The organism is Arthrobacter sp. LT660, from assembly GCF_056172845.1.
Genome location: NZ_CM149651.1, coordinates 1,769,318 through 1,997,844, shown reverse-complemented (window position 1 = coordinate 1,997,844; position 228,527 = coordinate 1,769,318). Strand labels below are relative to the sequence as shown.

Below are 228,527 nucleotides of genomic sequence, written 5' to 3'. Positions count from 1 at the left end.
AGACGCGCGGGCGCACCGCGATCTACAACGAGTGGGTCCGCGAGATCGCCGAGAGGCACGACGCCTCGATCGCCGACTACTGGCGCTGGCGCGAGTTCCAGGACTGGCGCTACTGGGCGCAGGACCGCCTGCACATGGGCGTCCCCGGCCACACCCTGATGGCGAAGAAGGTACTCGAGGTGCTGCGGGCCTCGGATGAGATCGCGACGCCGGAGCTCGAGACGGCCCCCGCGCTCGGGCGCCTGCGGCAAATCCAGGCGGACGCGCAATGGGCGCGCGAACACGTGGTCCCCTGGGTGAGGCGGCGGCTGACCGGCACGTCTTCCGGAGACGCCCTCACCGCCCGCCATCCCGACTACGTGCGGCTGGGGCAGCCGTGACCGGCCCGGAGCCCGCGCACGGCGAAGAGCCCCACGATTCCTCGGGCGTCGCGCAACGGCTCAATTGGCTGCGCGCCGGGGTGCTCGGCGCAAACGACGGGATCGTCTCCGTGGCGGCCGTCGTCGTGGGCGTGGCCGGAGCCACGTCGGCGACGGGACCGATCCTCGCGGCCGGCGCCGCGGCCCTCATCGGCGGGGCCATCTCCATGGCCCTGGGGGAATACGTCTCCGTCTCCAGCGCCGCCGATTCCCAGCGCGCGCTCATCGAGAAGGAAAAGCGGGAGCTCGAGGAAACCCCGGACGCGGAACTCGCTGAGCTGGCGGGCATCTACGCGGCCAAGGGACTCTCCACGGAGACGGCGCGGCGGGTCGCCGAGGAACTGACGCGACACGACGCGCTCGGGGCGCATCTGGAGGCCGAGCTCCACATCAACGAGACGGAGGTCGCCAGCCCGTGGCACGCCGCGTTCGCCTCGGCCATCGCCTTCACGGTGGGCGCTCTCCTCCCGTTCCTGACCGCCGTGCTGTTGCCGCCGGACATCCGCGTGCCGGTCACCTTCGCCGCGGTCCTCGTGGCGCTCGCCGGCACCGGGGCGCTCGGCGCGCGCCTCGGCGGCGCCCGTCCGCTGGTGCCGACCGTCCGCGTCCTGGTGGGCGGCGCCGCCGCGCTTGGGGTGACCTTCGCGATCGGGACCTGGCTCGGCGCAACCGGGGTCGTCGGTTAGCGACTTCCAGTTGTTTGTGGCGCGCGTCTCGAACTAGACTGTTGGCTGTGCCCCCGTGGCACGGCCAATGACATGCGGCGGGAGAGATCCGCCAGATCCACTGGCGGGCGCCGTAGGAGCAATTTCCTCCCCGGGAATCTCTCAGGCCCCCGTACCGTCGCGCATAGGCAACTCTGGAAAGCAGTTCCGTTCCACCGGGTCAAACCGGCGGGGTTCTCGGGACTCACCGACGGTGCAAGAGGCGCCGGGCGCACCGCCCGGGGCCCCGGAAACTCTCAGGTCCAATACAGAGTCGGGGAGGAACCAAAGCTCATTCGGCGTGCACGCACCTCGACCAACCTTGGAGTTCCCCCTTATGACCGCGACAACGGCCCGCCCCACCACAGCCCGCGACAGCGGCGACCTCGTGTTCGCCGACCGCCACATCGGCCCGCGCGGAGACGCCACCGAAACGATGCTCCGCCACCTGGGCTACGCAACCCTCGACGAACTCGTCGACACGGCCGTCCCCGCGGACATCCGCCAGTCGGCCCCGCTGGATCTCCCGGCGCCGCGAACCGAGGCGGAAGTGCTCGCGGACCTGCGGAACATCGCGTCGAAGAACACCATGAAGACCCAGATGATCGGACAGGGCTTCTACGACACGTTCACGCCTCCGGTCATCCTGCGCAACGTCCTCGAGGACCCGGCCTGGTACACGGCCTACACGCCGTACCAGCCGGAGATCTCCCAGGGCCGCCTCGAGGCACTCCTGAACTTCCAGACGATGGTGGGGGACCTGACCGGCCTTCCCATCGCCAACGCGTCGCTGCTCGACGAGGCGTCCGCCGTCGCCGAGGCCGTCCTGCTGATGCGCCGCTCGAACAAGGCCAAGGGCGACGCCAAGACCGTCCTGGACGCCGACCTGTTCCCGCAGACCATCTCCGTGGTCCGCGGCCGCGCCGAGGCCCTCGGCTTCGAGCTCGAGATCGCCGACCTCTCCCAGGGCCTGCCCGACGGCGACATCTCCGGAATCGTGCTCCAGCAGCCCGGCAACTCCGGCCGCGTGGCCGACCACGCCGCCGTCATCGCCGCCGCCAAGGAGCGCGGGGCAATGGTCACGGTCGCCGCCGACATCCTCTCCCTGACTCTGATCGTCCCGCCGGGCGAGCAGGGTGCCGACATCGCGGTCGGCAACACCCAGCGCCTCGGCGTGCCGCTGTTCTTCGGCGGACCGCACGCCGCCTACATGGCCGTGCGCCAGGGCCTCGAACGCTCGCTCCCGGGCCGCCTCGTGGGCGTCTCCAAGGACGACGCCGGCGTGCCCGCCTACCGCCTCGCGCTCCAGACCCGCGAGCAGCACATCCGCCGCGAGAAGGCCACGTCCAACATCTGCACCGCGCAGGCGCTGTTGGCCATCACGGCCTCCATGTACGCCGTCTACCACGGCCCCGAGGGCCTGAAGGCGATCGCCCGCCGCGCCAACCTGCGCGCCCGCACGCTCGCCACGGTGCTCTCCGGCGCCGGGATCGAGCTGGTCGCCGACACGTTCTTCGACACCGTCCAGGCCCGGGTTCCCGGGCGCGCCGCCCACGTGATCGCCTCGGCCGAGACCCACGGCGTGAACCTGCGCCTCGTGGACCCGGAGACGGTCGGGGCGTCCGCGGACGAGACCACGACGCCGGAGCACATCATCGCCATCGCGTCCGCGTTCGGCATCGAGGACGCGGCGGCGAAGGTCGCGGCGGCCGAGCGGTCCGCCGGGAACGAGCTGCCGGACGCGATCGTGCGCACCAGCGACTTCATGTCCCACCCGATCTTCCACTCCATCCGTTCGGAGACCCAGATGCTGCGCTACCTGCGCAAGCTCTCCGACCGCGACCTCGCGCTCGACCGCACCATGATCCCGCTGGGCTCGTGCACCATGAAGCTGAACGCCACCGCCGAGATGGAGTCCATGTCCTGGCCGGAGTTCGCCTCCATCCACCCCTACGCCCCGGCGCACCAGACCGCCGGCTGGCGCGAACTGATCGCCGACCTCGAGGCGCGGCTGAGCACCATCACCGGCTACGCCGGCGTGTCCATCCAGCCCAACGCCGGATCCCAGGGCGAATACGCGGGCCTGCTCGCCATCCGCCAGTACCACTTGGCCCACGGCGACGACGCGCGCACGGTCTGCCTGATCCCCGCCTCCGCCCACGGCACCAACGCCGCCTCCGCGGTCCTCGCCGGCCTGAAGGTGGTGGTCGTCAAGACCGCCGAGAACGGCACCATCGACGCCGCGGACCTCGACGCCAAGATAGAGGCCAACAAGGACACCCTCGCGGCCATCATGATCACCTACCCGTCCACCCACGGCGTGTACGACGCCGATGTGCGCGAGGTCTGCGACAAGGTCCACGCGGCAGGGGGCCAGGTGTACATCGACGGCGCCAACATGAACGCGCTCGTCGGCCTCGGGCAGCCGGGCAAGTTCGGCGGCGACGTCTCCCACCTGAACCTGCACAAGACCTTCTGCATCCCGCACGGCGGCGGCGGACCCGGCGTCGGCCCGGTGGCCGTGGCCGAGCACCTGATTCCGTTCCTCCCGGGGGCGCCCGCCGGCGCATCCAACGGCAACGCGGGCACCCCGGTGACCTCCACGCCGTACGGCTCCGCCGGAGTCCTTCCCATCTCCTGGGCCTACGTGGCCATGATGGGCGGGAAGGGGCTGACCGACGCGACGAAGAACGCGCTGCTCGCCGCCAACTACGTCGCCTCGCGCCTGAACGAGCACTTCCCGGTGCTCTACACGGGCAACAAGGGCCTGGTCGCCCACGAGTGCATCCTGGACCTGCGCGACGCCACGGCGAAGTCCGGCGTCACCGCGGAGGACGTGGCCAAGCGACTCATCGACTACGGGTTCCACGCACCGACCCTCGCGTTCCCGGTCGCGGGCACGCTGATGGTGGAGCCGACCGAGTCCGAGGACCTCCCGGAGATCGAGCGCTTCATCGAGGCCATGATCTCCATCCGCAAGGAGATGGACCAGGTCGCCGCCGGGGACTTCGCACTGGAGGAGTCGCCCCTGCGCCTCGCGCCGCACACCGCGGCCGCCGTCGTGAATTCCGAGTGGGACCGCAAGTACACCCGCGAACAGGCGGCGTTCCCGGTCCCGGGACTGCTGCAGGACAAGTACTTCACGCCCGTCGGGCGCATCGACGGCGCGGGCGGGGACCGGAACCTCATCTGCTCCTGCCCGCCGCCCGAGGCGTTCGAGAACTAGTCCGGCCCCGGCCCCAGATTCGAAAGGCACAACCATGACTGAACAGACCACGACGCCGCGGCGCACGGCGCTGCACGACGAGCACGCCCGCCTGGGCGCGTCCTTCACCGACTTCGGCGGCTGGGACATGCCCCTGAAGTACGGCTCCGAGCTCGGCGAGCACAAGGCCGTCCGCGAGACCGCGGGCCTCTTCGACCTCTCCCACATGGGCGAGGTCTGGGTCCAGGGCCCGCAGGCCGCTGCGTTCCTGAACACCGCGCTCGTCGGCAACCTCACCGTCATCGCCGTCGGCAAGGCGAAGTACTCGCTGATCTGCAACGCCGACGGCGGCATCATCGATGACCTGATCACCTACCGCCGCGCCGAGGACCGCTTCCTGGTGGTCCCCAACGCCGGCAACGCGCCCCGGGTCGCGGCCGCGCTGGGCGAACGCGCCAAGGGCTTCGACGTCACGGTCACGGACGCCTCCGCCGAGACCTCGCTGCTGGCGGTCCAGGGACCGAAGGCGCTGGAGATCCTGCTGCCGCTGGTTCCGGCCGCGCAGCACGCGACGGTCACCGACATGAAGTACTACGCGGCGGACGACGTCGAGTTCACGGTCGCGGGGGCGCCGGTCAAGGTGCTCCTCGCGCGCACCGGCTACACCGGCGAGGACGGCTTCGAGCTGTACGTCCCCAACGTCCAGGCCGCCTCCCTGTGGCAGGCGCTGATCGAAGCCGGCCACGACCATGGGCTGGTCCCGGCCGGTCTGGCCTGCCGCGACTCCCTGCGGCTCGAGGCGGGCATGCCGCTGTACGGCAACGAGCTCTCCGAGGACGTCACCCCGTTCGAGGCGGGCCTGGGCGGCGTCGTCTCCTTCAAGAAGGAGGAGGACTTCATCGGGCGGACCGCGTTGGAGGCCAGGAAGGCCGCCGGGGCGGACCGCGTGCTGGTCGGGCTCAAGGGCCTCGGGCGCCGTGCCGGCCGTTCGCACTACCCTGTCCTTAAGGACGGCTCGCCGGTCGGCGAGGTCACCTCGGGCCAGCCCAGCCCCACGCTGGGCTATCCCGTGGCCCTCGCCTACGTCGACGCCGGACTCGCCGAGCCGGGCACCCGGCTCGACGTCGACCTGCGCGGCAAGGCGGAGCCCTTCGAGGTCGTCGCCTTGCCGTTCTACAAGCGCCAAAAGTAACCAACCGCAGCCCACCGGCTTCCCGAAAGGAACACACCATGAGCAAGGTTCTCTCTTCCCTCCGCTACTCCGCCGAACACGAATGGGTCGACTCGGCCAGCCCGGCCAAGATCGGCATCTCGCAGATCGCCGCCGACGCACTCGGCGACGTCGTCTACGTCGACCTGCCCGAGGTCGGCGCGACCGTCACCTCCGGCGAGTCCTGCGGCGAGGTCGAATCCACCAAATCGGTGTCCGACCTCTACGCGCCCGTCACCGGCACCGTCGTCGAGATCAACCAGGAGGCCGTGGACAACCCCGCCCTGCTGAACGAGGACCCCTACGGCGCCGGCTGGCTGTTCACGGTCGAGGTCTCCGAAGAGGGCCCGCTGCTCTCCGCGGAGGACTACGCCTCCGCCAATGGCGGGGACGTCGCGTGAGCGCAGTATACGAAGCCGTCGCTGCGGGTTCGTTGACGCAGGACATCTCGGTGTTGGATCCGGAGGTGGCTGCGGGGATTGATGCGGAGTTGCGTCGGCAGCAGGATGGTTTGGAGATGATCGCGTCGGAGAACCATGCGGCGTTGGCGGTGATGCAGGCGCAGGGTTCGGTGTTGACGAACAAGTACGCCGAGGGGTATCCGGGTCGGCGGTATTACGGCGGGTGCGAGCATGTGGATGTGATCGAGCGGTTGGCGATCGATCGGGTGAAGGCGTTGTTCGGTGCGGGGTTCGCGAATGTGCAGCCGCATTCGGGTGCGCAGGCGAACGCGTCGGTGATGCACGCGTTGATCCGTCCGGGGGATACGGTGATGGGCCTGAACCTGGCGCACGGCGGGCATTTGACGCACGGGATGAAGATCAATTTCTCGGGTCGTTTGTACGACATCGTGCCGTACGGGGTGGATGAGTCCACGTACGAGGTGGACATGGACGAGGTCGAGCGTCTGGCGGTGGAGCACGAGCCGAAGATGATCGTGGCGGGTTGGTCGGCGTATCCGCGGCGGTTGGATTTCGCGCGGTTCCGGGCGATCGCGGACAGGGTGGGGGCGTACCTGTTTGTGGACATGGCGCATTTCGCGGGTTTGGTGGCGGCGGGTTTGCATCCGTCTCCGGTGCCGCATGCGCATGTGGTGTCCTCCACGACTCACAAGACGTTGGGCGGTCCGCGGGGCGGGATCATCCTGACCAACGACGCGGAGATCGCGAAGAAGGTCAATTCGGCGGTGTTCCCGGGTCAGCAGGGCGGTCCGTTGGAGCATGTGATCGCGGGCAAGGCGGTGGCGTTCAAGGTCGCCGGGACCGCGGAGTTCCGGGACCGGCAGGAGCGCACCTTGGCGGGTGCGGCGATCCTGGCGGAGCGTTTGGGCCGTGCGGATGTGGCGGGCAAGGGCATTGGCGTGTTGACCGGGGGCACGGATGTGCACCTGGTGCTGGTGGATTTGCGGCATTCGGAGTTGGACGGGCAGCAGGCGGAGGATCTGTTGGCGTCGGTGGAGATCACGGTGAACCGCAACGCGGTGCCGTTTGATCCGCGTCCGCCGATGGTGACGTCGGGTTTGCGGATCGGGACGCCGGCGTTGGCGACGCGTGGTCTGGGCGAGGAGGCGTTCGCGGAGGTCGCGGACATCATCGCCGAGGTCCTGGTCGCGGGGCCGGACGCCGACACCGCGGGACTTCGTGCCCGTGTGAAGGCCGTCGCCGACGCGCACCCGCTCTACCCGGACCTCGCACCGCTCGCCTAAACGGCGGGCCCGTCGGGGCCGTTACAGGCGACGGGCCCGGGACGGCTTTCCCGGGCCCGTCGCCTTCCCCTCACCAACCACAGAGGAACCACCCCATGGCCATCAGCGTTTTCGATCTCTTCTCCGTCGGCATCGGCCCGTCGAGCTCCCACACCGTCGGGCCGATGCGCGCCGCCTACCGGTTCGCCGAGGGCCTGGCCCAACAGGGCCTCGCCGAACGCACCGAGGGCCTGCGCGTCGACCTCTACGGCTCCCTCGCGGCCACCGGCCGCGGCCACGGCACGTTCACGGCCGTCATGCTCGGCCTCGAGGGCTACCAGCCCGAGCTGATCCTTCCCTCCCAGGTAGACGAACGGATCGCCGATCAGGAAGCCTCGGGCAAACTGCGCCTCTGCGCCGAACTCGGTGCCCGCCGCGACCTGGACTACGGCGTGCCGGATATGGTCCAGCACCCGCTCACCGTCCTGCCCCGGCACACCAATGGCATGCGCATGCAGGCCCTCGACGCCGATGGCGGCGTCCTGTTGGACGAGACGTACTTCTCGGTCGGTGGCGGCTTCATCGTGCGCGAGGGCGAGGAGGACGCCGTCGTCGAGGAGATCGAGCAGGACCTGAGCGTGGTTCCCTACCCCTTCCGCACCGCCGTCGAACTGCTCGGCCACTGCCGGGACACCGGCCTGACGATCAGCGAGGTCATGCTGGCCAACGAGATGGCCACCCGCTCCAAGGAGGAGATCCGCGCCGGCCTGCTGCACATCTGGTCCGTGATGGAGGACTCCAAGGATTCCGCACTGGAGCGCGAGGGCCTGCTTCCCGGCGGACTGAAGGTCCGCCGTCGGGCGCCGGACTGGCACGAGCGCCTGGCAAAGGAGGACAAGGACCGCGACCCCAAGTACTGGCAGGAGTGGGTCAACCTCGTCGCGCTGGCCGTGAACGAGGAGAACGCCTCGGGCGGACGCGTGGTCACGGCGCCGACGAACGGCGCCGCCGGGATCATCCCCGCCGTCATGTTCTACGCAACGCACTATTCCCCCGGCATCGGCTGGGCCACGCAGGCGGACAAGGAGGACGTGATCGTCAAGTTCCTGCTCGCGTCCGCGGCCGTCGGCGTCCTCTACAAGGAACAGGCCTCGATCTCCGGCGCCGAGGTGGGCTGCCAGGGCGAGGTGGGGTCCGCGTCGTCGATGGCCGCCGCCGGACTCGCGGAGATCCTGGGCGGTTCGCCCGCGCAGGTGGAGAACGCCGCCGAGATCGCCATGGAGCACAACCTGGGTCTCACGTGCGATCCCATCGGCGGGCTGGTGCAGATCCCGTGCATCGAGCGCAACGCGATCGCCGCCTCGAAGGCCATCAACGCGGCCAAGATGGCGCTCATGGGCGACGGCGAGCACCGCGTGTCCCTCGACGAGGTCATCATCACCATGCGCGAGACCGGCAAGGACATGAGCTCGAAGTACAAGGAGACGGCCCTCGGCGGGTTGGCGGTCAACGTCGTCGAATGCTGATCCGGCCACTGCTCCCGGAAGACCGGGAGCAGGCGCTTGCGGCCCACGGGGAACTCGCCGCCGAGGGCTTCGACTTCCTGCTCGGATACGACGACGGCGACGACTGGGACGCGTATCTGACCCTGCTTGCGGACCAGGAACTGGGCGAACGCCTGGGCCCGAGGCAGGTACCGCACACCTTCCGGGTGGCCGTCGCCGACGGCGCGCTGGTGGGCCGCGTGTCCGTCCGCCACGCGCTCACGGGCCATCTGGCGGTCATCGGCGGGCACGTCGGATACGCCGTCCGGCCGGGTGCGCGCCGGCGCGGCCACGCCGGACGGCTCCTGCGCTCGGCGTTGGACGTGGCGGCCGGTTTGGGCCTGTCCGAGGTCCTGGTCACCTGCGACGACGACAACGCCGCGTCCATCCGGACCATCGAGGCCGCCGGCGGCCTCCTCGAGGACACGATTGACATCATGCCCGGTGCCGCCAAGCGCCGATACTGGATCAAAACCCGCAGCTGACTTGCGTTTACGCTTGCGCGCGAGCGTGGAGGGTCCCCCTTTCGGCCAGCGTGGCCCGGTGCTACGGTGAACGAACGGATCCAGTAGGCACACGGCTGTGCAGCCGTGTGGGAAGGAGTTTCCCCATGGCAAATAGGGCAGGTTCCAACGGAATCGATGCCACGTTGTACCGCAAGGACGGGCCCTGGTGCACCGCCTTCGTGGACGCGTCCCTCGGCACGGCGGGGGCCCAGGAGGCCGCCGACCGGCTGCCCGAATCCGTCGCGCAACTGTTGTCCAGCCAGCAGGCCAAGCCCGGCGACGTCGAGGCCATGCGGTCGGCCATGCGCCCCGCGGATGGCGTCCCGTCGCCCGTGGCCCGTTTCGTCGCGGTGAACAACGGCGAGGTGGTGCTCGACGAGTTGGTCCAGGGGCACGAGGCCGGGGACCCCCGCGTCGAGTGCGGTCCGTTCCCCAACCTGGTGCCGCTGGCACGCGCCCGCGGAGGCCAGTTCGCCTACGTCACGGCCGAGGTCGGGCGCGACGGCGGTGAGGTACGCCTGCTCCACTCCGCCGCTCCGGGCGTGCACGAACAGCGCAGCGTCTCCGGAGACCCGGAGGAGGCCCACCACGCACGGCGCGTCCCGGGCGCGTACAACGAACCGCAGAACCGGGCGCAGACGGAGGAGATCTGGCGCCGGAACGCGGACGAACTGGCCAAGCACATCGACGAGGTCGTGCGCGAGAACCGCGCGCGGCTCGTGGTGCTGTCCGGGGACGTGAAGGCACGGGAACTCGTGCACAGCCAGCTGGCGGAGGCGACGCGTGCGCTCACCACGGAACTGGACCAGCACACCCGCACCGGAGGGGCGGACCAGGACACCGTGGCGAAGGCGGTGGACGCCCGCGTCTCCGAGGTGCTGGCCGACGACATCAACCAGCTGACGGAGAAGATCGGAAACCGCGCCAACGGCGACCATCCCGGAGCCGTCCTCGGCTTCGAGGAGGTCGTGGCCGCGCTGCAGCGCGCCCAGGCGGAGACCGTCGTCGTGTCCGAGTTCCAGGACGACCATTCGCTGCTGGCGCTGGCGGCGGAGCCCTGGCTGGCGACGGAGGGATCCGACGGCCAAGGGGCGGAGACCATCGGTTCGTGGCCGGCGCCGGAGGTCCTCCTGCGGGCGGCCGCCCTGACGGACGCGTCCATCCGCTATGTCCCGCCGGGCGTCCTCCCCGCGGGGGCCACCATCGCGGCCCTGCTGCGCTGGCCGAACGGCCACGCCTCCGGCTAGGACCCGAAGGCCGTCGGCGCGGCGCGCCGACAACAACGGCCCGGCACCGCGGCCGCGCGGGCGTCTTTTGGCGCCGGCGCGGCCGTGCTGTTTGATGGGCATGACATCCGCCCCTCACGACAGGAGCAATCCTTGGCCACCGCCGGCACCGGGACCCATGCGGGGTCGAACGCACTGCTGATGCTCGGCGTCCTGCTGGTGGCCGCGAACCTCCGCCCGGTGATCACCGCGGTCGGTCCCGTCCTGGACCAGATCGGCGCGGAGACCGGGCTGGGCGCAGCGGCGCTGGGGCTGCTCGCCGCGGTTCCGCTCCTCGCGTTCGCCACCGTCTCCTCGCTGACGCACGGCCTCGCGGTCAGGTTCGGCGTCGAACGCACCGTTTTCGGCGCGTTGCTGCTGCTCGCGGCCGGAACGCTGCTGCGCCCCGTCCCGGGCACGCTGGCCAACCTCTGGATCGGGACGTTCCTGCTGGGCTCGGCGATCGCGGTGTGCAACGTGTTGCTGCCGGCGATCATCAAGCGCGACTTCCCGGACCGGATGGCGCAACTGACCGGGGCCTATTCCGCCGTGCTCGGCGGCGTCGCGTCGCTGGGCGCGGGGCTGTCCTTTCCGCTGTCCCGTCTCCCGATCGGGCCCGACGGCGCCCCGGCGGGATGGCGCTTCGCCCTCGTCGCGTTCGTAATCCTCGTGGTTCCCGTGCTGGCCGTGTGGCTGCCGCGGCTCAAGCACGGGGGCGGGCCCGCGATCCCCGTGGCGGTTCCTACCATCGCCCCGGCCGGCGGCCGCGGCCGGAGCGTGTGGGGATCCGCGCTCGCCTGGCAGGTCACCCTGTACATGGGGTTCCAGTCGATGGTCTTCTTCATCCTGATCAGCTGGCTCCCCACCCTGGAACGGTCCTACGGGCGCTCGGACGCCGGATCCGGCTGGGACCTCATGGGCTTCCAACTCATCGGTGTCGCCGCCAGCCTCCTGACGCCACGCCTCATGCGCGGCCGGTTGAGCCACGTGGCGCCGGCCTTGCCGACCCTGCTGACCGCCGTTGGACTCGCCGGATTGGTGCTGGCGCCCGGCGCCATGCTCCTGTGGGTGCTGGTGATCGGGTTCGGCTGCGGCAGTTCCCTGGTGCTGGCGCTGTCCCTGTTCGGGCTCCGGGCGCGCACCCACCAGCACGCCAGCGCGCTGTCCGGGATGGCGCAGTCGGTGGGCTACCTGTTGGCGGCCGCCGGACCACCGCTGTTCGGTGCACTCTACGGCTGGACGGGGGAGTGGCTGTGGCCGCTCGCCGTCGTAGCGGTCGCGACCGTCGGCCAGGCCTGGACGGGCCTGCTCGTCGGTCGCGACCGCTACGTCCTGGACTAGTAGGGGGAGCCTAGGCGGGCCTCCCCGTCGCGGCGTCCGCCTGGCCTTCGCGGACGAACCCGTCGGCGACGTCGAGGGCGCGGTCCAAGGCGGCAAGGCCCTCCCGCAGGAGGTCGTCGGGGATGTTCAGCGGCGGGACCACGTGGATCCGGTTGAAGTTGGCGAAGGGCAGCACGCCCTCGGCCTTCAGCGCAGCGATCACCTGGTTCATCTCGGGCGAGGAGCCGCCGTAGGCGGCCAGCGGCTCGCGGGTTTCCCGGTCCCGCACCAGTTCGACCGCCCAGAAGCACCCTGTTCCGCGGACCTCGCCGATCGAGGGGTGGCGCGCGGCCAGCTCGCGCAGGGTCGGGCCGATGACGTCGTCGCCGAGCCGGGCGGCGTTCTCCACCATGCCCTCCTCGCGCATCGCGTTGATGGTGGCGACGGCGGCGGCGCAGGCGAGCGGGTGGCCCGAGTAGGTGAGTCCACCGGGGTAGGGGCGCTCGCGGAAGGTGTCGAAGACGGCGTCGGACATCGCGACGCCGCCGAGCGGCACGTAGCCGGAATTGACGCCCTTGGCGAAGGTGAGCAGGTCCGGCTCGACGTCCCAGTGGTTGATCGCGAACCAGCGGCCGGTGCGCCCGAAGCCGGCCATGACCTCGTCCGCGATGAACATGATCCCGTACTTGCGGGTCAGTTCCCGGACGCCGGCCAGGTAGCCCGCGGGGGGAAGGTAGATCCCGGCGGTGCCGGGCACGGACTCGAGCATCACGGCGGCGATGTTGGCCGGACCCTCGAGCTCGATCATGTCCGTCAGGTGGCGCAGCGCGCGTTCGGACTCCTCCGCCTCGGTGGTGGAGCCGAAGTGGGAGCGGTACCGGTACGCGGGGAGGAAGTGCACGACGCCGGAGTCGCCGTCGTCGTTCGCGAAACGGCGAGGGTCGCCGGTGGCGTTGATGGCGAGCTGGGTGCCGCCGTGGTAGCTGCGGTAGGCGGAGAAGACCTTCTTGCGTCCGGTGTGCAGGCGCGCCATGCGGATGGCGTGTTCGACGGCCTCGGCCCCGCCGTTGGTGAAGAACACGTGGTTCAGGTCCCCGGGGGTCAGCTCGGCGATGAGCCGGGCCGCCTCCGAGCGGGCGTCGTTGACATGCTGCGGCGCGATCGTGCACAGCTTCCCGGCCTGCTTCTGGATGGCGGCGACCACCTTGGGGTGCTGGTGCCCGATGTTCGTGTTCACCAGCTGGCTCGAGAGGTCGATCAGGCGGGTGCCGTCCCCGTCCCAGACCAGGGATCCTTCGCCGCGGAGAATCGTCATGGGGTTGAACGGCCCCTGGGCCTGCCACGAGTGGAAGACGTGGTCGCGGTCCAGCGCGTGGGCGCGGCGTCCGGCCTCGATGTCGGCGTCCGTGACGGGGGTGGCGGTTTCCGAAAACATGGGCGGTTCCTTTCGCGGAGTGTCTCGGTGCCACCCTACCCAGCGGGATGTCCACAGGGTGCCCCACGATCCCCCGCGTGACGTCCGGCTCGGATACCCTACAGGCATGACTGCATCCCCTGAGGCCGTGACCAGACCTGTCATCGCGTTGTCTTTCCCGGCGTCCGCGGAGGCCTATTCCTACGCCTACCGCGCCGATCTCGTCCGTTTGACGGGACTCGCGGCCGCCGCCGTCGAGGCGGCCGGAGGCACCGCCGTCGTGCTGGACTCCGCGGCGGAGGACGCGGACGGGCGCCGCCGGAGCCTCGCCGACGCCGCCGGAATCGACGGCGCGCTGATCCTCGGCGGGGGCGACGTGGACCCGTTTCTCTACGGCAGCGACGGACACCCGAGCGTCGTCGACGCGGACCGGGGCGCCGACGACCTGGAGATCGCGCTGATCCTCGGGGCGCTGGCGCTGGAGCGTCCGGTCTTCGGCGTCTGCCGGGGTCTGCAGCTGATCAACGTGGCGTTCGGGGGCACGCTTACCGAGGACCTCGGACCGGACTCGGGGCACAAGGACCACTCGCCGGGCGAGGCGATGGTGGCCCACCCGGTGGAGATCGTGCCCGGATCGCGCCTGGCCGGGATGCTGGGCGCCGCCGCGGACGTGATGTCAGGACACCACCAGGGGATCGATACGTTGGGGGAGCGGCTGGTTGCGTCCGCCTTCGCGCCCGACGGCCTGGTGGAGGCCATCGAGCTGCCCGCCGGCGACGACTGGCTGGTGGCCGTGCAGTGGCACCCGGAACACGAGGGCACCCCCGAGGGTCAGTTCGCGGCCGTGCTCGAGCCGTTTGTCGCCGAATGCCGCCGCCGCTCCGAACGGCGAGCCGGCGTCGGCAGCGTTCCGGCCTGACGCGACCCCGCGGACGGGACCGTGCACCGGCAAGCGGACCGGGCCTCAGCCGGCGCCGTAGGGCCTGCGCCGGTCCGGCAGCTTGGCGCCGTCGGCCGACCATTCGGCGATCCACGGCCCGGTGCCCTCGGACCCGTCGAGGACGCCGGCCTCCAGCCAGGCGTACCTGTCCTCCAGCACGCGCTGGGACAGCCGGCGGTCCGCGGCGTCCGTGTTCCGCCACAGGGTCCTGAACAGCAGCTCGACCCGGCCGCGGGACTGGCGGCAGAACGCGTCCGCCAGTTCCGCTGCTTCCCGTCCCCGCGCGCCGTCGCGCTTGCGGAGCAGCTCGGCCCGGGAGACGCAGGCGGACATGGCGAACAGTTCGGCGCCGATGTCCACGACCCGGCCCAGGAAGACCTGCCGGTTCTCCATGCCGGCCTGCCAGCGCGCCATGCCCGCGAACGTGTTCCGGGCCAGGCGCCGGGAGGCGCGCTCGGCGTAGCGGACATGCCTCCCCAGCGCGCCGAGTTCCCGGTACGACGTCGGCAACAGGCCCGGTCCCGCCGCTAGCGTGGGCAACCATCTGGCGTAGAAGCCCGATGCCCCCGCCGCCGCCCGGCCCCTGTCCGCCAACCCGGCGTCCTTGTCGGCGAGGTCGCCGGAGGCCTTGAGGTGCGCGTCGACGGCCTCGCGGGCGATCAGCAGCCGCATGATTTCCGTGGACCCCTCGAAGATCCGGTTGATGCGCAGGTCCCGGAGGAGCTGCTCCGCGGGCACGGCGCGCTCTCCTCGGGCGCGCAGCGAGTCCGCGGTCTCGTAGCCCCTGCCGCCCCGGACCTGGACCAGCTCGTCGGCGACCCGCCACGCCATTTCGGAGCTGAACAACTTGGCGATCGCGGCCTCGAGCCGGACGTCCTTCATCCCCGAATCGGCGAGGGCCGCGGAGAGCTCGAACACGGACTCGAGCGCGAACGTCGTGGCCGCGATGAAGGCGATTTTCTGCCCGACGGCCTCGTGCCGGCCGATCGGCTTGCCCCACTGCACCCGCGCGGTGGACCACTCGCGGCTGATCTTCAGCGCCCACTTGCCGCCCCCCGCGCAGATGGCCGGAAGCGACAACCGGCCGGTGTTGAGCGTGCTCAGGGCGATCCGCATGCCCTGCCCCTCGCGTCCCAGCCGGTTGGCGGACGGGACCCGCACGTTCCGGAACCGGGTGACCCCGTTTTCGATTCCCCTCAGGCCCATGAACGCGTTGCGGTTCTCGACGACCAAACCGGGGGAGTCCGCCTCGACGACGAAGGCGGTGATTCCGCCCTTGGATGTGGTGCCGTCGGGCAGCGGTATCGGGTCGACGGCGGCCAGCACCACGACGAGTTCGGCCACGACGCCGTTCGTCGTCCACAGCTTGGCGCCATTGAGGACGTAGGACTCGCCGTCGTCGGACGCCGTGGCCGTGGTGCCCATGCGCGCGGGGTCGGAGCCGACGTCGTTCTCGGTCAGCAGGAAGGCGGTGATGGCGCCGGCCGCGCAGCGCGGGAGGAAGGCGCGCTTTTGCTCCTCGGTTCCGAACATGCGGACCGGCTCCGGCACGCCGATCGAGAGGTGGGCCGAGACGAGTGCGCCGATGCTTGGGCTGACGGAGCCCAGGAGCATCAGGGCCCGGCCGTAGTCCGCGAGCGTCAGGCCCAGGCCGCCGTAGTCGCGCGGGATCTTCATGCCGAACACGCCGAGTTCGGCGAGCGTGCGGATGTACTCGTCGGGGATGCGGGATTCGCGCTCGATCAGCCCGCCGTCGAACCCGCGCACGGCGTCGGCCAGCCGGGCGAGGAACTCGGCGCCGCGGGCCGAGTCCTCCTCCGGCGGCTCGGGATGCGGGTGGACCAGCGGCCAATCGAAGTGGCCCAGATACAGGCCCTTGGCGAAGCTCGGTCTGGTCCATTCGGACTCGCGGGCCTCCTCCGCGATGGCGCGGGCGACGTCGGCGTCGTTCCGGGCCGTGGTGCGGGGTCTTTCCATGGCGGACTCCCTCGGCGGGTGCGCCGCGCGGGCGGCGCGTGGGGTGGGGCCCGCCGGGCCGGGGGCCCTCACGTGATGCCAAGGCTACCCATTGGTAGCGCCCAAGGCCATGCCTCCGCCCCACCCCCGGAAGTGGACATTGCCGGGGGTTAACGAACCGTGGTGTCGTCCACTTCGGGTGGCTGGGGCGGAGGGGAGGCGGAGCGGCGCCGCGCGTGCCCTATGCCAAACTAGGACGCATGACCGAACCCCGCTGGCTTTCGCCGCAGGAGCGCGACTCCTGGCTGGCCCTCCTCGCCGTTTCCATGCACATGCCGAGCCGGCTGGACAGCGAACTGCACCGGCAAGCGCGCATCACGCTCTTCGACTACAACGTGCTGGCCATGCTCTCCGAGGCCGACGGGCGGATGCTCGCGATGAGCCAACTGGCGGGACTGACCAACGCCTCGCTGTCCCGGCTGAGCCACGTGGTCAAGAAGCTCGAGACCCGCGGCTGGGTGGAACGCACCCAGAGTCCCGCCGACGCGCGCGTGACCATGGCCCACCTGCGCGACGAGGGGATGGAGATGCTCGAGGACCTCGCACCCAAGCACGTCGAGTCGGTGCGGCGGATGATTTTCGACGGCCTCAGCGACCAGGATGTGACCGATCTCGCGCGCATCGGCCGCAAGGTCATTGCCGGCATCGACCCGGCCCACTGGATCTTTCGGGAGTAGGGCCCGCGTCGCGCGCTTCGGTTTTGCGATAGCGACGTGCCCGGCCTAAGATAGTAAGGCGTTAAGTCACGCGGGCTCTCTGCCGTGCTCCTTCGGGGGTGGCTGGGAAAACCGCGTGTTTACCCGTAATACCGAATATCTGGATCAACCGAGTAGGGAAAAATGCTCGACCGGTCCTGAGGTTCACCGTACTTTCACGCGGCGAGGCGCTTCGGTTGGTTCTCACCCAACCTGGTTACCTTCAAGGTTCGCAGTAATAAACGGTGTCACAACTGGTGGCGGGACTCTTTACGCAGGTCCAGAGGCAGCAACAACGCGCTGTATCTGTTACGAGTACCGTCAATTTTTACTACTACTGAGGAGTGATCATGGCAGCTGTATGCCAGGTGACAGGTGCGGTTCCGGGCTTCGGACACAGCATCTCCCACTCGCACCGCCGCAACAAGCGTCGGTTCGACCCGAACATCCAGAAGAAGCGCTACTGGGTTCCGTCCCTGCGCCGCAACGTCACGTTGACGCTGTCCGCCAAGGGCATCAAGACGATTGACGTGCGTGGCATCGAGCGCGTTGTTGGCGACCTGATTGCGAAGGGTGTGAAGCTCTAGTGGCTAAGGCACAGGACGTACGTCCCATCATCAAGCTCAAGTCCACCGCGGGCACCGGATTCACGTACGTGACGCGCAAGAACCGTCGTAACAACCCGGACCGCATGGTCCTGAAGAAGTACGACCCGGTTATCCGCAAGCACGTTGAATTCCGAGAGGAGCGCTAAACCCTATGGCTAAGAAGTCCAAGATTGCTCGCAACGAGCAGCGCAAGGTCGTCGTTGAGCGCTACGCCGCGAAACGTGCCGAGCTGAAGAAGACCCTGGTCGACGAAAACGCGACCGACGAGGCACGCGAAGAGGCCCGCTTGGGCCTGCAGAAGCTGCCCCGCAACGCCTCGCCGGTGCGCCTGCGCAACCGCGACGCCATCGACGGCCGCCCCCGCGGCACGTTCCAGAAGTTCGGGATCTCCCGCATCCGCTTCCGCGACATGGCCCACAAGGGCGAGCTTCCGGGCATCACCAAGTCTTCCTGGTAACCACCAGCGAGCGTGCGGCGAGGGTCCCTCCGGAGGGGCCCTCGCCTCTTTTTGTGCCCGGATTGCGGGATCGTGGGCCTGTGGCGGGGGCAACCGGGCCGTCGTGAGCGGTTTCGGACCTTCGTGAGCGGGTTTGCGTCGTGCGACGGCTTGCGACCTGCGCCGATGCGGACGTTTGAAGCCGAAAGTGTTCAGGACGGGCGACGGCGTGGGCCCGGTCCCGAGCGTACGACGGCGACGCGGCGCCTGGAGCGGGCGGTCTCGCCTCTTTTGTGCCCGGATTGCGGGATCGTGGGCCTGTGGCGGGGGCAACCGGGCCGTCGTGAGCGGTTTCGGACCTTCGTGAGCGGGTTTGCGTCGTGCGACGGCTTGCGACCTGTGCCGATGCGGACGTTTGAAGCCGAAAGTGTTCAGGACGGGCGACGGCGTGGGTCCGGTCCCGAGCGTCCGACGGCCACGCGGCGCCTGGAGCGGGTGGAGCGGCCGCGGTGCCCAAATTGGCGCCGGAAATCACGCGGACAGCTGAAAAACCCCTAAATTCCGCGGAAAATCCAAAATATTCGGGTCAAACCCCCCGAAACTGGGCGTGTCTGCCCTCCGCGGCTGGTAGTTTCCTTTCAGAAGTCCCCGTAACCGCGGGGCGTTCCGGCCGATCCGCGCCGGAAAGGAACAGTCCAGGAGGACATACATTGGCTATGAACCGTAGTGAACTCGTTGCAGCCGTCGCCGAGAAGACCGGCAACTCCCAGGTCGCCGTGAACGGCGTTCTGGACTCGGTGTTCGAGGTGTTCGTTGACCAGGTTTCCAAGGGCGAAAAGGTGTCGATCCCGGGCTGGCTCGCAGTCGAGCGCACCGACCGCGCCGCCCGCACCGGCCGCAACCCGCAGACCGGCGACACCATCCAGATCCCGGCCGGCCACTCGGTCAAGCTGACCGCCGGCTCCAAGCTGAAGGCAGCCGTCGCGAAGAAGTAGTTCGCGCCGCCTGTCGAGGGCCCGTCCGCCCCACTGGGGAGGACGGGCCCTCGCTGTGTGTCCCGGGCAATGTCCGCGAGCCGCCTCCGGACCGCTCGCCGGACCGCTCGCCGGACCGCCTTCCGGGCCGACGCCGATCCGGTGCCTGCCTTCGACGGCCCGGGGGCAGCCAGATTCTACGTGACGTAGAATTGGGGTTGTTTCGAATGGGCATGGCCGCATCTTCCGTGGGAACATGAGGGGGTCGATGGGACCCCGCGGGGCGACAAGCCCAGTCCGCGGACCGCCATTCAATCCGCCGAAACGAGCAGCCCGCACCCACCGCAGCGACAAGCCGCCGTAACCGGCAGCCCGAAACGACCGGAGGAGCCGTCCCGTGGACCACCGCCGCACGCGCCTGCTGCGCGGGTGGCTCGGTGCCCTGACGGCGACCGGGCTCGCCGCGGCCTCGCACGCGCTGGCCGGCGGAGGCCTCCCGGCCGTGGAAGTTCTGGTCCTGCTCCTCGTCGCCTCCGCCGCCATCTGCACGGCCTTCGCGGGCCGGGGGCTCGCGCTGGCCCGAACGACGCTCGCCGTCTTGTGCAGCCAGGCTATTTACCATCTGGCGTTCGGGCTGGGCCACCCGGCCGGCGGATCGGACCTCCACACGCCAGCCATGACGACGCCGGGGCGCGCCGGGCACGGAACGCACGGCGTCACGGGCGTCGACTCGCAGATGCTCATCTCCACGGCAACGACGACGGCGTCCGGCCCCGTGCCCACCGAGGCCGCCTGGATGCCGGTCGCACACGTGGTCGCGGCCCTCTGCACGGTCCTGGCCCTCCGGCGGGGGGAGCTCGCGGCCCGCGCCGTCGCCGACACCGCGTTCCTCGCCGCGCCGCTCAGGGTGCTGGGCCTGAAACCCGCTCCCGTCGAAGTCCGCGTCCTGCTGCCCGACGCCGTGCAGGTGCCGGGCCTGCCCGTTCTCGGTGTTCCGCTGCGCGCCCTACTCCGCCGCGGTCCGCCCGCTTGTCCTGCCCCGTAGCCCGACGCAGACAGCAGGCCCCGCCCCGCGGGGAGAGACAGGAAACACACCATGCAGAACGAACCTATCGCCAAGCAGCACCAGCACCACTCCCGGTGCGGAAGTCCCCGGAACCACGCTCGCACTCGCGCCACGGCGATCGTGGCGCCGCGTGCCGCGATCCGGACCATCCTGTCCGCCGCCGCGGCATTGCTCCTGGCCGGCGCGGCCGTCATGGCTGCCCCGGCCGCGTTCGCGCACGACGAGCTCATCGAATCCACGCCCGCCGCGGGCGCCACGGTGGACACCGCACCGGACGCCGCGACGCTGCGCTTCAGCAACCCCCTGAACACCATTCCGGGCAGCACGGTGGTCCAGTTGGCGGACGCCGCCGGAACGGAAATCGACGCCGAACCGAGCGTCGACGGCGACACGCTGACCGTCGACTTCGGACGGGGACTGCCAAGCGGGTCCTACGCGCTGCAGTGGCGCGTGGTCTCCAGCGACGGGCACCCGATCGAGGGCACGCCCGCCAACGGAGGCGCAATCGACTTCACCGTCGGCGCCGGCGGGTCCGGCGAATCGACGTCGCCCGCGGCGTCGTCACCAGCCCCGTCCGAGTCGGCGGCCGCCGCGCCCGAGGAAGGGGCCACCGACCCGGCGGACGCCGGGTCCCTGGGGCTCGGAGGCCTGCCCGCGCCCTTGGTCTGGGTCATCCTCGCCGCGGCGACAATCGCGGCCGCGGCCGTGGTGCTGGCCAAGGTGCGCCGCCGGTGAACCGGAACGCCGAGGCGACAGTCGTCGGCGCCGCGGACCCCACGGGCCGCGGCGACCGACGCTGGGCCGTGCTGGTCCTGCCCGCGCTCATCGCGGGGGTTTTCGCCTTGATCGCCGCGTTGCTGTACTCCGGATCCACGGTCGCCGGCCAACTGGCGGACCCGGGGGCCCTCACGCGCTGGGGACTGCCGTTCGCCGTCGCCATCCACCACGTATCGATGTCCCTGGCGGTCGGCGCGCTGGTGTTCGCCGCCGTCGTCCTGCCCCGCTCGACCAGACCGCAGCGCGCGCGCCGCGGCGGCGACGGCCGCGCCGGATCCACGGACGGCGGAACCGAGCACCCCGCATTCGCGCGCGCCATGAACGTGGCGGCCGGCGCCGGCATCGTCTGGACGCTGGCGGCGGCGGCCGTGCTGGTCCTGACCTTCTCGGACGTCGCCGGCCTTCCGCTGAGCTCCGATCCCGCGTACACCGCGGCGTTGGCGGACTACGTCGTCAACATCTCCCTGGGGAAGGCCTGGACGTGGATGGTCGCGATCGCGGCCGTCACGGCCTCGCTCGCCTTCGGCGTCCGGTCCCCGGCCGGGGTGGGCATCGCGGCGGTCTTCGCTTTCGCGGGCGTGCTGCCTGTCTCGCTGGTCGGCCACGCAGCGGGCGGTGACGACCACTGGGGGGCGACCAACGCCATCCTGCTCCACCTGGTGGGCGTGTCCCTCTGGGTCGGAGGCATGGGCGTCCTCGCGTGCCTCGCGGGCCTGCTCGAGGCCAAGGCGCCGGGCCGGTTCACGGGGGAGCGTCCGGTCCTGGCCGGCGTCGTCCTGCGGCGCTTCTCCGCCCTCGCCACGGTCTCCTTCTTCCTGGTCTTCGCCTCCGGCATCGTCAGTGCCTCGGTGCGGATGGAATCCCTCGCGCAGCTCGCCACTCCCTACGGCGGCCTGTTGGTCGCGAAGGCGTCGCTGACGCTGGTGCTGGGACTGCTCGGCCTGGCGCACCGGTTCCGCGTGATCGGGCTGCTCGAGGCCGGACGCACGACGGCGGTGCGCCTCGCGTGGCGGCTCGTCGCCGTGGAGGCGGCCATCATGGCGGCGGTGATGGGCATCGCGACGGCGCTGGCCCGCACGGCACCCCCGATTCCGGAGGACCTCCCGCCCGCCGCGACGCCCGCCCGAATCCTCACCGGGTACGATCTTCCCCCGGAACTGGTCTCCGGCAGCTGGCTCACCGTCTGGCGGGTCGACTGGTTCTGGCTGGCCATCATCGTCTTCCTCGCCGCGGCCTACCTCAAGGGCTTCGTGGCCGTGCGGCGCCGCGGCGACAAGTGGCCGGTGCCGCGTCTGGCCGTGTTCATGGTGGGCCTGGCGGCGCTCTTCTACATCACCTCGGGCGCCCCGGCCGTATACGGCATGGTGCTGTTTTCGATGCACATGGTCGGCCACATGGCACTGACCATGGTGGCCCCGTTCTTCCTGGTGCTCGGTTCGCCGGTGACGCTGGCCCTCAAGGCCGTGCCCGCCCGGACGGACGGAACCCGCGGACCGCGCGAGTGGATCCTGGTGCTGGTGCACTCGTGGTTCTCGAGGATCGTCACGCATCCGCTGTTCGCGGCGGCCAACTTCGCCGGTTCGATCATCATCTTCTACAACACGGACCTCTTCGGGTTCGCTCTGCGCGAGCACGTCGGCCACGAGCTGATGAACCTGCACTTCCTGCTTACTGGATACATCTTCGCGCTGAACATGATCGGCTCCGATCCGCTCCCGCGGCGCGCTCCGTATCCGCTGCGCCTGGTCATCCTGCTGGCGACCATGAGCTTCCACGCGTTCTACGGCGTGTCCATCATGAGCAGCGAATCCCTGCTGCAGGCCAACTGGTTCGGGAACATGGGCCGGACGTGGGGGCCGTCGGCGATGGAGGACCAGCAGATCGGCGCCGGTGCCATGTGGGGCATCGGGGAAGTGCCGACCCTGCTCCTGGCGCTCGGGGTCATGGTCTCCTGGAGCCGGGACGACGCGCGCGAAACAAAGCGCAAGGACCGCGCCGCGGACCGCGACGACGACGCTGAGCTGGCCGCCTACAACCGCATGTTCACCCAACTGAAGAACCACGACGAGGAGATCGACCACCGTGGCCGCTGAACCCCCACGCCCCCGCGGCGGAACGCCTCCGGGCGTCCGCTCCCATGTAGCGGCCATGCGCCTGGCCCGGATCCTGGCCCTGGTGACGATAGCGGTCGCCGCCGTGCTGGCGCTCGCCGGCTGCGCGGGCGGCGGCGCCCCGGGCGCCCCGGCCGAGCCGGGCGCCGGGGGATCCGGTCCTGCGGAATCCGGCGCCGCGGCGGATCCGCACGCGGGCGTCGAGACGCAGGAGCCCGCCGAAGCCGACGCCGACGAGGGGCCCGCGGACGCCGCCTCGGCCCGTGCGGTCGCCGCCGGGATCGAGCGGGCCGCCAGCTACGGCTTCGACCTCAGCCAGCCGGCGGGGGAGGAACAACTGGAGGCCCTGCGCTCGGCGCCCGCCGACGCGCTCGAGGGCGTCGTCGTCATCCCGTCGACCTGCGAGACCGTGCTGCGGGACCTCAACTGGTCCCCGGTCCTGCTCGGGGCGGACTCCGCCCGGACGGACTTCGCCACGGAGAAGGTGTCCGCCACCGGTTCCGTGGAGGTCGCCGCGATCGGCGACCGCGCGGAGCTGGACGCCCACTACGCCACCGTGGGGAAGATGCTCGGCGAGTGCAACGGGATGACGCTGAACATGCAGACCGACGGCGCGAACGGCGGCGTCGTGACCGAAACGGTTCCGCTGGCCAGCACGGTCCCCGACGTCGCGGACGGGTCCGCCGACTCGGCTCTGCTGTGGACGCGCGGCCGCGCCGACAGCGACCTGCGCCAGCAGGCCCTGGTGCTGATGAGGGAAAGCAAAGGGCACGTCGCGATGGTCTCGTTCATCGCCGTCGAGGGCCTGGAGGCCCAGGAGTTCGCGGACATGGCCTCCGCGGTGCTCGAGGCCGCCGTCGCGGAACTGCCGGAATAGGCACGACGCCGGGGACCGCCGCCGTCGTACGCCGTCACGTTCGGCGCGTGGGGGAATCTTCGGCGGGGATAATGTGTTGAGACCCTACGTCAGCCGACAAAGTCACAGGAGTGCAAGCATGAGTCCAGAAACCACCGAATCCGTCCGCGCCGCCTACCGCGTGCGGGCCTCCGAACTGGTGGGCCGCAACTGGCTCAACACCGGCGGCAAGCAGGTCACGCTCGAGGACCTCCGCGGCAAGATCGTGGTCCTGGACTTCTGGACCTTCTGCTGCATCAACTGCCTTCACGTGCTGGACGAGCTTCGCCCGCTGGAGGAGAAGTACCGCGACCTGCTGGTCATCGTCGGCGTGCACTCCCCGAAGTTCGAGCACGAGGCCGATCCGGTGGCCCTGGCCGCCGCGGTCGAGCGCTACGAGATCCACCACCCCGTCCTGGACGACCCGGAGCTGCAGACCTGGCAGGCGTACTCGGCCCGCGCCTGGCCGACGCTCGTCGTCGTCGACCCCGAGGGCTACATCGCCGCGCACCTGTCCGGCGAGGGCCACGCGAACGGGCTGGAGGTCCTCGTCGGGGAGCTCGTCGCCGAGCACGAGGCCAAGGGCACGCTTCACCGCGGCGACGGGCCGTACGTGGCGCCTCCCGCGCTGGAGGGCGACCTGCGCTTCCCCGGCAAGGTCCTGGCCCTGCCGAACGGCAACTTCTTGGTCGGCGACTCCGGGCACCACCGGCTCGTGGAGCTCGGCAACGACCTCACCACCGTGGTCCGGACCATCGGCGAGGGCGTCAAGGGCTTCGCGGACGGATCCGCGGACACGGCGCGCTTCAACGAACCGCAGGGCCTGGCCGCGCTGCCGGCCGACGTCGCGGCGAAGGTGGGATACGACGTCGTCGTCGCCGACACCGTCAACCACCGCCTGCGCGGGCTGTCCCTCGCCACGGGCGGGGTCACCACGGTCGCCGGCAACGGCGTCCAGCGCCTGCTCGACGCCGACCAGGCGCGCGCCGCGGGAGACGCCGCGAACGACGCCGATGCCTGGGTCCACGACCTCGGCGCGGTCCCCCTCGAGACGTCGCTGTCCTCGCCGTGGGACGTGTTGTGGTCCGCCAAGGCCGGCCGGTTGGTCGTCGCGATGGCCGGAACCCACCAGATCTTCTCGTTCGAGCCCGTGACCGGCGCGCTCGAGGTCTTCGCCGGCACCGGGCTCGAGGGCCTGCAGGACGGGGTTCCGGGACAGTCCTGGTTCGCCCAGTCGTCCGGCCTGGCCGACGACGCCCAGGGCGACATCTGGGTCGCCGACTCCGAAACGTCCTCCGTGCGTGTGCTGCGCCTGGGAGACGACGGCCGCGTGGCCACCGTCGAAACGGCGATCGGCGCCGGGCTGTTCGACTTCGGCTTCCGCGACGGCGCCGCCGCCGAGGCGCGCCTGCAGCACCCGCTCGGCGTGACGGTCCTGCCCGATGGTTCCGTGGCGATCGCCGACACGTACAACGGTGCGGTGCGCCGCTACGACCCGGCCACCGCCACCGTGTCCACGCTGGCGCGCGGGTTGTCCGAGCCCTCCGACGTCCTGCTGGACACGTCGGTCGACGGCGAGCCCGTGCTGCTGGTGGTCGAGACCAACCAGCACCGGCTGGTCCGGCTGCCGCTTCCCAAGGAGGCTCTCACGGTCGACGAGGGCGCCTCGCAGACGGCCCGCCCGAAGACTCCGGTGGCCCCGGGCGACCACGAGCTGGTGGTCCGCTTCTCGGCCCCGAAGGGCCAGAAGCTGGACGACCGCTGGGGCGACCCGACCCAGCTGAAGATTTCCGCGTCCCCGGAGGAGCTGCTGGTGGGCGGCGCCGGAACGTCGGTGGGCCTGACGCGGACCCTGCGCCTGAACCCGGACGTGTCCGAGGGCGTCCTGCACATCACGGCCCGCGCCGCGGCCTGCGACGGCGAGGCCGGCGGAGAGATCCCCGACCACGCAGCGTGCCACCTGTACCAGCAGGACTGGGGCATCCCGGTGCTGATCGACGCGGACGGCGAGACCGAACTGACGCTGGACCTGCGCGGCCTGGACTAGTCGGCCCGGTACTGCGCCACGAGTTCCCGCTTGAGGATCTTGCCGCTGGGACCGAGCGGGAATTCGCTGACCAGCCGGACGATCCGCGGGTACTTGTAGGCCGCGAGGCCGTCCGAGGCGTAGTTCCGGACGGCCTCGGCCGTGAGTCCGCTGCCGGGCACCGGGGAAACGGCCGCGACGATCTCCTGCCCGTGCGCGTCGTCGTCGACGCCGAACACGGCGACGTTGGCGATCTCGGGGTGGTTCATCAGGTACTCCTCCACCTCCCGCGGGTACACGTTGTAGCCGTTGCGCAGGATCATGTCCTTCTTGCGGTCCATGATCCGCAGGTACCCGTCCCCGTCCTTGGTGCCCAGGTCCCCGGTCCGGAACCAGCCGTCGACGACCGCCTCCGCTGTGGCCTCCGGGCGGTTCAGGTAACCGGAGAACAGGTTGTGCCCGCGGACCACCAGCTCGCCGAATTCGCCCCGGGGCAGCAGCTCGATCGCGTCGGGTACCTCGGCGCGGGCGATTTCGACGTCGACGCCCCAGATCGGCGTCCCGACCGTCCCCGGCACGGGGTCGCGGCCGACGTGGTTGAAGCTGGCGACCGGGGACGTCTCGGTCAGGCCGTAGCCCTCGTAGACCCTGGATCCGAAGTTCTCTTCGAAGGCGCCCAGGGCGGCGAGCGGGAGGGAGGCCCCGCCGGAGACCGCGTAGCGCAGCGCCGTCGGCTTCTCCGGGCGGTCGCGGTACGCCTGGAGCAGCCCGAGGTACATGGTGGGCACGCCGCAGAAGATGTTCACGCCGTCGTCGAGCAGCATGTCCAGCGCGCCGGCGGGCGTGAACTTGGGTAGGAGCATGATCTCGGCGCCGGCGCGCAGCCCGGCGTTGAGCACCACCGTCTGGCCGAAGGTGTGGAACAGCGGCAGGCCGCCGAAGATCCGGTCGCCCTCGCGGAAATCGAACGTGCTGGTGAGCAGGACGTTGACCTGTTCGAGCAGCGCCAGGTGGCAGCCCAGCGCCCCCTTGGGCTTGCCCGTGGTCCCCGAGGTGTAGAGGACGGTCGCGATGTCCTCGGGCCGCATGGGGAGGTACGTGTCGATCGGTTCCGCGGCGGCGGCGAGGTCCTCGAGCCGGTCGTGCACCCCGGGTTCCGGTGCCAGCACCGTGACGACGCGGGTGTCCGCGGCCTGCGCGGCGGGCGCCCCCTCCCCGAGCAGCGGAGCGGCGCAGACCATGAGGCCGGCCTCGGCGTCGCGCAGCACGTATTCGATCTCGTGCCGCTTGAGCAGGGCATGGATGGGCACAACGGTCGCGCCGAGGGCCAACACGGCATAGTAGGTGCGGGCGAAGTCGGTGACGTTGGGGATGAGCACGGCGACGCGGGATCCGGGCTGGACGCCGGCGTCGCGCAGGGCTCCGGCGTACGCCCGGGTCTGGTCCCACAGTTGGGCGTAGGTGACCGTTTCGCCCGCCAGGGTCACGGCGGGCCGGTCCGCGAACCGCTGGGCGGATTCGGCGATGATTGCGGCGACAGACATGGTGGCGAACAAGACCGCTCCTCTGGTGGGTGTGACACGTCACAATAGTCTCCTGTGAAACCGAGGCTCACGTCAAGATACTGAGTCTCACCAAAGGGTTTGGGGCGGCCGGACCCCGCGGGCGGGCCGGCTAGTCTCCCATCACGGGAGTGACGGACACGGACTCCGGGCCGACGCTGAGCCTGGCCGTGAAGCCAAACGACTCCGTCACCGTCTTCTCCTGGAACGCGCCGGTCATCAGGTCCTGTTCCACGAGGGTCAGCCGGGTGTCGACCTCGAGCGGCCGGAGCACCCACCCGCCCTGGTACGCCTCGACGTCGATCTTGGGGTAGCCGACCACGTCCCACTTGATGGTGTCGGCGGAAACGCGGGCGTTGGTGCTGTAGCTCAGGGGGCAGGCGGCCGGCTTCAGGACCTGCTGCGCCGTGCAGCCGTCGAGGTAGCCGCGGATCTGTTCGTCGATCTCGTCGACCAGTCGCTCGGTGGGACGGGTGACGAGGTCCAGCGGCTCGCGCTCGGCCGCCGGGCCGGCGTCGACGACGCGCGTCTTGGCCGGCGCCTCGAAGTACTTGGTCTCGTAGCTGGCCTCGACGACGGAAGGCAACATGGTGGGCACGCCCTGGACGCCCTTGGACAGGGGGGAGGCCAGACCGTTGACCCGGACTTCGTTCGTGGTGTCCGCCCTGACCTGGAGCACCGGTAGGTGTGGCGCCTCGAACCGCCACCGGTCGAAAAACATCCACTCGCTGCCGGACTTGCGCAGCCGGAACACGGTCTGGTGGTCGGATTCGTTCACGCTGTAGGTGGTGGTCACTTCGACGTGCCCGCCGGACAGCCGGCTGGTCCCGGCCACGCGGAAGTCGGTGATCGGCGCGACGGAGGCCTTCAGGCCCTCGCCGTCCAGCAGGAGCGCATTGCCCGGGGGCACCTCGGCGCCCACAAGCCCAAGGGCCTGCTCGCCTTCGCCGGCCTGGAGCAGCGCGAAGTAGTCGGTCACCAGGCGCTCCGGGCCGAACACGCGCTGGTTGACCATGGTCACGGTGACGACGGCGGCGACGGCCACAACCATCAGCGCGGCTAGCCACACGGCGACTACTTTCACGAGGGGGGAACCGTTCTGCACCCCTCCTACGTTACCGGCCCGCGTCCTCCCGGTAGGCACCGCGGAGGTCAGCGGCGGCGGCGCCGCTTGGTGCCGAACATGCCCCGGAGCAGTTCCTTGCCGATGGCCCCTGCGGCCTGGACGGCGAAATCCATCATCGGGTTCTGTTCCTGTTTCGGCACGCGCTCCGGCGCCTGCTTCCGCCCGCGGGGGGCCGGAACCGGATCGTCCCCGCGGGACGGGGGTGCGGAGTTCGGGAGGCTGCCGGGCCGCCCCAGGATGTCCTCCTCGATGCGGCGCGATTCCGCATCGATGTCCTCCTGCGACTGTCCGGCGCCCGGCACCCGGCCGGCCACCGAACCGCCCGTGGCGGAACCGGGCGCGGGCTCCGCCGTCGCCCTGCCCTTGAGGACCTCGTAGGCGGACTCGCGGTCCGTCACGGTTCCATAGACGGACAGCAGGGCCGATTCGGAGACCGTCCGGGCGACGACCTCCGCGGCCGAGGCGCCCATCGTCGACTCCGGTGTCCACATGCGCGTCCACGCGACCGGCGTCGGAGCGCCGTTTTCGTTCATCACGGTCACGATCGCCTCGCCCGTGCCGGCCTGGGTGAGGGCCTCCTCGAGGTCGTAGTCGCTGACGGGGAACGTGGAAACGGTGGCTCGCAGCGCCTTGGCGTCGTCGGGGGTGAACGCCCGCAGCGCGTGCTGCACGCGGTTCGCGAGCTGTCCCAGCACATCCGCCGGGACGTCTTTGGGCGTCTGCGTCACGAAGAACACGCCGACCCCCTTGGACCGGATCAGGCGCACGGTGGTCATGATCGAGTCGAGGAACGCCTTCGACGCGTCACGGAACAGCAGATGGGCCTCGTCCAGGAAGAACACGAGCTTGGGCTTGTCGGCGTCCCCCACCTCGGGGAGCTCCTCGAAGAGGTCCGCGAGCAGCCACACCAGGAACGTGGAGAACACCAGCGGCTTCTGCAGAATCGTCGGAAGCTCGAGGCAGGAGATGACGCCGCGGCCGTCCGGTGCCATGCGCAGCAGCTCGGCGGTGTCGAACTCCGGCTCGCCGAAGAACTTCTCCAGGCCCTGGGCCTCCAGCGCCACGAGTTCACGCAGGATCACGCCCGCGGTGGCCTTCGACAGCCCGCCGAGCTCCCGGAGTTCCGCCTTGCCCTCGTCGCCGGTCAGGTGCGAGATCACGGCCCGGAGGTCCTTGAGGTCGTAGAGCAGCAGGTCCTTTGTGTCCGCGTAGTGGAAGATCAACTGCAGGCTCGACTCCTGCGTTTCGTTCAGCTCCATGATCCGCGAGAGCAACAGGGGACCGAAGGAGGAGATCGTCGCCCGGACCGGAATGCCGGCGCCGTCGCCGCCGAGGGAAAAATACTCCACCGGGAAGGTTTTGGGCGTCCAGTCCATGCCCACGCTCCTGGTGCGGGCCAGCAGCTTGTCGCTGGGAGTCCCCGGCGTCGAGAGGCCGGTGAGATCCCCCTTGATGTCTGTCAGGAACACCGGGACGCCGTTGGCGGAGAGCTGTTCGGCCATGACCTGCAGCGTGATGGTCTTGCCGGTGCCGGTCGCGCCGGCCACCAGACCATGGCGGTTCATCATGCTCAGGGGGAGCCGCACCCGTGCGTCAGGATGGACCTCGCCCCCGACCAGCGCCGCCCCCAGGTCCACGCAGGGTCCCTCGAAGGTGTAGCCGGACTTGATCTTTTCGGCCTGCCCGGCCGCTGCGCTCGTCGACATGGCACCCAGCCTAAGCCTCGATCCACCGATGCGTGGTGAGTGATAGATCGTTTACGTGAACTTTTGAGTTACGTGGTTTTGGGTGTCGTTGATGTCCCGGCCTCGCTGCCGGTGGTGTTCCACGTTGTTTTTCCGGTAGTGCCGCGGTACGGCTGACTGGTCGGTTTTCAGGAAGGTTGTGGTGGTGCGTTCACTGCGGTGAAGAGTCGTTCCCACGCCGATTGCCAGGGCCATGCCTCGGGTAGGCGTAAGCGGATTCTTCGGCCACTGGAGGCGATTCGGGCCGGGACGTTGACGAGCTTGGCCCGGATTGTTGCGGTCCTGGCTTTGGTGAACTTCCCAGCGGCCAGGACGCCCGCGGTCCGGGCGAGGTTGTAGGCCATTACGGCCAGCGCCAGCCAGGCGGAGTTCGCCCCGAAGTGCCCGGATGGAAGGTGTGCCAGGGCACTGTTTTTCAGGTCGGCGTTGACTTGTTCGATGATGGCGTGTTTGCGGTGGGCCGCATCCGCGGCGACTGTGTCCAGAACGTCGTTGGTGACGGTGGTGAAGAACGCGTGGAACCGATGCGCCTGGAACAGGGTCGGCTGGCCGACTCCGGATTGCGGGTTCAGCTCGGGTATGCGGCGCACGACGAGGCGTCCGGTGACTTGTTCGCCCTTCTTGCGGGAGGTGAACGCGGTGAAGGATGTTTCGGCGACTTCCGCGCGGGAAATCCAGGCGCCGGCGTCCTCGTCGAAGACCGCGTCGGTGTATTCGATGGTTGTCCACGCGGAGTCCTCGATGCCGGCGATGGCGCGTTTCACTGCCTGGTCCATGCGCACGGTTACCGAGATATCGGCCCTGGCGGCCAGGGCGGCGGATACCGGCGCGTGGCCGTAGTAGGCCGAATCGAAGCGGCAGAGCACCGGGGCCCCCTCACGGATGCGCCCCAACGTGGACAGGGCATCGGCAACCAGCCGCCTGGCGCCGCGGGCCGAGTTCGCCGCGCCCTTGCGCAACCGTTGGGCCAAAACGATCGGGGCGGCGTCCTTCGTGGAGGCGGTGGCCAGGAGGGCGTTCAGTCCCCGCACCCCGGAGTAGCCGTAGCCCGATCCCTGTTTCTGGTAGCCGTGGACCTCGATGATCGTGTCGTCGACATCGACGAAGACGAAGCCGGGGTCCGAGGGGTTTCCCAGTGGTGCTGCCCTGTCGGCGAGGTTGACCAGGAAGCGGGAGGCAACCGCGTCGATCTGGCGGACGTGTCCGAAGGTAAAGGACCGCAGGAACGAGCCCAGAGTCGAGGGAGCATAGGCGGAGCTGAAGATCCGTTTGGTACCGCCGTGGCGCAGCACTGCCATGTCGTCGATGGAATCCGCCCCGGCGGTCATCCCGGCCACCAGCGAGGTGACCTTCAAGCCGGCGTTCGCGCCCTTGTCCGTGGGCACAGTGAGCCGCGCGTCGGCCAGTTCGCGCAAGCCCGCGTCCCTGGCCAATCCGAGGATCGGCACCAGCCCCGCGGCAGACACGAGGTTGGGCTCGTCGAAGGAAACTGACACGGCGGAGGGACTGTGGGAAACTTGCACCTGCGAGATGCCCTTCTGATTCAGGAAACTTGTTCTGTGGTAAGTCCAATTTTCCCTGAAAAGACGGGCATCTCCTCATTAATGACGTCCTACCCCACCTGAGCCCGTCGGTGGATCAAGGCTAAGGCGCGCTCCGCGGCGACGCACCCGTCCCCGGTCCCGCGCCCCGCCCGCCGGGCGCGTCACAATCGCTTCACATGACGCGGTGCGGCGGCTCGGTGACGCGTGTGGCGGCCCGGCGCCGGTCACATCCGGTCATATTCCGGATGATGAAGCGCCGCGCGACGGACGGCTTGCGGGGCCGTCCGGGCCCTGCGTTAGATAGTGGAACCCAACCATCAAGAGCGGCCGAGAGATCTGGATCGATGACGCCGCAGCAACCATCCGAGGGCCCCGTGGGGGCCGCGCGAACGGTGCTACCGCCAGAAGCGATGGAGACGCATCAGCGACGCCACCCGGACCCGCGGCATGCCACCGGACCGGACCGCCGCCGCACTCCTTCGCTGTGACAATGCGAGGAGAACCATGTCCGAACACAACGTCGGCGCAGCCCCACCGGCGCTGTCCTACGAGCTGTACCCGCCGGCCAACGAACGCGCCGCCGCCAGGGTCTTCGAGACCATCGAGGCGCTGGCCGGCACCAACCCCGACTACGTGTCCGTCACCTCCAGCGGGACGCCTGCCCGCCGCGAGGCCACCATCGAACTCGTGGGCCACCTGGTCCGCAACACCGCGCTGCGGCCCCTGGCGCACCTGATCTGCGTGGGGGAGAGCCGCGCCACCCTGGACGCCCTTGTCACCCGCCTGGTCGGGCTGGGCGTCCGCGGGGTGCTGGCACTGCGCGGGGACCTCCCCGCGGAGCCGGACGCGAACCGCGGGGAGCTCCGCTACGCCGGCGAGCTGGTGGAGCTGATCCGCGGCGTCGAGCGGCGCCACGCGGCGTCGTTGGCCGGCGGCAGGCTGGCCGTCGGGGTGGCGGCGTATCCGCGCCGGCACCCGGAGTCGCCGTCGTTCGAGCACGACGTCGAGGTGCTGCTGGCGAAGGAGCGTTCCGGCGCCAACTTCGCCATCACCCAGGTCTACTTCGAGCGCTCCGACTACACCGGCCTCGTGGAGGCCGCGCGCCGCGCCGGGGTCAGGATTCCGATCGTCCCCGGCATCATCCCGTTCGACAGCGTGCGGCGCCTGACCCGCCTCGCCGCGATGTCCGGCGTCGAACCGGGCAGGGACCTGCTGCACCGCCTCGAAACGGCGGACAGCGACGGCGAACGACGCCGGATCGGCGTCGCCAGCGCCGTCGAGCTGGCCAAGGGCGCGTTCGATGACGGCGCCCCCGGCCTGCACCTCTACACGTTCAACGATCCGCAGGGCTCGCTGGAAGTCGTCGAGGCGCTCGAGATCTCCAAGGCAGCACCGCAACGCGTGCCCGCCTAGGCGGCGCGCACGCACACCGACCCACCGACCGATTCACCGCAAAAGGAGCACCACCATGACCACCCACCAGAACAGCTTCCCCGCCGCCACCATCCTCGGATACCCCCGGATCGGACCGAACCGCGAACTCAAGCGCGCCATCGAGGCCCACTGGGCCGGCAAGCTCGACGCCGACGGCCTGGACCGGGCGTCCGAGGCCCTGCAGGACGCCACCATCGACCGGCTGACCGGCCTCGGACTCGGCGCGGCGGACTCCTCCATCCCCGCCGACTTCGCCCTCTACGACCAGGTGCTGGACACCACCGCCGCCCTCGGCGCCTTGCCGACGCGCTTCGCCGACCTCGCCGAATCGGACGGGTCGCTGGACACCGACGGGTACTTCACGCTGGCCCGCGGCGACGCCGAGCGCCCGCCGCTGGAAATGACCAAGTGGTTCGACACGAACTACCACTACCTGGTCCCGGAGATCGGCCCGGACACGACGTTCGCGCCGCTCGCCCACCGCCTCACCAGCCTCGTGGCCCGGCAGAGCCGCCGCGGAAACACCCTCCGTCCCGTCCTGGTCGGCCCGGTGACCTACCTGCTGCTGGCCAAGGCCGAGGACGGCGCACCCGAGGGCTTCGACCCGTTGTCGCGGCTGGACGACGCCGTTGCCGCCTACGAGGGCATCATCGGCGCGCTCGGAGACGCCGGCGCCGAATGGGTGCAGCTGGACGAGCCGGCCCTGGTCACCGACCGCGGCGGCGAACTGGCCGTCGCCGGCGGCGTCGTCGAGGGCGCCTACCGTGCGCTGGCCGCAGCAACGCGGGCAGGCTCGGGGCCGGCCCTGTTCGTCACCACCGGCTACGGCACCGCCGGAAACCGCCGCGCGCCAGGTGAGGCCCTCGCACTGCTCGCGTCCGCCGGCGTCCAGGCAGTGCACGCGGACCTCGTCGCCGGGGACCTCCTGGCCGACGCCGGGGTGCATGCCTTCCGCGCCGCCAACGGCGGCGCCGCGACGCTGGTCGCCGGCGTCGTGAACGGCCACAACATCTGGCGCAACGACCTCGCCGCGTCGCTGTCCACGCTGGACAAGTTGACCGCGGGCGGCGGCAAGGTGTCCGTCGCGACCTCGACGTCGCTGTTCCACGTCCCGCACCAGGTCGACATCGAGACCAACCTCCCGGGCCACCTGCGGGACTGGATGGCGTTCGCGGACGAGAAGACCACCGAGGTCCTTACCCTGGCCCGCGGACTCGCCACCGGGCCGGACGCCATCGCGGACGAGGTCGGGGCGGCCACCGCGGCCCTCGCGGCGCGGGCCACCGGCGAAGGCGTCCGCAAGGAGGCCATCCGCCGGCGGACCGGGAGCCTCACGGCCGCGGACTTCACCCGGCCCGACGGCGCCGTCCGCGCGGCGGCGCAGCAGGAGCGGCTCGGGCTGCCGGTGCTGCCGACCACCACGATCGGTTCCTTCCCGCAGACCGGCGACGTCCGCAAGGCCCGCTCCGGGCAGCGCAACGGCGCCATCACGGATGCGGCCTACGAGGGCTTCCTGCGCGAGGAGATCGCCCGCGTGGTGCGGCTCCAGGAGGACCTCGGCCTGGACGTGCTGGTCCACGGCGAGCCCGAGCGCAACGACATGGTCCAGTACTTCGCCGAGAACTTCGACGGGTTCGAGACCACCGAGCACGGATGGGTCCAGTCCTACGGTTCACGCTGCACCCGTCCGTCGATCCTCTGGGGAGACGTCAGCCGCCCGGCGGCGTTCACCGTCCCGTGGACCGCGTACGCGCAGTCCCTGACCCCGCGTCCGCTCAAGGGCATGCTGACCGGTCCGGTGACCATCCTCGCGTGGTCCTTCGTCCGCGAGGACCAGCCTCTGTCCGAGACGGCGAACCAGGTGGCGCTCGCGCTGCGCGACGAGATCGCCGACCTCGAGACCGCGGGCACCGCGATCATCCAGGTCGACGAGCCGGCCCTGCGCGAACTGCTGCCGCTGCGCGCCGAGGACCAGGAGGCCTACCTCGACTGGTCGGTGAATTCGTTCCGCCTGGCGACCTCGGGCGTGCGCACGGACACCCAGATCCACACGCACCTGTGCTACTCCGAGTTCGGCGAGGTCATCCGCGCCATCGACGGCCTGAACGCCGACGTGACCAGCATCGAGGCGGCCAGGTCCCGCCTCGAGGTCGTCGGGGACCTGGCCGGATACGGCTACGAACGCGGGATCGGCCCGGGCGTCTACGACATCCACTCCCCGCGGGTGCCCTCCACGGCGGAGGTCACGGACCTCATCCGAACCGCGCTGACGGCGGTGCCGGCGCGCCACCTGTGGATCAACCCGGACTGCGGGCTCAAGACCCGCGGATACCAGGAGACGACGGCGGCGCTGCGCAACCTGGTCGACGCCACCGCCGCGGTGCGCGCCGAACTGGACGCCACCGTGGGCACCGCCGCGGACCGGGCCGCCCAGGGCCACACCGCCTGAGCGGACCGGTGGCACCAGCGCACCAGCAGCACCGCAGCACAGCAAGACCGCGGTGCCCGGCCCCTGGCGGGCCGGGCACCGCCCCCACCCCTGACGAAGGAGCCCCTTCCCATGAGCACGAACGCGCACGGCTGTTCCGCCACAGACCAGATCCACGCCGGCTACGAGCCGGCCGGGCCGCACTTCCCCGTGGCCCCGCCGATCCACCAGACGGCGGCGTACGCGTTCCCTGACTACGAATCGGCCCGATCGATGTTCGCGCTCAGGAAACCGGGCTTCACCTACACCCGCACCGGCAACCCGACGGTGGCCGTGCTGGAACAGCGCCTCGCCGCGCTGGAGGGCGGGACCGGCGCCATCGCGACGGCGACCGGGCAATCCGCCGTCGCCATCGCCCTCCTGGCCCTCCTCGGGGGCGGGCGGGACGAGCACGGCGCCCGAACGCCCGGCGGACGGCACCTCGTGGCCTCCTCGCAGCTGTACGGGGGAACGGTGGACCTGCTGACGGACACGTTCGCAGACTTCGGCATCACCGTGGACTTCGTCGATCCCGCCGTGCCCGGCGCCTGGGCGGACGCGATCACGGCGGACACCCGCGCGGTCCTGCTCGAATCCATCACCAACCCGCTGGCCACCCTCCCGGACCTCCGGGCGATCGCCGCGGCCGCGCACCGGGCGGGTGTGCCGGTGGTCGTGGACAACACGCTGGCCACGCCGGCCCTGTACCGGCCCATCGAACACGGCGCGGACATCGTGGTGCACTCCGCCACCAAGTTCCTCGGCGGCCACGGGGCGGCGCTGGCTGGGGCCGTCGTCGACTCCGGAAACTTCGACTTCGCCGCGCACCCGGACAAGTGGCCCCAACTCGCGGCGCCCAAGGCGCGCTACGGCAACGAAAGCCTGGCCGACCGCCACGGCCGGGGCGCGTACCTGGCGCTCGCCCGCAGCAAGTACCTGCACGACCTCGGCCCCTCGCTGTCCCCGGCCAGCGCCGCGGAGATCCTGCGCGGCATCGAGACCCTGGGCCTGCGCGTCGCCCGGCACGCGTCCAACACGGAGCGGATCGCGCGGTTCCTGTCCGCGCACCCGGCTGTCGCCCGGGTGCACCACCCGTCCGTTCCCGGCAACGCCGGCGCCGCCATCGCCGCGCGCGACTTTCCCCGGGGCGCCGGATCCGTTTTCTCCTTCGACCTCGCGGCGCCCGCGGCGGCGGTGGGACCCTTCATCGACTCCCTGCGCGTGTTCGTCCTGGCGGCGAACCTCGGAGACACGCGGTCGCTCGTCGCGCACCCGGCGGCCATGACGCACTGCAGGCTGACGCCGGAGCAGCGGGCCGCCGCCGGGATCGCCGAGACCACCGTCCGGATCTCCGTGGGGCTCGAGGAACCGGCCGACCTGATCGCCGACCTCGACGCCGCCCTGTCGGCGCTCGCGCCCGGACACGTCCCGGACGCCGCCCCGGTCGGCGTGCCGGCGGTCGCGGGACGGGTGGCCTGAGATGACGACGACGCCCGATCCGCTCGCCCGCGGCTTCAACACCACCGCCATCCACGCCGGCCAGGAGCCTGACCCGCTCACCGGCGCCGTGATCCCGCCGATCTACCAGACCAGCACGTTCATCCAGGACGGCATCAACGTCCTGCGCGCCGGGCACGAGTACAGCCGCGGCTCCAACCCCACCCGGAACGGCTTCGAGACCCAGTTGGCGGCCCTCGAGCGCGGGGCGGCCGGCTTCGCGTTCGCCTCCGGGCTGGCCGCCGAGGACGCGCTCCTGCGCGCCCTGCTGCTGCCCGGCGACCACATCGTGCTCGGCGGCGACGGCTACGGCGGAACCAACCGTCTGATCAACCACCTCCTGGCGCCCTGGGGCGTGGCCAACACGGCGGTGGACACCACGGATCTCGCGGCGGTCGCGGGGGCCGTCCGGCCGGGCAGCACCGCCATCCTGTGGCTGGAGACGCCGTCGAACCCGCTGCTCGGCATCGCCGACATCGCCGGCTGGGCGCGGATCGCCCACGACGCCGGGGCGCTCCTGGTCGTGGACAACACCTTCGCGTCCCCCTACCTCCAGCGGCCGCTGGACCTGGGCGCCGACGTCGTGGTGCATTCGACCACGAAGTACATCGGCGGGCACTCCGACGTCCTGGGCGGCGCCGTCGTCGTGGCCGAGAGGTCCCACCGCGGGAAGGCGCTCGCCGAGAGCATCGGCTACCAGCAGTTCGCCGCCGGCGCCGTCGCCGGCCCGCAGGACTGCTATCTGGCCGCCCGGGGACTCAAGACCCTGGGGCTGCGCATGGAACGGCACTGCTCCAACGCGCAGGACCTCGCCGAGTGGCTGGGGGAGCGGCCGGGCATCGCCGAGGTGCTCTACCCGGGCCTGCCCGGGCATCCCGGCCACGAACTCGCCGCGCGGCAGATGTCGGGGTTCGGCGGGATCGTCTCGGTGCGGTTCGCCGGCGGGGAGCGCCAGGCGCGCGCCTTCGCGGAATCCACCCGGCTGTTCGGGCTGTCCGTGAGCCTGGGCGGGGTCGAATCGCTGGTCTGCTATTCCTCGGAGATGACGCACGCGTCCGTCCGGGGGACCGAACTGGCCGTGCCCACGGACCTGGTCCGGCTCTCCGTCGGGGTGGAGGACGTCGAGGACCTCCGGCGGGACCTGGCCGACGCGCTGGAGAAGGTGCGCGTTCTCGGTCCCGTGGTGGCCGGCATCGGGGTTTGACTGGCCGCACACAGGACTCAGAGGGAATCGATGAGCCCACGCATGAGTTGGGAAACCGTGATGTGCTGTTCCTCTGCCGCTTTAGTGAGCTTGGCTCGCCGTTGAGCATCCAAGCGCAAGGTAAAGGGACGAGCTTCGGCTCCCACGCTGACTGGCCGCCCGGGAGTCGGCGGACCGATATGACCGCCGGTGTAACCCTGCTCGGACTCCGCTTCAGCAGCCCAAGCCTCGATGTCCTCATCCGTGAAGTTCTTACCGCCGACCGCTGTGTGCTTGCTCATCTAGTTCACCTTCTCAAACCAACTTCGTTGAGGACCTTCTGTGTCGCGATCATCGCGTGGAAGACCAGCCACCCGTCCGGCTCGTCTTCCACCGCGATGAACTCCAACAGACGGCCCCGGCGGTCCACGCCCACGCCGACCCACTGGATCGGATTCGTATCTCGTCCACGGGAACGCAGTGCTCCCTCGAACGCGGCTCCCACGTCTTCGTCGGCGATCTCAGGACGTTTGGCAGAGATCCTAGGATGCACCCGAACCCGCACAAACCACTCCTCTGCGTATTTCGTACTTCACAGTGTAGTACGAAATTAGCCAATCGACGAGAGTCGAATCCGGATACCATTTCGATCCGGGCAGTTAGCGGCCCGTGTGGAAGGCGCGCGGTGGAGCGGGCTAGCCTCAGAAGGGGTTGAGCAGGCGGTGCACGAACTGCCGGGTCCGTTCCTGGGCGGGGTCGCGCAGGACCCGGTCCGGGTGCCCGCGCTCGACCACGACGCCGCCGTCCATGAATACCACCTCGTCCGCGACCTCGCGCGCGAACGCGAGCTCGTGGGTGACCATCACCATGGTCCAGCCCTCCTCGGCGAGTTCCTTGATCACCGTCAGCACGTCGCCGACGAGCTCGGGGTCCAGGGCCGACGTCGGCTCGTCGAAAAGCAGCAGCGACGGCTTCAGCGCCAGCGCGCGCACGATTCCCACGCGCTGCTGCTGTCCGCCCGAAAGCTGGTGCGGGTACTGGTCGCGCTTCTCGGCGAGCCCGACGCGCTCCAGGAGCGCCTCGGCGTCGGCCACGGCCTCCGCCTTGGGCCGGCGCTGGACCTGCACCGGCCCCTCGATCACGTTCTGGATCACGGTCATGTGGGGGAACAGGTTGTAGCCCTGGAAGACCATGGCGCTCCGGGTCCGCAACGCCTGCGCCTGGGCCCGGGTGGTCTTGGGACCGAACGCCACGGAGGGTCCGCCCGCGAAGGCAACCGTTCCGGCGTCGGGCGTTTCGAGGCCGTTGAGGCAGCGCAGGACCGTGGTCTTGCCGGAGCCGGAAGGACCGATGAGCGCGAGCACCTGGCCCTGGGCGACCGAGAGGTCTATGGACCTCAGCACCTCGTTGTCCCCGAACGACTTGCGGATTCCGCTCGCGGAGAGCAGCGGCTCAGTGGGCGACATAGCGGTCCAGCCTTTCCTCGATCTTGGCCTGGCCCGCGGAGAGCACCAGGCAGAACACCCAGTAGACCAGCGCGGCCTCGACGTAGAGCAGCATGAACTCCTGGCTGAACGCCGCCACCTCCTGGGCCCGGCGGAACAGCTCCGTGACCAGGATCAACGACGCCAGGGACGTGTCCTTGACCAGCGAGATGAACGTGTTGGACAGCGGGGGAACGGATACGCGCGCGGCCTGAGGCAGGATCAGCCGCCGCAGCGAAAGCGTCCGCGACATGCCGATCGTGTACCCGGCCTCCCACTGGCCGCGCGGCACTGAGAGGATCGCGGCGCGGATGATCTCCGCCGCGTAGCCGCCCACGTTCAGCGAGAACGCGATGACCGCGCTGGGCCAGGGATCCAGCGTCACGCCGATGGAGGGCAACCCGTAGAAGATCACGAACAGCTGCACCAGCAGCGGCGTGCCGCGGATGACGGAGACGTAGGCCCGCCCGATCCACGAGAGCACCGGGTTCCGGCCGATCCGCATCAGCGCGACGACCAGCGCGATGGACAGGCCGATCACGAAGCTCACCAGCGAGAGCGGAATGGTCCCGGTGAGTCCACCCAGCACGATCGGCCACAGCGAGTCCAGGAACAGCTGCCAGTCGATACTCATGGGCACAGGCTACCGGGGCGGCGGGAGGCGGCCATCCGCTACTTGGTCACGTCGGCGCCGAAGTACTTTTCGGAGATCTCCGCCAGCGCGCCGTCCGCGGCGAGCTCCTCCAGCGCCGAGTCGACGGCGGCGACCAGGTCCTCGCTACCCTTCGGGAAGGCCAGCGCTGACAGCGACTGGTCCTCCGTCTCGGCGGCGATCTTGATGTTCGCGTTGTTGCTGGTGTTCTGGTAATCGAGGTACGTGAGCTTGTCGTTGATCGTGGCGTCCACGCGGCCCTGCTCCAGCAGCGTCACCGACTGCGCCCAGCCCTCGACGGCCTCGACCTTGGCGCCGCTCTCCTCCGCCAGATCCTTCCAGTTGCTGGTGAGCGACTGCGCGGTGGTCTTGCCGTCGAGGTCCTCGAAGGAGGCGATCTCGCTGTTGTCCGCCGCCGTCACGACGACGCCGGTGCTCACCGTGTACGGCGTAGAGAAGTCGTACGCCTCCTTGCGCTCGTCGGTGATGGACACCTGGTTCGCGATCGTGTCGAAGCGGCCGGACTCCAGCCCGGCGAAGATCGCGTCCCACTGCGTTTCCTGGAAATCGACCTCTACGCCGAGCTTGTCCGCCACGGCGGTGACGACCTCGACGTCGTACCCGGTCAGCGCGCCGGTGCCGCCCTCGTGGAAGGAAAACGGCTTGTAGGTGCCCTCGGTGCCGACGGTCAGCACGCCCTCGTCCTGGATCTGCTGCAGCGTCAGGCCCGTGGCGGAACCGGACGGGGCATCCGATCCGGCGGAACCGGTGTCCGGCGCCGTGGAGCCGCATCCCGCGGCGGCGAGGACGACGGCGAGTGCGGCGGCGGCGAGGGGGAGCGAGAGTCGCTTCATGGGGGGTTCCTTCGGTTCGGTGCGGGACCGGGGCGAGCCCGGAAACAGTGTTCAAGCCAGCAGGATCAACGCCGTCCCGAGGCGCGTTATTCCGTCAGGCGAGCAGCAGGGGAACCAGCATCATGGCGGGCACGGCGACGATGGTGGTGACCAGGACCGTGTCCTTGGCGACCACCACGCCGCGTTCGTAGCGGGACGCGGTCACGAACACGTTTTGGGCGGTCGGCAGGGCGGCCATCACGACGACGGCGAACAGTTCCGCGTCCTGCAAGCCGAAGACCCATGTGCCGATGGCCCACGCCAGCGCCGGCTGGACGAAGAGCTTCAGGCCGGAGGCCACCAGGACGTCGGCGCGGCGGGCTGACACGCGCTCCAAGGGCCGGGACCCCACGAGGGAGATGCCGAACGCGATCAGCATGGCGGGAATGGACGCCCCGGCGATGAGCTCCACGGGTTCCGCCAGCTGCTGCGGGAGCGTCCAGCCGAAGACCGCGAACGCCAGCCCGAGGAGCGAGCCGATGATCATCGGGTTGCGCGCCGTCTGGACGGCCATCGAGGCCACCGTGGTGCGGTGCCGGGTGGTCGAGGCGTCGAGCAGTGCCAGGAGCACGGGGCTGAAGAGCGCGAGTTGGAACAGGATCACGGGCGCCGCGTAGGAGATGTCGCCGAGCACGTACGCGGCGATCGGCATGCCGAGGTTGGCCGAGTTCACGGTCGAGGCGCTCATCGCGCCGATCAGCGCCTCGGAGCGGACGCGCCTGAGCCACCAGCCCGTGGCGAGGAGGTAGAGCGCGGCGACGACGACGGCGCTGCAGAGGGCGACCCCGAGCATGGGTCCGAGGACGGCGGCGGGATCGGAGCCGGCGACGGTGGTGAAGAGGAGCGCGGGGCTGGCGACGAAGAAGGTCAGCCGGTTCAGGACGAAGCGCCCGTGCGGCCCGAGGATCCCGGACCGTCCCACGCCGTATCCGACGGCGATCACGGTCCAGACGACGGCGAAACCGGAAAGGACCCCGATCAAGGGCTAGGCGAAGCGGCCGTTGTCGACCAGCGACAAGGGCGGGCTGGAGAGGTCGTCGCCGACGGCCTCGGCCGGATCGTGGCCGAGCTCGATCATGCGGTTCTCGGCGTCGACGTGGACGATGCTCGGCAGGTATTCGCGGGCCTCCGCCGTGTCCATTTCCGCGTAGCTGATGAGGATGACGGTGTCTCCGGGCTTCACCAGGTGCGCCGCCGCGCCGTTGATGCCGATCACGCCGCTGCCGCGCTCGCCGGCGATCGTGTAGGTCTCCAGGCGGGCGCCGTTGGTGACGTCGACGATGCTGACGAGTTCGCCGGGGAGGATGTCCGCGGCCTCGAGCAGATCGAGGTCGACCGTGACGGAACCGACGTAGTGCAGATCGGCGTGCGTGACCGTGGCTCGGTGGATCTTGGACTTGAACATGGTTCGTCTCATGGCGACTCCAGTCTACGCCGGGGGCAGGTGGCCGCGGGGCGGTTTGGGCACAAAGAGAGCGGGCGACGGGAATCGAACCCGCGTGTCCAGCTTGGGAAGCTGGCGCTCTACCATTGAGCTACGCCCGCAAACGCCCGCAAGTCCGTTCGTACCGCGGGCGCATTCCATCATATCCCACGTCGGGGACGGGTTTGTGCCACCGGGACCCCGCGACCGGGGCCGTCGGCCACCGGGGGACTATCCGGCGGGCGAGGCCTCCGGGGTCGGCTCCTTGCCGCGGCGCCTGCCGGTGAGCGTCCGGACCAGCGGCTCGGCGTAGCGCGCGGCGATGGGCCCGAAGACGGCCAGCAGCATCACGTACGTGGTCGCGAGCGCGGCCAACTCCGTGCCGACGGCGCCCGAGGCGACGGCCAGCCCGGCGATGATGATCGAGAACTCGCCGCGGGCGATCAGCGCGGTGCCGGCCCGGATCCGGCCGGGAAGGGCGATGCCGGCTCGCTTCGCGGCCCAGGCACCCGTCACCACCTTCGTGGCGGCGGTTAACGCCGCCAGCGCCAGCGCGAGCAGCAGCACGGGCGGGATGGTCGAGAGGTCCGTGTTGATCCCGAACACCACGAAGAACATGGCCGCGAAGAGGTCGCGCAGTGGTTCGAGGACCTTGGCGGCCGAATGCGCGGTGGACCCGGAGATCGCGATGCCCAGCAGGAACGCCCCGACGGCGGCCGAGACCTGGAGCGCGGCCGCGATGCCGGCCACGAGCAGCGCCGCGCCGATGAGCTTGAGCAGGAAGTTCTCGCGGTCGTGGGAGTGGACCAGCCGGGAGATCACCCCGCCGAAGCGCAGCGCCATGAGCAGCACCACCGTCACGGCGAGCAGCGCGATGCCCACGGTGCGGAGGCCTCCCCAGAAACTCAAGCCCGCCAGCGTGGCCGTGAGGAAGGGGAGGTAGACGGCCATGGCGAGATCCTCGAGGACCAGGATGGACAGGACCACGGGCGTCTCGCGGTTGCCCAGGCGCCCCAGGTCGGTCAGCACCTTGGCGGCGATCCCGGAGGAGGAGATGTACGTGACACCGCCCAGGACCATGGCCCCGGTGAAGCCCCAGCCGAGCAGCAGGGCCAGTCCCGCCCCGGGCGTGAAATTAAGTGCCAGGTCCATGAAGCCCGCAAGCCAGGACCTTTTCAGACCCGTCACGAGCTCCTTGGCGGTGTATTCCAGCCCGAGCATCAGCAGGAGCAGCACGACGCCGAGTTCGCTGGCGATGTGGCCGAACTCCTGGATGCCGGAGAGCGGGATCAGGCCGCCGTGGCTCACCATGAGTCCGCCGAGGAGGTAGAGGGGGACGGGGGACATGCCGATGCGCGCGGCCAGCCGGCCGAGCAGCCCGAGTCCGAGGAACACTGCGCCCAGTTCTATCAAGACAAGGTGGGTGTCCTCCACGGTCGGCTCCTAGCCGTTGGCCAGTAGCTCGGCGGCGCGGTCCAGTCCGTCGGCCGTGCCGACGACCACCAGCACGTCGCCGGCGGAGAGCCGGAACTCCGGAGGCGGCGAGGGGACGACCTGGCCTGCCCTGGAGACGGCCACGATCGAGGCGCCGGTGCGGGTCCGCAACCGGGTGTCGCCCAGCGAACCCTCCACGTAGGGGCTTTCGTCGCTGAGCACGAACTGCTGGGTGTTCACGCCGGGCAGGCCGCTGTGCTGGCTGGACAGGTGCGCCACCAGTTGCGGGGAGCCGAGCATGCCGCCGAGGGCAGCGGCCTCCTCGTTGGTCAGCCTGACCGAGGCCTGGCACGCGTCGGGGTCCTCGCGCTGGGAAACGATGAGTTCCAACTCGCCGTCCCGGCGCATGACGACCCCCACGCGGCGGCCCGTCGAGAGGGTCACTTCACGCCGCACGCCGATTCCGGGAAGCGGCGTCTCTTCGAGATTCATGGCTCAACTGTAGACCCGGGACCCTACTTGGGATTCTGCCAATGCTCCATCATGAGCTTCTGGGCCTGCTCCTCCGTCAGGTGGCCGATCTCCTCGTGTGTTAGGTGAAGATCCTCCGTTAGCCCACGGGCTAGCCATTCCGGCAGAGCAACGGGTGGCGCTGGTTCGGGATGAGCTTTGATGCCCTCATACAAGCGTCCCATTTGCATGATGACGTCAAAGAGAGGCTTCGCTTGAGGCTGGTCGGACGCTTTGAGCTTTGCTAGGCGGCCTTTCAGCTCGTCATAAATCTCACTGTCGGCCCTGGCGCCGGCTGCCCAGACTTCAGCAATCTCTAGAACAGGCTCGTGAGTATCGTCGGACGTCACCCGCCAGACAATCCGCCAGTCCCTGTCGCCTACGACGATCTTCCGAAATCCGACGAGTGCTCCAAGGAGCGGCTCACCTGCGCCGGGGGATCGCTCGAGGAGGAGCATTTTGGCGAAGACCGCCCGCAGGATCTGCGGATCTTTTTTTTGCAGTCGATATAGATCCGCCATTGCGTCTTCGGTAAGTCGCACGCGGCACGTGGGCTCAGGCAAGGTCACAGTCAGAGGCTAGAGGCTGTAGCGCCCCGCCTCGATCTCCGCCTCGAGTGCGGCCCGGTCGATGCCGAATGCCGCCATCGCACCGTCCAGTTCCGTCCTGACACCCGAATCGGTCGCGAAGCGGGCCATGACCAAAGCAGCTTCCCTGAGTGTTTCCCGATCCTGCCGGAGGCTCTCGACTTCCCGCGCAGAGACAATCTCGGCCACGATTCGCCCGTGGCGAGAGAGCGCGATGTCGTTCCCGGATTCCGCAGAGCTGACCAGCCCCGAGACGCCGGTGCGTGATGCCTCAGTGATCGTCATGGTACTCATGAATCAAATCTACATAGATTTCTACACATATTCAATGGTTTCCGCGTGATTCGTGACTCCGCCGGAGATCTGCGGTCCCCACTAGACTGGCGCGAGAGCCACACCACAGATCGCCGCACCGGGGGAAATGCCTTGTCATCTGCAGGAACCAACAACTACGCCAACTTCATCTGGAACATCGCGGACCTCCTGCGCGGCTCCTACCGCCCCTACCAATACGGCTCGTTGGTCCTGCCGTTTACGGTCCTGCGCCGCATCGACGCCGTGCTGGCGGAAACGAAGGACGCGGTGCTCACGGAGTACAACGCCAAGAAGGACGGCAGCATCCCGCTGACCGTGCTGCTGCCGCGCAAGTCCGGCCACGCCTTCTACAACACCTCCCGTTACGACTTCGCCAAGCTCACCGGCGACGCCGACAACATCCGCGACAACCTCCTGGACTACGTCCGCGGCTTCTCGGACAACGTCCGGGACATCTTCGAGAAGTACAAGCTCGAGGAGCGCATCGAGGAGCTCCACGAGCACAACCTGCACTTCCTCATCGTCCAGCAGTTCGCCGGCGTCGATCTGCATCCGGACAACGTCTCCAACGCGGAGATGGGCCTGATCTTCGAGGAGCTGATCCGCAAGTTCGCCGAGACCTCCAACGAGACCGCCGGCGAGCACTTCACCCCGCGCGAGGTCATCCACCTCATGGTGGACCTGCTCTTCACCCCGGATGACGAGGACCTCCACCAGCCCAACATCGTCCGCTCCGTCTACGATCCCACCGCCGGCACCGGCGGAATGCTCTCGGTCGCCGAGGAACGCATCCGGGACGGCAACCCGGACTCCACGCTCATGCTCGCCGGCCAGGAGATCAACCCGGAGTCCTACGCCATCTGCAAGGCGGACATGGTGATCAAGGGCCAGGACATCGGCTCCATCGTCCTCGGAGACACGCTCCTGGAGGACGGCCACCTGGGGAAGACCTTCAACTACTGCCTGTCGAATCCGCCGTTCCCTCCAAAATGTCCGTGTTGGGTCGTAGGGTGCTGCCATGACGAGCAACGACGAGATTGCTGGATGGAGACTACGCAGCGCCAGGCCACTCCGAACAGAAACTCCTTCCAGCTGGCTGCCTGAAGATTTCCTGAATCTCGCCCAGCGAGAAGAGGAAGCTGGGCTTCGCAACGACGAGCTCTTCCTCCTCAAGCCCGATGGCTACCCGGACCTAGACGTTAGTGCCTATCTGCACGACCGGTCGTTCCGCCGCCTATCCCGCGCGACACAAGTTTCCTACGCCAAGGACCTGCGCACCCACTTCAACTTCCTGTACAGCCAGAACATTGACTGGCGAGAATGCACAGTCGAACTATTCGAAGACTACGAATACTGGCGTCGCCGCGACGAACGCAATCCCTCCAGAATCTCTGGAGCAAAATTCAGCCGAGAGCTTGCAGCCTGCCGCCGATTCTACGAGTGGCACGCTAGACGCGGCACCATCCACATCTCTCCCATCGAAACGTTCACTGATGACAGCTCCTCGAATCGGGCCGGTGTATCAGTACCGCTGATGCCCAAGAACGCCCGGAACAACCGGGTCAAGTGGCTCACCCCCGAGGCCTACCGCCAGTGGAAGCATGTTGGTTTGTCCGGCTACAACTTGGAAGGCCGGCAGAGACGCAACTGGCGCGGGAGGAACGAAGACCGCAACATCTGTTTCGCTGACCTTCTCTGGGATTCCGGGCTCCGGCTCCGTGAAGGCGCAACGCTACTGTGGTGCGAGGTCCCAGCACTCCAAGAACGCACGAACTTCCACCAGGCACGGCTGGCGACCGCAGTGGCGAAAGGCCGAGGACGTAACTTCTGGGTGTCGAGGGCAGCCTTGCAAGGCCTCGGGGCCTACAAGTTGACCACTCGCGCAGAAGCTGTTTCACGGGCCCAGAAAGAGGGGCGGTACGACAATCTTTCTGGCAAACTGGTGTTTCAGTCCGTGGACGCAAACCGCCGAGCCAAGCTCATCGATGACAACCGCCGCGTGACCACTTGCTCGCTGGACGACCTCTACGTCGAAGAACGCGAACGCCTGTTCATCCAAGGCGATGCCGGGCTTGAGCCAGCAATGGTCTGGCTGGCTGAATCGGGTCTGCCGATGAAATACATGACCTGGGAGATGGTGTTCAGTACAGCTTCACAACGCTGTCGGTCCCAGTCGGTTCCGATAACCTGCACTCCGCACATGCTGCGTCACTCATTCGCTTTGAGAATGCTGGTGTCGCTCATCCACGCCACCGATACCCGGCTTGGCATCACGCCGGAGGAACGGCGCGAGTACCGGATGCTCTTTGGAGACCCATGGGTTCTGGTACAGACCATGCTCGGTCATGTGAACGTCGAAATAACCAGGCAAGTGTACTTGGAACCGGTCCAGGGATTGCAGGTTGACTTGTTCCTCAACGCCGGCGAAAACGACGAACACGACTTCTCGGCTGTACTGTCCAGAGAAATCCTGTCCTCACCTCTAGTCAACAAGGGAGTTCGTTAGCATGCCACGACTCAGAGCTGAGTTTCCGTCCGAGGCGTATCGTCGCCCGAAGAGGACGGACAGCAAAGAAACTGTGGTTACTGTTGTTGGTGAGAACGGTGAGTCGCTGGGTTCTTTCGACTTCAGCCGGTACCCATTAGTCGGGACGCTTCGGCAGTCTCTGATCCTTGCGTTTATCAAAGCCACCAGCTCGGGTGGGCGCTGGAGGCGTGCTGGAAGCTGCGCGGCAGGGCAGAGCGTGATTGGTACATTCCTGAAGTTCGTAGAAGCAAATCACCCAGATGTAGAGAGCATTGAGGGCATTACACCGGAGGTCTGGAATTCCTGGCGTGCCGACCTTGAGAGCCGGGTGAAATGGCCAGGACAGATCAATCTGAGCAGATCCTTGCTTGCTGACGTTGAAGGTGTTCCCGAGGCTACCCAACTGGTGCTACGAACCAGGGCACCGAAGCCAAAGTCCCGTGATTACAACGCCTATTCCCGTGAAGAGTTTGCCCGGATCAAGCGTGTGTATACGGGCTACGTGATGGAGGCTGAGAAGCGCATTACGTCCAACGTGAAGACCCTGATCGACTACTGGAACGGAGTAGAAGATCCGGGCCTGTCAAGCTGTTTGTGTAAGTGAACTAGTCAGTTAGTGGTTTTAGTCGTTTCAGAGGTGGACGACTTAGCGTCTTCTGGTCCGTTTTGGTGTTATGCGAGGTGTTGTTCGAGGCGTTCGGGGTAGGTGAGCATCAGGTGCTGGAGGGCCTGGTTCCAGCCCATGGTTCCGGCTCCTTCGACGAGGCCTCCGCTGGTCGATTCCCGGGTGGTGGTGCGGGCCTTGGCCCTTTCGCGGGCGCGTTTGTCCTCGATGTTGCAGATCGCCAGCCAGAGCAGTTTGGTGGCGGCCTGGTCGTTGGGGAAGTGCCCGCGGGTCTTGGTGACCTTGCGCAGCTGGTAGTTCAGCGACTCGATCGCGTTGGTCGTGTAGATGACCTTCCGCAGCGCCGGCGGGAAGCCGAGGAACGGCGTGAAGCGCTCCCAGGCGTGCTCCCATGTCTTCACCGCCGCGGGGTACTTGACCCCCCATTTCCCGGCCGCGAACTCATCCAGGGCCTCCCGGGCGGCTTCCTGGGTCGGGGCCGTGTAGATGGTGCGCAGGGACGCGGCGACCTGCTTGCGGTCTCCGTAGGACACGAAGCGGGTGGAGGCTCGGATCAGGTGCACGACGCAGGTCTGCACGGTGGCGTGGGGCCATGTCGCGCCGATCGCCTCGGGGAACCCGGTCAGGCCGTCGCAGCACACGATCAGCACGTCCTTCACGCCCCTGTTGGCCAGCTCCGCGCAGACCCCGGCCCAGAACTTGGCGCCTTCCGTCTCGGCGATCCAGATGCCCAGCACGTGTTTGATGCCCTCCATGTCCACGCCCACGGCGATGTGGGCGGCCTTGTTCTTCACGTGGTGCCCGTCGCGGATCTTCACCACGATCGCGTCCAGGTACATGATCGGGTAGATCGCATCCAGCGGCCGGCTCTGCCAGGTGATCACCTCGTCCAGGACCTCGTCGGTGATCTTGGAGATCGTCTCGCGCGAGAGCTCGGTGCCGATCGTGGAGGCCAGGTGGTGTTCGATGTCGCGCACCGTCATGCCCCCGGCATAGAGGCTCACGATCATGTCGGCCAGCTCGCTGGTGCGCCGCGATCCCTTGGGAACCAGGCGGGGCACGAACGTGCCGGCCCGGTCCCTGGGCATGCCCAGTTCGACGTCCCCGGCACTGGTGGACACCGTCTTGGGGTAGGTGCCGTTGCGCGAGTTGGACACCGCGCGTCCGGCGTACTCGTTCTTCTCATACCCCAGATGCCCGGACAGTTCGGCCTTCAGGCCACGCTCCAAGCCGGCCTTGATGATCTGCCGGATGAACCCGTCCTTGCCGTCGAGCTCGATCTCCCCACGGTCGATCTGGCCCATCAACTCGTCAAAGGCCCCCGAAGACTTCAGCGCCTCCATGTCCCCCACCGCAGCCATCCGCTCGGCGGTTTTGGACGCGTCTACTTTCATCACCGGATTCTTGTGGTCAGTCACAGTCACAATCATGCTCCATTCCAAGGGTGACTAGGCTACTTACACACACCATCTGACACCCTCGAAGATCCAGAGGATAAACCGTATAGGGCGAGATGGAAAGACTGGAGCAAAGGCCAGATTCTTGACCATCTGCTGACCACCGGTGAGATACCGAAGGTCATGGAGAAGTTTCCGCACCATTCAGGTTTGAAAGAGCACTTCGGTCTTGAACCTCATCAACGGTCGAGGAATTTGCTGTTTCCAAGTCCTGCGGAAACCCTGGCCCTGGTAGTGCTGTTCATTTGCGAGCGGGGTTACAACTCGTCGGTAGTGTTCGGCATGGAAGTTCCCGAGTTGGTGTCTGGGATCCCCATCAAGTCCACCGGATCGGTGTATACGGCCCATTTGGACAAACCCCGGCGTGGTCCAGCCAAAAGGTATTTCACCAGCAACTTCGCGGGAAACGAATCCCGCCTCATGGAGTGGGCTATTCGGATGACTCAGCCAGCTCGCTACACGCTTGAGCAATTAGGATTCCCCACAAACCAGTTGCTTATTGCTTTGGGCACACAAACGACCAGGCATCCTTCCGGGATTTTCATTACGGACTGGTCAACGAGCGGTTACTTTGTGAAGTCCTTGGACAAGCTGGCTCCAGTGCTCGGTGACGACGGTACTCCACTTCACCTGAATCTTCGCCGTCTCCGGCTGACCGAGCAGGTACACAGCCAGAGGAGCCGGCAGAACTCCGAAACGGTAAGCGAGGAAATCTACCGGCGGTCCGAGCCAGCTACTGTCAAGCAAGCCGTACCGGTGCTCTTGCAAGGGCAGCAAGAAGCTCTCCAGCACGCACAGAGGTTTGTCGAAATCCGCACCGTCACCGCACAAGAGCTGCCGGCGGACGGAGCCCATGTGGAAGCGCTATCCGCACGGCTGGGTATCGGCCAGGAGGCAGCCCAGTCGCTGCTCAACGGGACATTGGATACGGCTACGGCCGCCTGCACTGACTTCTTCCACAGCCCCTTCGATACAGACCAGAACGGTGCCTGTGCGGCTTCCTTCATGATGTGCTTCGGCTGCGACAACGCTGTTGCCACTCCACGGCACTTGCCCCAGCTTGTGGTGCTATTTGACGCCTTGCAGTCCATCTCGTCCACGGTCAGCGAAGAGCGGTGGAACCGGGAGTTTGCAATGCACCAGGCAAGGCTGCGGAACCTCTTGTCTCGGCTTGCCACCAAGGCAGAGATTGTTAGCGGCCATGAAAAACTGCCCATAGGCGGCCACGGAACTGCCCACTGACGGCCATGGAAACTGCCCGTTGGTGGCCGTGAGATCTGCCCACTTCTTTGACGTAGCCCTGCTGCTTAAGCGGCGGGAGCCTCTTCCCCCTACGTGTCAGGCTGGAGCGGTACCAGGGTGACATAGCAAATCAGCTCGATCGCGTAGGGCGAGAATCAGGAAACCGATCAACGTGTCTAATCTAGTTCTGGCCGATGTGGGCCACGATGGATCCATGAGTAGTTCCGGACCGCGTGCCGGTGGACCGACCCCGCGACGGTCGTTCAGCCCCGCGCAGAAGCTCGAGTTTTTGACCCGGTACGAGGACGCCTGCACCCGTCAGGGAGGTGCTGCGTTCCTGCGTGAACAAGGTTTGTATTCCTCCCAGATCGCCGAGTGGCGCAGGCTGCGCGATGCTGGCGTGCTGGCCGGCAAGAAAGCTGGCGAAACCGTGGGGAAGCTCTCTGCGGAGCAGGTGGAGATCGCCAGATTGCGCCGCCAGTTGGGGGTGAGCGAGAGCCGGTTGAAGCAGACCGAGGCAGCCTTGGACGTGATGGGAAAACTCTCGGCGTTCTTCGAGAACGCCATCGCGGAATCGCCGGACGAACCGAAACCCAAGAAGAAATGACCGGGGCCTACCGACTGTTGGTGCAGACGGATATGCCGACGCGGCGGGCCGCGGCTCTGGTCGGGCTCTCGCGCACGACGATCTACCGCAAGCCCGCCGCACCGGTGGACCAGGCCCCGGTGGTGCCGCCGAACAGGCTCAGCGATGCGGAGCGCGCCGAGATTTTGGCGGCGTTGAATTCCCCACGGTTTGTGGACCTGGCACCCCTGCAGGTCTACGCGAAGCTGCTCGAGGAGGACATCTACCTCGGGTCGGTCTCCACGTTCTACCGGGTGCTCCGGGAGAACCGGCAGGTCGCCGAACGCCGCCGGCTGGCCAAGCACCCGGCCCGGGCCATCCCGGAACTGGTCGCCACCGCCCCTGGCCAGGTGCTCAGCTGGGACATCACGAAGCTAGCCGGACCGGTGAAGGGCAAGTACTTCGACTGCTACCTGATGGTGGACATCCATTCGAGGTTCATCGTCGGGGCGCATGTGCACGCCACCGAATCCGGGATCCTCGCGGTGGAGATGATGAAGGAGATCTTCGGTATCCACGGCGTCCCGGAGGTCGTGCATGCGGACCGCGGCACGTCCATGACCTCCAAAACGGTGGCCGCGCTGCTCTCGGACCTGGAGGTCACCCGATCCCACTCCAGGCCCCGGGTGAGCAACGACAACCCTTACTCGGAGTCGATTTTCAAGACCATGAAATACGGGCCGACGTTCCCCGAGCGCTTCGGCTCACTAGGCGATGCCCGGGCGTTCATCAGCGGCTTCGTGGATTGGTACAACCACCACCACCAGCACTCCGGGATCGGGCTCCACACCCCGGCGAACGTGCACTACGGCTTCGCCGACTCGGTCGCCGGGAAGCGTTCGCAGACACTGGCCGCGGCCCGGGCCAAACACCCACACCGATTCAACACCGCCACCGACCCCAAAATCCTAGCCCTGCCCGGGCCAGCATGGATCAACCAACCAACCGAAACCACCGAAAAGCCAGCAGCCTAACTCACCTTGGTACCGCTTGACTTGAAAAATTCCGTCCCGGGGTTTGATAACGGTGTCTAGTCGCACCAAAGTCGCCCGGGAAGAGGCCCTAATGAAGTTTGACGGAGAAATCATGGAAATACTTGCTGCGTATGATCTGACGGGTTCGTTGCGCGCCGCCGCGGAACTCACCGGCTGCTCGCACCACACGGTCGCCCGGCACGTCGCTGCCCGGGACGCCGGTCAGCCGATCGCCGAGCCGGCCTACCGGGGCCGGGTCACTGATGCGTTCCTGCCCAAGATCGAGGAATGGATCGAGGCTTCCAAGGGCAAGATCCGAGCCGATAAAGCCCACGAGAAACTCCGTGCCCTCGGTTACGAGGGTTCGGAACGCTCGACCCGCCGGGCAGTCGCGCAGGTCCGCGCCGCCTGGCGGCTCGGCCACGTCCGGGTGCACCGCCCCTGGGTGACCGAACCTGGTCAGTGGATCCAGTACGATTTCGGCGACGGCCCAGTGATCGAGGGCAAGAAGACCGTGTTGTTCGTGGCATGGCTGGCGTGGTCCCGGTTCCGGGTCGTGATCGTCCTGCGGGACCGGACGGCGCCGAGTGTGTTCGCGGCGCTGGACCGCACGTTCCGTGTCGTGGGCGGCGCCCCAACCTACGTCCTCACCGACAACGAGAAAACGGTCACCGTTTCCCACGTCGCCGGGGTCCCTGTCCGTAACCAGCAGACGGTCGAGTTCGCCCGCCATTACGGCGTGACGGTCCTGACCTGCCAGCCGGCTGATCCCGCGTCCAAGGGCGGCGTGGAGTCCTCGGTGAAACTCGCCAAGGCCGACATCGTGCCCAAGGACACCAACCTGCGCCCCGAATACGCTTCCTTCGCCGAGATCGAGGCGGCGTGCCAGGGCTTCATGGATGAGGTCAACCACCGTGAGCACCGCGCTACCCGCCGAAAACCCGCCGCGATGCTGACCGAGGAAGCGCCACGGTTGCACCGCATCCCGGACACCGCGCACACGGTCGCGTTCGGCCTCTCCCGGTCCGTCCCGGAGAACACGCCGATGGTCACCTTCGAGAACGGTCAGTACTCCGTCCCGGCGTATCTGCTCGGCGCGGGGGTGTTCGTCCGATCCCACGGCGCCGGACCCGATGAACAGGTCATCGTCGTCCACCACGGCAGCCAGGGCCCGGTGGAAGTCGCCCGGCACCGGCGCGCCCGGCCCGGCAGCCCGGCGATCAACGACGCCCACTTCCCGGACCACCGGCCCAGGATCCCTGGCGACTACACAGCGAAGGCCCGGACGGCCGCGGAGGCGGAGTTCCTCGCGATCGGGGACGGCGCCCGGACCTGGCTGCTCGAGGCCGCAGCCGCCGGGACGGCACGGATGAACGTGAAGATGGCCGAAGCCGTCGCCCTGGCCAAGATCGCCGGGCAGTCCGAAGTCGATCACGCGTTGGGAACCGCGGCCATCCATGGCCGCTTCGCGAACAAGGACCTCACCTCGATCCTGAACGCAGCGGGTTCACGCACCACCACCCATGCCGCCAGGGAAACCCAGTCACTCACCCAAGGCACCGCAGGGTGGGCAGCCATCGGCCAGCCACCCGCAACCGCCGAGGCCGCCGCCGTTCTGGAGGAAAGCGCATGAGTCCGGTCCCGGTCACCGCACCGGCCTTGCCGGCGGAGCTGGAGGCGCTGATGCGGCAGCTGAAGATGCCCCACGCGCGGGCTTTGGCGCCGGAGCTGATCGCGACTGCCCGCGCCCAGCGCTGGGAACCGGCCGAGGTCGTCAAGGCCCTGTTCGTCGAGGAAGTCGCCGGTCGATCCCGCTCCATGCTTGCCGCCAGGCGCAAGGCCGCGGGCTTCCCGACCGGGAAAACCTTCGACACCTGGGACCCCGCCGCATCCTCGATCCCCACGCCGACGCAGCAGGCGCTGCGGACGCTGGAATGGATCGGAAGGAAGGAGAACGTCGTGATCTGCGGCCCCTCCGGCACGGGCAAGACATTCTTCCTCGAAGCCCTCGGGCAGCAGGCCGTCGAAGCCGGACTGCGGGTCGCTTGGTTCCGCCTCGAGGACCTCGGCGCTCTCATGCGCGCCCACCGTTCCGATGACAGCGTCACCAAAGTCGTCGCCCGGATCCTGCGCGCAGATCTGGTGGTGGTCGATGACATAGGCCTCTTGCCGGTCGGCGTTGACGCGGCGGAGGGACTCTACCGTCTCGTCGACGCCGCTTATGAGAAACGGTCTATCGCGGTGTCCTCAAACTTGCATCCTGCCGGCTTTGACGAGCTCATGCCTAAAACCCTGGCAACGGCAACCGTGGACCGGCTGCTGCACCACGCCCACGTCTGCCAGACATCAGGAGATTCAATCCGACTCAGCCAGGCCTTGGCCGGAAAAGGAGTCACGCCAATGAACTAAACCCCGACCCCAACATGGCCAACGCCACCGAACATCAGGTGGGCAGATCTGGTGGCCATGAGTGGGCAGTTTTCATGGCCACCAGCGGGCATTTCTGCTGGCCGCCCATGGGCACAAACTATTGGCCATTGACAAGAGATCGCTGGAGCACGGTTGCAGAAGACAACGGAAACTGAGGATTTGATTTCTCGACTCATCGGAAGGGAGCTAGACGCATGACTACGCAAAGGCACGCTGAGGTCGCCCAAGGGTTGCCAATCCAGGGGCACACGAAAGTCCATCCGGAGCTGTCAGACTCGGTCTTTAGCGACGGCGTGTGGACGCTTGATGTCAGCCGGCAGAAGTCAACGGCCCCATTGATCAACTTTCATTTTGCGAACGTGCCATCTAGGGCGAGGGACTTTTGTAAGCATTTCCTCTGGTTGCTTCTGAATGAGGAAACGCCAATTAACCAGATGAACCGCAAGCATTCGATTCGCAGCCGGTTATCGGTGCAGAGCGTGCGGACAACCTACCACGACATACTCCCGTTCCTGAGATGGTTTGAGTTTAGTAAAGTGGCACCTAGCGCTTGGTGGTAGCGGTAGTCCGTCGAGTTGGTAGCACGTTTCCGGGTACACGGTAGCGCTGGCGGTTGATGTACTGCTCTGCTGTGAAGGGACAACGCATTCGGCGTTGTCGTTTCATTGTTAAGGGCGGGTTCATGGTGGACTATCGGAAAATATTGGGGCTGTTGCTGGAGGGGCGGAGTTACCGCGAAGTCGTCGAGATCGCGGGGTGCTCGCATCGCGACGTGGCCCGGGTTCGGCAGGAGATCCAGGGCCGGGGTGTCACTTCGGTGGGTGCGATCACCGACACTGAGCTCGCGAAGTGGTTCCCCGACGGGCGCCGGAAGGTATCAGAGGAGTACGTCCAGCCCGACCTGTCGCAGGTGCTGGCGTCGATGAAACAGAACCGGCACTTCACTCTGCTGTTGGCTTGGCGCCGTTACGTCGATACCAAGGACGCGGGCAAGAAGTACGGGTATTCGCAGTTCTGCGCCCTGTTCACCGATTATCTCCGCACCCACGATTTGGTGGCGGTGCTCCGGCACGAGCCGGGCCGGGCGATGCTGGTGGACTGGGCCGGCGACACGATGGACGTCGTTGACACGATCACCGGCGAGGTGGTCAGGGCGGTGTTGTTCGTTGCTGTGCTGCCTTTCTCGGGCGTGATCTTCTGCCGCGCCTACGCGGATATGAAGTCCCCGGCCTGGCTCGACGCTCACGTTCAGGCGTTCACGTTCTTCGGCGGCGTTCCGCAGATCGTCGTTCCGGACAACCCGACGACCTCGACCCACCAAGTCCACAAGGGTGACGCGGAGCGGGTTGTGAATACTCGGTATCAGCAGCTCGCCGACCATTACCAGTGCGCGATCGTTCCGGCACGCGTTAAGCGCCCGCGTGACAAGGCCGCAGCCGAGAACGCGGTGAACGTCGTGAACAAGCGCGTCATCGGTTACCTCGACGACGATGTCTTCACGACCGTGGCCGAGTTGAATGCTGCGATCGAGGAGCGGGTGCGGGAGATCAACCACGACATCCGCCGCGCTGACGATACGACCAGGTGGGAGAGGTTCGACACCGAGGAACGGGAGTTCCTCGAGCCGTTGCCGGACGCTGCGTTCGAAGACGTCTCCTGGAAGGAACTGAAGGCCGGCCGTAATTACCACGTCACCGCCGAAACGCAGCGGTATTCGGTGCCGTTCGCTTTGGCGGGGAAGCTGTTGCGGGTGAGGCTGACCTCGTCCCGGGTGACGGTCTTCGATGGGCACGAGATGCTCTGCGAACACCCGCGGTTGACCGGCCGAAAGGGCCAGTACTCGACCCTGCCCGGCCATGTCCCGCCGCAGCACCGCAATATCGATGGGCTGTGGTCCAGGCGGTGGTTCACCGATCGGGCGCGCAGCGTCGGGCCGGCAACCGTCACGGTGATCGAGCAGATTCTCGACGGCCAGGTGATTGAGGCGCAGGGCTACCTGTCCTGCCAGAACGTCCTGGACGGGCTCGGCAAAAACAACCGGGAACGGCTGGAGGCGGCCTGCCAGGAACTCGTGAACCGCAGCGCCCATCCGACCTACTCGACACTGAAACGTCTGATGGCGGCGATCGACAGCGACGCGAAGAAGCCTCGGCCGCAGGTCCCGGCGGCCTCGACACGCAAACGCGTCAGCACCGTCGTTTTCCGCGACACCATGCCAGACGTCTATGTTCGCGATGCCTCCCACTATGCACGCGACGAGGAGGGGAAGTGATGTTCACCAGCATCGATTATGACAAGTTCCGGGCCCTGCGCGTGACCCACGTCGCGACCCGGCTGGAAGAGCTCATCCAAGACGAAGGCAACGACACCCTCACCCCCGAGCAGCTGTTCCTAACCGCCGTCGACGACGCCCTTGAGTCCCGGCGCATCAACAAGGTCGACAAACTCATCCGCCAGGCCGCCTTCCCGATCCCGGGCGCGACCGTCGCCGAGGTCGACTACCGCGACGGGCGCGGCATCACCCCCATTCGGATGCGACGCTATGCCGCCCACGACTGGCGCTCCGACGCGACGAACCTGCTCATCATCTCGCCCACCGGCGGCGGGAAAACCTACCTCGCCTGCGCGCTGGCCATCGGCGCCTGCCAGAGCGAACACTCGGTTCTCTACTTCCGGATGGACGACCTCGCCCGTCGGCTCGTCATCGCACGCGGCGACGGCATCGCCCACCAGAAACTGCTGAACGAGCTCTCCAACATCGACCTGCTGATCATCGACGACTTCCTCACCGTCGGCATCGACAGCGACGCCGCCAGCGACCTGTTCGCGATCCTCGCGAACCGCGAACACCGGCTGCCGACGATGATCGCCTCGCAGACCGGGCCGGCGCATTGGATCGCCGAACTGCCCGATCGGGTCGCGGCGGACTCGATCGTGAACCGCCTCGCCAACAACGCCCGGATCATCAACCTCGGCCAGATCGATATGCGAAGGCACCAAAACGACCAGGCCCGCGCCCACCAGGACTACTGGGAATAACACCGGAGCGGCCCGGGTACACAGCGCCCGGGCCGCTACCACCTCGCCAGAACCGCGCTACCGACTAAATGGACTACCGCTACCAGCAAGCGCTACTCGCCAGTAAAGAACGGAACCTGTCGGATCTGACCCCGGAAGCGCTGGACCAGTACGCGGATCTCATTGCTGACAGCAAGGTCTCCTACAACCCCAAGCGGCGGCAGTTACTGGCGGTGAGCCGAGTCTGGTTGCTTAGTCCATTTCTGCCTGCCCACTATCGGATTGTGTCCCCGCCCTGGGAGCGGTTGGGGAACCTCGAAGACATCGTGGGGGCCTCTGACTGGACTGCGGAAAACAAGACTGAGCCAATTCATCCAGCCACCATGTCGCCACTGTTGATCTGGTGCCAACGACTGGTCAACGATCTGTCCAGCGATGTCATCGAAGCCTCCTCGGTGCGAGAAAAGATGAAGGCATCAATCCCCAAGGGGCAGCCATCGAACGGTTTGGAAATCATCAATTCATATATCCGCGAACTCCAGCAAACTGGGCAAAAGCTACCGGCAACGATCGTAAGGAATCGACGGCAAGGGCGAAGCACAGCTCTAGCAGCTGAGTACCTCTCCGCGACATTAGGCGTGCCCCAGTTCGCCCTGAAGGGGATTCACCACAAATACGAGGTATCCAACGAAGCCTCGGCTCCACTGCCCTGCAAGCCGATGGGAACTATCGACGGCAAACCATGGACTGATTCAGTCGACTACTACGAAGTTACCCGTCTGAAGCGGCTGGTGCTTACTGCCTGCCTAGTGATCGTTTGCTATCTCAGCGGGATGAGAGGTGAAGAAGTCAGAGCGCTCAACCGAGGATGCTGCACGGAAATCACTGGCGACGACGGATCGACGAGTTTCCGTATCGAGGGTCAGACTTTCAAATCCGCCACTGACGAGCATGGGAATCTCATTCCTGGAGGCAAGACCCGAGAGGTTCCGTGGACTGTGATCGGACCTGTTGCGGATGCTATTCGTGTTGCTGAAGGCCTTCATGATCACGAGCTACTCTTCCCGCAGAACGAGTTCCGTGTCATCTCCAGACGGTCTGCGTCGACAGTCACCAGTGTAAGCAATCAAAGTGCCAAATGGTCTATTCAGTGGCTCATCGACTGGTGCAACGAGCAAGCCGAACGGCTGGAACGGGAACACGAAATCATCCCAGAAGACCCGGCTGGCCTGGTTGTCCTCCGCCGGTTCCGGCGAACCCTGGCCTGGTTCATCTATCGACTGCCAGGTGGCCGGGTTGCGTTGGGTATCCAGTACGGGCATCTGCACAGCTACACCACTGATGGCTACGGTTCCAGGGTATCGGCAGGGCTGCGCGATCTGTTTCCCATGGAGGAAGCCCTGAGCGTGTCAGATGGGCTGGCCCGTGCGGTGGATGCTGCTGACAACGGGAGCCATGTCAGCGGACCGGCTGCCGAACGGTACAAGCGCGCGGTGGAAGAGTACCGGGATGTGTACGCTGGCAAGGTCATGAACGCCAAACAATCCGCATCCTTGATGCGGAATCCGGCATTGCGCATCTACGACAACGGGCCGCAGATTCTCGCCTGCTGCTACGACCCAGCCAAGGCCCTGTGCCACCCAGACCGGAAAGTGAACAAGTCTGTGGGACAGAGCCCGGACCCGACAGCCTGCGACGCGCGGTGTTCCAACATTGCGCGGACCGATGAACATATCGAACGCATCCAGCGGATGATTGACGAGTCCAAGCGGGAAGCAGAGTCCGAGGCGGTGCCACTGCCATTGCGTGAGCGTTCGAAGCAGCGCGTCAGCTTGCTGGAGGCACTGGTACAGGCCCACGATGAAACAGGGGTGGAGCTATGACTGACGAAACTCAGCGCCAAGCAATCCGTGATGCCATGACCAGGCTGGTCGAGGGGAAGCCACTGCGCTCAGACGGAAAGCTCACCATCAAGTCACTCGCGAACGAAGCCGGGGTCAAACGCTGGCTGCTGACCCACAAGTTCACCGACCTGCAAGACGAGTTCAAGGTCCGCGTGGAGGCCACAGGCGGCGAACCTGCCGTGGTGGTCAAGCTACGCGAACAGCTCAAAGAACGCGATGAGACGATCAAACGGCTCAGAGCAGAGATCCGCGAGCTGACCAACGACCGGCAGCAGCTGGAACGAGTCATCAACGTGCTGTCACTGGAGCAACAGCACGGCAGAACGGACAAGTCCACGGTGGTCGGCATCCGGCGGCCGAAAGGTGGCAGCTGACGGCCTACTGGTCGTCGTCCGGCTGCAGCTCAGCAAGGGTGAGCTTCAAACCAAGCACCTCGGAAATCTTGCTCAGCGTATCCGTGCTGACATCTTCACTTGCTTCCAGACGGGCTACAGACGGGCGGGATACGCCAGCCTTTGCAGCAAGCATGCCCTGAGTCAGCCCGCGGCCCGTGCGAGCTGCACGGACCTGCTGGGCGATCTCAGACATGGCATTTGAATCAGTTTCAGCCATGATGACAGTGCTCAAACCATAGCTTTGACATTGGATTCGATGAAGTCGATTTCCGAAGCGCTGAGTCCGTACTTCTTGTACAGCTGCTCGTCAATCTCCGGCACTGACTTCGACCAGTCGAGGTCTGAGTCGTCAGTGAAGTCTTGAGCTGGGACATGCGTCCACACCCTGGCCAAATTGTCTTGAGTAACTTTCCGGATGCCAAGCATCGCCCGGCTGAATTTGGACTTGAGATATTTCAAGCAGGCTTGTGCTTCAGACTCCGTGTCGAAAGCACCCACCGTAATGAATGTACCGGTAACTGCGGTTTTAGGTGCCATGACTACTGGTGGGGCAAGGGCTTCGCCGAAGTGCCCTGAGCCATTCGCTTTTGGAAGCGCAACCTTATACTTATGAAGCGCTTTTGGCCCATCAATGAAGTCACTTCGAATCCAACGCAACAAGCGCTTCTTCTGTTCGTCAAGGCCTAGAACTTGAACGTACTTCGCGTCGTCATTCGGCTTCTGCTCAAAGAATACCGACGAAAGGCGGGAGAACGCTTTAGAGTCAAGCTTATATTGATTACCAGAGGACATGAGAGCTTGAAGTTCAGGATGCTCATCGTGCATTTCCTGCGAGTAGCGGTAGACACGGTCGTTAGTGATGCCGAGATCCGTCAGCGGCACCGGGTCGAAAGTAGCCACCTGATGAAGGATGTCGTTGAGCTCGGGATGCTTAGTGAAAGTGCCGATAGGCCCAGCGACACGCTCGGGATCACGATACGTTACGACAACACCACCCTTAATATCTGTTCCAGGGAAAAGCTTGTCACTGATTGGTGCATATATCGGAGCAGCTAGATGCTTGTCTTCGAGCATCTTCTTGTTCCATGCTTTTGGCGTGTACCCAGCATCGAATAAGAACCTGGCAGGAGTGATCAGGACAGCTTTATTGCCGACTTCGTATGCTGCCTCAATGAAGTGGTGATAGATCGGCATCTGGTTTGTCGCATCGCCCTTGGATTCTTCCTGATAGGGCGGATTTCCGATTACTACATCGAACTTCTTGTCCATGTTCACTTACCTTCCTGGAGCATGTCGTTGACAAGGGCCTTGCGCTCGTCTGAGGTCATTGTTGCTAGGTTGCCGACTTGGTAGTGTCCAGAATCTTCCATCCACTGTTTGCGCTCATTAAGTCCGCCAGAGACGGCCTCGATGGTTATGTCGTGGAGGATCTGGTTATGGCTCATCTCGAACAGTTGCTTGGTGAGGATGTGCTTGAGCCGCTGTTGCTGGTCGGGGATCTCGGCCTCCAGCCCAGTGTCGAGACGCCGTACCAGTTCCATCAGGAATAGCCCTGCCGTGGAGAAGAGATCAGCGAAGGTCTTTGCTGGATCCCCGAAGATTCCTGGGTTTTCCTTCTCTAGCAGGTCAATCATCTGGCCAACTACAGGCTGCGGGGTGAATACCAGCGAGGACTTTTGCCGTGGAATATAAGCAAAGATGTTCTCGGTCAGTGAGCCGTCAAAGTAGTCTGCGAGCTCCGCCTTCTTTGCGAGGAACTCCTGGATTGCCTGATCGAATACAGCTTCGTCGAAGAGCCCAGGGATCTGGACCGTCTGTCCATCTTCCTCGACTACTTCCTGGCCGTCGCGGAGGATGCGGAACTCTGCCTCGCTGATCCCAGTAATCTCCTTGAAGACATCATCTGGTGTGTGGTCGTCAAAGTTTGACAGGCGCATGTCCTCATTGCCGTATGCCATGAGGAACAACGGAATGGTTCGTGCGAACCCGCGAAGGTGGGATCGCGCGTCATCCATAGTCGTGTTGGCTCGCTTCTGGTCCTTCTTGGTTTCTTCACGGGTGACAGTTTCCTCTGCTACTGCCTTGGCTGAGTTCTTCAGAATGTCCATGATTTCTGCTTCAAAGACAGAATCACTTTCGGCTTTCTTATTCTCAACAGCAGCCACTTCGTCGTCAGTGGTGGCCTTCTCCAGCTCGTCTTCGAGGTGTTTCTCAGCAATGGTCTTGTCGGCGATGGCACGCTCAACAGCAGCCTCCACCTTGGATTCGGTTTGTTTGATGTCCCGGTTCACCTGGGCGGCAGTCAGGTCGTATTCGTCTTTGAGTTTTTCACGAGTGACTTTAGTCTTCTCAGTGACGAAGCTGGCAAGTTCCTTGGCCAACTTGGCCGGTGGCTTCGCTGGATTGATGGCAGGCACTTCTTCCTTGCTCCACACGGGAATGCCGAGCTCAGCAACCTTCGGATTGATGACCGTCTCAGTATCAATCAGAACATTGCCATCACGGTCAGTGATCGGAGCCGGATCCTCAAGAGAGATCGTTGTGCCGCTTTTGAGCTTGCCTTCCTTGGCTTCCGGGAGCTTCTCAAGAATCTTCTTGACGTGCTCCGAGTAGCGGAAGATACCAGCCACATTGTCGAACAACAGGTTTGAGAGGAATCCGCGGCGCACGACTTCCTTTGCCTTGAAGACCTGTGGAATGGTGAGCACCTGGGCGGCATCAAGCTCCACCATTCGGCCTTCTGAGTCCTCACCGATGACCGGGAAGAAGTTCAGCAGGCGACGAATGTTTTCCTGACGCGCCTCGGAGCTGCCCGATGGGTTCGGTCGCAGATTGTTGGCGAACTCGTCAAAGATGGTGAGGGTTCGCTCGGGTGCGAAGTCGAAGATGTAGGCGTTCTTCTTCTGCAGCACATGTTCGCCCCGCATGCACGTGTGGGGGTTCTGGGCGCGGAAGGCTGCCTGCATGTACAAGGCCGGTGAGGACAAATTCGACAGCATTAGCACCGCAGTCCATTCCGGCACGGTGACTCCCGTGGTCAGCTGACCGACCGACAGAGTGATGGTCTTGCCACCGTTCTTCTCAGCTTCGGCAATAGCCATTCGCACCCGGTCCAGCGACTTCTCGGAGGCAGCTGTGTCCAGGTTGTCGTGGCTCTTGCCATCACCCGCGGCGAGGATGATGGTGTAGTCCTTGAACACCTCATGCTGCTTCAACAGCTTTTCGAGTGCTTTGGCAGAAGCTACGCGGTCCAGCAGCCAGAATGAGTGCCGGATTTCTTCGCGCAGTTCTGGCGTGGAGAATGGGTACTTCTCATTATGGGTGAGGCAGTCTAGGAACTTTGCGATGTCGTCGCGGTGCTCGAAAACGCCATTTTCCTTGGCCATAAAGAACTCGTTGAGGTCGAAGGCATAGTCAATGTTCGCTTCGTCCTCAGAAAGCGCCACACCCTGCGCAAGGCGATCAGTGATCATGCGCGAAACCTGGTAGGTGAACATGTTCAGAGTAGGCAGCGATGAGTACGGGTTGTCCTGGGACTCATCGGACCACTCTTCGCGGGCAGTCTGCTCGTCCTCGTAGGTCCAGTTGTAGATCTGTTTCTGGTCGAACTTGCCCGAGGCCAGGGCCTTGAACGGTGTACCGGACAGGTGCAGCGTCTGGGTGCGGGTGACGTTGTCGAACGCGATGTCAGTCTTCGTGGTGTCGATGCCCTCGTGGGCTTCGTCGATGACCAGCAGGTCCCACTCGAAGTCGGCAATGTGCTTCAGCTTCTTGTGGTGGCCGCCGAAGTACTGGGAACCCTTGAGATCCTGCAGCGACAAGAACTCAACTATGCGTGGGTCCTCATCCTGGCGCTGGTCAGAGTACTTGCGCCATTCCTCACGGGTCATCTTTTCACGGCCAGCCAGCGATGCTGACTCTGAGACGAAAACATACGAGGTCTGGTGCCCGATGAAGCGGGTGAAATCGTCGAACCACGAGTTGGCGATAGCGGGCCTGTTGGTCACGATCAGGACCTTGCGGGCCTCAAGCTTCCGCACCAGATCATAGGTCGTCAAGGTCTTGCCGAAACGTGGCTTGGCATTCCATAGCACTTCGTCATGTCCAGCAGCGAACGCTTCCAGCGCCTGTTTGACCGCAGCGTCCTGTTCGGGGCGCAGAGCGTAGTCGTCAGTACCAACGCGCTGCAGATCGACTTCATCTTGGCTGGCGAACTGAAGGAAGTATTCCTTAGAGGTGCGCGGAGCGTCAGCAAAGTGATGCCACTCAGTGCGCTTTGGAGTGGCATCAGGATTGTATTCTCGCAGAATCTTCTGCTGCTTCAGATAGACGTGGAAGTCCTTGTCGGTGAATCGTCCACCGCGTTCAGATTGGAAAAACGCACGCAGAGCCCACAACTTTTCCTTGCGCACGGACAGTTGGGATGCCTGCTGCGCGATGCGTACATCTGGGCCGCCAGCCTGCTCGGTGTAGCCAATTTTCTCCCAGCCTGCATACTTGGGAATGTCGGGGGTAGTCCACGAGTAGACGTACGGAGTGACTTCGTGGAAAGTGCTGATCTTCGGGTTAGACATTAGCCTTCACTTCTTTGTAGACGTGCTCGACGCGGCAGACCTCGTAGGAGTCGTAGATCGCAAAATCGAACATCCCTATGCCAGTAGATGAGTTTCGCAATGATGAAAGAGAGAATGGTTCTCGCTGGACCATGCCTGGTTCGTTGAGCACGCGATGCCACCACGAGAATTGAATCTCATCCCCAGCGGCATCAAGACCTGTAAGGGTGTTGCCCTGGAGAATGTTGCGCTCGATCAGCTTGGCTGCCGAACGGTAGAGGTTCGTGCGTGGTCCACAGGAGTTTCCGGCGCGTTGGTGGAACTCGACGAAAATTTCTAGAAGCGATTCTTGCGCTGCACGGTGATTGTCTTCGAGGAGCTCGATAGCGTAGATCGAAGCGAGGGCAAACAAGGATTCGGTCTGCCACACTGTCGGCTGGTAGCGCTTCTCGATGGCGTGCAGCTTCCGGCGAAGTATGGCGACCAGGAAGTTTCCGTCGCCGGCGGCAGGCTCGAAGAACGTCTTGTCTACGAAGTTAGGGCCGGTTTCCAACTCTGGCTTCACGAGGTCAAGCATCCGATTGACCATCGACCTTGGGGTGAATACCTCACCATGCGCTCTCACGCGATCACGCGACTTGATGAGCTGCTCATCTGGTGTCAGTGCTGTCATTGATCCTCGTGAATTAGGCGCAAGTTAAACTATTTCCAATGTATCAGAATGTTTACATGAGGGACGAAGATTGCCGACATCTTTGCGGGTCATTTGGCTGATGGCTTGAACACGGCGACTCCTCGCTGGAACCAATAGCGATCGCCAAACGGACAGGACGAGGGGGCGCGAAACGGGTCAATTTTCGGCCCGGCGCCCCGGGGTGGGTAGGGAGGGATAGTGGGGAATCTGAGTACTGAGAGAAGGATCGCTCACCGCTGCTGGTGGTTACGTGGTGAGGGAGGCGTGGGCTGTAGGAGAGTGCGATTGCAACACATACGAACCATGTAGGGAACCGCCCTTCGGCGTCGATTGGAAGAAGGCCCAGTCCGTCGTCGACAAGGAACACCGCGAACTCGGCTACGAGGGCCGTTTCGGCCCCGGCCTGCCCCGCGTCTCGGACGGTTCGCTGCTGTTCCTGCTGCACCTGATCAAGAAGATGCGCCCGGCGAAGGAGGGCGGCGGCCGCGCGGCGATTGTCTTCAATGGCTCGCCCCTATTCACAGGAGGCGCGGGTTCCGGCGAGTCGGAGATCCGCCGTTACGTCCTGGAGCACGATCTGTTGGAGGCCATCATCGCGCTGCCCACGGACATGTTCTACAACACCGGCATCTCCACCTACGTGTGGGTCCTCACCAACCGCAAGGCCGCCGAACGCAAGGGCACCGTCCAGCTCATCGACGGCACCGGCTTCTTCGAGAAAATGCGCAAGAGTCTCGGCTCCAAGCGCAAGCAGCTCGGTCAGGGCGATATCGACCGCATCGTGAAGCTATATGGAAATTACGACGACGACGGCAGCTACAGCAAGATCTTCCGGAACCAGGACTTCGGGTACAGGACCATCACAGTCGAGCGGCCCCTGCGTCTGAACTTCGCCGTCACCGAGGAACGGATCGGCGAAGCCCTCGCCGTGAAGGCAGTCGCCAAGTTAGGGGAGGGACAGGTCGCCGGGTTGCGGGAAGCCCTCGGCGCCATGGACCAGGACAGGGTCTGGATCAACCGTGAGGACTTCACTGCTGAGCTGCGGAAAGCCGTGCGCGACGCCGGACTGTCGCTCACTCCCACACAGTACAAGGCGCTGGCGATCGGCCTGTCCGCGCGCGACGACGCCGCCGACGTCTGCACTGACGCCAAGGGCCGGGTCGAAGCTGACTCGGACCTGCGCGACACCGAAAACGTGCCCCTCAACGAGGACATCCATGAGTACTTCGACCGCGAAGTGAAACCGTTCGCGCCCGACGCCTGGATCGACGAGCTCAAAACCAGGGTCGGCTACGAAATTCCCTTCACCCGGCATTTCTACAAGTATCAGGAGCCACGGTCCCTGGAGGAGATCGACGCCGATCTCGACGCCGTCCTCGGCCGCATCCGCGCCCGCCTCGAAAAGGTCCACGTATGACAGAGCTGAAGGTTTATACGGAGTATAAAGACAGCGGTATTGAGTGGCTGGGAGATATCCCAGCCGAGTGGAGGAGTGTCCCTCTCTGGAACCTGTTTCGCCGCAGCAAGATTTTAGGGTGCGGGACTGAGGAACTGCTGTCCGTATATCGAGATTTCGGAGTTATACCGAAGTCCAGCCGTGACGATAATTTCAACCGGGCTTCGGACGACCTCGCGAAGTACCAACTCGTGGATCGCGGGGATCTGGTCGTAAACAAGATGAAAGCGTGGCAGGGTTCAGTCGCCGTATCTACCTATACGGGCATAGTTAGCCCGGCGTATTTCGTCTTCAAACCACAAACGAGTTTGAGTGCACGTTTCATGCACTACCTGATGCGGTCACCGGCCTATTTCCAGTTCTACGCGGCCATCTCGAAAGGCGTTCGGCCAAATCAGTGGGATCTGGACCCGGATCAGCACCGATTGCTACCTGTGTTGTTTCCACCGCTCGAAGAGCAGCGGGCGATTGCTTCCTTCCTCGACCACGAAACGGCCGAGATCGATGCGTTCATTGCGGATCAGCAGGAGCTCATCGGATTGTTGAATGAGCGACGCGCGGCCACCATCACCCAGGCCGTTACCAAGGGCCTCGACCCGAACGTCCCAATGAAGGACAGCGGCGTCGAATGGCTCGGCGAGGTCCCGGAAGGCTGGGACGTTAGGCCGTTGAAGGCCGCTGCGTCTCTACAGACCGGTGTCACGTTGGGAAAGACTTACGATGACTCGCTTGAGCTTCCCTACCTGCGCGTTGCAAACGTCCAGGTCGGATATGTAGACCTGACGGAACTGAAAACAATTCGAGTATCTGACGAAGTTGCCCGCGCCTCAACACTGCAACTTGGTGATGTACTCATGACAGAAGGCGGCGACCGAGACAAACTAGGTCGCGGTTGCATCTGGGATGCCCCCGTGAGCCCTTGTTTGCATCAGAACCACGTTTTCGCGGTTCGAGTGCATCAGAACCTGCTCAACCGCTTTCTTGTTTACGTCTTGGACGCCGTTCCAGCACGGACTTACTTCCACATGACCGGTAAGCAGACAACGAACCTCGCAGCAACCAATTCGACCCTGGTCAAGAACTTTCGCTTCGCGCTACCGTCCGTGCAGGAGCAGCAGGAAGGTGCTGACTACCTCGACCACGAGACAGCGCAGATTGACGCCGCGATTGCCGACGCCAAGGAAGCGATCGAACTCTCGAAGGAACGCCGCGCCGCCCTGATCTCGGCAGCGGTGACGGGGAAGATAGATGTCCGGGATCACCCGGCTGCGAAGGGGGCCGCATAGCTATGGCCATCTACAACGAAAAAGAGTTCGAGCGCGAGCTTTGCGAATACCTCGCCGCTCACGGTTGGCTCTACACCACAGGCGAGAAGGGCTACGACAAGACCCTCGCCCTCTACCCGGATGACGTTCGGGCGTGGTTGGAGGAGACCCAGCCGGAGCAATTTCGGAAGATCATCAATGCCACTGACTCTTCGGAGGTCCAGGCGAAGTCCTTCAAACGCATCCTTGACCGTCTCACCAAAGTCCTTGACGCGCCGCTGGAGAACGGGGGCGGCACCCTGGCCGTGTTGCGCAATGGATTTAAGGTGACGCCGTCGTCGTTTTCCATGTGCCAGTTCAAGCCGGCCGACAATCTGAACCCCAAGACCGTGGCTGACTACTCGGCTGTCCGGCTCCGCGTGGTGCGGCAGGTGTTTTACTCGGGCGATAACAAAAACAGCCTGGATCTGGTGTTCTTCATCAACGGGCTGCCGGTGGCCACCATGGAGCTGAAGACGGACTTCACCCAGACGGTCCAGGACGCCATCGACCAGTACAAGACCGCCCGCCACCCCGTGGACCCGGTCTCCCGCCGCGCCGAGCCGCTGCTCTCCTTCGGGCACCGCGCTTTGGTGCACTTCGCCGTCTCCAACAGCGAGGCGTTCATGACCACCCACCTGCAGGGCGCCGCCACCCGCTTCCTGCCGTTCAACATGGGCAACGACGGGCACAAAGGCAACCCGGTCAACCCGCACGGTTCGGCCACCAGCTACCTATGGGAGCGGGTGCTCCAGCGCGATTCCTGGCTGACCATCCTGGGCAAGTTCATGCACCTGCACGTGGAGAAGAAGGCCGACCCGATCACGGGCAAGAAAACCGTCGACAAGTCCCTGCTCTTCCCGCGCTTCCAGCAGTGGGAAGTGGTCAACGCGCTCGCCGAGACCGCCGCCGTCGAGGGTCCGGGGCATCGGTACCTGATCCAGCACTCGGCCGGGTCCGGGAAGACCAACTCGATCGCCTGGACGGCGCACCGGCTCAACGCCCTGCACACGGAGGCGGGGGAGAAGGTCTTCGATACGGTGATCGTCATCAGCGACCGCAAGGTCCTGGACGGCCAGCTGCGCGCCGCGGTGCAACAGCTGGAGAAGACCCAGGGCGTGTTCGAGGCCATCACCTCCGGCGGCGGCTCCAAGTCCGCGGCCCTGTCCGAGGCGCTGCTTGCCGGTAAGCAGATCATCGGCGTCACGCTGCAGACCTTCCCGTTCGCGCTGAAGGAGATCGAGAAGAACGCCGGGCTCGCGGGGCGGAGCTACGCGATCATCGCGGACGAGGCCCACAGCTCACAGTCCGGCGACGCCGCTAAGACCCTCAAGAAAGCCCTCACGTCCACAGGCGAGGACAAGGCGGAAGCGGACGACGACGTCGTCGTCACCGCCGAGGACGTCCTCGCCACCGAGATGACCAACCGGGCCGAAAGCAAGAACATCTCCTTCTTCGCCTTCACGGCCACGCCCAAGGCGAAGACGCTGGAGCTCTTCGGGCGCCCGGGACCGGACGGGATCCCGCGGCCGTTCCACGTGTACTCCATGCAGCAGGCCATCGAGGAGGGGTTCATCCTCGACGTGCTGAAGAACTACACTCCGTACAAGCTCGCGTTCAAGCTGGCGCACAACGGGGTGGACTACGACCAGGACGGGGCCGTCGTCGAGAAGTCGAAGGCCGTCAAGGAGCTGATGCGGTGGGTGCGGCTGCACCCCTACAACATCACGCAGAAGGTCGCGATCGTCGTCGAGCACTTCCGCTCCAACGTCCGCCACCACCTAGCCGGAAGGGCGAAGGCCATGGTGGTCACGGGCTCGCGGAAGGAGGCCGTGCGGTACAAGCTCGCCATGGACAAGTACATCGCGGACAAGGGCTACCAGGGCCTCGCCGCGCTGGTCGCGTTCTCCGGGGAAGTAAGCGATCCGGAGTCCGGGCCGGGGCCGTTCACCGAGACCTCCCTGAACCCGGGTTTGAAGGGGCGCGAGTTGCCGCAGGCGTTCGCGACCGATGAATTCCAGGTCATGCTGGTGGCCAACAAGTTCCAGACCGGGTTCGATCAGCCGCTGCTCGTGGCCATGTATGTGGACAAGAGGCTCTCCGGGATCTCCGCCGTGCAGACGCTGTCCCGGCTGAACCGCGTGACCGAGGGCAAGGACCAGACGTACGTGCTGGACTTCGTCAACGACCCGGAGGAGATCCTGGCCGCGTTCCGGCAGTACCACACGGAGGCGGAGCTCTCCGGGGTCACAGATCCGGACATCGTGCACGACCTCCAGACCAAGCTCGACGGCGCGGGGATCTACGATTCCAGCGACGTCGAACGTGCGGTGAAGGTGTGGATGGGGTCGGCGAGCCATGGGGAACTCACCGCGTCGGTGGCGCCGGCGCGCTCGGTGTTCCGGACGCGCTACCGGCAGGCGGTGGATGCCGGTGACAAGGCGGCGCAGGATGGGCTGGACATGTTCCGGAAGGACCTGGGGAGCTTCATCCGCGCCTACGACTTCCTGTCACAGATCATCGACTATCAGGACACGGATCTGGAGAAGCGGTCTATCTTCTACAAGCTGCTGGCCCGGGTCATCGGTCCGGACGCCCAGGACCGGGAAGTCATCGACCTCTCCGACGTCGCGATGACCCACTACAAGCTGCAGAAGCAGCAGAAGGCCGAGTTGTCGCTGGGCGGGGGAGACCCCGAGCCGCTGGCTCCTCTGACCGAGGCCGGGACCGGGACGGCGCATGATCCCCAGAAGGCGCTGTGGGCGGAGATCATCGAGCAGGTCAACGGGTTCTTCGAGGGCTCCGGCTTGTCAGACGCGGACGGGGTTTCCGTCATGGAAACCGTGCTGAATAAGGCGCTGGAGAACCCGACGTTGCGCGGTCAGGCACAGGTCAACGGCAAGGTGGACTTCTACTCCTCGCCGCGGATCCTCAGCACGGTGGAGGACACCATCATCGAGGCCGGTGAGCAGCATTCCAAGGGGATCGAGTGGGTGCTGACCTCGGAGAAGGTCGCGGATCTCATCGAGGTGCTGCGGACGATGGGGCTGTACGAGAAGTTTCGTGGGGAGGACGTGGCCTGACCGGTGGTCGCACTAATTCTGTTGCCCCACGGCGGTCAGCCACGACCGAATGGAAGTTTCCATGGATCTTAGAGTCCCAACCGCTGACAGGAGTGCCTTGGAAGTCGGCGCAAGCTTGCTGGACATCTTAGGCATTTGCTGCGCGATGCCTTCAAGTTCTGCGGAGTCAAGGGACTCGAGCTGGTCGGACAGAGACTGAAGCGTTTCGACGAAGTCCTGAGGCATTTCATTTGCGTCCATCTCGGAGTAGAGACCAAAACCGCGATTCAGATTCGTCAACAGTTGATCCCATACACGTGTTGCCTCGTGAGCACTAGACGTCAATTTCTCATTGGGTCGTTCCAAGTCGCTGCCCACGCGAACCATCGAGGCCCTCAGTTGTGTGGGACTTTTGACTTGTAGGCCTTCAAATGACTCCTTAATCGCCTCGCCTAGAGTCGTGAAGTCATGAAGGAAGGTCTCCAGGGCTTCCTCAACTTGCGGTAACAGCGCTTCCGCGTCTGCCAAGTATTCATCGAACCCTGGTTCTGGGTCCCCACCTGACAGTTGGGTGCTGGCGGGAGCGGTTACGGAGCTGGCTAATGTTTCTCGGTCCGCGATGACCTGTTCGAGTCGGTCGGCTACCGTCTCCACTAGCTTCGCGTATTCCGCGGATCCACGGTCGGCACGCCGGGCTGCCGTCACGTCGAGGTGCAAAGTCGACTTCAACCTTTCGACCAGTGGATCCGTCGACGTTTCCGCGCGAAGTGCTGGCGGCGTGATCCAAATCAACGGCAACAGAAGTTGCTCCGAGCCGTTGCGTTGTGCCGCTTCTGAGAACGACGTGAACTCCCTCCTGCACCCTTCACTTTTGAGGTAACGCGGCGACAAGAAAGGCATCAAGAAGGTCGAGGCTTGTAGCTCGCGGTCGAGTCTTGACCAAAGGTTCTCGCCCCACCCGACGTCTTTGACATCGAGGAAAAGTTTAACGGTTCGACCGTGAAGACCATCGAGGGCGTCAACGACGTCGGTGGCGAACTGGCGGATGTCCCCGCCAGTGCTCGATTCCTGATCCTGGTGGCTGTAGCTGATAAATATCTGTGCTTCTTCGAGTGCCGGCAAGTCGTTTTCTTTCTGAAGCTCAATGGCTGATTTGGGGGCTTCTGTTGAGGTATGTTCCGGATCTTCAGGGGTGTTCCACAGATCGACATTGGACAGCGAGGTCAGGGGTAAGGCCCAGAGGTCCTTGTCGAAGGCAACGGCTTCCTCCCCCGAACCGATAACGAATCCTCGATGGAACCTCTCACCGTAGTAGTTCTTGAATGCACGGATACCCTTGAAGTGGCTTGAGGAAATCGCGCCGGAGGCCTTGATCTCAATAGCAACGAGACGTCCCTGATTGTCCTCAAGGACCAGGTCAACCTCATTTGTGCGGCCGTTCTTGCTTTCTCGCCAATGGGTAAGATTCGCATCGGTTTCGGACCAGCCGAGGTGAGCTTTGATTTGCTGCACAACGTGGGTTTCCATCATGCCGCCGCGCGTCGTTGCGTCAGTCATGGTCCGGCCAGTGCCTAGGAGCACTGAACCAGAAAGCGCGGAATCGGCCGGGTAACACTTGGCGGTGGTACGCGGGGACTTCTTGGAAGGGCGATGGAAGTTGGGGATTTCGTCGAGCAGAAATCGCCTTTCCAGAATGTCGATGTACCGATTGACCGTTCGGGTGTCGATTCCGATGGACTTCGAAATGGCTGTGGTATTCAACTCACCCCCCGGATGCATGAGGAGATGGGTTAGAACGTCGTGGGCGATGCGTGAATCGTTCCTCTCCCCGGGTAGCACATCCTCGGTGAGGACCGCGCGGATGTCTTGTTCTATCTGGCGATGCAGAGCGCGGAGTGGCCGGTGCGCATTCATGATTCGATAGCGAGGCAGTCCGCCGCGAACTACTTGCTCTTCCCAGTCGAGGGGCATGGGCACGGTTTGGCCGATGGTCGGGCTTCCGTCGAAGAGGAGGTCAATGACGGACCAAGGGCGCAGTCCCGTAGCCGCGAGTTCAGCTTCAGTCAGTGGTTCTAGGGTCAACCGTGCTGATCGACGGGCTAGCGGGTCTGTACCACCGAGGCCTGTCCGACCGATGGCCGCCGAACCCGTCAAGACACATTGCACAGCTTCATCTGTCTCATCGAGAAGTGCTTTGAGCGCCAGGGGGAGTTCCGGCAACAATTGGGCCTCGTCGATGGCGAAGGGTTTGGGCAGGCTCCGAAGCCAAGCCAGCGGGTTGTCGGTGGCGGCGGCTAATTGAGTAGGCTCCGTGAGGGTGAAGCTGGCAGCGATATGATGCGCGTTTCGGAGTTCCCTGAGTAGCCATGTCTTACCGACGGCGCGCGCACCCTCGACTATGACCACGGGGGTAGTCGCCATGTATTCGACGAGGGTGGGCTGGATGAAGCGTTGGACCTGCATGATGTAGATTCTACATTGCACGGGTAAAAGATTCTACATAGCATGATGAAAGGCATCGTCCACTATGACCGTTGCGTGCGGTTCACATGAGGAGTGCCCATGCCGCTTTGCCGGGCCGGTTCTACGTGGTCAAGCCCGCCATGGCGGCTGCCCCGGCAGGGGGCAGCCGCCCTCGGTCAACCGACGATGAGGTTCAGGATGAACAGCAACGGGATCGAGCCGACCCACACCGCCGTCGTAATCCCGGACCACCCGCGCAGCGCGGCCGTTCCCTCCAGCCCGGTGAACCGGGTGACGACCCAGAAGTAGGAGTCGTTGAAGTAGCTCAGGACCATGGAGCCGGCGGTGCAGGCCAGGACGGCGACCAGCGGGGAGATCCCCAGTGCGGGCACCAGCGGGGCGGTCACGGAGGCGGCGGTGATCATGGCGACCGTACCGGAACCCTGGGCCAGGCGAACCAGGGTGGCGACCAGGAACGGCACCAGGAACGCGGGCAGCGCCGTCGCCGCGACGGCCTCGGCGAGCGCGTCGCCGACCCCCGAGGTGCGCAGCACCTGGCCGAGCGCGCCGCCGGCACCGGTGATGAGCAGGATCAGTCCCGCGGAGGACGCGGCGTCGGCGAACCAGTTCTGCACCTTGGTCCTCGGCGTCCAGCGCGGCAGGAGCACGTAGACGGCCAGCAGGACGCCGATGGTCAACGCCACCACCGGGTTGCCGACGAACGCGAACGGAACCACCCAGTCCGACGGCGTGTACTCGCCACCGATCACGCCCTGGGCGTTCTGGTCGATGGCGCCGGTGACGGTGTTGACCACGATCAGCAGCAGCGGCACGACGAGCGGCAGCGAGGCGAGGAACGCGCCCACGCGGTGCGGCTTGGCGCCGGCCGGCGGCGTGCCCAGGTCCAGCTCCGGGGCCTCGGGCAGGTTCGACTGGGCGGAGGAATCCCCGGGGACGGTCTCGCGGGCCTTGTCGACGCCGTCCGACTCGACGACGGAGGTGGCGGAGGCGCCGCGCGCGCCGTCGGCCGTGCCGACCAAGGCGGCTTCGCCGTAGACGGCCTCACGGACGGGGGCAGTCACGGAGGACTCGAGCTTGGGGCCCATCCACTTGGCGTACATGACGACGACGGGCAGGAGGACCACGGTGAAGGCGAGGCCCGTGAGGATGACCGCGCCGAGGTCGGCGCCGAGCAGGCCGGTCACGGCCAGCGGGCCGGGAGTCGGGGGCACGAGGTGGTGCGTCAGCGTCATGCCGGCGCCCAGGGCCAGGGCCAGGGTGACGTATCCGGCGCGCTTGACGCGGGCGATCGAGCGCGCCAGCGGGTTCATGATGACGTAGCCCGAATCGCAGAAGACGGGGATGGAGACCAGTGAGCCGACGCTGGCCATGGCCCAGGGCTCGCGTCCCTTGCCGAAGAGGCGGAGGAAGGCCATGGCCAGGGCGTTGGCCGCTCCGGAAACCTCCAGGATCTTGCCGATGGCCACGCCCAGGCCGATGACGATGCCGATGGAACCGAGGGTGTTGCCGAACCCGGTGGTGATGGCGCCGACGATGTCCAGCGCGGACTGGCCGGCGACGAGGCCGGTGACGAGCGAGGCGATGAGCAGGGCAACGAAGGCGTCGAGGCGCGTGCGCAGCACGAGCACGACGATGGTCGCGATGCCCAGGACCAGGGCCAGAAGTAATTGTAGATCCACGGTGATGTGCTCCTTGTGACGGACAGGTGCCGGGCGGACGAGCCCGGCGCTACTCGGCGTGGTCGGTGTCCGCCCATCCGAACCGGACGGAGTTGACATCACCAAGTGACGCCGGTCACACTACCAGAGATAAGACGTCTGACAAGAGACCGGCAGCCTGGAGGCAGGGATGAATCGAAAGACGCTCGCCGCCCGCGTGGTCGAGGACCTCCTCGAACGGGTGCTCGCCGGCGAGTTCGCCCCCGGCGACGCGCTTCCCGCCGAGGCGGAGCTGGCGCGGGAGGCCGACGTCAGCCGGCTGACGGTGCGGGAGGCGCTGAAGAGCCTGCAGGCGCAGAACATCGTCACCGTCCGCCGGGGCATGGGGACGTACGTGAACCCTCCGGAACGTTGGACGGGCATGGAAGCGGTCCTCCGTGCGGCGTCCCGGGGCGTCGGAATCCAACAGGTCGCGCTGAGGCTTCTGGACGTGCGCGGCATGGTGGAGACTGGCGCGGCCGAGTTCGCGGCCCGGAATGCCACGGACGCCGACCTCTCGGCCATGGACGAGGCCATCGTCGCCCTCGAGCGCGCGCACGCGGTGGGGGACCTGGACGCGGTGACGCTGGCTGACCTGGCCTTTCACGACGCCGTCTTCCGGGCGTCGGCGAACCCGTTTGTCCCCGCGCTTCTGGGACAGCTGGGGCAACTGCTCTACGCCACGCGCCGGGAGACCTCCGCCTTTCCCGAGGTGCAGCGACACGCGATCGAACACCACAAAAAGGTGCGGGACGCCATCGCCACCGGCGATCCCGGGACGGCCCGGCTGGCCATGGAGGCCCATATCCGGCAGACCTACGACGACTACGAGAGATTCATCGCCCCCGAGGCGTCGGCGCCCCCGCCGCGCCGCCCCGAACGCAACCCAACACCAGGAGAGAACTGACATGACGCAGCACGCACCGTTCCCGACCGAACGCACCGCCATTCTGACGGGAGCCGCCTCCCGCCGCGGCATTGGGCGGGCCACCGCCGAGCTGCTCGCCAGCCAGGGCTGGGCGGTGGCCATCCTCGATATCGACGGCGACGCCGCCGCCCAAGCGGCCGAGGAGATCGCCAAGGACCACGGCGTTCCGGCGCTCGGACTGAGCGTGGACGTCTCCGACGAGGACTCGGTGGACACCGCGGTCGGACGCGTCGAGGCGGAGCTGCCGCCCGTCGTCGCGCTCGCGAACATCGCCGGCATCAGCTCGCCCACCGAGTTCATGAGCGAGACCAAGGAGCGCTGGGAGCGTGTCTTCGCGATCAACATGACCGGCACCTTCCTCGTGACCCAGCGCGTGCTTGGCGGCATGATCGAGCGCCGCCTGGGACGCGTGGTCAGCATCTCCTCGATCTCGGCCCAGCGCGGAGGCGGTACCTACTCCAAGGTGGCCTACAGCGCCTCCAAGGCCGGAATCATCGGCTTCACCCGGGCGCTCGCCCGTGAGATGGGCGAGCACAACATCACCGTGAACTGCATTGCGCCGGGTCCGGTGGACACGGACATCATGGGCGGCACGCTCAGCGAGGAGCGGAAGCGGGAGATGTCCAAGGACATCCTCGTGGGACGGGTGGGCACCGTGCAGGAGATGGCGGCGCTGCTCGCGTTCCTTGTGGGCGAGGACGCGGGATTCATTACGGCGGCGACCTACGACATCAACGGCGGCCTGCAGATTTCCTAGGGGCGGCGCCGGCCGGCTGTCCGGCACGAGACGCCGTCGCACGCCGAGCCGCGTGGGTGCGGTGTCACCTGCGTTCGGCTCCAGGCATTCCATTGGACCCCTTGCCGCCGTAGGGTTCCCACATGACTGGCAAACTAACTCGTCCCCGCAGCGGCAAGATGATCGCTGGAGTCTGCGCGGCTCTGGCCGGTGGATTCGGCTTGCCCAAGTGGCTGGTGCGCATCGGCTTCGTCATCTTCGGGCTGGTGGGCGTGGGGGAACTGGTCTACATCGTCCTGTGGATCATCCTGCCCAGGGACGGATGACCGCCCCGGGCCTTGATGGGGTGGCCAATGACGGTGGTTTCCGCGATCAGCCGGGCGCGTCCAACGTGGTCCAGCCGCCCTTCCGGAATGCGGACGTGGCCGTGAGGAGCACGAGGAGCGTGACGATCACGGCGCCCAGCATGACCGAGGCCATGGAGAGGGCCGTGCCGCCCAGGACGCCGACCAGCGGGCTGATCACGCCCGCGACGCCGAACTGGAGCGCGCCGATGACGGCGGCGGCCGTTCCGGCCATGTGCCCGTAGTTGTTCAACGCCACCACGGACGCGTTGGCGGGAATCATGCCCTGCATCCCGAGCATCAGCCAGAGCCCGACCAGGAGCCCGAACAGGCCCCCGAAGCCCGTGGCGACCACCCCCACCAGCAACACGGCGAACAGGACTTGGGCGAGGACCGCCGCACGGAGGATGCGGGCGGGAGCCACGCGGCGCACCAGGGACGCGTTGACCTGGGCCGAGGCGACGATCGCCACCCCGTTCAGGGCGAACACCAGGGCGAATTGACCCTGGGTGAGACCGTACTCGTCCTGCAGCACGAACGGCGATCCCACCACGTAGCTCATGATCACGCCCATGCCGAGGCCGGGGATGACCGCCAGCGCCATGAACCGGCGATCCCGCAGCAGCTGCCAGTAGGCGCCCGCGACATGGCCGGGACGGCCGGGGCGGCGGCGCTGAGCGGTCAGCGTCTCCGGCATGAACCGCCAGACGACCACCAGGAGGGCGAAGCCGATCAGGGCCAGCGCCACGAAGACGGCGCGCCAGTGCCACAGCCCGGCGATGGCATGCCCCACGGTCGGGGCGAACAGCGGTGCGACGCCGACCACCAGCATCAACCGGGAGAGCAGGCGTGCGGCATCCGATCCCACGAAGCGGTCGCGGATCACCGCGATGGCGACGACGGCCGCGGCGGCGTTGAAGAACCCCTGCGCGAGGCGCAGGCCGATGAGCGTGGCGATATCGGGCGCCAGCGAACACAGCACGGACAGCACCACGTGCATGGTGATCCCGATGAGCAGGGGAAGACGGCGGCCGAACCGGTCGGAGAACGGGCCGATCACCAGCTGCCCCACACCACCGCCGATCAGGAGGGCCGAGAGCGTGAACTGGACCGCCGCCTGGCTGGCCCGCAGGTCGTCGGCGACCGCTGGCAGCGAGGGCAGGTACATGTCCGTGGTCACGGCCGGCAAGGCCGCCAGCGCTCCGAGCATGAGGATGTACTTGATGCCGGGAACATAGCGGGGGCGGGCGGACGAAGACGGGGCGTCGGTCACACCGGCAACCCTACCGAACGCCCAACCGGCGCCACGGTTTTCCTCGCGAGGGGTAGACAGGCTAGCGTGCACGAACCGGACAATCCGCAACGAAGGAGAGAACGATGAAGAAGATTCTGATGGTCGTTTCGGCGGCCGGATCCTTGACCATGAAAGACGGCAGCGAGCACCCCACCGGGGTCTGGGCGGAGGAATTGGTGGTGTCCCACCGGAAGCTCCGCGAGGCCGGACACGCGGTGGAGCTGGCATCCCCCGGCGGGAAGCGTCCCACCTTCGACGAAGTCAGCCTCAGCCCGGAGATGGCGGGAGGCCAGGACAAGGCGGATGAGTTCCGCGCCTACATCGACTCCATCGACGCGGAGCTTTCGGCGCCGATGGCGTTGAACGAGGCGGAGGCGGCCGAATACGACGCCGTCGTGCTCCCCGGCGGCCACGGCCCCATGGCGGACCTTTTCCAGGACGCCGACCTAGGCCGCATCCTGCGCGAGGTCGATACGGCGGGCCGGGTCATCGCACCGTTCTGCCACGGTCCCGCCGGGCTGCTCAGCGCCAGGGACCAGGACGGCCGGTTCGTTTTCGCCGGACGGCGCCTGACCGTCTTCACCAACGCGGAGGAACTCTCCGGTGGCACCGGCGAGAACACGCCGTGGTTCGTGGAGACCGTGCTGCGCGAGCAGGGCGCCCAGCTGGAGCTGGGCGGGGACTGGGCCTCGCACGTCGTGCGCGACGGCAACCTGATCTCGGGCCAGAACCCGCAGTCCAGCGGCGACGTCGCCGACGAGGTGCTCAAGGCACTCGCCGAGTAGGGTCCGCCCGCCGCGAACCGGTGGGACACACGAACGGGCTGCCACCCGCGTGGTGACAGCCCGTTCGGCGTTTGGGAAGGGGAGCGGCGCTAGGGCTGGTCCGTGGGTGCCGGCGCGTCCGGGTGGGCGGGCTGGCCGTCGGGGCCGAAATCCCTGCGGATCGATTCGACGCCTTCCGGGCCGATCTCGAAACCGATCTCGTGGCCGGGGTTGATGACCATGCCGGCGCCCTGCAGGTTGTCGATGACGGCGGCACCGGCCACCCGGACGGCGAACGGCGCCTCTTCGATGTAGGGGGCGGGAATGCGGTCGGTGTGCGTGAACAGGGCGATCAGGGGATTGCCGTCCTGGTTCTGCACCACGAGGGGCTGCACGTTCTCCGTTGCCTCGCCGACCTCTTCGCGGCTCAGGAAGTAGACCTCCTCGCGCAGGAAGGTCCCGATGACGGTTCCGGCCATGGCGGGATCCGACTGCCCGGCCACGAGGACCGTCTCCAGGTGGGTTTGCGGCTCGTCGCCGTCGATTTCGGATTCGGACGCTGAGGTTGGCTGTTCGCTCATGCCCTCCACCCGACCATGTCCGCGGACGTTCCGCAACCCGGGCCGGGCCCGTCCCTGGCGTCATGGGCAGGAGCCGGTTCCGCCCAAACGCGCTCGGCGAACTAGAGTGGGAGCGCCCAAGATGGACACACTGCGAGGAAGCACCATGACGGAATTCCAGTACGAGGACCTGCTGCCGATCGGCCCGGACGAGACGTCCTACCGCCTACTGACCACCGAAGGCGTGCGGACCGTGGAGGGTCCGGGGGACCGGACGTACCTCGAGATCGATCCGGAAACCCTCGCGCTGCTGTCCCGCACGGCGCTGCACGACATCTCCCACTACCTCCGTCCCGCGCACCTCCAGCAACTGCGCAACATCCTCGACGACGACGAGGCCAGCCCGAACGACAAATTCGTCGCGCTGGACCTGCTCAAGAACGCCAACATCGCGGCCGGCGGCGTGCTGCCCATGTGCCAGGACACCGGCACGGCGATCGTGATGGGCAAGCGCGGCCAGCAGGTCATCACCCGCGGTCCCGACGAGAAGGCGTTGTCGCAGGGAATCTACGACGCGTACACCCAACTCAACCTCCGCTACTCGCAGCTTGCGCCGCTGACCACGTGGGAGGAGAAGAGCACCGGCAACAACCTCCCCGCGCAGATCGAGCTCTACGCGGACACCGAGGAGGGCCACGAGAACCAGTACAAGTTCCTGTTCATGGCCAAGGGCGGCGGCTCGGCGAACAAGTCCTTCCTGTACCAGGAGACCAAGGCCATCCTCAACGAGAACTCGATGCTGCGGTTCCTGGACGAGAAGCTGCGCTCCCTCGGCACGGCGGCCTGCCCGCCGTACCACCTGTCCATCGTCATCGGCGGCACGAGCGCGGAGTTCGCCCTGAAGACGGCCAAGTACGGTTCGGCGAAGTACCTGGACAACCTCCCCACCACCGGAGCCATGACGGGCCGCGGGTTCCGCGACATCGACCTGGAGGAGAAGGTGCTGGAACTGACCCGGCACTTCGGCATAGGTGCGCAGTTCGGCGGCAAGTACTTCTGCCACGACGTGCGCGTGGTGCGCCTGCCCCGGCATGGCGCCTCGCTCCCGGTCGCCATCGCCGTCTCCTGTTCGGCCGACCGCCAGATGCTCGCCAAGATCACCCCCGAGGGCGTGTTCGTCGAGCAGCTCGAGACCGACCCCGCGCGCTTCATGCCGGACGAGACCCATGCGGCGGTCGCCGAACACGGCGACGACGCCGCCGGGGTCTCCGGCACGGGCGGCAGCTCCGTCGTGAAGATCGACCTGAACCGCCCGATGGAGGACATCCTCGCCGAACTGTCGCGGCACCCGGTCAAGACGCGGCTTTCGCTCAGCGGACCGCTGGTGGTCGCCCGCGACATCGCCCACGCCAAGATCAAGGAACGCCTCGACGCCGGCGAGGAGATGCCGCAGTATCTCAAGGACCACCCGGTGTACTACGCGGGGCCCGCGAAGACCCCCGAAGGCATGGCATCCGGGTCCTTCGGCCCCACGACGGCCGGCCGCATGGACTCCTACGTCGACCAGTTCCAGGCCGCCGGAGGCTCCAAGGTCATGCTGGCCAAGGGCAACCGCTCGCCCCAGGTGACCCGGGCCTGCGACAGCCACGGCGGCTTCTACCTCGGCTCGATCGGCGGCCCCGCGGCGCGCCTGGCCCAGGACTGCATCAAGAAGGTCGAGGTTCTCGAATACGCGGAACTGGGAATGGAGGCCATCTGGCGCATCGAGGTCGAGAACTTCCCGGCGTTCATCGTCGTCGACGACAAGGGCAACGACTTCTTCGCCGAAACCCTCAAGCCGACGTTCACGGGTATACCCGTCCGGGCGAGCTAGGGGACGCGGTGTCCGTCGAAAAGAACACGCGCGCGCTCGAGGACGGCATCGAGACCGACTTCCGGGACAAGATGAGTTACGCGTCCTATCTGGGTCTGGACACGCTCCTGTCCTCGCAGCATCCGGTCAGCAAACCCGAGCACCACGACGAACTGCTGTTCATCATCCAGCACCAGACGTCCGAGCTGTGGCTGAAGCTGATGCTCCACGAGCTGCGCGCGATCGTGGCGCGGCTGGCGGCCGACGACCTGCGCTACGCCCTGAAGCACATCGCCCGCGTCAAGCACATCCAGCGGACCCTGACGGAACAGTGGAGCGTGCTGGCCACGCTGACACCGACCGAGTACGCGCAGTTCCGCGGCGACCTGGGCTCCTCCAGCGGCTTCCAGTCGTTCCAGTACCGCGCCGTCGAGTTCCTGCTCGGCAACAAGAACGCCGGGATGGTTTCCGTGTTCGACGCCGATCCCCGGGCCCACGCGCTGCTGACGGAGCTGTTGGGGGCCCCGTCGCTCTACGACGAGTTCATCCGCCTCCTGGCCCGCCGCGGGCTACCCGTTCCGACCGAGCTGTTGGAGCGTGACGTCACCGAGGCGCACGTGTTCAACGAGGGACTCGTCGCCGTCTACAAGACGGTCTACGAAAACGCCGACGGGCATTGGGACCTCTACGAGGCCTGCGAGGAACTGGTGGACCTCGAGGAGAACTTCCAGCTGTGGCGCTTCCGCCACCTCAAGACCGTGGAGCGCACCATCGGCTTCAAGCGCGGCACGGGCGGCTCCTCCGGCGTCGCCTTCCTGCAGAACGCGCTCGAGCTGACGTTCTTCCCCGAACTGCTCGCGGTGCGGACCGAAGTGGGCGCCTGAGCTCAGGAACCCGCCGCGCCCTCGCCCCACGTCGGATACCAGTCGAGCGGCGGTCGATCGACCCTGCGAATCATGGCGGGGGGGCCAACGGCGCTGCGCCGGGGAGCGGGGCCGGCGGCGGGCGCGGTTCGAGCGGGCTTTGCGGCTGGCCCGGCTCCGGCGAACTCCTCGAGCGTCTCCGCCCCGGCCGCTTCCATGGCGGACACCACGTCGACGCCGAGGTAGCGCAGATGCCACGGCTCGTAGCCGAAGCCGGTGACCTTTTCCTGCCCCTGCGCGTAGCGCACGACGAAACCGAATTCCGCGGCATTGCTGGCGACCCACTTTCCGGCGGGCGTGTCTCCGAAGCAGCGCTCCAGCGAGCACTCGCCCGTGGCGAGTCCGACGTCGGCGGCGAGCCCCAGCTGGTGCTCGCTCGTGCCCGGCTTCGCGGAGATGGTTGACGCGTAGGCCTCCCCGTAGCGGGCCACATAGCCCTGGTAGAGCTGCGCCTGGCGGGCGTGCGAGCGGTAGGCGCTTTCGACGATCAACGGGTGGCCCTCGTTGGCCGCGTGGTCCAGCAGCACCGCCAGCGCGACGGCGGCCTCCGGCACCATCAGGTTCTCCGAGCCCCCGGCGGGCGTCAGGCCGTCCGGGACGTAGTCCGCCGGCTTGAGCGGAGTCGTCTTGTTGACCAGGACCGTCGGCGACGCGGGATCCGTGAAGTCGTACGCAGCACGTTCGTTGGCCGCCGCGGGAGCGATCCCGGCCAACGCCAAGACCGCCGTGGCCAAAAGGGCCACCGCGGTGGGCAGAAGCCGAGGCTTCGGGAACTCGTGCATGGTGTGTCCATCGGTAGGGCTGCCGCACGGAGGCGTGGCGGCCGTGCGGATTTCAGGATATCGCTCCCTGGCCGGGGCGGACAGTCCCGCGTTGTTCGCCGCGGTAAGGGACCGTGAATCTACCCAAGTGGCTCCGACCCGGGCGAGCGGTGCGCTTCGACCGTGCCGATGGGATATTTTGGACGGGTGCTGATCTCAGACCGCGACATCCGGACCGAACTCGACTCCGGCCGCATTGTGCTGGACCCCTACGACCCGTCGATGGTGCAGCCCTCCAGCGTCGACGTGCGGATCGACCGGTTCTTCCGGCTTTTCGACAACCACAAGTACGCGCACATCGATCCGGAACTCGACCAACTGGAACTGACGCGCCTGGTGGAGGTCGATCCCGACGAGCCGTTCATCCTGCACCCCGGCGAGTTCGTGCTGGGCTCCACCTACGAGGCGGTGACCCTGCCGAACGACGTCGCCGCCCGGCTCGAGGGGAAGTCATCGCTCGGCCGGCTGGGCCTGCTGACCCACTCCACGGCGGGGTTCATCGACCCCGGGTTCTCCGGCCACGTCACGCTGGAGCTGTCCAACATGGCGACGCTCCCGATCAAACTCTGGCCGGGATCGAAGATCGGCCAGCTGTGCTTCTTCAAACTGACCTCGCCGGCCGAGCACCCCTATGGTTCGGGCGCGTACGGAAACCGGTACCAGGGCCAGCGGGGCCCGACGGCGTCGCGCAGCCACCTGAACTTCCACCGCACCCGCCTGGCGGAGTAGGCGCAGCCGGCCTCAGGCGTCCTTCGGGGCCGGTTTGCGCACCGGCAAGAGGAGAAGCAGGCCGACGAGCACGACGGTCAGGATCCCCAGGATGCCGAACCGCTGGGCCCCGCCCGGCGCGACGTGCGGCGTGGCGAGCACGATCGCCAGCGAGAAGAGTGCGGGGGCCAGGAAGCTGACCGCCCGTCCCGTGGTCGCGTATAGCCCGAAGAGCTGGCCCTCGTTCCCGGTGTCGGCGAGGCGTGCCACGTACGCCCGGGCCGAGGACTGCGCGGGCCCGACAAACAGGCACAGCAGCAGCCCGAACGCCCAGAAGCCGGTCGCTCCGGGGGAGAGGAACACTCCGGTCCCGGCGATCAGCAGCCCCACGAGGGAGCCGACGATCACGGCCTTGGGGCCGATCCTGTCATCCAGCAGGCCGCCGACCATGGCGCCGACGGCGGCCACGACGTTGCCGGCGATCGCGAACACGATGACCTGGGACGTCGAGAACCCGAAGGTGCCGGCGGCGATGATGCCGCCGAACGTGAAGATGGCCGCGAGCCCGTCGCGGAACACGGCCGCGGCGACCAGGTAGTAGAGCGTGTGCGGTGCTGTTTTGGCCAGCTTGGCGACGTGGCGGGCGAGAATCCGGTAGGACTCCAGGAACCCCACCTTGGAGGTGTCCACGCGCCGGGGAACCTCGGGGACGAAGAACAGGACGGGCAGCCCGAAGACCAGGAACCACGCCGCGGAGAAGACCGCGACCAGGCGCAGGTTCAGCGAGCCGTCGTCGGAGGCGCCGGGCCAGTCGACGAGCGGCTGGACGAAGCCGAAGAGCACGATCGCCAGGGCGATGATGCCGCCGAGGTAGCCCATGCCCCAACCGAAGCCCGAGACCTTGCCGATGGTGGCGGGCGTGGACACTTGCGGAAGCATCGCGTTGTAGTTCACCGTGGCGAACTCCGCGAACACGCTCGCCGCCGCAATCAGCGTCACTCCCAGGAGCAGGAACCGCGGTTCCGGGAGCACGAAGAAGCAGGCCGCCGTCGCGATGGTCACCAAGACGGTGTTGACGCCCAGCCAGAAGCGGCGGCGTCCGCCGGCGTCGGAGCGCTGTCCCGTGACCGGCGCGAGGAGTGCGATGGCGACGCCGGCGATCGCCAGCGCGTTGCCCAACACGGCCGAGTTCGCGTCCGTCTCCCCGAACAGGGAACTGGTCAGGTAAACCGTGAAGACGAACGTGGTCATCACCGCGTTGATGGCCGCGGACCCCCAGTCCCACGACGCCCACGCGAGCACCTGCCGATTGGTCGGTTTCCGGTGTGCGGGGGCCGGGACGGCCGCGGGCAGGTGGCTCATGGGTGAAGCGTAACGCCCTGCGCGTAATCGGGGCCCGAAACCGGGGCCGGGGCACGGCGGCGCGCCCGTGAACTGATAAAGTTGGACCAGCCCTTGACCACCTGCCACGATGCCCCGGACCCGAGCCGGGGAGTCCACGCAGTTTGCGCCCCCAGGAGATCATCGTGCTCGTCGTGCTCATCGCCCTCTTCGCGGTGGCCCTCGTAGCGCCCTTGATTTTCCGCCGCCTCGGCCGGGCGACCTTCTACGTTCTCGGCGGCGTGCCCGCGGCCGGCTTCGTGTGGCTGGTGGCGAACTTCGCCTCCTTCACCTCGGCCGATCAGACCGCCGCCACCGGCGAACCGAACGCGCCGCCGTCGGACGCGTTCGCGTGGATCGAACCGCTGCAGCTCGAGGCCGCGTTCCGGATGGACGCGCTGTCCGCCGTCATGAGCCTCCTGGTGCTTGGCGTCGGGGCGCTGGTGCTCTTCTACTGCGCGCGGTACTTCAAAAACGAGGACGCCAACATCGGCCCCTTCGGCGCGCAACTGTTGGCCTTCGCCGGCGCCATGTTCGGACTGGTCGTGGCGGACGACCTGATCCTGCTGTTCATCTTCTGGGAAATGACCACGGTCCTGTCCTACCTGCTGATCGGCTACTCGCGGACCCGTATCTTCGCCCGCCGCTCCGCCCTGCAGGCGCTCATCGTGACGACCTTCGGCGGCCTGGTCATGCTGCTCGGACTGATCATGCTGGGGGAGGCTGCCGGAACGTACCGGCTCTCGGGCATCATGGCGCGGGCGGGCGGCCTCGTGGCCCAGGGGACCGCGATCGACGTCGCGATCCTCCTGATCCTCGTGGGTGCGGTGTCCAAGTCCGCGCTGGTCCCTTTCCACTTCTGGTTGCCGGCGGCGATGGCCGCGCCCACCCCCGTGTCCGCGTATCTGCACGCCGCGGCCATGGTGAAGGCCGGCGTGTACCTGGTGGCGCGGCTGGCCCCGGGCTTCGCCGAGACGGCGTTCTGGCACCCGGTCGTGCTCGGGCTGGGTCTGGCCACCATGCTGGTCGGCGGTTGGCGCGCGCTGCGGCAGGACGACATCAAGCTGCTCATCGCCTACGGGACCGTATCGCAACTCGGGTTCCTGATCCTGCTGGTCGGCGTGGGTACGGCAAACGCCGCCATGGCCGGCATCGCCATGATGCTTGCGCACGGATTCTTCAAGGCCACGCTCTTCCTGGTCGTCGGGATCATCGACCACCAGGCGGGCACCCGCGACCTGCGCAAGCTCTCCGGACTGTGGCGGAGCGCCCCGAAGCTGTTCGTCGTCGCCGTGGTGGGCGCCGCGTCGATGGCCGGCCTGCCGCCGCTGTTCGGCTTCGTCGCCAAGGAGGCCGTCCTCGAGGCGCTGCTCGACGACGGCGCGGCCGGTCCGGGGGGCACGTGGCTGCTCGCCGGAGTCGTGCTGGGGTCCGTCCTGACCTTTGCCTACAGCGCCCGCTTCGTGTGGGGCGGCTTCGCGACGAAGCGCGGCGTCGCCGCGACGGACTTCAAACCCGTGCCGTGGCTGTTCCTGGCCGCGCCGTTGGTCCTGGCCGCCGCCACGGTGTTCTTCGCCTTCGCGCCGGGAATGCTCGAGGAGGCGATCAAGCCGTACGCCGCGCTGTTCCCGGAGGCGGAGCACCCCATCCACCTGGCGCTGTGGCACGGCCTCACGCCGGGGCTCGGACTGTCGGCGGTCATCGTCGCCGCCGGCTCCCTGATGTTTGTCCTGCGCGGGCCGGTGGCGCGCGCGCAGCAGCTCCTGTACCCGGTGTTCGACGCCGAGCGAACCTACAAAAACGTGCTGGGGGCCACCGACGAGGTCGCGGTGTGGGTGACCGGGCGGACACAGCGCGGCTCCCTGATGTTCTACCTGACCGTGATCCTCACCGTCGGGTTGCTGACCCCCGCGGTCGCTGTGTTCGTTTACGAGACGCCGCTTCCGCAGCAGATCACGTGGTTCGATACCCCGGCCCAACTCATGGTCGGCGCGTGCATGGTGGTGGGCGCACTGGCGGCCATCCGGGCCAACAAGCGCTTCCTGGCCGTGCTGATGGTCGGCGTCACCGGCTACGGGATGGCCATCCTGTTCGCGTTGCAGGGCGCCCCGGACGTGGCGCTGACCCAGCTCCTCGTCGAGACCATCGTCCTGGTCGCCATGGTCCTCGCGCTACGCACCCTTCCGGCCCCGCTGTGGACGTCCAACCCCGCGGGCCACCGCGCCTTGCGGGCGGCCATCGGGATCGGCTTCGGCCTGGTGATGATGTCTATCGCGGTGATCGCGATGGCCTCGCGCACGGCGGACCCCGTCTCGCTGGCGTTCCCGGAGCTCGCGTACTACGGCGGCGCCGGAAAGAACATCGTCAACGTCACCCTCGTGGACATCCGCGTCTGGGACACCTTCGGCGAACTCACGGTGCTGGCGGCCGCGGCCACCGGCGTCGCCAGCCTCATCTACGTCCGCGGACGCGGCGACGACAAGCGCCCCGTGGAGGACGTCGAGCCGGGATCCGTGGACCGCGGATCCGAGCACATCCACGCGCCGAACCGATCCGCCGCCGCGCTGGCGATCGCCCGCCACTTCGCCAAGTCGGCCAAGGACGCGTGGATCGTCGCGGGCCGCACGTTGGCCCCCGAACGCCGGTCGATCATCCTCGAGGTGGTGACCCGGCTCATCTTCCACTCCCTCATCCTCTTCTCGGTCTACCTGCTGCTCGCCGGGCACAACACCCCGGGTGGCGGCTTCGCCGGCGGCCTCCTCGCGGGGCTGGCCCTGACCATCCGCTATCTCGCGGGCGGGCGGTTCGAGCTCGCGGAGTCGACCCCGATCAGCCCCGGAACCCTCCTGGGAATGGGGCTGGCGACGGCGACGCTTTCCGGCGTCGTGCCCTTGTTCTTCGGCGGGCAGATGTTCCAGAGCGCCGCCCTGGAGTTCTCGCTGCCGGTGTTCGGGGACCACAAGTTCGTCACGTCGACGATCTTCGACGTCGGCGTGTACCTGGTGGTCGTCGGCCTGGTCGTCGACGTGTTGCGCAGCCTCGGCTCCGAGATCGACGAACGCTCCGAGGGCGCCACCCCGGAAGAGCCCCAAAACCCCGCGGCCCCGCAGACGGAGGGGGTGGCCCGATGACACCGAACGTCACCCTCCTGCTGGTCATGGGCGTCCTGTTCGCCGCCGGCATCTACCTGCTGCTCGAGCGCAGCCTGACGCGCGTCCTGCTGGGCCTGCTGCTGATCGGCAACGGTGCGAACCTGTTGATCCTGATCGCCGGCGGGTTGCCGGGGCTCGCCCCGCTTTACGACCCGGAGACTCCCGCGGACGCGTATTCCGACCCCCTGCCGCAGGCGCTGATCCTGACGGCGATCGTGATCACCTTCGCCGTGACCGCCCTGATGCTCGCCATCATCTACCGGTCCTGGGTCATCGCCCGGCGGGACGAAGTGGTGGACGACCTCGAGGACCGCCGCGTCGCCGAGCAGTCCCACTTCGACTTCGAGGACGACGCGGAGGTCCCCGCGGACACCACGGAGTTCAGCGAGGACACCGACGAGGCCGCCTCGCGGGCCACCGCGGACGCCAACCGGTCGGCAAACGAATCCGACCGGCGGCAGGCCTCCTCGGAGGAAAGCGCCGGAACAGACGACCACGGGAGAAACAGGGAGGCACGATGACCGAACCATTGGCCGCCGTGGCCTTCGCGCCATTGGCCGTAGCACTTCCGATTCTGGGCGCGGCACTGGCCTTCGTGTTGCGCCGCCATACGCGGATCCAGCGCATCACCACGATTTCCACGCTCGTCATCACCCTGGCGCTCGAGGTCTGGCTGCTGACCGCGGCCTGGGGCCACGGAGCGCAGGCCGTCCTGATCGGCGGATGGGCCCCGCCGTTCGGCATCTCACTGGTGGTCGACGAGTTCTCCTCCCTGATGCTCGTGGTCTCCACGGCGGTCAGCCTCGCCGTGCTGGTGTACGCGACCGGGCAGGGCATGGCCGACGGCGACGAGGACGGCCCCGTCTCCGTCTTCCACCCGACCTACATGATTCTGGTGGCCGGCGTCTCCAACGCGTTCCTGGCCGGCGACCTCTTCAACCTCTACGTCGGCTTCGAGATACTGCTGACGGCGTCCTACGTCCTGCTCACCCTCGGCGGAACGACGGCGCGGATCCGCGCGGGCGTGACGTACGTCGTCGTGTCCGTGGTGTCCTCCATGTTGTTCCTCATCGCGATCGGCATGATCTACGCCGCGACCGGAACGGTGAACATGGCGGACCTCGCGCTTAAGCTGAACGACCTCAATCCGGGCACCCAGATGATCCTGCACCTGATGCTCCTGGTGGCGTTCGGGATCAAGGCCGCGGTCTTCCCGCTCTCGTTCTGGCTCCCGGACTCCTACCCGACGGCCCCCGCGCCCGTGACCGCGGTGTTCGCGGGACTGCTGACCAAGGTCGGCATCTACGCCATGGTGCGCACCGAGACCCTGCTGTTCCCCGGGGACCGCATCAACTCGGTGCTGATGGTGGTCGCGCTGCTGACGATGATCGTGGGGATCCTCGGCGCCATCGCGCAGGCGGACATCAAACGCATGCTCTCCTTCACGCTCACCAGCCACATCGGTTTCATGGTGTTCGGGCTCGCCATCGGCAACGTGGCGGCGCTTGCCGCGACGGTCTACTACGTCGCCCACCACATCATCGTCCAGACGTCCCTGTTCCTCGTGACGGGCCTGATCGAACGCCGCGCCGGGACCTCGAACGCCGACCGGCTCGGATCGCTCTCCAAGCTTTCCCCGGTGCTGGCCGTCCTGTTCTTCCTCCCGGCCATGAACCTGGCCGGCATCCCGCCGTTCTCCGGCTTCCTGGGCAAGCTGGGGCTGCTGCAGGGCGGGATCGAACTCGGGACACCGCTGGCCTGGGTTCTCCTGGGCGGGGCCGTGACCACGTCGCTGCTGACCCTGCTGGCCGTCGCGCGGGTCTGGAACCGGGCGTTCTGGCGGAAGGCGGAGGACGCGGAGGACCCGGACCCGCTGCTCCTGGTCGGCGCGGCCGACGGCGGGCGCGTGACCACCTACCGCCACGTCGCCGACCATCCCGCCAGCCGGTTCAGCGACCGCGGCGACATCGATCTCCTCCCCCGCGCCATGGTCGGCTCGACGGCCGCCCTGGTGGTCCTGGGCCTGTCGCTGACGGTGTTCGCCGGCCCGCTGTTCGGACTCAGCGAGCAGGCGGCGCGCAACATGATGGACCGCAACGACTACATCTCGGCGGTGCTGGGGACCGCCTCGGAGCCCAACGCACCCGTGACGGGAGTGGCACCGTGACTCCCACGCGTCCGTCCGCACTGGGCATGCGCACCCCCGGCGCCGCATCCCGCCGCCGCAAGCGTGCGCGCTTCATGGTGGAGCTGCCGCTGCTGGTGTGGATGGTGCTCGTCTGGGGCGCGCTCTGGCGGGACTTCGCCATCGGCAACCTGGTGTTCGGGTTCCTGATCTCCCTCGGCGTCGTGTCCGCGTTCCGGCTGCCGCCGGTGGAGCTCAGCGGCCGGTTCAACGTCTGGCGCGCAGCGCTCTTCGCCGTGCGGTTCGTGTGGGACATCGCCGTCGCGAGTTTCCAGGTCCTCGGCACCGCGCTGGTCAAGGGCCCCAAGGTGCGCAGCGCCGTCGTCGGGGTGGGCCTGCGCAGCCGCGAGGACCTGATGATCACCACGGTCTCCCACGTCCTCACCCTGATACCGGGATCGTTCACCGTGGAGGTGGACCGTCCCAACGCGACCCTGTATCTCCACGTCTTGGACGTGAACACCCGGGAGGAGGCGGAGGACTTCCGCCGCAAGGCGCGCACCACCGAGGCGCGGCTGATTCGCGTGATGGGGACGCGCGAGGAACTTGCCTCGCTCGAGGCGGAGAACGGCGCCGAGGCCGGCGCGAAGCGCGGGAGGACAGCATGATCATGGACATCGCCGTATGGGCCTCGGGACTGTTGATCGCGGCCGCCGCGGCCCTGGCCCTCGTCCGCATAGCCCGCGGCCCCTCCATCCTGGAGAGGGTCATCGGCCTGGATGTGCTCCTGACCATCGTCGTCGCCGCCCTGTGCATCGACATGGCCGCGAACCACCACATCGACCACCTGCCGTTTGTCCTGGCGGCCAGCGTGATCGGCTTCATCGGCTCGGTGACGATCTCGCGCTACGTGACGGACCGGAGGAACTCCTAATGGACAATTCGCTGTGGGGAACCCCCGTGGACGTGGTGTCCGCCGTCTTCCTGGTCGTCGGCGCGCTGATGTCGTTCGCCGCCGGAATCGGCATGCTCCGCTTTCCCGACCTGCTGTCCAGGATGCACGCAGCCACGAAGCCGCAGGTGCTGGGGCTGTTGCTGATGCTCACGGCCGTGGGCCTGCAGATGGGCTCGTGGTCCGTGGCCCCCGCGCTGTTCCTGGCGTGGATGCTCCAGCTGCTGACGGCACCAGTCAGCGCACACATGGTCGGTCGATCCGGATACCGGACCAGGCACCTCAAGAAGGAAACGCTGGTGCTGGACGACCTCGACGAGGTGGTGGCCCGGGCCGCCGACGGCAACGCCGGCGGCCGCGAGACCCCGCCGGGCAGCCCCTAGACGTCTTCTAGACCTCGTCGAGGGTGCGGTTGAACCGCGCGATGGCGCGTTGCGTCCCGCGGTTGGTCGCCACCTGGATCACGGCCGCGACCACGGAGGACATCACGGCGAAGCCCAGTGCCTGGCGCAGCGTCGCCTCCGCCTGCGTCTTGGGGTTCGTCGCCTTCGGCGGCTCGTTGCCCGTGAGCTTCGTCCAGACCGCGTCCACGACCTTGGCGCCGGCCAGCCCCGCGACCAGCGAAATGATGGTGCCGCCCACCCTCAGCAGAATGTTCACGTGCAGTGCTCCCGTCGTTCGGCGTGATTACCTGCCCAGCATAACGCGGGGCTAGACTGGGGACACTGAACAACCACGACAGGGGAGCGTCACGATCGGTGCCCAACGGCCCGGTCAACTGATGCTGAGAGTGCGCTTCGACGCAGACCCTCGAACCTGCTCCGGCTAGTACCGGCGAAGGGAGTCGAGATCTCAGGGTGAGCGCGCCGTCGACTCTTCCTCCCCTCCTTGCCCTCAAGGAGGAAAAACCATGACCACCCTGCAGAACCCCCGCAACGCGCGCGCCTCGTGGCGCGTCGTTGACATCGTCGTCGCGGCCGTGATCGCCGTCGCCTCCGGCGTCATCTTCTTCGGCTGGAACACCATCCACCACGCGCTGGACTTCCTCTTCGTCGCCTTCCCGCCGTCCTCGGCGCTCGTGGCCGGATTCTGGCTCTTCCCGGCCGTGCTGGGCGCGCTGATCATCCGCAAGCCGGGCGCGGCCCTGTTCTGCGAGACCGTCGCCGCCGTCGTGTCCGCGTTTCTCGGCTCCGAATACGGCTGGACCGTGCTGGTGTCCGGGCTTGTCCAGGGCCTCGGCGCCGAACTCGTGTTCGCCGCGTTCCTCTACCGGCGCTGGGGCCTGGTGACCGCGCTCCTCGCCGGCGCCGCGGCGGGCCTCTTCGGCGGAATCAACGACGCGTTCGTCTTCAACTGGTTCCCCGAATACACCGCCGCCATGAAGCTCGTCTACGTGGGCTGCATGACCGTCTCCGGGATCGTCATCGCCGGGCTGTTGTCCTGGCTGGCCACCCGGGCACTCGCCCGCACCGGTGCGCTGTCCGCCCTCGCCTCCCGCAAGGCCGGACAGGAACCGGCCCGGGGCTAGCCGGTAGGTCCCCTCATGGCCACCCACATGCACGACGCCGGTGCCGCCGGCCACGAAGCGGAGCGGCGTGGCGAACACGGCCCGTCGCCGGGCACGCGGCCCGTCGCCGGGCACGCGCCCGCCTCGGTGAGCGCCCGGGGCTGGGGCTGGCGGCATGCCGACCGCACCCGAGACGCCCTGCGTGGGCTCGACCTGGACATCCGGCCGGGGGAGCGGATCCTGCTCGCCGGGCCATCGGGCGCGGGCAAATCCACCCTGCTCCACGCCCTCGCCGGCGTGCTCCACGCGGACGAGGACACGGCATCCGCCGGGGAACTGCTGGTCGACGGCCGCCCGGCCCACGCGTCGACGGGCCGCGCAGGGCTAATGCAGCAGGACCCGGAGACGCAGGTCGTCCAGGCGCGCGTCGGCGACGACGTGGCGTTCGGCGCCGAAAACCTCGCCGTGCCGCGCGATGAGATCTGGCCCCGGGTCGCCGAGGCGCTGGACGCCGTCGGGCTGCGGGTCGGGCTCGACCATCCGTCGTCCTCCCTCTCCGGCGGCCAGAAGCAGCGGCTGGCGCTCGCCGGGATCCTGGCCATGCGGCCCGGTCTGGTGCTGCTCGACGAGCCCACGGCCAACCTGGATCCCGCGGGCGTCCGCGAGGTCCGCGACGCCGTGGTGGCGGCACTGGAACTCACCGGGGCGACGGCCGTCATCGTCGAGCACCGCCTGGATGCCTGGGCACCGCACGTGGACCGCGTGGTGGTCCTCGAGCCCGGGGGAGGCGTGGCGCACCAGGGCACTCCCGCCGAACTGTTCGCCCCCGGCCCCGTGCGCGAGGATCTCATCCGCGCCGGCGTGTGGGTTCCCGGCCACGTGCCGATCCTCCCGGCGCTCCCGGTGCTCCCGGCGATGGCGGACGACGCCGGCGCGCGCCCGGCCGGGGAGATGCTGCTGCGCACCGAGCTGCTGTCCGTGGCCCGGACCGCGGGCGCCCCTGTGGCACTGGCCGGAGTGGACCTGCGACTGGGCGCCGCGGAGGCCCTTTGCATCACCGGAGCGAACGGCTCCGGCAAGTCCACACTCGCCCTGACGCTCGCGGGGCTCCTTCCCGAACGCTCGGGACGCGTCGTCGCGACGCCGGCGCTCACCTCGCCCGGCGACCCGCCGGAGGGTTCGGCGAGGGCCAACTCCACCGTCCTCGCCGAGCGTCCCCACCGGTGGAAGGCAGCCGACTTGGTCAGCCGCATCGGCACCGTCTTCCAGGAGCCGGAACACCAGTTCGTGGCGGCCACGGTGCGCGAGGAGCTCGCGTTCGGTCCGCGGCAGGCGCGGGTGTCGGGGAGCCGGATTCCGCTGTTCGGCGACGATCAGATCGCCGAACGGGTCGATGGCTTGTTGGACCGCCTCGGGCTGCGGCACCTGGCCGACGCGAACCCCTTCACCCTGTCCGGCGGCGAAAAACGCCGGCTCTCGGTCGCCACCGTGCTCGCCGCGGGGCCGTCGGTGTTGATCGTGGACGAACCCACGTTCGGCCAGGACATGAACACGTGGTCCGAACTCGCGCTGTTGCTGCGCGAGCAGCTGGAGGCGGGAGCCTCGGTCGTCGCCGTGACCCACGACGAACACTTCGCCGCGGCACTCGGCGCACGCACGCTGGCCGTGGAGACCCTCGGCGCCGGTCCGCCCGCGGTGGAGGGGGGCGCCGACGTCGGACGACCCGGCCTGCTGGAGCCCACTGCGTCCGGCCGGACCAGTCTCCTCGGCCGCTCCAATCCGCTGGCGAAGCTCGGCGCCGTCGCGCTGGCGACCATCCCGCTGGTGGCGACCCTGGATTTCGTGAGCGCCGGACTCGTGGTGTTGGTGACGCTGTGCCTGCTGCCGCTCGCCGGCATCACCATCGCGCGCTTCCTCGCTCGGGCCTGGCCGCTGCTGGTCGCCGGGATGTTCGGCGCATGGGGCACCGCGCTGGTGGGCAACGACTCGGGCGCCGTGCTGTTGGACCTCGCAGTGTTCACGGTCACGGAGGGGTCGCTCGTCGCGGGTCTCGCGACGGGGCTGCGCGCGTTCGCCGTCGCGGTGCCGGCGGTCCTCGTCTTCTCCACGACGGACCCGACCGATCTGGCGAACGCCCTGGCGCAGAAGGCCCGGCTGCCGCACCGTTTCGTCCTCGGGGCGCTGGCCGGCATGCGGCTGCTCGGACTCCTCGTCGAGGAGTGGACGACCCTGGGCATGGCACGCCGCGCGCGCGGCGTGGGATCGCGCGGGTCGCTTGGCCAGCGCATCCTGGCGAACCTGGGCCAGGCTTTCGGCCTCTTGGTTCAGGCCATCCGCCGCGCGTCGCGGCTGGCCGTCACGATGGAGGCCAAGGGCTTCGGCGGCGCCGAAAGGTCCTGGGCGCGCGAATCCGTGTTCGCACGGCGGGACCTCGGCGTCGTGGCCGGTGGCGCGCTCCTGGGCGCGGCGGCCGTCTGGGCGTCCGTGGCCTCCGGCCAATGGAACCTCGTCTGGACTTAGCCGCCCGGCGCGCGGGCGGCGCGGCTAGCGGATGGCGTTGACCATCGCCGTGAGTTCCGCGTGCAGTTCCGGGTCGCGGGAGAGCTCGACGCCGTCGAGCGAGTTCACCGGCGCGAGGAGCCGGACGCTGGAAACCAGCCAGACGGCGTCGGCCTGGATCAGGTGCTGCGGCTCCAGCGGACCGTAGCCGAGCTCCCAACCCGCCGACTCGGCCGCTGCGAAGATGGCCCCCTGCGTGGTGCCGGGCAGGATTCCCGTTTCCAGCATCGGGGTGATCAGGCGCTTGCGCCCGCCCTCGCGCACGGCCAGGAGCACCGTCGACGTCGGGCCCTCCAGCACGCGGCCGTCGCTCGAGACGAAGATGACGTCGTCTGCGCCCTGCTTGCGGGCATGGCGCAGGGCGGCCATGTTGACGGCGTAGGACAGCGTCTTGGCGCCCATCAGCAGCCAGGGGGCGCGGTCGGCGATCGTGGAGTCGTAGCCGCGGTCCAGGAGCACGACGGCGATGCCCTCCGAGCGCTGCCGGCGTCCCAGCGCAGGGGCCGGCGAAACGGCCACCCAGGCGGTTCCGTGGCCGGCGCCCTCGGGTCCGCGCGTCGCGACGAGCTTCACCACGGCCTCGTCGTCCGAGGTGTCCGGCCCGCCGGTGCCCGCTGCGCGTTCGGCCTCGTAGGCCTGAACCGCCGTCGCGATCGCGGCCCGCCAGACGTCCTCCGCGGGCAGCGGCAGATCGCAGCTCGCGGCCGAAACGACCATGCGGGACAGGTGCGCGTCCAGCTTGCGCACCGCGCCGTCCGTGTACAGCGCGGACTCGAACACGCCGTCGCCCCGGGTGGCGCCCTGATCAAGTGCGGACAGCTGCGGAACGGACGCGTCGGCCACCCGGCCGGCCGGGTGGGAGGGGTCCACAAACACCAAGACAGTCATGGATAAACCCTACGCCCGGCGCACGCCGGATGCGGCTAGGCTTGAGGGCATTGTTCGGCGTGACTGGGAGGTTCCGTGTTCGACGCGCTCGCATTGTGGGAATCGCTTCCCGCATGGCTTCTCGTGACCGCCTGGGTCATCGATGCGGGCATCCGGTTGGTCATGATCGGCATCGTCCCCGGAAACCGCCGGCCGACCACGGCGATGGCCTGGCTTTTGACCATCTTCTTCATGCCGGTCGTCGGGCTGGTCCTGTTCCTCCTGTTGGGCAACTTCCGCCTGTCGGAGCGACGCATCCAGCGGCAGAAGGACGTCAACGACCGCGTCCTGGCGGCCACGCAGCACCTGGACATCGACGACAGCGAGTTCGACGCCCCCGACTGGGTCAGGTCCGCCGTCGAGCTGAACCGCAACCTCGGCGCCTTCCCGATGCAGGAGGGCAACGCGCTGGAGTTCATCACCGGCTACCGGGCGTCGCTGGAGGCGATGACCGCCGCGGTCAACGACGCCGAGCGCTACGTGCATGTCCAGTTCTACATCGTCGGCGACGACCCGGAGTTCGCGGGTCCGCTGCTGGACGCGCTGGACGCGGCCTCGGCCCGCGGCGTGAAGGTGCGCTTCCTCTTCGACCACCTGGGCACCGCCCGGATCAAGGGATTCCCGAAGCTCAAGAAGCGCCTGAACGACGCCGGCATCGAGTGGCGCGCCATGTTGCCCGTCTCGCTCCAGCGCAGGCGATGGCGCCGCCCCGACCTCCGCAACCACCGGAAGATCCTGGTCATCGACGGGGAGGTCGCGTTCACCGGCAGCCAGAACCTGATCGAGCCCGGATACAAGCGCGCGTCCGCGCACGCGGCCGGCCGCGAGTGGGTGGATCTGATGGCGCGCGTCCGCGGCCCCCTGGTGACCGGCCTGGACGTGGTGTTCGCCACCGACTGGTCGCAGGAGACCGACGAGAACCTGATGGAGGACCTCACCCGGGTCGTTCCCGAAGTGCCGCGCGGATCGATCACGGGCCAGATTGTCCCCAGCGGGCCCGGGTTCAAGCTGGAGAACAACCTGCGGCTCTTCACCACGCTGATCTACTCGGCGACCGAGAAGCTGACCATCACCAGCCCGTACTTCGTCCCTGACGATTCGCTGCTCTACGCCGTGACGACGGCGGCGCAACGCGGGGTCGACGTCGAACTGTTCGTCTCCGAAACGGGGGACCAGATGCTGGTGCACCACGCCCAGCAGTCCTACTACAAGCAACTCCTGTCCGCCGGCGTGAAGATCTACCGCTACCCGGCGCCGATGGTCCTGCATTCGAAGTGCTTCACCGTCGACGACGAGGTCGCCGTCTTCGGTTCGTCGAACATGGACATGCGCTCGTTCTCCCTGAACCTGGAGGTCTCCGTGATGCTGATCGGCGCCGAGGCCGTCGCCGAAGTGACGCAGGTCCAGGACGTCTACCGCGCCGCGTCCAGGCTGCTCACGCTCGAGGAATGGGAAGCGCGTCCGCCGCTGGCCCGGTGGGCGGACAACGCGGCCCGGCTGACCGCCACGCTGCAGTAGCCGAAACCGCGGCCCCGAAGGGAATCCCCGCGGCACGCCCCTACGGATCCGGGAACGTCGATCCCAAGGCGCTGAGGACCCCGTGGGCCTTGGCGACGACCTCGTCCCACTCCTCCGCCGGAACGGAATCGGCCGTGACGGCGCCGCCCACGCCCAGGGCCAGGCGCCACCCGCCGGAGGGCCCCGGGCACCGCTCCATGGTCAGCGTCCGGATGACCACCGAGAGGTCCGCGGCGCCCGTGTGGGAGAAGTAGCCGACCGCGCCGGAGTACACCCCGCGCGCCCGCCCGTCCTCCAACCGGTCCAGGATGGCCATCGTGGAGATCTTCGGGGCGCCCGTCATCGAACCCGGGGGGAAGGCCGCGGCCACGGCCTCGGCGCGGGAGGCGTCCGGGCGCAGACGGGCGTCGATCGTGGACACGAGCTGGTGGACGGTGGCGTAGGATTCCACCTCGCACAAGCGCGGCACCGAGAGCGTCGACGGGTCCGCGGACCGCACCAGGTCGTTGCGCAGCAGGTCGACGATCATCACGTTCTCGGCGCGGTCCTTGGGCGAGGTCGCGAGGTCCTCTTGCAGGCGCCGGTCCTCGACGGGGTCCGCGGAGCGTCGCCGGGTCCCCTTGATCGGCTCGGCCCGCATGAACCCGTCGGCGCCCACGCGCAGGAAGCGCTCCGGGGACGTTCCGGCGACCGCGGTGCGGCCGAACCGGACGTAGTTGGCGAACGGCGCCGGGTTGCGCAGGCGCAGGCGCCGATACACGTACCAGGGGTCCCAACCGGCGCCCGGTGTCCGGGCGGACAACGACGTCGTCAGGCAGACCTCGTAGCTGTTTCCCTCGTGGATTTCGCGCTGGGCCGCCCGCACCTTGTCAAGGTAGGCGCCGCGGGTGTCGGCGACCACGAAATCGGGTGCCGCGGGGGCGGCCGGGGAAACAGCGCCAAAGGACGGGGCCCCCGGAGATCCCAGAGCGTCGATGGCGGATGCAGCGGACCCCAGCCAGTCCTCGGCGTCGGGCGCGGCCAAGGCCAGCAGCCAGGCGGTGCCCGCCTCGTGGTCCAGGACCACGGCGCGCCCGGCGTGGATCAGCGCCGCGTCGGCGGGGCCGGATGCTTCGTCGTGCCCTGCGGAGGCAGCGAGGTCCGAACCGCCGCACTCGCGCTTGAGCTCGTAGCCCAGCCATCCGAGCCAGCCGAGGCAGAACCCGGCCTCCAGCCCGTCCGGCGCGCGAAGGCGGGGGGCGCCCCACGCCATGTCCAGCCACGCGAAAAAGGACCCGTCGACCCGCGCGCTCGCGCAGCCGTAGTCCAGCCGCGTGCTGCCGGACCGGTGCTCGGCCAGGGCGCCGGCCTCGCCGTCGGGCGCCGCCATGATGCTGAAGCGGTTGCGGCCGCCGGGGTCCGGGTCTCCGGTGTTGGATGAATCCAGCAACACCGCGTGCGTCGCACCGCCGTAGAGCGCCGCGAAGACGTCCGGCGCGGTGGCGTTCTTCGAGAGGGGCAGGTCGCGGGAGAGCAGGGTGGGGGACGCGGCCTGCGCAATCTCGGGATGCAAGGCGGCCCGCAGCGCCGGGAGCGCCAACAGCGCGCGCAGCGTGTCGGTCGGCGCGCGGCCGTCGGCGGCGTTGCGCACCACGACGTCCGCCGCCTCCGGCACGGCGTCGCGGCCGAGCCACGCGTCCTCCTGCCGGGCCCAGCGTTCCCAGTGCGGCGCGTAGGTCTCGCCGTCCCGGCCCAGGGCGCGCCGCCGCCGCTCGGCGTCGGGCACCTCCACCCAGACGACGGCGTCCAGGCGTTCCCGGGCCGCGGCGGCCGCGGCTCCGACTCCCTCGACGACGACGACGGGGGCCGCCGCCGTCGTGCGGCGTTCGCCTCCGGCGTTGGCGGCCCAGTCCCACGCGGTCCAGCGGGCGTCCTCGCCCCAGTGCAGGGGCTCCAAGACGTCGCGCAGGTAGGCGTCGATGCCGGCGTCGAGTCCGTCCCACCCGGGGTAGATGTCCTCCAGGTGGAACAGCGACACGGGGCGGTGGCGGCGCAACGCGGTGGCCAGTTCCAGCCCCAGGGTGCTCTTGCCGGCGCCGGAGCGGCCGTCGACGGCGATGATGACCGGCGCGCTACGCCCCACGCGCCCCCGCCGTCTCCTTGCGGACGTGCTCCACGAGTCCGGGGAGGGCGGCGCGGATCATGTCGCGGCACACCTCGAAGTCGGCCGCGTCCCCGAACCAGGGGTCGTAGATGCCCTGTTCGGCCGGCCCAACTCCGGAAAGAGCGGGGTCGAAGGACCGCAGCATGTGGATCTTCGCCTGGTCCGCGGGGGACTGCGCCAGGCGCCGCAGTTCCGTGAAGTGGTCGAGATCCAGGGCGAGGACCAGGTCCGTGGCCGCGAAGGACTCGCGGTCGAACTTCCGGGCGACGTGCGCGGCCGCATCGAGTCCGTCCGAGGCCAGCACGGTGCCGGCGCGTGGGTCCACCGGGTTTCCGGTTTCCCAGTCGCTGATGCCGGAGGAATCCACCTGCACGTCGGTGACCCCGGCGCCCTCCAGGGCCTGGCGGATCATGAATTCGGCCATGGGGGAGCGGCAGATGTTGCCCGTGCAGACGGCGGTGATCCGGTACATGTGTTCAGTCTAGGTTGGCGCCTAGTGCATCAGCAGCAACAGCACGGCGACGAAAATGAACAGGACGCCGAACACCAGATTCAGGATCCGTGCCCCGCGCGCGCCACGGGTGAAACGCCGGAAGGATTTGGCGGCGGCGGCGAAGAAGAACCACATGACCATGATGTCGACGGCCACCACCGTGCCGATGAAGACCAGGTACTGCGGCAACAGCGTCTGGTCGGGGCGGATGAACTGCGGAGTGAAGGCCAGGAAGAAGACGATGGCCTTCGGGTTCAGGAGGTTCACCCACACCCCCCGGCGGAACATCGACCAGGCGGGTTCGCCGCCGCGGACGTCCACCGCGGCGGTGTCGGCGTCGGGCTTGGCCAGGATGAGCCGCACGCCGAGGTAGACGAGGTAGGCCGCGCCCGCGTATCGGATGGCGGCGAATGCCACCGGCGAGTTGGCCACCAGCAGTCCCACGCCCGCGGCGACGATGACCACGTGCACCAGCAGGGCCGCCTGCTGCCCGAGGACACCCCAGAAGGAGCGGCGGAAACCGGCGTTGAGCGAGTTGGTCATGGTGTTGATCGCCCCGGCGCCGGGCGTGAAGCTGATCAGCACGCACGCGCCCAGAAGGGACAGCCACAGGGAGAGGGTCACCAGAAGAGTGTAGGGCGGCTCACGAGCCCTCGAGGACCGCCCGTGCGGCGGCCCAGCCACCCAGGCCGCTGACCCCGCCGCCGCGCCGGGAACCGGCACCGCAAACCAGGATGTTCCCCCACGCGCTGGCCACGCCCCACCGGGCGGCGGGGGACGCGAGCGGTTCATCGTCCTCGGCGAACGGCCACGAGAGCGGCCCGTGGAAGATGTTGCCGCCGGGCATGTTGAGCGACTCCTCGAGATCGGCCGTGGTCCGCGTCTCGATGTGCGGGGCACCATCGGGGCCGAGCGCGATGCAGTCCTCGATGGGTTCGGCCAAGACGGAGTTGAGGGACGCCAAGACGGCGGCCTGCATCGCTGCCCGGGTGGCCGCCAGATCCGTTCCGGCCACGAGCGAATGGGGCGTGTGCAGGGAGAACACCGTCAGGGTGTGGTGGCCGGAATCCCGGAGGTCCCGCCGGAGGATGGAGGGGTCCGCCAGCGAGTGGCAGTACGTCTCGAGGGGGAGCGGCTCGGGAATGCGGCCCGCGGCGGCCGTCGCCCGCGCCGCCTCCAGCTGCCCGTAGCCCTCGTTGACGTGGAACGTTCCGCCGAAGGCCGCCTCCGGCGACACGGCGGGATCCGGCAGGCGCGGCAGCCGGGTGAGCAGGAGGTTGACCTTCACCTGCGCGCCTGCCGGTGGCGGAACCCGCACCTCTCCCGCGCCGGCTGCGCCTCCGGGGCGGTCCGCGCCGCCGCCGCTCCGCGCGGGAACAACCAGCGCGTCGAGCGCCGCCGGGGCCACGTTCGCCAGAACCGTCCGCGCCTCGATCTCGTGGGAGCCGTGGGCCGTGCGGTAGCGCACGGACCCGCGGGGGTCCACGGCCGTGGCCTCGGCACCGGTGAGGATCTCCGCGCCCGCCCACCGCGCGGCATCGGCGAGGGCCTCGGAGAGGGCGCCCATGCCGCCGCGGGGCACGTCCCAGGCCCCGGTTCCGCGGCCGATCACGTGGTAGAGGAAGCAGCGGTTCTGTTCCAGCGACGGATCCAGCGCGCCGGCGAACGTTCCGATCAGGCCGTCGGTGAGCACGACGCCCCGCACGAGGTCCGAGCTGAGGGTCCGCTCGATCGCGGCGCCGAGGGGACGCTCGATGAAGTCGTCCCACGCGGCGGCGCCATCGGGCTGGGCGGACACCAGCGCACGCGCCTCGGAGCGGCGGGGGAGCGGGCCCATCACCGTGGGCCACAGGCCCGCCGCCAACGCCGCGGTGCGGCGCTGGAAGCCCTCGAGCCCCTGGGCGTCCTCCGCCGCGCCGACGGAGGCGAACGACGACGCCGTCGCACCGGCGTCGTGGTTGTCCACCAGCAGGCCGGACGAGGTCCCGGGAAGCGGCGTGTAGGAGGAGTAACGGCGCGGCACCAACTCGAGTTCGATGCCGAGTTCGTCCAGGAGTTCCTGGGGAAAGAGGCTGACCAGGTAGGAGTAGCGCGAGATCCGCGCCCCCGGAAAGACCTCCTCGGAGACCGCGGCGCCGCCGACGTGGTCCGCGCGCTCCAGCACCCTGACCGATCGGCCCGCCCGCGCCAGCAGGGTCGCGGCGACCAGCCCGTTGTGTCCGCCGCCGACGACGACCACGTCGCGGGGGGCTTCCATCCGGACCATGCCCTAGTCCGTGAGATCTTTCGCCGCGGCCTCCATAGCCGTGGCGGCTTCGGCTAGGAAGCGTTCGATGGTCTGGACCTCCTCCGCGGTGTAGCCGACAAACGCCGCCCCGAGCCGATGCGCCATGGGCCCGAACATCAGGCGCCCATCCTCCGCAGCCTTCGGCGTGGACGTCACGCGGACGACGCGCCGGTCCGCGTCCGTTCGCTCGCGCGCCACGTGGCCGGACCGCTCGAGCCGGTCCAGCATGGCCGTGGTCGCCGGCGAACTCAGGCTCAGATCGCGGCCGACCTGCGAGGCGGTCGGGGCCTCGCCCGCGAGTTCGTGACGCATCACCGCGGACAGCGCGTTGAGGTCGGTGCGGTGCATCCCGTTGAGCCCGGCGAGTCTGTCGATGAACCGGTCCGATGCCAGCGCGAACCGCTGAAGTCCCTGGACGAGTCTGTCGGCGTCGGTTTGTTCCATGCCGACATCCTAGTTCAGTGCTTGTGTTTCTCTATTATGGAACTAGTCTGTAGTGGAATTAGTTCACCCACGACTTACGACGAAGGAGCGGCATGGGCCGGCAGGGCAGGGGCGCGTCGACAACGCGGTGGACATCGGTGGCCTTCGTGTTGGTTCTGGCTTGGTTGGGGATCGCCGGCGTGGGCGGACCCGTCTTCGGTAAACTTGGAGACGTTCAGACCAGCGGGCAGGCGTCGTTCCTGCCCGCATCCGCCGAGGCCACGCAGGCACTCGAATGGCAACTACGCTTCGTCGGCACGGACGCAATACCCGCGGTCGTGCTGTTCGAGGCTAGAGACGCCGAGGCGATCCAATCGATCGACGCGGCGGGGCTGGCGACCGACATCGGGAAGGACGTCCCGGTTGCCGGGGATATCGCCGGCCCGTTCGTTTCGGAGGACGGGTTGGCGCTGGAACTGCTGGTGCCCCTCGATGCGGCGGCGGACGTAGAGGAATCGGTGCAAGGGCTCCGGACGCTGGTATCGGGCGTCGTGCCCGAGGGCGTCCAGGTGTACGTGACCGGCCCGGCAGGATTCAGTGCGGACCTGGTGGAGGCATTCGGCGGCATCGACGGCATTCTTCTGGGTGTCGCGCTGATCGCGGTGTTGTTGATCCTGTTGCTGGTCTACAAGTCCGTCCTGCTGCCACTGACTGTGCTGTTCACATCCGTTGCCGCGCTGTGCGCCGCGGTGCTGGCCGTGTACGGCATGGCGAAATGGGGCTGGATCAAGCTGGACGGGCAAGGGCAGGGGATCCTGTCCATCCTGGTGATCGGCGCCGCGACCGACTACGCGTTGCTCTTGGTGGCTCGGCACCGGGAGGGGCTGGCCGAGGGGCAAGGTCGCGTCGGTGCCGTGACCACTGCGTGGCGGGCGTCGGCGGAGCCGATCCTGGCGTCCGCCGGAACGGTGACGGTTGGCTTGCTGTGTCTCATGTTCTCCGATCTGAACTCCAACAAGGCACTGGGGCCCATCGGTGCTGCCGGAATTGTTTTCTCCGTGATCGCTGCCCTGACGTTCCTCCCCGCCGCGTTGTTGTTGTTGGGCCGCACGGCGTATTGGCCGTTCGCGCCGCGAGCGCGGGGGAACATGGAAGGGCGCGCCGTCAGGAGGGCGGGACTGTGGGGCGGCATCGCCGCATTCGTCGGCAGGCACCCCCGACCCATATGGGCACTGACCGCGCTGGTGCTCGTCGTCGGCTGCCTCGGCATCACGCAGCTGAAGGCCAGTGGCGTGCCGCAGAGCGAACTGGTGCTGGGTGAGACCGAGTCGGCAGCCGGCCAGCAGGCGCTCGCTCGGCACTTCGACGCCGGCACAGGCAGCCCGGCCTTCGTGGTGACGGCCGCCGCTGGCATGGACGATGTACTGGCGGACATCGATACGGTCGACGGCGTCGCTTCCGCCTATGTGCAGGCCGAGGACGGCGGACCCGCGGGTGTCGGCGCCCCGGGTCCGGAGCGACCGCCAGTGGAGGTCAATGGCAGGGTCCTGATTTCCGTTACCCTCTCCGATGCGGCAGATTCTCCGGAGGCCGAGGCCACCGTGGTGCGGCTGCGCGAGGCGGCGCAAGCCGTCGACGCCCAGGCCCTTGTCGGCGGAACCACCGCCACGTCGCTCGACACCAGCGCCACCGCCCAGGCGGACCTGGTGAAGATCATCCCGCTGATCCTTGGGGCCATCCTGCTGATCCTGATGTTCGTGCTGCGATCCGTCGTGGCGCCACTGTTGCTGATCGCCACCACGGTGCTCTCCTACGGAACTGCGCTGGGCGTCTCGGCGTTGGTTTTCAACGGGATATTCGGCTTCCCCGGGGCTGATCCGTCCGTGCCGCTGTTCGGATTCGTCTTCCTGGTTGCGTTGGGTGTGGACTACAACATCTTTCTGATGACGCGGGTTCGTGAGGAATCGCGCCGCCATGGGACGAGGGAAGGGGTCCTGCGTGGGCTTTCCGTCACCGGTGAGGTCATCACGTCCGCCGGGGTCGTGCTGGCGGCCACCTTCGCCGCCTTGGGCGTCATCCCCATCATGTTCCTGGTGCAGCTCGGCTTCATCGTCGCGTTCGGCGTGTTGCTGGACACCTTGGTGGTGCGGTCGCTGTTGGTGCCGGCACTGGCCTTGGACATCGGTAGAAACATCTGGTGGCCGGGACGGCTGCGTTTGGGAGCGAAATGACGTCGACCGCGACCCGTACTGGTACAGTTGAACATTGTGGCACCGCCAAACCGGCCAAAGAGTCGGTCCAGCGGGACCATGCGTCGACAGATTTGATCCTTTTCCCGCCGCGGAGCGCACCCCATCGTGCGCCGCCGTCGCGGCGGAAGGCCGGACGCCTTCGGGGCGGTTCGGCGGAGCCTGTGAACACGGGCCCAGGCATTCCTCTTCTTCGGCGACAACGCGCGCCGAACCCGGTTGCGCGCAGCAACGACCGAAAGCAGCCATGAGCGCTTCCTTCACTTCCCTCGGCGTGCCCGCCGAATTGGCCAACGTCCTCGCAAGCCAGGGCATCGAGTCCGCCTTCCCGATCCAGGAGGCGACCCTCCCGTCGACGCTGGCCGGCAAGGACGTCCTCGGACGCGGCCAGACCGGATCCGGCAAGACCCTCGCGTTCTCGCTTCCGCTGGTCGCTCGGCTCGTTGCCAACCCGAAGCAGCGCCGTGCCCGCTTCCCCCGCGCCCTCATCATGGCGCCGACGCGAGAGCTCGCCACACAGATCAGCCGAGTGGTCATCCCGCTCGCCGAATCCGCGAAGCTCCGCACCGCAGTCGTGTTTGGCGGAGTCTCCCAGTCGCGCCAGGAAAAGGAACTCAACGCCGGCGTCGACATCCTCATCGCGTGCCCCGGCCGCCTCGAGGACCTGATGAACCAGCGCTGCGTCGACCTCTCGCAGGTCGAGGTCTCCGTCCTGGACGAGGCCGATCACATGGCCGACCTCGGCTTCCTGCCGGTGGTCAAGCGCATCCTGGACAAGACCCCGCGCGGGATCCAGCACATGCTCTTCTCCGCGACCCTGGACAACGGCGTCGACAAGCTGGTCCAGCGCTACCTCGACAAGCCCGTGACGCACTCGGTGGACGCCCCGCAGGCGGCCGTGAACACCATGGAGCACCACGTGTTCCTCGTCGACAACGACCTGAAGAAGGAGCTCGTCCGCGAGCTCGCCTCGGGCAGCGGACGCCGCATCATGTTCATGCGCACCAAGCACCACGCCAAGAAGATGGCCGTGTGGCTGTCCAAGTCGGGCGTGCCCGCGGTCGACCTCCACGGCAACCTGTCGCAGAACGCCCGCGACCGCAACCTCGCGGCCTTCTCCGGGGGAACGGCGCGCGTCCTCGTCGCCACGGACGTCGCCGCCCGCGGCGTGCACGTCGACGGCGTCGAGCTGGTCGTCCACGTCGACCCGCCGGCCGAGCACAAGGCGTACCTGCACCGTTCGGGCCGCACGGCCCGCGCGGGCAGCGACGGCACCGTCGTGACCATCGCGACGCCGGACCAGCAGGGTGACGTGCGTTCGCTCCTGAAGGCCGCCGGCCTCAAGGTTCCGTTCGAGTCGGTGACCCCGGATTCCGAGGCCGTCGCCGCCGTCGTCGGCAACCGTGCGGCCGAGGTCGCCTACGTGGCGCCGCAGGCACCCGTGCAGCAGCGCCGCACCCGTGGCGGGAACGACGCCGGCGCCGGCGCCTCGGGCGAGCGCTCGGGCCGCGGACGCGGCGGCCGTGCCCGCCAGGGTGCCGCCGAGGGCGCGGGTGGACGCTCCGACGTCCGTTCCGGCGGACGCTCCGAGGGGCGTGGGGACCGCGACGTCGCCCGCCGCCAGGGAGCGCCGAAGTCCGGCCCCGCGGGCAACCGCGGGGGACAGAAGTCGGCCGGGGCCACGGGCGGACGCCCGGCGGGCACCCGCCACACGACGGCCTCGCAGGGGGCCGCAACGCACCGTCCCGCCGGTGCGGGCCCGAGCCGCGGCCTGGGCAACACCATCGGGGACGCGCTGGGGCAGAACGGTGCGGCCGCCGCGACCGGCGCCGCACGTTCGGGCCGCTCGCGCGGCGGCCGCCGCGCCACCGCGCCGCAGTCCAACCAGAAGGACTAGCAGTCCCCGCGGAGGGGGCGACCCCTCCGTGGCTCCGGCAACGCAGGGTCCGATCCATCCGGCCGAAAGCCATCGCACGGCTCCCGAGGGAGTCCGCGACTAGCCGGAACGGACCCGCACGCGACGGCGGGCGACACCATGAAGATGGTGCCGCCCGCCGTTTCCGCGTGCGGAGGGTGCCTTGGGTTAGCTGGAGGACGCGGTCTGGTACGTCGACTGGATCACGGAGCCCCAGTAGGGCCCGTACATGACGTCGGAGATGCTGTAGCCGTAGCTGTTCACGGAGTTCTGGTAGCCGTCCGAACCGGTGCCGATGAACCACGGACCGCCGGAGGATCCGCCGGTCATGTCGCAGGGAATGCCCTGCGAGTTGAATTGCGGGTTGTATGGGTCGTCGCTGGCCGCGCCGGTGCAGGAGACCAGCGACTGGCCGTCGAACGGGTTGGCGGCCGGGTAGCCGAATGCCTTGTACGTGAGGCCGCGGTCGGCGTTGAACTGCACGCCGGAGGCGCCGACCGTGTCCGTCAGGCTGGCGCCGTTGACGGGGGAGACCACGGCGAAACCGGTGTCGTACGCCATGTCCCCGGAGCCGCTCCACTGGCTCGGGGCGTGCAGCGATTCCGCGGCCCACTGGCCGTAGGGTGCGCGGCCGTCCTCGTAGGCGGGAACGAATGTGAACTTGGTGGCGAACTCGCCCGGTCCGGAGTTCAGGCAGTGGCCCGCGGTGGAGACGGTGCCTTCGTTGGCGGAGGCCACGGAGTTGCCGGAGCAGACGTAGTTCTGTCCGTCGAGCGTGAAGAAGACCTTGCCGATGTGGCTAACGGGGGTTTCGTCGGCGTGCAGGCTTTGCTTGCCCTTCCCGTTTCCGTTGCCGGGGCCACCCTTGGCCTTGAGGCCGCCCACGCGCTCCTCCAGGCCCTTGGCGACGTGCTCGGCCGCGGTCGCGGCCTTGCCGAGGGACTTCTGTGCAAGGACGTCGGCCGGAATGGCGTTGCGCATGCGCTCAGCGGTCCAGTACCCGCCGGCCTTCTCGGAGGGGGCGACCGTGTGGCTGACGACGTCGGACCCGCCGGACGGTGCGGCTTGCGCCGGAATGCCGGCGGCCAGCGAGGTGACGAGCGCGGCCACGGCGGCGATGCCGAGGCCCAAGTGTTGCTTTCCCATGGGAAACCCTTCTCGTATGCAGGCGGCGACGGAGGTTCCATCGCCGTGTGTGGTGAAGAACCTACCCAGTGGGACATTTGTTGTAAAGGCCTTGCTTGACAGTCAACATTCCGCCGGTTCTTGTGAAATAGCCGCCCGGGAAAACCCGGCCCTCCAAGCCCGGTGGGCCGCGTGGGCGCCGGGGCAGAAACGTACTTGAGTCGGGTTCACTCAAGTGCGAATTGACATCGAATGCGGCATGCGTAGACTTGAGTGCAGAACGCTCAAGCCAGAGGTTGGCCGGGCGGATACCAGCAAGTTTTCCAAGGAAAGAAGGAAACACCATGTCACGTGCCGTAGGCATCGACCTCGGAACCACCAACTCCGTCGTGTCCGTTCTGGAAGGCGGCGAGCCCACCGTGATCGCCAACGCGGAGGGCGCGCGCACCACCCCCTCGGTGGTCGCGTTCTCCAAGTCCGGCGAGGTTCTGGTCGGCGAAATCGCCAAGCGCCAGGCCGTCAACAACATCGACCGCACCATCGCCTCGGTCAAGCGCCACATGGGCACCGACTGGTCCGTCGAGATCGACGAGAAGAAGTACACCGCGCAGGAAATCTCCGCGCGCACACTGATGAAGCTCAAGCACGACGCCGAGTCGTACCTCGGCGAGAAGGTCACCGACGCCGTCGTCACCGTCCCGGCCTACTTCAACGACGCCGAGCGCCAGGCCACCAAGGAGGCCGGCGAGATCGCGGGCCTGAACGTGCTGCGCATCGTCAACGAGCCGACCGCGGCCGCCTTGGCCTACGGCCTGGACAAGGGCAAGGAAGACGAGCTCATCCTCGTGTTCGACCTCGGCGGCGGCACGTTCGACGTTTCCCTCCTCGAGGTGGGCAAGGACGAGGACGAGTTCTCCACCATCCAGGTCCGCTCCACCTCCGGCGACAACCGCCTCGGCGGCGACGACTGGGACCAGCGCGTCGTCGACTGGCTGCTCGCGCAGGCCAAGTCCAAGGGCGCCGACCTGTCCAAGGACAAGATCGCCCTCCAACGCCTCAAGGAGGCCGCCGAGCAGGCGAAGAAGGAGCTGTCCTCCGCGACCAGCACCAACATCTCGCTGCAGTACCTCTCCGTCACCGCGGACGGTCCGGTCCACCTGGACGAGCACCTCTCCCGCGCCAAGTTCCAGGACCTGACCAAGGACCTGCTGGAGCGCACCCGCAAGCCGTTCAAGGACGTCATCGCCGAGGCCGGCATCAACGTCTCCGACATCCACCACGTGGTTCTCGTCGGCGGCTCGACCCGCATGCCCGCCGTCGTCGAACTGGTCAAGGAGCTCGCCGGCAAGGAGCCCAACAAGGGCGTCAACCCGGACGAGGTCGTCGCCGTCGGCGCGGCGCTCCAGGCCGGTGTCCTCAAGGGCGAGCGCAAGGACGTCCTGCTCATCGACGTCACCCCGCTGTCCCTCGGCATCGAGACCAAGGGCGGCGTGATGACCAAGCTCATCGAGCGCAACACGGCCATCCCGACCAAGCGCAGCGAGACGTTCACCACGGCCGACGACAACCAGCCGTCGGTGTCCATCCAGGTGTTTCAGGGCGAGCGCGAGTTCACCCGCGACAACAAGCCGCTGGGCACGTTCGAGCTCACCGGCATCGCGCCGGCCCCGCGCGGCATCCCGCAGGTCGAGGTCACGTTCGACATCGACGCCAACGGCATCGTCCACGTGTCCGCCAAGGACAAGGGCACCGGCACCGAGCAGTCCATGACGATCACCGGCGGCTCGAGCCTGTCCAAGGAGGACATCGACCGCATGGTGCGCGAGGCCGAAGAGCACGCGGCCGAGGACAAGCAGCGCCGCGAGGCGGCGGAGACCCGCAACCACGCGGAGCAGACCGCGTACTCCGTGGACAAGCTGATCAAGGACAACGAGGACAAGCTGCCCGAGGACGTCAAGACCGAGGTCCAGACCGACGTCGACGCGCTGAAGGTCGCCCTCGAAAGCCAGGACAACGACGACGAGGTCAAGGTGGCGTACGAGAAGCTGCAGGCCTCGCAGACCAAGCTGGGCGAAGCCATCTACGCCCAGGCCCAGTCCGAGTCGCCCGCCGGCGAGCCCGGAGCCGAGTCCGGGGCCGGGGCGTCCGACGCCGCGGACGAGGACATCGTCGACGCCGAAGTGGTCGACGAAGAAGAGAAGAAGTAAGGCGGTAGTGCCCATGCCGCACCACGGCAACGAGGAGGAGCACGGCACCGAAGAACCCGTGCGCTTCACCGACAAGCGAAAGATCGACCCCGAGACCGGCCAGGTCCGCGGCCAGGACGACGCCGGTTCGCCTCAGGAGGGTGCCGAGGCACCCGTCGGGGGCCACCACGAGGACCTCACGCCGACCGACGAGGCCCACGACTCCGAGGACGCGCTCGCGCAGGCCGAAAGGATCCTGAACGAGGTGTCCGCGGAGGACGCGGAGGCCCCCGCCGAGTCCGGCGGCCTCGAGGCCGAGTTGCGCAACGACCTGCTGCGGCTGCAGGCCGAGTACGTGAACTACCGCAAGCGCGTCGAGCGCGACCGGGAAGCGGTTCGCGAACTCGCGGTCCAGTCCGTCCTGTCCGGGCTGTTGCCCGTGCTGGACGACCTGGACGCGGCACGGCAGCACGGCGACCTCGCGGACGGCCCGTTTGCGTCGATCGCGAACAAGCTGGACGGCATCCTCGCCGCCCAGGGGCTGGAGCGCATCGCCGAGGCCGGCGTGGCGTTCGACCCGCAGATCCACGAGGCGCTGATGCAGCAGCCGAACGCGGAGATCCCTGCCGAGCACGTCGGCATGGTCCTGCGTCCCGGCTACCGCAAGGGCGACCGCGTGATCCGCGCAGCCCAGGTGGTCGTGTCCACCGGCGAGTAGCGACGGCGGACAACAGATAGGGCCCGGGTGGGCCGGGGCACATGCCCCGGCCCGCCCGAACCGGCAGAAATGCACCAAGGATTTTGAGAGGAGGCGCCCGATGGCAAGTCAGGATTGGGCCGACAAGGACTTCTACGCCATTCTCGGCGTCTCCAAGGACGCGAGCGACGCCGACATCAAGAAGGCGTACCGCAAGCTGGCGCGCCAGCACCACCCGGACACGAACTCGGGGGAGGCGGCGTCCGAACTGCGGTTCAAGGACATCACGGAGGCGCACTCGGTGCTCTCCGACCCCGAGGAGCGCCAGCAGTACGACGCGATCCGAGCCATGGGATCCGGAGCCCGCTTCACGGCGGGCGGTCCCGGCGGGCACGGGCAGGGTGCGGGATTCGACGACATGTTCGGCAACCTCTTCGGGGGACCGGGCGGACCCGCGGGGGCCCGCGGTCGCGGTGGATTCCCGCAGGGCGGTTTTCAGTCCGGACAGGTGCCGCCGGAGTTCGCGGACCTCTTCGGCGGCGGCGGTTTCGGCGGCGCCGGCGGGTACCAGCAGGCCCCCCGCAAGGGCGCGGACCGCACGGCGAGCACGACCATCTCCTTCGCCGGCTCCGTCAACGGGACCACGATCGGGCTGCGCGAACCGAGCGGCGAGGTGATCGACGTCCGGGTTCCCGCGGGGATCAAGGACGGACAGACGGTCCGGGTCAAGGGCAAGGGCCAGCGCGGACAGGCCGGCTACGGCGACCTCATGGTGAAGGTCTCCGTCAGGCCGCACCCGTTCTTCATCCGCGAGGACGCCAACATCCGCATCCACGTGCCGGTGACGTTCCCCGAGGCCGCACTGGGCGGCCAGATCGAGGTGCCGACACTGACCGGCGAGACGGTCAAGGTCAAGGTTCCCGCCGGGTCCGCCTCCGGGCGCACGCTGCGCCTCAAGGGACGCGGGATCAAGACGTCCAAGGCCACCGGCGACCTGCTGGTGACGATCGACGTCGTCGTACCGCAAAAGCTCGGCGGCGAAGCCGAGGCGGCCGTCAAGGCGTTCGCCGAGGCCACCGCGGACGCCGATCCACGGGCCGGTCTGGCCGCCAAGGCGGTGCTGTAGCGCCCATGATGCCGGACCGGTTTGTGCCCATTTTCGTCATCTCCGTTGCCGCGGAGCTCGCCGAGATGCACCCGCAGACCCTCCGCCAGTACGACAGGATGGGCCTGGTCTCCCCGTCGCGGCAGCGCGGCAAGCAGCGTCGTTACAGCCAGCACGACGTCGACCTCCTCCGCGAGGTGCAGCGCCTTTCCAAGGACGGCGTCTCGTTGGAGGGCATCCGCCGCGTCCTCGAGCTCGAGAACCAGGTCGCGGCCCTGCGGGCCCGCGTGACCGAGCTGACCCAGGAACTGGACGCCACGCGGTCCGGCCGGCGCAACGCCGAACTCTTCCGGGTGTTCGCGGCGGGCGCGGGCGGCGACGTCGTCCCCCTGGCGCGCGGCAAGCGCCCCCGCGGACGCAGCCAGGCCGTGGTGGTCTGGCGGCCCCAGCAGTAGGGGGTCCGGCCGTGCCGGTGCCCACGGGCTACGCGGAGCTGTGCGACGCGGCGGAGGCGCGCCTGGACGTCCTCAAGGGGCGGCGGGACAGCCTGCCGCAACGGCACAAGGCCGCCATCGACGGGGTGGTCCACGCGTTGCGGCCCTCGTCCATGGACGCCGCGATTCCGCGCCGCCGGCTGCTCTACCTGGACCTCGCGGGGCCAGAGCCGCTGGCCGCCGTCGCGGTCGGCAACTTGGACACGGCCACCCATGTGACCTGGCAACTCTCCGGCGCGGGGATCCGGGCGACGACGGCGATGTGGGGCACCACGCGCGAGGCCGGGCAGCTCCTGCTCGAACAGCGGTTGGTGGGGGAGCCGGACCCGGCGGTCGTCGCCTGGCTCGCCTATCCCGCCCCGGGCCTGCTGCGGGCGGTTTTCAACCGGACGGCCCGCGCCGCCGTCGAACGTTTGGCCCACGATCTGCGCCGCTACGCCCGGCTGCGGCCCGACGCGCCGCGCACCGCCATCGAGGCACACTCCTACGGGGCCACCCTTGCCGCCCACGCCCTGGAGCGTCTGGCCGCGCAGCCGGACGGCCCCGGCACGCCCCGGATCCGGGTGGACGTCCTGGCGACGACCGGCTCCGCCGGAGTGCCGCGGCAGCTGGCCTTGGAACCGTCCCTGATGGGGCTCGCCGGCGATGCCGTGTTCGAAGGCGTCGCGGCAGACGACTGGCTGGCGCGCGCCGGGCGCGCTTTGAGCGGACGGGCCCTCGTGCCGGGCCGCGGTTTCGGCGTCGACGGCGCGGCGGACCTTGGCCTGTTGCCGGTCACCGGCCACAACACGTCGCGGTTCGTGCCCGGGGCGCACCGGGCCAGCCATGGTTACCGCGACCCGGGAACGCAGTCGTTGCGGAACCTGGCCCTGGTCACCACGGGCCGCGAACCGGTGGGCGCGCGGCCGGCCAGCCGTAGACTGTGGCCATGACGGGGTACGCAATGGACTTGGCCACCTTCGCGCCGGCGGGACAGCGCTGGGTGTTGACCTACGGAATCGACCTGCCGGTCAACCGCTGGGACGCCTGGATCGCGGTGACCACCCGGGACGGGCTGCGAGACTGGTTTCCGGCCGCCATCGTGGGCGAGTGGACGCCGGGGCGCGACCTCGTTTTCACGTTCCCCGCCGAACCCGACGCGGAGCCGATGCGCGGCGAGGTCGTCGACGTCGAATCCGGCAGCAGCCTGGCCTTCCGGTGGGAGACCGATTCCCTGCGCATCGCGCTTCAGGAGTACGACGCCGGAACGCGCCTCGTGTTCGCCGCCTCGCTCGACGATCGGGGACGGGGCGCGCGCGACGGCGCGGGATGGCACGTCTGCCTGGCCAACCTGCGCGAATCGGTCGGCGGATACGTCGAGGACGCCGACAAGGACTGGAAGCCGTTGTTCGACGCGTACGCGGCCAAATTCGGCCCGGAGGCCGCCACGGCGTTGCCCCCGCAAGCGGCCGGCTAACCTCGCGCGAGGCCGACGAGCGGAGGACCTAGGCCGTGCGCCGGTAGGCCAGGTCGAAGACCAGCCGTCCGGCCTTCAGCGCCTTCCCCTCGAAGCTGGTGAGGACGCGTTCGTCGAAGCGCGGAGCCCAGCCGCCGCGTTCGTCCGTGAACTCCGATTCGCCCTCGTGCCCTTCGAGTCCGCCGCGGCGCACCCGCGTCAGGGTTCCTTCCGGGCCGGCGTCGCCGCCCGGGTGGAGGTTCTCGAAATCCGCGGAGGAATCCAGCGTTTCGCGCATCTGTTCGGCGTAGTTGGACCAGTCGGTGGCCAGGCGCCACGTGCCGCCGGGCGCCAAGACGCGCGCAGCCTTGTCCGCGAACGACGCCTTCACCAGACGACGCTTGTGGTGCCGCACCTTGTGCCACGGGTCGGGGAAGAACACCCACAGTTCGTCAACGGAGCCGGGGCGCAGCATCACGTCCAGGACCTCCGGGGCGTTGGCCTGAACGGCCCGGACGTTGGTCAGGCCCTTTTGCTCGATCCGCACCATCAGTTGCGCGAGGCCGGGGCGGTACACCTCGACGGCCAGGAAGTCGCGTTCGGGATGCCGTTCGGCGGCGTCGGCCACGGCCTCCCCGAGCCCGGAACCGATCTCCACGGTCAGCGGCGCAACCCGTCCGAACGCCGCGGCGGCGTCGAAGCCGAAGTCCGCGTGGACCGAGGTGTCGGCGTGGTGGCGCGGGACCTCCAGCAGGAATCGGCCGGACTGGCGCTCCCAGGCCTCCTGGCGCCTGCCGTGCAGGCGCGTTCCGCGGCGCACGAACGAGACCGGTTCGGTGCGGTAGTAGCTCAGGTCGTCGACGGCGCGCCCGCTTTGCGGCGGCTTGGGGTCGTGGGTGTCCATTGGATCAAGATTAGCCGTCCGCGGCGGCGAGGACGTGCGCCCGGGTGAGGAACTCCTTGATCAACGGGCCGCCGGTTTCGGCCCCGGAGGTTCCCGTCTCGACGAAGGCGGCGACGGCCAGATCGCCTTGGACGGCGATGACCCAGGTGTGCCGGAGGTCCTCGGTCCCGTCGCCGTATTCGGCCGTTCCGGTCTTGGCGGCGACCGCCGGCCCTGGCACGTCCTGGAGTTCGGTGACGGTGCCGTGGTCTACGGTGCCGCCCATCATGTCCAGCAGTTGGGCGGCCTCGTCCTCGGTCAGGGGGGCGGACGGTTGCCTGGCGGCCGCGGGGGCGGGGTCCTCCACGATCCGCGGGGAGACGGTTGCTCCGTTCGCGACCGAGGCCGCCACCGTGGCCATGCCCAGCACGGAGGTCTCCACCACGCCCTGCCCGATCATGTTGGCGGCGTGCGTGGTGCCTGTGGAGTCCGCCGGAACGGACCCGAGGAAGGCCGGCGCGCCCGCGCTGGGTTCCTCCGCGAGGCCCAGCGATCCGGCCGCCTCGGCGACGGTTGCCATGTCCACCTTGTCGCTGGCCTGGATGAACACGGTGTTGCAGGACTGCGCAATGGCCTCGGACAGGGTGATGGTGCCCAAGCCCGCCTCCGGGTATCCCGTGTAGTTCTTGAAGCTCCGGCCATCCAGGACGGTGGTCTGCGGGCATTCGACCTTGCTTTGGGACGTGTAGCCGGAACGCAGCATCGCCAGCGCGGAAACCACCTTGAACGTGGACCCGGGGGCATACCGGCCGATCATGGCCGTGTTGTAGGAGTTGCTCTGGGGTCCGCTGGCGGCGGCCAGCACGGAGCCGTCCGACGGTCGCAGTGCGACGATCCCGCTGGGCGAGTCCGGCGCGGAGACGATGTCCTCCGCCACGCTCTGGAGGGACGGGTCGAGCGTTGTCTTGATGGCCTCGCCGTCCACCGCCGGTCGGCTGAACAGCTGGCGCGGTTCCCCGGCCGCGTCGGCGCCCTCGGCCGCATTCGGCTCCGCGCTGGTGTCGCCCCCGGAGTCCCCCGAAGGCGCCGGGGCCGTCCACACTGACAGGCCCGGTGTCCCGGCCAGACGCTCGTCGTAGGTCGATTGGATTCCCGACAGCCCGGCCGCGTCCCCGGCGGACAGCCTGCCCTCGGACTTCTCGACGAGCTCGGCCGACGCCGGGCCGACCGTGCCCAGAATGGCGCGGGCGAACGTCCGGCTCGGTGCGAGTGGCAGTTCGTCCGGAATGGCCCGGCCCCCCGGGATCTCCGCGACGTCGGCTTCGGTGATCGCCAGGGAGTCGTCATCCCGGAGCACAATGCCTTCGACGAACGCCCTGTCGCCAGCGGCCTCCACGCGCTGGGCGAAGTCCTGCGCGTCGATGTCCACGAGCCCGGCCAGGGCCTGGGCGCTGGCGGCGGCCGAGCCGCCGTCGAGCCGGCTCTTGTCGATGCCCAGGCGCAACACCGGGCGGTTGGTGACCAGGACGTCGTCGTCGGCGCCGAGGATGTCGCCGCGTTCGGCGGTCGCCGTGCGCAGCCGGAGCGTCTCGCCGTCGCGGAGCCCCTTCACGGCCACGTCCGGGGCGAAGCGCGTCTCCCAGGCTTCCGCCTCCGTGTTGTATTCCAGCGTGGCCTCCGTGGTGTAGGACCAGTCCTCCTCCGAATCGTCGACATCCCACACGCTGCGCAAAGTCGCCGTCGCGGTGGCCGGCCCGTCGTCGTCGGGCCGCCCGTCGATCGCCACCGATTCCACCGTTACCGTCCGGGGCACGTCGGTCAGTGGGCCGTAGGCGAGCTCGAGCGCGTCGGTCGCACCCGCGCCGTCCCCGCCCACGACCGGAACAGCCGACAGTTCCGCTTCGACCAGACCCTGTGCCAGTGCCGCTGCGGCGGGCGCGGGATCCGGCGCCTGCTCGCTGCATGCGGCCAGCGACGAGGCGAGGAGCAGGAGGACGACGGCGGTGATGGACCGGGGGGTGGGGGTCATGCACCCATTATGTCCATTAATTGGGGGGGACTTCCCGATGGCGGGTCCGCGGCGCATGCGGGAGGATGGTTCCATGAACGGACCGCTTGCCATCATCCTCAATGTCATCTGGCTGCTGTTCGGCGGAATCTGGTTGGCCCTCGGGTACTTCCTCGCCGGCATCGTGTGTTGCCTCCTGATCGTGACGATTCCGTTCGGGATCGCCTCGTTCCGCATCGCGAGTTACGCCCTCTGGCCGTTTGGCAGGACCATCGTGGACCGGGGCGGCCGGACCGGGGCCTTCTCCACGATAGGCAACGTCATCTGGATCCTCGTGGCGGGCCTCTGGATTGCCATCGGCCATGTGGTGACCGCCATCCCGATGTTCGTGAGCATCATCGGCATTCCGCTGGGCATCGCCAACCTCAAACTGATCCCCGTGTCGTTGGTGCCTCTCGGCAAGGAGATCGTTCCCTCGGTGCAAGGTCCCTTCGGGGCGCCGGCGATGGCACGGCGCCGCTGAGCGACGCCGGCCGCCACGATGTCCCGGCGCGTTCCGGAATAGTTTCACCATGCAGGACCTCGTCAATTGACATCCGGTGGCAATGAGAGCCGGTGCGGCTGGCTCAAGGACCGTTTCGGTGTGTCCTGGCAGGTGGTGCCGCGCCGGCTGACCGAGCTGCTCGCCGGCGGGGATCCCGAGGTGTCCCGCCGGGTCGTCGAGGCGTTCATGCCGATGCGCAAGCTGGATCTGGCAGTCATCGAGACCGCAGCGGCGGGATAAGCCACCGTGCGGCCCTTCGCCGTCGGAATAATCCGCGCTGCACTAAAGTTGAGCGATGTAGACTCAAGTCCGACACCGACTGTTAGCGCAGAGAAAGGGAACCGTCGTGGACTCCAAATTCACCACCCAAAGCCAAGAGGCGCTTTCGGCCGCCGGAATGAACGCCTCCACGGCCGGAAATCCGCAGATCGAGCCGGCGCACCTGCTCAAGGCGCTGATGGACAAGCGCGAATCCATCGCCGTGGCGCTCCTGCGGGCAGCCGGAGTTGATCCCGACGTCGTCTCCGCGCAGGCCAGCGCTGCCATCAAATCGCTGCCGGCGTCGTCGGGCACGTCCGTGGCACAGGCGCAGTTTTCGCGTGGGATGCTGCAGGTCATCGCTTCTGCCCAGCAGGAGACGGAACGGCTGGGCGACACCTATGTCTCGACCGAGCACCTGCTCCTGGGACTGGCCTCGGACACCGGGGCGGCGGGCTCCGCGCTCCGCGGGTCCGCGGCCAGTCCCGAGGCGCTCCGTGCGGGCCTGCCCGGCATCCGTGGAGACCGCAAGGTGGACAACCCGGATCCCGAAAACACGTTCCAGGCGCTGGAGAAGTACGGCACGGATCTCACGGCGATCGCCCGTTCAGGAAAGTTGGACCCGGTGATCGGCCGCGACGCCGAAATCCGCCGCGTGGTGCAGGTGCTTTCCCGCCGCACGAAGAACAACCCGGTACTCATCGGCGAGCCCGGCGTCGGCAAGACGGCCGTGGTGGAGGGGCTCGCCCAAAGGATGGTCGCCGGCGACGTTCCGGAGTCGCTGCGGGGGAAAACCCTCATCGCCCTGGACCTCGGCTCGATGATCGCCGGGGCCAAATACCGTGGCGAGTTCGAGGAGCGGCTCAAGGCCGTGCTGGAGGAGATCAAGGGATCCAACGGCCAGATTGTCACCTTCATCGACGAGATCCACACCGTCGTCGGCGCAGGGGCCTCCGAGGGGGCCATGGACGCCGGGAACATGCTCAAGCCCATGTTGGCGCGTGGCGAGCTCCGGCTCATCGGCGCCACGACCTTGGACGAGTACCGGAAGAACATCGAAAAAGACGCCGCCCTCGAGCGCCGCTTCCAACAGGTGTACGTCGGCGAGCCGTCGGTCGACGACACCATCGGTATCCTGCGCGGGCTCAAGGAGCGGTACGAGGCACACCACAAGGTCTCCATCGGGGACTCGGCGCTGGTGGCCGCCGCGACCCTGTCCAACCGCTACATCGCCGGGCGCCAGCTGCCGGACAAGGCGATCGACCTCGTCGACGAGGCCGCCTCCCGGCTGCGCATGGAAATCGACTCGGCACCCGAGGAGATCGACCAGCTCCGCCGGTCGGTCGACCGGTTGAAGATGGAGGAGTTGGCGCTCGCGAAGGCCACCGACGAGGCATCGGTCGACCGGCTGGAGGCGTTGCGGGCGGATATGGCGGACAAGACGGAGGCCCTTGACGGCCTCAATGCCCGCTGGGAGTCGGAGAAGGCCGGACTCAACCGCGTTGGCGACCTCAAGTCGCGTATCAAGGAGCTTCGTTCCGATGCCGAGGTCCTCCAGCGCGACGGCCATCTGGAGCAGGCTTCGCGCTTGTTGTATGGAGAGATCCCCGAGCTGCAGCGCGAGCTGGAGACCGCGCAGGCCGCGGAACAGCAGGGTGGGGACACGGAGCTGATGGTTTCGGAGGAGGTCACGGCCGACGACATCGCGGAAGTGATCTCCGCGTGGACCGGCATTCCGGCCGGTCGCATGTTGCAGGGCGAAAGCCAGAAGCTGCTGCACATGGAGGAGTTCCTCGGCAAGCGGTTGATCGGCCAGGAAAAGGCCGTCGGCGCGGTGTCCGACGCCGTCCGCCGGGCCCGCGCCGGGATCTCGGATCCGGACCGGCCCACCGGTTCGTTCATGTTCCTGGGGCCCACCGGCGTGGGAAAGACGGAACTGGCGAAGGCGCTCGCTGATTTCCTGTTCGACGACGACCGGGCGATGGTCCGCATCGACATGTCCGAATACTCCGAGAAGCACTCGGTTTCGCGGTTGGTCGGGGCCCCTCCCGGGTACGTGGGCTACGAGGAGGGCGGCCAGCTCACCGAGGCCGTCCGCCGCCGACCCTACTCCGTGGTGTTGCTGGACGAGGTCGAGAAGGCGCACCCGGAGGTCTTCGACATCCTGCTTCAGGTGCTCGACGACGGCCGGCTCACCGACGGCCAGGGCCGCACCGTGGACTTCCGCAACGCCATCCTCGTGCTGACGTCCAACCTCGGTTCGCAGTTCCTGGTGGATCCGGCGCTGGAGTCCGAACACAAGAGGAGCGCCGTCATGAACCTGGTCAACGCCTCTTTCAAGCCGGAGTTCCTCAACAGGCTCGACGACGTGGTGATGTTCGATCCACTGTCCCTCGACCAGCTGGGGAACATCGTGGACCTCCAGGTCGATGCGCTGGGCCGGCGGCTGGCTGCCCGTCGCCTGACGCTCAGCGTCACAGAGGCGGCCAGGGAGTGGCTGGCGTTGGCCGGCTACGATCCCGCCTTCGGCGCCCGGCCGCTGCGTCGCCTGGTGCAGCGCGAGATCGGCGACCGTCTGGCCAGGGAACTGCTGGCGGGGACGATTGCCGACGGGGACGGGGTACTGGTGGAAGCCGTGGACGGTGGAGGGCTCTCCGTCAGCCGGCAGTAGGTTCGGCCCGATGCTGCGGACGGACGGCTAGGTGCTCCGGGCGCCGTTCGGGAGCAGGGACTGGCTGACGGTGCCCTCGGACAGCGCCAGGAAACAGGCGACGCTCCGGTCCCCCTCGGACCACGTGCCTTGGGACGGACTGCTGAATTCGTAGTTCCATGCCCCGGCGGAGAGCGCGGCCGGGTCGAGGGTGATGGCCTTGCAGGCGGCCTCGGCCTTGGTCGCGGTGCGCTCGTCGCCGGGGTAGGGGGCGTCGTCGAGCTCCGCGACGCCGATGAGCTGGGCGGTGTGGGGAGTGCGACACGTGACAATGGTCGCCTGTTCTAGTGGGCCGGTGAAGCCCGTCAGGCAATCGCCGATCTCGAACTGGGACGCCGGTGCGTTGCGGGCGATGATTCCGTCGATGCCCGGATCCGAGTCCCGCACGACTTCCGACGGCGGTGCGGGCGTCGGCGTGGCGGCGTCCATGAGTTTTCCGGTGCCATAGACCAGCATCAGGACAATGCCGACGGCCCCGATGACCATCCACACCGGGGACAGGCCGAAGCGGTGGCGGGTCTCGGTGTTCGCCGATCGTGCGGGCTGGTACGGGGAGGGCTCCGGCGTCACTGGGTCGACCACAACGGCTCCCTGTCCTTGATGTCTCGTAGGGGGCATTTGCCTCAACTCTAGTCGTCCGCGGAGCCCCGCCCGCGGAGTGCGCCGAGACGGCGATTGGGGCCGAATCATGTTAACCTAGAAGCACGAAAGAATCAGTCGCATATTCCGGGGCCTCTACCTTGTAAAGGTGGACCACCTCCGGATCTACCGAAAAAGGGGGTCACGCCATGGGGCGCGGCCGTCAGAAGGCAAAAGCAACTCGGCAGGCCAGGGATATCAAGTACTATTCCCCGGCCACTGACTTGTCTGCCCTCCAGCGCGAGCTTGGGAACACCCGCGGACACGCCGGTACCCAGGCGACGCATGTCGAAGAACCGTTCGAGCCGGATTATTCGGACTACGGCGACAAATACTCGGATGACGACGACGAGGACGATCAGCGCCGCATCGGCTGATCACACCCGGACACTCCGAGCGTGGATTTCGCGGATCTTCCCATAGCCAACGCGCACCGCGCGGCCATTCGCTCCATCGAGCGCGTGGTGGGAGAGACCGCGGCGCCACAGGACCCGCTCACCGCCTTGGCCGGCATCGCATCGATGCTGTCCAACGGGCCGGTGCTGCTCCTGACCGGCGCCGGCGTCTCCACCGATTCGGGCATTCCGGACTACCGGGGACCCAACGGGTCCCTGCGCCGACACCGGCCGATGACGTTCCAAGAGTTCCAACACGATCCCGCGGCACGGCACCGCTATTGGGCGCGCAGCTTCGTCGGCTGGCGGCACATGGCCAAGTCGGAGCCGAATACCGCGCACCATTCGGTGGCCGAGTTGGAGCGCTTGGGGCTGCTCAGCGGCGTCGTGACGCAGAATGTCGATGGATTGCACGTCCGCGGCGGTTCCCGGGTCGTCGTCCCGCTGCACGGGGACCTGGACACCGTGATGTGCCTGAGCTGCGGTTTCGTCGAGGACCGTGCGGAGCTCGACACCCGGCTGGCCGTGGCGAATCCCGGTTTCGTCGAGCGCATCCGCCTGGATCCCGCGCTGGTCAACCCCGACGGCGACGTCACGCTGGACCAGGCCCACGTGGACGAATTCACCATGGTAGGCTGCCTGTCCTGCGGTAGCGTCGAACTGAAACCCGATGTGGTGTATTTCGGTGAGAGCGTCCCGGTTCAGCGGAAGGCCGACGTTCGTGAACTAGAAGACAAGTCCACCGGTCTGCTGGTGGTCGGCTCGAGTCTCGCGGTGATGAGCGGCTACCGCCTGGTGTTGGACGCGGAGAAGTCCGGCAAGCAGATCGGCATCATCAACGGCGGCCCCACACGCGGGGACGCCAAGGCGACGTGGCTGTGGCGCACGCGAGTCGGCCCCGCACTGGACCAATTGCTCTCCGTCGTCGAAGCCGGTCCGGCGAATCCCGCCGGCTAGGCCGCGGAGAGCTCCCACACGAGAACCACGCGCCGTCCCCGAGGGTCCCGGGCATCGCCACGTGCAGGTCCGCCAACCCCGAATCGCCGTCCACCAGGAACACGGGCACCATGCCATCTCGTCCGAATGCGGCGTCTTCGCCGATGTCCGCCGTGAAAGCGTGGTTCCCGGAGAGCGAGGTGCAGGTCCGGCGGCACAGCGTCCCCGTGTCCTCTTCGGACTCGAAGCGCAAAATCGTCGCGTGCAACGGCCGGCGGGTGCGCACAAACGCCGTTCCCTCCGTGAGCCGGGAGATGAAGACCACCAGAACGTAGCTTCCCATGTGCCTAGTCTGCCGCGGCGGATTCCGGCAGGACAGGCCGCGGGCCCGGCACCATCCAGGATGCCGGGCCAGTGGGGGACTGCGCTTGATTATCTAGGAGGCGTAGGCGCCCCGAAGCAGCACGGCGCCACCGTCGACGCCCTTGGCGCCCTGGACGAAGTCCGGCCCGGCCGAGGCGCCGGAGGGATCGACAGCGCCGACCGTGCCCATGACCCAGGAGGCGACTCCGCGTTCGTTCAGGCGTGCCAGCGCGGCGTCCGCGGCGGACGCCTCGACGATGGCGACCATGCCCACGCCCAGGTTCAGCGTGCGCTCCAGATCGGGTTGCGGAACCCCTCCGAGCTCGGCGACGAGCTTGAAGATGGCGGGCAGCTCCCACGTGGAGCGGTCGATCGTGGCCATGAGACCCTGCGGGAGAACGCGCGCCAGGTTGGCGGCCAGGCCGCCTCCGGTGACGTGGCTGAAGCCGTGCAGGGGGGCCGCGCCCGGGACATTCAGGGCGCGGATCAGGTCGAGGCAGTCCGCGGCGTAGACCTTGGTCGGCACCAGCAGTTCCTCGCCGAGCGTGCGCCCGAACTCGGAGACCTCGCGGTCAAGTGCCCATCCGGCGTGGTTGATGACGCGGCGGACCAGCGAATAGCCGTTGGAGTGGATTCCCGAGGAAGCCATCGCGATGACCACGTCCCCCGAGCGGACGCGTTCGGGGCCGAGCAGCGCGTCGGCCTCGACGACGCCCGTGGCGGCGCCGGCGACGTCGTACTCGTGTTCGCCGAGCAGGCCCGGGTGTTCGGCCGTCTCGCCGCCGACGAGTGCGGTGCCCGCGATGGTGCACGCCTCGGCAATTCCGCGCACGATGTCCGCGATGCGCTCCGGAACCACCTTGCCGCACGCGATGTAGTCGGTCATGAACAACGGTTCGGCGCCGACGACCACGATGTCGTCCACGACCATGCCCACCAGGTCGTGGCCGATGGTGTGGTGGATGTCCATGGCCTGCGCGATCGCGACCTTGGTGCCGACGCCGTCCGTCGAGGTGGCCAGCAGGGGTCTGGTGTACGTGAGCAGGCGGGACGCGTCGAACAGGCCGGCGAAGCCGCCGACGCCGCCGAGCACCGAGTCGTTGTGGGTGGCCTTGATGGCACCCTTCATGAGTTCGACGGCGCGGTCCCCGGCTTCGACGTCGACGCCGGCGGACGCGTAGGTGATGCCGGTCGGTTGCTCGGGCGTGGAGGAAGTCATGAGGCAGGCGTCCTTTACTTGGTGCTGGGGGTCTTGTCGGCGGGGGTGAGCGATGCCTCGAATTCGGCGTCCGGTCCCGGGTCGCAGCCGTCGCTGCTGTCCATCGACCGCTCCAGCAGGTTCTTTCCCAACCGGTCGGACGTGGGCAGCTTGATCGGGTACTCGCCGGTGAAGCACGCCGTGCACAAGCGCTCGCGCGGCTGTTCGGTGGCCTCGATCATGCCGTTTTGGGAGATGTAGGCCAGGGAATCGGCGCCGATCGACGCGGTGATCTCGTGCACGGCGGCACCGTTGGCGATCAGCTCCGCGCGGGAGGCGAAGTCGATGCCATAGAAGCACGGCCACTTGATCGGCGGCGAGGAGATTTTGACGTGTACCTCGGCCGCGCCGGCCTCGCGCAGCATCCGCACCACGGCGCGCTGCGTGTTGCCGCGCACAATCGAGTCGTCGACGACCACCACGCGCCTGCCCTTGATCACGGGCTCCAACGCGTTGAGCTTCAGCCGGATGCCGAGCTGGCGGAGCGTCTGCGAGGGCTGGATGAACGTGCGGCCCACGTAGGCGTTCTTCACGAAGCCGTGGGCGAAGGGAATGCCAGACTCCTCCGCGTAGCCGATCGCGGCGGGGGTCCCGGACTCCGGGACGGGGATGACGATATCGGCCTCTGCGCTGTTCTCGCGGGCCAGCTGGCGGCCCATCTCCACGCGGGACTCGTAGACGGATCTGCCGTTGATGGAGGCGTCCGGGCGGGCCAGATAGACGTATTCGAAGACGCAGTGCGCGGGGGTCGCCGGAGCGAAGTGGCGCGAGCGGATGCCGTCTTCGTCGATGGCGATGAGCTCGCCCGGCTCGATCTCGCGGATGTAGCTGGCGCCGACCGTGGCGAGGCCGGACTGCTCGGAGGCGACCACCCAGCCGCGCGAGAGCCGCCCGAGCACCAGGGGGCGGACGCCGTGGGGGTCGCGGGCCGCGTAGAGCGTTCCCTCGTTCATGAACACGAAGCAGAAGGCGCCCTGGAGCTTGGGCAGCAGTTCCATGGCGGTCTCTTCGAGGGAGGTGCCCTCCTCTCCGCGCATGAGCGCGGTGACCAACGCGGTGTCCGTGGTGTTGCCCTGCGCGAGCTCGCCGCGGAACTTGGCGCCCTGCTCGGCGACGACCATGTCCATGAGCTCGGCGGAGTTGATCAGGTTGCCGTTGTGGGCCAGGGCCACCGTTCCCTCGGACGTCGCGCCAAGGGTCGGCTGGGCGTTGGCCCAGTGGCTCGCCCCGGTGGTCGAGTAGCGGCAGTGGCCAACCGCGATGTGGCCGGTCATCGAGTTCAGCGTGTTCTCGTCGAAGACCTGGGAGACCAGGCCCATGTCCTTGTAGACGTTGATGCGCTGGCCGTCGGAGGTCGCGATGCCCGCGGACTCCTGCCCGCGGTGCTGCAGCGCATAGAGGCCGTAGTACGCCAATTTGGCGACGTCCTCGCCGGGGGCCCACACGCCAAAGACACCGCATTCGTCCTGCGGGCCCTTTTCGTTGGGCAAGAGATCATGAGAAAGCATTCCGTCACCACGCGCCATGGGGTCCATTCTCTCACGGGGCGACGGGGTGCGGCGCATTCGGGTAGGTCCTAGCGTTCCTCTGGTTCGTCCACCGGCACCGCGGTGGTTCGGCGGTCCCGCTTGGATGTCACGCGGTCCACGATGAGGTAGGTGACGCATCCCACCAGGACGCCCGCGATCCCGTAGTAGACGGAGAGGAAGCCGGCGACCGTGTTGCGCGTGAACTCGGCGCTCTCGGGGCCCGTGAAGGCGGAGACGATGGCGACCAGGATCCCGAGTGCGGCGCCCATTCCGACGAACGGCCAGAACTTCGGCGCGCGCCGCAGTCGGACCTCGACGGAGCCGTTCGGCGGGACCGGCCGGGGGGTGTGCTGGGGGTCCTGCTGCGGTGAATCCATGCCTAAAGTTTACCGAACAGGGGCAGGTGCGCGGACAGGTCCGCCCGGAGGCCGGAGGCGCCCACCGCGCCGGATCCGCGTGCGTCGTCCCACGACGCGGATCCCGTCGCCAGCGCCAGCCAGGTCTGGGCCGGCATCTCGACGACGTTGGGCGGCGTTCCGCGGGTGTGCCGCGGACCCTCCACGCACTGGGCGACGCCGAACGGCGGCACGCGGACCTCCACCGAATTCCCCTCCGCCACGGCCGAGAGCTCCTCGAGCGCGTACCGGACCGCCGTCGCGGTGACGTTCCGCGGAAGCGCCGGACGGTCCGCGGGCGCGGCCGCGAGCCAAACGCGGAGCGCCCCACGGCCCGCCTCGGCGGCGATCCGGCGTCGTACACCCATCCTGCGTCTCCCCGCCGCTAGTCCAGCAGTTCCATCACGGGGGCGGCCAGGCGGATGCTGCCCACGCGCACCCCGCCGCCGAGGATCGGCTTCACGACGGATTCGAGCACCGGAGCGACGCGACCGACGTCGATGGCGCCGGCGTTCGCCAGCAGGGTCAGGCCGACGAGCGTGGCGCCGCGGCCGTTGCCGTCGAGCATCTTGAGGGTGCAGGCGTGGCCGGACTCCGTGCCCAGCATCAGCACGCCCTCGGCGCCGAGCTTGGCGATGACGCCGAGCTCCTCCATGACCACCGTGTTTTCCTCGCCGTGGCCATGGACGGCCCACGGGTAGTCGAGCATGGCCGTGGCGATCGTCGCCGCGCGCGCATCGGCGTGCTTGTTGCCCGGGGACTTCGCGAGCCGCCCGGCGGCGCGCGCCAGGCCGCGCAGGGAGATCGCCGGGACCGGGGCTCCACAGCCGTCGACGGCCAGGTGGGCGATCTTTTCGCCGGCGTAGTCCTCGACGACCTCGACGACGCGGCGTTGCAGGGGGTGCTTGGGATCCAGGTAGGTGGTGGTGTCCCAGCCGTTCTCGGTACACGCCCACAGGAAGGCCGCGTGCTTGCCCGAGCAGTTGAAGGCCAGACGGGATTTGCCGTGCCCGCCGCGCACCAGCTCGTTGCGGGTTTCCTCGCGTCCGGGCCACGCCTCGGGGCATTGAAGGTCCGCCTCGGACAGCCCGGCCTTGGCCAGCATGGTCGCGGCCAGGTCCATGTGCTCGCGGCTGCCGACGTGGCTCGCGCAGGCCAGCGCCACCTCGGCGCCACGCAGCGGGACACCGGACTGCATCGAGGCGAGCGCCTGGAACGGCTTCAGCGAGGAGCGCGGCAACACCGGCGCGTCGATGTCCCCGAGGGCCGCGACCACGTCGCCGTCGCCGTCCAGCACGACGGCGGAGCCGCGGTGCCGCGACTCGATGAACCCGTTGCGCTCGACGAAGGCAAGGTCGACGGCGTCCGCCGAGGAAAAGGTTTCTGGCATGCCGACCAGTCTAGTGACTTCCGGGCTCCACGGGCTCGGCGGAGGGACCCCGGGACAGTATCGCGACCAGGAAATCGGAATCGGCAGCCAGCGGACGCAAGTCCCACGTCGAATACGTGGCGTCCACCGCCAGCGACGCGCGGGCGGCGTCGTCCAGGAACGCGTCGAAGTCGTAGCCGCGTCCGGCGCCGAACGCCACCACTGCGCGCCCGTCGACCGCCAAACGGGAGGCGAAGCCGGCGAGGACTTCGGGGGCCGACCCGGGGGCGAGGAACGCCATGACGTTGCCGGCGCAGACGATCAGGTCGAAGGGGCCGTGGGGATCCGCAACGGGGGGTTCGCCGGCGCGGTCCGCGGGGGAGCCGGCGGCCAGCACGGCGTCCAGCTCGGTGAGGTCGCCGACCAGCCAGCGTCCGTCGGGGTGGTCGCGTTCGGCGGCGGCGACCAGAGTGGGGTCGACGTCGACGCCCACCACCCGGTGCCCGCGCCGTGCCAGCTCCCCGCCGACGCGGCCGGGACCGCAGCCGGCGTCCAGGATGCGGCTCCCGCGGGCTGCCATCGCATCGATCAGCCGGGCTTCGCCGTGCAGGTCGGCGCCCTCGTCGCGCAGGGCCGCAAACCGGTCGATGTACCACTGGGAGTGCCCGGGATTCTCACGGACCTTGGCTTCCCACAACGTTTCCTTGCGCACGGGACCAGCGTAACGCCCCGGCGCCGGGCCGTGCGCCCCGGTAGGCTGGGGGATCGTGAAGGTACTCGTTATCGGCCCCGGTGGCCGCGAACACGCAATTGTCCGTGCGTTGCTGGCAGACCCCTATGTCTCCGAGGTGCACTGCGCACCCGGGAACGCCGGGATCGCCGCCGACGTCCCCGTGCACGCCATCGACGCCCAGGACCCCGCGGCCGTCGTCGCGTTGGCTCGCGGGCTCGGTTCCTCCCTGGTGGTGGTGGGCCCGGAGGCCCCGCTGGCCGCGGGCGTCGCCGACGCGGTGCGGGCGGCGGATATCCCGGTGTTCGGTCCGTCCCGGGCGGCCGCGCAGCTGGAGGCCTCGAAGGCGTTCGCCAAGGAGGTCATGGCCGAGGCCGGCGTGCCCACCGCCATGGCCCGTGTCGCCGAGAACGCGGGGGAGGCCGCCGACGCGCTGGATGCCTTCGGGCCCCCCTACGTCGTGAAGGACGACGGCCTGGCCGCCGGAAAGGGCGTGGTGGTCACACAGGACCGCGCCGAGGCGCTCGCCCACGCCCAGGCCTGCTTCGCCGCCGGCGGCACCGTGGTGATTGAGGAGTTCCTCGACGGACCGGAGGTGTCGCTGTTCGTCATCTCGGACGGCAAGCATGCCGTCCCGCTAGCGCCCGCGCAGGACTTCAAGCGCATCCACGACGGCGACGCCGGCCCGAACACCGGCGGCATGGGCGCCTACACGCCGCTTCCGTGGCTGCCGGAGGGATTCGTCGACGAGGTCATGGAACGCGTCGCGTACCCGACCATCCGTGAAATGGAGTCCCGCGGGACTCCGTTCGTGGGCGTGCTCTACTGCGGCTTGGCGATCACCGGTCGCGGCATCCGCGTCATCGAATTCAACGCGCGCTTCGGGGACCCGGAGACGCAGGCCGTTCTGGCCCGGCTCAAGACCCCGCTCGGCGGTCTGCTCATGGCCGCGTCAACGGCGTCGCTCGACGACGCCGAGACGTTGCGCTGGCGGACCGAGTCCGCCGTCGGCGTCGTCCTCGCGTCCGCGAACTATCCGGACAAGCCCGTGGTCGGGGACCCGATCTCCGGGCTCGAGGACGCCGCCGCGTTGGAGGGCGTCAGCGTCCTGCACGCCGGAACGGCAAGGAACGACGCCGGAGAGGTCGTCTCGGCGGGCGGTCGTGTCCTCGCCGTCGTCGGCCTGGGCACGGACCTGAACGCCGCGCGGGACGCAGCCTACGCGGGGATGGACCTGATCACCCTCGAGGGTGGCCAGCACCGCGGTGACATCGCGCTCAAGGCAGCGCGGGGCGGGGCGCTCTGATGGCCGGTCTCGACACGCAGACGCGCGAGTTGCCGGGCTGGACCCACGTCTACTCCGGCAAGGTGCGCGACCTCTACGTCCCGGCCGGCTCCACGCAGGCGGACGCGGATCGCGTGCTGGTGGTCGCCAGCGACCGGATCAGCGCCTACGATTACGTGCTCTCCTCCGAGATCCCGGACAAGGGCAAGGTCCTGACGCAGCTGAGCCTGTGGTGGTTCCGCCAACTGGAGGGGATCGCCAACCACGTGATCTCCACGGATGTTCCCGAGGCCGTCGCCGGCCGGGCGATGGTGTGCCGCAAGCTGGACATGTTCCCGATCGAATGCATCGCCCGCGGCTACCTGACCGGCACGGGCTTGCTGGAGTACCGCGAGTCCCGGACCGTGTGTTCCCTGCCGCTGCCCGAGGGCCTCGTCGACGGATCGCGCCTGCGGCCGGCGATTTTCACCCCTTCGGCCAAGGCGGAGGTGGGGGAGCACGACGAGAACATCTCCTACGCCCAAGTTCAGGAGCGCATCGGCGCCGACGCCGCCGGGGAACTGCGGCGGCTCACGCTGGCGCTCTACACACGGGCCGAGGAGATCGCCCGCGAACGCGGAGTGATCCTCGCCGACACGAAGGTGGAATTCGGGATCGACCCGGACAGCGGGAAGATCACGCTCGGCGACGAGGTCCTGACGCCGGACTCCTCGCGGTTCTGGGACGCGGAGGCCTACGCGCCGGGCCGCGCGCAGCCGTCCTTCGACAAGCAGTACGTTCGCGACTGGTTGACGGGTCCCGAGTCCGGTTGGGACAAGGCCTCCGGCCAGGAGCCGCCGGCTCTGCCCCCCGACGTCGTCCGGCGCACCCGAGCGCGCTACGTGGAGGCGTACGAACGCATCACCGGGGAGCGCTTCACGGCCTAACGCCAGGAGAGGCGCAGCCGGCGGTTCCTAGCGGTTCGCCGAGCGGATCTCGGTCGCGAGCTCGATCGCCAGCGAGGCGCGGTCCGGGGACCCCGCGGAGGCGAAGGCCGTCTGGGCGGTGGCCAGGTGCGCCAGCGCGTCCTTGCCCTTGCCGGTGGCGACGAGGCAGCGGGCCGTGAGCAGGTCGACTTCGCCCTGCAGGTGCTGCGAGAGGGCCCCGCGTTCCTCGTCCACCGGGCCGAGCTGCTCCAGCGCCTCGGTGGGTTGCCCGTTCAGGTGCAGCCAGCGGGCGCGGATCAGGCGCAGCTCCAAAGCTTCCGCCGGGTTGCCGCCGATGACGCTGAGGGCGAGTTCGGCCTTCTCGATGCACTCCAGCGTTTCCGCCTCCACCACGCCCGCGGACAGCCGCATGGAGGCGGACGCCTTGTTGAACCGGGCCCACAGTTCGATGTCGCTGGCCGGCAGCAGCCGCTGCGCCGCGAGTTGGTGGTTCGCCAGTCCGGAGGCGATGTCCTGGCGCTTGAACGCCACGTTGCCGATGGCCCAGTACGCGTTGCCGGCCGTCTGGCTCGGCGAGCCGGACGCGACCGCCTCGGAGAGCGTTTCGCAGGTCTTCCAGGCCTCGTCCAGTTGGCCCGATTCCGCCAGCGAGGCGATGAGCGAGAAGAGCCCGCCGATGTAGATGAGCGAGTCGCCGGGGAGGTCCTTCCCCAGTGCGACGGCGGTGAGCGCGTGGTCGACGGCGATGTGTAGCTTGCCCAGTCCCAGGTAGGCGTTGGCGACCAGCGTCTCGGCCCGGACCTTCAGGGCCAGCGACTCGTCCGTCAGCGGGTGCGCCAGGACCTCCTCCGCGGCGGCGCGGTATTCGTCGTGGCGGCCCTGGTCGCGGAGCGACTCGGCGCGGAGGAACATCATGTTCCACCACGCGCTGGAGTTCTTCAGGCGCAGGGCGACGGCGGCCGCCTCCGTGGCCGTGGCCTCGGCGTCGGTGTATTCGCGGGCCGTCCAGGACTGCCGCGCGCGGTGCTCCAGTAGCACGAATTCGGCCTCGTCGGCGGAGACCGGCGTGTTCCAGGACTCCATGACCTCGCGGTCGATCTCCAGCCGGCCGGACAACTCCGTGATGATGTCCGCGGTCGGTTCGCGGCTACCGGTTTCCAGAAGGGAAATGTAACTCGTCGAGTACTTGCCCGCGCCCAGCTGCGCCTGCGTCAGCTTCTGTTTCAGACGCGCGTGGCGGAGTTTCTCTCCGAATTTGATGCCCAATGGTTCCCCCTTGATTCATGTGGATTTCCAGTCAAATCCATCTTCGCTGAAAGCCGACCCTACCAGCCCTTGACGAAACGTGTTCGGGTCAATTTACAATGAATGTGAAGTGCTTCGCCACTTGATCGACCGAAACTCTGAGCTCCAGAAGGAGAACCATGAAAAAGTTCATCGCAGCGCTTGCCGCCGCAACCGCCTTGGCCGGGGTGGGCATCATGGCCGTTGGGGACTGGCCACACGACGCGCAGGCCGTGGGGGACTGGCCGCATACGGTTCAGTCGGTGGGGGACTGGCCGCACAAGTAGGCAAACCGGATCGGTGCCAGCGGGCACCGGGCACCGGATCAACCGACGAGAACCTCCCCGGACCACGTGGTCAGGGGAGGTTCTCCGCGTCTTGCGTTACACCAGGCTCTCGCGCCACGCGGCGTGGAGGGCGGCGAACCGTCCACCTGCGGCAACGAGCGCGTCCGGGGTGCCGTCCTCGACGATGCGCCCGTCGTGCACCACCAGCACGCGGTCGGCGATCTCCACGGTAGACAGGCGGTGCGCGATGATCACGGCCGTCCTTTCCCCGAGCAGCCGGTGCAGCCCGTCCTGCACCATCCGCTCGCTGGGGATGTCCAGCGAGGACGTCGCCTCGTCGAGGATGAGCACCGCCGGATCGGCGAGGAAAGCGCGGGCGAAGGAGATGAGCTGGCGCTGTCCCGCGGACACGCGGCCGCCGCGCTTGTTGACGTCGGTGTCGTAGCCGTCGGGCAGGGCCAGGATGAATTCGTGGGCCCCGACCGCGCGGGCGGCCAGTATGATCTCCTCGCGCGACGCCTCCGGCTTCCCGAGCGCGATGTTGTCCGCGACCGATCCCGAAAACAGGAACGCCTCCTGCGTCACCATCACCACGGCGCGGCGGAGGTCGGCGTTGGAGACGTCGCGCAACTCGACGCCGTCAAGCGTCAGCGATCCGGAGCTGAGGTCGTAGAAGCGCGCGATCAGCTTGGCGAGGGTCGACTTGCCCGCGCCCGTCTGCCCGACGACGGCGACCGTCTGGCCGGCGGGGATGTCCAGGCTGAACCGATGCATGACGAGCGGTCCGTCGCCGTAGCCGAACTCGGCGTCGGAGAATTCGATGTGGCCGCTCGCCGTCGCGAGCGGCACCGGCCGCTGGGGCTCGACGACTGTCGGTTCCTCCTCGAGCAGGCCCGAAACCTTCTCCAGCGCCGCCGTCGCGGCCTGCAGCGAGCTGTAGAACATGGCGATGGACTCGACGGGCTGGAAGACCCGCTTGGACGCGAGTAGCAGCGCCACCAGAGTCCCGACCGCGAGTGTGCCGTCGATGACCCGGAACCCACCCAGGAGCAGCACCACAGCGACCGTGAGGTTGCCGATCAGCACCAGACACGGCTGCAGGATGCCGAAGAGGTTGATGGAGCGGATCGAGTTGTCCCGGTACTCCTGGGCCACCGTGGTGTAGGCGGCGTCGTTGGCCGGCTCGCGGCGGAAGGCCTTGACGGCGCGGATGCCCGTCATGGTCTCCACGAACGACGTGATGAGCCTTGCCGACACGACACGCGACTGCCGGTAGACGAGCTCCGAGCGCCGTTGGTACCAGTTGAAGACGACGGAGATCGGTACGGCGGCGCAGAGCACCACGATTCCGCTGCGCCAGTCCAACAGGAACACGCTCGCGGCGGTGAAGACGACGAAGACGATCCCGGACACGAGTTGGGACACCCCCTGGTCCAACAGCTCGCGCAGTGTTTCGAGGTCCGAGGTCTGGCGCGAGATGATCCTGCCGGACGTGTACTTTTCGTGGAACTCGAGGCTGAGCCGCTGCGTATGCCGGAATACGCGCAGGCGCAGGTCCAGCAGCATCGCCTGGCTGACCTTGGCCGTGCAGAGGTTGTACCAGCCCAGCAGGACGCCCGCAAGCACGGCCGAGACCAGGTACATCCCGCCCGTGACGCCCAGGGCCAGGGGACGGTCCGCGAGAAGTTCGGGCAGCGCCCAGTTGATGGCCCAGGCGATGATGATGGGGAACGAGGCACGGGCCGCGTTGGACACGACGACCAGGGCGACCGTCAGGACCAGCATCCGGCGCAGGGGCGAGGCAAGGAGCCTCAGCAGGGCCCACGAACGGGACCGCACGCGCAGGCGGTCAGTCTTGTCCAAGTCGATCCGGTCCTCGTTGGCGACGCCGACGGGCTTGCTCATCGGGAGGCCTCCTCTTCGTCGCTGTCGATGGATTCGTCGAGCACGTCCTCGACGGTGGGCGGTTCGTCGAGGCTCGCGATGACGTACCTGTAGTGGTCGCTGCGATCGAGGAGTTCCGAGTGGGTGCCGACGTCGAGGATCCGGCCGTTCTCCAGCAGGGCGACCCGGTCCGCCAGCATCACCGTGGAGGGTCGGTGGGCGACGATGAGCGTCGTGGTGCCGGCCAGGACCAACCGCAGGGCCTCGGTCACCTTCTCCTCCGTGCGTACGTCCAGGGCGGAGAGCGGATCGTCGAGCACGAGGACCAGCGGGCGGGAAGCAATCGCCCGCGCCAGGGCGATGCGTTGGCGTTGGCCGCCCGAGAGGGAGAGTCCCTCCTCGCCGATGACGGTTTCGACGCCCAGGGGCAGGTCGCGGGTGAATCCCGCCTGAGCGACGTCGATGGCCTCCGCCAGCGCCTCGTCCGCGGTCTGTCCCGGGACGGGGCGCGCGCCCAGGAGGACGTTGTCCCGGATCGATGCCGAAAAGAGCGTGGTGTCCTCGAAGGCGACGGAGACGGCGGTCCGCAGGACGTCGAGGTCGTAGTCCCGCACGTCGACGTCGTCGATCTCCACCGAGCCGGCGGTGGCATCGTAGAGCCGCGGAACGAGCTGCAGGAGCGTCGATTTGCCGCTTCCGGTGGCGCCCACCAGGGCCATGGTTTCGCCGGGGCGGATCTCGAGGTCGATGCCAGCCAGAACGGGAGCCGTGCCCGGTTTCGCGTCCGGGTACCTGAATTCGACCCCGCTAAGCCGAACATGCCCACGCGGGTTCCGCGGCGTGGTGGGCCGCGCGGGGGCAACGATGTCGCTCCGGGTGTCGATGACCTCGAAGTGCCGGTCCAACGCGGTCTTGGTGGTCAGGGTCATGCCCAGCAGCATGCCGATGCCTTCGACCGGCTGGGCGAGGACCGCGGCCGTGGCGAAGAACGCCACGAGTTCCCCGACCGACAGCTGATCCTGGGCCGCCAGCCAGATCCCGACGAACAACCCGGCCCCGAGCGTCAGCTCCGGAACGGACACCACGAACATGAGGAAGCCGGAGAGCGAGCGGGCCTTCCGGATTTCCGTGTCCCGAAGCCGTTGGGCCTGGGTGCTGAACCCCTCGAGGGACTGCCTGCCGCGGCCGAAGGCCTTGATCACGCGGATGCCGTGCACGGATTCCTCGACGGCGGTCGCCAGATCTCCCGCCTGGTCCTGGCTGAGGCGGCTGGCGTCCCGGAACACGTTGCGGAAGTGGAAGGCCCGGATGGTGATGGGGAGGGCCCCGGCAAGGTAGATCAACCCCAGAAGCCAGTGGCTGCTGAACATCAGCGCCACGCCCACGACCACCGTGACGGTCGCGACGACCAGCATGATGGAGCCGAACGCGAGCCAGCGCCGCAGGAGGCTGAGATCCGCCATCGAGCGGGACAGGAGCTGGCCGGAACCCCACTTGTCGTGGAAGGAGACAGGCAGCTGCTGCAGGTGCCGGAAGAACCCGATGCGCAGCGACGATTCGATCCGGGCCGCCGGCGTGATGACGAAGACCCGCCTAAGGAAAAGCAGGCCCGCCTCCAGCAGTCCCAGTCCCGTGACGACCAGCGCGCTGATCCATACGGCACGTCCGGAGCCGCCGCTGTGCAGCACCGAGTTCACGAGTTCACGGAGGACCTGTGGGATGGCTAGGGCGACCAGTCCCGCGGTGAGGGCGCAGAGGAATCCCAGGACCAGGCGCGGCAGTATCGGTTTCAGCTGCGGTCCCAACCGGCGAAAGGTACTCAAGAGCGAAGACTGGCTGGAGTGGGCGGCATGGCCCACCTGGTGTTGCACCACGAGCGGCATCCCCGATTCGTCTTATTTGCCTGCAGCAATCATTTCAAGATTACCCCGACTGGTTGACGTTCATCAATCGACGTGCGGGGCGCAGGAACGGGGCGGGGAACTAGGCCCGGGATTCGCGCGCAGTCAGCGTCACGATGACGGCCTCGGGCGGGCAGGCGACGCGCACCGGCGCGAACCGGGAGGTTCCGATCCCGGCGGAGACGTTCAGGGGGACCGAACGTCCGTCGAGCTCCCACTGCGTCAGGCCGCGCGCACGCCAGGTCGGCAGGTCGCAATTGCTGACCAGCGCGCCATAGCCGGGTATGCAGACCTGGCCCCCGTGCGTGTGTCCGGCGAAGATGATATCCGCGCCGTCCGCGGTGAACGTGTCGAGGACCCGTTGGTACGGGGCGTGCGCGAGCGCGATGCGCACGTGCGGCGCCAGCGCGGAGGTGGCCGACCCATGGGGCCACCCGGCATAGCTGTCGAGCTCGAGGTGCGGGTCGTCGACGCCGGAGAAGTCCAGCCGGAGGGGCCCCCATGGAAGGGACAGGTTGCGGTTGGCGAGGTTCAGCCACCCGGCGGCGCCGAACGCGGCATGCATGTCCCGCCACGGCAGTTCGATGTTCGGGTTGTCCGACGGCGGCTTGGACGGGCCACGCAGGTAGCGCAAGGGATTCTTCGGGCGGGGGGCGAAATAGCAGTTCGAACCCGGAACGTAGACGCCGGGGAACTTCATCAGGGGCTCCAGGGCCTCGAGCAGAGGTGCCACGGCGGTCCGGTGGCTGAGGTTGTCCCCGGTGTTGACCACCAGATCCGGCTCCATGTCGGCCAGGGAGCGGAGCCAGCGGCGTTTTGCCTCCTGGCCCGGCACCATGTGGATGTCGGAGAGGTGGAGCACGCGCAGGTCCGACATCCCCGGGGGGAGGACAGCGACGGATTCGTGGCGGACTCCGAAGCGGTTGCGCTCCAGCAAGCCGTAGCCGGCGACGAGACCGCCTGCGGCGGCCGCCGCTCCGGCTCCCCATGCGGCCCGTCGAGCCAGGGCGCGCGCGTACGAACCGATGTCCCGCGTGGCCGGCATGCTAGTCGTCCTCGCCGTCCTGGCGGGGCGGTTCGGGCGTCGATCCCTGTCCGCCATTGCCGTTGCCGCGGCCGTTGCCCGGTCCGGAATTGCCGTCCGCCGGTGCGGAGGTCTCGGCCGGTGCGGTGGCCGCGGCCGGCGCGGAGGTCTCGACCGGGGCGGCAGCCTCCCCGTTGTCCTCCTCGGCGTCGCCGGCGTCGTCGTTCTGAATGTCGTTTTGCTCGTTGTTCTGGTCGTTGTTTTCCGGCGCCGGCGCGGGTTCCGGGGCGGACGGGCGGGCATCCGGGGTCCCGAAATCCTCAGCCGGGTAGTACTGCGCAACGTCCTGCATGTAGGCGAGCCACATGGGGGAGGCGAACGTCGCGGAGTCCGCGTAGTCGTAGATCTCGCCGTTGATGCGTTCGCCGAAGATGGCCTTGTTGCCGGTGTTGCGGCCCACCCATGCGGCCGTGGAGACGCCGGTGCTGTAGCCGACGAACCAGGTGGATGATGCCCCGTTGTTGGTGCCGGTCTTGCCGGCGATCGGCATGTCCATGGTTCCCTTGGCGATGCGTTCACCGGCGATCTTGGACAGCGTTCCGTTGAGGTTGGCCACGACCTGCGGGTCGATCTCCTGCGAGCAGGCCTCGGCCGGAACCTTGTAGCTGTTGCCGGCGGCGTCGGACACCGAGGTCAGGGCGCGGGGGGCGCACCATTCGCCCTTGTTGGCGAGTGCCGCGAACGCGGCCGCCTGGGCCAGCGGCGTCACGCTGGTGGTGCCGAGAACGAAGGCGGGGGTCGGCGTCTGGGTCTCGCCGGTCCGGCCGTCGACCAGGCGCAGCCGCTCGGTCGCGTCGACGATTTTGCACAGGTCCAGCTGCGCGGCCTGGGCGACCGTGGCCGTGTTGATGGACCAGTACAGCCCGTAGTCGACCGACATGGTGCGCTTGAAGCCGTCGGAGGCGTTGTTGACCTCCCACTGGCCGTCTTCCGTCACCGCCTGCGTGTATCCCTTGGGCAGGCACGAGGCCTTCCAGCGGTAGTCGTCCGGGTAGGAATCGCGCCGTGCGTCGACGTTGTCCCACATGTTCTTGCCCGACTCGAGCCAGGCCAGGGTGGTGTACGGCTTCATGGTCGAGCCGCCCTGGAAGCCGCCGGAGCCACCCATGCCGGACTCGACGTTGAAGTTGTATTCGGTGTATTGCGTCCCGTCCTGCGGGCCGTAGGTCTTGTTCTGCGCCATGGCCAGGATCTGTCCCGTGCCGGGTTGCACGGAAACAATGGACGTTCCGAGGTTGGACTCGTCCTTGGCGGGAATGGCCGCGGACGTTTCCTTTTCGGCTTCCTTCTGGAGGCGCGGATCAAGGGTGGTCTTGATCGTGAGGCCGCCGCGGTACAGCAAGGCCGTGCGATCCTCAGGCGTCTTGCCGTAAGCCGGGTCGGAAAGCACCAGATGCGTTACGTAGTCGCAGAAGTACGCGGCGCTGTTGGCCGAGATGCAGCCGGACTTGAGCTGCTTTTCCTTGAGGTTCAGGCCTGATTTGACGGCTTCCTGGTACTCCGCGTCGGTAATGGCGCCGGTCTTCTTCATCGCACCAAGGACCACGTTGCGGCGTTTGGTGCTGGCCTCGGGGTTGGTGCTGGGGTTGAACACGTTCGGCAACTGGACCATGCCGGCCAGCATCGCCGACTGCTGGATATCGAGCTTGGACGCCGGCACCGAGTAGAAGCGCTGCGCCGCGGCTTCCACGCCGTAGGTGGTTCCGGAGAAAAGCACGATGTTGAGGTAGCCCTGGAGGATCTCCTCCTTGCTGAACTCCTTCTCGACGGCGATGGCGAGTTTGGCTTCCCGCAGCTTGTCGCCGATGGACTTGGAACCGGAGATGGTCAGGTCGCTCTTGTCCACCCCGCGGAGGCTGTCGGCGTTGATCAGGGTGTTGTTCACATACTGCTGGGTCAGCGTCGACGCGCCCTGCTGCGTGGAACTGGTCAGGTTGTGCATGGCGGCGCGGGTGATGCCCCGCATGTCGACACCGTTGTGTTGGAAGAAACGTTCGTCCTCAATCGAGACGATGGCGTTGCGCATGTTCTCCGAGACATCGTCCAGCGTCACGGGAACGCGGTTCTCGGCATAGAACGAGGCGATGGTCGAGCCGTCCTTCGCCTGGATTCGGGAGGGCACCGACAGCGGCTCCTCCCTCAGCTCCGCCGGCAGCGCCTCGAAGAACTCGATGCCTGCCGTGGCGCTCGAGCCGGCAAAAGCGGCCGCGGGGACCAAGAGCCCGGCGGCGAGGACGCCACAGACGGCACTCACCCCGAAGAACGCGACGATCTTGCCCAGGGTGGTTGCTGTATCAAAAAAGGGTGACTTTCGACCTGCCATACACACCAGTTTAGCCGGAGCGGATAGCCTATCCGTTATGACCAAATGGGAGTACGCCACCTTACCGCTCATCATCCACGCCACGAAGCAGATTCTCGACCAATGGGGCGACGACGGCTGGGAGCTTGTCACCGTCATTTCCGGCCCCGACGGCAACTCGCCCGTGGCCTACCTCAAGCGTCCCAAGTCCTAGCCGCACAGATCCGGAGATACGGTGGATAACCAGCCAACATCAGCAGTCGAGCGTCGCCTCGCGGAACTCGGGATCGACCTGCCGCCGGTGGCCGCACCGGTGGCCGCATACGTCCCGGCCGTCGTCTCGGGCAACCACGTCTACACCTCGGGACAGCTGCCGTTTATTAACGGCGAACTCCCAGCAACCGGAAAGGTCGGCGCGGGCGTCGCTGCCGAGGACGCCGCGGCGCTGGCGGCCACCTGCGCCGTCAATGCGCTGGCAGCCGTCAAGAGCGTCATCGGCGATCTCGATCGGGTCACCCGGATCGTCAAGGTCGTGGGTTTCGTCGCCTCGGATCCCGCCTTCACCGGTCAGCCGGGCGTCATCAATGGCGCCTCGGAGCTCCTGGGCAAGGTCTTCGGCGACGCCGGCGTCCACTCGCGCTCCGCCGTCGGCGTGGCCGTTCTCCCGTTGGATTCCCCTGTCGAGGTTGAACTGGTTGCCGAATTCAGCTGATGCCGGACGCGCCGGGGCGGGACAGCGCCGTCGGCTCTTCCCGGTGCCGCCGGGGCAGCTAGGCGCCGCCGAGAGCTGGGTCGCCTACGGCGAACGCGCCCCGCGCAGCGCCCGACGGGCCTCGTCGGTCGTCCTGGTGCGGGACAGCCCCCGAGGCACCGAGACGTACCTCGGGTACCGGCCGGGGGGTTCCCCGCTGGGAGCCGTCGCCTTTCCCGGCGGAAGCGTCGAGCCTGGCGACGAGGACGCGGTGCAGTGGTTCGGACCCGACGTGGGCTTCTGGGCCAGACGCCTGGGCATCCTCGACCACCGGCTGGTTCGCAGCCACCTGATGTGCGCGGTGCGGGAACTCTTCGAGGAAACCGGCCTGCTGCTGGCCGGGGCGGACGAGCTCTCCATCGTCGAGAACTGCTCCACCCAGGAGTGGATGGACGTGCGCGAGGCGGTGGCGGTGCAGGACAAGTCCTTCACCAGCGTGCTGGCCAAGCGCGGACTCGGCCTCCGCACCGACCTGTTGCGTCCGCTGTCCCACTGGGTGAGTCCCGACTTCGCGCACCGACGGTTCGACACGTGGTATTTCGCCGCGGCGGTCCCGGTGAACCAGCGGGTCAGCCTCCTGCGAGGGAAGGGCCGGTGGGCCGAGTGGATGCCTGCGGCGGAGGTGCTCGCGGGTCGCGACGCGACGACGCTCGGAGACAGGGTCGGCCAGCCGGACACCGTCGGACTCACCCTGAGCGAGCTGACGACTCCCGCCGTCGAATGCATCCTCGAGAAGATCGCCACCACCCGGGGCACTGTCGCCTACCTGTCCCACCGGCGCGAACTGAAATACCACCACCCGACGCTCCTCGAGGCCGACGACGGAAAGTTCCTGGACGTCACGGTCGACACCGCCGCCGAGGGCGGGGCGACCCCGCGCGGCCGGTAGGGCCGGCGGGGCCGTTTCCGGCCTAGCGGGAACGCTGGCGAAGGCGCTGGATGTCGAGGATCACCACGGCACGCGCCTCAAGGCGCAGCCACCCGCGCTGCACGAACTCGGCCAGCGCCTTGTTCACGGTTTCACGGGACGCGCCGACCAGTTGTGCCAGCTCCTCCTGCGTGAGCTCGTGTGCCACGAGGATGCCGTCCGTCGCCGGGCGTCCGAAACGGTCGGCGAGGTCCAGCAGTGCCTTGGCCACGCGTCCGGGAACGTCGGAGAACACCAGGTCGGCCAGGGATTCGTTGGTGCGGCGCAGGCGCCTCGCCAACGCCTGCAGCAGCTGCACGGACACCTCGGGGCTGGACTGAATGACCTTGCGCAGGTTCTCGTGGCGCAGTCCGGCGAGCCGCGTCTCTGAAACGGCGGTCGCCGTGGCGTTGCGCGGGCTCGGATCGAACAGCGCCATCTCGCCGAAAAGCTCGCCCGGGCCGAGCACGGCCAAGAGGTTCTCGCGGCCGTCCGGGGCGGTGCGCCCCAGCTTGATCTTGCCGGAGACGATGAAGTACAGCTGGTCCCCTTGATCGCCCTCGCGGAAGACGGACGCCCCGCGGGACAAGTCGACCTCGGTCAGTTCCTCGGTCAGTGCCGAGAACACCTCGTCGCCCAACGTCGTGAAAAGTGGGGCCCGGCGAAGTACCTCGATGTCCATGAAATCTCCTGTCAAGTGTCGTTGGCGCTTTTACTTATTGTGCCGTAGTCAGAGGTCATGTGACACCTTCCACACGGTGAACGGCGGGTTTTGTGCGATCGGGGCGGGGCGGGGAAGGCGTTTCCGCATAGACTGAAGCCGTGGCGACCGCGCCGGCACGTGACCGGCCGGAGGGAAATCGCGGCCGCGGCGGGTTTGGAGTCTGAGCGTGTTTTACGGGATCAGTGGGTTGGATATCCTCCTGGCGGTGTCCCTCGTGACCTTCTTCGTCTCCGGCCTCCGCAAGGGGTTCTTCGTCACGCTCGGCGGCATCGCGGGACTGCTTGCCGGGGGAGTGGCCACCTTCTTCGCCATTCCGCTGGTATCCGGTTGGGTCCCGGAGACGGGCTGGCGGCTGTTCTGGGTCGTCACCACCGCCGTCGTCCTCATGTTGATGGGCCAGGGAATAGGCGTCGCCATCGGCGCGCGCATCCGCCTCGGCCTCAACTTCCAGGTCCTCAGATCCTTCGACCGCCTTCTGGGCGGCATCGCCAACGCGGCCGTCGCGGCGCTCGTGGTCTCCGCCATCGCCTTTTCCGCGGCCACGATGGGCGTGCCGGTGCTGTCCCAGGCAATCGCCTCGTCCGGCGTGATCCGTACCATCCGCACGTGGACGCCGGATCCGGTCGCCGCACTCATGGCCCAGGCCCGTTCCACCGTCATGGGACAAACCATCCCCGAACTGCTCGAACCGTTCGCGCCGACGGACCGGGACGTCGCCCCGGAGGCGGCGCCCGATTCCGCGGCGCTGGAGACGGCCGGCGATTCCGTCGTGAAGATCACCGGCACGGCGTTCGCCTGCGGTGTCAACCAAACCGGCACGGGTTTCGCCGCGGCCGACAACCGGGTCGTGACCAACGCCCACGTCGTCTCGGGCATCAGCGAGCCCGTCGTCAACACGCGCGACGGCCGCGCGCTCCCGGCGCGGGTCGTCTACTTCGACTCCGTCGCGGACCTTGCGGTGCTCGCGGTGGACGACCTGGAACTGAACCCGATCCCGGTCGGCGAGGACCTCTCCATGGGCGACACCGGCGCGTTCCTCGGCTATCCGGCCGGTGGACCCTTCACCAGCCAGGGCGCCACCGTCCAGTCGCTGCGCGAGGTCATGGTCCACAACATCTACGGCGCCGATCCCTCGCCGTTGGAGATCTACCAGCTGGGCGCCGACGTCGAACAGGGCAACTCGGGCGGTCCGCTGCTGGATGCGGACGGCGGGCTGTCCGGCGTCGTCTTCGCCAAGGCGAAGGGCGACCTCGACGTGGGCTACGCGCTCTCGCTGACCGAGGTCGAACCCGTGGTCGACGGCGCGGCCGGCTACATCGACACGGTTTCCACCGGGGCGTGCTCTAACAGCTAGCTGCCAGGTGGGCGATGGCCAGCCGGTAGCCGTTGGTGCCCGCGCCCACGATGACGGCGGCGGCGACCGGCGAAATGTAGGAGTGGTGGCGGAAGGCCTCGCGCTTGTGCACGTTGGAGATGTGCACCTCCACGACCGGCAGCTCGACGCCGGAAACCGCGTCGGCGAGCGCGATCGAGGTGTGCGTGAACGCGCCCGGATTGAACACGACGCCGGCGACCTGCCCGCGCGCGGCGTGGAGCGCGTCGATGAGCACGCCCTCGTGGTTGGACTGCAGGAAGTCGATCGCGAACCCCGCGTCCGAGGCTGCCGCCCGGCACAGCTCCTCGACGTCGGCGAGCGTCTGGTGCCCGTAGACTTCCGGCTCGCGCGTGCCGAGCAGGTTGAGGTTGGGCCCGTTGAGGACCAGGAGTTTGCGGGGAGCGGCGTTGGCTTCAGTCATGCCCCCATTAAACCCCGGGAGGGCCCCGCACCATGGTGCCGGGGCCCTCCGCGGGTTATGCGCGCTACTTGCGCAGCGACTCGGCGATCTGGGCCATCACGGTGTTGTCGGCCAGCGTTGACGCGTCTCCGACGTCGCGTCCCTCGGCGACGTCCTTGAGCAGGCGGCGCATGATCTTGCCCGAGCGCGTCTTCGGCAGCTCGGGGACGACGAGCACCACCTTCGGCTTGGCGATGGGGCCGATCTCCTTGGCGACGTGGTCGCGCAGGATCTGCACGACGTCGGGACCATCGGCCGGTTCTCCGCGCAGGATCACGAACGCGACGATTGCCTCGCCGGTCGTCTCGTCCTTGGCGCCGACGACGGCGGACTCGGCCACGAGCGGGTGGGACACGAGCGCGGATTCGATCTCCGTGGTGGAGAGGCGGTGCCCGGAGACGTTCATGACATCGTCGACGCGGCCGAGGAGCCAGATGTCGCCGTCCTCGTCCTTCTTGGCGCCGTCGCCGGCGAAGTACATGTTCTCGAAGCGCGACCAGTACGTCTCGCGGTAGCGGTCCATGTCGCCCCAGATGCCGCGCAGCATCGACGGCCACGGGTCGCGGATGACCAGGTAGCCGCCCTCGCCGTTGCCGACCGACGCCCCGGCCTCGTCGACGACGTCCACCGTGATACCGGGGACGGCAACCTGCGCGGAGCCCGGCTTCGTCTCGGTGACGCCCGGCAACGGGGCGATCATGTGTGCGCCGGTTTCGGTTTGCCACCACGTGTCCACGATAGGGGTGGGGTGTTCCTTGCGCTCGCCGTTCTTCCCGCCGTTGGTGCCGATGACGTCGCGGTACCACATCCATGCCTCGGGGTTGATGGGTTCCCCGACGGAACCGAGCACCCGCAGCGAGGAGAGATCGTAGCCGTCCGGTATCTCGCGTCCCCACTTCATCATGGTGCGGATGGCGGTGGGCGCCGTGTAGAGGATGGTGACGCCGTACTTCTCCACGATCTCCCACCAGCGGCCGCGGTGCGGCGCGTCCGGGGTTCCCTCGAAGATGACCTGGGTGGAACCGTTGACCAGGGGGGCGTAGGCGACGTACGAATGGCCGGTGACCCAGCCGATGTCCGCCGTGCACCAGTAGACGTCCGTCTCGGGGTGCAGGTCGAAGGTGTCCTTGTGGGTGGCCGCCGTCTGCGTCAGGAACCCGCCCGTCGTGTGCACGATGCCCTTGGGCTTGCCCGTGGTGCCCGAGGTGTAGAGGACAAAGAGCGGGTGCTCGGAATCGTGGGCCACCGCTGTGTGCTCTCTCGAGGCGGACCCCACGACGTCGTCCCACCACTTGTCCAGCCCGTCGTTCCAGGCGACGTCCTCGCCGTTGCGCTTGACCACCAGGACGTTGTCCACGCTGTGGCCGTCCGCGGCGAGGGATTCGTCCACGGCCGGCTTCAGCGGGCTCGGCTTGCCGCGGCGCCAAGTGCCGTCGGCGGTGACGACCAGCTTCGCCTCGGCGTCGTCGATGCGGGAGCGCAGGGCGTCGGCGGAGAACCCGCCGAACACCACGGAGTGGACGGCGCCGATGCGGGCGCAGGCCAGCATCGTGATGACCGCCTCCGGAATCATCGGAAGGTAGACGGCCACACGGTCTCCCTTGGAGACGCCGAGTGATTCGAACGCGTTGGCTGCCTTTTTCACCTCGTCCGTCAGCTCCGCGTATGTGTAGCTGCGGGTGTCTCCCATGGCGCCTTCGAAATGGATGGCCACGCGGTCGCCGTTCCCGGCCTCGACGTGGCGGTCCAGGGCGTTGTACGCGGCGTTGACCGTCCCGCCGACGAACCACTTGGCCACGGGTGCGCCGGACCAGTCGAGGGTCTCCGTGAATTCGGTGTCCCAGGTGAGCATTTCGCGGGCGCGGTCCGCCCAATAGCCGAGCCGGTCGGCTGCAGCACGCTCATAGAGGGACGCGCTGGCGACCGCGTTGCCTGCGAAGTCGGCGCTGGGCGCGAACCGGCGTTCCTCGTGCAGCAGGTTGTCCAGGGCTGAGGCATGTGTTTCAGACACGGGGGGTCCTTTCGGAACGGAATCTTGTGCTGTGATTCAGGTTACAGGCGTCCCGTGGCGTGTGGTGTCGTCGCTCACAGGCACGGCAGTGAAGCGCACCGATTCTGCGGTAAGCGGTCGGACGGGGCCCCTCGGGCGGACGCCACGGGCGGCGGCGGTGGTGCCGGGGCGCGCCCGCGCCGTTAAGCTGGGGCGAGAAGCCCTTATGTGGACCGCCGCGAGGCGGGAGAAGGAGTCACCATCGTGTACCAAACCGACCAGGACCACGCGTCCGCCACTGCGCTCGCCGGGCCGTTCACGCTGCGCGAGGTGGTGGTAATGGCCGGCGGCGTCCTGCTGTTGCTCGGGTCCGTCCTGCCCTTCCAGGTGGCGGGCACTTTCGTGAACCTGTGGCTATTCAGCTCCATGGTCTTCAATCAATTCCTCTCCCTGGCCCTGCCGATGCTGATCGCCGGCGCGTTCGCTTGGAGGCGTCTGAGTGGACGCCGGCGCGTGGTGGTGGGATCGCTGACGCTGGACCAGCTCGGCTCAGTCGTGGCCGTATTGACGGTCGTCTACTTTTTTCTCGGCACCGTGATGTCGATGAACGCGGGATTCCTGCTCGGCCTGGTCGGGGCCTTGGCGCTTCTGGCCGGAACGACGACGGCGCCGGTGATTCCCGGGTTCGCAGCCGACTTCGAGCCGGGCGACGGACCACTGCTGACGCGCCCGGTCCGCGCGGCGAGCCCGGCGACACCCCGGGCGGGCCGCGCGGATGCGCCGGCGACAGGTGCATCCGATCCGAAGGCGGCAGCCGCCACCTGGCCGCCCGCGGTCGACTCCACCGTGGGCACCGCGACCGAGCCCGTCGGGCCGTCCGCGGCCACCGGCCAGCACGAGGCGGTTCCGGCGTCGGCCCAACCGCGCCGCGAGGAGGTGGCGGCGTCCCCCGACGACGCGGCGCTCGCGTCCGCACCCGACGCGGCCGCTTCCCCTGACGACGACGAGCCGTTCGAGGCCAGCCGTGGTGCGGACGAGGAACACTCCTACCAGGCGTTCTGGTTCGCCGTCCCGCGGCCGCGGGAGGTCGTCGACGAGGACACCGGCAGAACGGTCTTCACGGCCGAACCCGGGTCGTGGATCCTGGCCCTGGAAGACCGCGGCCACGAGTATCTGATCCAAGACACCGATGGCAGGATCGGCGTGCTGCGGGATCTCGCGAACGTCGAACGTGCCTAGCGCGGAATCCACCCTCGCGCTCAAACGGCGGGCACGGCGGATCAACCGTCTTCTGGCGGACGCCTATCCGTACGCCGTTCCCGAGCTGGACTTCGACAACGCCTTCGAACTTCTCGTGGCGACCGTCCTCTCGGCACAGACCACGGACGTCCGCGTCAACGCCACGACGCCGGAGCTCTTCGGCCGCTATCCGGATGCCCGCGCACTGGCGGAGGCTGATTCGGCGGAGCTCCAGGACCTCATCCGGCCGACGGGATTCTTCCGGGCCAAGTCCGAGAACCTCCTGGCGCTCGCCCGCCGGGTCGTGGACGAGTACGACGGCGTCGTCCCGGGACGCCTCGAGGACCTGGTCACGCTGGCGGGCGTGGGCCGGAAGACCGCGAACGTGGTGCTTGGCAACGCCTTCGGTGTTCCGGGGATCACCGTGGACACGCACTTCGGCCGATTGGCCAGGCGCTTCGAATGGACCCGGGAGACCGATCCCGTGAAGGTCGAGCACGCCGTCGGGGCCTTGTTCGAACCGAAGGACTGGACCATGCTGTCCCACCGGGTGGTCTTCCACGGACGCCGCGTGTGCCATGCGCGCAAACCCGCCTGTGGGGCCTGCCCCGTCGCCAACCTTTGCCCCTCCTACGGCGAGGGTGAAACGGATCCCGTCGCAGCCGCGAAATTGCTGAAATACGAGCTGTCGCCGGCCCGCACCGAGTTACTCGAGTTGATGAGTGCCGGCAAGACGCGCCGGGAGTTGCGCGCGCTGGGCCACGGGCTGGACGCGTGAGCGCCCGCGCGGAGCTCGAAGCGGTGGTCGCACGGCGCCGACAGGCCCTGGATACCGGTGCCAAAGGGACCACCGCGATGCCGGACTCCTGGATATTCCGCGAGATGGACGTCGCCGAGGCTCGGCGGGCCGCCGTGCTGATCCTGTTCGGGCGGCTCGATGACGTGCCGGCCCGGCACGGATCGACGGCCGTCCCCGCCGATCTCGACGTGTTGTTCGTCCAGCGGGCCGACACCCTGCGCCAGCACCCCGGCCAGATTGCCTTCCCCGGCGGCGCCGTGGACGATACCGACGCCTCGCGGATCGCGGCGGCGCTCCGTGAGGCCGAGGAGGAGACGGGCCTTGATCCGGGGGGCGTGGAGGTTCTGGGGGTCCTGCCCGATGCCGAGCTGCCCGTCACCAATTTCCTGGTGACGCCCGTTGTCGGCTGGTGGGCCAGGCCGTCCGAGGTATTCGTGGTCGATCCCGGCGAGTCGGCCAAGGTGTTCCGTGTGCCCGTCGCGGACCTCCTCGACCCGGGGAAGCGGGGGACCGTGGTGTTGAGGAGGGACGGCCGGCGCCATTCGTCGCCGGCGTTCGTCGTGGACGGCGAACTGATCTGGGGGTTCACCGGCGTCGTGCTGTCCCGGCTGTTCGACGAACTCGGCTGGACGCAACCGTGGGACGAGAACGTGGAACTAGCGCCTCCCCGCATCTGAAATCCTGCGTTTCCCGGCGGCAGGCGCGCCCCCCGGCCCACCGAGGCGGGGCGTGGCGCCCGTCGCCTCCGCTGCGCCCCGGGCGGCGTCCAGCTTCGTGGCCATCCGGTCGTTCACCGCGGCGCGGCGATCCTTGACCCCGTCGGCATAACGGCGGCCGGAGATCAGGGCGTCGACGGCCGCGGCGGCTCCGTCCGCGGCCCCCTTGACGCCGACGAGCGCTGTGGCCGCCCTGGCCGCTGCCGGCGCCATCAGGCTCCCGCGCCGGGCAGCGAACCTGACTTCCGGGGACGTCGCCAAGCGCGCCCACGCCGCCCGAGCGGACGCCGACTGCCTGCCCGTCGCCATGCCCCGTCCGGCCAGCGCCGCCGCGCCGACGCCGACACGCCCCGCCAGCTGCCCGGCAACCGTGGCCGGAAGTCCCCCGCTGGCGAGGTCCCGGGTGAAGGCGAGGGCCTTCGCCGTCCGTGTGTCCGACAGTCGACCCACCCCGCGCGCGGCGGCATCAAGTTGCCGTGCCGCCGGGGCATGGCGCACGCGCGTTGCCGTGCCGCCAACCACGGCACGGACCGACCGGGTGGCCGGACGGCCGAGAGACCGGCATTGCGCGGCCAACGGCCGCAGACGCCCGGACGCCGCTGCGCCGAGCCGCGCCAAACGCTGCACTATGGCTCCGAGCCGGGCGGCGACGAATGTGAGGCGCGCGGCCGACACCACGGCGCCCACGCCGACCGAAACGCCGACGGTCAGTGGTGCGGCGAGGGCGGATACGCCCGAGACGGCGGCGCTCTCGACGGCCACCTGCAGCACTTCGTTTCTGACCTCCTGATGCGCCGCGTCCACGTGCCCGGCGAATTCCGCGCACGACTCCCCGAGAGCCTGGCAGACGTCGGCGAGCGTATGGATGTCCTCGGCCCCGAGCCGCAGGGCATCGGCGATCAATCTCGTATCGGCGGATGCGCAACCGGACAGCTGCCGGATGGCGCCGGGCGGGTGTGAGGAGGCCAGCGACCGAAGCCGGCCGCCCGCCTGTTCCCAGACATCGGCCGCGGCCCGCAGCAAGACCGGTGAGGCGCCGGGCCACACGACGCCGCACATGTCCAGCACCCACTGGTGCAGTACGGCTTCGCCGATCACCGGCGCCCCGGCGGCACGAGGTGGCGGGGAGGGTCGGGGTCCGGGGCGCCCCACGGCGGGCACTGACCGGGGGACCGGTTCGACGCCGGCGTTGGCGGCCTCGACCGCGGAGTACACCGCCGCGCAGAGGAATTGGGCCTCGGCCAGTCCCGCGAGGGTTGCCGTCGCGCGGTCCAGACCGGCGAACACCGCGGCCGCGGCGTCGTCGTAGGAAGTCGCAAAGTCGCGGCCGGTCTCGTCGGCACCCGCCATGCCGAGGGTGCCCCCAAGCCCGCCGAGGGACGCCGACGCCGCGGCGTCGAGCTCGCCGACCAGCCGCGCCGTCGTATTGCCGGCGTCGTACAAGGCCGCCGGATGGATCGCCAGTTGTGCCAATGCTTCCTCCCCACCGCGCCCGCCGTGGGCCCGGAACCGAGCCTAGGCGCATCGGTGGGGAGCGGCCGCCCCGGTCGTCGGGATTGTGGATAACCCGGCGCGGGACACTACTTGGCGTTCGCGTAGGACTCGACGACGGCCACGCCCACCGGGAACTCCACGGGCGTTCGGCCGAACATCAACTCCGCGGCGGCCGTGGCGGCGTCCTGGGCGATTCCGGCCGCGGCCTCGGCGCGACCGGTCGGAACATGCAGAACCACTTCGTCGTGCAGGAAGAAGGCCAGCCCGCCGGTGTCCCTCCCCGACAGGCGCTCGGCATGGAGGCGGCGGCGCAGCTCGCCCAGCCAGCACAGGGCCCATTCCGCGGCGGTGCCCTGGACCACGAAGTTGCGGGTGAAGCGTCCGCGGGTGCGTGCCATTTGGTCGGCACGCCGCTGCTCTTCGGCGTCGGACGTCCGTTGGGCGGCCAGCCACGCCTCGGACGCCGGCGGGGAACATCGGCCCAGAAACGTACAGACCGTCCCTCCAGCCTCGCCCACCCGGGCGGCGTGTTCGACCACCCCCACCGCCTTGGGGAACGTGCGCGTGAGCTGCGGCATCAGACGTCCGGCCTCTCCGGTCGTGGCACCGTACATCGCACCCAGCATGGCGACTTTTGCGCTGGCCCGGTCCCCGCCGAACCCGAGGTCGGCAATCCCCTGGTAGAGGTCCCGGCCGCGGGCCGCGTCCGCGAGCGCGTCGTCGTTGGCGAGGACCGCCAGGATACGCGGTTCCAGCTGCGCGGCGTCGGCCACCACCAACCGGTGGCCGGGGTCCGCGCGGGCCGCGTCGCGGACGGTGTGCGGTATCTGCATCGCACCGCCGCCACGCGATGACCAGCGGCCGGTCACGCCGCCGCCGACGACGTACTCGGGCCGGAACCGGCCGCCGGCGACCCACGCGTCCAGCCACGTCCATCCGTTCGCCGTGAGCAGCCGCGACAGCTTCTTGTACCGCGCCAGCGGACCGAGCGCGGGATGGCTGAACTCCTGAAGCTCCCACTGGCTGGTGCTCTTGGTATTGATTCCGGCCCGATGCAGTGCGCGGAGCAGCTCCTGGGACGAATCGGGATTCAGCGCCGGCGCGTTGAGCGAGGTCCTGAGTTCGCGGGCAGCATCCTCGAGCCGCGCGGGCCGGATGCCGGGCGCGGTCCGGGGTCCCAGCGCCTCCAGCAGGAGAGCCTCGTGGATGTCGCGCCTCCACGGGATGCCGTGGTGCTGCATCTCGGACGCGGCCAGCGCGCCTGCGGACTCCGCGGCAAGCAACAGTTGGAGCCGGCGTCCCCGGAGACTCCGCGGCACCGCGGCCAGCTGGTCCGCGAATTCTTGGGCGAGAGTCTCTGCGGACCCGCCGGCCGCTTTGGGCTCCTCGAACAGCGTGCCCTGGTTTTCCGGCGGACGGGGCGGCAGGAGGGCCTGCGGCGGCTCGGCGCCCGTGGCGGGGGCCGCTTCCCGGCGCAAGGCGCGAACATAGCCGGTGTCCAGTGTCGAGGTGGAGTGCCTGATGATGTTGCGGCAAAGCGTCAGGTCGTGGGCCCGTTCCACGCGGCTGCCCGCGGCGAGCAGCCGCGGGTACCAGTCCACGGTGCTTTCCCAGACCCAGCGCACGCCACGTGCCTCGATGTCGGCCACGACCGCCGGGAGCTGGCCGCGGAAAACCAATATGGCGGGCCCTTCCGGCTCCGCCTGAGCGTCGACGAATTGCACGACGGCGGTGGCCGCACCGGCCTCGGGGCCGGGCTGGCCGGTGGAATGGGTCGCCAGGAGGGCGTATCGGGGCACCGGCCCATTCTGTCAGCATCGCCACGGGACCCCGACCCGGCCTCCACAGGAACACGGAGGAACCCTGCCGGACGCGCGTTATCCACAACGCGCGAAGACGAACTTCCGGGCCAGGCAAACCGGGCGAGGCTGGATCCATGAGGGAACCGATGAGATTCGTGGCCAATCCGCACCCGCGCGGAGGCGGAGCGCAGGCCGGCGCATCGGCGTCGACGACGGGCCCGGGCCCTGGGGCCGGATCCAGACACGGAACCGGACACGGCGCAACCGTTGGTCCGTTTCCCGAACCCGATGCCGGCAGCGCGGATCAGCCCCCCTCGGACACCTCCGGTTCGGGCACGCGGACAGCCGGGGACTGCCTGCTCGTGACCCGTGACGAGGCACTGGCGGACCATGTGGCACTCGTCGCCGCGGCGGCCGGCGCAATCCTGCACGTCGCGCGCGCTCCTTCCTTGGGCCGGCCGGATCCCGGGGGCGTCATCCTTCTGGGTCCGGATGCCGCGGACGCTGAGACGGCTCAGCGAGGGGCCGGGACCGTCATCATGGTGGGTTATGCGGAATCTGAGGACGGTTTGTGGAAAGCGGCGGCGCGCCGGCCCGGGGCACGCGTGGCCGTCCTGCCGAGGGCAGCGGCGTGGCTGGGTGAGTTCCTGGGCGAACTTGGCCTACGTCGGGGTCCCGGTCGCGTGTTGCTGGTGGCCGGAACGGCCGGCGGGGCGGGCACGACCACAGTCGCGGCGCTGACCGCGGCCGCCGCCACGCTCGAGGGACAGCGCACGCTGCTCATCGACGCCGATCCACACAGCCCCGGTCTGTGGCCCATGCTCCGGCCCGCTGCGTCGGGCACGGTGGGGTGGGAGGACCTCGCGCTGTCGCGCGGCCAGGTGGCCCCTTCACAGTTGGCCGAGATCCTCCCCGTTGTCCAGGGCATGGCGGTGCTGACCTGGGCCGACCGCAGCCCCAGCGGTGAGCTTCCCGGCCGCGTGCTGGGGGAGGTGGTGGCCGCCTCGCGGCGAATCTTCGACGCGGTGGTGGTCGACGCCGGACGCGTGGCCGGCCTGGACGCCTCCCTCGTGGCCGTGGCCGACCTCGCGCTTGCCGTGGTGCCGAGCCGCTCGGTCGCGTCCCCGGGTTGGTTCCCCGACCCGGCCGTCGACGCGCTGCGGTGGCAGGCGGTCGTCACGGGTAGGCTCCCGGCGGGGGCCGACGCGGCGCGCATTGCCTCGGCGTCCGGACTCGAAGCGGCGGGTTTCCTTCCCGACCTGAGGGCGATCCGCAACGCAGCCGCGGACGGCCGGTTGTTGTCGTGCCTCGGACGACGGAATGTGCGCGCCATGCTCCGGCCGCTGGTGGCCGCATGCCGTGCATCGGCGGTCGCGCCGCGAAGGGGACTGGCGGCGTGATCCCCGACGGATCCGCCGACTCGCCGAAACCCGCCGGCGGGCCGCGCCGGCATGGCCGCCGGAGTTGGTCCGCGGGGCCGCACGCCGCCACGGAAGCCGTAGACGCACGCGTCTTGGAGGAAGTCAGGAACCGTGCACTGCGGGCACCGGGCGAGCTCTCCGGCGCCGACTTGGCCGGGGCGGTCCGGGCCTCCGGGCTGGTTGTCGGCAGCGGTAGCGCGGCGAGGGTCATCCAGCTCCTGCAGGAGGACCTCCGTGGACTCGGGCCGCTTCAGGAGGCCGCCGACGAGGATGGGACCACCGACGTCCTGGTCGATGCCCAAGGACTCGTCTGGTCCGACGGCACCAACGGCCTGGCTGCGACGGGCATGCGCTTCGCCGAGGCGGACGATGTCCGGCGGCTGGCGGTGCGTCTGGCCGCAGCCGGGGGCCGGCGACTGGACGATGCCCAGCCTTTTGCCGACGTCGTGGTGGGGCGGTACAGGATCCATGCGGTACTGCCCCCCGTGTCCACCGGAGGACCGCTGTTGTCCGTGCGCATCCGCAGTTCCGTTTCGCCGCGGCTGGACGCGCTGATGTCGGGGACGCGGGCGGACGCTTGGATCCCCGTGCTGCGCGCGATCGTCGCCGCGCGGCTCAACTTCCTGGTCAGCGGCGGCACCGGGTCCGGCAAGACCACACTGCTCGGTGCCATGCTCGCGGAGGCCGATCCGGCCGAGCGCCTGTTGATCGTTGAGGATTCGCAGGAGCTCGCACCGGCCCATCCGCATGTGGTGGGTCTGCAATGTCGGGCGGGGAACATCGAGGGAGCGGGCGAAGTCGGCATGGGGGACCTGGTGCGCCACGCCCTGCGCATGCGGCCGGACCGATTGGTCGTTGGCGAGTGCCGGGGCTCGGAGATCCGCGACTTTCTTGCCGCCATGAACACGGGTCACGACGGGGCGGGCGGAACCATCCATGCCAGCTCCACGGCAGCGGTTCCGGCGCGGCTCGCGGCCATGGGAGCGCTCGCCGGCATGAGCGCCGAGGCGGTGGCGGTGCAGGCATCAAGCGCGCTGGACCTGGTGGTGCACGTGGCCCGCACCGACGGGCAGCGGGGACCGGTCCGCCTGAGCCGCATCAAGCCGGCGCCGGGGCCGTCCCTGGACACCGAAGTGGTGGCGGAGGCGGACGACGCCTGCGGCATCCGCTACGGTCCGGCTGCGCCCTGGCTCCGCGACGAACTGATCGCGAGGTCCGTTCCGTGGAAGTGGTGATCGTGGCCGCGCTGCTGTCCGGCGTGGGCGTCTGGTGCGCGTTGCCAACCGCGACGCGGCGTTTCGAGGGAGGGCCGCGAGCGCGCGGAGTGGGCACCGGGCACACGCACGTTCACCGCACCGGGGGAGACGGGGAAACGGCGCGTTGGCGGAGGGTTGTCCGCGCGGTCGTCGACGGTCGCGGTCGTTGGCGAACGCCGGCGATGCCGGCCGACCAGCATGTTCGTGCTCTGCGCCAGTTGGCGTCCTTACTGCGTTCCGGCCGCACGCCCGCCGAAGCATGGGCGCTCCTCGGGGAGACGTGGGGTGGACTGTACCCGGATCCGCGACCAGCGGCGGAGGCCGGTCCGGCCGGGGACATACTCGCCGCCTGCCGCGCGGCACGCAGCGCCCATGAGATGGGTTTGGCCCCGTCCTCCGGAATAGAACGGCACGTCCGGGCGCAACCAGGGGGACACTCGCGCATCTGGGTTCGACTGCTTTGGTGCGTGCGCCTCTCGGAGACGACGGGGGCCGCGCTTTCGGACCTGCTCGAGCGTCTTGCGGGCCAACTCGAATCGAGCGAGGACCGGCGTTTGGCACTGGAATCGGCCCTGGCCGGACCGCGCGCGACGCAGCGCATGCTGGCCTGGCTGCCGGTGTTCGGATTGGGACTCGCACAGCTGGTCGGCGCGGAACCGTTGGCGGTTCTCACGCTGCATCCGGCCGGTCGTCTCTGTCTGGTCGCGGGCATGGCACTGTGGTGGGCAAACCGCGCCTGGGGCCGGCGCCTGGTCGCGGGCGCAGCGGTCTCCGGGGTCCGCAGGTGATGGTCTTGGTCGCGTCGCTCACCGCCGCGCTCGCGGTGTGGCTGGTGCTGGCCAACGGGATTGCTCGGCGTCGCCAAAGAAATGAGGCGCCGGCCCATCCTCTCGCCGGCGGAGTCGGCGGTCCATCGAGGACTGGCGTTCGCGGAGGCCGGCAGAGCGCCCCGGGCGAAGAGGTTTTGGCGGAGGACGACACAGCCCTCGTCCTGGATTTGAGCGCCATGCTGCTCCAGGCGGGGCTGCCCGTCACCGGCGTGCTGGCGGTGCTCGCCCGCGAGGTGCCGGGCTGTGGAGCCCTCCACATTGTCGTGCGCTCGCTGGACCTGTCCTTGCCGTGGGGAAGGGCATGGGCACAGGTACCGGAGCCGCTGGCGTCGTTGGGGGACGCGCTCGCGTTCTCGCACCTGACGGGCGCGGCCACCGCGGCGCTTTTGAGCGCCGCCGCCGATCAGCGACGCCGCTCCGACATCCGCGAAGCGGAACGTCGCGCTGCCGAGCTCGGCGTTCGACTCGTTCTGCCGCTGGGTGTGTGCGCGCTTCCGGCCTTTATCTGCCTGGGCATCGTTCCGGTGGTCATTTCCCTGCTCCCGGACCTCGGGTAGCGAACCGACTTTCCCCCAACATGCCCGCGACCTCCCTGCTCATCCAGAATTTGGCGGATGGACCGAAATGCCGGCGCACGCCCGCGGATGCTGGAGGAAGGTCCCGGTGCGGGACCGTGACGAACGACGAGGAGCACGCACATGGAGCACATCAGCCAGGAACACGACCAGCGGCCGCATGCCGCCGAGGCGAATGAGGAAGGTATTGCCACGGCCGAGTTCGCCATCGTCACATTGGCGGCGGTCGGGTTCGCCGGCCTGCTTGTCACCATTCTGAGCAGCGGCGACGTCCGCGAACTCCTGATGGGCCTGGTCCGCCAGGCACTGTCGTACTAGGTGCCGGCCCGGTGGACCACCGGAGGCAACGCGGGAGCAGCACGGCGGAGGTCGCCGTGCTGCTGCCCGCGGTCGCCGGCCTGTTGGTGCTTTCGCTGGGCGTCGGAGCCGCCGGCGCCACGCAGGTGCGCATCGAACAGGCGGCCCGCGCCGCTGCGCGTGAATTGGCACGAGGCGAAAGCGACGCGACCGCCGTCCGGACTGCCAGACGGCTGGCCGGAGACGGTGCGGCCGTCACCGTCGGCAGTGACACCGAGTTCCGCAGGGTTCGGGTGTCCGCGGATTCGTGGCTGCCCGTGCTCGGTGGAGGCGGAGTCTCGGGACTCCTCGTTCTGACCGCCGAGGCGGAAGCCCGAGCCGAAACGGGCGGGGACGTCGAGGGAGGACAGGGTGCGGGGCATGTGCTGCCGTAGCGCGCCCGAGGGACCCGTCCGCCCGGATGCCCGGACGGACGCGGCGGACAGCGCGGACGGCCCTGGCGAGAGGGGCGCGGGCACCGCCCTGGTGCTCGCTCTGGTGGCCGCGCTCTGCCTCGGACTCGTCGCGATCTTGGCTGTCACCCAGGCTGCCGCGGCGGCGGGTCGGGCCGCGACGGCGTCGGACCTGGCCGCGCTCGCTGCGGCCGACGCCGCCCGCGGACTCACCACGGGCGATCCTTGCGCCGTCGCCGCGCAGACGGCGGCGCGGAACGGGGCGCTTCTGATCCTGTGCCAGCGCACGGGGCCGACGGGCGACATCGTCGACATCCGCACGCGGGTCGAACCGGCAGCCGGCTGGGGATGGATGGAGCGGCTGGGTGTGCGCGCAGAGGGGAGGTCGCGGGCCGGCCCGCCACCGCAGCCCTGGCGTCCTCCCGCCAGCTAATGCGGGTTGCGGTCCCGCCGTGCCCCAAGGCTTCAGGCGCGTGGCGCGTTCTTGAGCAGGGATCCGATCAGCGACACGGCCCCGTTCTTGTCCAGCGGGTTGTTCTTGTTTCCGCATTTCGGCGACTGCACACAGGACGGACAGCCGGCGTCGCACTCGCATGCCGAGATCGCGTCGCGTGTCGCACCTAGCCACGTGGTGGCGCGCTCGTATCCGCGCTCGACGAATCCCGCACCGCCGGCGTGGCCGTCGTACACGAAGATGGTGGGCATCTCCGTGTCGGCGTGCAGGGCCGTGGACACGCCGCCGATGTCCCAGCGGTCGCTGGACGCGACCAGCGGCAACAGGCCGATCGCCGCGTGTTCGGCCGCATGAAGCGCGCCGGGGATCGAGCCGGGGACGATCCCGGCCGAAACCAGCCTCCTTTCGGGGACCGTGAACCACACCGCCTTAGTGAACAGGTCGCGGGCGCCGAGATCGAGCGGCTCCTCGCCCAGGATCTCGTTGCTGATCAGTGTCTTCCGCTGGAAGGAGACCACCTGCGTCGTCACCCGGACCTCGCCGAAGTGCGCGGTCACCTCTCCCCACTCCTGAGTCCGGAGCGTCTCCAGGACCTCGACGGTGGTGATGTCCCGGGCCTGCGTGTAGAAGTCCGGGGCCGCGCGGTGGACCAGGACGCAGTGGTCCTCCTCGTTCAGCTCGTCCACCAGGTAGCTGGCTCCCTGGTGCACGTAAATGGCCCCGGTGTGGGCCTGGTAGTGGGTTTGGGGGGAGTCCATGGTCCCCAGCAGCGATCCCGTTTCCGAATCGATGATGCTCATCGGCCCGCCGCCATCGGCGCGCAGGTTCACCATGGACGCGGCGCTCTCCGGATGGGTCCAGAACCAGCCGGAGGGCCTGCGCCGCAGGTAGCCCCGCTCGACCAGGGAATCCAGCAACCTCGCGGCGGTCGGGCCGAACAGCGCGGCCTCTTCGGGCCGCAGCGGTTGCTCCGCCGCCGCCGCGCACAGGTGCGGCCCCAGCACATACGGATTGGCGGGATCCAGCACCGTCGCCTCGACGCTGATGTCGAAGATCGCCTCGGGATGGTTGACGAGGTACGTGTCCAGCGGGTCGTCGCTGGCCACGAACGCCGCGAGAGCGTTCTGCCCGGCCCGACCGGCCCGTCCGATCTGCTGGAAGAAGGATGCGCGCGTGCCCGGCCAGCCGGCCACCAGAACCGCGTCGAGGCCCGCGATGTCGATGCCGAGCTCCAGTGCCGACGTCGAGGCGATGCCGAGAAGCTCGCCGTTGCGCAGCCGCCGCTCCAGTTCGCGGCGTTCCTCGGGCAGGTAACCGGAACGGTAGGCCGCGATGCGTCCCGGCAGGCTCGGGTGGACCTCGTCGACATGGCGCTGAGCCATGGTGGAGATCGTTTCGGCGCCCCGGCGCGACTTGATGAAGGCGATGGTGCGCACCTGCGAGCACACCAGGTTGGCCAGCAGGTTCGAGGTCTCGGCGATGGCCGTACGCCGGCGCGGCGCACCGTTTTCGCCGCGGGCCTCCGTCAGCGGCGGCTCCCACAGGGCGACGGCCGTCTCGCCGTGCGGCGAGAAGTCGGTGGTCACTGCCCGTACCGGCGCACCGATCAGACGGCCGAACGACTCCTCCGGATCGGCGCTCGTCGCCGAGGCTCCGATGAACACCGGATCCGCTCCGTAGTGCGTGCAGATACGGCGCAGCCTGCGGAGCAGGTTCGCCACATGGGCGCCGAAGACGCCGCGGTAGCTGTGCGCCTCGTCGATCACCACGTAGGAAAGCCGGCGGAAAAAGCGCGCCCACCACGGATGGTTGGGAAGGATGCCGAAGTGGAGCATGTCCGGGTTCGCGAGCACGAAGTTCGCGTTGTCCCGGATCCACCGGCGCTCGCCGGCTTCGGTGTCGCCGTCGTACGTCGAAGCCCTGACGCTTTTCAGCCCCAGCGCGTTGAGCGCGGTCAGTTGGTCCGCCGCGAGCGCCTTGGTCGGCGACAGATACAGGACGACGGCGCCGCTGGCCTCCAGCGTGACCGATCCCTCCAACACGGAGCGGTGGATGGCGTCGACCGCGGGGAGCTGGTAGGCCAGCGACTTCCCGGAGGCCGTGCCGGTCGAGACGATCGTGTGGTGCCCGTCGTGCGCCGACATCGCGGCCTGGACCTGGTGGAGCCACGGCTCCTGGACGCCCAGACGGCCGTAGGCCTCCACCACGTCCGGATGCACCCACTCGGGCCAGGGGCCGTGGACGGCGTCGCGGGCAGGCAGAATCCGCAGGTGGCGCAGGGCCTCGGGATCGGAACCCTGGCCGAGCAACGGGACCAGCGTGCGGAAATCTGTCACCGCATCATTCTGGCACCCGGTACGGACGCTCTAGGACCGCTTGCCCTCCAGCGTGACGACGGTGCCCAGCGGTGTCCATCCGAGGTACTGGTAGAGCGCCTGACCGTCGATGGAGGCGATCAGCAGCCCCTCGTCCACCTCGTGCTCGAGCGCGGCGGCCACCAGCGCCCGCATCACCAGGCTGCCGAGCCCGCGACGGCGGAACTCGGTGGCGGTGACGATCCGGTCGAACACGGCGTAGTCGCCGACGACGGAGACGTGTCCGCTGGCGGCGACCACGTCGGGATCGTCCTCCGTGTGGACCGAGACGAACGCGTGTTTCGCGTCCCGCTGAACGTCGATCGTGAAGCCTTCGGGCGCGCGCGGGTCCTCCACGTCCTGGCCGTCCATCTCGGCGACCATGAGGGCCTCCTCGGCGAACACGACGGACAGCCCGGCGGCGACGGCGGCGTCCGCGAGGGCCTGCGAATCTTCGGCGAAGGCCGTCAACCTCCGTGCCGGATGCTTGCCCAGGGTCTCGCCCACGGCCACGAGCTCCTCCGAGGTCGGCTCGTAGATGACGTATTCCCAATCGCCGGTGGTGTCATGGCGCAGGGCGGCGTGCACGCGACCCTCGTGGCGGCACTCGTAACCGCGGGCGCCGGCCCAGCCGGTGACCCAGTTGCCGATCAGTTCATCGCTCGCTGAGGATCCCATGGCACGACACTACCCCCAAGTCACGGAGGGTGTGGAGTGCCATGGGGCAACCGTTGCCGTTCCGAAAGAATCCGTTAACACGGCCGACACGCGGACCCGCGGCCGCGCTGCACGTACCCTTAAGCGGTGTCCCAAAACCGCATCGTACTCTTCTACGCCTTCACGCCACTGACCGATCCGGAGGCCGTGCGACTCTGGCAGCGCACCCTCTTGGAACGCTGGGACCTGCGCGGCCGGATCATCGTCTCCAAGGACGGAATCAACGGCACCGCGGGTGGCGACATCAAGAACGTCAAGGCCTACGTGAAGGCCACCCGCGAGTATCCCGCGTTCCACAAGATGGACATCAAATGGAGCGACGGCGGAGCCGAGGACTTCCCGAAGGTTTCCGTCCGCGTCAGGGACGAACTGGTCTCCTTCGGCGCGCCCGGCGAACTGCGCGTGGACTCCGACGGAGTGGTGGGCGGCGGAACGCATCTCAGGCCCGAGCAGGTGCACGAACTCGTGGACGCGAAGGCGCGCGACGGTCAGGACGTCGTGTTCTTCGACGGCCGCAACGCATTCGAGGCCCAGATCGGAAGGTTCCGCGACGCCATCGTGCCGGACGTAGCCACCACCCACGATTTCATCCGTGAACTCGATTCCGGAAAGTACGACGACCTCAAGGACAAGCCGATCGTGACGTACTGCACCGGCGGGATCCGCTGCGAGGTCCTCTCGTCGCTGATGGTGAACCGCGGGTTCAGCGAGGTCTACCAGTTGCAGGGCGGGATTGCGCGCTATGGGGAGAAATACGGCGACAAGGGCCTGTGGGACGGCTCGCTCTACGTCTTCGACCAGCGGATGCACGTCGAATTCAGCCCGGAGTCCAAAAGCCTCGGCCGCTGCGTGGCCTGCGACGCCGCCACCAACAAGTTCGAGAATTGCTCCAACCTCGCCTGCCGCAACCTGCGCCTGTTCTGCGCCGGTTGTGCGGCGGACGAGGCCCTGCGCGTCTGTCCGGACTGCGCATCGGCCGGCGCGACGGCGGTCTAGGGGTTCGGCAACGGCCACAGGCCGGCGGCCGCGTCCCCGGGCGTCAGGACCTCGGATTCCGTCCGCTGGATGCTGAAGCCGCGCGCCCGGTAGTTGGCCAGCGCGGCGGGCCCGTCCAGGGAACACGTGTGGACCCACACGCGCTCGACCGGCGCGAGCCCGGCCCAACGGGACGCCAGGTCCCAGGCGCGCCTCGTGGCCTCCTCCAGCAGCGGACCGCCCAGTCCCTGGCCGATGCGCTCCGGGAAGAGGCCGAAGTACACGATCTCCACCTCCGTGCCCGCTGTCGCATCCGGCGTCGACCCAGCCTGCCGCGCGCGTCCGGCCAACTCGACGTACCCCGCCGGGGCACCGCCGGCGTAGAGCACCCACGTCTCCGAGCCGCGCTCGTGCAACAGCGCGTCCCACTCGGCCCTGGCGAGCCCGAGGCGGTCCGTCCAGTTCCAGCCGCTGCCGACGCTCCGGTACAGGAACCTGCTGAAATCCGCGGTGATGCCCCCGGCCCGTTCGATCCGGCAACCCGGAGGCAGCGACCGCGACGCGGGGATCAGATCGCCCGGATCCAGCTGCTGCAGGTGGGTCGTGGTGACGCATACCGCCGGGGCCACGGGAGCCGGCCGGGAGTGCGTTCGCGTTTCGTCCGCGCGGGTCATGTGGTTTCGCTCTCCCTGATCACTTGACGGACAAATCCACGCGGCCCGCCAGCGCCAGGCCCGGGCTGGCGGAATCGAGCATGATGTTCACGCCCTCGGCGTCGAGGATGAAGTCCACGGCGTGTTCGCTGGATTCGGGGTGGACCGCGCATTCGCCCTCCTGCACCGCCACCACGTTCAGCTGCGGATCCTGCACCAGCGCCGTCACCACCGCGGTCTTGTCGGGCGAGGAGCAGGCGAAGGTCAGGGTGTATTGGCCGCCCTGGAGCGCCGGGCTGTCCATCGTCAGCGATGTCGACGTCGACGTCGGCCCCGTCAGGTCGTTGGCGCCGACCAGCAGCGGACCGCCGGCCGAGAAAGAGGATGCGATGGGTGGCGCGGGCTCCACGGGTTCGACGGAGGCCCTCGAAAAGCTCGGTGCCGGGGCCGCTTCGCCGTCAACTGTCGCCACACCCGGCTGCGGGGTCGGGGTGCAGGCGCTCGCCAGCACCACGCAGCATGCCAGGGCACTGGCTGTGGCGAATGCCCGGGGCGCGGCGGGGCGGAGATGGGCCGGACGGCGGGTGTGTGGCATGAGCCAATCCTATGACGGTGCCCCCGGACGGCGCTCCCCATGACGACGCCTCGGTAGAATCCTCGGGTGAACCCCACCGACGACTTCTCCCGCGTTCCGGATGCCCCGCAGAGCCACGACCAGACAGTGCTTGACGCGCTCGCCGGGGACCTCTTGGCCGCCGGATACCTCCACGACGCCGTGACGGAACTCGTCGGGGAGGAGGCCCATGCGGCGTTGAACCGCGACCAGGTGGTTCCGGCGCTCGTGGCGGTCCAGCGAAAACTCGCCCTGCCCGCGCCGCCGTCCCTGGCCGTGGTCGTGGGCCTGTGGATGCTGGGCCTGGAACAGCCGACCGCGGTCGTGGACCGGGCGTTCCCCCGGTGTGGCGCCGCCGGTCTCGTCGCGCTGGGCCTCGCCGCACCGGTGGAGGGCACCGACCTGATGCGGGCCACCGCGGACCTGCGCCCGCACGCGTCGGACGCCGATGCCGAGATCTGGGTCGCGAGCGACCTCGGCGCCCACCAGCGTCCCGGTCCGCTGCGACACGACCACGTGCTCGGCATCGGACGCGCTTCGCTGACGCTTGCCCAGACGACCATCCGGCGCGACGTCCGGCGGGCGCTGGACCTCGGCACCGGCTGCGGCATCCAAGCGTTCCACCTCCTCTCGCACGCGGACAGCGTCGTGGCCACGGACGTCTCCGAACGCGCGCTGGCGTTCACCCGCTTCAACCTGCTGCTGAACCACCGCGCGCTGGGCGTGGATCCCGCCGCCCCCGGGGACCGGGTGGACCTCCGGCTCGGCAGTCTGCTGGATCCGGTGGCCGGGGAACAGTTCGATCTCGTGGTGTCCAACCCGCCCTTCGTCATTACGCCGCATCCGGCCGGCGAATCCGACGCCGAGCGCTACACCTACCGCGACGGCGGCCTGCCGGGGGATAGGTTGGTGGCCGGGCTTGTCGCCGGGCTTCCCGCGGTGCTGGCGCCCGGTGGCACCGCGCAGTTGCTGGCCAACTGGGAGATTACGGCGGACGACGCCGGCGACCCGGATTGGGCGCGGCGGCCGCGCTCGTGGGTGCCCGAGGGGACGGAGGCGTGGTTCATCCAGCGGGAGACGGCCTCGCCCGAGGAATACGCCGAGACGTGGCTCCGCGATTCGTCTGAAGCGCGTGACCCGGATCGTTACCGGCGACGGTACGTCGAGTACCTGGAGGACTTCGCCTCGCGCTCGGTGCTCGCCGTCGGCTTCGGCATGGTCTGGCTGCGGCGGGCGCAGGATCCGGGCCGGATGCCCGTGGGACGGCGCTTCGAGGAGATCGGGTATCCGATCGAACAGCCGATCGGTCCGCACCTGGACGCAGCCGTCGAGGCGGCCGGGTTCGTGGCCGGCGCTCAGGTCGCGGATCTCCTGCTGGTCTGTGCCGAGGACGTGACGGAGGAGCGCCACCAGCGTCCCGGCGCGGAGCACCCCGGCGTCATCCTGCTGCGACAGGGGGCGGGTCTGCGGCGGACCACGCTTTTGAGTACGGAGGAGGCCGGGTTCGTCTCGGCCTGCGACGGCCAACTGACGGTCCGGCAGATCGCGCTGGCCATCGCGGCGCTGCTGGACCGCGACCCCGACGAGACGCTGCGGGACCTGAGTGCCAGTGTTGTCCGACTTGTTACCGGTGGCTTTCTGTGCGGGATGCGAAACAACGGCTAAAGTTTTTCGACATGACGCAGAACACAGTCCCACAAGAGTTGGCGGAACCGCGGGCAGTTCGGCGGCAGACGGCCAACCCCGTGGTCATCAGCGATCCACAGGCCATCCGGGCGCTGGCGCACGAGGCTCGGCTGGAGGTCCTGGAGGAGCTGTTCGCCTCCCAGTCCACCCGCACGGCCACCGAGTTGGCCTCGCGCTGCAACCTCACCCCCAGCGCCATGAGCTACCACCTGCGCGCCCTCGAGAAGTACGGCTACGTGGAGCGCGCCGCCAACGAGGGCGACGGCCGCGAACGCCGCTGGAAAGCCGCCGGCGACCAGCTCGTGGTCGGCTCCCTCAGCGGCTCGAGCGCGGCGAAAAACGCGTTCCTTAATGTCCAGCTCAACGCCTTCCGCGAGCGCCTCAGCGCCGAGATCGAACGCCGGGACATCGAGCGCAAGGCCGGCATCGAGCCGGCCCCGGGCCGCGCGCCCGTGCTCACCACGGGGATGGTGTTCCTGAAGGAGGACCAGCGCGAGGAGTTCGTCCAACGCGTCTACGCACTGGTCGACGAGTACGAGGCGTTGGCGGTGCCCGAGGACCGGGGCATCGACGGGGAACGCGTCTACTACATGCTGTCGTTCCTGCCCGAGATCCGGGCCCACTGATCCGTCCGCGCACCGCGACGCACCGCCGTCGTCGGCGCGGCATTCCCCACTCCTTTCGGCCCCGCTTGCTGGTGGGGTCCCGGATGCGGCTACCCTAGAGCAGGTATGAGCAGGCCGTCGTCGTGGCGCGCCACCGGTTGCAAATAGGAGTGTTGTGCCCCCGAAGGCCAAGGAAAAGACCGGCAAGAAACTCGTGATCGTGGAGTCTCCTGCTAAGAGCAAGTCGATCGCCAAGTACCTTGGCGACGGCTTTGTGGTGGACGCGTCGGTCGGTCACATCCGCGACCTGCCGCAGCCGAAGGAGCTCCCCGCGGAGCTCAAGAAGACCTCGGTCGGCAAGTTCGCCATCGATCTGGACAACGACTTCGAGCCCTATTACGTCGTCTACCCGGACAAAAAGAAACGGGTCGCCGACCTCAAGGCGCAGCTCAAGGACGCGGACGCCCTCTACCTCGCAACCGATGCGGACCGCGAGGGCGAGGCCATAGCGTGGCACCTGTTGCAGGTCCTGAAGCCCAAGGTTCCGGTGTATCGCATGGCGTTCACCGAGATCACCAAGGAAGGCATCGCCCGGGCGCTGGAGAACATCCGCGACCTGGACACCGATCTGGTGGACGCGCAGGAGACGCGGCGCGTGCTGGACCGCCTCTTCGGCTACGAGCTTTCGCCGGTCTTGTGGCGCAAGGTCGGTCCCGGCCTGTCCGCCGGACGCGTGCAGTCCGTGGCCACGCGGCTCGTGGTCGAGCGCGAGCGCGAGCGCATGGCCTTCCGCAGCGCCTCCTACTGGGACCTGACCGGCGAGTTCGCGACCGACGCCGGCGATTCCTTCCGCGCCAAGCTCGTCTCTGTCGACGGCTCTCGCGTCGCCACGGGACGCGACTTCGACGATCTCGGCCAGGTCAAGACGCTCAAGTCCGGCGCCGGCGTCGTGCCCCTGGACCAGGAATCCGCCACGTCGCTGGCCGAGGGGCTCGCCGACTCGGCGTTCGCTGTCGCGAGCGTCGACACCAAGCCGTACACCCGCCGCCCCGCGGCCCCGTTCACGACCTCGACGCTGCAGCAGGAGGCCTCCCGCAAGCTGCGCTGGTCGTCCAAGTCGACCATGCAGGTGGCCCAGCGACTGTACGAAAACGGGTACATCACCTATATGCGTACCGACTCGGTGTTCCTCTCCGGCGAGGCCGTCAACGCGGCGCGGAAGCAGGCGGCCGAGCTCTACGGAGCGGACTCCATCCCGGAGAAGATGCGCGTCTACAAGTCCAAGAACGACAACGCGCAGGAGGCCCACGAGGCCATCCGCCCCGCGGGCGATTCGTTCCGCCGACCGGTCGACGTGCGCAGCCAGCTCGGCGCGGACGAATTCAAGCTGTACGAACTGATCTGGAAGCGCACGGTCGCCTCCCAGATGGCCGACGCCAAGGGTTCGACGGCGTCCGTCCGCCTCACCGGCGACGCGACCGACGGCCGCACCGCCGAGTTCTCGGCCTCTGGCACCGTCATCACCTTCCGCGGCTTCCTCGCCGCCTACGAGGAGGGCAAGGACATCTCGCCGGAGCAAGAGGCGGAGAACGACGCCGAGCGCCGGCTCCCCGTCCTCAAAGTCGCCGACCCGTTGCAGGGTCGCCAGATCGAGGCCCAGGGCCACGAGACGTCCCCGCCACCGCGCTACACCGAGGCCTCGATCGTCGCGGAGCTCGAGGCGCGCGAGATCGGCCGGCCGTCGACCTACGCGCCGACGATCTCCACGATCATGGACCGCGGCTACGTGACGAAGCGGGGCGGCGCCCTGGTTCCCAGCTGGGTCGCCTTCTCCGTGGTCCGGCTGCTCGAGCAGCACTTCGGCCAGTACGTCGACTACGGCTTCACCGCCCGTCTCGAGGACGACCTCGACGAGATCGCCAAGGGACATCTGGCCCGCACGACGTGGCTGAGGAAGTTCTACTTCGGCGAGGGCCAGGAGGCGGACGGCCTGCAGGGTGTCGTGGAGAACCTGGGCGACATCGACGCCCGGGCCATCAACTCGGTGGAGATTGCGCCCGGCATCGTCCTGCGCGTGGGCAAGTTCGGCCCGTACCTGGAGAAGCCGCTGCCCACGGACGCGCCGGAGGGCACGGAGCCGCAGCGGGCCAACGTCCCCGAGGACCTGGCCCCGGACGAGCTCACCGCCGAGAAGGCACTCGAGCTGATGGAGGCGCCGGGCCCCGAGGAGCGCGTGCTCGGGACGGATCCTGAGACCGGACGCGAGATCGTGGCGAAGGATGGGCGCTACGGCGCCTACGTCACCGAGGTCATCACGGATCCGACGCCGGAGGAACTCGCCGCCCAGCCCGTCGAGTACTACAAGAACGGAAAGCCGAAGCCGCCGAAGAAGCCCGCCAAGGTGCGCCCCCGCACCGGATCGCTCTTCAAATCGATGTCCGTGGAAACGGTCACGCTGGAGGAGGCCCTGCGGCTGATCCGCCTGCCGCGGGTCCTCGGGCAGGATGCCGAGGGTGTGGAGATCACCGTTCAGAACGGACGCTTCGGCCCGTACCTGAAGAAGGGGACGGACTCCCGCTCGATCGGCACCGAAGAGGAGATCTTCACGATCACCCTCGAGCAGGCACTGGAAATCTACTCGCAGCCGAAGCAGCGTGGCGGGCGGACGGCCGCCCCGCCGCTGGCCGAGTTCGGCGCGGACCCGGTCTCGGAGAAGGCGATCGTCGTGAAGGAGGGCCGGTTCGGTCCCTACATCACGGACGGCATCACCAACATCACCGTCCCGCGCGACACCGCGATCGAGGAACTCACCCGCGAACGCGCCGTGGAGCTTCTCGCGGAGAAGCGCGCCAAGGGTCCGGTCAAGCGCGGTGCCGGCAAGACCCCGGCTCGGCGCGCTCCGGCCAAGAAGAAGTAGCGGGAGCGCGGACAACGGATGAGACTGGGCGTCCTGGACATCGGTTCGAATACGGTCCACTTGCTGTTGGTGGACGCGTACCCGGGCGCCCGTCCCGCGGCGTTCGCCACGCACAAGCGGCCGCTGTCCCTCGTCGCCTACCTCGACGGGGACGGAGCCATTACGGAGGCGGGCCAGCGGGAACTGTTGGACTTCGTCCACGAGGCCTCGCGCTTCGCGGTGCGGCACAACGCCCAGGACCTCTTGGCTTTCTGCACGTCGGCCATCCGCGAGGCCGCGAACGGCCAGGAGGTGCTGGACCGGGTCGTGGCGGAGACCGGCGTCCGCCTGACCGAGTTGACCGGAGAGCAGGAGGCCGGAATGACGTATTCGGCCGTCCGCCGCTGGTACGGCTGGTCGCACGAGACGATCCTGGACCTGGACATCGGTGGTGGATCGTTTGAAATGGCGATCGGTTCGGACGAGTTGCCGGCCGTGGCGCGATCCGTTCCCCTCGGCGCCGGCCGCCTCACGCGGGACCGGCTCTCCGGCGACCCGCCCGGCGTGAAGTCCGTCAAGGCACTGTCGGCCCACGTGGCTGAGACGCTGGCCGAGCCGGTCGGGGAGCTGGTCGCCTTCGGGCGCCCCACGCTCGTGGCCGGCACGTCGAAAACGTTCCGCTCGCTGGCCCGCGTCACCGGCGCGGCGCCGAGCGCCGACGGACCCTACGTCAAGCGCGTGCTCCGGCTGGCGGACCTGAAGCTGTGGCGCCACCGGTTGGGTGCCATGAGCGCGGACCAGCGCAGCGAACTGCCGGGGGTTTCCGAGGTCCGGGCGCCGCAGCTGCTTGCCGGCGCGGTCGTGGCGGAGGAGGCCATGAAGGCCTTCGGGATCAAGAGCCTGCGCATCTGCCCGTGGGCGCTGCGCGAGGGACTGATTCTCCGCCGCTTCGACCAATTGATGTTCGACAGTCCCGAGCCGCCGCGTAGTAGCGTGGGAGTCGGCCATGTGGAGCTCGGGCAACAGCCGGGCCTGCCCCAAAAGGATGCCCACCAGTGAGACGGGAAGCCGAGGAATGACCCAGGACAACATCCCAGTGGCGCTTTCCAGCGCGTCCGTCTACCCCCTGAACGTGCACGACGCGTTCGCCCTCGCCAGCGATCTGGGCTACGACGGGGTGGAGGTGCTCGTCACGGGCAACCAGATTTCCCAGCACCCGGGGAAGCTCATGGACCTCAGCGCCCGCTACGACCAGCCGATCATGGCCATCCACGCCCCAACCCTGCTGTTGACCCAGCAGGTGTGGGGCAACGCCTGGAACAAGATCGAGATGTCCGCCGCGATGGCCGAGGAGGTCGGCTGCGACGTGGTTGTGGTGCACCCGCCGTTCCGTTGGCAGGGTACCTATGCGACGGGCTTCGCCGAGGGCGTGGCGCGGATCATGGAGGAACACGGTGTGAAGATCGCCGTCGAGAACATGTACCCCTGGCGCGCCAGGGGCCGCGAGGCGCTGATGTACCTGCCGCACTGGGACCCCGTTCCGCAGCCGTACGACTACGTCACGTGGGACTTCTCGCATGCGGCCATCGCTGACATGGACTCGCACCGGGCGATGGTCGAGCTGGGGGAGCGGCTGAGCCACGTACACCTGTGCGACGGCCGCAACAACAGCAAGGACGAGCACCTCGTGCCGGGCCGCGGAACGCAGCCCGTCGCGGAGGCCATGACGCACCTGCGGGACAGCCGGTGGCAGGGCGTGGTGGCCGTGGAGGTGTCGACCCGACGGGCCAAGGGCGCCGGCGAACGCGAGGAATGGCTGGGCGAGACCCTGGAGTTCGCGCGCCGCCACCTCGCGCCGAACGACGACGCCGCGTCCGACGCGGAAGGGGCCGACGCGGTTCCGGGTGGCCAGGTCGCCGACGCGGACCAGGTGCCGCGGGCACCCTAGCGCCGCAACCCGTGGAACAATGGCGCCATGTCTGCCACGAACCACGAGTACCCCACAGAGACCTTTCCTCACCGCATTGCCTTCCTGGGCACCGGCTCGATGAACGGCGCCATCCTCCGCGGCCTCCTCGCATCCGGAGTGGATCCCACCCGCGTGGTCGCCACGGTGCGGGGCGCGGAGAAGGCCCGGGCCCTTGCCGCGGACACCGGGGTCCACACCCTGGCCACGTCCGAGGACCCCGACGCCAACACCAACGCCGTCCTGGGCGCCGACGTCGTCTTCCTCGGGGTGAAGCCCGTGGGCATCCAGGACCTCTGCCGAGAGATCTCGGGCGCCCTGCGCCCCGGCGCGGTCGTGGTCAGCGTCGCCGCCGCGGTGACCATCGACCTGATCGAGGGGTCGCTCGCCCCGGGACAGCCGGTGGTCCGCAGCATGCCGAACACGCCCATGACGGTCGGCCGCGGCGCGGTGGGCCTCAGCGGGGGCACCAGCGCCACCGACGAACACGTCGAGGTCGTCGTGGGGCTCCTGAAAGGCACCGGGCTGGTGCGTGTGGTTCCCGAATCCCAGTTGGATGCCGTTTCCGCCGTCAGCGGCTCCGGGCCCGCCTACGTCTTCTACCTGGCCGAGGCCATGGCGAAGGCGGGCGTGGATCTGGGGCTCGACGCGGACTTGGCGCGGGACCTGGCGCGCGCCACGGTGGCCGGGGCCGGACTGATGCTCGACGACGAGTCCGCCGACCCCGCGGCGCTGCGCAAGAGCGTCACCAGCCCCAACGGAACCACGGAAAAGGCCATCGCGACGTTCGAAGCGGAGGGTCTGCCGGCGATCGTCTCGCGCGGGGCCCGCGCGGCGTCCGAGCGCGCGGCGGAGATCAGCCGCGAACTGGCCGGCTAAGCCGGCCGGGCCGGACTGTCGGCCCGGCCAACGCCCCTACGGACGTGACGCGAAGCGCTCGAGCAAGTCCACGTGGCCGGAGACGATCAGGATGTCGCGCCGGGTCACCTTGGTGTCGGGCTGCGCGTAGGTGAAGTCCTCGCCCGGACTCTTGACCCCAACCACCGTGACGCCGTATTTGGAACGCACCTGCGATTCGCCCAGCGTGAACCCCTGCGTTTCCTTGGGCGGGTACATCTTCACGATCGCGAAGCCATCGTCGAACTCGATGAAGTCCAGCATCCGGCCGCCGACCAGGTGGGCAGCTCGGACACCGGCGTCGGCCTCGGGGTAGATGACGTGGTTGGCACCGATCCGGCTGAGGATCTTGCCGTGGGACGGCGTGATGGCCTTGACCCAAAGGTGCTCGATCCCCAGATCCACGAGGTTGACGGTGATCAGCACCGACGATTCGATCGAGGTGCCCACGCCGACAACGGCGGAGGTGAAGTCCTGGGCGCCGAGCTGGCGCAGGGCGTCGACGTTCGTCGCGTCCGCCTCCACCACGTGCGTCAGGGTCCCCGCCCACTTCTGGACCAGTTCGGCGTTGCGCTCGATGGCCAACACCTCGCGGCCCTGGCGAACCAGCTGCTCCGCGACGGCGGAACCGAACCGGCCCAGGCCGATCACCAGCACCGGGGCGTTGTGGTTCGTCTTGTTCTCAGCCAATGATCGGCCTCTCGTCGGGGAAGTGGTACAGCTGGTCGCGCTGGCGCAGCGTGAGCGCCGCGGCCAGTGTAATGGTGCCGATGCGCCCGGCGAACATCAGGGCGGAGAGCACGTACTTGCCCGACGGCGGGAGCTCCGCGCTGAGGTTGGTGCTGAGTCCCACGGTGGCGAACGCGGAGATGGTCTCGAACAGGACGCGGTCCAGCGGCTCGTCGGTGATGCCGAGGAGCAAGCCCGCCGCGACGCTGACGAGCGTGGCGCCCAACGCCACCACCGAGATCGCCACGCGCATGGTGCCCTCCGGAATGCGGCGGCCGAACGCCTTGACGTCCGTGTCGCCTCGCGCCTCCGCGGCGATCGCCAGGAACATGACGGCGATGGTCGTGACCTTGATGCCGCCCGCCGTGGACGCGGAACCGCCGCCGGCGAACATCAGTGCATCGGTGAAGAGCATGGTGGAGGATTCGAGCTGGTTCTGGTCCACGAGGTTGAAGCCCCCCGAGCGGGTCATCACCGAGGCGAAAACGGCGTTGATGACCTTGTCGCCGTCGTTCATCCCCCCGATGGTCGACGCGTTCTGCCACTCGAGAATGCCCCAGACCAGGGCACCGGCGGCGAAGAGGATGCCGGTGACCGTCAGCGTCAGCTTGGTGTGCAGGGTCCATTGCCGGATCTTGGGGCCGAACGTCACCAACACCATCAGCACGGGGAAGCCGAGGCTGCCGATCAGCACGCCGATCATCAGCGGGACCAGGATCCACAGGTCCGTCTCGTAGGGGATCAGTCCGTCGCTGTGTGGCGTGAATCCGCCGTTGTTGAAGGCCGAGATGGCATAGAAGGTTCCGTGCCACAGGGCCTGTCCAAACGGTTCGCCGAGGACCATGAAGCGCGGGGTGAGCATGGCGGCCAGCAAAAGCTCGATCACCACGGAGGTGGTGATGACGATGCGCAAGAGCGTGCCGACCTCGCCCAGGCGGCCGACGTTTTGCGTGTTCATCGACTGCTGCGCCAACAGTTTGCCGCGCACGCCCAGGCGCCTGCTGACCGCCAGGGACAGCAGCGACGCCAGCGTCATGATGCCCAGGCCGCCGACGAAGATGCCCACCAGGATGACCACCTGGCCGAAGAAGGACCAGTGGTCCGCGGTCGAGACCACGGTCAGGCCCGTGACGCAGACGGCGGAGACCGCCGTGAATAGCGCATCGTGGAGCGGCGTCATGTGGCCGTCGGCTGCGGACGCCGGCAAAGACAGCAGCAGCGTGAAGACCGTGATGACGAGGAAGAACACCGCGAGTGCCAAACGGGCCGGCGACGCGGCCGCGAGCGTATCGACGAAGTCCCGCGCGCCGGTCAGGGCGCGCGCGAACACGCCGAGGCCCGTGGGGCGTGACGTCTGTTGCGGTGCGGGCATGGTACCGGTCGGCTCCGTGGCGTGCTCGGGCGCAGGACCCTCCTGTCGCCAGCTCTCAGTAAACCACCTCGACGCCGCCCCGGCGGGAGTCCGCCCGTGACGACGGCCACGTCTCACTGGGCGCCCGGGGGCCGCATTCGCGTAGCCTGAGGTGTGATGAGCAACAACACGGTGCCGGCACCGCCCACGCGGATCGTCTGGAGTGCGGACATGATGGCCTATCACTTCGGGGACGGCCATCCCATGCACCCGGCGCGACTGGACCTGACGATGCGGCTCTCGCGGTCATTGGGACTCATCGATTTGCCAAACATCGGCCTCATCGAGCCCCGGGTTGCGGGCGACGACATCCTGGCCGGCGTCCACGACCGCGACTACATCCAAGCGGTCCGCCATGTCAGCGAACACCCCGACGAGCCGAACGAGGAACGCGGACTCGGGACCGACGACAATCCGCTGTTCGCGGGGATCCACGAGGCCAGCGCGAGGTTGGCCGGCGGATCGCTGGCGGCGGCCGAATCGGTTCTCGACGAAACGGCCGTGCACGCGGTCAACTTCGGGGGCGGCATGCACCACGCCGCCCGCGGGCGGGCCAGCGGATTCTGCATCTACAACGACACGGCGGTCGCCATCACACGGCTGCTCGATTCCGGGGTGTCGCGTGTCCTCTATGTCGATGTCGACGCGCACCACGGCGACGGGACGCAGAGCCTTTTCTGGAACGACCCGAGGGTCATGACCGTGTCGCTGCACGAATCGGGAATGTCCTTGTTCCCGGGTACCGGATTCGCCAATGAGACAGGTGGTCCCGGGGCGCCGGGCACGGCCGTGAACGTGGCGTTGCCGGCCCGCACGACCGACGCGGCGTGGTTGCGGGCCTTCCACGCCGTGGTCCCGCAGCTGACCGCGGCCTTTGCGCCGGAGGTGATTGTCAGCCAACACGGATGCGACGGCCACCGGGAGGACATGCTGAGCAACCTCCGGCTGAGCGTCGACGGGCAGCGCCAGAACATGCTGGACATCCGGGACCTCGCGGATCGTTTCTGCGGCGGTCGCTGGATCGCCACCGGCGGCGGCGGGTACAATCTCACGCACGTCGTTCCCAGGGCCTGGAGCCATCTGGTGGCCATCGCGGCGGGCAAGCCCGTGCCGCTGACGATGCGGGTTCCCGAACCCTGGCGCGAGTACGTTACCGATCGCTATGGCCTCGCCGCGCCGGTGACCATGGGCGACGACGCCGACGTCTGGTGGCGTTCGTGGGAGGTCGGCTACGATCCCGCCGATCCGGTGGACCGGACGATCATGGCCACCCGGAAGGAAATCTTCCCGCTGCACGGGCTGGATCCCTGGTTTGACTGACCCTTGGGCCGGATGCCTATTGCCCCCCGCGGCAAAATGCTTGCCAGCGTATATGCGGATAAGGTGATGGGATGGCCATCGACGATGTTTTCCCTGTTATCGCTGAACCCACGCGGCGCCGCATCCTGGACGCGCTGCGGCCGGGGGACCGCTCGGTAGGGGAGCTGGTCGACACCCTGGGCGTCAGCCAACCGACGGTTTCGAAGCACCTGAAAGTGCTGCGCGAGGCCGGACTGGTGACGACCCGTGCGGACGGCCAACGTCGGTTCTACGCCGTGGATCCCGGCGTGTTCCAGGATGCGGCGGCCTGGCTGACGTCGTTTGTTCCGGTAGCGGACGCCGCGGCCGACGTCGTTCCCGCCGTGCCGTTCGCGGCGCCCCGGGCGCGTCCCGGGACCGCGCGCGTACCCATGGTTGCATCGGCGCCGGGCGTACACGCCGAACTGGCCACGGTTCCGGCGATGCCGGGCCAGCCCGGCCAGCAACTTGGGCGGACCGTTGGCCGCACTGTTGAGCAGGTCACCGGCAGGGCGCAGGACCTCCTGGATCGGCTTCCGAAACCCAAGTTCGGGCGGAGGCGCTAGCGGCGAACATCTTCCGCGCCATGTGACGGTGGACTCAGAGTTACGCGTCGATCCGGCGTTTGTTGCCGCGCGTTGGCCGCGCCGGTGCCTTCCGTGGGAGGGTGTCGTGGCGAAAGAAACGCGCAGGCGCACAGCTTGCGTCGGGACCCACAACGTCGGGAGAACCACATGGAACAGCACCTAGCGAAGATCCGCGAAGAGGTTTTCTTCCGCAACCCGGGGGAAGCCGAGTTCCACCAGGCGGTCACCGAGGTGTTCGAGAGTCTGGACCCGGTGGTGGCACGCCATCCCGAATACGCCGACGCCGCCGTCCTCCAGCGCATGTGCGAGCCGGAACGCCAGATCATCTTCCGCGTCGCGTGGACCGACGACAACGGTCGGGTGCGGATCAACCGCGGATTCCGCGTCGAGTTCAACTCCGCACTGGGGCCGTTCAAGGGCGGACTGCGCTTCCACCCCTCCGTGTATCTGGGGATCGTGAAGTTCCTCGGCTTCGAGCAGATCTTCAAGAACGCGCTGACCGGCATGCCGATCGGTGGCGGCAAGGGCGGATCCGACTTCGACCCCCGCGGCAAGTCCGACGCGGAGGTCATGCGCTTCTGTCAGTCGTTCATGACCGAGCTCTACCGCCACATCGGCGAGTACACGGACGTCCCAGCCGGCGACATCGGCGTGGGCGGACGCGAGATCGGCTATCTCTTCGGCCAGTACAAACGCATCACCAACCGCTACGAGTCCGGCGTGCTCACGGGCAAGGGAACCGGCTGGGGCGGATCCCTGGTTCGACCCGAGGCAACGGGCTTCGGCGCCGTGCTCTTCGCCGAGGAGATGCTCAAGACCCGCGGGGCGAGCTTCGACGGACAGACCGTGCTGGTCTCCGGATCGGGCAACGTCGCGCTGAACGCCATCGGGAAGGCCCAGCAGTTGGGCGCCCGTGCCATCACCGCCTCGGACTCCTCCGGCTACATCGTCGACGAGGCCGGGATCGACTTGGCCCTGTTGCGGGAAATCAAGGAGGTCGAGCGCGGACGCGTCAGCGAATACGCCGCACGCCGCGGCGCCTCCGTGAAGTACGTCGAAGGCGGCAGCGTCTGGGACGTCGACGGAACCGTGGCACTGCCGTCGGCGACGCAGAACGAGCTCGACGACGTCGCCGCCAAGCGTCTGGTCGAACGCGGCGTCGTGGCCGTTGCCGAGGGTGCCAACATGCCGTGCACCGCCTCGGCCACCGCGATCTTCCAGGAAGCCGGCGTGCTCTTCGGCCCGGGCAAGGCCGCCAACGCAGGAGGCGTGGCAACCTCGGCGTTGGAGATGCAGCAGAACGCCAGCCGGGACTCGTGGAGCTTCGACTACACGGAGCAGCGGCTGGCCAACATCATGGTCGATATCCATGCTCGCTGTGCCGAGACGGCCGAGGAATACGGCATGCCGGGCAACTACGTCGCCGGAGCCAATATCGCCGGCTTCGTCAAGGTCGCCGACGCGATGCTGGCCCTCGGCGTCGTTTAGCGGCGCCGTCCGACGCCGCGGCGTGGGACGGCGCCGGAAACTACACGCCGATCCGCCGTCGGCGGTCACCCCTCCTGCGGAGGTCGCGGTTGAGCCGCCGGTCGCCCTGATACAGGATGGTGGTCCAATCCGCGGTCTCCGGTGTGGCCTCGGGCCGCTCGGCCGCCGGGGCGCTCCTTTTCCGCGGTGCCACGAAGAGCCAGGACACGAGTCCGAGCGACATGTCCGCGATGGAGTTCTTGATGCCGATGTAGGCGCGGATCGCGAAGGCGGCCAGTAGCGCGTTGATCCCCGCGAAGGCGGCGTTGCCCCAGTTTTCTCCCTCGATGTCGCGCCACAGCGTGAGTAGGGAGAACGCGACGATCAGGTACGGGACCAAGACGTAGACGCCGGGGGCCGCCGTGCGGTCGCGGACCTTGGGCGTGCGCGCGAAGGGGATTTTGGCGCCGGTGAAGGCCTGCTGGATGGACTTGGCGACACCGGCGATGTTCACGGGAAGGAGAACGAGGTTGAAGCCGTAGATCCGGAAGATGTCGCTGAAGCGGTGGCCGCAGTCCCGCAGGTCGCTCCCCATGCAGAGGAAGTAGGGAACGGCGGCCGCGAAGATCAGCGGGCTCAGCAGCCTGCTGTCGTAGGGGTAGGCCAGCAGGAAGACCAGTCCCAGGCTCGCCCAGGCGATCGAGGACATGTAGTTCGTCCGCAGGAGCACTTCCCTGAAGCCGAGGCGTTCGTGGCGGTGGCGGCGCTCCCGGAGTTGCGCCCAGAACTTGGGCATGATCAGCAGGCCGCCGTTCGCCCACCGCCGTCGCTGCACCACGAGGGACCCGAAGTCCGGTGGCGTGGCGCTGTAGCTGAGGCGCTCGGGATAGTTGGAAAGCCCCCAGCCGTGCGTGCCGAGGTCGATGCTGGACTCCGTGTCCTCGATGACGGTCCGGTCCTGGATGTAGGTCCGGATTTCGTGCCCGCCCACCGTGTTGACCTCGACGATGTCCATGAGGGCGCGCTTGCGGATGACGGCGTTGGCCCCCACCCAGAAGGTCGCGTTGTAGCGGGTCTTGCCCTGGTGCAGAATGTGCTGGATGTCCGTCGTCGCGCCGGCGATGCGCTCGATCCTCGTCGGTGCGCCGCGGAACGAGGAGTACGGCGTCTGCGTGACCGCGATGCGGGCGTTCTCCTCCGACTCCAGGAAGTACACCAGCCGCAGGCAGTAGTCGCGCAGCAGCAACGAATCGGCGTCGAGCGTCAACAGGTATTCGGAATCCGGCACCTGCAGGATCCCGTCGAGGGGGCCCTGGTCCGCGGCGTCGTCCGGTGCCTCGCGCAGCACCAGATTGTCCCCGAGCTGTTCCGACCGCCATGACTTGCCCATGAGTGAGATGTAGGAGTTCAGGTTCATGGCCTTGTTGGCTTCCTGGGACAGGCTGGCGAAACGCTTGCGCTCGAAGTGCCCGAGGTCCGCTTTGAAGATCCGGACCAGGCGGAGGTGGAGTTCCTCCATGCGGTCCGCCTCCGGCGCCTCCCGCTGGGCGGCCGCGGCCTCCAGGGCAAGCAGCGTCAACCGGAGTTCGCGGGACAGGCCCATGAGCACCGAGTCGACGAAGAACTCGTCCACATGGTCGTGGACCTGCTCGGTTTCCGCCATGGAGTCGATCCATTCGGCGGAGCGTCGGTAGCTGGCAGCCAACCCCTCCAAGAGGGTGGTGTCCTCCGCACCGGCGGAACGGCGAATGCGGAACGACTCGAGGGCCAGGGCGGCGGCGCGGTGGGGAGCGTCGAGCGCTGCCTGGATCTCGCCGCTCAACCGTCGCGTCTCCTCGAGCCGGAGGCGGACCTGCGGATCGTCGGGAAATGGCGCGTCGTCGATCAACAGGACGATCCGCAGTGACGGAAACTCCTGCAGGGCGGCGGACCACAGCGTTCCGCGGACCACCGATGGCTCCTCGGCGTAGCTGGGAACCAGGACCGTGATGCCCTGGTCGTGGTCGCGGAAGTGCCGGTCCAGCTCGCCGCGCGGAACCCGCCGGTGTTCGGCGAAGCGGTGCAGGGCGCCCTGCCGGGCCGTGAGGTACATCAGGGCGGAGAACGTCAGGAACGTGACCACCACCAGGTACAGCACGGCTTCGAACTGGAAGCGGAAGCCGACGTTGGGATTGTTGGCCAGCTGGCGCAGGATCGTGGAGACGACGTAGGCGATCCACGCGAGAATCGTGGAAACGATGGCTACGCGCCCCCAGGCCAGCTTCGCAGTGGAAGGCCGCGGGTGAACGAGCGAGAGCGGTTCCGACCGTTTCTCCGCTCCCCACTGGCGGCGGCGCGGTCCGGCGCCGGTGTCGGTCTCATCGCTGGTCGTGGCGGCATCGACAATCGTCTTGTTCATGGTTTCCCCAATTTCCCCCGAAATACGCGATCCCCATCGCGGTCACGCAACGAATGACGCGTGACTTGGGACAACCTTAGCGCAGGGGGCTAGTATGTCCATGGGTACGTGCCGGGAAGCGCGGACGACGGCCGGATGGGGATCCGACCGAAGCCGCGGCCGACACCGTACCCGCGTGGCGGAGGGGTTCCGTCACCGATACCTTGGGGGAAATATGGCATCGATATTCGAGGGCCGACGCCTGTCGCCGACCCGTCTCATCATCGTTCTCGCGGTCGTGTGTGGATTGGCTGCCGCCTCCGTTCTGGTCTGGGGCAAGGCGCAGGACTCAGCCGCCGCGGGGCAGGGCCGGCAGTGGTTCGGCTCCTACGTGGATGCGACCTCGACTCCGTTCTACGACATCGGCGGCAACGTGGCTCCGGGGGAGCGGGTCGTGCTGGCGTTCGCCGTCGCGGATCTGGAGGAGCCGTGCCAGCCATCGTGGGGAAGCTTCTACACAATGGATTCGGCGGCCGAGACTTTCGATCTGGACCGGCGTGCGGCCCGCGTGCGGGAGGCCGGGGGCGAGATCGTCGTCTCGACCGGGGGGCTGCTCAACGACGAACCGGCCACCGCGTGTTCGGACCCGGTGGCCCTGCGGGCGGCCTACGCGGCGTTGCTTGACCGCTACGAGTCGAAGACGCTGGACCTGGATATCGAAGGCGACGACCTGACGGACGCCGACGGCGGAGAACGCCGGGCATTGGCGGTCGCCGGGTTGCAGTCGGACCGCGCGGCAGGTGGCGAGCCCCTGGAGGTTTGGCTGACGCTGCCGGCCGCCACTTTCGGTCTGACGGCGGAGGGGCTTGCGGAGGTCGACCGCATGCTGGACGCAGGTCTCGACCTGGCTGGCGTCAATCTCATGACCATGAACTACGGCGAGTCCCGGGCGCCCGGCGATTCGATGGCCGACGCGGCGATCCAGACCGCCCGCAGCGCCCACGCCCAGCTGGCTCAGGCGTACGCCGAGCGCGACCAGCGGATCGGCGAACAGAGCCTCTGGCGCAAGATCGGCCTGACGCCCATGATCGGCCAGAACGACCTCCTGGGCGAAATACTCACGACCGACGACGCCGAGTCACTGAACCGGTTCGCCGTCGAGGTGAACGTGGGCAGGATGTCCTTCTGGTCCGCGAACCGCGACCAGGCCTGCGGCCCGAATTTCCCCGACGCCACCCGCGTTTCCAACAACTGCAGCGGCACCGCGCAGACCCCCGGGGAATTCGCACAGATTCTATCGCGTGGCATCGGGAAGGCCGCCCCCGAGAACCGCGCACCGGCGTCGTCCGCGCCGGCGCCCGCGCCCGTCGAATCGGCCATCGTCGACAACCCGGCCACCAGCCCCTACCCGGTCTGGAACCAGGAGGCGACCTTCGTCGAGGGCGACAGAGCCGTCTGGCGGGGCAATGTCTACGAGGCCAAGTGGTGGAACGAGGACGTGGCACCCGACGCGCCAGTGGGTAACGCGGGAGTCACGCCGTGGACATTGGTCGGTCCCGTGCTGCCCGGCGACAAGCCCCGTCCCGTTGTCGCGGCTCCCGCCGGGCTCTATCCCGAATGGTCGCCTACGGACGTGTACGTCAAGAGGGATCGGATCGTGTTCGACGGGCGCGTCATGGAATCCAAGTGGTGGAACACGGCGCAGAGTCCCGAGGCGGCCATGCAGGGCTCGCAGGACTCGCCGTGGAAACTCCTGAACAACGTCGAGGTGCAGGCCATCCTCGACGCGCAGGAGTCCGCTTCCGCTCCGGCCAAGAACCCCGTCCCCTCGAAGACACCCGCGCCGTCCAAGAAGCCCGCACCGGCGACCCCATCCAGTCCGGCCGGGAAGCCCGCCTCCACCACCCCTTCCCCGTGACGGTCGCCGCACGCCCGGACCGGGCGGTCTCGACCGGCGGCCGGGCCGCGGGTCTGCGACGATGAGGGCATGGAACTGACCGATCCGCCGGAAGCGCGCCTCGTGGGATCCGGCGATTCGCCGGAGGACGACGCGGACGCCTACCGGGAACTCGCGGCGGACATCGCCTCCGGCGTCGCCGTCGTGGCCACGCGGGAGCGCGGGCACGACGTCGCCGCGACGGTGACCGGCTACCTCGATGTCTCCTGCGACCCGCCGACCATGCTGGTGTCCCTGTACGGTGACGGGCGCATCGCCGACGCGGTCCAGTCCGCCGGCTACTGGACGCTGTCCTTGTTGGCGGCCGACCAGCAAGGCATCGCCAACTGGCTGGCAAGCCCCGGGAACCCGGTCTTCGGGCTGTTGAACCAGGTGCCCTTCCGGCGCGCCCCCGCCACCGGCGCAGCCGTCGTCGAGGGTGCCCTGGCGTGGTTCGAGCTCCGCACGGTGGACACGATGCAGGCCGCCACGCATCTGGTCATCGTGGGAGAGGTGGTGTCCATGGGGAGGGGCATGGAATCCGGACGGGCGGACGATCCGCTGGTGCACTTCGCGAGCGACTACCGTGGCCTGCGCCGCGCCCCGGGCATCTAGGGGTGGCGCGCCACAGCCGACCAGGACCCGAGCCCATGCTCGAGGTCCTTTGCCATTTCCAGGCGGCCCTGAAGGCGTGCGAACACCCGGTGACGGGAATCGGGCGGGGCGGCCGGAGTAGGCTCCGCACCGAAAGGGATCACCATGACCACCACGGCCGAGACCCGCGCCCTCCCCAACGCCAACGAACGGATCGATTCCTTCACCGAGACCCCCGGGCAGCTCGTGGACGAACTGCCCGCCACCGCGGCGAACTGGTCGTGGTCATGCGCACCTACTTCGAGAAGCCGCGGACCACCGTGGGCTGGAAGGGCCTGATCAACGACCCCGCCCTGGACGGCAGCCACGACATCGCCGGGGGTCTGCGCACCGCCCGCCGGTTCCTGCTCGACGTCGGCGCCCTCGGCTTGCCCGCCGCCACCGAGTTCCTCGAGCCGATGAGTCCGCAGTACCTCGCGGACCTCGTGCCCTGGGGAGCCATCGGCGCGCGGACGACGGAATGCCAGATCCGCCGCCAACTGGTGTCGGAGCTGTCCATGCCGGTGGGCTTCAAAAACGGCACCGACGGCGGACTGCAGGTCGCATTGGACGCGTGCTCGGCCGCCGCCGCAGAGCTTCCTGTGGATGGACGACGGCGGCCGCGCCAGTCTCGGCGCGACCCGCGGCAACCGGGATGCCCATGTGGTGCTGCGTGGCGGCGCGAACGGCCCCAACCACGGCGAAAGCGACGTTGCCGCGGCGTCCGCGCAACTGGGCGTCGCGAGGGGTGAATCCGCGCCTGGTGATCGACGCCAGCCACGCCAACTGCGGCAAGTCCCACGTACGCCATGCCACGGTACTCGGTGACTTGGCGCGACGAATCGGGACGGGAGAGCGAGGTATTGCCGGCGTGACGGCGGAGAGCTTCCTGGTCGACGGGACCCAAAAGTTGGCCCCGGGGGGGACCGACGGGCCACTCGTTTACGGGCAGTCGGTCCACGGACGCGTGCATGGGGTGGGACACCACCCGGGGGCTGCTGGCCGACCTGGCGAAGGCGATTCGTAGGCGGTCGTGAATCCCCTGACCAGGGGTTTCACTTTTGCCACACCAGCCACTACTGTGAGCATGGACGGCTCATGCCCACGGAGGCAATGAACGCGCCGCCATCAAACGATGGAATCTGCCCGGATCAGGAGACAATTGGGGATGGCTGACGCTAGGAACTTCTCGGACGCGCAATTCATGACGGTGGGCGAGGTCGCCGACGTGATGCGGGTTTCGAAGATGACGGTGTACCGGCTGGTGCACTCGGGGGAGCTCCCCGCCGTCCGGTTCGGCCGTTCGTACCGCGTTCCGGAGACGGCCGTCGGGGATTACCTGCGAACCGCCCGCGTCGAGGGGACCTCGGAGACCGCCTGAGTCCCGTGGTCCGAGACGCGCGCCGGAACAGGGTAATCTGTTAAGGAACGTTTAACGTCCATGTTGGTTGCGCCCGGTTGCCCCGCGGTCGGAAAGCAACCACCAACCAACAGTCTGTGAGGAACCAATGGGCTCTGTTATCAAGAAGCGCCGCAAGCGTATGGCCAAGAAGAAGCACCGCAAGTTGCTTCGCAAGACCCGCCACCAGCGCCGCAACAAGAAGTAGCGTTCCGTCGTTCTCAACGACGCGCGAACGACGGCGGGGCCGCACCGAATCGGTGCGGCCCCGCCGTCGTTCCATGTCCCGGACGTTCAGGACCGGCGCAGGACTGCCAGTGCGCGCCACAGACCGTAGGCGGCGCCGGAAACCGTGGCGGCCTTCAGGCCCAGGGTCGCGGCGGCCCGTCCGGTGCGGAAGTCGTAGACCGGCCAGCTGTGCCGCGCGGCGTGGCGGCGCAGGCGCCCGTCTGGATTGATGGCAACGGGATGACCCACGGCCTCAAGCAGCGGGACGTCGTTGTGGGAATCGCTGTAGGCCCAGCAGCGCCGCAGATCCAGGCCGTCGCGTAGCGCCAGATCGCGCACCGCCTCCGCTTTGGCCTCCCCGTGCAGGATTTCGCCCACCAGCCGTCCCGTGTAGACGCCCGCGTCCTGCTCCACGATGGTGCCCAATGCGCCGGTCAGGCCGAGGCGGCGCGAGATCACGGACGCGACCTCCAGTGGAGTCGCCGTCACCAGCCAGACGTTGCGTCCCGCGCGGAGGTGCTGGTCTGCCAGAGCGCGCGTACCCGGCCAGATGTTGGAGGCGATGAATTCGTCGAAGACCTCGTCGCCGAGCGCCGTCATGTCGTCGACCAGGAACCCGGCGGCCAGTGCGAGGGCCTCGTCGCGGATCTTATGGATTTCCATCAGGTTTTCGCCGGCGACGATGAACCGTGCCTGCCTGAACGCGAAGAGGGCGGCCTGCCGGAAGCTGAAGACGCCGCGCGCATGGAGTTTCCGGGCGACGGCGAAGAGACTGGCACCGCGCATCATGGTGTTGTCGACGTCGAAGAACGCCGCCTCCGCGCCGGACATGTGGCGCACCGGCGACGTCACGGCGCGGCCGGTCTTCGGCTGGGGCATGCCGCCAGTCTAAGGCAAACGGGAGCGCACGGATCGTGTCGGCGACCGTCACGCACGTGGGGCCCGGAGGGGAGCGGCGGTAGATTGGAACCATGGATCCTGCCACCAGTCCTCGCGTCGAATTGCTGACCCGCGAGGGATGCCACCTCTGCGAGGCGGCCCACGAAACCGTTGCCGCCGTCGCCGAGCGCCTTGGCGTCGAGTGGGCCGAGCGCCGCATCGACGACGATCCAGAGCTCGTGGCGCGGCACGGCGAGGAAATTCCGGTGCTGCTCATCGATGGCGTGCCTCGGGACTTCTGGGTCATCGACCCCGCGCGACTCGAACGGCTGCTGACCGCGTGAGGAAACCGGACAAGCCGCTTCCCGAAGCCACCTTGGGGCGTATGACCATGTACCTCCGGGCACTGGATGCCCTCGGCGCGGACGGAATCGAAACCGTGTCCTCCGAACGGCTCGGGGACGCAGCCGGCGTGAACTCGGCGATCCTCCGCAAGGACCTTTCCCTGCTCGGCACGTTCGGGACACGCGGCGTGGGCTACGAAGTGGGGGTGTTGGCCCGTTTCATCTCGGAGACCCTGGGGCTAACCCGCGACTGGCGCGTCGCAATCCTCGGAGCCGGTAACCTGGGCCGCGCGCTCACCGGTTATGCGGGATTCCGGAGCGCCGGCTTCAGCCTGGTGGCCGTGATGGATGGCGCGCCGGACCTGATCGGGCGGCCGATCGCCGACCTGACCGTCCTCGACTCCGCGGAGTTGGAAAACGTTTTTCCCGAACTCGGCGTCAACATGGCCGTCCTCGCCGTCCCAGGGCCCGCCGCCCAGGAACTTTGCGACCGCGTGGTGAGCGCCGGCGTCGTGAACATCCTGAACTTCGCGCCCGTTGTTCTCCAGGTTCCGGAGGGCGTGCGGATCCGCAAGGTGGACATGGCGCGAGAGTTGCAGATCCTCGCCTACCACGCGGTGAACGCCACCAGCCAGCCGTCGGTCTGAGCGGCCCGGGCGACTGCCCCCGCGAGCGGGCCATCCTGAGCGGCTTTGGCCCTCGCTGAACGGCTTTGCGGGAACCGGCCGGCCCTGACTAGGGAGTTTCCGGGGTAGGGCTTGCAAAGCCGCTCACGACGGTCCGAGCCGGATCCGGAGGCTACCGCCCGTAACCGCCGTAACCGCCGTAACCACCGTGTTGGGCCTTGCGCGCCGCGATATACGCGCTGGACGGCTTGAGCCAAGCGAAGACGATGCCGGCCGCGCCCAGCAGCACGGTGATCACACCGGTCCAGTCGCCGGTGGCCGCACCGGCGAGTCCAAACAGGGAGACCGCCGCGAAGACGGTGCCGGTAATCCGCGCGCCGTTGCTGCCCTTGCGGATGAAGAACGCGATCAACGCGTAGATCGCGGCACTGAGGATGATGGCGACCATGCCGATGGCCTTGACCACCGGCACCATCGCGGCGGTGTCGAACCCGGCCTCCTCTAGCTGAGCGCGCGTCGCCGGGTCCTGCGCCATCGCCTGCTCGATGATCGACTCCGCCATTCCCGGGATGAGGAGCAGCGCCAGGCCGGAGAGGAGCGTCAGGACGCCGGCGGCCAGAATGAGCCAGAACGAGATGTCCAGCTCCTTCGGCCGGACCAGCGGTTCCGAGGGTCCTCCCAAGCCGGCGCTGCCGGGCATCGGCTGTTGGTAACCGTAGGCCTGGCCCGGCTCACCGTAGGGCGAGGGGCCCACCGGAGGCACCTGCCCGTAGTGGCCGTACGACGACGGCGCGGCCGGGCCCTGCTGGCCGTACTGGCCGGGCTGTCCGCCGGGCGCCTGGCCCTCGGGAAGCCGCTGGCCGTAGCGCGGTGGTTCCGGAACTTCTGGGGTGTTGTCGGGGGTGCTCATGGTTCCTCCTGCGCGGAATGGATGCTGCTTCCCACGATATCCGCAGGCACACCGTCCGCCGCATCATCACGCCGGACGATTCGGACCAACCGACGGCGTGCCCAAGGCGCAGCAAAAGGTTCCCGGAACCGCCCGTGATGCTTGTCATGCGCTCGTTTTAGGCGACGGCCACATTGTTTGAGACACTGGATGCATGCCTACTGCGACGGTTCACCTTCTCCGCCACGGGGAAGTCCACAACCCGGACAAGGTGCTTTACGGGCGGCTTCCCGAGTTCCACCTGTCCGCGCTGGGCCGCGCCATGGCCGACCGCGTCGCCGGGCACTTCGCCGCCAGGCGCGACGCCGGTTCCAACATCGTGCGTCTTGTCGCGTCCCCGCTGACGCGCGCGCAGGAGACGGCCGCGCCGACGTCGTCCGCACTTGGCCTGGACATAGTCACCGAGCCGCGCATCATCGAGGCCGCCAACTACTTCGAGGGTCTGTCCGGCATCAAGGGCCAACTGCGCAATCCGCGGCATTGGCCGGCGCTGGTCAACCCCATCCGGCCCTCGTGGGGCGAGCCCTACGGCGAGCAGGTCGCCCGCGTGATGGAGGCCGTGCGGGAGCACCGCGACGCCGCTGTCGAACTCGGTGGACCCGGCGCGGAGGCGATTCTCGTGGCGCACCAGCTGCCCATCTGGGTGACGCGCCTCGCCGCGGAGAACCGACGCCTCTGGCACGACCCACGCAAGCGCGAGTGCACGCTTGCCTCCATCACCAGCCTGGAGTTCGACGGCGACCACCTCGCCGCCGTGCGCTACTCGGAGCCGTGCTTCGACCTGCTGGCCAACGCCGCGAACATCCCCGGAGCCTGACCATGCCCCTGCAGTCGTCCCTGTCCCCGCGCCCGAACCGCCGATCCATCCTGCGCGCGGCGGCACTCTTCGCGGCGGCTGTCCCGCTGGCGGCGTGTTCCGCTGTCGAGGACCCGCTGGCGGCGCAGGCCCGCGCAGGCAACAACAAGAACTACATCGCCGGCGACGGATCCGTGGAGGAGTACGCGGCCGAGTCCCGCGGCGAGGCCGTTCAGGTCACGGGCACGACGTACGACGGCGACGCGGTGGACTCCGCCGCCTGGGCCGGCCAGGTCACTGTCCTGAACTTCTGGTACGCGGCCTGCGCGCCGTGCCGCGTCGAGGCCCCCCACATGGCCGAACTCAGCAAGGAGTTCGCGGACCAGGGCGTCGAGTTCATCGGCGTGAACGTGCGCGACGAGGAACCGACCGCCTCGGCGTTCGAGCGGACCTTCGGCATCGAGTACCCCTCCATGCCGGACCGCGACGGCGCGATCCTTTTGGCCATGACGGAGTTCGTCCCCCCGCAGGCCGTTCCCACCACGTTGGTGATTGACAAGCGGGGCAGGGTCGCCGCCAGGATCCTCGGCGTCGCCGAGAAGAACACCCTGAAGACGCTGATCGCCGACCGGGTCGCCGAGACCTCGTGAGTCCACTTGTTTCCACTGGTTTGGGCGGCATCGCGGCCCAAGCCAACCCGTTCGCCGAGGTGGTCCAGGACGGCTCGCTGCTGCTTGCCGTCCCGGTGGCCATCCTCGCCGGGCTGGTCTCCTTCCTGTCGCCGTGCGTGCTGCCGCTCGTGCCCGGATACCTCGGGTACGTGACGGGGCTGACCGGGGCGGACCTCGAGGAGCAGAAGCGCGGGCGAATGGTGGCGGGGATCGGGTTGTTCATCCTCGGCTTCACCGCCGTGTTCATGCTGGCCGGCGTCCTCTTTGCGCAGCTCTCCATTTGGCTGCGGTTCCAGGGCGCGTGGGTCACGCAGCTGCTCGGCGTCGTCGTGATTGTGCTGGGAATCGTGTTTCTGGGCGGACTCGGCTGGCTGCAGAACGACCGCAAGATCCACGCGCGGCCACCCGCCGGGCTGTGGGGCGCCCCCGTGCTGGGGGTGACGTTCGGCCTCGGCTGGGCGCCCTGCATCGGTCCGACCCTCGCAGCGGTCCTGGCGCTCAGCAGCGGCGCCAACCCGGATCCCGCCAAGGCCGCGACCCTCACGTTCGCCTACTGCGTGGGACTGGGACTGCCGTTCCTGCTCATCGCCGTCGGCCTGCGCCGGGGCATGGGCGCGCTCGCGTTCTTCCGCCGCCACCAGCGCACCGTGATGCGCTTCGGCGGAGCCATGCTCATCCTGCTTGGCCTCCTGATGGCCACCGGGCTCTGGGGTACGTGGGTGACGCAGCTGCAGGACTGGTTCGCCAACGAGGTGAGGTTGCCGATTTGATGACCGAGACGAAGACCCCCAAAAAAGACGCCACGATGCCGGCGCTCGGCCTCGTCGGCATGCTCCGTTGGGCGTGGACCCAGCTCACCAGCATGCGGACCGCACTGTTCCTGCTGCTGCTGCTCGCCGTGGCCGCGGTGCCCGGCTCGCTTTTCCCGCAGCGTCCGGTGAACCCGGCACTGGTCTCCGACTACCTGGCCAACAACCCAGTCCTGGGGGAGTGGCTGGACCGGTTCCAGCTGTTCGACGTGTACTCGTCCGTCTGGTTCTCCGCGATCTACCTGCTGCTTTTCGCGTCGCTGATCGGCTGCGTCATCCCCCGCGCCAAGAAGCACTGGCAGGCGCTCAAGACGCCGCCGCCGCGTACGCCCGCGCGCCTGTCCCGCCTACCCGAGCACGGCACCGTCGCGCTCGGTCCGGAGGACGACGGCGGCCCGTCGTCCGCCGCCGTCGTCTCCCGCGTCGCCGCGCTGCTGAAAAAGCGCGGGTACCGCGTCCAGGAACGTCCCGACGGGGCCGTTCCCTCCATCGGTGCGGAGCGCGGCTACGTCCGCGAAATCGGCAATCTGGTGTTCCATACGTCTCTGATCGGCCTGCTCGCGTCCGTCGCGATCGGTGGCGCCTTCGGCTACAGCGGCCAGCGCCTGGTGGTGGAGGGCGAGTCGTTCGTCAACACGCTGGTCGCCTACGACGCGTTCTCGCCCGGGACGGCGTTCAACGAGGACGCGCTCCGTCCGTTCTCCGTGGTGTTGGACAAGTTCGAGGTCGAATTCGACCGCGAATCGAAAACCCACTACGGCCAGCCGATCGACTTCACCGCCAGCGTCACCACCCGGGAGCCCGGCGGCGAACCCACGCAGGAGGAACTGAAGGTCAACCACCCGCTGCGCATCGGAGGTTCCGACGTCTATCTGGTCGGCAACGGCTACGCGCCGGTGATGACCGTCAAGGACGGCAACGGCGACATCGCCTACCGGGGTCCGGTCATCGGCGTCCCGCAGGACGGCGTCTATACGTCCCTCGTGGTGCTCAAGGCGCCCGACGCGCGCCCGGAGCAGCTGGGGTTCGTCGGGTTGTTCCTGCCCACGGCGGGCGAGTCCAACGGCATCGGAATCTCCTTGGATCCCGCACCGGCCCTCCCGCAGCTGCAGCTCAACTCGTACTACGGCGACCTCGGGCTGGACGGTGGGGACCCGCAGAACGTCTACGTTCTGGACACCGACGAACTCACCGAACTGAACAGCCGCAACCTGGATGCCGGCGGGCTGGTGCTCAACGCCGGCCAGACGCTCCAGCTGCCCGACGGAAGGGGATCCATCTCCTTCGACGGACTCAAGCGCTACGTTGCGCTGGACATCCACCACGATCCCGGCAAGGTGCCCGTGGCCACCTTCGCGGCGCTGGCGCTCCTGGGGCTCGGCGTCTCGCTGTTCACCCCGCGCCGACGGCTTTGGGTCAAAGTGGTCCCGGCCGGACCGTCGGTCCCGGGTACCCCGGCCGACTCCGGCGTCGCCGCCGGCACAGACGCTCCGCGGGGCGGGCGTATCATCGAATACGGGCTCCTGGCCCGCGGCGAGGATCCGCGGGTATCGGTGGAAGCCAAGGAAATCCAGAAGATTCTCGAGCGTGAATGGTCCGGTTACGACCGGGCGAAAGTCTAGGAGACCGAAACCATGCCCTCCATCAACGCAGACCTTGGCGCCTACAGCGACCTCTTCATGCTGCTGGCCGCAATGGCCTACGCCGTCGCGTTCATTGCCTTCACGTGGGACCTCGCCAAGTCCAGCGCCACCATCCGCCAGCTCGAGTCGGAGGCCCTGGCCACCGAGGCGAGGCAGCTGGCCCACGCCGGCGCGGGCGCCTCCGGCGGTCGGCCCGGCGACGCGGGCACCGGCGCGCACGGCGGACACGGCGAACCGCTGGTTCACGAGTCCATGGAATACACCGCCGGATCCCGCAAGCGTTCCGCCGCTCGCATCGCGGTGTCCGTCGCGTGGATCGCCGTGGCCATCCACGCCTTCGCCGTCGTCAGCCGGGGAATCGCCGCCGCACGCGTGCCGTGGGGCAACATGTACGAGTTCCTCTCCACCGGCGCCCTGGTGGTCGCCGTCGTGTTCCTGCTGACCTTGATCCGCAAGGACCTGCGCTTCATGGGGACGTTCGTCATCGGACTCGTCGTCCTGATGCTGTGTGCCGCGACGATGGGTTTCCCGACGCCGGTCGCGCACTTGGTTCCGGCGCTGCAGAGCCCGTGGCTGGTCATCCACGTCTCCATCGCGGTCTTCGCCTCGGCACTGTTCACCATCACTTTCGCGATGGGGGTCCTGCAGCTGGTGCAGCACGAACGCCAGAGCCGGCTGGCTGCGGGCAAGCCCGACAAGCTCGCGTTCCTCCGTCTGGTGCCCAGCGCCGCGGCCCTGGAGAACTTCGCGTACCGGATCAACGCCGTCGCGTTCGTGATGTGGACGTTCACCGTGATGGCGGGCGCGGTGTGGGCGGAGGCGGCCTGGGGACGCTACTGGGGGTGGGACACCAAGGAGGTCTGGAGCTTCGTGATCTGGGTGGTCTACGCCGGCTACCTGCACGCCCGGGCCACGCGGGGCTGGACGGGTTCACGCTCGGCCTGGCTGAGCATCATCGGCTACCTGTGCCTGGTCTTCAACTTCACCGTCGTGAACATCTACTTCAACGGCCTGCACTCCTACGCCGGGGTCTAACCCGCACGGCCGCCCGCACCGGCCGCCCGCACCGGCCGCCGTCGTGCATTGTGGCGCCGCGGCCGTCGTGAGCGGCTTTGCGGGAGACCGGCCGCAGAAGGCCTAGTCAGGGCACCGGGTGCGTCCAAAGGTTGCTCAGGGAGGGTCAAACCCGCTCACGAAGGTCCGGGTGCGTGCCCGGGCCCGGCGCGTTCCAGGGTAATCGGGGTGGGCTACTTCTCGGCCGGGGGATCCTGCGGAGCGTCCTTGTCCCTGTCCTCGTGCTCCTTGGCTTCCGTCTCCTTGCGGCGCAACTCCTCGTCGCGGGCCCTCATGCGGCGCTGGCGTTCAAGGTCCCGGAGGAAGTCGGCGTCGTCGTCGGGATTCGAGGGACGGGGGGCGGGCCGCCCCGGATTCCGTCCCGGAACCCCGGGATCGCCGTACCGCGGTCGCCCCAGCCAAAACCACAGGCCGGCACCGATCAGGGGCAGCAGGATGATGGACAGGATCCAAGCGGGTTTTGAGATGCTCCGCACGTCGTGGGCGGGCGTGCGAATGCACTGGATGAGCGCGTAGATCGTGATGGCGAGTGCTACGAGAGCCGCCACGATGATGTTCCTGACCATCTTCACAGTCTAGTGAAGAACCTGGGAACCGGCTGCCCACCGTAGAATTGGCTCGTGCAGTTTCTCAAGTACACCGCCCTGCGGTTCGCCCTGTTTTTCATCGTCTTCGTCGCACTCGCGTGGGGCCTGGGCCAGAACGTGTGGCTCGCGGCCGCCGTCGCCATGGTCGTGGCCTTCTGCCTGGCGTATCTGTTCTTCAACAAGCTCCGCGTGGAGGCCGCCGCGGACCTTCGCTCCCTGCTGTCCGGACGGCGCCGCCGCAAGGGATCCGTGGAGTTGGACGACGAATCGGCGGAGGACCGCCTGCAATAGGCGTGGTCCGTCCTCACGACCGAACCACGTCCGAGCTATGGCCCGACCGAGCTACGGGCGCAGCACCACCGTGATGGCCAGCGCCACGGCGAAGAGCGCGGCGTACGCCAGGTTGATCATGCCCGTCTGCTTGAGCACGGGGATGAGCGACTTCCGGTCGCGCCCCCGCAGCATCGTCCAGGAGGGCATGAGGCACAGCGGGGCCACCAACAGCACCAGCATCAGCCACGGGTAGTCGGCCACCAGCAGCAGCGGCAACAGCAGCGCCAGCGTTAGCATGAGCACAAAGCCGATCCGGGCGCCGTCGTCCCCCAGCCGCACGGCGAGCGTCATCTTGCCGACCTCGCGGTCCGTGGGGATGTCGCGCACGTTGTTGGCCATCAGTAGCGCGGTGGCGATCAGCCCGGTCGCGCAGGCGCCCACCCAGGCGGGCGGGGAGAGTTGGAGCGCCTGCGTGAACGTGGTTCCCAGCGTGGCCACCAGCCCGAAGAACAGGAAAACGAAGATCTCGCCGAGCCCCAGGTAGCCGTATGGATGCCGGCCTCCGGTGTAGCCCCAGGCGGCGGCGACGGCGGCGATGCCCACCAGGATCAGCGGCCAGGCGCCGGACACCAGGATCAGAATCCCGCCCGCGACCACGGCCGCGCCGAAGCACAGGAACGCGGCCGCCTTCACCAGGGCCGGCTTCGCGGCTCCGGAGCCCGTGAGCCGCAACGGACCCACCCGCACGTCGTCGGTGCCGCGCACCCCGTCCGAGTAGTCGTTCGCGTAGTTCACGCCCACCTGCAGCAACAGTGCGACGGCGGCCGCCAGCAGTGCGCGCCCCCAGTGAACCTGGCCGTCGATCTCGAAGGCGGCCGCCGTGCCGATGACCACGGGCGCAACGGCCATGGGCAGCGTGCGCAGTCGTGCGCCTTCGAGCCATTGGGCGGCAGTGGCCACGGCGGCGTCCTCTCGGTGGGGATGGGGTCGCCCCCTATTCTTCCCCGGCACGGGCGCACGGGGAAATCAGGCGCCTGCCGACTCGCCCGTTCCGCCCAGGAGCCCAACGGCCCGACGGCGGTCCGGCTTGCCGTTGGTCAGCAGCGGGACGGCATCGGCGCGGTGGATCCGCCGCGGCACGGCGGCCGCGCCGAGCTCCGAGCGGACCGCATCCGCGATGGCCGCGTCCTCCGCGTCCCCCACGACCAGGGCCGCGACGGCGGCACCCCACTCGGCGTCCGGCACACCGACGACGAGGGCGTCCCGGACACCCGGAACGGCCTCGACGACCCGCTGCACGGCGCCGGCGGAAACCTTGATTCCCCCGGTGATGACGACGTCGTCCGCGCGCCCGTGCACCCTCACCCCCGCGGCGTCGACATCGCCGAGGTCCTCCGTGCGGAACCAGCGCACGCCGTCGTCGTCCGTGCGAAAACGGGCCGCGGTCAGCTCCGGGTCGCCGAGATAGCCGCCGGCCACGACGTCGCCGCCGAGCCACAGCCGGCCGTCCTCCTCGCGCGCCCGGACGCCCGGCAGCGGCACGCCGTCGTACACGCACCCGCCGCAGGTTTCGCTCATGCCGTAGGTCAGCCGCACGCGCAGTCCCTGCCGCCGCGCCTCCTCGCGCAGGGCGTCGGGGGCGCGTCCGCCGCCGAGCAGGATGGCGTCGAAGCGGCGCAGCGCGGCGAGCGTCCCCGGCTCGGGATCGGCGAGGAGCCGTCGCAGCTGCGTGGGCACCAGGGAGGTGAGGCGGACGCGGTCGGTCATCTCGCCCGCCGCGTCGGCGAACGCGCGCGCGGTGAACGACTCGCCGGCCGCCATGGCCCACGGACGCGTTCCGGCGTAGAGGCTCCGCGAGAGCACGGACAGGCCGGCCACGTAGTTCAGCGGGAGGGCGAGCAGCCACTGGCCCTCCACGCCCAGCTCCAGTGCGGTCGCCATGGAACTCGCCGCCAGCGCGTCCACGGGCAGGATGGTGCGCTTGGGCGTCCCGGTCGAACCGGACGTCCGCACGACGGCGGCCGTCTCCTGGGGCGCGTCGGCCGCGGTCTCCACGCGGTAGCCGTCGGGGCCGGCATCGGCCAGCAGTTCGACGCCGGGGCCGGCCCCGTTCAGCGCGGCCGAGAGCGCGGCCAGGGCGGGGTCGAGGTTCATGCCGGCCTAGAAGTAGTAGGGGTGGTTGGACCAGTCGGGATCGCGCTTCTGCAGGAACGCGTCGCGCCCCTCGACGGCCTCGTCGGTCATGTAGGCGAGCCGGGTGGCCTCGCCGGCGAAGACCTGCTGGCCAGCCAGGCCGTCGTCGGCCAGGTTGAAGGCGAACTTGAGCATGCGGATCGCCTGCGGGGACTGCCGCGCGATGTCCGCGGCGTATTCGAGGGCCACTTCCTCGAGGCGTTCGTGCTCCACCGCCTCGTTGACCGCCCCCATGCGGACCATGTCCTCGGCGGAGTGCTCGCGGGCGAGGAAGAAGATGGAGCGGGCGTTCTTCTGGCCCACCTGGCGGGCCAACAGGGCCGACCCGTAGCCGGCGTCGAACGATCCCACGGTGGCGTCGGTCTGCTTGAACCTGCCGTGTTCGCGCGAGGCGATGGTCAGGTCGGAGACCACATGCAGGGAGTGCCCGCCCCCGGCGGCCCACCCGTTGACGACGGCGATAACCACCTTGGGCATGGTGCGCATCAGCCGCTGAACCTCGAGGATGTGCAGGCGTCCGGCGCGGGCCGGGTCGATGGTCTCGGCCGTGTCGCCCTCGGCGTAGCGGTAGCCGTCGCGTCCGCGGATGCGCTGGTCGCCGCCGGAGCAGAAGCTGTGGCCGCCGTCCTTGGGCGAGGGACCGTTGCCCGTGAGCAGAACGGTCGCGACGTCGGGGGTCATGCGGGCGTGGTCCAGGGCCCGGTAGAGCTCGTCCACGGTGCCCGGGCGGAAGGCGTTGCGGATCTCCGGCCGGTCGAACGCGATGCGCACGGTGGGGAGGTCGCGGACGTGGCGCCCGTCGGCGTCGCGCTCCACCTGCCGGTGGTAGGTCATGTCTTCGAAGTCGAAGCCCTCGACGACCCGCCAACGGGTCGGATCGAAGATGTCGGATACCTGCTCGGGGAGGGTGTCTGCGCTCATCACCCTCCCGATGATAGCCGCGGCGGCCCCCTACGTGTCAGGCTGGAGCGGTACCAGGGTGACATAGCAAATCAGCTCGATCGCGTAGGGCGAGAATCAGGAAACCGATCAACGTGTCTAATCTAGTTCTGGCCGATGTGGGCCACGATGGATCCATGAGTAGTTCCGGACCGCGTGCCGGTGGACCGACCCCGCGACGGTCGTTCAGCCCCGCGCAGAAGCTCGAGTTTTTGACCCGGTACGAGGACGCCTGCACCCGTCAGGGAGGTGCTGCGTTCCTGCGTGAACAAGGTTTGTATTCCTCCCAGATCGCCGAGTGGCGCAGGCTGCGCGATGCTGGCGTGCTGGCCGGCAAGAAAGCTGGCGAAACCGTGGGGAAGCTCTCTGCGGAGCAGGTGGAGATCGCCAGATTGCGCCGCCAGTTGGGGGTGAGCGAGAGCCGGTTGAAGCAGACCGAGGCAGCCTTGGACGTGATGGGAAAACTCTCGGCGTTCTTCGAGAACGCCATCGCGGAATCGCCGGACGAACCGAAACCCAAGAAGAAATGACCGGGGCCTACCGACTGTTGGTGCAGACGGATATGCCGACGCGGCGGGCCGCGGCTCTGGTCGGGCTCTCGCGCACGACGATCTACCGCAAGCCCGCCGCACCGGTGGACCAGGCCCCGGTGGTGCCGCCGAACAGGCTCAGCGATGCGGAGCGCGCCGAGATTTTGGCGGCGTTGAATTCCCCACGGTTTGTGGACCTGGCACCCCTGCAGGTCTACGCGAAGCTGCTCGAGGAGGACATCTACCTCGGGTCGGTCTCCACGTTCTACCGGGTGCTCCGGGAGAACCGGCAGGTCGCCGAACGCCGCCGGCTGGCCAAGCACCCGGCCCGGGCCATCCCGGAACTGGTCGCCACCGCCCCTGGCCAGGTGCTCAGCTGGGACATCACGAAGCTAGCCGGACCGGTGAAGGGCAAGTACTTCGACTGCTACCTGATGGTGGACATCCATTCGAGGTTCATCGTCGGGGCGCATGTGCACGCCACCGAATCCGGGATCCTCGCGGTGGAGATGATGAAGGAGATCTTCGGTATCCACGGCGTCCCGGAGGTCGTGCATGCGGACCGCGGCACGTCCATGACCTCCAAAACGGTGGCCGCGCTGCTCTCGGACCTGGAGGTCACCCGATCCCACTCCAGGCCCCGGGTGAGCAACGACAACCCTTACTCGGAGTCGATTTTCAAGACCATGAAATACGGGCCGACGTTCCCCGAGCGCTTCGGCTCACTAGGCGATGCCCGGGCGTTCATCAGCGGCTTCGTGGATTGGTACAACCACCACCACCAGCACTCCGGGATCGGGCTCCACACCCCGGCGAACGTGCACTACGGCTTCGCCGACTCGGTCGCCGGGAAGCGTTCGCAGACACTGGCCGCGGCCCGGGCCAAACACCCACACCGATTCAACACCGCCACCGACCCCAAAATCCTAGCCCTGCCCGGGCCAGCATGGATCAACCAACCAACCGAAACCACCGAAAAGCCAGCAGCCTAACTCACCTTGGTACCGCTTGACTTGAAAAATTCCGGCCTAGCCGAAGCAGAACTCGTTGCCCTCCGGATCCCGCATGGTGTGCCAGTGGAACGGTCCCTGGCTCTCCTCGTAGGGGAACGTCGCCCCGCGGGACTCCAGCGCCGCCCGCAGCTCGTCCCTGTCCCCGCCTTCCAGGTTCATGTCCCAGTGGACGCGGTTCTTGACGGTCTTCGGTTCGGGGACCTCCTGGAAGAGGATGCGCTGGCGCGGCTTCCGGCCAAGCTGCTCCGTGGGGCAGATCGCCGTGCCGAGACGCCACACGAGTTTCCCGTTGTATTCGCGGGTGTCGGCATCGGTTGCGTGCCCCCGCGCGATCATGTCGCGGACGAACGACTCCTCGGTCGGTTCGACGCTCCACCCCAGCGTCTCGGCCCACCAGAAGGCCTGGACGTGCGGATCGCGGCAATCGACGGTCATCTGGATGTTGAGTCCCATGGGAAAACGCTACGCCCGAAATGGATGAAGATACCCAAAAAGGAGAGCCGCGTGGAGAACCCCCAACGCGCACTCGCGCCCGGGGCCGCCCCTCGGCACCACCATGTCTCCACGCCGGAGGCGCCGGTCAGCTCCCCGCGCTGATCCACTCCTACGCCGGCGCCGGTGTGATCGCGTACTTCCTGATGCCGGCGTTGGGCGAGCTCATCATGTACCGGCAGAGCTCCGGCTCCTTCGTCAGCTACGCGGGCGAGCTCTTCGGCGCCAAGGCCTTCGCCGAGTTCGAGTTCTGGGCCTCGTAGGTCGCGGACGTGATCTTCGCCTACAACGCGATCGAACTTGTCGGCATCACGGCCGGCGAAATTGAACACCCGGCCCGCGAGGTGCCGCGCGCATCGTCGTCTTCTACGTCGGCTCCGTCACCCTGCTGGCCACGCTGCTGCCCTGGGACCAGTACAAGGCGGGCGAAAGCCCGTTCGCGACCGTCTTCGACCAGCTGGGCTGGGCCTGGATCGGCGATGTCATCAACTCCGTGGTCACCGCGGCGCCCGGCGACCGGCGAGATCTTCCCGCTGGGCCCCTACACGGTCGTCTGCGTGCCGGTGATCGCCCTGGCCCTGTGGATCGGATGGCGCCGGGTGCGCGGCAACGCGCCGGCCAACGAGTTCTACTCCTAGCGGTCCCCGGGGTTCCGCAGCGCGAAGAGCGACGCCGTGGCGGTTGCGAGGATGCGGCCCTCGCCGTCGCGCACCTCGCCCGCGGAGACGGCGGTGGACCGGCCGTGGTGCTCCACGCGTCCGACGGCGGTGATGGTGCCGGATTGGGACGTCATCGGCCGCCGGAAGCGCACGTGCAGGCCGTGCATGGTCTCCACCTTGTTGCGGAGCTCCTTCGAGGCGGTTGACACGTCGTTCGCGGTAGCGGGTTCCATACGGACGATCGTAGCGGCGGGTAGGCTCCCGGCATGGAATCGTACGAAACGCGGCAGGACGTCGACGCCACTGCGGACACGGTGTGGGGAGTGCTGGTCGACGGCGCCCGGTACGACGAGTGGGTTCCGGGAGTGGTCGACGTCGAGGGCGACGTCGCCGACGGCCAGACCATCCGGCTGCTCACCGGCGATGACGCGCGTGACGTGACCGTGCGGATCTCCGCCGCGACCAACAGGCGACTGCTGCGGTGGGAATCGGGGGCCCCGCTGGGGATGTACACCGACCTTCACGCGTTCGAACTGGCCGAGACGCAGTTTGGTTGCACGGTGGTCCTGACCCGGGAGCTGCTGGGCCCGCTCGAGGGTCTCCTGGGCCGCGCGACGGAGGATGCGCAGGGGGAAACCGAGGAGCTGGCGAAGGCCCTGCGGGCCGCCGCGGAAGCGCGCGAGGGCGGATCGCCCGCGCCGGTCTCGGAAGGCGGGCCGGAGCCCATCACGGGCGAACCGCCGACCACGCCCGCATAGGAGCCGACCACGCCCGCGTAGGAACCGCGGGCGTGGATGGCGACGAAGCCGATCACGCAGGCAGCCATCATGTAGACGGCCGGGAACAGCAGGAAACCGGTGTCGGCGATGACGGCCTCGTTGACCATCGCCGCCGTGCCCCCGAACAGGGCCGTGGCGATGTTGCAGGTGATGGCGAAGCCCGCGAAGCGCACGTGGCACGCGCCAGCCCCAGGCCATCATGGCGTCGATCGGGGGAGTATTCGGCCATGAAGGTGGCCGCCCCGCCGTACTCGCCGCCGGTGGAGAAGCCCTGCACCATGCGCAGCAGGACCAGCAGGACGGGGGCCCAGAGCTCGATCTGGTCGAAGGTGGACAGGATGCCGATGGCGAACGTCGCGACGGACATCAACACGATGGTGGCGGCGAGGATCGTCTTTCGGCCCAGCCGATCGCCGAGCGGTCCCCAGACGAGCCCGCCCAGGGGGCGCACCAGGAAGGAGATCGCAAAGGTGGCGAGCGCGAATCGGTCAGCTGACTAGGTTACGGGGGGTGCCGCGGGAGGGTCAATTTGTGCGGCGGTCCGCCGCGTGGGTTGACCGGCGGGCGGGACGGTGGGAATGTATTAGTGACCGATTGGTCGGTAAATGGTCGCGTCGACGACACAAGAGGAGTTTCAATGACCGAGGCATTCCTGGTGGGCGGAGCCCGCACACCCGTCGGACGCTATGGCGGGTCCCTGAGTTCGGTACGCCCGGACGACCTTGCCGCGCTGGCCATCCGGGCCGCCGTCGAGCGGGCCGGCATCGACCCGGCGCTGGTCGACGAGGTCGTCTTCGGCAACGCCAACGGCGCCGGCGAGGAGAACCGCAACGTCGCACGCATGGGGTGGCTGCTCGCCGGATTCCCGGACAGCGTCCCCGGCATCACCGTCAACCGCCTGTGTGCCTCCGGGATGAGCGCGATCACGATGGCCAGCCACATGATCAAGGCGGGGGCGGCGGACATCGTCGTCGCCGGCGGCGTCGAATCCATGTCCCGCGCCCCGTGGGTCATGGAGAAGCCGGACAAGGCCTTCGCCAAGCCCGGCGCCACGTACGACACGTCCATCGGCTGGCGTTTCCCCAATCCCGCCTTCCTGTCCGGCGAGTACTCCCGCGACGGCAAGGCCACGTTCTCCATGCCGGAGACCGCCGAAGAGGTCGCCCGGGTCTTCAACACCTCCCGGGAAGACTGCGACGCCTTCGCCGTCCGGTCCCACGAGCGCGCGATCGCCGCCATCGAAGCCGGCCGTTTCGCGGAGGAGATCGTGCCCGTCACGGTCAAGGGGCGCAAGGGCGCCGAGACCGTCGTCGACACCGACGAGGGCCCGCGGGCGGGCACCACGCTGGAGGTCCTGTCCGGTCTGCGCCCGGTCGTCAAGGGCGGTTCCGTGGTCACCGCCGGCAACGCCTCCACGCTGAACGACGGCGCGTCCGCGATCATCGTGGCCTCCGAGGCCGCCGTGGAGAAGTACGGACTGCGGGCACGCGCCCGGATCCTCGACGGCGCCTCAGCCGGCGTCGCCCCCGAGATCATGGGCATCGGCCCCGTGCCCTCCTCGCGGAAGGTGCTGGAACGGACGGGCCGCGGCGTGGGCGAGCTCGCCGCCGTCGAACTCAACGAGGCTTTCGCCTCGCAGTCGCTCGCCTCGATGCGCGAGCTCGGGCTGGACCCGGACATCGTCAACAACGACGGCGGGGCGATCGCCCTCGGGCACCCGCTCGGCTCCTCGGGGTCCCGGATCGTCATCACCCTGCTCGGCCGCCTCGGGCGCGAGGCCCCGGGCGCCGGGCAACTGGGTCTGGCCACGATGTGCGTCGGCGTCGGGCAGGGCTCGGCGCTGCTCGTGGAGTCGGTCTAGGTGGCGGACGACGGCGGCGCCCGGCCGGAGCCTGGGCCGTTCACCACGCTGCTGGTGGAAGAACGCGAAGACCGGATGCTGGTGCGGCTGCACCGCCCCGAGGTCCGCAACGCGATCGACCAGGCGATGGTCGACGAGCTCCACGCGGTGTGCGCGCATCTCGAGCGGATTCCCAAGATCCTGATCCTCGCCGGCGCGCCCTCCGACGCGGACGCGGGGACGAAGGGGATCTTCGCGTCCGGCGCGGACATCGCCCAACTACGCGAGCGCCGCCGCGACGACGCGCTCGCCGGCATCAACTCCGGGATTTTCGAGCGGATCGCGAAGCTGCCGATGCCGGTGGTTGCGGCCCTGGACGGGTACGCGCTCGGCGGCGGCGCCGAGCTGGCCTACGCGGCCGACTTCCGGATCGGGACCCCGGAACTGCGGATGGGAAACCCGGAGACCAACCTCGGCATCATGGCCGCAGCCGGGGCGACCTGGCGGCTCAAGGAGCTCGTCGGGGAACCGCTGGCCAAGGAGATACTGCTGGCGGGCAAGGTCCTCAAGGGCGAGGACTGCCTGCGCGTCGGTCTCGTCACCGAGCTCGTCCCGGGCGACGCCCTGATGGACGCCGCGCACGCGCTCGCGGACCGGATCGCCGCCCAGGACCCGCTGGCCGTCAGGGTCTCCAAGGCGGTGTTCCACGCCCCCCGCGGGGCGCATCCCGTCATCGACACCCTGGCCCAGGGCATGCTCTTCGAGTCCCAGGCGAAGTTCGACCGCATGCAGGCGTTCCTGGACCGCAAAACCACCGACCGGAAGAAGAGCCAACCATGACCGACCACCGACGTTCCGCCGATCTCCCCGCCCGCGTCGGGGTCCTCGGAGGCGGGCGCATGGGCGCCGGCATCGCCCACGCCTTCCTGCTCAACGGATCGCACGTCCTCGTCGTCGAACGCGACGAGGCGGCGGCCGAGGCGGCGCGAGAGCGGGTCGAGTCCGCGGCCGCGAAGTCGATCGAGCGCGGTGCGACCGACGCGAACCTGGACGAGATGGTCTCGCGCCTCGAGGTCGGCGTGGACTACGCGGGCTTCGCCGACCGCCGGCTCGTCGTCGAAGCCGTGCCGGAGGACTGGGACCTGAAGGTCGCCGCGCTGCGCGGTGTCGAGGAACGCCTCGACGCCGACGCGTTTTTGGCCTCCAACACCTCGTCCCTCTCCGTGGACGGCCTGGCGGCGGAGCTGGCGCGTCCTGCCAATTTCCTGGGGCTGCACTTCTTCAACCCCGTCCCCGCGTCCACGCTGATCGAGGTGGTCCTCGGCAAGGCGACATCCGGTGTGCTCGCCGACGCGGCCCGCGGCTGGGTGGCCGCCTTGGGCAAGACCGCCGTCGTCGTCAACGACGCCCCCGGCTTCGCGTCCTCGCGCCTGGGCGTGGCGATCGCCCTGGAGGCCATGCGGATGGTCGAGGAGGGCGTCGCGTCCGCCGAGGACATCGACAACGCCATGGTCCTGGGCTACAAGCACCCCACCGGCCCGCTGCGGACCACGGACATCGTGGGCCTCGACGTGCGCCTGGGGATCGCCGAGTACCTGCACTCCACGCTCGGGGACCGTTTCGCGCCGCCACGGATCCTCCGGGACAAGGTCGCGCGCGGGGAGATCGGCCGGAAGGCCGGCAAGGGCTTCTTCGACTGGAGCTGAGCCTGCGTGGCACAGTAGCCCCATGGAACGGGTGGACTGGGACGGCGCGGTCAACGCGCGGCACGTGCTGGGCGACCTGTACCGGATGGGCCGGAGCGAATGGCTCACCGAGCGCGGGTGGCGACAGGCGTACGACGACGGGATCCGCACCGTCATCGACCTGCGCAACGCCGGCGAGCGGACGCGCCGCCCCACCGACCCGGCCGTGCCGGACACGGCGCGCGCCGGGATCACGGTCGTCCACGCGCCCACGGAGGAGCCGGGCCACGCGGAGTTCACGGCGCTCGCCGCGCCCTATCTGAACCATCCGCGGCACTACCCGGCCAACCTGCGCTTCTTTCCGGACAGGATCGCCGGCGTCGTCCGCGCGCTCGCCGCCGCGGAGGGCAACGTGGTCATCCACTGCTCGGCCGGCCGGGACCGCACGGGACTGGTCGTGACACTCCTGCTGCTGCTGGCGGGCCGCCGCGACCTCGTCGAGCCGCAGTACGACGCCGGTGCGCGCGGCATCAACGACTGGCACCGCGTCAGCCCGGTCAGGCATCCCCACGAACGTCATCTCGCCGAGGCGGAGTTCGAGCCGTTGCAGCGCGAGCGCGTCCGGGCGCTCGCCGATTTCGCCGACGGGCTCGCGGTGGAGGAGTTCCTCCTCGGGCAGGGCTGCACGACGGCGGAACTCGCCGCCGTGCGCCGACTCCTCGCAAGCCCGCCGGAACGCTAGGCTAACGTCACGAATCACCGCGCTACGGCCTGCCATCCAGGAGAGACCATGACATCGACCGCACCCGTTCAGATCAACAGGACCGAGATCGACGGTGTGCCGGTCTATTGGGCCGAAGCCCCGGGGCGGCTCGAGGCGTCCCTCTATTTCCGCGTCGGGGTGCGGGACGAGTCCTTCGCGACCGCGGGCCTTGCCCACCTGATCGAGCACCTTGCCTTCACCCGGCTACCCGCCATCAAACACGACCACAACGGCCAGGTGGAATTGGGTCTCACCACCTTCACGGCGGCTGGGCGCCCGGAAGCCATCGCCACGACCCTCGCGGATCTTTGCGGATCCTTGGCGGAGATCGCGGCCGGCGACATCGACCCGGCGGTACTCGCCAACGAGGTCCAGGTTCTGGCCGCCGAGGGGTCGCTTGCCGTGCCGCCGGCGATCGGCGAAGCGCTCACGCTACGTTACGGTCTCGCGGGACCAGGGCTGGCCTCGGCCGAGCCGGTGTTTGTGGAGCGCATACTCCCGGGTGAGGTGGCCGAGTATGCTTCGCGCTACTTCACGCGGGGCAATGCCGTGCTGGTTCTCTCCGGACCGCCTCCTGAGGGACTGCGGCTGCCCCTGCCCGAAGGCGGCCCCATGCCATGGGTGAGGACGCCGGTTGTCCCCCTCGCGTTCCCGGCGGAGTACATGTCCGGTGGTGACAACCTTGTGCTTTCGTTCGCCATCCCGGGTGCCGGGACGTCGCTGGTCGGCGCGACCACCGTGCTCGGCAAGGTGTGGGGCGACCGCGTCAGGACAACCTTGCGGCGCGGGCGGGGGCTCGTCTACGACGTGGAGATTGACTACGTCTCCCTGGACGCCGAGACGGCCGTCGCCATCGCCAGCTTTGAACTCAAGCCCGCAAACGCCGTGGTCGTCGCGCGCGAAGCCCTTGCCATGCTCCGGGACATCCGTGACAACGGCATGACCCCCGAGGAGCTTGCCGATGCGCTGGCGCCTCTAGTAGAGGCCGGCGAGGATCCGCAATTGGCGGTGTGGGACGCCACCGAAGAAGCGATGGTGCGGATCGGGGCAGGCTTCGGCCCGCCCCACGAGCAGCTTCTGGCCGGGGCCGGCTCCGTTACGGGCGGGGATCTGGCCCTCTGCCTGTCGGATTTGGAATCGACATTGCTCGTTGGTCTGCCCGAGGATTCCGTTCCCGAGGAGACAGGGCCGGAGGGGGTACTGTACCCGGTGACGCAGCACCGGCCGGCCGATATCGGCGCGGGGACGGAGTATCGCCGGGGCCTCCTGGGCGCGGTGGTCATGAAGGTGCCGCGCGACGTCCGCCTCACCGTGGCAGAGGAGGGCCTACGCATGTTCGGCGAGGACGAGGCCCGTGCGTATCGGTGGGAGGACATCGCCGGCATCGCGTGGGATGCCCCCTCGGAGCCGGGCGCGGAGCCGGACTCCTGCACCGTGATTGGTCGGGACGGCTTCATCGTGGCACTGGTGGCGGGATGGTTCCGCCGCGGAGACCGAGCGCTGAAGGAAATCGCGTCCAGCGTGCCCTCACGTGTGCAGTACACCGATTCTAAGGCCGCCGCGGAAGGACGGGGGACCGGCGGTTCCTAGCGGCCCAGCTTGCCGATGTTGACCTTGCTGCGCACCGCCGGAAGGTAGCCCTCGAGGTATCCCTCGCTCGTCGGGTGCAGGCTGTCCGGGTCTCCGGGGCCTTCGAAGGCGATCCACGGGTCCGCCGAGCCCAGCCCGTGTCCGGCGAAGCGGTGCGCCACCGGGACGAACTCGACGTTGTCGGGGCCCGAGACGCCGGCGCGGATCGCGGCGTTGAGGTTGTCCACGCCGCCGTTCACGATGGCCGCCGTCTGGGCATCCACGAGTCCCGGGACCCCAGACGGTGCGAAGAGCCGCGGATAGCCGAGAACCAGGACCTTGGCGCCGCCGCCGGTAGCGCCGGCCACGACCTCCACGGACTGTCTCACGTTGGAGCTCACCACCGGAAGCTGTGCCTCGGCCGCTCCGACCGCGGCGAAGCAGGTCGGGGTCGCGGCGGGGGTGCATGCCGCCAGCAAATCGCCGAGACGGAGGTCGTTGCCCCCGATGGTCAGCGTCACCGATTCGGCCTGCGACAGCGCTGCGGCAACCCCCGGGTCCTGGGCGACAGCCGCGAGCCCCGTGGTCGTCAGCCCGCCGCACGCGGCGTTGGCGAGCAGGTTCACGCGCGGCATGGCGTCCAGTCGGGACACGTGGTCCGGGCCAGGTCCCTTCAGGCACGGCGTGGCGGCAACGGACGGGAGGGCGTGGCGGAATGGTGACGGACGCATGGCGTGCCTTTCGTCGGGCGCCCGTGCGGTATCCGGTCTCGGTGGCGCCGTGTGCTGGCCGGATGCCCGGCGCGGCGGTGGAAGTGGCGCGCTTCGCCGTGCCTCCGGGGGCGGCGTGGCATCCGTCCCAATCGGCCCCCAATACGGCCGTTCCCAGCGCAGATCCCGTTCCCCACGGGGTCCCGTGCGCCCATGCTACGGCCGCCGGGCCGCGGGGGGGGGGGGGGGGGGGGGGGGGGGGGGGGGGGAAGTGCGCGGAGGGCCCGGCCGAGGCTGCATCCCGACGCCGGGTGAGGCTTCCGCGGATCGGAAGCGACTTGCCAGAACACGTGCCGGGGGAGTTGGCTGGAGCCTATGGCAAAAATCCTCATCCTCGGCGGAACCCAATGGCTCGGCCGAACCGTTGCGACGTTGGCACTGAACGACGGACACGAGGTTACCTGCCTGGCGCGCGGCATCTCGGGCGATTTCCCCTCCGGCGTCGAGGCCGTCGTCGCCGACCGCAACGAGGCGGACGCCTACGCGCAGCTGGCCGGACGGAGCTGGGACCTGGTCGTCGAACTCACCAGGCTCCCGTCCCACGCCCGGGCCGCCGTGGAGGCGCTTTCCCCGACAGCCGAGCACTGGGCGTTCGTCTCGTCCTGCTCGGTCTACGCCAGCCACGCCAAACCGGGCGTCACCGAGTCCGCACGATTGCTGCCCGCGCTGGAGTCCGGGGAACCCTACACGGACGAGAAGTACGGCGAGGCGAAGGTGGGCTGCGAATGGCTGACCGTCGCCAGCCGCGGAAACGCCGCCCTGCTGGTGCGGGCCGGACTCATCGGGGGGCCGGGCGACCCGTCCGGGCGAACCACGTATTGGCCCCTGCGCTTCGCGTCCGGACGCAATCCCGTCCTCGTGCCGGACGACACCGGGGACCAGCGGTACGTGCAGATCATCGACGTGCGCGACCTGGCGGCCTTCATCCTCGAGGCGGGTCTGGCGGGCCGGGGCGGACCGGTGAACGCGGTCGGCGCCGAAATGCCGTTGGGCGATGTCTTGGCCAGCGCGGAAAGCGCGGCGGGCTTCCACGGCGAGACCCGGGCCTACCCCCTCGCTTCCATGGAGGACGACGGCGTTGCCCCCTGGGCCGGTCCGCGCTCGCTTCCGCTGGTGCTGCCGGGCGGCAACGACTACGCGGGCTTCGCCCGCCGCGCCGACAAGCGCGCGCTGCGTTGGGGTCTGGTCCGGCGCCCCCTCGCCGCCACGTTCGCCGACGTCGTGGACGGGGAACCACGGTTGGACGACGTGGTTCCCCGCTCCGGGCTGACGGCGGAGCAAGAGGCCGAACTCATCGCCCGTCTCGGCTGATCGCCGGCGGCCGAACCACGGCCGCGGCGGGCCGCCGGGTCAGGAGCGGCGGCGCCCGGCCAGCGGGTTCTCCAGCGTCCCCGCGTAGATCAGTCCCGCCGCGGCGTCCGCGATGTCCAGCATGGCCTGGTTGTTGCGCAACTGCAGGCGGTTCAGGCAGGAGAGCCGGAACCGTTCGTCGAAGAGCCCGAGCGCGTCGAACTCGGCCTCCAAATCCGGATGCCGCGCGCGGTAGGCCTCCAGCCGCTCCGCGGCGGCGCCCCAGAACCCGTCGGCGTCGACGATCCCCTCGCGCTCCAGGAGCGGGGCCAGGAAACGCAGGAAGCAGTCGAACACGTCCGTGAAGATCGAGAGCGCCCGTTCCTCGTCGGCCACGTGGGCGCGGATCCGCGAGACGTTCTCCGGCAGCGGCGTCCGGTCTCCGAGCACGGCGGCCTCCTCCGCCAGGTCCTTGAGGAGCATCCGGTCCGGGACGCCGTCCCGCAGCACCATGATGACGTTCTCCCCGTGCGGCATGAACACGAGGTCGTGCGCCACGAGGCAGTGGACCAGCGGCACGAGGTAGGCGTCGAAATAGCGCTGAAGCCATTGCGGCCCCGTCAGCCCGGAACGCCGCACCAGCGCCGCCGCGTAGGAGCGGCCCTCGGCGTCGACGTGGAGCAGCGACGCCATGGTCGCGAGGGATTCGCCGTCGTCGATCCGGTCCGCGGGGGATTCGCGCCAGAGCGCGGCCAGCATCTTCCGGTACGCGGACGCGGGATCCGTGGCGGCGTGGAACAACGGGTTGAAGTACCCGACCGCGGCGACCTCCCGAAGCAGCTCGACCCGCCGTTCCCGCAGTTCGGGATCCCCGGCAACCAGGGCGTCGAGCCACTCGTTGATGGCCGGCGTCGCCTCCATGTACTTGGCCGAGAGTCCGCGCAGGAACCCCATGTTCAGGACCGACAGCGCGGTCTTCACGTAGCGGCGCCCGGGGGCGCTGCGGTTGAAGAACGTGCGGATGGACTGTTGGGGCTGGTACAGGTCCGCCCCGGGTCCCAGGTGGACGAGGTGCCCGTAGGCAAGGTCCCCCGCGAACGTCACCGCGAGCCGGTTCTCCCATTGCCACGGGTGCACCGGCAGGAACAGGTAGTCCGCGGGGTCCAGCCCCGTTCCGGCGCAGGCCGCGGCGAGCCGGTCCCGGAAGCCCCGGACAGCGTCGTCCCCGAGTTCCTCCTCCAGGAGCCGGGCGTTGTCCAGCCCGACGACGGAGGAATAGGCGGCGCGCGAGGCGTGCGCGGCGACCCACTCCAGACGCAGGGCCGAACCGGTTTCCGGAGCGAAGTCGAGGTAGTCTCCGGCGCCGAGCCCCAACCGCCCGTTGTTGGCCACGAAGCACGGGTGCCCCTCGGTCATGGCGGCCTCGATCCGCTGAAAATCAGCCAACGTATCTCCCGTTCCGGCGGCGAGTTCCGCCGCCGTGGCCGTGGAGTGCAACTGCTTGTAGCAGTGCCCGGCCAGGGTGCTGCCCAGTTCCTCGAGGTAGACGGGTAGCTGGTCGTCGGACAGGCCAAGGACCCCCCGGAAGTCGAGGATGAACTCCTGGACATCGGGGGTTGCGGCGGCGCCGCCGCGTTCGCAACGGATCGAGGCCGAATCGATGGCCCAGTGCCGCAGAGGATGGACCGTGGCGGCGAAGCGGTAGGCGGCGGGGCCAGCCTCGATCAGCCAGCTGCCGTCGGGCTGTTCGTCCGGCGACAGGAGGCGTTCGTGGCTGAACTCGGCGATGGCCTTGGCCAGCACGTGCCGGTTCGCCGCGGCCCAGCGTTCGGGGGAGAGGTGCGCCGCCACGGTGGACGGGCGGCCGGTGGCCTCGGAGAAGGAGCGGCGGTCGCAGAAGGACAGCTGCGCGGACTTCGCGGGCGTCCCGGGGCCGGCGGGAAGCTCGAGACGCCCCTGCGGCCGGAACCCGAGCCGGGCGTTCAGGGCCTGCACCGCGGAGTTGCGGACATCCGGCTCGACGACGACGCGCAGCACACCCGGGTCGGCGAACACGTGTGCCAGCGAGGCCTCCATGGCGGCCACCCCGAAGCCGGGTTTGCCGCCGTCGGCGCCGGGGTCCGGCAACAGCAGGTGGATGCCCGCGTCGCCGTCGCGCCAGGCATACAGGCCGGCGAGCGAGGAGTGCTGCGGAGCGTAGGTCTCCAGCAGGAAGGCCGGCCGGCCGCCGCGCAGGGCGATCAGCGCTTGGTGGTGCGGGTCGGCGTCCATGCGGCGGTGCTCGTCGCGGACGTCGTCCAGCGAGGCGTCGGGCATCCCCCAGAAGCGCGCGTGTTCCGTCGCGATCCAGGAGTGCAGCAGAGATGCGTCGGCGTCGGCGTCCACGGGTCGGAACGTGAACTCCGTGGCGGCAACGGCGTCCCGGGCGGGGCGGGTTTCGGTCTGGACGGTCATCGGGTGGCCTCCTGGAGGTCGGGTGTTGTGTGGTGTGGGCGGGCGGGCCCGTCCGTGGCGATCGACGGCGACCCGAACTCCTGGAAGCCGATCCGGCGTTCCACCCGGAAGTGTTCGCGCCCGGCCAGCCGGTTCAGGATGACCGCGTTGCGGTAGGCGCCCATCCCCAGATCCGGGGCGGTGAAGCCGTGGGTGTGCAGTTCCGCGTTCTGGACCATGATGTCGCCGTGCACTCCGGCGCCGTAGGCGCGGTCGATGTCCAGGCGGCCGTCCGGCAGGCGGCGGAGGCGCTCGCCGATTCCGTCGAGGAACTCCGGGTCGCGGTGGCGGTAGCCGGTGGCGAGGACCACGGCGTCGGCGTCGAGATGGTGCGCGCCGCCGTCGTCCGTGTTGCGCAGCCCCAGCCGCAGGGCGGGCGCGCACGCCGTCCCGGGACCGACGGGCTCCAGGGACTCGAGAGTGGTGGAGGCCATGATGCGCACCGGGGCCGCGCCGGAGACGCTGCGCTCGTACAGGAGGTCGTGGATGCGGTTGATCAGGTCCGCGTTGATGCCCTTGTAGAGGCCCTTCTGGCTGGCCGCCAACCGGTCGCGGGTGGGCTGCGGCAGCCCGTGGAAGTGGTCGATGTAGTCCGGGGACGTCATCTCGAGCGTCAGCTTCGTGTATTCGAGCGGGAAGAAACGGTCCGAGCGCGTCGCCCACGACAGTGTCTGCCCCTCGCCGAGGTTCTCCAGCAGGTCCACGAAAACCTCGGCGGCGCTCTGACCGCTGCCGACGACGGCGAGGCGGGACGCGGCACGAAGCCTCGTCCGGTGGCCGCGGAAGTCGGAGGAGTGGATGGCCGCACCGGAGTCGAGCGCGGCCGCCGGAACCGCGTCGGGAAGGTGCGGCGTGGTGCCCGTGCCGAGGACCAGGTTGCGGCAGCGGATGGTGTCCCATCCGTCGACGGTGCGGACACCCAGGCGGTACACGCCGGCGTCGTACGCGCAGGTCTCCACGCTGTGCCCGAAGCGCACGCCCGGAAGTTCCGCCGCCGCCCAGCGCAGGTAGGCGTCGTATTCCGCGCGCAGCGCGTAGAAGTCCTCGCGGATGTAGAACGGATAGAGCCGGCCGACGCGCTTGAGGTAGTTCAGGAAGGACAGGCGGTGTGTGGGGTCCGCGAGGGTCACCAGGTCCGCCATGAACGGGACCTGGAGGCGAGTCCCCTCCAGCATCATGCCGGGGTGCCAGGAGAACGATTCGCTGGCATCGAGCACCAGCACGTCGAGGTCGGGGACGTTCTCGGCCAGCGCGGCGAATCCCAGGTTGAAGGGGCCCGCGCCGATTCCGACGGCGTCGTAGACGCGGTCGGCGGCGCTCATGCCCGGTCTCCGGCCGTGGCGCCGGGAGCGGGCTGCTTCACTGCGGGCGCATCGGCCGCGGCTACCGTCGTTCGGCTGTTCCCGCACGCGACGACGGCCGCGAGGATAGCCTCCACGTCGGCGAGGGTGGTGCGCGGGTTCAACAGAGTCAGTTTGAGGTGCCGGCGCCCGGCAAGGGTGGTCGCGGCGACCATCGCCTCGCCGGAGGCGTGCAGATCGCGGCGAATGCCGTCGTTCAGCTCGTCGAGGGCGCGGGCATCGGCGTCGTTCGCCGGATCGTTGGTGCCGCCGCCCGCGGTCTCCCCACCGGCGGCGCACGGGGGCGCGAAGCGGAAGACGACCGTGCTCAGCTGGACAGGCGCCGCGAGTTCCAGCGAGGGGCTGGCCGCGACCAGCGTTGCCGCCTCGGCGGCGAGGTCGACCACCTCGTCGAACAGGGCGCCGATGCCCTCCGCGCCGATCGTCCGCAGCGTGACCCAGAGCTTGAGCGCGTCGAAACGCCGCGTGGTTTGCAGCGACTTGTCCACCTGATTGGGGACGGCGCCGGCCTGGGCGGCGGGGTTGAGGTAGTCCGCGTGGTGGGTGATGTGTGCGAAGGCGTCGCCGTTGCGCACCAGCAGGGCGCTGGAGCCGATCGGCTGGAAGAAGGACTTGTGGAAGTCGACCGTGACGGAGTCAGCCAGTTCGATTCCGTCCAACAGGTGGCGGCGTCGCCGGGAGACGAGGAGCCCGCAGCCGTAGGCCGCGTCCACATGGAACCAGGCCCCGTGTTCGGCGGCGAGGGCGGCGGCGGCGCCCAGGGGATCGATGGCTCCGAAGTCCGTCGTCCCGGCGGTCGCGACGATCGCCATGGCCCGGGTGCCCGCCGATCGTCCGGCGTCCAGCGCCGCCGCCAAGGAGCCGGCGTCCATGCGGTGCGCGTCGTCGACGGGCACGGAGACCACCGCGTCTTCGCCCAGGCCGAGCATGGAGGCCGCCCGGACGACGCTGAAGTGGCTTTCCTCCGACGCGTAGATGCGCAGGACGCCGAGCCGGGAGGGGAGCGGGCCGGTGCCGTCCGCCACCGCGTGGTTCCGTGCCAGCAGGAGCGCCTGCAGGTTGGACTGCGTGCCGCCGCCGGTGAAGATTCCGTCCGATTCGCCGCCGAAGCCGATGAGGCCAGCGGCCCAATCCACCAGGCGCCGCTCGATGAGCGTGGCGCCGGCGCTCTGGTCCCACGTGTCCATGGACGAGTTGATGCTGGTCACCAGCGCCTCCGCCGCGACCGCCGGAATGGCCACCGGGCAGTTCAGGTGGGCCGCGTAGCGCGGGTGGTGGAAATAGACGGCGTCGCGCAGGTAAAGCTCCGCGGTCTCGGTGAGGGCGTCGCCCGTGGAGCCGAGCGGATCCGCGAGGTCGACGGCGTCCACCAGTCGCTGCAGCTCAGGCGCCGTCCGGCCGGTGCTCGGGGCGGCGGCATCGGCGATGGCCCGGGCCGCCAGCAGCGTTGCCGCCTGCGCCTCGGCGACGTACGTGCCGGTGGTCTCGCCGGAGAGCAGGGCTTCGCTGGCGGTGAGGGTTTCCGTGGAGAGGAAACGGGCCTCGTCGCGACGCGTGGCCGTCGGGCCGCCGGTGTGGCCGCCCGAGGTGCGGTGGGCCGCGGTGGTGGAAGTCTTCATCCTGCTCCTCGTAGTAGGTTGATGAGGCTGGCCTAACAAGGAGTCATTAAAGGCACATAATCGGCACGTAATACAAACCGAGTCATGGGATCGACTCGAGTAGTCGCGGTGCACCAGGTCCCCGGCGTCGTGCGCCCGGCCCAAATATGTCTAGGGATGACGCGGAGCGGTCCGGGCGTGGGCTGTCCGCCGCACCCTCCCAACTGTTACTGTGGTGATGATTACCGACCGATCGTTCAGGAAGGACTTGTCGACGATGACGACGCAGACGGCGGAGCTTGTTCCCAGCTATGTTCAGGACGGTTGGTGGACGCCTGCCTCGGCCGACGGCGCCACGGCGGTCCTCGATGCGAACACGGGCGAGGAACTCGCCCGCGTGAGCACCGAAGGACTCGACCTGGCCGCCGTCGTCGAGCATGGGCGGACCGTGGGCCAGGCGGAGCTCGGGAAACTGACGCTCCACGAGCGTGCGTTGCGACTGCGCGATCTCGCGAAGTACCTCAACGAGCGGCGCGAGGAGCTCTACCGGATCTCCTACCGCACCGGCGCGACGAAGATCGACTCGATGGTGGACATCGACGGCGGCATCGGCGTGCTGTTCACGTTCTCCTCCAAGGGCCGCCGCGAACTGCCGAACGCCAACGTCATCCCCGACGGCCCGGTGGAGGTGCTTTCCAAGGACGGCTCGTTCATGGGGGAGCACATCTACACGCGGATCCCCGGCGTCGCCGCCCAGATCAACGCCTTCAACTTCGCCGTGTGGGGCATGCTGGAGAAGTTCGCGCCGGCCTTCGTGGCAGGGGTCCCGACGATCGTCAAGCCGGGCACGCCCACCGGATACCTCACCGAGGCCGTGGTCCGGATGATGGTCGAATCCGGGTTCCTGCCCGCCGGGTCGCTCCAGCTGATCTCCGGCTCCGCGCGCACGCTGTTGGATGTCCTGGACTACCGGGACATGGTCTCCTTCACGGGATCCGCCGGCACCGCCAACATGCTCAAGTCCCATCGCAACGTCGTCGAGGGCGGCGTCCGCTTCACCTCGGAGACCGACTCGCTGAACGCGGCGATCCTGGGGCCGGACGCCGTCGCCGGAACACCGGAGTTCGACGCCTTCGTCAAGGCGGTCACCACGGAGATCACCTCCAAGGCCGGCCAGAAGTGCACGGCCATCCGCCGCACCATCGTCCCCCAGGACCTCGTGGCCGCCGTCGTTGCCGCCGTCGGCAAGCGGATCACCGAGCGCGTGGTGGTCGGCGACCCGCGGGCCGAGGGCGTCACCATGGGCGCACTCGCGTCGCTGGAGCAGCTGCGCGACGTGCGCGGCGCCGTTGAGGAGATGCTCGCGGCCGGGGGCGAACTGGCCTACGGCACGCTGGACGCTCCCGTGGTCCGGACGGAAGCCGGGGGAGACGCCGTCGTCGATGCCGGCGCCTTCATGTCTCCGCTGCTGCTGACCTGGGACGATGTCGAGAACGAGTCCGTCCACAGCCGGGAGGCCTTCGGGCCGGTGACGTCCGTCATCGGCTACACGGACCTGGCCGACGCCGTCCGGCTCGCCGCCAAGGGTGCGGGATCGCTGGTGGCGACGGTGTGCAGCAACGATCCGGACACCGTCCGCAACCTGACCACCGGCATCTCCGGGCACCACGGCCGCGTCCACATCCTCAACCGCGAGACGGCCCGCAGCTCCACCGGGCACGGGTCCCCGGTGCCGCACCTCGTCCATGGCGGACCAGGGCGCGCCGGCGGCGGCGAGGAGCTCGGCGGCATCCGCTCCGTCAAGCACCACATGCAGCGCACCGCCATCCAGGGATCGCCGAACATGCTCACCGCGGTGACCGGGACATGGCACACCGGCGCCGCCCGAAACATCGCGGGAGCGACCGAGTTCGGCGGGGTCGAGGGCGCAACGCACCCGTTCCGGAAGTCGCTCGCCGAACTCCGCATCGGGGACGCCTTCGCCTCCGGTCTGCGGCAGGTGGCGCAGGAGGACCTCACCGCGTTCGCCAACACCACGGGCGACACGTTCTACGCGCACGTCGACCCCGCCGCGGCCGAGGCCAACCCGTTCTTCCCCGGCACGGTGGCCCACGGGTACCTGCTGGTGTCCTGGGGCGCCGGACTGTTCGTGGAGCCCGCGCCGGGACCGGTGCTGGCCAACTACGGGCTGGAAAACCTGCGTTTCCTGACCCCGGTTCCCGCCGGAGACTCCGTGCGCATCACGCTGACCGCCAAGAAGATCACCCCGCGCGTCACCGACGAGTACGGAGAGGTCTGCTGGGACGCCGTGATCCACAACCAGAACGGCGAGATCGTGGCCACCTACGACGTGCTGACCCTGGTGGAGAAGGAAGACACCATCTACCGCGACTGGGCTTCCAGGGGCTAGCCGGCGCCACATTGGCCGCAGCCCGATGAGCAGGCGCCACATTGGCCGCCGCCCCAGACGCCCCCGTCCGGTGCGCGGCCTCTGAGCTCAGTTGGCACGGAAAAGGCCCCGGAACCCGCCTCAATCAGGCGGGTTCCGGGCCCTTTCCGTGTCGCGCGGGGTGCCCGCGTGCCGGATGTGGCGCCGGCTGACCGGTGGCAGCGGGCGCAGGGAGGCTAGTAGGCCCTGACCCGCTGCTCCACGATCAGGTGGATGAGCGCGAACGTGCCGTTCTCGTCAATGGCCCGCAGCGCATCCGCCAGGGCTCCCGCGATGTCGCCGTCGCGCTCGACCCGCACGCCGAATCCACCGAACGCCTGCGCCATGAGGGCGAAGTCCGGGTTCTTCAGCTGCGTGCCGGAGATGCGCTCCGGGTAGTGCCGCTCCTGGTGGGTGCGGATGGTGCCGTACTCTTGGTTGTCCATGACGATGACCAGCGGGGTTGCGCCGTACTGGGCGGCGGTCGCCAGCTCCTGGCCGTTCATCAGGAACTCGCCGTCGCCGGCGATGGTGACCACACGGCGGCCGGGGTAGGCCAGCGACGCGGCGATGGCCGAGGGGACCGAGTAGCCCATGGATCCGTTTCGCGCGCTGATCATGGAGGCGTAGCGTTCAGTGGGGAAGTAGCGGTGCGCCCAGTTGGTGTGTTCGCCGGCGCCGAGGGTGACCATGGAGTCCTCCGGCAGGCTTGCCACCAGGGCGGCCATCATGGTGTCCATCTTCGCCGGGCGGTCGGGCTCGCCGGCCGGCTGCGGCGCGGAGAAAGCGACCTGTTCCTTGCGCATGCGCTCGGTGAAGGACTTCCATTCCGGACGGGTCGGCAGATCCATCTTCACCAGGTCGCGGACGAACACGTCGGGCTTTGCGACGATCTGGTGTGAGACGGCGCCGGAGCGGCCGCGCAGCGACGGGTCGATGGTGACCAGGAAGTTCTTCTTGCTCCAGTCCTGGCGGACCAGGAAGCCGTCGGTGATCACGTCGCCGGGGACGGTGCCCACGAAGACCAGCAGGTCGGTCTCCTCCAGGAGGTCGTAGGTCGGCTTGGGGCGGCCGTAACCGATCGGCCCCACGTAGGACGGGGAGCTGAACGGGATCGTTCCCTCGCAGCGCCATTCGACGGCCGCGGCGATGTCGTGTTCCTCGAGCCAGCCTGTCAGGGCCGTCGCGCCCTCTTGGGTCCAGTCGTTTCCGCCGAGGACGAAGAGCGGCTTCTCGGACTCCTTGAGCGCGGACTGCAGCGACTTCCAGTCCGTGACGGTCATGCCGCCGGAGGCGACGGGAATGCGCGGGTGCAGGGTCGCGTCGATCTCCTCGCGGATGATGTCCTCGGGCAGGCCGACGACGACGGGGCCTGGGCGGCCGCTCATGGCCGCAAACATGGCCTCGGCGACGATCTCGGATGCGCGCTCGGCGTGGTCGAGCACCATCACGCGCTTGGCGCCGGTGTCGAACCAGGCCTTGATGTCGAACTCCTGGAAGGCCTCGCGCTCGCGGTGCGCGAACGGGATCAGGCCGACGAACAGGACCATCGGGGTGGAGTCCTGCCACGCGGTGTGCAGGCCCACGTGGGCGTTCGCGGCGCCGGGCCCGCGGGTCACCATGGCGATGCCGGGGCGCTGGAACATCTTGCCGTCGGCCTCGGCCATGTATGCCGCGCCGCCCTCGTGGCGGCAGATGACGGTGTCGATCTCCGCCGCGTGGAGTCCGTCCAACACGTCCAGGTAGCTCTCGCCCGGCACCACGTAGGTGCGCTCGACGCCGTGCGCCGCCAGGGTGTCGACGATGACGTGGCCGGCGGACTTCATTGTCGCTGCCGATGCGGGGGCTGCCGTTGTAGTAGCCGTTTGCGTCACTGGGTGACCCTCTTTCGCCTTTGAAATCAAATGTCACTGTCCACGCGCTTCCGCACGCCGGCAGGTCCGGCGTCGAAAAGGTCGTGGTTGACCCAAAGTACAACCCCCGCGCCGTTACCGTGCAGTCGCCATGACGCGCGCCGGTCACGAACGCGACGGGAGTCACATTCGGTTGACGCGGCGGAAAAGAGGCGTTCCGAACGGTTGGTCTAGGTGGAGTAGGGGCTCGGCGGATACGCCTCGACGGGCCCGGCGGTCGCCTCGGCCGGCATCTGGCGCCAGACCCGCCAGCCGTACGCGGACGCTCCGAATTGGAAGACCAGTCCGGCGAGAGTCGCCAGGGCCGGTTGGCTGCCGAAGAAGAGGACGACGTAGGCCACCGAGGCGGCGGCGATGGCGAGCCACGCCCAACGCACGCCGTTGGCAAGACCGACGAGGCCCGCGGTGACCACCGCGCCGAAGACCATGCTCAACCAGATCGACGCCGTCCCGCCGGACAGTGCGAAGCCGCTGGTCAGCATCGGGCCGAGCCCGAGGACCGTAAAGACAGCCACGATCGCCGCGCCCCACAGCATCTGGGCGGGAGCGAATCCGCGCACCTGAACCGCGCGCCGGAACCGGCCTGCCATCGGGTACTTGCTGAAGCGCCACAAGCCGTACGCCGCGATCCCCATCGCGGGCAAAGAGGCGAGCAGGCCCGTGGCGTCGAACAGCAAGGCGGTCGCGAGGGGGCCCGCGAACACGGCGAGGATCTGTACCCACCAGCCCAGGTCGCTGCGCCGGGCCAGCAGCAGCAGTGCGACGCCGGTCAGGAGCGAGCCGAGCGCGCTGAGGGCGACGATGGTTGCGCTGGAACCGCCGGGCGCCTGCCCGAAGAGGTCGAAAAAGAGGTGGTCCAAGGGGGATATGCCTATCGAAAACGTGGTGTGGTCCGCCCGCGGCGGAGGGTCCGTGCCCCGCTGGGCACGCCTTCGATGGTATCGCCCCGGACCCGGCGGGCCTCAGTCGCGGCGGCTGAGCAGCCCGTCGAGCATCATCGCAATGGCGTTGTCCTCCACCTGCGCAGCGGTCACGGGGCCGTCCGGCCGGTACCACTCCACCATCGAGTTGATGGTGCCGAACAGCAGCCGGGTGGTGGTCCGCGGGTCGATGTCCGCCCGCAGCGTGCCCTCCACCTGGGCCTGCACGACGACGTCGGTCACCCGGCGGTCGACGGCGCGCCGGCGTTCCAGCGCGTCGCGCTCGACCTCGGTGTTCCCGCGCAGTCGCAGGAGCAGGGTCACGAATTGCTGGCGCTCGATCAGCACCCGGATCGTCGACCGCAGAATGAATTCCAGCCGCTCCCGGGACGTGCCGTTCAGCGCCCGATTGTCCTCGCCGATGGCCTCCAGCGGGACGAGAGCCTGGTCCAGCGCCAACCGGAGGAGGTCGCCCTTGGACGGCACGTGGTGGTAGATCGCGGACTTGCTGATGCCGAGGTTGTCGGCCAGTGTGCCCATCGAGGTCGCGTCGAACCCATGCCTGTTGAAGACCTGTACGGCGATCTCCAGCACGGAGCCCTGGTCGTAGCCGGGGCGTCCGCGCTTGGCGCCGGCGGTCTTGCTTACGGTGTTGGACATGGGCACGATACTTTCACGTTCCGGTGTCTACTTGTCGCGCAGGTCGTAGATGCGCCGCAGCTTGCCGGAGGAGCGGGCCAGGGTTCCGGGATCGACGATGTCGATCCGGCAGCTGGATCCGACGTTGATCTTGATCGCCTTCTGCAGTTCGGCGGCGGCGTCCCGGACCCGTTCGGGCGCGCAATCCTCGCGGCGTTCGATCTTCACCGCGAGTTCGTCCATGCGGTTCGGTCGGGTGATCTCCAGCTGGAAGTGCGGCGACAGTCCCGACACCTTCAGCGCAAGCTCCTCGATCTGCGACGGGAAGAGGTTCACCCCGCGCAGGATGATCATGTCGTCGCTGCGGCCGGTGATGCGGCCCATGCGGCGGTGCCCCGGTCGGGCGGTGCCGGGCAGGAGCCGGGTGAGGTCGTGCGTGCGGTATCGGATGATCGGCAGTGCCTGCTTGGTCAGCGAGGTGAAGACCAGCTCGCCGTGCTCGCCGTCGGCCAGCACCTTGGTGGGGTCGAACGCGTCGATGATCTCGGGGCGGAAGTGGTCTTCCCAGATGTGGCTGCCGTCCTTGGTCTGATTGGACTCGCCCGCGACTCCGGGGCCCATGACCTCCGACAGCCCGTAGATGTCGCATGCGTCGACGTCGAACATCACCTCGAGCTCGTGGCGCATCTCCTGGGTCCACGGCTCCGCACCGAGGACCGCGACCTTCAGCGACGTGGACCGCGGGTCGATGCCGGCCTTCTGCATGGCGTCGCCGATGGTGAGCAGGTAGGTCGGGGTGCAGAGGATCGCGTCCGGCTGGAAGTCCTGGATGAGCGTGATCTGCTTTTCGGTCTGGCCGCCGGACATGGGGATGACGGTGGTGCCGAGGCGCTCCGCCGCTGCGTGCGCGCCGAGGCCGCCGGTGAAGAGCCCGTAGCCGTAGGCGTTGTGGACCTTCCAGCCGGGCTTGACGCCGGACAGGCGCAGGCAGCGGGCGCCGAGCTTTGCCCAGTCGTCGAGGTCCGACTGGGTGTAGCCGACGACGGTGGCGCGGCCGGTCGTGCCGGAGGAGGCGTGGATGCGGGCGACTTCCCGTTGCGGGACCGCGAACATGCCGAACGGGTACGTCTTGCGCAGGTCCTCCTTCTCGGTGAAGGGGAACTTGGCGAGGTCGGCGAGTTCCTTGAGGTCGCTCGGGTGGACGCCGGCAGCGTCGTACTTCTCCTTGTAGAGGGGCACGCGGTCGTAGGCGTACGCGAGCGTCTCCTTCAGCCGGACGAGTTGGATCGACTCGATCTCGTCCCGGCTCATGGTCTCTTCCGGGTCCAGCGGGTTAGCGAGTTCCGGGGTGGCAAGCGTCTCGGTCATCATTGGCCTTTTCTCGTGCGTGGTGTGCGGGGGAGCGGCGCGTGTCAGCGCTTGGGGATGGTCCGGGAGCGGCCGCGGAATTCGGCGATGACCTCGTCCTCGCCGTCGGGCACCGACTGCCGCACCACGATGTCGTAGAGTCCGCTGCGGCCGGCTTGGCCGCGGCGGTCGGCGACGGCGGTGAGCGTGCGGCCGGGGATGCCGGCCTTCAGGAAGTTGATGTCGACGCCGGAGGCCACGGTGATCGTGTCCTCGGAGCCTTCGGCGGGGTTGCAGGCCATGGCGAACGCCGTGTCGGCGAGTGCGAAGACCATTCCGCCGTGCGCGATCCCGAAGCCGTTGAGCATCTCCTGGCGCAACGTCATCGAGATGGTCGCGTGTCCGTCCGCGACGCGGCGCACCTCGATGCCCATCCACCGCGCGGCGTGGTCGTTTTCGAGGATGGCGTGGCTCGGCCGTGCGCCCTCGGGGAGGGCGGCGGAGCCGCGGGATTCGACGTCTACGTCGGTCATGTGGTGCCCTCTTCGTTAGTTACCGAATGTTCATTAGGTAATCTTTAAAAGGGTCACAAGTCAAGGCTCTGGGCTGGGGGGAGGGGCTTAGGTGCCGAATGTGTCGTGCGGATTCCGGGGAGCTCCCCTAGGCGCTGTGCGACGACGTCAGTTCGGCGTAGACGACGATGTTGTCGGCGTGGCGTCCGGTCCGGTTGTCGAATTCGCCCCCGCACGTTATTAGTCTTAACTGCGCGTCTTCGGTGTTTCCGTAGGTTTCCATGCTCGAAAATTCGGGTTTCGGCGTTTGCACCAGTCGGTTCACGGTGAATACGGCCACCGTGTTGTCCGCCCGGGTCACGGAGATTTCATCGCCCTGACGCAAGGCGCCGAGCTTGAAGAAGATGGCCGGCCCTGCCTGGTTCAGCGCCGTGACGTGCCCCAGGATCACCGCCGGTCCCTGCTCGCCGGGGGTTGGCCCCCGGTCGTACCAGCCGGCGGGCGAATCGGCGAGCAGCGGCGGCACGCCGATGGTGCCATCGTCCTGAAGGCCCACGTTCATGAGATTCGTGTCCACGCCTATGGCGGGGATCTGGAGCCTGGTCGGCTGGGATGCCTCCATGAGCAGCGCCCGCTGGGCCGGTTCGGCATCCGCGGTGGTCGGATCCTCGATAGTCGGGCTCGGGGTGGGCGCTTCGGGCGACGCCTGAGGTGCGGAAGCGGCGTCCGGGTTCGGCGGCGTCGAAGGCTTCGCGTCGGCGACTGCCTCGGACGACGGGGGTGAGGGGGGAGCGTCCTCCCCCCTCACCCCCATTCCCACGAGCACCGTTCCGACGAGTCCTGCCAAGAGGCTGGCGACCACGGCGGATCGCGTGCCGAGACCTGCTGGCTTCTTGGCATGTTTCATCTGTATCAGTCCTTACGGGTGTCCGATGTCTGCTTGCTTAGTTCTGGTCCGCTTGGCGGCGGCGGACCAGGTAGAGGCCGGCTCCGGCGGCGGCCAGCATCAGGCCCCCGCCGAGGGCGATCTTCTCGGTGTCCATGCCGGCGGTGTTGCCGCCACCGGTTTCCGGGTTGCCGATGGGCATGTCCATCTGCGAGACGGCCAGCGTCCCGCACAGGGCCGGCGATGTTGCCGCCAGCGGCAGTGCCGGGTCCAGGTCCGATTCCGCTTCCGCCGCTTCGTCGCTGAGCGTTGCCGGATCCAAACCGTGCACGATCACCGTGCCGTTGCCGGCCTGGATCGCCTCGATGGTCTTGGGGTTCATCGTGAAGGTGCGCTCATAGGTGAAGCTGCCACCCATGCCGGCCAGCGTCAGGTCCAATGCGGTCTTGTCGCTGGTGTCCCCGCTGGTTGAGAGCGTGGTCCCGATCATGCCGTAGGACGGCACGCCCTCGGTGGTGCTGACGACCCCGTCGCCGTTCTCGTCCGCGTCCGGGGTGGGACAGGTCCCTTGGGTGTCGGTGGTGATGTGGATGTGCTGGACGTGGGGGTAGGGGTTCCCGTCGAAGGTCTCGGCGAGGCCGGTGACCTTCTGGGTCACGGTGGCCTGGTCTCCGGTGATGCTGATCATGCTGGAACCGGACCCGCCGCTTCCGTTCAGTTCCTTCAGCTCGGCCTGGTAGGTTTCGGTCTCGGTGCTGGCCGACGCGCCGGCTGCCGAGGCGGCAACCATGCCCAGTGCCAACGCCGGAACTGCGAGTAGTTGTAGTTTCCTCATTGAAATCTTTCCTCCTTTGGTGCGCCGCCAGAGACGGCAAGAGAGTTCCACGATCATTACTGTGATACGCATCTCATTCGGAGCGCACGGCAGGATTGGATTGGGAAGAAACCGAGAAAGTTTTTCAATTCCACACGGAATGGGGGACGGTCAGCGCTCCAGCCGCTCCGTCGCGCCGAGGGAATCGAGCGCGAAGGCATAGTCCCATGCGCGATCCTTCCACCCCTCGTACCGCCCGGACGCGCCGCCGTGGCCGCCGTCCATCTCGATCTTCATGACGATCGGCTCGGACCCGGTGGTGTGCTCCCGGAGCTTCTGCACCCACTTCGCGGGCTCCACGTACAGCACGCGCGTGTCGTTGAAACTGGTGACGGCGGCGATCCGCGGGTACGGGATATCCATGATGTTTTCGTACGGGCTGTAGGACCGCATGTACTCGTAGACCTCGGGGTCGGTGATCGGGTTTCCCCACTCCTCCCACTCGAGGGCGGACAGCGGCAACTCGGGATCCAGGATCGTGGTGAGCGCGTCCACGAACGGAACCTGCGCGACGATGGCGCGGTACAGCTGCGGGGCCAGGTTGGCGACGGCGCCCATCAGCAGGCCGCCGGCAGAGCCGCCCATCGCGGCGATCCGCCGCGGATTCGCCCACCCGGTGGCCGCCACGTGTTCGGTCACGGTGATGAAATCGCTGAAGGTGTGCTTCTTCGCGAGCTTCTTGCCGTCGTCGTACCACTGGCGCCCCAGCTCGCCGCCGCCGCGCACGTGCGCGACGACGAACACCACGCCGCGGTCCAGCAGGCTCAGCCGCCCGATGGAGAAGCCGGGGTCCATGCTGACCTCGTAGCTTCCGTAGCCGTAGACCAGTGCCGGGTTGGTCCCGTCCGGCCGGATGTCGCGGCGGCGCACTATGCTCACCGGGATGCGGGCACCGTCCGGGGCCGTGGCCCAATCCCGCTCGGCCACGTAGTCGGCGGGGTCGTAGCCACCCTTGACGGGCGTTTCCTTGCGCAACGCGAGTCCGCCGTCGGCCAGCGTGTAGTCGTAGACCCGCGGCGGAACCGTGTAGCTGGTGTAGCCCAGCCGGATCAGCGGCGAATCGAACTCGGCGTTGGCCAGCGAGCAGGTGTACAGCTCCTCGTCGAAGGCCGGCTCCGCGGGAGCCGCCTGGTCCCGCGTGCCGATGCCGGCAAGCGGCATGACCTGGATCCGCTCCGTGGTGTCCTTGCGGACGGAAACCACCACATGTGTCGACGTGACGGCGGTTCCCTCCACCTTCACGTCGTCGCGGTGCTCCAGCACGGTTGCCCAGTGCTGGTCGGTGAGGGGTTTGGCGAACTCCGCCCCGTGGACCAGCGACACCATGTTGTTCACCGCCCCGTGGTTGTGCGTCACGAGGTAGGAGCGTTCGGCGGTGCCGTCCAGGACCACCGGGTCCATGCCGTGGAGGATCCGCTCGTTGCGCGAGAGCAGCAGCCGCGGTGCCGCGGCGGGGTCCACCAGGTCCAAGGTGTGCGTCTCGCTGTACTCAGAGTTGCCGATGCCGATCAGCAGTTCGCGCCGGTCCGGCGCCAGGTCGAATCCGAGCCACATGCCCGGGTCGTCCTCCTGGAACAATACGACGTCGGCCTCCGGGGCCGTGCCGAGGACGTGCACCTTGATCTGGTGCGGGCGCCAGGAGTCGTCGACGACGGTGTAGAAGATTCGGTTTCCGTCGGGGGAGAAGGCCAGGCCGTAGAAGACGTCCTGGATGGTGTCCGGTAGGAGGTCGCCCGTGGAAAGGTCCTTGATCCGCAGGGTGAAGCGCTCGTCGCCGGCGTTGTCCTGCGTGTAGGCCAGCAGTGCGCCGTTCTCGGTGACGGCCATGCCGCCGAGCGAGAAGAACGGCTTGCCCTCCGCCTCGGCGTTGGAGTCGAGGATGACCTCCTCGCCGTCGAACGGCACGCCCGGCTCGACGACGGGCGGCGTCCAGTCGGCCGTGGCGTCGCCGGTGTCCGTGGCCGCGACGCGGCAGTGGGTGGCGTACTGCTTGCCCTCCTCGGTGCGGGTGAAGTACCACCAGCCGCGCTTGCGCGCGGGAACCGAGAGGTCCGTTTCCTCCGTGCGCTCCTTGATCTCGGCAAAGATCGCGTCCCGCAGCGGCTGCTGGTGGGCCGTGGCGGCCTCCATGTAGGCGTGTTCGGACTTCAGGTGCCCGACGACCTCGGGGCTTTCCTTCTCGCGCAGCCACTCGTAGTCGTCGACGAAGGTGTCGCCGTGGTGGCTGCGCCGCACGGGAACCTTCTTGGCGACCGGCGGCCGGGTGCCGTCCGTTGCCGTGTCCTGGGGCGTCTGGTGCTGTGCGGTCGTTTCGCTCATGGGCACCATTCAACCCGCATCGCATCTGCGTTCCCAGCCAGCCGGCGCCGTGTTCGCCGTCGGCGTGCGCCGCCCCGGTCAGCGTTCCGGGGCCAGCGTCCGGGTGTACTGCACGGCACCGTTGGCATTGATCAGGCGGACGGTGAACTCGGAACCGTCGCCCATGACGGCCACATGGCCGAAGTACTGGTGGTCGCCGGAGCGGGGGGAACCCATCGGGGGGCCGGCCTGCTGGAAGTCCACCCGTGGCCCGAACGTTGCGTCCAGCTTGTTGGGACCGAACGACCCTGCGTTGATGGGGCCGGCCACGAATTCCCAGAACGGCTTGAAGTCCGTGAACGCCGCGCGGTCCGGAGAATAGTGGTGCGCGGCGCAGTAGTGGACGTCGCCGGTCACGAAAAGGACGTTCTTGATGTCGTGGTCCTTGATCGCCTTCAGCAGGCGCGCGAGTTCGAGTTCGCGGCCCAGCGGAGCGCCGTCGTCGGCGTTGGAGATGGATTCCTGTGCCTTGCCATCGGGGACGATTAGCCCCAGGGGGAGGTCGTTGCCGATGACCTTCCACGTCGCTTTGGATGCGCGGAGGCCGCGGACCAGCCACCGAAGTTGTTCCTCGCCGAGCAGCGGGGTCTCCTTCGTCTCCATGCCGTCCGTATTTGCGCCTTTGTGGCTGCGCATGTCCAGCGCGAAGACCTCGAGGTGCGGCCCACGGTCGATGCTGCGGTAGATGCGCGCGGGCTCGAACCCGGTGCCCGGCCCGTTGGCGCGGGAGTCCGCGATCGGCATGTATTCCTGCCACGCCTGCCGTCCGCGCCGCGCCAGAGTGTCGACGTCGCGCACCGTGTAGCGCGTATCTTCGAGTGTTTCCCCGGGGTACCAGTTGTTGACCGTTTCGTGGTCGTCCCATTGGCCGATGACGGGCACCTCCGCATACATCGCGCGCAGGTTGGCGTCCATCATGTTGTAGCGGTGGCGTCCGCGGTACTCGTTGAGCGTCTCCGCGACTTTGGACACCTCCTCGGTGACCACGTTGCGCCAGATCTGCCCGTCCGGCTCCACCTGCGTGGCGGAGATCGGGCCGTCGGCGTAAACGGTGTCCCCGGAGTGGATGAAGAAGTCGGGCCGCGTGGCGTGCATGGCCGCGTAGCCGCGCATGCCGCCGATCTCCTCGTTGATTCCGTAGCCCTGGCCCGCGGTGTCGGCCGTCCATACGAAGCTCTGCGCACCGGCGTCGTCCCGGTTGCCCCGTGCCGCCCGGCCCGGCGCCGTGGCCAGGACACCGCGTCCGGCCTCACCGATGCGGCCGTCTTCGCCCTCGAACATCAGCGCGACGTCGAAGTGGCTTCCTGATGGAAGTCCCCGCGCCGCGATCTTGGCCGTGAAGTCGCTGGTCTCCGTGGCCCACCCGCCCGCGACCCTGAGGGTGCGCGCGTTCCGGCCGCGCAGGACCTCACCGTCAACCCCGAGCGGGCGAAGGACTGCGTGGAGGCGGCCGGGGCCGGACGCGCGGGACCAGAGCACGGCGGAATTCGGGGTGACGTCACCCATCGAGATGCCCGAGGGCAGTGTCAGGCGTCGGACCCCCAACGGTACGACGGCGGGGCGTCGCACCGTCGTCGCCGCGGCGGGCGAAGCGGCGGCCGTTAGCGTGGAGGCCGCGAGGGCGGACGCGCCCGCCGCTCCCGCGAGGAGTGTGCGGCGGGGCGGGTTTCCGTAGTCGGAGTTCATGCCACCAGTGGACCCCGGCCCGTCGACGCGGGTATGGCGTGGGCGTGAACGCGGACCGAACGTTTACGGCCGCTTGCGTTTGGCGACCATCGGTTGGGCATGCGTGGTGACGTCTTCGCGTTCCCAGCATTCGATGCCCTTGAGTTGGGGCAGGTCCGAGGCCACGAACACGGGGTCTTCTCCCCGCTTGTACTGCTCCATGTAGTGCTTGAGCAGCAGGATGGCCGGCTTGGCCAGCAGCGCGATGGCGATGAGGTTGACGAGGGCCATCAGGCCCATGATCGAGTCCGCGAAGTTCCAGATGGCGTTGACGGTGGCGAGTGATCCGACGAAGACGGCGGCCGTGGCCAGGGAGCGGTAGACGCCCATGGCCGTGGGGTTGTCCGTGATGAAACCGACGTTGGATTCGCCGTAGTAGTAGTTGCCGATGATGGAGCTGAAAGCCAGGAGGAAGATGATGACCGCCAGGAGGATCGAGGCCCAGTTGCCGAGTGAGGACGTGATCGCCGTCTGCGTCAGGGCGATGCCGCGGGATTCGCCGACCGGGTCGGGCACGGACACCAGGATGATGAAGGCCGTGACGGTGCAGATGATGAAGGTGTCGAAGTAGACGCCGAGCGTCTGCACCAGTCCCTGCTTCACCGGGTGGGTGACCGAGGCCGTGGCGCCTGCGTTGGGGGAGGAGCCCAGTCCGGCCTCGTTGGAGAACATGCCGCGCTTGATGCCGGTGAGGATGACGGTGCCGATGCCGCCGCCGATGGCGGACTGGAAGTTGAACGCCTCGCTGAAGATGAGTGCGAACACGCGGGGGAACTCGCTGATGTTGAGCGCGACGATCACGAGGCCGAGCAGGACGTAGAGCACGGCCATGGACGGTACGAGGGACTCGGTGACGAGCGCGATGCGGCGGATGCCGCCGAACACGACGAGCGCGGTGAGCACGGCGAGCGCGACGCCGACCACGATCGCCGTCGATGCGTTCGCCCCGTCCTGGCCGAGCGCACCGGCGACCGACTGGGCGATGGTGTTGGCCTGCAGGGAACTGAACGCGAACGGGAAGCAGATCACCAGGATCACCGCGAAGATGATGCCCATCCAGCGGGCCTTGAGGCCGCGTTGCATGTAGTAGGCCGGGCCGCCCCGATAGCCGTCCTTGGTGCGGACCTTGTAGAGCTGGCCGAGCGTGGACTCGATGAAGCTGGATGCGCCGCCTATGAAGGCCATGGCCCACATCCAGAAGATGGCGCCGGGGCCACCGACGGCGATGGCGGTGGCCACTCCGGCCACGTTGCCGACGCCGACGCGGGACGCCGCCGAGACCGTGAAGGCCTGGAAGGCGGAGATGGATTTCTTGTGGCCCTGCTCGTCGACCAGTGCCTTGTCGGTCAGCGACTTGAGCATGGCCGGGATCATCCGCAACTGGACCAGGCCGGTTCGGACGGAGAAATACAGGCCAACGGCGATGATGACCGGAAGCATGATGTACGTCCAGAGGATGTCGCCGTTGTCGGCGAGCCAGGTTTCGAGGGCTTCGTTCTCGAACAGTTCCATGCGGTGGAGCGTATCGCAGGCGGCGCGGCGGGTCACCGTCCCGCTCAGCGCCGGTGTTGACGCGTGGCCGCCGACCACATATTCTGAACGAACGGTCGGTAATTCAAACAAGCCACAGCGAGGTGAGCACGATGGGTGCACAGAACGACGCCGGCGGGCACCTTTCCGCCGTCCCGAATCCGGGGGAGCAGGAAGGCCAGGCGCACTTCGACGCCATCATCGCGCAGGACTCGCGCATCGAGCCGCGGGACTGGATGCCGGAGGGATACCGCAAGACGCTGACGCGCCAGATTTCCCAGCACGCGCACTCCGAGATCATCGGAATGCAGCCCGAGGCCAACTGGATCACCAGGGCGCCGTCGCTCAAGCGCAAGGCCATCCTCATGGCCAAGGTGCAGGACGAGGCCGGCCACGGCCTCTACCTCTACTCAGCCGCGGAGACCCTCGGAACCCCGCGGGACACGTTGAACGAGCAGTTGCTCTCCGGCAAGGCCAAGTACTCCTCGATCTTCAACTACCCGGCGCGCTCCTGGGCGGACATGGGGGCCATCGGGTGGCTCGTCGACGGTGCCGCCATCGCCAACCAGGTTCCGCTGTGCCGAGCCTCCTACGGTCCGTACGGCCGTGCGATGGTGCGCGTCTGCAAGGAGGAGTCCTTCCACCAGCGGCAGGGCTTCGAGATCCTCCTGGAGCTCGCCCACGGCACCGAGGCGCAGAAGAAGATGGCGCAGGACGCGGTCAACCGCTTCTACGCCCCCTCGCTGATGATGTTCGGGCCCCCGGACAGCGATTCGCCGAACTCCTCGCAGTCCATGCTCTGGAACATCAAGCGCTTCTCGAACGACGAGCTGCGCCAGCGTTTCGTGGGCATGATCGCCGAGCAGGTCAAGGTCCTGGGGCTCACGTTGCCGGACCCGGAGCTGCGCTTCGACGCCGAATCCGGCAAGTGGCTCCACATGGACCTGGACTGGGAGGAATTCTCCGCGGTCATCGCCGGCAACGGGCCGTGCAACGCCCAGCGCCTCGAGCACCGCCGCGAGGCGCACCGCGAGGGCGCATGGGTTCGCGAGGCCGCCGCGGCCTACGCCA

The 228,527-nt window shown here is 68.4% G+C and carries 201 protein-coding genes, 1 tRNA gene, 3 pseudogenes and 3 riboswitches (2 of these 208 running past the window's edge); of the genes and pseudogenes, 120 read left to right on the top strand and 85 right to left on the bottom strand.

Translation table 11 applies throughout. The annotated features are described in order from the left end of the window. The 10 genes from AC0QSG_RS09220 to AC0QSG_RS09175 form a co-directional block, all read left to right on the top strand. Positions 1–380 carry the 3' end of an SGNH/GDSL hydrolase family protein gene (locus AC0QSG_RS09220; protein ID WP_475375160.1) on the top strand. Its footprint begins 391 nt before the window's first position, so the window shows 380 of its 771 coding nt (coding positions 392–771); the start codon falls outside the window, past its left edge; it ends in the stop codon at positions 378–380. Then, positions 377–1,105: a VIT1/CCC1 transporter family protein gene (locus AC0QSG_RS09215; protein WP_475375159.1), complete on the top strand. Its 729-nt coding sequence runs from the start codon at positions 377–379 to the stop codon at positions 1,103–1,105. Before AC0QSG_RS09220 ends, AC0QSG_RS09215 begins: the two co-directional genes overlap by 4 nt. A gap of 68 nt (positions 1,106–1,173) precedes the next feature. Next, a riboswitch (glycine riboswitch) is annotated at positions 1,174–1,272 on the top strand. A 188-nt stretch (positions 1,273–1,460) separates the two neighbouring features. Then, positions 1,461–4,349, top strand: a complete 2,889-nt coding sequence (gcvP, locus tag AC0QSG_RS09210; protein WP_475375158.1) for an aminomethyl-transferring glycine dehydrogenase — start codon at positions 1,461–1,463, stop codon at positions 4,347–4,349. Between the two features lie 34 nt (positions 4,350–4,383). Further along, positions 4,384–5,520, top strand: a complete 1,137-nt coding sequence (gene gcvT, locus AC0QSG_RS09205; RefSeq protein ID WP_475375157.1) for a glycine cleavage system aminomethyltransferase GcvT — start codon at positions 4,384–4,386, stop codon at positions 5,518–5,520. A gap of 38 nt (positions 5,521–5,558) precedes the next feature. After that, positions 5,559–5,939, top strand: a complete 381-nt coding sequence (gcvH, locus tag AC0QSG_RS09200; protein WP_435728501.1) for a glycine cleavage system protein GcvH — start codon at positions 5,559–5,561, stop codon at positions 5,937–5,939. Beyond that, positions 5,936–7,243, top strand: a complete 1,308-nt coding sequence (gene glyA, locus AC0QSG_RS09195; RefSeq protein WP_475375156.1) for a serine hydroxymethyltransferase — start codon at positions 5,936–5,938, stop codon at positions 7,241–7,243. The genes gcvH and glyA overlap by 4 nt, the downstream gene beginning before the upstream one ends. A gap of 95 nt (positions 7,244–7,338) precedes the next feature. Beyond that, on the top strand, positions 7,339–8,748 hold the full coding sequence (locus AC0QSG_RS09190) for an L-serine ammonia-lyase (RefSeq protein WP_435727346.1): 1,410 nt from the start codon (positions 7,339–7,341) through the stop codon (positions 8,746–8,748). Continuing rightward, on the top strand, positions 8,742–9,251 hold the full coding sequence (locus tag AC0QSG_RS09185) for a GNAT family N-acetyltransferase (protein WP_475375155.1): 510 nt from the start codon (positions 8,742–8,744) through the stop codon (positions 9,249–9,251). The genes AC0QSG_RS09190 and AC0QSG_RS09185 overlap by 7 nt, the downstream gene beginning before the upstream one ends. Before the next feature lie 125 nt (positions 9,252–9,376). Next, complete coding sequence (locus AC0QSG_RS09180; protein ID WP_435727344.1) at positions 9,377–10,519, top strand: baeRF2 domain-containing protein; 1,143 nt, start codon at positions 9,377–9,379, stop codon at positions 10,517–10,519. A 132-nt stretch (positions 10,520–10,651) separates the two neighbouring features. Further along, positions 10,652–11,878, top strand: coding sequence for an MFS transporter (locus tag AC0QSG_RS09175; RefSeq protein ID WP_475375154.1), 1,227 nt, complete (start codon positions 10,652–10,654; stop codon positions 11,876–11,878). Between the two features lie 10 nt (positions 11,879–11,888). Here the strand turns inward: AC0QSG_RS09175 and AC0QSG_RS09170 are convergent, their stop codons facing one another. After that, a complete protein-coding gene (locus AC0QSG_RS09170) occupies positions 11,889–13,292 on the bottom strand; it encodes an aminotransferase class III-fold pyridoxal phosphate-dependent enzyme (protein WP_475375153.1) in 1,404 nt (467 codons plus the stop codon). 106 nt (positions 13,293–13,398) lie between these two features. Between AC0QSG_RS09170 and AC0QSG_RS09165 the strand changes: the two genes are divergently transcribed. Continuing rightward, positions 13,399–14,190 (top strand): gamma-glutamyl-gamma-aminobutyrate hydrolase family protein, encoded by a 792-nt coding sequence (locus AC0QSG_RS09165; protein ID WP_475375152.1) that lies wholly within the window; start codon positions 13,399–13,401, stop codon positions 14,188–14,190. Between the two features lie 45 nt (positions 14,191–14,235). On the opposite strand, the gene AC0QSG_RS09160 is transcribed toward AC0QSG_RS09165, so the two are convergent. Then, positions 14,236–16,188, bottom strand: a complete 1,953-nt coding sequence (locus AC0QSG_RS09160) for an acyl-CoA dehydrogenase family protein (protein WP_475375151.1) — start codon at positions 16,186–16,188, stop codon at positions 14,236–14,238. A 239-nt stretch (positions 16,189–16,427) separates the two neighbouring features. On the opposite strand from AC0QSG_RS09160, the gene AC0QSG_RS09155 reads away from it, so the two are divergent. The 10 genes from AC0QSG_RS09155 (at position 16,428) to AC0QSG_RS09110 (ending at position 25,836) form a co-directional block, all read left to right on the top strand. Next, positions 16,428–16,904, top strand: a complete 477-nt coding sequence (locus AC0QSG_RS09155; protein ID WP_435727338.1) for a MarR family winged helix-turn-helix transcriptional regulator — start codon at positions 16,428–16,430, stop codon at positions 16,902–16,904. 368 nt (positions 16,905–17,272) lie between these two features. Then, positions 17,273–17,509 carry a 50S ribosomal protein L28 gene (rpmB, locus tag AC0QSG_RS09150; RefSeq protein WP_475375150.1) on the top strand — a complete coding sequence of 79 codons (237 nt, stop codon included), beginning with the start codon at positions 17,273–17,275 and terminating at the stop codon, positions 17,507–17,509. Then, entirely contained in the window at positions 17,509–17,676 is a 168-nt protein-coding gene (rpmG, locus tag AC0QSG_RS09145; RefSeq protein ID WP_435727336.1) for a 50S ribosomal protein L33, read from the top strand. Before rpmB ends, rpmG begins: the two co-directional genes overlap by 1 nt. Positions 17,677–17,681: 5 nt before the next feature. Further along, positions 17,682–17,987 (top strand): 30S ribosomal protein S14, encoded by a 306-nt coding sequence (rpsN, locus tag AC0QSG_RS09140; protein ID WP_435727335.1) that lies wholly within the window; start codon positions 17,682–17,684, stop codon positions 17,985–17,987. A gap of 689 nt (positions 17,988–18,676) precedes the next feature. After that, positions 18,677–18,961, top strand: coding sequence for an HU family DNA-binding protein (locus tag AC0QSG_RS09135; protein WP_435727334.1), 285 nt, complete (start codon positions 18,677–18,679; stop codon positions 18,959–18,961). Between the two features lie 376 nt (positions 18,962–19,337). Continuing rightward, complete coding sequence (locus AC0QSG_RS09130; RefSeq protein WP_475375149.1) at positions 19,338–19,985, top strand: hypothetical protein; 648 nt, start codon at positions 19,338–19,340, stop codon at positions 19,983–19,985. 51 nt (positions 19,986–20,036) lie between these two features. Further along, positions 20,037–20,741 carry a copper resistance CopC family protein gene (locus AC0QSG_RS09125; RefSeq protein ID WP_475375148.1) on the top strand — a complete coding sequence of 235 codons (705 nt, stop codon included), beginning with the start codon at positions 20,037–20,039 and terminating at the stop codon, positions 20,739–20,741. Next, entirely contained in the window at positions 20,738–22,876 is a 2,139-nt protein-coding gene (locus tag AC0QSG_RS09120) for a bifunctional copper resistance protein CopD/cytochrome c oxidase assembly protein (RefSeq protein ID WP_475375147.1), read from the top strand. Before AC0QSG_RS09125 ends, AC0QSG_RS09120 begins: the two co-directional genes overlap by 4 nt. Further along, positions 22,866–23,771 carry a hypothetical protein gene (locus AC0QSG_RS09115; protein ID WP_475375146.1) on the top strand — a complete coding sequence of 302 codons (906 nt, stop codon included), beginning with the start codon at positions 22,866–22,868 and terminating at the stop codon, positions 23,769–23,771. The genes AC0QSG_RS09120 and AC0QSG_RS09115 overlap by 11 nt, the downstream gene beginning before the upstream one ends. A gap of 118 nt (positions 23,772–23,889) precedes the next feature. Further along, a complete protein-coding gene (locus tag AC0QSG_RS09110) occupies positions 23,890–25,836 on the top strand; it encodes an NHL domain-containing thioredoxin family protein (RefSeq protein WP_475375145.1) in 1,947 nt (648 codons plus the stop codon). On the opposite strand, the gene AC0QSG_RS09105 is transcribed toward AC0QSG_RS09110, so the two are convergent. From AC0QSG_RS09105 to AC0QSG_RS09090, 4 genes are all read right to left on the bottom strand, one after another. After that, the gene (locus AC0QSG_RS09105; protein WP_435727353.1) at positions 25,833–27,359 is read right to left on the bottom strand and encodes a long-chain-fatty-acid--CoA ligase; all 1,527 of its coding nucleotides are present in this window, start codon (positions 27,357–27,359) and stop codon (positions 25,833–25,835) included. The two genes, AC0QSG_RS09110 and AC0QSG_RS09105, sit on opposite strands and share 4 nt — an antisense overlap. Positions 27,360–27,489: 130 nt before the next feature. After that, the gene (locus AC0QSG_RS09100; protein ID WP_475375144.1) at positions 27,490–28,461 is read right to left on the bottom strand and encodes a hypothetical protein; all 972 of its coding nucleotides are present in this window, start codon (positions 28,459–28,461) and stop codon (positions 27,490–27,492) included. Positions 28,462–28,529: 68 nt separating this feature from the next. After that, complete coding sequence (locus tag AC0QSG_RS09095) at positions 28,530–30,209, bottom strand: helicase HerA-like domain-containing protein (protein ID WP_475375143.1); 1,680 nt, start codon at positions 30,207–30,209, stop codon at positions 28,530–28,532. A gap of 167 nt (positions 30,210–30,376) precedes the next feature. Continuing rightward, complete coding sequence (locus AC0QSG_RS09090) at positions 30,377–31,771, bottom strand: IS1380 family transposase (RefSeq protein WP_475375142.1); 1,395 nt, start codon at positions 31,769–31,771, stop codon at positions 30,377–30,379. Positions 31,772–32,103: 332 nt separating this feature from the next. Then, a riboswitch (SAM riboswitch) is annotated at positions 32,104–32,209 on the top strand. An 87-nt stretch (positions 32,210–32,296) separates the two neighbouring features. Between AC0QSG_RS09090 and AC0QSG_RS09085 the strand changes: the two genes are divergently transcribed. From AC0QSG_RS09085 to AC0QSG_RS09070, 4 genes are all read left to right on the top strand, one after another. Beyond that, positions 32,297–33,205 (top strand): methylenetetrahydrofolate reductase, encoded by a 909-nt coding sequence (locus tag AC0QSG_RS09085; RefSeq protein ID WP_475375141.1) that lies wholly within the window; start codon positions 32,297–32,299, stop codon positions 33,203–33,205. A 55-nt stretch (positions 33,206–33,260) separates the two neighbouring features. Beyond that, complete coding sequence (gene metE / locus AC0QSG_RS09080) at positions 33,261–35,675, top strand: 5-methyltetrahydropteroyltriglutamate--homocysteine S-methyltransferase (RefSeq protein ID WP_475375140.1); 2,415 nt, start codon at positions 33,261–33,263, stop codon at positions 35,673–35,675. A 111-nt stretch (positions 35,676–35,786) separates the two neighbouring features. Next, positions 35,787–37,172 (top strand): O-acetylhomoserine aminocarboxypropyltransferase/cysteine synthase family protein, encoded by a 1,386-nt coding sequence (locus AC0QSG_RS09075; RefSeq protein WP_475375139.1) that lies wholly within the window; start codon positions 35,787–35,789, stop codon positions 37,170–37,172. 1 nt (position 37,173) lies between these two features. Beyond that, entirely contained in the window at positions 37,174–38,394 is a 1,221-nt protein-coding gene (locus AC0QSG_RS09070; protein ID WP_475375138.1) for a cystathionine gamma-synthase, read from the top strand. 17 nt (positions 38,395–38,411) lie between these two features. Here the strand turns inward: AC0QSG_RS09070 and AC0QSG_RS09065 are convergent, their stop codons facing one another. From AC0QSG_RS09065 to AC0QSG_RS09015, 11 genes are all read right to left on the bottom strand, one after another. Further along, positions 38,412–38,675 carry a CopG family transcriptional regulator gene (locus AC0QSG_RS09065; RefSeq protein WP_475375137.1) on the bottom strand — a complete coding sequence of 88 codons (264 nt, stop codon included), beginning with the start codon at positions 38,673–38,675 and terminating at the stop codon, positions 38,412–38,414. A gap of 399 nt (positions 38,676–39,074) precedes the next feature. Then, positions 39,075–39,839 carry an amino acid ABC transporter ATP-binding protein gene (locus AC0QSG_RS09060; protein ID WP_475375136.1) on the bottom strand — a complete coding sequence of 255 codons (765 nt, stop codon included), beginning with the start codon at positions 39,837–39,839 and terminating at the stop codon, positions 39,075–39,077. Further along, positions 39,826–40,491: an amino acid ABC transporter permease gene (locus tag AC0QSG_RS09055; RefSeq protein WP_435727320.1), complete on the bottom strand. Its 666-nt coding sequence runs from the start codon at positions 40,489–40,491 to the stop codon at positions 39,826–39,828. The genes AC0QSG_RS09060 and AC0QSG_RS09055 overlap by 14 nt, the downstream gene beginning before the upstream one ends. 38 nt (positions 40,492–40,529) lie before the next feature. Continuing rightward, complete coding sequence (locus AC0QSG_RS09050) at positions 40,530–41,363, bottom strand: amino acid ABC transporter substrate-binding protein (RefSeq protein WP_475375135.1); 834 nt, start codon at positions 41,361–41,363, stop codon at positions 40,530–40,532. A gap of 94 nt (positions 41,364–41,457) precedes the next feature. Next, the gene (locus AC0QSG_RS09045) at positions 41,458–42,384 is read right to left on the bottom strand and encodes an AEC family transporter (RefSeq protein WP_475375134.1); all 927 of its coding nucleotides are present in this window, start codon (positions 42,382–42,384) and stop codon (positions 41,458–41,460) included. A 3-nt stretch (positions 42,385–42,387) separates the two neighbouring features. Beyond that, a complete protein-coding gene (panD, locus tag AC0QSG_RS09040; protein ID WP_475375133.1) occupies positions 42,388–42,819 on the bottom strand; it encodes an aspartate 1-decarboxylase in 432 nt (143 codons plus the stop codon). A gap of 57 nt (positions 42,820–42,876) precedes the next feature. Then, positions 42,877–42,947, bottom strand: a tRNA-Gly gene (locus tag AC0QSG_RS09035). A 109-nt stretch (positions 42,948–43,056) separates the two neighbouring features. Beyond that, positions 43,057–44,259, bottom strand: coding sequence for a cation:proton antiporter (locus AC0QSG_RS09030; protein ID WP_475375132.1), 1,203 nt, complete (start codon positions 44,257–44,259; stop codon positions 43,057–43,059). Between the two features lie 9 nt (positions 44,260–44,268). After that, positions 44,269–44,751 carry a cation:proton antiporter regulatory subunit gene (locus AC0QSG_RS09025; protein WP_435727315.1) on the bottom strand — a complete coding sequence of 161 codons (483 nt, stop codon included), beginning with the start codon at positions 44,749–44,751 and terminating at the stop codon, positions 44,269–44,271. Positions 44,752–44,774: 23 nt separating this feature from the next. Then, entirely contained in the window at positions 44,775–45,290 is a 516-nt protein-coding gene (locus AC0QSG_RS09020; protein WP_475375131.1) for a type II toxin-antitoxin system RelE family toxin, read from the bottom strand. A 57-nt stretch (positions 45,291–45,347) separates the two neighbouring features. Beyond that, positions 45,348–45,650 (bottom strand): type II toxin-antitoxin system Phd/YefM family antitoxin, encoded by a 303-nt coding sequence (locus tag AC0QSG_RS09015; RefSeq protein ID WP_475375130.1) that lies wholly within the window; start codon positions 45,648–45,650, stop codon positions 45,348–45,350. Positions 45,651–45,782: 132 nt separating this feature from the next. On the opposite strand from AC0QSG_RS09015, the gene AC0QSG_RS09010 reads away from it, so the two are divergent. Genes AC0QSG_RS09010 through AC0QSG_RS09000 form a run of 3 tightly spaced genes read left to right on the top strand, consistent with a single transcriptional unit; the run spans position 45,783 to position 48,802 of the window. Beyond that, a complete protein-coding gene (locus AC0QSG_RS09010; protein ID WP_475375129.1) occupies positions 45,783–46,775 on the top strand; it encodes a type I restriction-modification system subunit M in 993 nt (330 codons plus the stop codon). Then, positions 46,690–48,177 carry a site-specific integrase gene (locus tag AC0QSG_RS09005; RefSeq protein ID WP_475375128.1) on the top strand — a complete coding sequence of 496 codons (1,488 nt, stop codon included), beginning with the start codon at positions 46,690–46,692 and terminating at the stop codon, positions 48,175–48,177. The genes AC0QSG_RS09010 and AC0QSG_RS09005 overlap by 86 nt, the downstream gene beginning before the upstream one ends. 1 nt (position 48,178) lies before the next feature. After that, positions 48,179–48,802, top strand: a complete 624-nt coding sequence (locus tag AC0QSG_RS09000; RefSeq protein ID WP_475375127.1) for a hypothetical protein — start codon at positions 48,179–48,181, stop codon at positions 48,800–48,802. A gap of 68 nt (positions 48,803–48,870) precedes the next feature. Here the strand turns inward: AC0QSG_RS09000 and AC0QSG_RS08995 are convergent, their stop codons facing one another. Continuing rightward, a complete protein-coding gene (locus AC0QSG_RS08995) occupies positions 48,871–50,217 on the bottom strand; it encodes an IS256 family transposase (RefSeq protein ID WP_475375126.1) in 1,347 nt (448 codons plus the stop codon). Positions 50,218–50,403: 186 nt separating this feature from the next. On the opposite strand from AC0QSG_RS08995, the gene AC0QSG_RS08990 reads away from it, so the two are divergent. From AC0QSG_RS08990 to AC0QSG_RS08955, 8 genes are all read left to right on the top strand, one after another. Further along, complete coding sequence (locus AC0QSG_RS08990; protein ID WP_475375125.1) at positions 50,404–51,522, top strand: hypothetical protein; 1,119 nt, start codon at positions 50,404–50,406, stop codon at positions 51,520–51,522. Positions 51,523–51,736: 214 nt separating this feature from the next. Continuing rightward, positions 51,737–53,121, top strand: a protein-coding gene (locus AC0QSG_RS08985) for an IS3 family transposase (protein WP_475375028.1) whose coding sequence is annotated in 2 segments (ribosomal slippage) — positions 51,737–52,055 and positions 52,055–53,121 — 1,386 coding nt in all. Because the reading frame shifts where the segments join, the coding sequence is not laid out codon by codon here. 91 nt (positions 53,122–53,212) lie between these two features. Beyond that, entirely contained in the window at positions 53,213–54,754 is a 1,542-nt protein-coding gene (istA, locus tag AC0QSG_RS08980; protein WP_475375124.1) for an IS21 family transposase, read from the top strand. After that, entirely contained in the window at positions 54,751–55,530 is a 780-nt protein-coding gene (gene istB / locus AC0QSG_RS08975) for an IS21-like element helper ATPase IstB (protein ID WP_435728490.1), read from the top strand. The genes istA (AC0QSG_RS08980) and istB overlap by 4 nt, the downstream gene beginning before the upstream one ends. A gap of 703 nt (positions 55,531–56,233) precedes the next feature. Then, complete coding sequence (gene istA, locus AC0QSG_RS08970) at positions 56,234–57,823, top strand: IS21 family transposase (protein ID WP_475375123.1); 1,590 nt, start codon at positions 56,234–56,236, stop codon at positions 57,821–57,823. Continuing rightward, positions 57,823–58,590, top strand: a complete 768-nt coding sequence (locus AC0QSG_RS08965) for an ATP-binding protein (protein WP_475375122.1) — start codon at positions 57,823–57,825, stop codon at positions 58,588–58,590. Before istA (AC0QSG_RS08970) ends, AC0QSG_RS08965 begins: the two co-directional genes overlap by 1 nt. A 68-nt stretch (positions 58,591–58,658) precedes the next feature. Further along, entirely contained in the window at positions 58,659–60,452 is a 1,794-nt protein-coding gene (locus AC0QSG_RS08960; RefSeq protein WP_475375121.1) for a hypothetical protein, read from the top strand. After that, positions 60,449–60,847: a hypothetical protein gene (locus AC0QSG_RS08955; RefSeq protein ID WP_475375120.1), complete on the top strand. Its 399-nt coding sequence runs from the start codon at positions 60,449–60,451 to the stop codon at positions 60,845–60,847. The genes AC0QSG_RS08960 and AC0QSG_RS08955 overlap by 4 nt, the downstream gene beginning before the upstream one ends. A 4-nt stretch (positions 60,848–60,851) precedes the next feature. On the opposite strand, the gene AC0QSG_RS08950 is transcribed toward AC0QSG_RS08955, so the two are convergent. From AC0QSG_RS08950 to AC0QSG_RS08935, 4 genes are read right to left on the bottom strand one after another with little or no spacing between them, the layout of a single operon-like run. Continuing rightward, positions 60,852–61,100, bottom strand: a complete 249-nt coding sequence (locus AC0QSG_RS08950) for a helix-turn-helix domain-containing protein (protein WP_475375119.1) — start codon at positions 61,098–61,100, stop codon at positions 60,852–60,854. Continuing rightward, positions 61,097–62,137: an Eco57I restriction-modification methylase domain-containing protein gene (locus AC0QSG_RS08945; RefSeq protein WP_475375118.1), complete on the bottom strand. Its 1,041-nt coding sequence runs from the start codon at positions 62,135–62,137 to the stop codon at positions 61,097–61,099. Before AC0QSG_RS08945 ends, AC0QSG_RS08950 begins: the two co-directional genes overlap by 4 nt. 2 nt (positions 62,138–62,139) lie before the next feature. Continuing rightward, positions 62,140–65,442 carry a DEAD/DEAH box helicase gene (locus AC0QSG_RS08940; RefSeq protein WP_475375117.1) on the bottom strand — a complete coding sequence of 1,101 codons (3,303 nt, stop codon included), beginning with the start codon at positions 65,440–65,442 and terminating at the stop codon, positions 62,140–62,142. After that, complete coding sequence (locus tag AC0QSG_RS08935) at positions 65,435–66,094, bottom strand: DNA methyltransferase family protein (RefSeq protein WP_475375116.1); 660 nt, start codon at positions 66,092–66,094, stop codon at positions 65,435–65,437. Before AC0QSG_RS08935 ends, AC0QSG_RS08940 begins: the two co-directional genes overlap by 8 nt. A gap of 274 nt (positions 66,095–66,368) precedes the next feature. Here AC0QSG_RS08935 and AC0QSG_RS08930 point away from each other — a divergent pair, with 274 nt between their 5' ends. Genes AC0QSG_RS08930 through AC0QSG_RS08920 form a run of 3 tightly spaced genes read left to right on the top strand, consistent with a single transcriptional unit; the run spans position 66,369 to position 71,958 of the window. Beyond that, positions 66,369–67,532, top strand: coding sequence for an HsdM family class I SAM-dependent methyltransferase (locus AC0QSG_RS08930; RefSeq protein ID WP_475375115.1), 1,164 nt, complete (start codon positions 66,369–66,371; stop codon positions 67,530–67,532). Further along, positions 67,529–68,857, top strand: a complete 1,329-nt coding sequence (locus tag AC0QSG_RS08925; RefSeq protein WP_475375114.1) for a restriction endonuclease subunit S — start codon at positions 67,529–67,531, stop codon at positions 68,855–68,857. The genes AC0QSG_RS08930 and AC0QSG_RS08925 overlap by 4 nt, the downstream gene beginning before the upstream one ends. Before the next feature lie 2 nt (positions 68,858–68,859). Next, the gene (locus AC0QSG_RS08920; protein WP_475375113.1) at positions 68,860–71,958 is read left to right on the top strand and encodes a type I restriction endonuclease subunit R; all 3,099 of its coding nucleotides are present in this window, start codon (positions 68,860–68,862) and stop codon (positions 71,956–71,958) included. A gap of 12 nt (positions 71,959–71,970) precedes the next feature. Here AC0QSG_RS08920 and AC0QSG_RS08915 read toward each other — a convergent pair whose 3' ends face one another. Both AC0QSG_RS08915 and AC0QSG_RS08910 read right to left on the bottom strand, forming a co-directional pair. Continuing rightward, entirely contained in the window at positions 71,971–74,400 is a 2,430-nt protein-coding gene (locus AC0QSG_RS08915; RefSeq protein ID WP_475375112.1) for a DUF4143 domain-containing protein, read from the bottom strand. 176 nt (positions 74,401–74,576) lie between these two features. Then, the gene (locus AC0QSG_RS08910) at positions 74,577–76,100 is read right to left on the bottom strand and encodes a GntP family permease (protein ID WP_475375111.1); all 1,524 of its coding nucleotides are present in this window, start codon (positions 76,098–76,100) and stop codon (positions 74,577–74,579) included. A 169-nt stretch (positions 76,101–76,269) separates the two neighbouring features. Here AC0QSG_RS08910 and AC0QSG_RS08905 point away from each other — a divergent pair, with 169 nt between their 5' ends. The 3 genes from AC0QSG_RS08905 to AC0QSG_RS08895 all read left to right on the top strand — a co-directional run bounded on the left by AC0QSG_RS08905 (position 76,270) and on the right by AC0QSG_RS08895 (position 78,108). After that, entirely contained in the window at positions 76,270–77,025 is a 756-nt protein-coding gene (locus tag AC0QSG_RS08905; protein ID WP_475375110.1) for a FadR/GntR family transcriptional regulator, read from the top strand. Between the two features lies 1 nt (position 77,026). Continuing rightward, positions 77,027–77,803, top strand: a complete 777-nt coding sequence (locus AC0QSG_RS08900) for an SDR family NAD(P)-dependent oxidoreductase (protein WP_435727309.1) — start codon at positions 77,027–77,029, stop codon at positions 77,801–77,803. 122 nt (positions 77,804–77,925) lie between these two features. After that, the gene (locus AC0QSG_RS08895) at positions 77,926–78,108 is read left to right on the top strand and encodes a PspC domain-containing protein (protein WP_475375109.1); all 183 of its coding nucleotides are present in this window, start codon (positions 77,926–77,928) and stop codon (positions 78,106–78,108) included. A 46-nt stretch (positions 78,109–78,154) separates the two neighbouring features. On the opposite strand, the gene AC0QSG_RS08890 is transcribed toward AC0QSG_RS08895, so the two are convergent. After that, entirely contained in the window at positions 78,155–79,399 is a 1,245-nt protein-coding gene (locus tag AC0QSG_RS08890; protein ID WP_475375108.1) for a multidrug effflux MFS transporter, read from the bottom strand. Positions 79,400–79,503: 104 nt separating this feature from the next. Between AC0QSG_RS08890 and AC0QSG_RS08885 the strand changes: the two genes are divergently transcribed. Next, positions 79,504–80,205 carry a type 1 glutamine amidotransferase domain-containing protein gene (locus AC0QSG_RS08885; RefSeq protein ID WP_475375107.1) on the top strand — a complete coding sequence of 234 codons (702 nt, stop codon included), beginning with the start codon at positions 79,504–79,506 and terminating at the stop codon, positions 80,203–80,205. Positions 80,206–80,294: 89 nt separating this feature from the next. Here the strand turns inward: AC0QSG_RS08885 and AC0QSG_RS08880 are convergent, their stop codons facing one another. Next, a complete protein-coding gene (locus tag AC0QSG_RS08880; RefSeq protein WP_475375106.1) occupies positions 80,295–80,765 on the bottom strand; it encodes an SseB family protein in 471 nt (156 codons plus the stop codon). Between the two features lie 145 nt (positions 80,766–80,910). Between AC0QSG_RS08880 and AC0QSG_RS08875 the strand changes: the two genes are divergently transcribed. Both AC0QSG_RS08875 and kynA read left to right on the top strand, forming a co-directional pair. After that, entirely contained in the window at positions 80,911–82,617 is a 1,707-nt protein-coding gene (locus tag AC0QSG_RS08875) for a fumarate hydratase (RefSeq protein WP_475375105.1), read from the top strand. 8 nt (positions 82,618–82,625) lie between these two features. After that, the gene (gene kynA, locus AC0QSG_RS08870; RefSeq protein ID WP_475375104.1) at positions 82,626–83,480 is read left to right on the top strand and encodes a tryptophan 2,3-dioxygenase; all 855 of its coding nucleotides are present in this window, start codon (positions 82,626–82,628) and stop codon (positions 83,478–83,480) included. 2 nt (positions 83,481–83,482) lie between these two features. Here kynA and AC0QSG_RS08865 read toward each other — a convergent pair whose 3' ends face one another. Next, positions 83,483–84,301, bottom strand: a complete 819-nt coding sequence (locus AC0QSG_RS08865) for a M15 family metallopeptidase (RefSeq protein ID WP_435727302.1) — start codon at positions 84,299–84,301, stop codon at positions 83,483–83,485. 186 nt (positions 84,302–84,487) lie between these two features. On the opposite strand from AC0QSG_RS08865, the gene dcd reads away from it, so the two are divergent. Then, positions 84,488–85,069: a dCTP deaminase gene (gene dcd, locus AC0QSG_RS08860; RefSeq protein WP_475375103.1), complete on the top strand. Its 582-nt coding sequence runs from the start codon at positions 84,488–84,490 to the stop codon at positions 85,067–85,069. A 12-nt stretch (positions 85,070–85,081) separates the two neighbouring features. On the opposite strand, the gene AC0QSG_RS08855 is transcribed toward dcd, so the two are convergent. Next, on the bottom strand, positions 85,082–86,410 hold the full coding sequence (locus AC0QSG_RS08855) for an MFS transporter (RefSeq protein ID WP_475375102.1): 1,329 nt from the start codon (positions 86,408–86,410) through the stop codon (positions 85,082–85,084). A gap of 164 nt (positions 86,411–86,574) precedes the next feature. Here AC0QSG_RS08855 and AC0QSG_RS08850 point away from each other — a divergent pair, with 164 nt between their 5' ends. From AC0QSG_RS08850 to mnhG, 6 genes are read left to right on the top strand one after another with little or no spacing between them, the layout of a single operon-like run. Continuing rightward, complete coding sequence (locus AC0QSG_RS08850; RefSeq protein WP_475375101.1) at positions 86,575–89,559, top strand: Na+/H+ antiporter subunit A; 2,985 nt, start codon at positions 86,575–86,577, stop codon at positions 89,557–89,559. Beyond that, positions 89,556–90,101 (top strand): Na(+)/H(+) antiporter subunit C, encoded by a 546-nt coding sequence (locus AC0QSG_RS08845; RefSeq protein WP_435727298.1) that lies wholly within the window; start codon positions 89,556–89,558, stop codon positions 90,099–90,101. Before AC0QSG_RS08850 ends, AC0QSG_RS08845 begins: the two co-directional genes overlap by 4 nt. Further along, on the top strand, positions 90,098–91,747 hold the full coding sequence (locus AC0QSG_RS08840) for a Na+/H+ antiporter subunit D (protein WP_475375100.1): 1,650 nt from the start codon (positions 90,098–90,100) through the stop codon (positions 91,745–91,747). Before AC0QSG_RS08845 ends, AC0QSG_RS08840 begins: the two co-directional genes overlap by 4 nt. 26 nt (positions 91,748–91,773) lie before the next feature. Then, positions 91,774–92,373, top strand: coding sequence for a Na+/H+ antiporter subunit E (locus tag AC0QSG_RS08835; RefSeq protein WP_475377297.1), 600 nt, complete (start codon positions 91,774–91,776; stop codon positions 92,371–92,373). Further along, positions 92,370–92,639: an MrpF/PhaF family protein gene (locus AC0QSG_RS08830; protein ID WP_435727296.1), complete on the top strand. Its 270-nt coding sequence runs from the start codon at positions 92,370–92,372 to the stop codon at positions 92,637–92,639. The genes AC0QSG_RS08835 and AC0QSG_RS08830 overlap by 4 nt, the downstream gene beginning before the upstream one ends. Then, positions 92,639–93,040, top strand: coding sequence for a monovalent cation/H(+) antiporter subunit G (mnhG, locus tag AC0QSG_RS08825; protein WP_475375099.1), 402 nt, complete (start codon positions 92,639–92,641; stop codon positions 93,038–93,040). Before AC0QSG_RS08830 ends, mnhG begins: the two co-directional genes overlap by 1 nt. Before the next feature lie 7 nt (positions 93,041–93,047). Here mnhG and AC0QSG_RS08820 read toward each other — a convergent pair whose 3' ends face one another. Further along, positions 93,048–93,317, bottom strand: coding sequence for a DUF4235 domain-containing protein (locus AC0QSG_RS08820; protein WP_475375098.1), 270 nt, complete (start codon positions 93,315–93,317; stop codon positions 93,048–93,050). Positions 93,318–93,387: 70 nt separating this feature from the next. Next, positions 93,388–93,517: riboswitch (TPP riboswitch) on the top strand. Between the two features lie 50 nt (positions 93,518–93,567). On the opposite strand from AC0QSG_RS08820, the gene AC0QSG_RS08815 reads away from it, so the two are divergent. After that, positions 93,568–94,185 carry an ECF transporter S component gene (locus AC0QSG_RS08815; RefSeq protein WP_435727293.1) on the top strand — a complete coding sequence of 206 codons (618 nt, stop codon included), beginning with the start codon at positions 93,568–93,570 and terminating at the stop codon, positions 94,183–94,185. Between the two features lie 15 nt (positions 94,186–94,200). After that, on the top strand, positions 94,201–96,684 hold the full coding sequence (locus AC0QSG_RS08810) for an ATP-binding cassette domain-containing protein (protein ID WP_475375097.1): 2,484 nt from the start codon (positions 94,201–94,203) through the stop codon (positions 96,682–96,684). Positions 96,685–96,708: 24 nt separating this feature from the next. Here the strand turns inward: AC0QSG_RS08810 and AC0QSG_RS08805 are convergent, their stop codons facing one another. Continuing rightward, the gene (locus AC0QSG_RS08805; RefSeq protein ID WP_475375096.1) at positions 96,709–97,611 is read right to left on the bottom strand and encodes an aminodeoxychorismate lyase; all 903 of its coding nucleotides are present in this window, start codon (positions 97,609–97,611) and stop codon (positions 96,709–96,711) included. A gap of 162 nt (positions 97,612–97,773) precedes the next feature. On the opposite strand from AC0QSG_RS08805, the gene cls reads away from it, so the two are divergent. Continuing rightward, the gene (cls, locus tag AC0QSG_RS08800) at positions 97,774–99,168 is read left to right on the top strand and encodes a cardiolipin synthase (protein WP_475377296.1); all 1,395 of its coding nucleotides are present in this window, start codon (positions 97,774–97,776) and stop codon (positions 99,166–99,168) included. Positions 99,169–99,208: 40 nt separating this feature from the next. Here cls and AC0QSG_RS08795 read toward each other — a convergent pair whose 3' ends face one another. Genes AC0QSG_RS08795 through AC0QSG_RS08775 form a run of 5 tightly spaced genes read right to left on the bottom strand, consistent with a single transcriptional unit; the run spans position 99,209 to position 104,535 of the window. Continuing rightward, positions 99,209–101,290, bottom strand: coding sequence for a chorismate-binding protein (locus AC0QSG_RS08795; protein WP_475375095.1), 2,082 nt, complete (start codon positions 101,288–101,290; stop codon positions 99,209–99,211). Continuing rightward, on the bottom strand, positions 101,280–101,783 hold the full coding sequence (locus AC0QSG_RS08790; protein WP_435727288.1) for a low molecular weight protein-tyrosine-phosphatase: 504 nt from the start codon (positions 101,781–101,783) through the stop codon (positions 101,280–101,282). The genes AC0QSG_RS08795 and AC0QSG_RS08790 overlap by 11 nt, the downstream gene beginning before the upstream one ends. A gap of 21 nt (positions 101,784–101,804) precedes the next feature. Continuing rightward, positions 101,805–102,428: a LysE family transporter gene (locus AC0QSG_RS08785; RefSeq protein WP_435727287.1), complete on the bottom strand. Its 624-nt coding sequence runs from the start codon at positions 102,426–102,428 to the stop codon at positions 101,805–101,807. A gap of 19 nt (positions 102,429–102,447) precedes the next feature. Continuing rightward, the gene (locus tag AC0QSG_RS08780; RefSeq protein ID WP_475375094.1) at positions 102,448–104,061 is read right to left on the bottom strand and encodes a phytoene desaturase family protein; all 1,614 of its coding nucleotides are present in this window, start codon (positions 104,059–104,061) and stop codon (positions 102,448–102,450) included. A gap of 12 nt (positions 104,062–104,073) precedes the next feature. Next, a complete protein-coding gene (locus AC0QSG_RS08775) occupies positions 104,074–104,535 on the bottom strand; it encodes a MarR family winged helix-turn-helix transcriptional regulator (protein WP_475375093.1) in 462 nt (153 codons plus the stop codon). A 92-nt stretch (positions 104,536–104,627) separates the two neighbouring features. Here AC0QSG_RS08775 and AC0QSG_RS08770 point away from each other — a divergent pair, with 92 nt between their 5' ends. Continuing rightward, positions 104,628–106,745, top strand: coding sequence for an MMPL family transporter (locus AC0QSG_RS08770; protein WP_475375092.1), 2,118 nt, complete (start codon positions 104,628–104,630; stop codon positions 106,743–106,745). 265 nt (positions 106,746–107,010) lie between these two features. Beyond that, positions 107,011–108,660 (top strand): DEAD/DEAH box helicase, encoded by a 1,650-nt coding sequence (locus tag AC0QSG_RS08765; protein WP_435727283.1) that lies wholly within the window; start codon positions 107,011–107,013, stop codon positions 108,658–108,660. Positions 108,661–108,846: 186 nt separating this feature from the next. On the opposite strand, the gene AC0QSG_RS08760 is transcribed toward AC0QSG_RS08765, so the two are convergent. After that, positions 108,847–109,824, bottom strand: coding sequence for a trypsin-like serine peptidase (locus AC0QSG_RS08760; protein WP_475375091.1), 978 nt, complete (start codon positions 109,822–109,824; stop codon positions 108,847–108,849). A gap of 323 nt (positions 109,825–110,147) precedes the next feature. On the opposite strand from AC0QSG_RS08760, the gene dnaK reads away from it, so the two are divergent. From dnaK to AC0QSG_RS08730, 6 genes are all read left to right on the top strand, one after another. Beyond that, positions 110,148–112,010, top strand: coding sequence for a molecular chaperone DnaK (gene dnaK, locus AC0QSG_RS08755; RefSeq protein WP_475375090.1), 1,863 nt, complete (start codon positions 110,148–110,150; stop codon positions 112,008–112,010). Positions 112,011–112,023: 13 nt separating this feature from the next. Next, positions 112,024–112,707, top strand: coding sequence for a nucleotide exchange factor GrpE (locus AC0QSG_RS08750; protein WP_435727280.1), 684 nt, complete (start codon positions 112,024–112,026; stop codon positions 112,705–112,707). A 100-nt stretch (positions 112,708–112,807) separates the two neighbouring features. Next, positions 112,808–113,812 (top strand): DnaJ C-terminal domain-containing protein, encoded by a 1,005-nt coding sequence (locus AC0QSG_RS08745; RefSeq protein ID WP_435727279.1) that lies wholly within the window; start codon positions 112,808–112,810, stop codon positions 113,810–113,812. A 5-nt stretch (positions 113,813–113,817) separates the two neighbouring features. After that, entirely contained in the window at positions 113,818–114,246 is a 429-nt protein-coding gene (locus AC0QSG_RS08740; RefSeq protein ID WP_435727278.1) for a heat shock protein transcriptional repressor HspR, read from the top strand. An 11-nt stretch (positions 114,247–114,257) separates the two neighbouring features. Continuing rightward, a complete protein-coding gene (locus AC0QSG_RS08735) occupies positions 114,258–115,217 on the top strand; it encodes an alpha/beta hydrolase (protein ID WP_475375089.1) in 960 nt (319 codons plus the stop codon). Beyond that, complete coding sequence (locus AC0QSG_RS08730) at positions 115,214–115,741, top strand: SRPBCC domain-containing protein (protein ID WP_475375088.1); 528 nt, start codon at positions 115,214–115,216, stop codon at positions 115,739–115,741. Before AC0QSG_RS08735 ends, AC0QSG_RS08730 begins: the two co-directional genes overlap by 4 nt. A 28-nt stretch (positions 115,742–115,769) precedes the next feature. Here AC0QSG_RS08730 and trmB read toward each other — a convergent pair whose 3' ends face one another. Both trmB and AC0QSG_RS08720 read right to left on the bottom strand, forming a co-directional pair. Next, positions 115,770–116,624: a tRNA (guanosine(46)-N7)-methyltransferase TrmB gene (gene trmB, locus AC0QSG_RS08725; protein ID WP_475375087.1), complete on the bottom strand. Its 855-nt coding sequence runs from the start codon at positions 116,622–116,624 to the stop codon at positions 115,770–115,772. A gap of 10 nt (positions 116,625–116,634) precedes the next feature. After that, positions 116,635–118,632 carry a penicillin-binding transpeptidase domain-containing protein gene (locus AC0QSG_RS08720; protein ID WP_475375086.1) on the bottom strand — a complete coding sequence of 666 codons (1,998 nt, stop codon included), beginning with the start codon at positions 118,630–118,632 and terminating at the stop codon, positions 116,635–116,637. A gap of 73 nt (positions 118,633–118,705) precedes the next feature. Between AC0QSG_RS08720 and AC0QSG_RS08715 the strand changes: the two genes are divergently transcribed. From AC0QSG_RS08715 to clpB, 3 genes are all read left to right on the top strand, one after another. After that, complete coding sequence (locus AC0QSG_RS08715) at positions 118,706–119,134, top strand: YccF domain-containing protein (RefSeq protein WP_475375085.1); 429 nt, start codon at positions 118,706–118,708, stop codon at positions 119,132–119,134. A 120-nt stretch (positions 119,135–119,254) separates the two neighbouring features. Next, positions 119,255–119,395 (top strand): hypothetical protein, encoded by a 141-nt coding sequence (locus AC0QSG_RS08710; RefSeq protein ID WP_475377351.1) that lies wholly within the window; start codon positions 119,255–119,257, stop codon positions 119,393–119,395. 106 nt (positions 119,396–119,501) lie between these two features. Continuing rightward, on the top strand, positions 119,502–122,084 hold the full coding sequence (gene clpB / locus AC0QSG_RS08705; protein ID WP_475375084.1) for an ATP-dependent chaperone ClpB: 2,583 nt from the start codon (positions 119,502–119,504) through the stop codon (positions 122,082–122,084). Positions 122,085–122,111: 27 nt separating this feature from the next. On the opposite strand, the gene AC0QSG_RS08700 is transcribed toward clpB, so the two are convergent. After that, positions 122,112–122,705 carry a septum formation family protein gene (locus tag AC0QSG_RS08700; RefSeq protein WP_475375083.1) on the bottom strand — a complete coding sequence of 198 codons (594 nt, stop codon included), beginning with the start codon at positions 122,703–122,705 and terminating at the stop codon, positions 122,112–122,114. A 206-nt stretch (positions 122,706–122,911) separates the two neighbouring features. On the opposite strand from AC0QSG_RS08700, the gene AC0QSG_RS08695 reads away from it, so the two are divergent. Both AC0QSG_RS08695 and AC0QSG_RS08690 read left to right on the top strand, forming a co-directional pair. After that, positions 122,912–123,139: a DUF3073 domain-containing protein gene (locus AC0QSG_RS08695; protein ID WP_435727269.1), complete on the top strand. Its 228-nt coding sequence runs from the start codon at positions 122,912–122,914 to the stop codon at positions 123,137–123,139. Between the two features lie 21 nt (positions 123,140–123,160). Then, a complete protein-coding gene (locus AC0QSG_RS08690; RefSeq protein ID WP_475375082.1) occupies positions 123,161–124,114 on the top strand; it encodes a Sir2 family NAD-dependent protein deacetylase in 954 nt (317 codons plus the stop codon). A gap of 415 nt (positions 124,115–124,529) precedes the next feature. Here AC0QSG_RS08690 and purM read toward each other — a convergent pair whose 3' ends face one another. From purM to AC0QSG_RS08660, 6 genes are read right to left on the bottom strand one after another with little or no spacing between them, the layout of a single operon-like run. Further along, entirely contained in the window at positions 124,530–125,675 is a 1,146-nt protein-coding gene (gene purM / locus AC0QSG_RS08685; protein ID WP_475375081.1) for a phosphoribosylformylglycinamidine cyclo-ligase, read from the bottom strand. A 14-nt stretch (positions 125,676–125,689) separates the two neighbouring features. Then, positions 125,690–127,240 carry an amidophosphoribosyltransferase gene (gene purF / locus AC0QSG_RS08680; protein WP_475375080.1) on the bottom strand — a complete coding sequence of 517 codons (1,551 nt, stop codon included), beginning with the start codon at positions 127,238–127,240 and terminating at the stop codon, positions 125,690–125,692. 50 nt (positions 127,241–127,290) lie between these two features. Continuing rightward, entirely contained in the window at positions 127,291–127,620 is a 330-nt protein-coding gene (locus tag AC0QSG_RS08675; RefSeq protein ID WP_475375079.1) for a hypothetical protein, read from the bottom strand. Between the two features lie 2 nt (positions 127,621–127,622). Continuing rightward, positions 127,623–128,006 (bottom strand): sterol carrier family protein, encoded by a 384-nt coding sequence (locus AC0QSG_RS08670; protein WP_475375078.1) that lies wholly within the window; start codon positions 128,004–128,006, stop codon positions 127,623–127,625. A 17-nt stretch (positions 128,007–128,023) separates the two neighbouring features. Continuing rightward, positions 128,024–129,028: an asparaginase gene (locus AC0QSG_RS08665; RefSeq protein WP_475375077.1), complete on the bottom strand. Its 1,005-nt coding sequence runs from the start codon at positions 129,026–129,028 to the stop codon at positions 128,024–128,026. Positions 129,029–129,038: 10 nt separating this feature from the next. Continuing rightward, entirely contained in the window at positions 129,039–129,719 is a 681-nt protein-coding gene (locus AC0QSG_RS08660) for a class I SAM-dependent methyltransferase (RefSeq protein WP_475375076.1), read from the bottom strand. A gap of 55 nt (positions 129,720–129,774) precedes the next feature. Here AC0QSG_RS08660 and purD point away from each other — a divergent pair, with 55 nt between their 5' ends. Together purD and AC0QSG_RS08650 are read left to right on the top strand one after the other, a co-directional pair. Next, positions 129,775–131,043, top strand: coding sequence for a phosphoribosylamine--glycine ligase (gene purD / locus AC0QSG_RS08655; protein WP_475375075.1), 1,269 nt, complete (start codon positions 129,775–129,777; stop codon positions 131,041–131,043). Next, positions 131,043–131,948 carry a phosphoribosylaminoimidazolesuccinocarboxamide synthase gene (locus tag AC0QSG_RS08650; RefSeq protein WP_435727260.1) on the top strand — a complete coding sequence of 302 codons (906 nt, stop codon included), beginning with the start codon at positions 131,043–131,045 and terminating at the stop codon, positions 131,946–131,948. Before purD ends, AC0QSG_RS08650 begins: the two co-directional genes overlap by 1 nt. A 27-nt stretch (positions 131,949–131,975) precedes the next feature. Here the strand turns inward: AC0QSG_RS08650 and AC0QSG_RS08645 are convergent, their stop codons facing one another. Then, the gene (locus AC0QSG_RS08645; protein ID WP_435727259.1) at positions 131,976–133,214 is read right to left on the bottom strand and encodes a helix-turn-helix domain-containing protein; all 1,239 of its coding nucleotides are present in this window, start codon (positions 133,212–133,214) and stop codon (positions 131,976–131,978) included. A gap of 158 nt (positions 133,215–133,372) precedes the next feature. On the opposite strand from AC0QSG_RS08645, the gene AC0QSG_RS08640 reads away from it, so the two are divergent. After that, positions 133,373–133,519 carry a hypothetical protein gene (locus AC0QSG_RS08640; RefSeq protein WP_435727258.1) on the top strand — a complete coding sequence of 49 codons (147 nt, stop codon included), beginning with the start codon at positions 133,373–133,375 and terminating at the stop codon, positions 133,517–133,519. Between the two features lie 96 nt (positions 133,520–133,615). Here AC0QSG_RS08640 and AC0QSG_RS08635 read toward each other — a convergent pair whose 3' ends face one another. The 4 genes from AC0QSG_RS08635 to AC0QSG_RS08620 all read right to left on the bottom strand — a co-directional run bounded on the left by AC0QSG_RS08635 (position 133,616) and on the right by AC0QSG_RS08620 (position 140,711). After that, positions 133,616–135,424, bottom strand: coding sequence for an ABC transporter ATP-binding protein (locus AC0QSG_RS08635; RefSeq protein ID WP_475375074.1), 1,809 nt, complete (start codon positions 135,422–135,424; stop codon positions 133,616–133,618). After that, positions 135,421–137,286: an ABC transporter ATP-binding protein gene (locus tag AC0QSG_RS08630; RefSeq protein ID WP_475375073.1), complete on the bottom strand. Its 1,866-nt coding sequence runs from the start codon at positions 137,284–137,286 to the stop codon at positions 135,421–135,423. The genes AC0QSG_RS08635 and AC0QSG_RS08630 overlap by 4 nt, the downstream gene beginning before the upstream one ends. A gap of 100 nt (positions 137,287–137,386) precedes the next feature. Beyond that, positions 137,387–138,349 (bottom strand): metallophosphoesterase, encoded by a 963-nt coding sequence (locus tag AC0QSG_RS08625; RefSeq protein ID WP_475375072.1) that lies wholly within the window; start codon positions 138,347–138,349, stop codon positions 137,387–137,389. 1 nt (position 138,350) lies between these two features. Further along, positions 138,351–140,711, bottom strand: a complete 2,361-nt coding sequence (locus tag AC0QSG_RS08620) for a transglycosylase domain-containing protein (RefSeq protein ID WP_475375071.1) — start codon at positions 140,709–140,711, stop codon at positions 138,351–138,353. 37 nt (positions 140,712–140,748) lie between these two features. On the opposite strand from AC0QSG_RS08620, the gene AC0QSG_RS08615 reads away from it, so the two are divergent. Genes AC0QSG_RS08615 through AC0QSG_RS08605 form a run of 3 tightly spaced genes read left to right on the top strand, consistent with a single transcriptional unit; the run spans position 140,749 to position 142,330 of the window. Further along, positions 140,749–140,904 carry a hypothetical protein gene (locus AC0QSG_RS08615; RefSeq protein WP_475375070.1) on the top strand — a complete coding sequence of 52 codons (156 nt, stop codon included), beginning with the start codon at positions 140,749–140,751 and terminating at the stop codon, positions 140,902–140,904. 21 nt (positions 140,905–140,925) lie between these two features. After that, positions 140,926–141,402: a RidA family protein gene (locus AC0QSG_RS08610; RefSeq protein WP_435727252.1), complete on the top strand. Its 477-nt coding sequence runs from the start codon at positions 140,926–140,928 to the stop codon at positions 141,400–141,402. Further along, entirely contained in the window at positions 141,386–142,330 is a 945-nt protein-coding gene (locus tag AC0QSG_RS08605; RefSeq protein ID WP_475375069.1) for an NUDIX hydrolase, read from the top strand. Before AC0QSG_RS08610 ends, AC0QSG_RS08605 begins: the two co-directional genes overlap by 17 nt. Positions 142,331–142,352: 22 nt before the next feature. Here AC0QSG_RS08605 and AC0QSG_RS08600 read toward each other — a convergent pair whose 3' ends face one another. Further along, positions 142,353–143,030: a Crp/Fnr family transcriptional regulator gene (locus tag AC0QSG_RS08600; RefSeq protein WP_435727250.1), complete on the bottom strand. Its 678-nt coding sequence runs from the start codon at positions 143,028–143,030 to the stop codon at positions 142,353–142,355. Positions 143,031–143,259: 229 nt separating this feature from the next. Between AC0QSG_RS08600 and AC0QSG_RS08595 the strand changes: the two genes are divergently transcribed. Beyond that, positions 143,260–144,426 carry a MarP family serine protease gene (locus AC0QSG_RS08595; protein WP_475375068.1) on the top strand — a complete coding sequence of 389 codons (1,167 nt, stop codon included), beginning with the start codon at positions 143,260–143,262 and terminating at the stop codon, positions 144,424–144,426. Here the strand turns inward: AC0QSG_RS08595 and aroQ are convergent. Beyond that, on the bottom strand, positions 144,416–144,868 hold the full coding sequence (gene aroQ, locus AC0QSG_RS08590) for a type II 3-dehydroquinate dehydratase (protein WP_475375067.1): 453 nt from the start codon (positions 144,866–144,868) through the stop codon (positions 144,416–144,418). The genes AC0QSG_RS08595 and aroQ overlap by 11 nt on opposite strands. Before the next feature lie 64 nt (positions 144,869–144,932). After that, positions 144,933–146,918, bottom strand: coding sequence for an acetate--CoA ligase (gene acs / locus AC0QSG_RS08585; RefSeq protein WP_475375066.1), 1,986 nt, complete (start codon positions 146,916–146,918; stop codon positions 144,933–144,935). Between the two features lie 243 nt (positions 146,919–147,161). On the opposite strand from acs, the gene AC0QSG_RS08580 reads away from it, so the two are divergent. The 3 genes from AC0QSG_RS08580 to AC0QSG_RS08570 are packed head-to-tail and all read left to right on the top strand — an operon-like array spanning position 147,162 to position 149,612. Beyond that, complete coding sequence (locus AC0QSG_RS08580; protein WP_475375065.1) at positions 147,162–148,136, top strand: hypothetical protein; 975 nt, start codon at positions 147,162–147,164, stop codon at positions 148,134–148,136. Next, complete coding sequence (gene nth / locus AC0QSG_RS08575; RefSeq protein ID WP_475375064.1) at positions 148,087–148,914, top strand: endonuclease III; 828 nt, start codon at positions 148,087–148,089, stop codon at positions 148,912–148,914. The genes AC0QSG_RS08580 and nth overlap by 50 nt, the downstream gene beginning before the upstream one ends. Beyond that, positions 148,911–149,612, top strand: coding sequence for an NUDIX hydrolase (locus AC0QSG_RS08570; RefSeq protein ID WP_475375063.1), 702 nt, complete (start codon positions 148,911–148,913; stop codon positions 149,610–149,612). Before nth ends, AC0QSG_RS08570 begins: the two co-directional genes overlap by 4 nt. On the opposite strand, the gene AC0QSG_RS08565 is transcribed toward AC0QSG_RS08570, so the two are convergent. Both AC0QSG_RS08565 and AC0QSG_RS08560 read right to left on the bottom strand, forming a co-directional pair. After that, a complete protein-coding gene (locus AC0QSG_RS08565; RefSeq protein WP_475375062.1) occupies positions 149,592–151,124 on the bottom strand; it encodes a WXG100-like domain-containing protein in 1,533 nt (510 codons plus the stop codon). The genes AC0QSG_RS08570 and AC0QSG_RS08565 overlap by 21 nt on opposite strands. Positions 151,125–151,231: 107 nt before the next feature. Further along, positions 151,232–152,944, bottom strand: coding sequence for a bifunctional 3'-5' exonuclease/DNA polymerase (locus AC0QSG_RS08560; protein ID WP_475375061.1), 1,713 nt, complete (start codon positions 152,942–152,944; stop codon positions 151,232–151,234). Positions 152,945–153,081: 137 nt separating this feature from the next. On the opposite strand from AC0QSG_RS08560, the gene ssd reads away from it, so the two are divergent. The 7 genes from ssd to AC0QSG_RS08525 all read left to right on the top strand — a co-directional run bounded on the left by ssd (position 153,082) and on the right by AC0QSG_RS08525 (position 158,211). Then, the gene (gene ssd / locus AC0QSG_RS08555) at positions 153,082–154,347 is read left to right on the top strand and encodes a septum site-determining protein Ssd (RefSeq protein ID WP_475375060.1); all 1,266 of its coding nucleotides are present in this window, start codon (positions 153,082–153,084) and stop codon (positions 154,345–154,347) included. Continuing rightward, positions 154,344–155,603 (top strand): TadA family conjugal transfer-associated ATPase, encoded by a 1,260-nt coding sequence (locus tag AC0QSG_RS08550; protein WP_475375059.1) that lies wholly within the window; start codon positions 154,344–154,346, stop codon positions 155,601–155,603. The genes ssd and AC0QSG_RS08550 overlap by 4 nt, the downstream gene beginning before the upstream one ends. 488 nt (positions 155,604–156,091) lie before the next feature. After that, on the top strand, positions 156,092–156,412 hold the full coding sequence (locus AC0QSG_RS08545; protein WP_475375058.1) for a type II secretion system F family protein: 321 nt from the start codon (positions 156,092–156,094) through the stop codon (positions 156,410–156,412). Continuing rightward, positions 156,412–157,011, top strand: coding sequence for a type II secretion system F family protein (locus tag AC0QSG_RS08540; RefSeq protein ID WP_475377295.1), 600 nt, complete (start codon positions 156,412–156,414; stop codon positions 157,009–157,011). The genes AC0QSG_RS08545 and AC0QSG_RS08540 overlap by 1 nt, the downstream gene beginning before the upstream one ends. A gap of 141 nt (positions 157,012–157,152) precedes the next feature. Beyond that, entirely contained in the window at positions 157,153–157,347 is a 195-nt protein-coding gene (locus AC0QSG_RS08535) for a DUF4244 domain-containing protein (protein ID WP_435727239.1), read from the top strand. 11 nt (positions 157,348–157,358) lie between these two features. Then, positions 157,359–157,760 (top strand): TadE family type IV pilus minor pilin, encoded by a 402-nt coding sequence (locus tag AC0QSG_RS08530; protein ID WP_475375057.1) that lies wholly within the window; start codon positions 157,359–157,361, stop codon positions 157,758–157,760. Beyond that, positions 157,747–158,211, top strand: a complete 465-nt coding sequence (locus tag AC0QSG_RS08525; protein ID WP_475375056.1) for an Rv3654c family TadE-like protein — start codon at positions 157,747–157,749, stop codon at positions 158,209–158,211. Before AC0QSG_RS08530 ends, AC0QSG_RS08525 begins: the two co-directional genes overlap by 14 nt. Positions 158,212–158,243: 32 nt before the next feature. Here AC0QSG_RS08525 and AC0QSG_RS08520 read toward each other — a convergent pair whose 3' ends face one another. Continuing rightward, positions 158,244–160,568: a DEAD/DEAH box helicase gene (locus tag AC0QSG_RS08520; RefSeq protein ID WP_475375055.1), complete on the bottom strand. Its 2,325-nt coding sequence runs from the start codon at positions 160,566–160,568 to the stop codon at positions 158,244–158,246. 30 nt (positions 160,569–160,598) lie between these two features. Then, complete coding sequence (locus AC0QSG_RS08515) at positions 160,599–161,264, bottom strand: GNAT family N-acetyltransferase (protein WP_435727235.1); 666 nt, start codon at positions 161,262–161,264, stop codon at positions 160,599–160,601. A 126-nt stretch (positions 161,265–161,390) separates the two neighbouring features. Between AC0QSG_RS08515 and trhO the strand changes: the two genes are divergently transcribed. Continuing rightward, positions 161,391–162,299: an oxygen-dependent tRNA uridine(34) hydroxylase TrhO gene (trhO, locus tag AC0QSG_RS08510; RefSeq protein ID WP_475375054.1), complete on the top strand. Its 909-nt coding sequence runs from the start codon at positions 161,391–161,393 to the stop codon at positions 162,297–162,299. Here trhO and AC0QSG_RS08505 read toward each other — a convergent pair. Continuing rightward, positions 162,296–162,952: a GNAT family N-acetyltransferase gene (locus tag AC0QSG_RS08505; protein ID WP_475375053.1), complete on the bottom strand. Its 657-nt coding sequence runs from the start codon at positions 162,950–162,952 to the stop codon at positions 162,296–162,298. The two genes, trhO and AC0QSG_RS08505, sit on opposite strands and share 4 nt — an antisense overlap. A gap of 19 nt (positions 162,953–162,971) precedes the next feature. Beyond that, positions 162,972–163,526, bottom strand: a complete 555-nt coding sequence (locus AC0QSG_RS08500; protein ID WP_475375052.1) for a hypothetical protein — start codon at positions 163,524–163,526, stop codon at positions 162,972–162,974. Between the two features lie 66 nt (positions 163,527–163,592). Here AC0QSG_RS08500 and AC0QSG_RS08495 point away from each other — a divergent pair, with 66 nt between their 5' ends. The 6 genes from AC0QSG_RS08495 (at position 163,593) to proC (ending at position 171,576) form a co-directional block, all read left to right on the top strand. Next, a complete protein-coding gene (locus AC0QSG_RS08495) occupies positions 163,593–165,209 on the top strand; it encodes a DUF7059 domain-containing protein (RefSeq protein WP_475375051.1) in 1,617 nt (538 codons plus the stop codon). Positions 165,210–165,220: 11 nt separating this feature from the next. Beyond that, a complete protein-coding gene (locus AC0QSG_RS08490; protein ID WP_475375050.1) occupies positions 165,221–165,856 on the top strand; it encodes an ArsR/SmtB family transcription factor in 636 nt (211 codons plus the stop codon). A 154-nt stretch (positions 165,857–166,010) separates the two neighbouring features. Continuing rightward, positions 166,011–168,752 carry a type I DNA topoisomerase gene (gene topA, locus AC0QSG_RS08485; protein WP_475375049.1) on the top strand — a complete coding sequence of 914 codons (2,742 nt, stop codon included), beginning with the start codon at positions 166,011–166,013 and terminating at the stop codon, positions 168,750–168,752. A gap of 18 nt (positions 168,753–168,770) precedes the next feature. Next, positions 168,771–169,790, top strand: a complete 1,020-nt coding sequence (locus AC0QSG_RS08480; protein WP_435727228.1) for a Ppx/GppA phosphatase family protein — start codon at positions 168,771–168,773, stop codon at positions 169,788–169,790. A 16-nt stretch (positions 169,791–169,806) separates the two neighbouring features. Beyond that, positions 169,807–170,679 (top strand): sugar phosphate isomerase/epimerase family protein, encoded by an 873-nt coding sequence (locus tag AC0QSG_RS08475; RefSeq protein WP_435727227.1) that lies wholly within the window; start codon positions 169,807–169,809, stop codon positions 170,677–170,679. A gap of 27 nt (positions 170,680–170,706) precedes the next feature. Continuing rightward, a complete protein-coding gene (proC, locus tag AC0QSG_RS08470; protein WP_475375048.1) occupies positions 170,707–171,576 on the top strand; it encodes a pyrroline-5-carboxylate reductase in 870 nt (289 codons plus the stop codon). A gap of 36 nt (positions 171,577–171,612) precedes the next feature. Here the strand turns inward: proC and AC0QSG_RS08465 are convergent, their stop codons facing one another. After that, positions 171,613–172,251, bottom strand: coding sequence for a potassium channel family protein (locus AC0QSG_RS08465; protein ID WP_435727347.1), 639 nt, complete (start codon positions 172,249–172,251; stop codon positions 171,613–171,615). Between the two features lie 25 nt (positions 172,252–172,276). Further along, positions 172,277–173,695, bottom strand: a complete 1,419-nt coding sequence (locus AC0QSG_RS08460; protein ID WP_475375047.1) for a TrkH family potassium uptake protein — start codon at positions 173,693–173,695, stop codon at positions 172,277–172,279. A 156-nt stretch (positions 173,696–173,851) separates the two neighbouring features. On the opposite strand from AC0QSG_RS08460, the gene AC0QSG_RS08455 reads away from it, so the two are divergent. The 3 genes from AC0QSG_RS08455 to gdhA all read left to right on the top strand — a co-directional run bounded on the left by AC0QSG_RS08455 (position 173,852) and on the right by gdhA (position 177,147). After that, complete coding sequence (locus AC0QSG_RS08455; protein WP_475375046.1) at positions 173,852–175,054, top strand: acetoin utilization protein AcuC; 1,203 nt, start codon at positions 173,852–173,854, stop codon at positions 175,052–175,054. 71 nt (positions 175,055–175,125) lie between these two features. After that, complete coding sequence (locus AC0QSG_RS08450) at positions 175,126–175,638, top strand: ArsR/SmtB family transcription factor (RefSeq protein ID WP_475375045.1); 513 nt, start codon at positions 175,126–175,128, stop codon at positions 175,636–175,638. A 168-nt stretch (positions 175,639–175,806) separates the two neighbouring features. Beyond that, a complete protein-coding gene (gene gdhA / locus AC0QSG_RS08445) occupies positions 175,807–177,147 on the top strand; it encodes an NADP-specific glutamate dehydrogenase (protein ID WP_475375044.1) in 1,341 nt (446 codons plus the stop codon). 40 nt (positions 177,148–177,187) lie between these two features. Here the strand turns inward: gdhA and AC0QSG_RS08440 are convergent, their stop codons facing one another. Beyond that, a complete protein-coding gene (locus AC0QSG_RS08440) occupies positions 177,188–179,524 on the bottom strand; it encodes a glycosyltransferase family 2 protein (RefSeq protein WP_475375043.1) in 2,337 nt (778 codons plus the stop codon). 214 nt (positions 179,525–179,738) lie between these two features. On the opposite strand from AC0QSG_RS08440, the gene AC0QSG_RS08435 reads away from it, so the two are divergent. The 5 genes and pseudogenes from AC0QSG_RS08435 (at position 179,739) to AC0QSG_RS08415 (ending at position 183,679) form a co-directional block, all read left to right on the top strand. Next, positions 179,739–181,421 (top strand): chitinase, encoded by a 1,683-nt coding sequence (locus tag AC0QSG_RS08435; RefSeq protein ID WP_475375042.1) that lies wholly within the window; start codon positions 179,739–179,741, stop codon positions 181,419–181,421. Between the two features lie 69 nt (positions 181,422–181,490). Then, a complete protein-coding gene (locus tag AC0QSG_RS08430) occupies positions 181,491–182,054 on the top strand; it encodes a flavin reductase family protein (RefSeq protein WP_475375041.1) in 564 nt (187 codons plus the stop codon). Positions 182,055–182,293: 239 nt separating this feature from the next. Then, positions 182,294–183,109: pseudogene (locus AC0QSG_RS08425) on the top strand (3-deoxy-7-phosphoheptulonate synthase); the annotation flags it as partial. A gap of 131 nt (positions 183,110–183,240) precedes the next feature. Continuing rightward, positions 183,241–183,453: a helix-turn-helix domain-containing protein gene (locus AC0QSG_RS08420; protein ID WP_475375040.1), complete on the top strand. Its 213-nt coding sequence runs from the start codon at positions 183,241–183,243 to the stop codon at positions 183,451–183,453. Between the two features lie 127 nt (positions 183,454–183,580). Next, positions 183,581–183,679 carry a 30S ribosomal protein bS22 gene (locus AC0QSG_RS08415; RefSeq protein ID WP_003792170.1) on the top strand — a complete coding sequence of 33 codons (99 nt, stop codon included), beginning with the start codon at positions 183,581–183,583 and terminating at the stop codon, positions 183,677–183,679. Between the two features lie 86 nt (positions 183,680–183,765). Here the strand turns inward: AC0QSG_RS08415 and AC0QSG_RS08410 are convergent, their stop codons facing one another. Beyond that, positions 183,766–184,578, bottom strand: coding sequence for an HAD family hydrolase (locus tag AC0QSG_RS08410; protein WP_475375039.1), 813 nt, complete (start codon positions 184,576–184,578; stop codon positions 183,766–183,768). Positions 184,579–184,670: 92 nt separating this feature from the next. Here AC0QSG_RS08410 and AC0QSG_RS08405 point away from each other — a divergent pair, with 92 nt between their 5' ends. Continuing rightward, a complete protein-coding gene (locus AC0QSG_RS08405) occupies positions 184,671–184,922 on the top strand; it encodes a glutaredoxin family protein (RefSeq protein WP_475375038.1) in 252 nt (83 codons plus the stop codon). Further along, the gene (locus AC0QSG_RS08400) at positions 184,919–185,569 is read left to right on the top strand and encodes a redox-sensing transcriptional repressor Rex (RefSeq protein ID WP_475375037.1); all 651 of its coding nucleotides are present in this window, start codon (positions 184,919–184,921) and stop codon (positions 185,567–185,569) included. The genes AC0QSG_RS08405 and AC0QSG_RS08400 overlap by 4 nt, the downstream gene beginning before the upstream one ends. 151 nt (positions 185,570–185,720) lie before the next feature. On the opposite strand, the gene AC0QSG_RS08395 is transcribed toward AC0QSG_RS08400, so the two are convergent. Next, the gene (locus AC0QSG_RS08395) at positions 185,721–186,458 is read right to left on the bottom strand and encodes a hypothetical protein (RefSeq protein WP_475375036.1); all 738 of its coding nucleotides are present in this window, start codon (positions 186,456–186,458) and stop codon (positions 185,721–185,723) included. Between the two features lie 193 nt (positions 186,459–186,651). Between AC0QSG_RS08395 and AC0QSG_RS08390 the strand changes: the two genes are divergently transcribed. Genes AC0QSG_RS08390 through ccsB form a run of 5 tightly spaced genes read left to right on the top strand, consistent with a single transcriptional unit; the run spans position 186,652 to position 191,451 of the window. Next, positions 186,652–187,314, top strand: a complete 663-nt coding sequence (locus AC0QSG_RS08390) for a histidine phosphatase family protein (RefSeq protein ID WP_435727212.1) — start codon at positions 186,652–186,654, stop codon at positions 187,312–187,314. Positions 187,315–187,316: 2 nt separating this feature from the next. Further along, positions 187,317–187,943, top strand: a complete 627-nt coding sequence (locus AC0QSG_RS08385) for a TlpA family protein disulfide reductase (protein ID WP_435727211.1) — start codon at positions 187,317–187,319, stop codon at positions 187,941–187,943. Next, positions 187,940–188,734 carry a cytochrome c biogenesis CcdA family protein gene (locus AC0QSG_RS08380; RefSeq protein WP_435727210.1) on the top strand — a complete coding sequence of 265 codons (795 nt, stop codon included), beginning with the start codon at positions 187,940–187,942 and terminating at the stop codon, positions 188,732–188,734. The genes AC0QSG_RS08385 and AC0QSG_RS08380 overlap by 4 nt, the downstream gene beginning before the upstream one ends. Beyond that, the gene (gene resB, locus AC0QSG_RS08375) at positions 188,734–190,395 is read left to right on the top strand and encodes a cytochrome c biogenesis protein ResB (RefSeq protein ID WP_475375035.1); all 1,662 of its coding nucleotides are present in this window, start codon (positions 188,734–188,736) and stop codon (positions 190,393–190,395) included. The genes AC0QSG_RS08380 and resB overlap by 1 nt, the downstream gene beginning before the upstream one ends. A gap of 12 nt (positions 190,396–190,407) precedes the next feature. Next, a complete protein-coding gene (gene ccsB, locus AC0QSG_RS08370; protein ID WP_475375034.1) occupies positions 190,408–191,451 on the top strand; it encodes a c-type cytochrome biogenesis protein CcsB in 1,044 nt (347 codons plus the stop codon). Between the two features lie 212 nt (positions 191,452–191,663). Here ccsB and AC0QSG_RS08365 read toward each other — a convergent pair whose 3' ends face one another. Next, the gene (locus tag AC0QSG_RS08365; protein ID WP_475375033.1) at positions 191,664–192,056 is read right to left on the bottom strand and encodes a PLDc N-terminal domain-containing protein; all 393 of its coding nucleotides are present in this window, start codon (positions 192,054–192,056) and stop codon (positions 191,664–191,666) included. A gap of 54 nt (positions 192,057–192,110) precedes the next feature. Between AC0QSG_RS08365 and AC0QSG_RS08360 the strand changes: the two genes are divergently transcribed. Beyond that, positions 192,111–192,368 (top strand): DUF4229 domain-containing protein, encoded by a 258-nt coding sequence (locus tag AC0QSG_RS08360; RefSeq protein ID WP_475375032.1) that lies wholly within the window; start codon positions 192,111–192,113, stop codon positions 192,366–192,368. Positions 192,369–192,419: 51 nt separating this feature from the next. On the opposite strand, the gene AC0QSG_RS08355 is transcribed toward AC0QSG_RS08360, so the two are convergent. The 3 genes from AC0QSG_RS08355 to AC0QSG_RS08345 form a co-directional block, all read right to left on the bottom strand. Continuing rightward, positions 192,420–193,310: a 1,4-dihydroxy-2-naphthoate polyprenyltransferase gene (locus AC0QSG_RS08355; RefSeq protein WP_475375031.1), complete on the bottom strand. Its 891-nt coding sequence runs from the start codon at positions 193,308–193,310 to the stop codon at positions 192,420–192,422. Between the two features lie 66 nt (positions 193,311–193,376). Continuing rightward, positions 193,377–194,504 carry an AMP-binding protein gene (locus tag AC0QSG_RS08350; protein WP_475375030.1) on the bottom strand — a complete coding sequence of 376 codons (1,128 nt, stop codon included), beginning with the start codon at positions 194,502–194,504 and terminating at the stop codon, positions 193,377–193,379. Between the two features lie 6 nt (positions 194,505–194,510). Further along, the gene (locus AC0QSG_RS08345; RefSeq protein ID WP_475375029.1) at positions 194,511–195,464 is read right to left on the bottom strand and encodes a 1,4-dihydroxy-2-naphthoyl-CoA synthase; all 954 of its coding nucleotides are present in this window, start codon (positions 195,462–195,464) and stop codon (positions 194,511–194,513) included. A gap of 155 nt (positions 195,465–195,619) precedes the next feature. Here AC0QSG_RS08345 and AC0QSG_RS08340 point away from each other — a divergent pair. Further along, positions 195,620–197,004 (top strand): IS3 family transposase gene (locus AC0QSG_RS08340; protein WP_475375028.1). Its coding sequence is split into 2 segments (ribosomal slippage): positions 195,620–195,938 and positions 195,938–197,004, totalling 1,386 coding nucleotides; the frame shifts between segments, so codons are not numbered across the junction. A 36-nt stretch (positions 197,005–197,040) separates the two neighbouring features. Here the strand turns inward: AC0QSG_RS08340 and AC0QSG_RS08335 are convergent. After that, a complete protein-coding gene (locus tag AC0QSG_RS08335; protein WP_475375027.1) occupies positions 197,041–197,478 on the bottom strand; it encodes a VOC family protein in 438 nt (145 codons plus the stop codon). Positions 197,479–197,585: 107 nt separating this feature from the next. Between AC0QSG_RS08335 and AC0QSG_RS08330 the strand changes: the two are divergent. Next, positions 197,586–198,025 (top strand): annotated as a pseudogene (locus tag AC0QSG_RS08330) (amino acid permease); the annotation flags it as partial. Then, positions 197,997–198,155, top strand: coding sequence for a hypothetical protein (locus tag AC0QSG_RS08325; RefSeq protein WP_475377350.1), 159 nt, complete (start codon positions 197,997–197,999; stop codon positions 198,153–198,155). The pseudogene AC0QSG_RS08330 and the gene AC0QSG_RS08325, both read left to right, overlap by 29 nt. On the opposite strand, the gene AC0QSG_RS08320 is transcribed toward AC0QSG_RS08325, so the two are convergent. Next, complete coding sequence (locus AC0QSG_RS08320; protein ID WP_475375026.1) at positions 198,152–198,409, bottom strand: PaaI family thioesterase; 258 nt, start codon at positions 198,407–198,409, stop codon at positions 198,152–198,154. The genes AC0QSG_RS08325 and AC0QSG_RS08320 overlap by 4 nt on opposite strands. A gap of 33 nt (positions 198,410–198,442) precedes the next feature. Between AC0QSG_RS08320 and AC0QSG_RS08315 the strand changes: the two genes are divergently transcribed. Beyond that, on the top strand, positions 198,443–198,934 hold the full coding sequence (locus AC0QSG_RS08315; protein ID WP_475375025.1) for an SRPBCC family protein: 492 nt from the start codon (positions 198,443–198,445) through the stop codon (positions 198,932–198,934). A 208-nt stretch (positions 198,935–199,142) separates the two neighbouring features. On the opposite strand, the pseudogene AC0QSG_RS08310 reads toward AC0QSG_RS08315, so the two are convergent. After that, positions 199,143–199,436 (bottom strand): annotated as a pseudogene (locus AC0QSG_RS08310) (MFS transporter); the annotation flags it as partial. Positions 199,437–199,592: 156 nt separating this feature from the next. Here AC0QSG_RS08310 and AC0QSG_RS08305 point away from each other — a divergent pair. The 5 genes from AC0QSG_RS08305 to AC0QSG_RS08285 all read left to right on the top strand — a co-directional run bounded on the left by AC0QSG_RS08305 (position 199,593) and on the right by AC0QSG_RS08285 (position 204,833). Next, positions 199,593–200,816: an acetyl-CoA C-acyltransferase gene (locus AC0QSG_RS08305; RefSeq protein WP_435727198.1), complete on the top strand. Its 1,224-nt coding sequence runs from the start codon at positions 199,593–199,595 to the stop codon at positions 200,814–200,816. 75 nt (positions 200,817–200,891) lie between these two features. Then, complete coding sequence (locus AC0QSG_RS08300) at positions 200,892–201,635, top strand: enoyl-CoA hydratase/isomerase family protein (protein ID WP_475377294.1); 744 nt, start codon at positions 200,892–200,894, stop codon at positions 201,633–201,635. Beyond that, positions 201,632–202,501: a 3-hydroxyacyl-CoA dehydrogenase family protein gene (locus AC0QSG_RS08295; RefSeq protein WP_435727196.1), complete on the top strand. Its 870-nt coding sequence runs from the start codon at positions 201,632–201,634 to the stop codon at positions 202,499–202,501. Before AC0QSG_RS08300 ends, AC0QSG_RS08295 begins: the two co-directional genes overlap by 4 nt. A gap of 22 nt (positions 202,502–202,523) precedes the next feature. Continuing rightward, a complete protein-coding gene (locus AC0QSG_RS08290) occupies positions 202,524–203,222 on the top strand; it encodes a tyrosine-protein phosphatase (protein WP_475375024.1) in 699 nt (232 codons plus the stop codon). 48 nt (positions 203,223–203,270) lie between these two features. After that, positions 203,271–204,833 carry an insulinase family protein gene (locus AC0QSG_RS08285; protein ID WP_475375023.1) on the top strand — a complete coding sequence of 521 codons (1,563 nt, stop codon included), beginning with the start codon at positions 203,271–203,273 and terminating at the stop codon, positions 204,831–204,833. Here the strand turns inward: AC0QSG_RS08285 and AC0QSG_RS08280 are convergent. Continuing rightward, positions 204,830–205,543, bottom strand: coding sequence for a GDSL-type esterase/lipase family protein (locus AC0QSG_RS08280; RefSeq protein ID WP_475375022.1), 714 nt, complete (start codon positions 205,541–205,543; stop codon positions 204,830–204,832). The two genes, AC0QSG_RS08285 and AC0QSG_RS08280, sit on opposite strands and share 4 nt — an antisense overlap. Before the next feature lie 354 nt (positions 205,544–205,897). On the opposite strand from AC0QSG_RS08280, the gene AC0QSG_RS08275 reads away from it, so the two are divergent. Next, positions 205,898–206,893 (top strand): NAD-dependent epimerase/dehydratase family protein, encoded by a 996-nt coding sequence (locus AC0QSG_RS08275; RefSeq protein ID WP_475375021.1) that lies wholly within the window; start codon positions 205,898–205,900, stop codon positions 206,891–206,893. A gap of 39 nt (positions 206,894–206,932) precedes the next feature. On the opposite strand, the gene AC0QSG_RS08270 is transcribed toward AC0QSG_RS08275, so the two are convergent. The 3 genes from AC0QSG_RS08270 to AC0QSG_RS08260 are packed head-to-tail and all read right to left on the bottom strand — an operon-like array spanning position 206,933 to position 212,345. Continuing rightward, entirely contained in the window at positions 206,933–209,326 is a 2,394-nt protein-coding gene (locus tag AC0QSG_RS08270) for a GNAT family N-acetyltransferase (RefSeq protein WP_475375020.1), read from the bottom strand. Then, a complete protein-coding gene (locus AC0QSG_RS08265; RefSeq protein WP_475375019.1) occupies positions 209,323–210,687 on the bottom strand; it encodes a lysine N(6)-hydroxylase/L-ornithine N(5)-oxygenase family protein in 1,365 nt (454 codons plus the stop codon). The genes AC0QSG_RS08270 and AC0QSG_RS08265 overlap by 4 nt, the downstream gene beginning before the upstream one ends. Next, positions 210,684–212,345 (bottom strand): pyridoxal phosphate-dependent decarboxylase family protein, encoded by a 1,662-nt coding sequence (locus tag AC0QSG_RS08260; protein WP_475375018.1) that lies wholly within the window; start codon positions 212,343–212,345, stop codon positions 210,684–210,686. Before AC0QSG_RS08260 ends, AC0QSG_RS08265 begins: the two co-directional genes overlap by 4 nt. A 256-nt stretch (positions 212,346–212,601) precedes the next feature. Between AC0QSG_RS08260 and paaZ the strand changes: the two genes are divergently transcribed. Then, positions 212,602–214,734 carry a phenylacetic acid degradation bifunctional protein PaaZ gene (paaZ, locus tag AC0QSG_RS08255; protein WP_475375017.1) on the top strand — a complete coding sequence of 711 codons (2,133 nt, stop codon included), beginning with the start codon at positions 212,602–212,604 and terminating at the stop codon, positions 214,732–214,734. Positions 214,735–214,949: 215 nt separating this feature from the next. On the opposite strand, the gene AC0QSG_RS08250 is transcribed toward paaZ, so the two are convergent. From AC0QSG_RS08250 to AC0QSG_RS08205, 10 genes are all read right to left on the bottom strand, one after another. After that, entirely contained in the window at positions 214,950–216,578 is a 1,629-nt protein-coding gene (locus tag AC0QSG_RS08250) for a thiamine pyrophosphate-dependent enzyme (RefSeq protein ID WP_475377293.1), read from the bottom strand. 257 nt (positions 216,579–216,835) lie between these two features. Beyond that, complete coding sequence (locus tag AC0QSG_RS08245; protein WP_475377254.1) at positions 216,836–217,525, bottom strand: nicotinamide mononucleotide transporter; 690 nt, start codon at positions 217,523–217,525, stop codon at positions 216,836–216,838. 102 nt (positions 217,526–217,627) lie between these two features. Further along, entirely contained in the window at positions 217,628–218,245 is a 618-nt protein-coding gene (locus tag AC0QSG_RS08240; protein WP_475377253.1) for a TetR/AcrR family transcriptional regulator, read from the bottom strand. A 27-nt stretch (positions 218,246–218,272) separates the two neighbouring features. Further along, the gene (locus tag AC0QSG_RS08235; RefSeq protein WP_435727185.1) at positions 218,273–219,592 is read right to left on the bottom strand and encodes an AMP-binding protein; all 1,320 of its coding nucleotides are present in this window, start codon (positions 219,590–219,592) and stop codon (positions 218,273–218,275) included. Positions 219,593–219,636: 44 nt separating this feature from the next. Continuing rightward, positions 219,637–220,104: a hydroxyphenylacetyl-CoA thioesterase PaaI gene (gene paaI, locus AC0QSG_RS08230; protein ID WP_435727184.1), complete on the bottom strand. Its 468-nt coding sequence runs from the start codon at positions 220,102–220,104 to the stop codon at positions 219,637–219,639. A gap of 127 nt (positions 220,105–220,231) precedes the next feature. Further along, entirely contained in the window at positions 220,232–220,990 is a 759-nt protein-coding gene (locus tag AC0QSG_RS08225) for a class F sortase (RefSeq protein WP_475377252.1), read from the bottom strand. Between the two features lie 37 nt (positions 220,991–221,027). Beyond that, complete coding sequence (locus tag AC0QSG_RS08220; protein WP_475377251.1) at positions 221,028–221,804, bottom strand: hypothetical protein; 777 nt, start codon at positions 221,802–221,804, stop codon at positions 221,028–221,030. A 150-nt stretch (positions 221,805–221,954) separates the two neighbouring features. Then, entirely contained in the window at positions 221,955–224,162 is a 2,208-nt protein-coding gene (locus AC0QSG_RS08215; RefSeq protein WP_475377250.1) for a S9 family peptidase, read from the bottom strand. 78 nt (positions 224,163–224,240) lie between these two features. Further along, positions 224,241–225,887 carry an alkaline phosphatase D family protein gene (locus tag AC0QSG_RS08210; protein WP_475377249.1) on the bottom strand — a complete coding sequence of 549 codons (1,647 nt, stop codon included), beginning with the start codon at positions 225,885–225,887 and terminating at the stop codon, positions 224,241–224,243. A 63-nt stretch (positions 225,888–225,950) separates the two neighbouring features. Further along, on the bottom strand, positions 225,951–227,438 hold the full coding sequence (locus tag AC0QSG_RS08205; RefSeq protein WP_475377248.1) for an alanine/glycine:cation symporter family protein: 1,488 nt from the start codon (positions 227,436–227,438) through the stop codon (positions 225,951–225,953). A 131-nt stretch (positions 227,439–227,569) separates the two neighbouring features. Here AC0QSG_RS08205 and paaA point away from each other — a divergent pair, with 131 nt between their 5' ends. Continuing rightward, positions 227,570–228,527: the 5' portion of a 1,2-phenylacetyl-CoA epoxidase subunit PaaA gene (gene paaA, locus AC0QSG_RS08200; protein WP_475377247.1), read on the top strand. 26 nt of this gene lie beyond the right edge of the window; 958 of the gene's 984 nt are visible here — the first part of the coding sequence; it begins with the start codon at positions 227,570–227,572; its stop codon lies off the right edge, out of view.

Coding starts and splice junctions, on each gene's coding strand:
- AC0QSG_RS08650 (WP_435727260.1), top strand. CDS start 131,043: ATGGCCGGTCTCGACACGCAGACGCGCGAGTTGCCGGGCTGGACCCAC.
- AC0QSG_RS08865 (WP_435727302.1), bottom strand. CDS start 84,301: ATGCACGAGTTCCCGAAGCCTCGGCTTCTGCCCACCGCGGTGGCCCTT.
- AC0QSG_RS08420 (WP_475375040.1), top strand. CDS start 183,241: ATGGCTGACGCTAGGAACTTCTCGGACGCGCAATTCATGACGGTGGGC.
- AC0QSG_RS08325 (WP_475377350.1), top strand. CDS start 197,997: ATGTCATCAACTCCGTGGTCACCGCGGCGCCCGGCGACCGGCGAGATC.
- AC0QSG_RS09020 (WP_475375131.1), bottom strand. CDS start 45,290: ATGGCGGATCTATATCGACTGCAAAAAAAAGATCCGCAGATCCTGCGG.
- AC0QSG_RS08385 (WP_435727211.1), top strand. CDS start 187,317: ATGCCCCTGCAGTCGTCCCTGTCCCCGCGCCCGAACCGCCGATCCATC.
- AC0QSG_RS09050 (WP_475375135.1), bottom strand. CDS start 41,363: ATGAAGCGACTCTCGCTCCCCCTCGCCGCCGCCGCACTCGCCGTCGTC.
- AC0QSG_RS09165 (WP_475375152.1), top strand. CDS start 13,399: ATGACTGCATCCCCTGAGGCCGTGACCAGACCTGTCATCGCGTTGTCT.
- AC0QSG_RS08715 (WP_475375085.1), top strand. CDS start 118,706: ATGAACGGACCGCTTGCCATCATCCTCAATGTCATCTGGCTGCTGTTC.
- AC0QSG_RS08280 (WP_475375022.1), bottom strand. CDS start 205,543: ATGCGTCCGTCACCATTCCGCCACGCCCTCCCGTCCGTTGCCGCCACG.
- AC0QSG_RS08730 (WP_475375088.1), top strand. CDS start 115,214: ATGACGGGGTACGCAATGGACTTGGCCACCTTCGCGCCGGCGGGACAG.
- AC0QSG_RS09105 (WP_435727353.1), bottom strand. CDS start 27,359: ATGTCTGTCGCCGCAATCATCGCCGAATCCGCCCAGCGGTTCGCGGAC.
- AC0QSG_RS08285 (WP_475375023.1), top strand. CDS start 203,271: ATGACATCGACCGCACCCGTTCAGATCAACAGGACCGAGATCGACGGT.
- AC0QSG_RS09075 (WP_475375139.1), top strand. CDS start 35,787: ATGAGCACGAACGCGCACGGCTGTTCCGCCACAGACCAGATCCACGCC.
- nth (WP_475375064.1), top strand. CDS start 148,087: ATGGCAGGATCGGCGTGCTGCGGGATCTCGCGAACGTCGAACGTGCCT.
- AC0QSG_RS09025 (WP_435727315.1), bottom strand. CDS start 44,751: ATGAATCTCGAAGAGACGCCGCTTCCCGGAATCGGCGTGCGGCGTGAA.
- AC0QSG_RS08745 (WP_435727279.1), top strand. CDS start 112,808: ATGGCAAGTCAGGATTGGGCCGACAAGGACTTCTACGCCATTCTCGGC.
- AC0QSG_RS08750 (WP_435727280.1), top strand. CDS start 112,024: ATGCCGCACCACGGCAACGAGGAGGAGCACGGCACCGAAGAACCCGTG.
- AC0QSG_RS08675 (WP_475375079.1), bottom strand. CDS start 127,620: ATGGATTCACCGCAGCAGGACCCCCAGCACACCCCCCGGCCGGTCCCG.
- AC0QSG_RS08965 (WP_475375122.1), top strand. CDS start 57,823: ATGTTCACCAGCATCGATTATGACAAGTTCCGGGCCCTGCGCGTGACC.
- istA (WP_475375123.1), top strand. CDS start 56,234: ATGGTGGACTATCGGAAAATATTGGGGCTGTTGCTGGAGGGGCGGAGT.
- AC0QSG_RS09110 (WP_475375145.1), top strand. CDS start 23,890: ATGAGTCCAGAAACCACCGAATCCGTCCGCGCCGCCTACCGCGTGCGG.
- AC0QSG_RS09185 (WP_475375155.1), top strand. CDS start 8,742: ATGCTGATCCGGCCACTGCTCCCGGAAGACCGGGAGCAGGCGCTTGCG.
- gcvT (WP_475375157.1), top strand. CDS start 4,384: ATGACTGAACAGACCACGACGCCGCGGCGCACGGCGCTGCACGACGAG.
- AC0QSG_RS08920 (WP_475375113.1), top strand. CDS start 68,860: ATGGCCATCTACAACGAAAAAGAGTTCGAGCGCGAGCTTTGCGAATAC.
- AC0QSG_RS08615 (WP_475375070.1), top strand. CDS start 140,749: ATGACCAAATGGGAGTACGCCACCTTACCGCTCATCATCCACGCCACG.
- AC0QSG_RS09155 (WP_435727338.1), top strand. CDS start 16,428: ATGACCGAACCCCGCTGGCTTTCGCCGCAGGAGCGCGACTCCTGGCTG.
- AC0QSG_RS09095 (WP_475375143.1), bottom strand. CDS start 30,209: ATGTCGACGAGCGCAGCGGCCGGGCAGGCCGAAAAGATCAAGTCCGGC.
- AC0QSG_RS08260 (WP_475375018.1), bottom strand. CDS start 212,345: ATGAAGACTTCCACCACCGCGGCCCACCGCACCTCGGGCGGCCACACC.
- gcvP (WP_475375158.1), top strand. CDS start 1,461: ATGACCGCGACAACGGCCCGCCCCACCACAGCCCGCGACAGCGGCGAC.
- rpmB (WP_475375150.1), top strand. CDS start 17,273: ATGGCAGCTGTATGCCAGGTGACAGGTGCGGTTCCGGGCTTCGGACAC.
- AC0QSG_RS08460 (WP_475375047.1), bottom strand. CDS start 173,695: ATGCCCGCACCGCAACAGACGTCACGCCCCACGGGCCTCGGCGTGTTC.
- metE (WP_475375140.1), top strand. CDS start 33,261: ATGACCACCCACCAGAACAGCTTCCCCGCCGCCACCATCCTCGGATAC.
- dnaK (WP_475375090.1), top strand. CDS start 110,148: ATGTCACGTGCCGTAGGCATCGACCTCGGAACCACCAACTCCGTCGTG.
- AC0QSG_RS09005 (WP_475375128.1), top strand. CDS start 46,690: ATGACGAGCAACGACGAGATTGCTGGATGGAGACTACGCAGCGCCAGG.
- AC0QSG_RS08505 (WP_475375053.1), bottom strand. CDS start 162,952: ATGACCCGCGCGGACGAAACGCGAACGCACTCCCGGCCGGCTCCCGTG.
- AC0QSG_RS08275 (WP_475375021.1), top strand. CDS start 205,898: ATGGCAAAAATCCTCATCCTCGGCGGAACCCAATGGCTCGGCCGAACC.
- AC0QSG_RS09055 (WP_435727320.1), bottom strand. CDS start 40,491: ATGAGTATCGACTGGCAGCTGTTCCTGGACTCGCTGTGGCCGATCGTG.
- AC0QSG_RS08925 (WP_475375114.1), top strand. CDS start 67,529: ATGACAGAGCTGAAGGTTTATACGGAGTATAAAGACAGCGGTATTGAG.
- AC0QSG_RS08880 (WP_475375106.1), bottom strand. CDS start 80,765: ATGAGCGAACAGCCAACCTCAGCGTCCGAATCCGAAATCGACGGCGAC.
- AC0QSG_RS08535 (WP_435727239.1), top strand. CDS start 157,153: ATGGAGCACATCAGCCAGGAACACGACCAGCGGCCGCATGCCGCCGAG.
- panD (WP_475375133.1), bottom strand. CDS start 42,819: ATGAGACGAACCATGTTCAAGTCCAAGATCCACCGAGCCACGGTCACG.
- AC0QSG_RS08410 (WP_475375039.1), bottom strand. CDS start 184,578: ATGCCCCAGCCGAAGACCGGCCGCGCCGTGACGTCGCCGGTGCGCCAC.
- istA (WP_475375124.1), top strand. CDS start 53,213: ATGAAGTTTGACGGAGAAATCATGGAAATACTTGCTGCGTATGATCTG.
- AC0QSG_RS08875 (WP_475375105.1), top strand. CDS start 80,911: ATGACGGAATTCCAGTACGAGGACCTGCTGCCGATCGGCCCGGACGAG.
- istB (WP_435728490.1), top strand. CDS start 54,751: ATGAGTCCGGTCCCGGTCACCGCACCGGCCTTGCCGGCGGAGCTGGAG.
- AC0QSG_RS08915 (WP_475375112.1), bottom strand. CDS start 74,400: ATGCAGGTCCAACGCTTCATCCAGCCCACCCTCGTCGAATACATGGCG.
- AC0QSG_RS08415 (WP_003792170.1), top strand. CDS start 183,581: ATGGGCTCTGTTATCAAGAAGCGCCGCAAGCGTATGGCCAAGAAGAAG.
- AC0QSG_RS08515 (WP_435727235.1), bottom strand. CDS start 161,264: ATGGGATCCTCAGCGAGCGATGAACTGATCGGCAACTGGGTCACCGGC.
- AC0QSG_RS08900 (WP_435727309.1), top strand. CDS start 77,027: ATGACGCAGCACGCACCGTTCCCGACCGAACGCACCGCCATTCTGACG.
- AC0QSG_RS08940 (WP_475375117.1), bottom strand. CDS start 65,442: ATGTCTAACCCGAAGATCAGCACTTTCCACGAAGTCACTCCGTACGTC.
- AC0QSG_RS08265 (WP_475375019.1), bottom strand. CDS start 210,687: ATGAGCGCCGCCGACCGCGTCTACGACGCCGTCGGAATCGGCGCGGGC.
- mnhG (WP_475375099.1), top strand. CDS start 92,639: ATGGACAATTCGCTGTGGGGAACCCCCGTGGACGTGGTGTCCGCCGTC.
- AC0QSG_RS08935 (WP_475375116.1), bottom strand. CDS start 66,094: ATGACAGCACTGACACCAGATGAGCAGCTCATCAAGTCGCGTGATCGC.
- AC0QSG_RS08270 (WP_475375020.1), bottom strand. CDS start 209,326: ATGACCGTCCAGACCGAAACCCGCCCCGCCCGGGACGCCGTTGCCGCC.
- AC0QSG_RS09000 (WP_475375127.1), top strand. CDS start 48,179: ATGCCACGACTCAGAGCTGAGTTTCCGTCCGAGGCGTATCGTCGCCCG.
- trmB (WP_475375087.1), bottom strand. CDS start 116,624: ATGGACACCCACGACCCCAAGCCGCCGCAAAGCGGGCGCGCCGTCGAC.
- AC0QSG_RS08235 (WP_435727185.1), bottom strand. CDS start 219,592: ATGACCGAGACGCTTGCCACCCCGGAACTCGCTAACCCGCTGGACCCG.
- AC0QSG_RS08790 (WP_435727288.1), bottom strand. CDS start 101,783: ATGTACCGGATCACCGCCGTCTGCACGGGCAACATCTGCCGCTCCCCC.
- AC0QSG_RS08480 (WP_435727228.1), top strand. CDS start 168,771: ATGAGACTGGGCGTCCTGGACATCGGTTCGAATACGGTCCACTTGCTG.
- AC0QSG_RS08395 (WP_475375036.1), bottom strand. CDS start 186,458: ATGAGCACCCCCGACAACACCCCAGAAGTTCCGGAACCACCGCGCTAC.
- AC0QSG_RS09170 (WP_475375153.1), bottom strand. CDS start 13,292: ATGTTTTCGGAAACCGCCACCCCCGTCACGGACGCCGACATCGAGGCC.
- AC0QSG_RS08455 (WP_475375046.1), top strand. CDS start 173,852: ATGAGCAACAACACGGTGCCGGCACCGCCCACGCGGATCGTCTGGAGT.
- AC0QSG_RS08840 (WP_475375100.1), top strand. CDS start 90,098: ATGACCGAACCATTGGCCGCCGTGGCCTTCGCGCCATTGGCCGTAGCA.
- AC0QSG_RS08805 (WP_475375096.1), bottom strand. CDS start 97,611: ATGACTGTCTTGGTGTTTGTGGACCCCTCCCACCCGGCCGGCCGGGTG.
- AC0QSG_RS08525 (WP_475375056.1), top strand. CDS start 157,747: ATGTGCTGCCGTAGCGCGCCCGAGGGACCCGTCCGCCCGGATGCCCGG.
- AC0QSG_RS09065 (WP_475375137.1), bottom strand. CDS start 38,675: ATGAGCAAGCACACAGCGGTCGGCGGTAAGAACTTCACGGATGAGGAC.
- paaZ (WP_475375017.1), top strand. CDS start 212,602: ATGACGACGCAGACGGCGGAGCTTGTTCCCAGCTATGTTCAGGACGGT.
- AC0QSG_RS08600 (WP_435727250.1), bottom strand. CDS start 143,030: ATGGACATCGAGGTACTTCGCCGGGCCCCACTTTTCACGACGTTGGGC.
- AC0QSG_RS08450 (WP_475375045.1), top strand. CDS start 175,126: ATGGCCATCGACGATGTTTTCCCTGTTATCGCTGAACCCACGCGGCGC.
- AC0QSG_RS08290 (WP_475375024.1), top strand. CDS start 202,524: ATGGAACGGGTGGACTGGGACGGCGCGGTCAACGCGCGGCACGTGCTG.
- AC0QSG_RS08885 (WP_475375107.1), top strand. CDS start 79,504: ATGAAGAAGATTCTGATGGTCGTTTCGGCGGCCGGATCCTTGACCATG.
- AC0QSG_RS08205 (WP_475377248.1), bottom strand. CDS start 227,438: ATGGAACTGTTCGAGAACGAAGCCCTCGAAACCTGGCTCGCCGACAAC.
- AC0QSG_RS08640 (WP_435727258.1), top strand. CDS start 133,373: ATGAAAAAGTTCATCGCAGCGCTTGCCGCCGCAACCGCCTTGGCCGGG.
- AC0QSG_RS08995 (WP_475375126.1), bottom strand. CDS start 50,217: ATGAAAGTAGACGCGTCCAAAACCGCCGAGCGGATGGCTGCGGTGGGG.
- AC0QSG_RS08845 (WP_435727298.1), top strand. CDS start 89,556: ATGACACCGAACGTCACCCTCCTGCTGGTCATGGGCGTCCTGTTCGCC.
- AC0QSG_RS08665 (WP_475375077.1), bottom strand. CDS start 129,028: ATGCCAGAAACCTTTTCCTCGGCGGACGCCGTCGACCTTGCCTTCGTC.
- AC0QSG_RS08500 (WP_475375052.1), bottom strand. CDS start 163,526: ATGCCACACACCCGCCGTCCGGCCCATCTCCGCCCCGCCGCGCCCCGG.
- AC0QSG_RS08780 (WP_475375094.1), bottom strand. CDS start 104,061: ATGGAAGCCCCCCGCGACGTGGTCGTCGTCGGCGGCGGACACAACGGG.
- rpsN (WP_435727335.1), top strand. CDS start 17,682: ATGGCTAAGAAGTCCAAGATTGCTCGCAACGAGCAGCGCAAGGTCGTC.
- AC0QSG_RS08815 (WP_435727293.1), top strand. CDS start 93,568: ATGACCACCCTGCAGAACCCCCGCAACGCGCGCGCCTCGTGGCGCGTC.
- AC0QSG_RS09125 (WP_475375148.1), top strand. CDS start 20,037: ATGCAGAACGAACCTATCGCCAAGCAGCACCAGCACCACTCCCGGTGC.
- AC0QSG_RS08695 (WP_435727269.1), top strand. CDS start 122,912: ATGGGGCGCGGCCGTCAGAAGGCAAAAGCAACTCGGCAGGCCAGGGAT.
- AC0QSG_RS08350 (WP_475375030.1), bottom strand. CDS start 194,504: ATGAACCTCGACCCCGCCCTGGCCGCGCTCTCGGCCGCGCTGAACGGG.
- AC0QSG_RS08300 (WP_475377294.1), top strand. CDS start 200,892: ATGCTGGTGCGGCTGCACCGCCCCGAGGTCCGCAACGCGATCGACCAG.
- AC0QSG_RS08315 (WP_475375025.1), top strand. CDS start 198,443: ATGGAATCGTACGAAACGCGGCAGGACGTCGACGCCACTGCGGACACG.
- AC0QSG_RS08220 (WP_475377251.1), bottom strand. CDS start 221,804: ATGAGGAAACTACAACTACTCGCAGTTCCGGCGTTGGCACTGGGCATG.
- AC0QSG_RS08215 (WP_475377250.1), bottom strand. CDS start 224,162: ATGAGCGAAACGACCGCACAGCACCAGACGCCCCAGGACACGGCAACG.
- AC0QSG_RS09070 (WP_475375138.1), top strand. CDS start 37,174: ATGACGACGACGCCCGATCCGCTCGCCCGCGGCTTCAACACCACCGCC.
- AC0QSG_RS08440 (WP_475375043.1), bottom strand. CDS start 179,524: ATGAACAAGACGATTGTCGATGCCGCCACGACCAGCGATGAGACCGAC.
- AC0QSG_RS08770 (WP_475375092.1), top strand. CDS start 104,628: ATGGGCCGGCAGGGCAGGGGCGCGTCGACAACGCGGTGGACATCGGTG.
- AC0QSG_RS08945 (WP_475375118.1), bottom strand. CDS start 62,137: ATGGACAAGAAGTTCGATGTAGTAATCGGAAATCCGCCCTATCAGGAA.
- purM (WP_475375081.1), bottom strand. CDS start 125,675: ATGACTTCCTCCACGCCCGAGCAACCGACCGGCATCACCTACGCGTCC.
- AC0QSG_RS08210 (WP_475377249.1), bottom strand. CDS start 225,887: ATGAACTCCGACTACGGAAACCCGCCCCGCCGCACACTCCTCGCGGGA.
- purF (WP_475375080.1), bottom strand. CDS start 127,240: ATGGCGCGTGGTGACGGAATGCTTTCTCATGATCTCTTGCCCAACGAA.
- AC0QSG_RS09060 (WP_475375136.1), bottom strand. CDS start 39,839: ATGTCGCCCACTGAGCCGCTGCTCTCCGCGAGCGGAATCCGCAAGTCG.
- paaI (WP_435727184.1), bottom strand. CDS start 220,104: ATGACCGACGTAGACGTCGAATCCCGCGGCTCCGCCGCCCTCCCCGAG.
- AC0QSG_RS09190 (WP_435727346.1), top strand. CDS start 7,339: ATGGCCATCAGCGTTTTCGATCTCTTCTCCGTCGGCATCGGCCCGTCG.
- AC0QSG_RS08740 (WP_435727278.1), top strand. CDS start 113,818: ATGATGCCGGACCGGTTTGTGCCCATTTTCGTCATCTCCGTTGCCGCG.
- AC0QSG_RS08345 (WP_475375029.1), bottom strand. CDS start 195,464: ATGAGCGCAGACACCCTCCCCGAGCAGGTATCCGACATCTTCGATCCG.
- AC0QSG_RS08305 (WP_435727198.1), top strand. CDS start 199,593: ATGACCGAGGCATTCCTGGTGGGCGGAGCCCGCACACCCGTCGGACGC.
- AC0QSG_RS09160 (WP_475375151.1), bottom strand. CDS start 16,188: ATGGAAAGACCCCGCACCACGGCCCGGAACGACGCCGACGTCGCCCGC.
- AC0QSG_RS08905 (WP_475375110.1), top strand. CDS start 76,270: ATGAATCGAAAGACGCTCGCCGCCCGCGTGGTCGAGGACCTCCTCGAA.
- AC0QSG_RS08490 (WP_475375050.1), top strand. CDS start 165,221: ATGACGCAGAACACAGTCCCACAAGAGTTGGCGGAACCGCGGGCAGTT.
- AC0QSG_RS08720 (WP_475375086.1), bottom strand. CDS start 118,632: ATGACCCCCACCCCCCGGTCCATCACCGCCGTCGTCCTCCTGCTCCTC.
- AC0QSG_RS08670 (WP_475375078.1), bottom strand. CDS start 128,006: ATGGGTGTACGACGCCGGATCGCCGCCGAGGCGGGCCGTGGGGCGCTC.
- cls (WP_475377296.1), top strand. CDS start 97,774: ATGATCGGCATCGTCCCCGGAAACCGCCGGCCGACCACGGCGATGGCC.
- AC0QSG_RS08775 (WP_475375093.1), bottom strand. CDS start 104,535: ATGGAACAAACCGACGCCGACAGACTCGTCCAGGGACTTCAGCGGTTC.
- ssd (WP_475375060.1), top strand. CDS start 153,082: ATGAGGGAACCGATGAGATTCGTGGCCAATCCGCACCCGCGCGGAGGC.
- AC0QSG_RS08225 (WP_475377252.1), bottom strand. CDS start 220,990: ATGAAACATGCCAAGAAGCCAGCAGGTCTCGGCACGCGATCCGCCGTG.
- AC0QSG_RS08435 (WP_475375042.1), top strand. CDS start 179,739: ATGGCATCGATATTCGAGGGCCGACGCCTGTCGCCGACCCGTCTCATC.
- AC0QSG_RS08240 (WP_475377253.1), bottom strand. CDS start 218,245: ATGTCCAACACCGTAAGCAAGACCGCCGGCGCCAAGCGCGGACGCCCC.
- AC0QSG_RS08295 (WP_435727196.1), top strand. CDS start 201,632: ATGACCGACCACCGACGTTCCGCCGATCTCCCCGCCCGCGTCGGGGTC.
- resB (WP_475375035.1), top strand. CDS start 188,734: ATGACCGAGACGAAGACCCCCAAAAAAGACGCCACGATGCCGGCGCTC.
- AC0QSG_RS08335 (WP_475375027.1), bottom strand. CDS start 197,478: ATGGGACTCAACATCCAGATGACCGTCGATTGCCGCGATCCGCACGTC.
- AC0QSG_RS08540 (WP_475377295.1), top strand. CDS start 156,412: ATGGTCTTGGTCGCGTCGCTCACCGCCGCGCTCGCGGTGTGGCTGGTG.
- gdhA (WP_475375044.1), top strand. CDS start 175,807: ATGGAACAGCACCTAGCGAAGATCCGCGAAGAGGTTTTCTTCCGCAAC.
- AC0QSG_RS08810 (WP_475375097.1), top strand. CDS start 94,201: ATGGCCACCCACATGCACGACGCCGGTGCCGCCGGCCACGAAGCGGAG.
- AC0QSG_RS08760 (WP_475375091.1), bottom strand. CDS start 109,824: ATGGGAAAGCAACACTTGGGCCTCGGCATCGCCGCCGTGGCCGCGCTC.
- AC0QSG_RS09085 (WP_475375141.1), top strand. CDS start 32,297: ATGTCCGAACACAACGTCGGCGCAGCCCCACCGGCGCTGTCCTACGAG.
- AC0QSG_RS08250 (WP_475377293.1), bottom strand. CDS start 216,578: ATGAAGTCCGCCGGCCACGTCATCGTCGACACCCTGGCGGCGCACGGC.
- AC0QSG_RS08625 (WP_475375072.1), bottom strand. CDS start 138,349: ATGCCGGCCACGCGGGACATCGGTTCGTACGCGCGCGCCCTGGCTCGA.
- AC0QSG_RS08405 (WP_475375038.1), top strand. CDS start 184,671: ATGGATCCTGCCACCAGTCCTCGCGTCGAATTGCTGACCCGCGAGGGA.
- AC0QSG_RS08855 (WP_475375102.1), bottom strand. CDS start 86,410: ATGAGCCACCTGCCCGCGGCCGTCCCGGCCCCCGCACACCGGAAACCG.
- AC0QSG_RS08955 (WP_475375120.1), top strand. CDS start 60,449: ATGACTGACGAAACTCAGCGCCAAGCAATCCGTGATGCCATGACCAGG.
- AC0QSG_RS08475 (WP_435727227.1), top strand. CDS start 169,807: ATGACCCAGGACAACATCCCAGTGGCGCTTTCCAGCGCGTCCGTCTAC.
- AC0QSG_RS08765 (WP_435727283.1), top strand. CDS start 107,011: ATGAGCGCTTCCTTCACTTCCCTCGGCGTGCCCGCCGAATTGGCCAAC.
- AC0QSG_RS08365 (WP_475375033.1), bottom strand. CDS start 192,056: ATGGTCAGGAACATCATCGTGGCGGCTCTCGTAGCACTCGCCATCACG.
- AC0QSG_RS09180 (WP_435727344.1), top strand. CDS start 9,377: ATGGCAAATAGGGCAGGTTCCAACGGAATCGATGCCACGTTGTACCGC.
- AC0QSG_RS08835 (WP_475377297.1), top strand. CDS start 91,774: ATGCGCACCCCCGGCGCCGCATCCCGCCGCCGCAAGCGTGCGCGCTTC.
- AC0QSG_RS08990 (WP_475375125.1), top strand. CDS start 50,404: ATGGAGAAGTTTCCGCACCATTCAGGTTTGAAAGAGCACTTCGGTCTT.
- AC0QSG_RS08390 (WP_435727212.1), top strand. CDS start 186,652: ATGCCTACTGCGACGGTTCACCTTCTCCGCCACGGGGAAGTCCACAAC.
- AC0QSG_RS08960 (WP_475375121.1), top strand. CDS start 58,659: ATGGACTACCGCTACCAGCAAGCGCTACTCGCCAGTAAAGAACGGAAC.
- AC0QSG_RS08620 (WP_475375071.1), bottom strand. CDS start 140,711: ATGGCAGGTCGAAAGTCACCCTTTTTTGATACAGCAACCACCCTGGGC.
- AC0QSG_RS08830 (WP_435727296.1), top strand. CDS start 92,370: ATGATCATGGACATCGCCGTATGGGCCTCGGGACTGTTGATCGCGGCC.
- AC0QSG_RS08320 (WP_475375026.1), bottom strand. CDS start 198,409: ATGGAACCCGCTACCGCGAACGACGTGTCAACCGCCTCGAAGGAGCTC.
- aroQ (WP_475375067.1), bottom strand. CDS start 144,868: ATGACTGAAGCCAACGCCGCTCCCCGCAAACTCCTGGTCCTCAACGGG.
- AC0QSG_RS08430 (WP_475375041.1), top strand. CDS start 181,491: ATGGAACTGACCGATCCGCCGGAAGCGCGCCTCGTGGGATCCGGCGAT.
- AC0QSG_RS08895 (WP_475375109.1), top strand. CDS start 77,926: ATGACTGGCAAACTAACTCGTCCCCGCAGCGGCAAGATGATCGCTGGA.
- AC0QSG_RS08635 (WP_475375074.1), bottom strand. CDS start 135,424: ATGAGCAAGCCCGTCGGCGTCGCCAACGAGGACCGGATCGACTTGGAC.
- ccsB (WP_475375034.1), top strand. CDS start 190,408: ATGCCCTCCATCAACGCAGACCTTGGCGCCTACAGCGACCTCTTCATG.
- gcvH (WP_435728501.1), top strand. CDS start 5,559: ATGAGCAAGGTTCTCTCTTCCCTCCGCTACTCCGCCGAACACGAATGG.
- proC (WP_475375048.1), top strand. CDS start 170,707: ATGTCTGCCACGAACCACGAGTACCCCACAGAGACCTTTCCTCACCGC.
- AC0QSG_RS08630 (WP_475375073.1), bottom strand. CDS start 137,286: ATGCCGCTCGTGGTGCAACACCAGGTGGGCCATGCCGCCCACTCCAGC.
- AC0QSG_RS09015 (WP_475375130.1), bottom strand. CDS start 45,650: ATGAGTACCATGACGATCACTGAGGCATCACGCACCGGCGTCTCGGGG.